Annotated in this window: 244 protein-coding genes, 10 tRNA genes, 1 pseudogene and 1 CRISPR repeat array (2 of these 256 running past the window's edge); of the genes and pseudogenes, 142 read left to right on the top strand and 113 right to left on the bottom strand. The window is 39.3% G+C overall.

Annotation, left to right across the window (positions count from 1 at the left end):
• Window positions 1-362, top strand: partial view of a metal-dependent transcriptional regulator gene (locus tag QFX38_02905; GenBank protein MDI9623819.1) — the 3' end only. The gene continues 382 nt to the left of window position 1, outside the view; only the last 362 of its 744 coding nucleotides appear in the window; its start codon lies off the left edge, out of view; the stop codon is at window positions 360-362.
• On the opposite strand, the gene QFX38_02900 is transcribed toward QFX38_02905, so the two are convergent.
• The 5 genes from QFX38_02900 to QFX38_02880 all read right to left on the bottom strand — a co-directional run bounded on the left by QFX38_02900 (window position 352) and on the right by QFX38_02880 (window position 4686).
• On the bottom strand, window positions 352-1101 hold the full coding sequence (locus QFX38_02900) for a hypothetical protein (protein ID MDI9623818.1): 750 nt from the start codon (window positions 1099-1101) through the stop codon (window positions 352-354). The genes QFX38_02905 and QFX38_02900 overlap by 11 nt on opposite strands.
• Window positions 1102-1169: 68 nt before the next feature.
• Complete coding sequence (locus tag QFX38_02895; protein ID MDI9623817.1) at window positions 1170-2921, bottom strand: ATP-binding protein; 1752 nt, start codon at window positions 2919-2921, stop codon at window positions 1170-1172.
• A 12-nt stretch (window positions 2922-2933) separates the two neighbouring features.
• A complete protein-coding gene (locus QFX38_02890; protein ID MDI9623816.1) occupies window positions 2934-3614 on the bottom strand; it encodes a TIGR02253 family HAD-type hydrolase in 681 nt (226 codons plus the stop codon).
• Window positions 3615-3627: 13 nt separating this feature from the next.
• Window positions 3628-4290: a DNA polymerase domain-containing protein gene (locus QFX38_02885; protein ID MDI9623815.1), complete on the bottom strand. Its 663-nt coding sequence runs from the start codon at window positions 4288-4290 to the stop codon at window positions 3628-3630.
• Between the two features lie 12 nt (window positions 4291-4302).
• The gene (locus tag QFX38_02880; protein MDI9623814.1) at window positions 4303-4686 is read right to left on the bottom strand and encodes a 30S ribosomal protein S8e; all 384 of its coding nucleotides are present in this window, start codon (window positions 4684-4686) and stop codon (window positions 4303-4305) included.
• Window positions 4687-4944: 258 nt separating this feature from the next.
• Between QFX38_02880 and hypE the strand changes: the two genes are divergently transcribed.
• The 3 genes from hypE to QFX38_02865 are packed head-to-tail and all read left to right on the top strand — an operon-like array spanning window position 4945 to window position 6958.
• Complete coding sequence (gene hypE, locus QFX38_02875) at window positions 4945-5955, top strand: hydrogenase expression/formation protein HypE (protein ID MDI9623813.1); 1011 nt, start codon at window positions 4945-4947, stop codon at window positions 5953-5955.
• Window positions 5949-6359 carry an RDD family protein gene (locus tag QFX38_02870; protein ID MDI9623812.1) on the top strand — a complete coding sequence of 137 codons (411 nt, stop codon included), beginning with the start codon at window positions 5949-5951 and terminating at the stop codon, window positions 6357-6359. The genes hypE and QFX38_02870 overlap by 7 nt, the downstream gene beginning before the upstream one ends.
• Window positions 6356-6958 (top strand): 5-formyltetrahydrofolate cyclo-ligase, encoded by a 603-nt coding sequence (locus QFX38_02865; GenBank protein ID MDI9623811.1) that lies wholly within the window; start codon window positions 6356-6358, stop codon window positions 6956-6958. The genes QFX38_02870 and QFX38_02865 overlap by 4 nt, the downstream gene beginning before the upstream one ends.
• Here QFX38_02865 and QFX38_02860 read toward each other — a convergent pair.
• Complete coding sequence (locus tag QFX38_02860) at window positions 6950-7528, bottom strand: hypothetical protein (protein ID MDI9623810.1); 579 nt, start codon at window positions 7526-7528, stop codon at window positions 6950-6952. The genes QFX38_02865 and QFX38_02860 overlap by 9 nt on opposite strands.
• A gap of 652 nt (window positions 7529-8180) precedes the next feature.
• Between QFX38_02860 and QFX38_02855 the strand changes: the two genes are divergently transcribed.
• Window positions 8181-8252, top strand: a tRNA-Val gene (locus QFX38_02855).
• A gap of 3 nt (window positions 8253-8255) precedes the next feature.
• A tRNA-Phe gene (locus tag QFX38_02850) sits at window positions 8256-8328 on the top strand.
• Between the two features lie 9 nt (window positions 8329-8337).
• Here the strand turns inward: QFX38_02850 and QFX38_02845 are convergent.
• Genes QFX38_02845 through QFX38_02820 form a run of 6 tightly spaced genes read right to left on the bottom strand, consistent with a single transcriptional unit; the run spans window position 8338 to window position 13925 of the window.
• A complete protein-coding gene (locus tag QFX38_02845; protein ID MDI9623809.1) occupies window positions 8338-9615 on the bottom strand; it encodes a tRNA (N(6)-L-threonylcarbamoyladenosine(37)-C(2))-methylthiotransferase in 1278 nt (425 codons plus the stop codon).
• A 57-nt stretch (window positions 9616-9672) separates the two neighbouring features.
• Window positions 9673-10317, bottom strand: coding sequence for a protein-L-isoaspartate O-methyltransferase (locus tag QFX38_02840; GenBank protein ID MDI9623808.1), 645 nt, complete (start codon window positions 10315-10317; stop codon window positions 9673-9675).
• Window positions 10317-10937 carry an HVO_0476 family zinc finger protein gene (locus tag QFX38_02835; protein MDI9623807.1) on the bottom strand — a complete coding sequence of 207 codons (621 nt, stop codon included), beginning with the start codon at window positions 10935-10937 and terminating at the stop codon, window positions 10317-10319. The genes QFX38_02840 and QFX38_02835 overlap by 1 nt, the downstream gene beginning before the upstream one ends.
• Before the next feature lie 18 nt (window positions 10938-10955).
• Window positions 10956-11447 carry a homoaconitase small subunit gene (gene hacB / locus QFX38_02830; protein MDI9623806.1) on the bottom strand — a complete coding sequence of 164 codons (492 nt, stop codon included), beginning with the start codon at window positions 11445-11447 and terminating at the stop codon, window positions 10956-10958.
• Complete coding sequence (locus QFX38_02825; GenBank protein ID MDI9623805.1) at window positions 11440-12432, bottom strand: beta-ribofuranosylaminobenzene 5'-phosphate synthase; 993 nt, start codon at window positions 12430-12432, stop codon at window positions 11440-11442. The genes hacB and QFX38_02825 overlap by 8 nt, the downstream gene beginning before the upstream one ends.
• Before the next feature lie 8 nt (window positions 12433-12440).
• On the bottom strand, window positions 12441-13925 hold the full coding sequence (locus tag QFX38_02820; protein MDI9623804.1) for a radical SAM protein: 1485 nt from the start codon (window positions 13923-13925) through the stop codon (window positions 12441-12443).
• 133 nt (window positions 13926-14058) lie between these two features.
• Here QFX38_02820 and QFX38_02815 point away from each other — a divergent pair, with 133 nt between their 5' ends.
• Window positions 14059-14574: a CDP-2,3-bis-(O-geranylgeranyl)-sn-glycerol synthase gene (locus QFX38_02815; GenBank protein MDI9623803.1), complete on the top strand. Its 516-nt coding sequence runs from the start codon at window positions 14059-14061 to the stop codon at window positions 14572-14574.
• Here QFX38_02815 and QFX38_02810 read toward each other — a convergent pair whose 3' ends face one another.
• From QFX38_02810 to truA, 6 genes are all read right to left on the bottom strand, one after another.
• Window positions 14575-15600, bottom strand: a complete 1026-nt coding sequence (locus QFX38_02810) for a hydantoinase/oxoprolinase family protein (GenBank protein ID MDI9623802.1) — start codon at window positions 15598-15600, stop codon at window positions 14575-14577.
• A gap of 5 nt (window positions 15601-15605) precedes the next feature.
• Complete coding sequence (locus tag QFX38_02805) at window positions 15606-16568, bottom strand: ATP-grasp domain-containing protein (GenBank protein ID MDI9623801.1); 963 nt, start codon at window positions 16566-16568, stop codon at window positions 15606-15608.
• Complete coding sequence (locus QFX38_02800) at window positions 16565-17854, bottom strand: nucleotide sugar dehydrogenase (protein ID MDI9623800.1); 1290 nt, start codon at window positions 17852-17854, stop codon at window positions 16565-16567. The genes QFX38_02805 and QFX38_02800 overlap by 4 nt, the downstream gene beginning before the upstream one ends.
• A 9-nt stretch (window positions 17855-17863) precedes the next feature.
• Window positions 17864-19168, bottom strand: a complete 1305-nt coding sequence (gene wecB, locus QFX38_02795; protein MDI9623799.1) for a UDP-N-acetylglucosamine 2-epimerase (non-hydrolyzing) — start codon at window positions 19166-19168, stop codon at window positions 17864-17866.
• Window positions 19169-19182: 14 nt separating this feature from the next.
• Complete coding sequence (locus QFX38_02790) at window positions 19183-20511, bottom strand: DUF460 domain-containing protein (GenBank protein ID MDI9623798.1); 1329 nt, start codon at window positions 20509-20511, stop codon at window positions 19183-19185.
• Window positions 20512-20579: 68 nt separating this feature from the next.
• Window positions 20580-21389, bottom strand: a complete 810-nt coding sequence (gene truA, locus QFX38_02785) for a tRNA pseudouridine(38-40) synthase TruA (protein ID MDI9623797.1) — start codon at window positions 21387-21389, stop codon at window positions 20580-20582.
• 82 nt (window positions 21390-21471) lie between these two features.
• Between truA and QFX38_02780 the strand changes: the two genes are divergently transcribed.
• The 9 genes from QFX38_02780 to pyrI all read left to right on the top strand — a co-directional run bounded on the left by QFX38_02780 (window position 21472) and on the right by pyrI (window position 29298).
• On the top strand, window positions 21472-22377 hold the full coding sequence (locus tag QFX38_02780) for a DMT family transporter (GenBank protein MDI9623796.1): 906 nt from the start codon (window positions 21472-21474) through the stop codon (window positions 22375-22377).
• 318 nt (window positions 22378-22695) lie between these two features.
• Window positions 22696-23994, top strand: a complete 1299-nt coding sequence (locus tag QFX38_02775; protein ID MDI9623795.1) for a PIG-L family deacetylase — start codon at window positions 22696-22698, stop codon at window positions 23992-23994.
• A 41-nt stretch (window positions 23995-24035) separates the two neighbouring features.
• Window positions 24036-24752 carry a 1-(5-phosphoribosyl)-5-[(5-phosphoribosylamino)methylideneamino]imidazole-4-carboxamide isomerase gene (hisA, locus tag QFX38_02770; protein MDI9623794.1) on the top strand — a complete coding sequence of 239 codons (717 nt, stop codon included), beginning with the start codon at window positions 24036-24038 and terminating at the stop codon, window positions 24750-24752.
• Between the two features lie 15 nt (window positions 24753-24767).
• Window positions 24768-25223, top strand: a complete 456-nt coding sequence (locus QFX38_02765) for an adenylyltransferase/cytidyltransferase family protein (GenBank protein ID MDI9623793.1) — start codon at window positions 24768-24770, stop codon at window positions 25221-25223.
• Window positions 25224-25237: 14 nt separating this feature from the next.
• Window positions 25238-26248, top strand: a complete 1011-nt coding sequence (gene argC / locus QFX38_02760; GenBank protein ID MDI9623792.1) for an N-acetyl-gamma-glutamyl-phosphate reductase — start codon at window positions 25238-25240, stop codon at window positions 26246-26248.
• A 24-nt stretch (window positions 26249-26272) separates the two neighbouring features.
• Window positions 26273-26773 (top strand): flavodoxin domain-containing protein, encoded by a 501-nt coding sequence (locus QFX38_02755; protein ID MDI9623791.1) that lies wholly within the window; start codon window positions 26273-26275, stop codon window positions 26771-26773.
• Between the two features lie 8 nt (window positions 26774-26781).
• Entirely contained in the window at window positions 26782-27624 is an 843-nt protein-coding gene (locus tag QFX38_02750) for a protein translocase subunit SecF (GenBank protein MDI9623790.1), read from the top strand.
• On the top strand, window positions 27621-28823 hold the full coding sequence (locus tag QFX38_02745) for a preprotein translocase subunit SecD (protein ID MDI9623789.1): 1203 nt from the start codon (window positions 27621-27623) through the stop codon (window positions 28821-28823). The genes QFX38_02750 and QFX38_02745 overlap by 4 nt, the downstream gene beginning before the upstream one ends.
• 10 nt (window positions 28824-28833) lie before the next feature.
• Window positions 28834-29298, top strand: coding sequence for an aspartate carbamoyltransferase regulatory subunit (gene pyrI / locus QFX38_02740; protein MDI9623788.1), 465 nt, complete (start codon window positions 28834-28836; stop codon window positions 29296-29298).
• Here the strand turns inward: pyrI and QFX38_02735 are convergent.
• The 4 genes from QFX38_02735 to QFX38_02720 are packed head-to-tail and all read right to left on the bottom strand — an operon-like array spanning window position 29295 to window position 33641.
• Window positions 29295-30500, bottom strand: a complete 1206-nt coding sequence (locus tag QFX38_02735; GenBank protein MDI9623787.1) for a pseudomurein-binding repeat-containing protein — start codon at window positions 30498-30500, stop codon at window positions 29295-29297. The genes pyrI and QFX38_02735 overlap by 4 nt on opposite strands.
• 7 nt (window positions 30501-30507) lie before the next feature.
• Complete coding sequence (locus QFX38_02730; GenBank protein MDI9623786.1) at window positions 30508-31698, bottom strand: GMC family oxidoreductase; 1191 nt, start codon at window positions 31696-31698, stop codon at window positions 30508-30510.
• A gap of 9 nt (window positions 31699-31707) precedes the next feature.
• A complete protein-coding gene (locus tag QFX38_02725; protein MDI9623785.1) occupies window positions 31708-32094 on the bottom strand; it encodes a 4Fe-4S binding protein in 387 nt (128 codons plus the stop codon).
• Entirely contained in the window at window positions 32091-33641 is a 1551-nt protein-coding gene (locus QFX38_02720; GenBank protein MDI9623784.1) for a homocysteine biosynthesis protein, read from the bottom strand. Before QFX38_02720 ends, QFX38_02725 begins: the two co-directional genes overlap by 4 nt.
• A 238-nt stretch (window positions 33642-33879) precedes the next feature.
• On the opposite strand from QFX38_02720, the gene QFX38_02715 reads away from it, so the two are divergent.
• The 4 genes from QFX38_02715 to QFX38_02700 are packed head-to-tail and all read left to right on the top strand — an operon-like array spanning window position 33880 to window position 37285.
• Complete coding sequence (locus QFX38_02715) at window positions 33880-35247, top strand: TldD/PmbA family protein (GenBank protein MDI9623783.1); 1368 nt, start codon at window positions 33880-33882, stop codon at window positions 35245-35247.
• A 19-nt stretch (window positions 35248-35266) separates the two neighbouring features.
• Window positions 35267-35836, top strand: coding sequence for a TIGR00296 family protein (locus tag QFX38_02710; GenBank protein ID MDI9623782.1), 570 nt, complete (start codon window positions 35267-35269; stop codon window positions 35834-35836).
• 8 nt (window positions 35837-35844) lie between these two features.
• Window positions 35845-36876 carry an NOG1 family protein gene (locus QFX38_02705; GenBank protein ID MDI9623781.1) on the top strand — a complete coding sequence of 344 codons (1032 nt, stop codon included), beginning with the start codon at window positions 35845-35847 and terminating at the stop codon, window positions 36874-36876.
• Complete coding sequence (locus QFX38_02700) at window positions 36818-37285, top strand: Hsp20/alpha crystallin family protein (GenBank protein MDI9623780.1); 468 nt, start codon at window positions 36818-36820, stop codon at window positions 37283-37285. Before QFX38_02705 ends, QFX38_02700 begins: the two co-directional genes overlap by 59 nt.
• Window positions 37286-37312: 27 nt before the next feature.
• Here the strand turns inward: QFX38_02700 and QFX38_02695 are convergent, their stop codons facing one another.
• Window positions 37313-38317, bottom strand: coding sequence for an SIS domain-containing protein (locus QFX38_02695; GenBank protein ID MDI9623779.1), 1005 nt, complete (start codon window positions 38315-38317; stop codon window positions 37313-37315).
• Complete coding sequence (locus QFX38_02690) at window positions 38314-38868, bottom strand: thiamine-phosphate synthase family protein (GenBank protein ID MDI9623778.1); 555 nt, start codon at window positions 38866-38868, stop codon at window positions 38314-38316. The genes QFX38_02695 and QFX38_02690 overlap by 4 nt, the downstream gene beginning before the upstream one ends.
• A gap of 57 nt (window positions 38869-38925) precedes the next feature.
• On the opposite strand from QFX38_02690, the gene QFX38_02685 reads away from it, so the two are divergent.
• Together QFX38_02685 and QFX38_02680 are read left to right on the top strand one after the other, a co-directional pair.
• On the top strand, window positions 38926-39399 hold the full coding sequence (locus QFX38_02685) for a DUF2124 domain-containing protein (GenBank protein MDI9623777.1): 474 nt from the start codon (window positions 38926-38928) through the stop codon (window positions 39397-39399).
• Between the two features lie 7 nt (window positions 39400-39406).
• Entirely contained in the window at window positions 39407-40051 is a 645-nt protein-coding gene (locus QFX38_02680) for a DUF447 family protein (protein MDI9623776.1), read from the top strand.
• Here the strand turns inward: QFX38_02680 and ade are convergent.
• The 4 genes from ade to QFX38_02660 form a co-directional block, all read right to left on the bottom strand.
• The gene (gene ade / locus QFX38_02675) at window positions 40032-41651 is read right to left on the bottom strand and encodes an adenine deaminase (GenBank protein MDI9623775.1); all 1620 of its coding nucleotides are present in this window, start codon (window positions 41649-41651) and stop codon (window positions 40032-40034) included. The two genes, QFX38_02680 and ade, sit on opposite strands and share 20 nt — an antisense overlap.
• Before the next feature lie 5 nt (window positions 41652-41656).
• Complete coding sequence (locus QFX38_02670) at window positions 41657-42880, bottom strand: TIGR00300 family protein (GenBank protein MDI9623774.1); 1224 nt, start codon at window positions 42878-42880, stop codon at window positions 41657-41659.
• A gap of 15 nt (window positions 42881-42895) precedes the next feature.
• Window positions 42896-43678, bottom strand: a complete 783-nt coding sequence (gene speB / locus QFX38_02665; GenBank protein ID MDI9623773.1) for an agmatinase — start codon at window positions 43676-43678, stop codon at window positions 42896-42898.
• A gap of 100 nt (window positions 43679-43778) precedes the next feature.
• Window positions 43779-44168 (bottom strand): translation initiation factor IF-5A, encoded by a 390-nt coding sequence (locus QFX38_02660; protein MDI9623772.1) that lies wholly within the window; start codon window positions 44166-44168, stop codon window positions 43779-43781.
• Between the two features lie 120 nt (window positions 44169-44288).
• Between QFX38_02660 and QFX38_02655 the strand changes: the two genes are divergently transcribed.
• From QFX38_02655 to QFX38_02625, 7 genes are read left to right on the top strand one after another with little or no spacing between them, the layout of a single operon-like run.
• On the top strand, window positions 44289-44729 hold the full coding sequence (locus tag QFX38_02655; protein ID MDI9623771.1) for an arginine decarboxylase, pyruvoyl-dependent: 441 nt from the start codon (window positions 44289-44291) through the stop codon (window positions 44727-44729).
• Between the two features lie 27 nt (window positions 44730-44756).
• A complete protein-coding gene (locus tag QFX38_02650; GenBank protein ID MDI9623770.1) occupies window positions 44757-45602 on the top strand; it encodes a bifunctional fructose-bisphosphatase/inositol-phosphate phosphatase in 846 nt (281 codons plus the stop codon).
• Window positions 45602-46450, top strand: coding sequence for an NAD(+) kinase (locus QFX38_02645; protein MDI9623769.1), 849 nt, complete (start codon window positions 45602-45604; stop codon window positions 46448-46450). Before QFX38_02650 ends, QFX38_02645 begins: the two co-directional genes overlap by 1 nt.
• Before the next feature lie 12 nt (window positions 46451-46462).
• A complete protein-coding gene (cfbE, locus tag QFX38_02640; protein ID MDI9623768.1) occupies window positions 46463-47776 on the top strand; it encodes a coenzyme F430 synthase in 1314 nt (437 codons plus the stop codon).
• Window positions 47777-47802: 26 nt separating this feature from the next.
• Entirely contained in the window at window positions 47803-48672 is an 870-nt protein-coding gene (hemC, locus tag QFX38_02635; GenBank protein ID MDI9623767.1) for a hydroxymethylbilane synthase, read from the top strand.
• Entirely contained in the window at window positions 48669-49625 is a 957-nt protein-coding gene (locus tag QFX38_02630) for a Gfo/Idh/MocA family oxidoreductase (GenBank protein MDI9623766.1), read from the top strand. The genes hemC and QFX38_02630 overlap by 4 nt, the downstream gene beginning before the upstream one ends.
• An 11-nt stretch (window positions 49626-49636) precedes the next feature.
• Entirely contained in the window at window positions 49637-50242 is a 606-nt protein-coding gene (locus QFX38_02625) for an orotate phosphoribosyltransferase-like protein (GenBank protein MDI9623765.1), read from the top strand.
• A 124-nt stretch (window positions 50243-50366) separates the two neighbouring features.
• Here QFX38_02625 and prf1 read toward each other — a convergent pair whose 3' ends face one another.
• Window positions 50367-51587, bottom strand: coding sequence for a peptide chain release factor aRF-1 (gene prf1 / locus QFX38_02620; GenBank protein ID MDI9623764.1), 1221 nt, complete (start codon window positions 51585-51587; stop codon window positions 50367-50369).
• Window positions 51588-51695: 108 nt separating this feature from the next.
• Between prf1 and pyrH the strand changes: the two genes are divergently transcribed.
• Both pyrH and QFX38_02610 read left to right on the top strand, forming a co-directional pair.
• Window positions 51696-52370: a UMP kinase gene (gene pyrH / locus QFX38_02615; protein ID MDI9623763.1), complete on the top strand. Its 675-nt coding sequence runs from the start codon at window positions 51696-51698 to the stop codon at window positions 52368-52370.
• A gap of 22 nt (window positions 52371-52392) precedes the next feature.
• Complete coding sequence (locus tag QFX38_02610; protein MDI9623762.1) at window positions 52393-52581, top strand: DUF2116 family Zn-ribbon domain-containing protein; 189 nt, start codon at window positions 52393-52395, stop codon at window positions 52579-52581.
• Here QFX38_02610 and QFX38_02605 read toward each other — a convergent pair.
• Window positions 52570-53049 carry a DUF308 domain-containing protein gene (locus QFX38_02605; GenBank protein MDI9623761.1) on the bottom strand — a complete coding sequence of 160 codons (480 nt, stop codon included), beginning with the start codon at window positions 53047-53049 and terminating at the stop codon, window positions 52570-52572. The two genes, QFX38_02610 and QFX38_02605, sit on opposite strands and share 12 nt — an antisense overlap.
• Before the next feature lie 117 nt (window positions 53050-53166).
• Here QFX38_02605 and QFX38_02600 point away from each other — a divergent pair, with 117 nt between their 5' ends.
• Together QFX38_02600 and QFX38_02595 are read left to right on the top strand one after the other, a co-directional pair.
• The gene (locus QFX38_02600) at window positions 53167-54123 is read left to right on the top strand and encodes a hypothetical protein (GenBank protein MDI9623760.1); all 957 of its coding nucleotides are present in this window, start codon (window positions 53167-53169) and stop codon (window positions 54121-54123) included.
• Between the two features lie 5 nt (window positions 54124-54128).
• Window positions 54129-55883: a glycosyltransferase family protein gene (locus QFX38_02595; GenBank protein ID MDI9623759.1), complete on the top strand. Its 1755-nt coding sequence runs from the start codon at window positions 54129-54131 to the stop codon at window positions 55881-55883.
• Between the two features lie 6 nt (window positions 55884-55889).
• Here QFX38_02595 and QFX38_02590 read toward each other — a convergent pair whose 3' ends face one another.
• From QFX38_02590 to QFX38_02570, 5 genes are all read right to left on the bottom strand, one after another.
• Window positions 55890-56822, bottom strand: a complete 933-nt coding sequence (locus QFX38_02590) for a transcription initiation factor IIB (GenBank protein ID MDI9623758.1) — start codon at window positions 56820-56822, stop codon at window positions 55890-55892.
• 2 nt (window positions 56823-56824) lie between these two features.
• Window positions 56825-57094, bottom strand: coding sequence for a Gar1/Naf1 family protein (locus tag QFX38_02585; GenBank protein ID MDI9623757.1), 270 nt, complete (start codon window positions 57092-57094; stop codon window positions 56825-56827).
• Window positions 57095-57174: 80 nt separating this feature from the next.
• Window positions 57175-58263 (bottom strand): UPF0104 family protein, encoded by a 1089-nt coding sequence (locus tag QFX38_02580; protein ID MDI9623756.1) that lies wholly within the window; start codon window positions 58261-58263, stop codon window positions 57175-57177.
• 21 nt (window positions 58264-58284) lie between these two features.
• Window positions 58285-58938 carry an RraA family protein gene (locus tag QFX38_02575; protein MDI9623755.1) on the bottom strand — a complete coding sequence of 218 codons (654 nt, stop codon included), beginning with the start codon at window positions 58936-58938 and terminating at the stop codon, window positions 58285-58287.
• Between the two features lie 4 nt (window positions 58939-58942).
• Complete coding sequence (locus tag QFX38_02570; protein ID MDI9623754.1) at window positions 58943-59233, bottom strand: DUF211 domain-containing protein; 291 nt, start codon at window positions 59231-59233, stop codon at window positions 58943-58945.
• Between the two features lie 146 nt (window positions 59234-59379).
• On the opposite strand from QFX38_02570, the gene QFX38_02565 reads away from it, so the two are divergent.
• The 28 genes from QFX38_02565 (at window position 59380) to QFX38_02430 (ending at window position 82640) form a co-directional block, all read left to right on the top strand.
• Complete coding sequence (locus tag QFX38_02565; protein ID MDI9623753.1) at window positions 59380-59826, top strand: hypothetical protein; 447 nt, start codon at window positions 59380-59382, stop codon at window positions 59824-59826.
• A gap of 28 nt (window positions 59827-59854) precedes the next feature.
• Window positions 59855-60997 (top strand): DNA primase DnaG, encoded by a 1143-nt coding sequence (dnaG, locus tag QFX38_02560; GenBank protein ID MDI9623752.1) that lies wholly within the window; start codon window positions 59855-59857, stop codon window positions 60995-60997.
• Between the two features lie 22 nt (window positions 60998-61019).
• Window positions 61020-62513, top strand: a complete 1494-nt coding sequence (locus tag QFX38_02555; GenBank protein ID MDI9623751.1) for an ATP-binding protein — start codon at window positions 61020-61022, stop codon at window positions 62511-62513.
• A 45-nt stretch (window positions 62514-62558) separates the two neighbouring features.
• Entirely contained in the window at window positions 62559-63449 is an 891-nt protein-coding gene (locus QFX38_02550) for a tyrosine-type recombinase/integrase (GenBank protein ID MDI9623750.1), read from the top strand.
• 112 nt (window positions 63450-63561) lie between these two features.
• A complete protein-coding gene (locus QFX38_02545; GenBank protein ID MDI9623749.1) occupies window positions 63562-64536 on the top strand; it encodes a permease in 975 nt (324 codons plus the stop codon).
• A 12-nt stretch (window positions 64537-64548) separates the two neighbouring features.
• A complete protein-coding gene (locus tag QFX38_02540) occupies window positions 64549-64779 on the top strand; it encodes an MTH895/ArsE family thioredoxin-like protein (protein MDI9623748.1) in 231 nt (76 codons plus the stop codon).
• Window positions 64780-64793: 14 nt separating this feature from the next.
• Window positions 64794-64994, top strand: coding sequence for a hypothetical protein (locus QFX38_02535; protein MDI9623747.1), 201 nt, complete (start codon window positions 64794-64796; stop codon window positions 64992-64994).
• A gap of 134 nt (window positions 64995-65128) precedes the next feature.
• Window positions 65129-65569: a universal stress protein gene (locus QFX38_02530; GenBank protein MDI9623746.1), complete on the top strand. Its 441-nt coding sequence runs from the start codon at window positions 65129-65131 to the stop codon at window positions 65567-65569.
• A gap of 9 nt (window positions 65570-65578) precedes the next feature.
• Complete coding sequence (locus QFX38_02525; protein ID MDI9623745.1) at window positions 65579-65920, top strand: metalloregulator ArsR/SmtB family transcription factor; 342 nt, start codon at window positions 65579-65581, stop codon at window positions 65918-65920.
• 132 nt (window positions 65921-66052) lie between these two features.
• Window positions 66053-66685: a biotin transporter BioY gene (locus tag QFX38_02520; GenBank protein MDI9623744.1), complete on the top strand. Its 633-nt coding sequence runs from the start codon at window positions 66053-66055 to the stop codon at window positions 66683-66685.
• A complete protein-coding gene (locus QFX38_02515) occupies window positions 66672-67682 on the top strand; it encodes a DUF1284 domain-containing protein (protein MDI9623743.1) in 1011 nt (336 codons plus the stop codon). Before QFX38_02520 ends, QFX38_02515 begins: the two co-directional genes overlap by 14 nt.
• A 369-nt stretch (window positions 67683-68051) precedes the next feature.
• Window positions 68052-68438, top strand: a complete 387-nt coding sequence (locus QFX38_02510) for a potassium channel family protein (GenBank protein ID MDI9623742.1) — start codon at window positions 68052-68054, stop codon at window positions 68436-68438.
• Window positions 68439-68583: 145 nt separating this feature from the next.
• Window positions 68584-68877 (top strand): TIGR04076 family protein, encoded by a 294-nt coding sequence (locus QFX38_02505; protein MDI9623741.1) that lies wholly within the window; start codon window positions 68584-68586, stop codon window positions 68875-68877.
• 5 nt (window positions 68878-68882) lie between these two features.
• A complete protein-coding gene (locus tag QFX38_02500) occupies window positions 68883-69227 on the top strand; it encodes an MTH938/NDUFAF3 family protein (GenBank protein MDI9623740.1) in 345 nt (114 codons plus the stop codon).
• 293 nt (window positions 69228-69520) lie between these two features.
• Window positions 69521-70846, top strand: coding sequence for an MmgE/PrpD family protein (locus tag QFX38_02495; GenBank protein MDI9623739.1), 1326 nt, complete (start codon window positions 69521-69523; stop codon window positions 70844-70846).
• The gene (locus QFX38_02490; GenBank protein MDI9623738.1) at window positions 70843-71748 is read left to right on the top strand and encodes a peptidase; all 906 of its coding nucleotides are present in this window, start codon (window positions 70843-70845) and stop codon (window positions 71746-71748) included. Before QFX38_02495 ends, QFX38_02490 begins: the two co-directional genes overlap by 4 nt.
• Window positions 71745-72587 carry a fumarate hydratase gene (locus tag QFX38_02485; GenBank protein ID MDI9623737.1) on the top strand — a complete coding sequence of 281 codons (843 nt, stop codon included), beginning with the start codon at window positions 71745-71747 and terminating at the stop codon, window positions 72585-72587. Before QFX38_02490 ends, QFX38_02485 begins: the two co-directional genes overlap by 4 nt.
• Before the next feature lie 10 nt (window positions 72588-72597).
• Window positions 72598-73407: a citryl-CoA lyase gene (locus tag QFX38_02480; protein ID MDI9623736.1), complete on the top strand. Its 810-nt coding sequence runs from the start codon at window positions 72598-72600 to the stop codon at window positions 73405-73407.
• A 115-nt stretch (window positions 73408-73522) separates the two neighbouring features.
• Complete coding sequence (ahaH, locus tag QFX38_02475; GenBank protein MDI9623735.1) at window positions 73523-73837, top strand: ATP synthase archaeal subunit H; 315 nt, start codon at window positions 73523-73525, stop codon at window positions 73835-73837.
• Between the two features lie 11 nt (window positions 73838-73848).
• Window positions 73849-75840: a V-type ATP synthase subunit I gene (locus QFX38_02470; GenBank protein ID MDI9623734.1), complete on the top strand. Its 1992-nt coding sequence runs from the start codon at window positions 73849-73851 to the stop codon at window positions 75838-75840.
• A 5-nt stretch (window positions 75841-75845) separates the two neighbouring features.
• Complete coding sequence (locus tag QFX38_02465; GenBank protein ID MDI9623733.1) at window positions 75846-76334, top strand: V-type ATP synthase subunit K; 489 nt, start codon at window positions 75846-75848, stop codon at window positions 76332-76334.
• A gap of 4 nt (window positions 76335-76338) precedes the next feature.
• Window positions 76339-76959, top strand: a complete 621-nt coding sequence (locus tag QFX38_02460; protein ID MDI9623732.1) for a V-type proton ATPase subunit E — start codon at window positions 76339-76341, stop codon at window positions 76957-76959.
• An 18-nt stretch (window positions 76960-76977) separates the two neighbouring features.
• Window positions 76978-78105, top strand: coding sequence for an ATP synthase A1 subunit C (gene ahaC / locus QFX38_02455; protein MDI9623731.1), 1128 nt, complete (start codon window positions 76978-76980; stop codon window positions 78103-78105).
• Window positions 78102-78422, top strand: a complete 321-nt coding sequence (locus tag QFX38_02450; GenBank protein ID MDI9623730.1) for a V-type ATP synthase subunit F — start codon at window positions 78102-78104, stop codon at window positions 78420-78422. The genes ahaC and QFX38_02450 overlap by 4 nt, the downstream gene beginning before the upstream one ends.
• Window positions 78419-80179: an ATP synthase subunit A gene (locus QFX38_02445; GenBank protein MDI9623729.1), complete on the top strand. Its 1761-nt coding sequence runs from the start codon at window positions 78419-78421 to the stop codon at window positions 80177-80179. The genes QFX38_02450 and QFX38_02445 overlap by 4 nt, the downstream gene beginning before the upstream one ends.
• Window positions 80176-81567 carry an ATP synthase subunit B gene (locus QFX38_02440; protein ID MDI9623728.1) on the top strand — a complete coding sequence of 464 codons (1392 nt, stop codon included), beginning with the start codon at window positions 80176-80178 and terminating at the stop codon, window positions 81565-81567. Before QFX38_02445 ends, QFX38_02440 begins: the two co-directional genes overlap by 4 nt.
• A 42-nt stretch (window positions 81568-81609) precedes the next feature.
• The gene (locus tag QFX38_02435) at window positions 81610-82251 is read left to right on the top strand and encodes a V-type ATP synthase subunit D (protein MDI9623727.1); all 642 of its coding nucleotides are present in this window, start codon (window positions 81610-81612) and stop codon (window positions 82249-82251) included.
• Window positions 82251-82640 (top strand): DUF22 domain-containing protein, encoded by a 390-nt coding sequence (locus tag QFX38_02430; GenBank protein MDI9623726.1) that lies wholly within the window; start codon window positions 82251-82253, stop codon window positions 82638-82640. The genes QFX38_02435 and QFX38_02430 overlap by 1 nt, the downstream gene beginning before the upstream one ends.
• Before the next feature lie 32 nt (window positions 82641-82672).
• Here QFX38_02430 and QFX38_02425 read toward each other — a convergent pair whose 3' ends face one another.
• Both QFX38_02425 and QFX38_02420 read right to left on the bottom strand, forming a co-directional pair.
• Window positions 82673-83116 carry a hypothetical protein gene (locus QFX38_02425; protein MDI9623725.1) on the bottom strand — a complete coding sequence of 148 codons (444 nt, stop codon included), beginning with the start codon at window positions 83114-83116 and terminating at the stop codon, window positions 82673-82675.
• Window positions 83117-83127: 11 nt separating this feature from the next.
• Window positions 83128-83460: a hypothetical protein gene (locus tag QFX38_02420; protein ID MDI9623724.1), complete on the bottom strand. Its 333-nt coding sequence runs from the start codon at window positions 83458-83460 to the stop codon at window positions 83128-83130.
• Between the two features lie 54 nt (window positions 83461-83514).
• Between QFX38_02420 and QFX38_02415 the strand changes: the two genes are divergently transcribed.
• A complete protein-coding gene (locus tag QFX38_02415; GenBank protein MDI9623723.1) occupies window positions 83515-83952 on the top strand; it encodes a DUF61 family protein in 438 nt (145 codons plus the stop codon).
• Window positions 83949-84110, top strand: a complete 162-nt coding sequence (locus QFX38_02410; GenBank protein ID MDI9623722.1) for a hypothetical protein — start codon at window positions 83949-83951, stop codon at window positions 84108-84110. Before QFX38_02415 ends, QFX38_02410 begins: the two co-directional genes overlap by 4 nt.
• Here QFX38_02410 and QFX38_02405 read toward each other — a convergent pair.
• The 5 genes from QFX38_02405 to QFX38_02385 all read right to left on the bottom strand — a co-directional run bounded on the left by QFX38_02405 (window position 84107) and on the right by QFX38_02385 (window position 88649).
• Entirely contained in the window at window positions 84107-85225 is a 1119-nt protein-coding gene (locus QFX38_02405) for an ATP-grasp domain-containing protein (protein ID MDI9623721.1), read from the bottom strand. The two genes, QFX38_02410 and QFX38_02405, sit on opposite strands and share 4 nt — an antisense overlap.
• A 34-nt stretch (window positions 85226-85259) precedes the next feature.
• Window positions 85260-85331 (bottom strand) — tRNA-Gln (locus QFX38_02400).
• 30 nt (window positions 85332-85361) lie between these two features.
• Window positions 85362-85433: transfer RNA gene (locus QFX38_02395), tRNA-Gln, on the bottom strand.
• 391 nt (window positions 85434-85824) lie between these two features.
• The gene (gene ppcA, locus QFX38_02390; protein ID MDI9623720.1) at window positions 85825-87273 is read right to left on the bottom strand and encodes a phosphoenolpyruvate carboxylase; all 1449 of its coding nucleotides are present in this window, start codon (window positions 87271-87273) and stop codon (window positions 85825-85827) included.
• Window positions 87274-87389: 116 nt separating this feature from the next.
• Window positions 87390-88649, bottom strand: a complete 1260-nt coding sequence (locus tag QFX38_02385) for a tRNA(Ile)(2)-agmatinylcytidine synthase (GenBank protein MDI9623719.1) — start codon at window positions 88647-88649, stop codon at window positions 87390-87392.
• A 34-nt stretch (window positions 88650-88683) separates the two neighbouring features.
• On the opposite strand from QFX38_02385, the gene QFX38_02380 reads away from it, so the two are divergent.
• Window positions 88684-89625 (top strand): transcriptional regulator, encoded by a 942-nt coding sequence (locus QFX38_02380; GenBank protein ID MDI9623718.1) that lies wholly within the window; start codon window positions 88684-88686, stop codon window positions 89623-89625.
• Here QFX38_02380 and QFX38_02375 read toward each other — a convergent pair.
• Window positions 89622-90371, bottom strand: a complete 750-nt coding sequence (locus tag QFX38_02375; protein ID MDI9623717.1) for a hypothetical protein — start codon at window positions 90369-90371, stop codon at window positions 89622-89624. The genes QFX38_02380 and QFX38_02375 overlap by 4 nt on opposite strands.
• A gap of 113 nt (window positions 90372-90484) precedes the next feature.
• Between QFX38_02375 and serA the strand changes: the two genes are divergently transcribed.
• Window positions 90485-92062 carry a phosphoglycerate dehydrogenase gene (gene serA, locus QFX38_02370; GenBank protein MDI9623716.1) on the top strand — a complete coding sequence of 526 codons (1578 nt, stop codon included), beginning with the start codon at window positions 90485-90487 and terminating at the stop codon, window positions 92060-92062.
• Here the strand turns inward: serA and QFX38_02365 are convergent.
• The 5 genes from QFX38_02365 to phrB all read right to left on the bottom strand — a co-directional run bounded on the left by QFX38_02365 (window position 92051) and on the right by phrB (window position 95972).
• Window positions 92051-92482 carry a Mov34/MPN/PAD-1 family protein gene (locus QFX38_02365; GenBank protein ID MDI9623715.1) on the bottom strand — a complete coding sequence of 144 codons (432 nt, stop codon included), beginning with the start codon at window positions 92480-92482 and terminating at the stop codon, window positions 92051-92053. The two genes, serA and QFX38_02365, sit on opposite strands and share 12 nt — an antisense overlap.
• Window positions 92482-93219 carry a tRNA(His) guanylyltransferase Thg1 family protein gene (locus QFX38_02360; protein ID MDI9623714.1) on the bottom strand — a complete coding sequence of 246 codons (738 nt, stop codon included), beginning with the start codon at window positions 93217-93219 and terminating at the stop codon, window positions 92482-92484. The genes QFX38_02365 and QFX38_02360 overlap by 1 nt, the downstream gene beginning before the upstream one ends.
• Window positions 93216-93980 (bottom strand): aspartate dehydrogenase, encoded by a 765-nt coding sequence (locus tag QFX38_02355; GenBank protein MDI9623713.1) that lies wholly within the window; start codon window positions 93978-93980, stop codon window positions 93216-93218. The genes QFX38_02360 and QFX38_02355 overlap by 4 nt, the downstream gene beginning before the upstream one ends.
• A gap of 10 nt (window positions 93981-93990) precedes the next feature.
• Complete coding sequence (locus QFX38_02350; protein ID MDI9623712.1) at window positions 93991-94329, bottom strand: PRC-barrel domain-containing protein; 339 nt, start codon at window positions 94327-94329, stop codon at window positions 93991-93993.
• A gap of 284 nt (window positions 94330-94613) precedes the next feature.
• Complete coding sequence (gene phrB, locus QFX38_02345) at window positions 94614-95972, bottom strand: deoxyribodipyrimidine photo-lyase (protein MDI9623711.1); 1359 nt, start codon at window positions 95970-95972, stop codon at window positions 94614-94616.
• Window positions 95973-96520: 548 nt separating this feature from the next.
• On the opposite strand from phrB, the gene QFX38_02340 reads away from it, so the two are divergent.
• Window positions 96521-97240, top strand: coding sequence for a tRNA-binding protein (locus tag QFX38_02340; protein ID MDI9623710.1), 720 nt, complete (start codon window positions 96521-96523; stop codon window positions 97238-97240).
• 42 nt (window positions 97241-97282) lie between these two features.
• Here QFX38_02340 and QFX38_02335 read toward each other — a convergent pair whose 3' ends face one another.
• Genes QFX38_02335 through QFX38_02315 form a run of 5 tightly spaced genes read right to left on the bottom strand, consistent with a single transcriptional unit; the run spans window position 97283 to window position 101831 of the window.
• Window positions 97283-98218 carry a radical SAM protein gene (locus QFX38_02335; protein ID MDI9623709.1) on the bottom strand — a complete coding sequence of 312 codons (936 nt, stop codon included), beginning with the start codon at window positions 98216-98218 and terminating at the stop codon, window positions 97283-97285.
• A 10-nt stretch (window positions 98219-98228) separates the two neighbouring features.
• Complete coding sequence (locus tag QFX38_02330; GenBank protein MDI9623708.1) at window positions 98229-99638, bottom strand: lactaldehyde dehydrogenase; 1410 nt, start codon at window positions 99636-99638, stop codon at window positions 98229-98231.
• A gap of 11 nt (window positions 99639-99649) precedes the next feature.
• On the bottom strand, window positions 99650-99856 hold the full coding sequence (locus tag QFX38_02325; GenBank protein ID MDI9623707.1) for a class III signal peptide-containing protein: 207 nt from the start codon (window positions 99854-99856) through the stop codon (window positions 99650-99652).
• A 6-nt stretch (window positions 99857-99862) separates the two neighbouring features.
• A complete protein-coding gene (locus tag QFX38_02320; GenBank protein ID MDI9623706.1) occupies window positions 99863-100804 on the bottom strand; it encodes a type II secretion system F family protein in 942 nt (313 codons plus the stop codon).
• 25 nt (window positions 100805-100829) lie between these two features.
• Window positions 100830-101831 carry an aminopeptidase P family protein gene (locus tag QFX38_02315; protein MDI9623705.1) on the bottom strand — a complete coding sequence of 334 codons (1002 nt, stop codon included), beginning with the start codon at window positions 101829-101831 and terminating at the stop codon, window positions 100830-100832.
• A 171-nt stretch (window positions 101832-102002) separates the two neighbouring features.
• Between QFX38_02315 and QFX38_02310 the strand changes: the two genes are divergently transcribed.
• Genes QFX38_02310 through larE form a run of 6 tightly spaced genes read left to right on the top strand, consistent with a single transcriptional unit; the run spans window position 102003 to window position 107672 of the window.
• The gene (locus QFX38_02310) at window positions 102003-103157 is read left to right on the top strand and encodes an iron-containing alcohol dehydrogenase (protein MDI9623704.1); all 1155 of its coding nucleotides are present in this window, start codon (window positions 102003-102005) and stop codon (window positions 103155-103157) included.
• Window positions 103141-104196 (top strand): histidine kinase dimerization/phosphoacceptor domain -containing protein, encoded by a 1056-nt coding sequence (locus tag QFX38_02305; protein MDI9623703.1) that lies wholly within the window; start codon window positions 103141-103143, stop codon window positions 104194-104196. The genes QFX38_02310 and QFX38_02305 overlap by 17 nt, the downstream gene beginning before the upstream one ends.
• Window positions 104197-104233: 37 nt before the next feature.
• Window positions 104234-104815 carry a site-2 protease family protein gene (locus QFX38_02300; protein MDI9623702.1) on the top strand — a complete coding sequence of 194 codons (582 nt, stop codon included), beginning with the start codon at window positions 104234-104236 and terminating at the stop codon, window positions 104813-104815.
• An 8-nt stretch (window positions 104816-104823) separates the two neighbouring features.
• Window positions 104824-106050 carry a YcaO-related McrA-glycine thioamidation protein gene (locus QFX38_02295; protein MDI9623701.1) on the top strand — a complete coding sequence of 409 codons (1227 nt, stop codon included), beginning with the start codon at window positions 104824-104826 and terminating at the stop codon, window positions 106048-106050.
• Window positions 106007-106678 carry a TfuA-related McrA-glycine thioamidation protein gene (locus QFX38_02290; GenBank protein MDI9623700.1) on the top strand — a complete coding sequence of 224 codons (672 nt, stop codon included), beginning with the start codon at window positions 106007-106009 and terminating at the stop codon, window positions 106676-106678. Before QFX38_02295 ends, QFX38_02290 begins: the two co-directional genes overlap by 44 nt.
• Window positions 106656-107672, top strand: coding sequence for an ATP-dependent sacrificial sulfur transferase LarE (larE, locus tag QFX38_02285; GenBank protein MDI9623699.1), 1017 nt, complete (start codon window positions 106656-106658; stop codon window positions 107670-107672). The genes QFX38_02290 and larE overlap by 23 nt, the downstream gene beginning before the upstream one ends.
• On the opposite strand, the gene QFX38_02280 is transcribed toward larE, so the two are convergent.
• The 7 genes from QFX38_02280 to rimI form a co-directional block, all read right to left on the bottom strand.
• Window positions 107669-108088: a hypothetical protein gene (locus QFX38_02280; protein ID MDI9623698.1), complete on the bottom strand. Its 420-nt coding sequence runs from the start codon at window positions 108086-108088 to the stop codon at window positions 107669-107671. The two genes, larE and QFX38_02280, sit on opposite strands and share 4 nt — an antisense overlap.
• Window positions 108081-108926, bottom strand: a complete 846-nt coding sequence (locus QFX38_02275; GenBank protein MDI9623697.1) for a CBS domain-containing protein — start codon at window positions 108924-108926, stop codon at window positions 108081-108083. Before QFX38_02275 ends, QFX38_02280 begins: the two co-directional genes overlap by 8 nt.
• A 40-nt stretch (window positions 108927-108966) precedes the next feature.
• Window positions 108967-109398 carry a universal stress protein gene (locus QFX38_02270; GenBank protein ID MDI9623696.1) on the bottom strand — a complete coding sequence of 144 codons (432 nt, stop codon included), beginning with the start codon at window positions 109396-109398 and terminating at the stop codon, window positions 108967-108969.
• Window positions 109399-109402: 4 nt separating this feature from the next.
• The gene (locus tag QFX38_02265) at window positions 109403-110557 is read right to left on the bottom strand and encodes an amidohydrolase family protein (protein ID MDI9623695.1); all 1155 of its coding nucleotides are present in this window, start codon (window positions 110555-110557) and stop codon (window positions 109403-109405) included.
• Between the two features lie 96 nt (window positions 110558-110653).
• Window positions 110654-113830: a carbamoyl-phosphate synthase large subunit gene (gene carB, locus QFX38_02260; protein MDI9623694.1), complete on the bottom strand. Its 3177-nt coding sequence runs from the start codon at window positions 113828-113830 to the stop codon at window positions 110654-110656.
• A gap of 13 nt (window positions 113831-113843) precedes the next feature.
• The gene (carA, locus tag QFX38_02255; protein ID MDI9623693.1) at window positions 113844-114926 is read right to left on the bottom strand and encodes a glutamine-hydrolyzing carbamoyl-phosphate synthase small subunit; all 1083 of its coding nucleotides are present in this window, start codon (window positions 114924-114926) and stop codon (window positions 113844-113846) included.
• Window positions 114927-114938: 12 nt separating this feature from the next.
• Window positions 114939-115370, bottom strand: a complete 432-nt coding sequence (rimI, locus tag QFX38_02250) for a ribosomal protein S18-alanine N-acetyltransferase (GenBank protein ID MDI9623692.1) — start codon at window positions 115368-115370, stop codon at window positions 114939-114941.
• Between the two features lie 22 nt (window positions 115371-115392).
• On the opposite strand from rimI, the gene QFX38_02245 reads away from it, so the two are divergent.
• Genes QFX38_02245 through cobK form a run of 3 tightly spaced genes read left to right on the top strand, consistent with a single transcriptional unit; the run spans window position 115393 to window position 119074 of the window.
• Window positions 115393-115797, top strand: coding sequence for a UPF0146 family protein (locus QFX38_02245; protein ID MDI9623691.1), 405 nt, complete (start codon window positions 115393-115395; stop codon window positions 115795-115797).
• An 11-nt stretch (window positions 115798-115808) separates the two neighbouring features.
• Window positions 115809-118298, top strand: a complete 2490-nt coding sequence (locus QFX38_02240; GenBank protein ID MDI9623690.1) for a calcium-transporting P-type ATPase, PMR1-type — start codon at window positions 115809-115811, stop codon at window positions 118296-118298.
• A complete protein-coding gene (gene cobK, locus QFX38_02235; protein ID MDI9623689.1) occupies window positions 118295-119074 on the top strand; it encodes a precorrin-6A reductase in 780 nt (259 codons plus the stop codon). Before QFX38_02240 ends, cobK begins: the two co-directional genes overlap by 4 nt.
• On the opposite strand, the gene QFX38_02230 is transcribed toward cobK, so the two are convergent.
• Entirely contained in the window at window positions 119048-120283 is a 1236-nt protein-coding gene (locus QFX38_02230; GenBank protein MDI9623688.1) for a molybdopterin-binding protein, read from the bottom strand. The genes cobK and QFX38_02230 overlap by 27 nt on opposite strands.
• Window positions 120284-120446: 163 nt before the next feature.
• Here QFX38_02230 and eif1A point away from each other — a divergent pair, with 163 nt between their 5' ends.
• From eif1A to QFX38_02190, 8 genes are all read left to right on the top strand, one after another.
• The gene (gene eif1A / locus QFX38_02225) at window positions 120447-120743 is read left to right on the top strand and encodes a translation initiation factor eIF-1A (protein MDI9623687.1); all 297 of its coding nucleotides are present in this window, start codon (window positions 120447-120449) and stop codon (window positions 120741-120743) included.
• A 5-nt stretch (window positions 120744-120748) separates the two neighbouring features.
• Window positions 120749-121540, top strand: a complete 792-nt coding sequence (locus QFX38_02220) for a serine protein kinase RIO (protein MDI9623686.1) — start codon at window positions 120749-120751, stop codon at window positions 121538-121540.
• A gap of 25 nt (window positions 121541-121565) precedes the next feature.
• The gene (locus QFX38_02215; protein ID MDI9623685.1) at window positions 121566-122132 is read left to right on the top strand and encodes a KH domain-containing protein; all 567 of its coding nucleotides are present in this window, start codon (window positions 121566-121568) and stop codon (window positions 122130-122132) included.
• A gap of 155 nt (window positions 122133-122287) precedes the next feature.
• Window positions 122288-123859 (top strand): DNA topoisomerase VI subunit B, encoded by a 1572-nt coding sequence (top6B, locus tag QFX38_02210; protein MDI9623684.1) that lies wholly within the window; start codon window positions 122288-122290, stop codon window positions 123857-123859.
• The gene (locus QFX38_02205) at window positions 123852-124910 is read left to right on the top strand and encodes a DNA topoisomerase IV subunit A (protein ID MDI9623683.1); all 1059 of its coding nucleotides are present in this window, start codon (window positions 123852-123854) and stop codon (window positions 124908-124910) included. The genes top6B and QFX38_02205 overlap by 8 nt, the downstream gene beginning before the upstream one ends.
• A gap of 105 nt (window positions 124911-125015) precedes the next feature.
• A complete protein-coding gene (locus QFX38_02200) occupies window positions 125016-126029 on the top strand; it encodes a phosphorylating glyceraldehyde-3-phosphate dehydrogenase (GenBank protein MDI9623682.1) in 1014 nt (337 codons plus the stop codon).
• Between the two features lie 10 nt (window positions 126030-126039).
• A complete protein-coding gene (locus tag QFX38_02195; GenBank protein MDI9623681.1) occupies window positions 126040-126885 on the top strand; it encodes a TIM barrel protein in 846 nt (281 codons plus the stop codon).
• A gap of 56 nt (window positions 126886-126941) precedes the next feature.
• A complete protein-coding gene (locus QFX38_02190; protein MDI9623680.1) occupies window positions 126942-128063 on the top strand; it encodes an AAA family ATPase in 1122 nt (373 codons plus the stop codon).
• 81 nt (window positions 128064-128144) lie between these two features.
• Here the strand turns inward: QFX38_02190 and hemA are convergent, their stop codons facing one another.
• From hemA to QFX38_02120, 14 genes are all read right to left on the bottom strand, one after another.
• Window positions 128145-129323 (bottom strand): glutamyl-tRNA reductase, encoded by a 1179-nt coding sequence (gene hemA / locus QFX38_02185; protein ID MDI9623679.1) that lies wholly within the window; start codon window positions 129321-129323, stop codon window positions 128145-128147.
• Window positions 129320-129952 carry a bifunctional precorrin-2 dehydrogenase/sirohydrochlorin ferrochelatase gene (locus tag QFX38_02180; GenBank protein ID MDI9623678.1) on the bottom strand — a complete coding sequence of 211 codons (633 nt, stop codon included), beginning with the start codon at window positions 129950-129952 and terminating at the stop codon, window positions 129320-129322. The genes hemA and QFX38_02180 overlap by 4 nt, the downstream gene beginning before the upstream one ends.
• Before the next feature lie 5 nt (window positions 129953-129957).
• A complete protein-coding gene (locus QFX38_02175) occupies window positions 129958-130437 on the bottom strand; it encodes a methanogenesis marker 9 domain-containing protein (protein ID MDI9623677.1) in 480 nt (159 codons plus the stop codon).
• Between the two features lie 37 nt (window positions 130438-130474).
• Complete coding sequence (gene atwA, locus QFX38_02170) at window positions 130475-132070, bottom strand: methyl coenzyme M reductase system, component A2 (GenBank protein MDI9623676.1); 1596 nt, start codon at window positions 132068-132070, stop codon at window positions 130475-130477.
• Window positions 132071-132171: 101 nt separating this feature from the next.
• Entirely contained in the window at window positions 132172-132885 is a 714-nt protein-coding gene (locus QFX38_02165; protein MDI9623675.1) for a tRNA-dihydrouridine synthase, read from the bottom strand.
• A 27-nt stretch (window positions 132886-132912) separates the two neighbouring features.
• Window positions 132913-133665, bottom strand: coding sequence for a GTP cyclohydrolase IIa (locus tag QFX38_02160; protein MDI9623674.1), 753 nt, complete (start codon window positions 133663-133665; stop codon window positions 132913-132915).
• Window positions 133662-134567, bottom strand: coding sequence for a 2-phospho-L-lactate transferase (gene cofD, locus QFX38_02155; protein ID MDI9623673.1), 906 nt, complete (start codon window positions 134565-134567; stop codon window positions 133662-133664). The genes QFX38_02160 and cofD overlap by 4 nt, the downstream gene beginning before the upstream one ends.
• Window positions 134568-134586: 19 nt before the next feature.
• On the bottom strand, window positions 134587-135342 hold the full coding sequence (locus QFX38_02150) for a coenzyme F420-0:L-glutamate ligase (GenBank protein ID MDI9623672.1): 756 nt from the start codon (window positions 135340-135342) through the stop codon (window positions 134587-134589).
• A gap of 29 nt (window positions 135343-135371) precedes the next feature.
• The gene (locus tag QFX38_02145) at window positions 135372-135977 is read right to left on the bottom strand and encodes an IMP cyclohydrolase (protein MDI9623671.1); all 606 of its coding nucleotides are present in this window, start codon (window positions 135975-135977) and stop codon (window positions 135372-135374) included.
• A gap of 14 nt (window positions 135978-135991) precedes the next feature.
• Entirely contained in the window at window positions 135992-136387 is a 396-nt protein-coding gene (locus QFX38_02140) for a biopolymer transporter ExbD (GenBank protein MDI9623670.1), read from the bottom strand.
• A gap of 13 nt (window positions 136388-136400) precedes the next feature.
• On the bottom strand, window positions 136401-137240 hold the full coding sequence (locus QFX38_02135; protein MDI9623669.1) for a MotA/TolQ/ExbB proton channel family protein: 840 nt from the start codon (window positions 137238-137240) through the stop codon (window positions 136401-136403).
• Between the two features lie 11 nt (window positions 137241-137251).
• Window positions 137252-137872, bottom strand: coding sequence for a ribonuclease HII (gene rnhB / locus QFX38_02130; protein ID MDI9623668.1), 621 nt, complete (start codon window positions 137870-137872; stop codon window positions 137252-137254).
• Between the two features lie 11 nt (window positions 137873-137883).
• The gene (locus tag QFX38_02125; protein MDI9623667.1) at window positions 137884-138954 is read right to left on the bottom strand and encodes a rod shape-determining protein; all 1071 of its coding nucleotides are present in this window, start codon (window positions 138952-138954) and stop codon (window positions 137884-137886) included.
• Between the two features lies 1 nt (window position 138955).
• Window positions 138956-139588 carry a hypothetical protein gene (locus tag QFX38_02120; GenBank protein MDI9623666.1) on the bottom strand — a complete coding sequence of 211 codons (633 nt, stop codon included), beginning with the start codon at window positions 139586-139588 and terminating at the stop codon, window positions 138956-138958.
• 129 nt (window positions 139589-139717) lie between these two features.
• Here QFX38_02120 and QFX38_02115 point away from each other — a divergent pair, with 129 nt between their 5' ends.
• The 11 genes from QFX38_02115 to sucC all read left to right on the top strand — a co-directional run bounded on the left by QFX38_02115 (window position 139718) and on the right by sucC (window position 148507).
• Entirely contained in the window at window positions 139718-140392 is a 675-nt protein-coding gene (locus tag QFX38_02115) for an archaetidylserine decarboxylase (protein ID MDI9623665.1), read from the top strand.
• 3 nt (window positions 140393-140395) lie between these two features.
• A complete protein-coding gene (locus QFX38_02110; GenBank protein MDI9623664.1) occupies window positions 140396-141079 on the top strand; it encodes an archaetidylserine synthase in 684 nt (227 codons plus the stop codon).
• The gene (locus QFX38_02105) at window positions 141076-142374 is read left to right on the top strand and encodes a DUF515 domain-containing protein (GenBank protein ID MDI9623663.1); all 1299 of its coding nucleotides are present in this window, start codon (window positions 141076-141078) and stop codon (window positions 142372-142374) included. The genes QFX38_02110 and QFX38_02105 overlap by 4 nt, the downstream gene beginning before the upstream one ends.
• A gap of 169 nt (window positions 142375-142543) precedes the next feature.
• Window positions 142544-143353, top strand: a complete 810-nt coding sequence (locus tag QFX38_02100; GenBank protein ID MDI9623662.1) for a hypothetical protein — start codon at window positions 142544-142546, stop codon at window positions 143351-143353.
• A gap of 42 nt (window positions 143354-143395) precedes the next feature.
• A complete protein-coding gene (locus QFX38_02095) occupies window positions 143396-144133 on the top strand; it encodes a sortase (protein MDI9623661.1) in 738 nt (245 codons plus the stop codon).
• Complete coding sequence (locus QFX38_02090; GenBank protein MDI9623660.1) at window positions 144130-144495, top strand: dihydroneopterin aldolase family protein; 366 nt, start codon at window positions 144130-144132, stop codon at window positions 144493-144495. The genes QFX38_02095 and QFX38_02090 overlap by 4 nt, the downstream gene beginning before the upstream one ends.
• A 151-nt stretch (window positions 144496-144646) precedes the next feature.
• A complete protein-coding gene (locus tag QFX38_02085) occupies window positions 144647-144850 on the top strand; it encodes a ferredoxin family protein (protein MDI9623659.1) in 204 nt (67 codons plus the stop codon).
• The gene (locus tag QFX38_02080) at window positions 144843-145970 is read left to right on the top strand and encodes a 2-oxoacid:acceptor oxidoreductase subunit alpha (GenBank protein MDI9623658.1); all 1128 of its coding nucleotides are present in this window, start codon (window positions 144843-144845) and stop codon (window positions 145968-145970) included. Before QFX38_02085 ends, QFX38_02080 begins: the two co-directional genes overlap by 8 nt.
• A 13-nt stretch (window positions 145971-145983) precedes the next feature.
• Window positions 145984-146838 (top strand): 2-oxoglutarate synthase subunit KorB, encoded by an 855-nt coding sequence (gene korB, locus QFX38_02075; GenBank protein ID MDI9623657.1) that lies wholly within the window; start codon window positions 145984-145986, stop codon window positions 146836-146838.
• Between the two features lie 5 nt (window positions 146839-146843).
• Entirely contained in the window at window positions 146844-147407 is a 564-nt protein-coding gene (locus QFX38_02070) for a 2-oxoacid:ferredoxin oxidoreductase subunit gamma (protein ID MDI9623656.1), read from the top strand.
• On the top strand, window positions 147404-148507 hold the full coding sequence (sucC, locus tag QFX38_02065) for an ADP-forming succinate--CoA ligase subunit beta (protein MDI9623655.1): 1104 nt from the start codon (window positions 147404-147406) through the stop codon (window positions 148505-148507). Before QFX38_02070 ends, sucC begins: the two co-directional genes overlap by 4 nt.
• 2 nt (window positions 148508-148509) lie before the next feature.
• Here sucC and QFX38_02060 read toward each other — a convergent pair whose 3' ends face one another.
• From QFX38_02060 to twy1, 3 genes are read right to left on the bottom strand one after another with little or no spacing between them, the layout of a single operon-like run.
• A complete protein-coding gene (locus QFX38_02060; GenBank protein MDI9623654.1) occupies window positions 148510-149595 on the bottom strand; it encodes a hypothetical protein in 1086 nt (361 codons plus the stop codon).
• Window positions 149596-149609: 14 nt separating this feature from the next.
• The gene (locus tag QFX38_02055; protein ID MDI9623653.1) at window positions 149610-150443 is read right to left on the bottom strand and encodes a DUF1002 domain-containing protein; all 834 of its coding nucleotides are present in this window, start codon (window positions 150441-150443) and stop codon (window positions 149610-149612) included.
• 14 nt (window positions 150444-150457) lie between these two features.
• The gene (twy1, locus tag QFX38_02050) at window positions 150458-151375 is read right to left on the bottom strand and encodes a 4-demethylwyosine synthase TYW1 (protein ID MDI9623652.1); all 918 of its coding nucleotides are present in this window, start codon (window positions 151373-151375) and stop codon (window positions 150458-150460) included.
• Window positions 151376-151595: 220 nt separating this feature from the next.
• On the opposite strand from twy1, the gene tpiA reads away from it, so the two are divergent.
• From tpiA to QFX38_01945, 21 genes are all read left to right on the top strand, one after another.
• Entirely contained in the window at window positions 151596-152297 is a 702-nt protein-coding gene (tpiA, locus tag QFX38_02045; protein MDI9623651.1) for a triose-phosphate isomerase, read from the top strand.
• A gap of 24 nt (window positions 152298-152321) precedes the next feature.
• The gene (locus QFX38_02040) at window positions 152322-153542 is read left to right on the top strand and encodes a phosphoglycerate kinase (protein ID MDI9623650.1); all 1221 of its coding nucleotides are present in this window, start codon (window positions 152322-152324) and stop codon (window positions 153540-153542) included.
• A gap of 74 nt (window positions 153543-153616) precedes the next feature.
• Window positions 153617-153690, top strand: a tRNA-Thr gene (locus QFX38_02035).
• Window positions 153691-153704: 14 nt separating this feature from the next.
• Window positions 153705-153779: transfer RNA gene (locus QFX38_02030), tRNA-Pro, on the top strand.
• A 15-nt stretch (window positions 153780-153794) separates the two neighbouring features.
• Window positions 153795-153868 (top strand) — tRNA-Tyr (locus QFX38_02025).
• A gap of 248 nt (window positions 153869-154116) precedes the next feature.
• Window positions 154117-154188: transfer RNA gene (locus tag QFX38_02020), tRNA-Asp, on the top strand.
• An 8-nt stretch (window positions 154189-154196) separates the two neighbouring features.
• Window positions 154197-154270, top strand: a tRNA-Lys gene (locus QFX38_02015).
• A gap of 45 nt (window positions 154271-154315) precedes the next feature.
• Window positions 154316-154549: a DNA-directed RNA polymerase subunit H gene (locus tag QFX38_02010; protein ID MDI9623649.1), complete on the top strand. Its 234-nt coding sequence runs from the start codon at window positions 154316-154318 to the stop codon at window positions 154547-154549.
• A gap of 28 nt (window positions 154550-154577) precedes the next feature.
• Complete coding sequence (locus QFX38_02005; GenBank protein ID MDI9623648.1) at window positions 154578-156122, top strand: DNA-directed RNA polymerase subunit B''; 1545 nt, start codon at window positions 154578-154580, stop codon at window positions 156120-156122.
• A gap of 18 nt (window positions 156123-156140) precedes the next feature.
• A complete protein-coding gene (gene rpoB, locus QFX38_02000; GenBank protein MDI9623647.1) occupies window positions 156141-157946 on the top strand; it encodes a DNA-directed RNA polymerase subunit B in 1806 nt (601 codons plus the stop codon).
• A 22-nt stretch (window positions 157947-157968) separates the two neighbouring features.
• Window positions 157969-161115: a DNA-directed RNA polymerase subunit A' gene (locus QFX38_01995; GenBank protein ID MDI9623646.1), complete on the top strand. Its 3147-nt coding sequence runs from the start codon at window positions 157969-157971 to the stop codon at window positions 161113-161115.
• A 20-nt stretch (window positions 161116-161135) separates the two neighbouring features.
• Window positions 161136-162296: a DNA-directed RNA polymerase subunit A'' gene (rpoA2, locus tag QFX38_01990; protein ID MDI9623645.1), complete on the top strand. Its 1161-nt coding sequence runs from the start codon at window positions 161136-161138 to the stop codon at window positions 162294-162296.
• Window positions 162297-162593 carry a 50S ribosomal protein L30e gene (locus QFX38_01985; GenBank protein ID MDI9623644.1) on the top strand — a complete coding sequence of 99 codons (297 nt, stop codon included), beginning with the start codon at window positions 162297-162299 and terminating at the stop codon, window positions 162591-162593.
• Between the two features lie 5 nt (window positions 162594-162598).
• Window positions 162599-163030, top strand: coding sequence for a NusA-like transcription termination signal-binding factor (locus QFX38_01980; protein MDI9623643.1), 432 nt, complete (start codon window positions 162599-162601; stop codon window positions 163028-163030).
• 17 nt (window positions 163031-163047) lie between these two features.
• A complete protein-coding gene (locus QFX38_01975) occupies window positions 163048-163473 on the top strand; it encodes a 30S ribosomal protein S12 (GenBank protein MDI9623642.1) in 426 nt (141 codons plus the stop codon).
• A 5-nt stretch (window positions 163474-163478) separates the two neighbouring features.
• Window positions 163479-164039: a 30S ribosomal protein S7 gene (gene rpsG, locus QFX38_01970; protein ID MDI9623641.1), complete on the top strand. Its 561-nt coding sequence runs from the start codon at window positions 163479-163481 to the stop codon at window positions 164037-164039.
• A gap of 10 nt (window positions 164040-164049) precedes the next feature.
• On the top strand, window positions 164050-166242 hold the full coding sequence (locus QFX38_01965) for an elongation factor EF-2 (protein MDI9623640.1): 2193 nt from the start codon (window positions 164050-164052) through the stop codon (window positions 166240-166242).
• A gap of 104 nt (window positions 166243-166346) precedes the next feature.
• The gene (tuf, locus tag QFX38_01960; protein ID MDI9623639.1) at window positions 166347-167588 is read left to right on the top strand and encodes a translation elongation factor EF-1 subunit alpha; all 1242 of its coding nucleotides are present in this window, start codon (window positions 166347-166349) and stop codon (window positions 167586-167588) included.
• Between the two features lie 35 nt (window positions 167589-167623).
• The gene (gene rpsJ, locus QFX38_01955; GenBank protein MDI9623638.1) at window positions 167624-167932 is read left to right on the top strand and encodes a 30S ribosomal protein S10; all 309 of its coding nucleotides are present in this window, start codon (window positions 167624-167626) and stop codon (window positions 167930-167932) included.
• 48 nt (window positions 167933-167980) lie between these two features.
• Window positions 167981-168065, top strand: a tRNA-Ser gene (locus QFX38_01950).
• 38 nt (window positions 168066-168103) lie between these two features.
• Window positions 168104-168511 (top strand): GyrI-like domain-containing protein, encoded by a 408-nt coding sequence (locus QFX38_01945; GenBank protein ID MDI9623637.1) that lies wholly within the window; start codon window positions 168104-168106, stop codon window positions 168509-168511.
• Here the strand turns inward: QFX38_01945 and pscS are convergent.
• From pscS to QFX38_01895, 10 genes are all read right to left on the bottom strand, one after another.
• The gene (gene pscS / locus QFX38_01940; protein ID MDI9623636.1) at window positions 168508-169647 is read right to left on the bottom strand and encodes an O-phospho-L-seryl-tRNA:Cys-tRNA synthase; all 1140 of its coding nucleotides are present in this window, start codon (window positions 169645-169647) and stop codon (window positions 168508-168510) included. The genes QFX38_01945 and pscS overlap by 4 nt on opposite strands.
• Window positions 169647-170159: an NTPase gene (locus tag QFX38_01935; protein MDI9623635.1), complete on the bottom strand. Its 513-nt coding sequence runs from the start codon at window positions 170157-170159 to the stop codon at window positions 169647-169649. The genes pscS and QFX38_01935 overlap by 1 nt, the downstream gene beginning before the upstream one ends.
• 21 nt (window positions 170160-170180) lie before the next feature.
• Window positions 170181-171170 (bottom strand): radical SAM protein, encoded by a 990-nt coding sequence (locus QFX38_01930; protein MDI9623634.1) that lies wholly within the window; start codon window positions 171168-171170, stop codon window positions 170181-170183.
• Between the two features lie 35 nt (window positions 171171-171205).
• Window positions 171206-172510, bottom strand: coding sequence for a TldD/PmbA family protein (locus QFX38_01925; protein MDI9623633.1), 1305 nt, complete (start codon window positions 172508-172510; stop codon window positions 171206-171208).
• A 14-nt stretch (window positions 172511-172524) separates the two neighbouring features.
• Window positions 172525-173187, bottom strand: a complete 663-nt coding sequence (locus QFX38_01920; protein MDI9623632.1) for a phosphoglycolate phosphatase — start codon at window positions 173185-173187, stop codon at window positions 172525-172527.
• A 9-nt stretch (window positions 173188-173196) separates the two neighbouring features.
• A complete protein-coding gene (gene hypD, locus QFX38_01915) occupies window positions 173197-174243 on the bottom strand; it encodes a hydrogenase formation protein HypD (GenBank protein ID MDI9623631.1) in 1047 nt (348 codons plus the stop codon).
• Window positions 174244-174378: 135 nt separating this feature from the next.
• Window positions 174379-177306, bottom strand: a complete 2928-nt coding sequence (locus QFX38_01910) for a DUF11 domain-containing protein (protein ID MDI9623630.1) — start codon at window positions 177304-177306, stop codon at window positions 174379-174381.
• Between the two features lie 20 nt (window positions 177307-177326).
• Window positions 177327-178106 (bottom strand): hypothetical protein, encoded by a 780-nt coding sequence (locus tag QFX38_01905; GenBank protein ID MDI9623629.1) that lies wholly within the window; start codon window positions 178104-178106, stop codon window positions 177327-177329.
• A gap of 391 nt (window positions 178107-178497) precedes the next feature.
• Entirely contained in the window at window positions 178498-179022 is a 525-nt protein-coding gene (locus QFX38_01900) for a hypothetical protein (protein ID MDI9623628.1), read from the bottom strand.
• A 173-nt stretch (window positions 179023-179195) separates the two neighbouring features.
• Entirely contained in the window at window positions 179196-183395 is a 4200-nt protein-coding gene (locus tag QFX38_01895; GenBank protein MDI9623627.1) for a cobaltochelatase subunit CobN, read from the bottom strand.
• Between the two features lie 372 nt (window positions 183396-183767).
• Between QFX38_01895 and QFX38_01890 the strand changes: the two genes are divergently transcribed.
• From QFX38_01890 to QFX38_01875, 4 genes are all read left to right on the top strand, one after another.
• On the top strand, window positions 183768-183977 hold the full coding sequence (locus QFX38_01890; protein ID MDI9623626.1) for a hypothetical protein: 210 nt from the start codon (window positions 183768-183770) through the stop codon (window positions 183975-183977).
• A 365-nt stretch (window positions 183978-184342) separates the two neighbouring features.
• Window positions 184343-185890: a pseudomurein-binding repeat-containing protein gene (locus QFX38_01885; protein MDI9623625.1), complete on the top strand. Its 1548-nt coding sequence runs from the start codon at window positions 184343-184345 to the stop codon at window positions 185888-185890.
• 112 nt (window positions 185891-186002) lie between these two features.
• Window positions 186003-186554, top strand: coding sequence for a LemA family protein (locus QFX38_01880; protein ID MDI9623624.1), 552 nt, complete (start codon window positions 186003-186005; stop codon window positions 186552-186554).
• 11 nt (window positions 186555-186565) lie between these two features.
• Window positions 186566-188341: a DUF2207 domain-containing protein gene (locus QFX38_01875; GenBank protein MDI9623623.1), complete on the top strand. Its 1776-nt coding sequence runs from the start codon at window positions 186566-186568 to the stop codon at window positions 188339-188341.
• A gap of 1 nt (window position 188342) precedes the next feature.
• Here QFX38_01875 and trmY read toward each other — a convergent pair whose 3' ends face one another.
• Window positions 188343-188936 (bottom strand): tRNA (pseudouridine(54)-N(1))-methyltransferase TrmY, encoded by a 594-nt coding sequence (gene trmY / locus QFX38_01870; protein ID MDI9623622.1) that lies wholly within the window; start codon window positions 188934-188936, stop codon window positions 188343-188345.
• A 73-nt stretch (window positions 188937-189009) separates the two neighbouring features.
• On the opposite strand from trmY, the gene QFX38_01865 reads away from it, so the two are divergent.
• From QFX38_01865 to QFX38_01855, 3 genes are all read left to right on the top strand, one after another.
• Window positions 189010-190425: a radical SAM protein gene (locus tag QFX38_01865; protein ID MDI9623621.1), complete on the top strand. Its 1416-nt coding sequence runs from the start codon at window positions 189010-189012 to the stop codon at window positions 190423-190425.
• Window positions 190426-190583: 158 nt separating this feature from the next.
• On the top strand, window positions 190584-191126 hold the full coding sequence (locus QFX38_01860; GenBank protein ID MDI9623620.1) for a hypothetical protein: 543 nt from the start codon (window positions 190584-190586) through the stop codon (window positions 191124-191126).
• Window positions 191101-191418 carry a zinc-ribbon domain-containing protein gene (locus QFX38_01855; GenBank protein MDI9623619.1) on the top strand — a complete coding sequence of 106 codons (318 nt, stop codon included), beginning with the start codon at window positions 191101-191103 and terminating at the stop codon, window positions 191416-191418. The genes QFX38_01860 and QFX38_01855 overlap by 26 nt, the downstream gene beginning before the upstream one ends.
• A gap of 119 nt (window positions 191419-191537) precedes the next feature.
• On the opposite strand, the gene QFX38_01850 is transcribed toward QFX38_01855, so the two are convergent.
• Complete coding sequence (locus QFX38_01850) at window positions 191538-191834, bottom strand: hypothetical protein (protein ID MDI9623618.1); 297 nt, start codon at window positions 191832-191834, stop codon at window positions 191538-191540.
• Window positions 191835-191942: 108 nt separating this feature from the next.
• On the opposite strand from QFX38_01850, the gene QFX38_01845 reads away from it, so the two are divergent.
• The gene (locus tag QFX38_01845; GenBank protein MDI9623617.1) at window positions 191943-192218 is read left to right on the top strand and encodes an acylphosphatase; all 276 of its coding nucleotides are present in this window, start codon (window positions 191943-191945) and stop codon (window positions 192216-192218) included.
• A 29-nt stretch (window positions 192219-192247) separates the two neighbouring features.
• On the opposite strand, the gene QFX38_01840 is transcribed toward QFX38_01845, so the two are convergent.
• The 4 genes from QFX38_01840 to QFX38_01825 form a co-directional block, all read right to left on the bottom strand.
• Window positions 192248-193867 carry a pseudomurein-binding repeat-containing protein gene (locus tag QFX38_01840; GenBank protein ID MDI9623616.1) on the bottom strand — a complete coding sequence of 540 codons (1620 nt, stop codon included), beginning with the start codon at window positions 193865-193867 and terminating at the stop codon, window positions 192248-192250.
• Window positions 193868-194399: 532 nt separating this feature from the next.
• The gene (locus QFX38_01835; protein MDI9623615.1) at window positions 194400-194843 is read right to left on the bottom strand and encodes a hypothetical protein; all 444 of its coding nucleotides are present in this window, start codon (window positions 194841-194843) and stop codon (window positions 194400-194402) included.
• On the bottom strand, window positions 194821-195378 hold the full coding sequence (locus QFX38_01830) for a hypothetical protein (GenBank protein ID MDI9623614.1): 558 nt from the start codon (window positions 195376-195378) through the stop codon (window positions 194821-194823). Before QFX38_01830 ends, QFX38_01835 begins: the two co-directional genes overlap by 23 nt.
• Window positions 195379-195536: 158 nt before the next feature.
• Entirely contained in the window at window positions 195537-196109 is a 573-nt protein-coding gene (locus QFX38_01825; protein MDI9623613.1) for a haloacid dehalogenase, read from the bottom strand.
• Window positions 196110-196699: 590 nt separating this feature from the next.
• Between QFX38_01825 and QFX38_01820 the strand changes: the two genes are divergently transcribed.
• Entirely contained in the window at window positions 196700-197560 is an 861-nt protein-coding gene (locus tag QFX38_01820; protein MDI9623612.1) for a radical SAM protein, read from the top strand.
• An 89-nt stretch (window positions 197561-197649) separates the two neighbouring features.
• A CRISPR array of direct repeats spans window positions 197650-199093; the repeat unit is 30 nt; unit sequence ATTTCAATCCCATTTTGGTCTGATTTTAAT.
• 353 nt (window positions 199094-199446) lie between these two features.
• On the opposite strand, the gene cas2 is transcribed toward QFX38_01820, so the two are convergent.
• The 11 genes from cas2 to QFX38_01765 all read right to left on the bottom strand — a co-directional run bounded on the left by cas2 (window position 199447) and on the right by QFX38_01765 (window position 210857).
• Window positions 199447-199710: a CRISPR-associated endonuclease Cas2 gene (gene cas2 / locus QFX38_01815; protein ID MDI9623611.1), complete on the bottom strand. Its 264-nt coding sequence runs from the start codon at window positions 199708-199710 to the stop codon at window positions 199447-199449.
• Between the two features lie 100 nt (window positions 199711-199810).
• Complete coding sequence (gene cas1b, locus QFX38_01810; protein MDI9623610.1) at window positions 199811-200779, bottom strand: type I-B CRISPR-associated endonuclease Cas1b; 969 nt, start codon at window positions 200777-200779, stop codon at window positions 199811-199813.
• An 11-nt stretch (window positions 200780-200790) separates the two neighbouring features.
• A complete protein-coding gene (gene cas4 / locus QFX38_01805; GenBank protein MDI9623609.1) occupies window positions 200791-201312 on the bottom strand; it encodes a CRISPR-associated protein Cas4 in 522 nt (173 codons plus the stop codon).
• A 19-nt stretch (window positions 201313-201331) separates the two neighbouring features.
• Window positions 201332-203869, bottom strand: coding sequence for a CRISPR-associated helicase Cas3' (gene cas3 / locus QFX38_01800; GenBank protein MDI9623608.1), 2538 nt, complete (start codon window positions 203867-203869; stop codon window positions 201332-201334).
• Window positions 203869-204681, bottom strand: a complete 813-nt coding sequence (cas5, locus tag QFX38_01795) for a CRISPR-associated protein Cas5 (protein MDI9623607.1) — start codon at window positions 204679-204681, stop codon at window positions 203869-203871. Before cas5 ends, cas3 begins: the two co-directional genes overlap by 1 nt.
• Before the next feature lie 21 nt (window positions 204682-204702).
• On the bottom strand, window positions 204703-205872 hold the full coding sequence (gene cas7i, locus QFX38_01790; GenBank protein MDI9623606.1) for a type I-B CRISPR-associated protein Cas7/Cst2/DevR: 1170 nt from the start codon (window positions 205870-205872) through the stop codon (window positions 204703-204705).
• A 1-nt stretch (window position 205873) separates the two neighbouring features.
• Entirely contained in the window at window positions 205874-206188 is a 315-nt protein-coding gene (locus tag QFX38_01785) for a hypothetical protein (protein MDI9623605.1), read from the bottom strand.
• A 3-nt stretch (window positions 206189-206191) separates the two neighbouring features.
• A complete protein-coding gene (locus QFX38_01780; protein ID MDI9623604.1) occupies window positions 206192-208033 on the bottom strand; it encodes a hypothetical protein in 1842 nt (613 codons plus the stop codon).
• The gene (cas6, locus tag QFX38_01775) at window positions 208030-208683 is read right to left on the bottom strand and encodes a CRISPR-associated endoribonuclease Cas6 (GenBank protein MDI9623603.1); all 654 of its coding nucleotides are present in this window, start codon (window positions 208681-208683) and stop codon (window positions 208030-208032) included. Before cas6 ends, QFX38_01780 begins: the two co-directional genes overlap by 4 nt.
• A 430-nt stretch (window positions 208684-209113) precedes the next feature.
• Window positions 209114-209878, bottom strand: a complete 765-nt coding sequence (locus QFX38_01770; GenBank protein ID MDI9623602.1) for an ABC transporter permease — start codon at window positions 209876-209878, stop codon at window positions 209114-209116.
• A gap of 40 nt (window positions 209879-209918) precedes the next feature.
• Window positions 209919-210857 carry an ATP-binding cassette domain-containing protein gene (locus QFX38_01765; GenBank protein MDI9623601.1) on the bottom strand — a complete coding sequence of 313 codons (939 nt, stop codon included), beginning with the start codon at window positions 210855-210857 and terminating at the stop codon, window positions 209919-209921.
• Window positions 210858-211043: 186 nt separating this feature from the next.
• Here QFX38_01765 and kaiC point away from each other — a divergent pair, with 186 nt between their 5' ends.
• The 7 genes from kaiC to QFX38_01730 are packed head-to-tail and all read left to right on the top strand — an operon-like array spanning window position 211044 to window position 216568.
• Window positions 211044-212450, top strand: coding sequence for a circadian clock protein KaiC (gene kaiC / locus QFX38_01760; GenBank protein MDI9623600.1), 1407 nt, complete (start codon window positions 211044-211046; stop codon window positions 212448-212450).
• Window positions 212447-212713, top strand: a complete 267-nt coding sequence (locus QFX38_01755) for a circadian clock KaiB family protein (GenBank protein ID MDI9623599.1) — start codon at window positions 212447-212449, stop codon at window positions 212711-212713. Before kaiC ends, QFX38_01755 begins: the two co-directional genes overlap by 4 nt.
• The gene (locus QFX38_01750) at window positions 212706-212858 is read left to right on the top strand and encodes a hypothetical protein (protein MDI9623598.1); all 153 of its coding nucleotides are present in this window, start codon (window positions 212706-212708) and stop codon (window positions 212856-212858) included. Before QFX38_01755 ends, QFX38_01750 begins: the two co-directional genes overlap by 8 nt.
• Window positions 212828-214702, top strand: a complete 1875-nt coding sequence (locus tag QFX38_01745; GenBank protein MDI9623597.1) for an MEDS domain-containing protein — start codon at window positions 212828-212830, stop codon at window positions 214700-214702. Before QFX38_01750 ends, QFX38_01745 begins: the two co-directional genes overlap by 31 nt.
• A 27-nt stretch (window positions 214703-214729) precedes the next feature.
• Window positions 214730-215248, top strand: coding sequence for an MBL fold metallo-hydrolase (locus QFX38_01740; protein ID MDI9623596.1), 519 nt, complete (start codon window positions 214730-214732; stop codon window positions 215246-215248).
• A complete protein-coding gene (locus QFX38_01735) occupies window positions 215230-216075 on the top strand; it encodes a rhodanese-like domain-containing protein (GenBank protein ID MDI9623595.1) in 846 nt (281 codons plus the stop codon). Before QFX38_01740 ends, QFX38_01735 begins: the two co-directional genes overlap by 19 nt.
• Before the next feature lie 16 nt (window positions 216076-216091).
• The gene (locus tag QFX38_01730) at window positions 216092-216568 is read left to right on the top strand and encodes a pyridoxamine 5'-phosphate oxidase family protein (protein MDI9623594.1); all 477 of its coding nucleotides are present in this window, start codon (window positions 216092-216094) and stop codon (window positions 216566-216568) included.
• A 255-nt stretch (window positions 216569-216823) separates the two neighbouring features.
• Here QFX38_01730 and QFX38_01725 read toward each other — a convergent pair whose 3' ends face one another.
• Window positions 216824-217669, bottom strand: a complete 846-nt coding sequence (locus tag QFX38_01725; GenBank protein MDI9623593.1) for a UbiA family prenyltransferase — start codon at window positions 217667-217669, stop codon at window positions 216824-216826.
• Between the two features lie 54 nt (window positions 217670-217723).
• Between QFX38_01725 and QFX38_01720 the strand changes: the two genes are divergently transcribed.
• From QFX38_01720 to QFX38_01695, 6 genes and pseudogenes are all read left to right on the top strand, one after another.
• A complete protein-coding gene (locus QFX38_01720) occupies window positions 217724-218362 on the top strand; it encodes an SEC59/DGK1/VTE5 family protein (protein MDI9623592.1) in 639 nt (212 codons plus the stop codon).
• A gap of 10 nt (window positions 218363-218372) precedes the next feature.
• A pseudogene (locus tag QFX38_01715) lies at window positions 218373-218961 on the top strand (thymidylate kinase).
• Complete coding sequence (locus tag QFX38_01710; GenBank protein MDI9623591.1) at window positions 218958-219737, top strand: MBL fold metallo-hydrolase; 780 nt, start codon at window positions 218958-218960, stop codon at window positions 219735-219737. The pseudogene QFX38_01715 and the gene QFX38_01710 overlap by 4 nt, the downstream one beginning before the upstream one ends.
• A gap of 36 nt (window positions 219738-219773) precedes the next feature.
• Window positions 219774-220625 carry a hypothetical protein gene (locus QFX38_01705; GenBank protein MDI9623590.1) on the top strand — a complete coding sequence of 284 codons (852 nt, stop codon included), beginning with the start codon at window positions 219774-219776 and terminating at the stop codon, window positions 220623-220625.
• 14 nt (window positions 220626-220639) lie between these two features.
• Complete coding sequence (locus QFX38_01700) at window positions 220640-220924, top strand: DUF2769 domain-containing protein (GenBank protein MDI9623589.1); 285 nt, start codon at window positions 220640-220642, stop codon at window positions 220922-220924.
• Between the two features lie 103 nt (window positions 220925-221027).
• Window positions 221028-222125 (top strand): inositol-3-phosphate synthase, encoded by a 1098-nt coding sequence (locus QFX38_01695; GenBank protein ID MDI9623588.1) that lies wholly within the window; start codon window positions 221028-221030, stop codon window positions 222123-222125.
• 3 nt (window positions 222126-222128) lie between these two features.
• Here the strand turns inward: QFX38_01695 and QFX38_01690 are convergent, their stop codons facing one another.
• Both QFX38_01690 and QFX38_01685 read right to left on the bottom strand, forming a co-directional pair.
• Window positions 222129-222542, bottom strand: a complete 414-nt coding sequence (locus QFX38_01690; GenBank protein ID MDI9623587.1) for a hypothetical protein — start codon at window positions 222540-222542, stop codon at window positions 222129-222131.
• A gap of 86 nt (window positions 222543-222628) precedes the next feature.
• Window positions 222629-222814 (bottom strand): 4Fe-4S binding protein, encoded by a 186-nt coding sequence (locus tag QFX38_01685; GenBank protein MDI9623586.1) that lies wholly within the window; start codon window positions 222812-222814, stop codon window positions 222629-222631.
• Window positions 222815-223049: 235 nt separating this feature from the next.
• On the opposite strand from QFX38_01685, the gene oadA reads away from it, so the two are divergent.
• Complete coding sequence (oadA, locus tag QFX38_01680) at window positions 223050-224762, top strand: sodium-extruding oxaloacetate decarboxylase subunit alpha (GenBank protein ID MDI9623585.1); 1713 nt, start codon at window positions 223050-223052, stop codon at window positions 224760-224762.
• Here the strand turns inward: oadA and queC are convergent, their stop codons facing one another.
• The 3 genes from queC to QFX38_01665 are packed head-to-tail and all read right to left on the bottom strand — an operon-like array spanning window position 224763 to window position 226977.
• Window positions 224763-225434 carry a 7-cyano-7-deazaguanine synthase QueC gene (gene queC, locus QFX38_01675; GenBank protein MDI9623584.1) on the bottom strand — a complete coding sequence of 224 codons (672 nt, stop codon included), beginning with the start codon at window positions 225432-225434 and terminating at the stop codon, window positions 224763-224765.
• A 6-nt stretch (window positions 225435-225440) separates the two neighbouring features.
• The gene (gene larC, locus QFX38_01670) at window positions 225441-226637 is read right to left on the bottom strand and encodes a nickel pincer cofactor biosynthesis protein LarC (GenBank protein MDI9623583.1); all 1197 of its coding nucleotides are present in this window, start codon (window positions 226635-226637) and stop codon (window positions 225441-225443) included.
• Window positions 226638-226647: 10 nt separating this feature from the next.
• Window positions 226648-226977 carry an MJ1244 family protein gene (locus QFX38_01665; protein ID MDI9623582.1) on the bottom strand — a complete coding sequence of 110 codons (330 nt, stop codon included), beginning with the start codon at window positions 226975-226977 and terminating at the stop codon, window positions 226648-226650.
• A 58-nt stretch (window positions 226978-227035) separates the two neighbouring features.
• On the opposite strand from QFX38_01665, the gene QFX38_01660 reads away from it, so the two are divergent.
• Genes QFX38_01660 through upp form a run of 4 tightly spaced genes read left to right on the top strand, consistent with a single transcriptional unit; the run spans window position 227036 to window position 229824 of the window.
• Complete coding sequence (locus tag QFX38_01660; GenBank protein ID MDI9623581.1) at window positions 227036-227923, top strand: phosphatidylglycerophosphatase A; 888 nt, start codon at window positions 227036-227038, stop codon at window positions 227921-227923.
• Window positions 227924-227927: 4 nt separating this feature from the next.
• Entirely contained in the window at window positions 227928-228662 is a 735-nt protein-coding gene (gene cobS / locus QFX38_01655) for an adenosylcobinamide-GDP ribazoletransferase (protein MDI9623580.1), read from the top strand.
• A 7-nt stretch (window positions 228663-228669) separates the two neighbouring features.
• Window positions 228670-229185, top strand: coding sequence for a tRNA (cytidine(56)-2'-O)-methyltransferase (locus tag QFX38_01650; GenBank protein ID MDI9623579.1), 516 nt, complete (start codon window positions 228670-228672; stop codon window positions 229183-229185).
• Between the two features lie 3 nt (window positions 229186-229188).
• Window positions 229189-229824, top strand: coding sequence for a uracil phosphoribosyltransferase (gene upp, locus QFX38_01645; GenBank protein MDI9623578.1), 636 nt, complete (start codon window positions 229189-229191; stop codon window positions 229822-229824).
• Here the strand turns inward: upp and QFX38_01640 are convergent.
• Window positions 229817-230311 carry a fumarate hydratase C-terminal domain-containing protein gene (locus tag QFX38_01640; GenBank protein ID MDI9623577.1) on the bottom strand — a complete coding sequence of 165 codons (495 nt, stop codon included), beginning with the start codon at window positions 230309-230311 and terminating at the stop codon, window positions 229817-229819. The two genes, upp and QFX38_01640, sit on opposite strands and share 8 nt — an antisense overlap.
• Window positions 230308-230686, bottom strand: partial view of a tyrosine decarboxylase MfnA gene (gene mfnA / locus QFX38_01635; GenBank protein ID MDI9623576.1) — the final stretch only. Its footprint extends 764 nt past the window's final position; the window shows 379 of its 1143 coding nt (coding positions 765-1143); the start codon falls outside the window, past its right edge; the stop codon is at window positions 230308-230310. Before mfnA ends, QFX38_01640 begins: the two co-directional genes overlap by 4 nt.

Genomic DNA, 230686 nt, shown 5'->3' with positions numbered 1-230686 from the left:
ACTGTCCTGATAAAAACCCTATACCTCCATGCGACTTCAAATTCAAAACATGTAGCGAATGCGTGAAAAGAAAAGATGAAGACCTTAAAGAAATAGGTTCAAGGGACGAAAACCTGCTCTCACTACCCCAACTAGAAGAAATGGAAGAAGGAAAAGTATCCTTCATAAGAGGTGACTCCAAGTTCATGGAAAAAATCATGAACATGGGGATAACAATTGGAAGTTTTATAAAAGTCCTGAAAAAAAGTCATCCAATAGAATCCATCGAAATAGAAGTGAAGGGATCAAAGATCGTGCTCAGAAAAAACATTGCAGATAACATTTTCATAATAACCGAGAAAAAATCCCAGTTTAAGATCTAGCTAACCAATTTTCGACCCTTTCTATGATATTATCGAGGAAATCTAATGACTTTTCGTGTGAACTAAGAGATATTGCCAATTCCATCATGGCCTTTTTATCCCCTACAATTGCCATATAAAGTAGGAGATTATCATACAATTTACTAATTTGATATCTCTGAGGCGCTTCTAATCCCCATAAGTGTATAAGAGCCCATTCTTTCGATGAATTCTTAATCTTCGAAAGTTGGAATTCCTTATTAGAGAAGACCCTCTCCTTGATATATTTTAACAAGTTCCTATTCTTCAAGGCCCAGAAAGTGAAATCATCATATTTATCCCTTAACTTGCTGATCTGATCCTTTTTCTCGTTTCGTATCTTTATAAATTCCTCCTCATACTTACTGAGCTGGAATTTTGACTTATCCGCCTCCACAAGCCTTAATAGGTTACCATACCTCTTTTTCAGTTCTTTACCAGCTTCTATGTGGAGTATTTCATCGTCTGTAAGTTTTCTCTTTTCTAAAAGTTCCTTTTGGGATTCAACTTCTCTCGCCCACTCCTCACACTTCTTTGATTCAAGCTCTTTTAACTTTTCATGGAATCTTCCTTTTAAAAGTTCCATGGCAAAAAACTTCTGCCAACCATCATCCTTCAAATGTGACAGGATAGTTGCTATCTCAAATGGATCCTCTGGTCCCCTCTTAAAATATGATAGTATCCTGGCCATCTCCCTTGGAAACAAGCTTGGAACTATCATTACTAAAAACCAGAAAATAATTGACACAGAAAGGGAAACCAAAATTGGCAGAATTATCCCTTGGATATTCATGAAGATGCCCCTTTACTGAGGATAATTTTCCGAAATTCCCTTTTAGTTTCTGTTATAATCTTAATATCCCTGACATTTATGTTATTTACATTAAAATATTCAAGTAATTGTGTAGGGGTAACTGTCTCTTCAAAGTCTACAAGTATTGAACCGCTTTCAATGCTTAATTCAACTAATTCGCACTCTGATAATAACATTTTGGCTTCTTCAATTTGTGAAGTTTGCAATCTAATTTTGTTCTTTGCTATAATCTCAACATTCTTGAGATCTATGTTGTTTTCATTAAGGTATTCAAGTAATACTGTGGGGTTTATTGTCTTTTTAAGTTCTAAAAGTATTGAAACGTCTTCAATACCTATCTCAATTGCCCCATACTCCAATAATAACCCTCTAGCTTCTTCAAGTTGTGAAGTTTCCACCCTGAATGTGCGTAGGCGTTGCTGCGCCTCTGCAATATCAATATCCATCCTTTGGAGGTCTATGAGGACATGCCTTTTTAGGGCTTCTTCTAGTATGTCAACATCTATCTTTTCCATTTCACGATTTATTCTCACCGCTTGGGCTATTTGGGCAAGATCCCTAGCATGGGCAAAAGTTGGGGTTAATCCTTCACCACCATCCTCTTTGGGCGTGTAGACTAATCTGAGTCTTTCGAAAATATCTTCATCATATTCTTCTCCTAGTAAATCTAGATTTCTCTTGAATACTTCAATTATCTCATCTACTGGGGGTTCTTGTAAGAATATATGTAAGGGTGCCCTTCTAAGATGGGCCTCATCCATTATACTTATATCAAGGTTTGTGGAGAATACAGGGATAAAATGTGCATGCACACTGACTGGAACCCCCTTAATATACACTATTTCCTTCCTATTTTCGAGGGGTATTATTAAACGGTTAAGTATCATGTTATGGTCTTCTTTTTGTCTTCCAAGATCATCAAGGAGTAGAACGCCACCATTTGCTTTTATGATAGGAGAGGTCTCATATACTCCCTTATTTTGGTTGAAATTTGTTTCCATTCTTTCAATTGTAAGTTCAGATCCTGTGAAGACGAATGGTGCATATATTTTAACCCATCTTGGGTCCTCTGGTTGTTCATCACAAAGCTTGTGAAAATCTGGATCGTATAATTGGATTACCTGTTCATTAAACTCGATATAACGTGGGATCAAAATTGGGGGAAGCAGATCCGACATTTTACTTGTGATGAAGGTTTTACCCGTCCCAGGAGGACCATATATAAAAAAACCTTTTCCAACTGTAGCAGCCTCAATCATGGTCTTTTTAGCCTCTTCGCTACCAACAATATCCTTAAATGCTTCTTCAATGATCTCATCGGGTATTTTGATGGGGAATCTTCCCTCAAGTTGTTTTTCCATTATCTTATAATAAAGTTCATATGTTACTGGGGCCATGCCAATGTATGGGTTTTCTTTAAGGAGTTTTTCTGCGAGGTTTTTCCCCTCCCTTTTTATAGTATATGTCACCGTGGGGAATAGGAAACCCCCACCAATGGAAGCGCATAATTCATCATTTTCCATCTCTCTCATACATTCTTCGAGGATGTTCACGTGTAATCCTGTAATTTCATGGATCCTTTCAACTTTTATTGTCCCATAGGTGGCTATGATTTTGAGAATAAGGTTTTTTATGAATTCACTTGATAAATCTATTTCATCAAGACTCTTTGGCTGTTTTAAAGCCTCAAAAAGTATTTGCATTTTTTCATCATGATAATAATCCACTCTGGACACCACCTATAGGATATCTCTAAGCTCCCCTATATTGGATATTATCTCAATATCAAGTTTCTCCCTTTTTATATAATCCTTCTCATCATCTTTTAACTTGGAGTTGACAAGTATTGCCGACATACCAGCATTAAGTGCACCGAGTATATCCTCCTTAAACTTATCCCCCACCATGACAGAATCTTCAGGCTTACAACCCATCCTATTGAGAGCTTCCTTAAATATTCCTTGATCTGGTTTTTCGACTCCTACCTCCTCTGAAGTGACAACATCATCAAAGAAGTGGTGTATTCCAAGTCTTATCAGCTTCTCCCATTGTTTTATGGTGAGACCATTAGATATCACCCCAAGATGATAACCTTTACCTTTAAGATATATCAAAGTTGGTATTGTTTGTGGAAATGGCCTCAAAAGGGCGAATTTAACATTGTGGTATGTTATCACGCCCAAGGCTATCAGTAGGGGGTTTTCTTCGCCGAAAACCCTCTTCGTAAGCACGTTAAAATGTTTACCATAATTTGATCCCTTTTCATCTATGATCTCCCTAAGGAGAGGATAAGCCTCCTCTTGTGTGAGGGGCAATCCAGCCTCGATCATGACACTTAAAGCAGCTTTTCTGGCTAACATCGCAAAACTTGACGTGTCATATAGCGTATCATCAATATCGAAGTACACGGCTTTTAACATGAAATCCACCCCCCTAAAGGAATGCGTCTAGGCTACTCTGTCTTTCACCCTTCGCCAACATGAGAAGATCATCCGTTGAGTATCCAAGTGAAGTTATTATACGGGATACAGCAGCTAGAACCTGATTCTCTATATAATAATCAGGGTCATACTCCCCCTTGAAATCTTCAGCCGGAACCGCCCTTTGACTAATTGGTTCTTTCCCTTTCACTATAATGTAGCGGATTATGGATCCTCTTTCAATCCGCCTACCCTTTTTAAGTGATCTTCTAGCTGCCACTATATGGGGGCCTACTTGCTTATATTCGTCAAGGTTCTTGGTAATCTGTGTATGTATGATAAGGTCCTCGACTCGCACGTTACCCTCTTTAATATCCCTTATAACCCTCCTTATAATATCTTTAGCCTTTCTGGGTGATCCTTCCTCTAGTATTGCCCGGAGAACCATCTGCTGTGTCTTCTTGGCTATTGGCGCCCAGTCCCTCCTTACTAGTTCAAGGCCCTTGACTATGATAGTATTATCCTCGATTAGAGCATATCTCTTCTTGGTTACGAAGAAACCCCTCCGGTAGAATCCCTCATATTCGAGTTCCATCCCCTCTGGGAGCTTATTATTGATGTAATCTAAGAATTTCTCAACTTGGGAAATTATCTCCTTTTTCAGGTTATCAACCAAATTTATACACCATCATTTTTTGATTAATATGCCATTGAGTATGCCATGTTGGCCAGGTCTTGAAGTTACCCTAGCAAGGCCTTTGCTCGTCTCTACGATTGCACCCTTTGTTATGATATTCCTCCTTACGAAGTGAGGGTTGGCCTTATTCTCTACCACATTCAGTATTTCTGCAACTTCCACCTTATTGGTGTCAGGGTCAACCACATTTATATGGGTGTCTGTTACAAGCCTAAACTTCCTGTTACCCCCCATTGTCCTTATTATCCTCATCTTCCTTTCACCGATTCTTGTCTCCGCGGCTTCCCTTCCAAGTTCATATTTCCTTTTGCCTCTACTCTTTTTCAACCTTCCACCTGTTGGTTTTCTCTTGGACCTACCTTGCCATATCGCCATTTAACATCACCTCAAAATATATTATATTTAGAATTAGATGATATAATTTAAGTCAGATGATACTATCAATCACCCCTCTGGAGGGTTCTCCAGAGAAAAAGTTATATCATCTACTAATTAACGCCTAATTATATAAATTTTTCGGATCCACAAAGATCCTAGGTGATGAACTCCAAATTTGAGAAATGTTCCCTGGGGGGAAACAATTTTTATACTCTCCTATAATACTATAATGATAAGGTAATAAAAGGTGAAGTTATGAAGATCAGCATGTCACATGGTGCAGGCGGAGAAATGATGCAAAATCTCATATCAGAGATAATCCTCTCCAACATCCAGAAAAAGAGTGTTAATGGTGGTGTTGGATTAGATGACTTGGATGATGCTGCCAGCATACCATTAGATGGCTATGAAATAGTTATAAGTACTGATGGTCACACTATCGATCCACTGTTCTTCCCAGGAGGAGATATCGGAAAACTTGCAATTTCAGGTACAATAAATGACATATCAGTAATGGGTGCCAAGCCCCTTGCCATTGCAAATGCCATGATAATAAGTGAAGGCTTCAATTCAGAGGAATTAGAGCGAATCATAAAATCCATGGACCAAATATCCCAGGAAACCGGAACTTCAATAATAACAGGTGACACCAAGGTGATGGAACAAGGAAAACTTGACAAGATGGTAATAACAACAACAGGCATAGGAATAGCAGAAAAGGGCAAAATAATAAGGGATAACGGGCTCGAGGTCGGGGACAAGATCATCCTAACAGGAAGCATAGGAGACCATGGGATAGCATTAATGGCCTACCGGGAAGGATTCGGCTTCGAAACAAGCCTTAAATCTGATGTAGCCCCACTCTGGGAGATCGTGGAGGCCGCATTGGAGATAGGGGGTGTGAAGGCCATGAAGGATCCCACCCGTGGAGGTCTTGCAAATGCCCTTAATGAGTTAGCAGAAAAATCTGGTGTTGGCATGCTAATAGAAGAAGATAAAATACCCATCAAAGAGGAAGTGAGGGCCGTTTCTGAGATGCTTGGCATAGACCCATATGAGGTCGCGAATGAGGGTAAAATCGTTATGGGCGTTGAAGCAGAACTTGCAGACAAAATACTCAAGGCAATCCGGAAGACGAGATATGGTACTGAAGCACAGATAATAGGTGAGGTGACAGAGGACAAACATGTAATACTCGAAACCTCACTTGGGGGTAGGCGGATAATCGAGGCGCCTATAGCAGATCCGGTGCCAAGAGTATGTTAAGGTTGGTTAAAATGGAAGAAATCATAAAAAGAAGACTTTTCGCTTTTATCATAGATTTTCTAGTGGTCAATTTGATGATATGGGCATTAACCTTATTATTTTATCCTTTTATTGTCTTCACGGACTCATTTTTCCTTTATAATTATTGGCCAATTCTTTTAGTTATCTTGACGATCTCATATTTTAGTTACTTTGAATATCATGGTGGAACTATTGGTAAATTAAACCAGAGGCTAAAAGTGGTCTCCAAAGAAGGGGAATTAAAATACAAACAGGTTATAATAAGGAATCTCCCCAAAATTTGCTGGTTCCCATTAATATTAGACGTTATCCTAGGATACAACAAAGAACTAAGATTATTTGATAAAATAGCCGGTACAAAGGTTATAACGGGAAATCAATGAAAAAAGGAGAAATCAGAAAAATAGTATGGGATCGCCTACATAAACTTGGCATTTCCCGAAGACCCAAAGGAGACTATGGTAAAATACCAGACTTCAAGGGTTCAATTGCCGCTGCACTACGCCTTTCAAAGACAATAGAATGGAAAAATTCCAAGAGGATATTTTCGAGTCCAGATTCCGCACAGCGGCCAGTAAGAGAACTAGCCTTATACCATGGTAAAGACCTTATAATGCCCACACCACGACTCAAAAAAGGATACCTTTATATTAGAGCAAATGATGCAAGAGGATGTGAAAGATTCGCTTCCACTATAAGAGGAGCTTACAGGTTAGGATCACCCATAAAAGTTTTCCCCAAAATCGATCTTGTAGTTGAAGGGTCTGTAGCCGTTGACATGAATGGTAACAGACTGGGTAAAGGTGGAGGTTATGGGGATCGCGAAATAAAAGAGCTCAAATACCAGGGTGCCATAACAGAGCAAACACCCATTGTAACAACAGTGGATGAAACCCAGATCATCAAAAAAGTACCTGTGGAACCGCATGATGAAAAAATAAACATGATAGTAACACCGAAACGTGTTATAAGACTAAAATGAGAATATCGACTTGAAAGGTTTCCGGTAAATGTGTATATGTAAAATTGTCGCAACTACCATGAGGATTGACATTTCAGCATGCCAATATGTTAAAGGTTGATTCAAAGCTGTTCTGATACCTAATTTTATGAAGAAAACCAACAAGAAACCTGTAAATCCAGTCCCAATATAACCAAATGTTAAAAGCAAGTTCCATAATCTTCTATACTTTGACCGTTTAATGTACCCTTTTTTAAAAAGATGAAAAGTGAGAAGATATAACCCTATAATAATCATTGTAAGAGGTATAATATGATAATTCACCCCATCAACATTTATATCTTCCATATTATGAGTTGTGGCATTCTCTTGATGAATCTCATCGGCCCCAGTATTTGTTGCTATGGAAGCTGATGTTTGTGAAAAGTCACAGAACCCATCACCATTCAAATCAGTATAACGTGGGCACTGACCAGGATAAGGATCATTTACAAGCCCATATGGACAAGAAGCAGCGCAGGATCCGTCAACTGATAATAAACTTCCGATAGCTGGGAGCAATAATATTAATTTTTTGATGATTTTTTCCATTAAACCCAACTCAACGCACCCCAAATATCCTATAAAAACTACCTTTGTAATAATGGAAATGGAATATGGTTATGATCACAAGGCCTACGCCCGCCTCAACATGCCAATAAAGCAATTGATGATTAAAAGGGGCTTTCAAACCATACTCTAGCATGAATAAAAGGATGAAACCCCCAATACCAGAAATTATAAATACCATAAATATTATAAGATTCCAAAAATTTACATGCCACTTTCTATTAACTAAGCCCATCTTATAAAGACCATAAGTGATTATATACAATACTATAACCAACACTGAGGGGACTATAATCTCATATCCCATTATAAACAACCACCAAAAAAAAGTTGAACTCAAGTGTTTACCCAGTATAAAAATACTATTTAATAAACTTTACTAGAATCACACTTATTAGATGATTAATATTAAAACTTCCCACTTCCTTAGACCCTCCAAATTAAAAGGAAGAGGAGATAGTGGGAAAAATTTAAATATTCCAAAGGGGTATATGTGATAAATACAAGGGATCCGGGCTCAGGTTATGGTATAAAAATTCGAATAATCCCTAGGAGTGTAACCTTTCAGTGGCATGAGCACTCTCTAATGAGAATTATAAGAAAATTTGGGCTGGGAAGCCCAATCTTGGATTGGGGGCCGGTGGTCTAGGGGTAGGATACCTCCCTGACACGGAGGTGGTCGCGAGTTCGAATCTCGTCCGGCCCATATGCCGTGGTAGTTCAGTTGGGAGAACGCCAGACTGAAGATCTGGATGTCGCCGGTTCAAGTCCGGCCCACGGCATCAGAAAGATTATTCTATTGGGGTTGCTGTAAGATAAGTGTTTGTCGCTCCATTAATCTTAACTTCTATGAAAGATCCTGGTTCGGCTTTTTCTGTTATAACAGGTATATAAGAATTGGTTCTCCCTATGAAACCTCCTTTCCGGCCTTTCTCGACTATTAGTATTTTCTGGGATGTTCCAACTAATTTCATATTATCTTCTATTGTTATCTCTGATTTTATCTTTTCTATTATTCTTGAGCGCCTTTTAACAACTTCAAAGTCTAGTTCTTTGAGTGAAGATGATAGTGCTCTCGGTCTATGCTTATACTTTGATAGGTGAATGAAGTTTGGTTTTATCTCTTTTAAAAGTTTGCAAGTGTCTTGGAATGCTTTTTCATCTTCTGTTGGATATCCTACTATTATATCGGTTGCAATGGACATTTCGGGTATTTCTTCTCTGAAACTTTCCACTATATACTTGAAATCTTCTACTGTGTATCCTCTCCCCATATCCTCCAATACCCTATTGTTTCCGCTTTGAACTGGTAAATGTAAGAACTTGTAGACTTTATCCGATTTGAATGCATCTATGAGATCCTCTAATATGTCAAGCACGTTTAAAGGGTGCATCATACCTACTCTTATCCTGAAATCATCCTCTATGGAACTTATCTCATTGAGGAGTTCTGGTAAACTTTCACCAATATCCCTACCATAGGCAGCCGTATCCTGGGCTGTTAATTGCAGTTCCCTACAACCCTCTATTATCGCCCTTTCTGCCTCCCTTTTAACGGCCTCCATAGGGTAACTTTGGAGTCTACCCCTGGCGAAACGGGTGCAACAATAACTACATTCTCCAAGACATCCTTCACATAACTGTATTATGTGTATGTGGGGGTTGAATCTTATCCGGGGCATCTCAACTTTCCTTATAGGATATGATCCCGTCTCTTTTATTCTTTCACCTCTTATCGCCCCTTTGACCACTTTATATATTCTATGGATTTTATGTGGTCCTATCCAACTGGCCCTTGGTGCTATCTTCTCGAGTTTTTCAGGGTCTATCTCCACCATGCACCCGGCTACTATTAATGGTTTGGAAGGATAAAGTTCTCGGACTTTTTTTATCCGGTTTATGACCTTATGTTCAGTTGGATGTTTAACATAGCATGTATTTATTATGATGAGATCAGCATCTTTGATAGTGTTCACTAACCTTATGCCTTTTTTTGAGAGTATTCCTGCCATTATTTCTGAGTCGCCTTTGTTAAAAGTGCATCCGAATGTTTCAATGTATGCTCTCATAATTGATCTCCAAAAAAATAGTTATTATCTTATATCTTTTTCTTTATAAAAAAATTTTTAAAATCGCCATCCATATTTACCTATTAAAGGTACGAATGCTACTCCACCAAGGTTTTTGGTCTTGAAATTGTCTTCTGATAATTTTTCCACTAGTAGAAGATCCTGGTAAAATCTGTCACGTCCAACCGGTACTAAGAGTTTCCCTCCAACCTTTAATTGCCTTTTGAGGGGCTCTGGCACATCTGGGGCTGCTGCGGTTACATAGATCCTATCATATGGTGCTGCCTCCTCCCAGCCTTCCGTGCCATCAGCATGGATAACTTTAACTTGCCTATAATCTTTCAATTTCTCTTTAGCCCGTTTATATAATGATTCTATACGTTCTATGGTGTAGAGTTTTCCCTCTTCCCCGATTATCTCCGCGACGACCGCTGCATGATACCCGCATCCTGTACCTACCTCCAACACCTTCATCCCCCTTTCAAGGTCTAGGACTTCACACATCATTGCAACCATGTGGGGGGCTGATATTGTCTGTCCCTCCCCTATTGGTAGTGGCTGGTCAAGGTAAGCACTCATCCTATGCTCTGGGGGTACGAACTTTTCCCTTGGAACCTTCTCCATGGCCTTTTTCACTTTCTCGGTTTTTATATAATTTCTGGCCACGAGGTCTTCAACCATTCTTTTGCGTTCTTCTAACATTAAGATCCCGATATGATATTTTCAGAAAGGTCGAACTTGTATTTTCCCCTGGTGGGTGACCCGTAGACTCTCTTGATCTTATGGGCTGGCGCAGCACCCCTTTTGATGAGTCTGTCAGTTGTTTTTATAGATTTCACTTGAAAGATATGATTTTCGAGTTTGAATATGTCACCAACCCTAAATGTGAAATTCCTGTCTAGTTCGAGTTTCCTTGAAAATACCTTTCCATGTAAGTCTATAGAAACTCCTACTCTTGCTGGAGCATCCAATGGTATGGCCCATATTGTGGCCAAGTCTAATGCCTTGCACTTGTCAACTCTTTTACCATTTTTCAGTTCCAAAGATGTTATCTCTACGAGCCTTCCACTTATGCTTAGAGTGTCTCCTACCGCGATTTCTTCATCAGAGTATAATTTGACCTTGTCCTTCCATGATTTTTCATATTGGCTTATGATCACTGGGTACTCGAGTGGCTTGGAAATAACTAGATTTTCTTTGAATATTGTCCCACAATCTTCACATTCTAGAATTAGTCTCTTAATCTTCTTATATTTCGAATCGGATTCAGTTTTACTTTTCAATACTTTGAGGGATTCCGAGCCACATATGGGACATCTCATCTCAGATTACCTCATTGATTAATGGCCTACCTTTTTTAGGTAGTGTTCCACGAGCCCGCCATCTTCTAGTATTTCCAGGATAAAATCATTGAACGGTTTTATCTTGAATGTTTCCATAGTAGTCTTATTTTCTATAATACCCCTCTCTAGGTCTATTTTGAGGATGTCACCTTCATCGGCTTTTATATCAGCTACTATAACTGGCAGTCCTATATTAATAGAGTTTCGGTAGAATATCCTTGCGAATGATTTTGCTATTATCGCTGATATGCCTGCATGTTTAAGGGCGCGTGGGGCCTGTTCTCTTGATGAACCGCATCCAAAATTTTTACCTGCCAAAATTATGTCCCCTTTTTTTACTTTACTTGGGAAATCCGGTCTTATACCCTCCATGATGTGGCTTGCAAGTTCATTTAAATTGAATGTTCTAAGGTATCTTCCAGGGATTATAACATCAGTGTCTATATTATCTGGGAACTTCCAAACTCTTCCTTGTATTATCTTATTCATATTTAGCCCCACTATTTCTAGCATTTGTTATAAGGGCTAAGCCCCCCATCTCACCCATGGCTTCCTCAGCCGCTCTTAGAACATCTTTTGGATTTGTGTCAGTGATTCCATAGACTGCTGGTCCGAATGAGCTCATACCCGCCCCTACAGCGCCAGTTGATAACATGCTATCTATTACCTTGTCTATGATTGGATGTTGAAGTTTTCTTTCAACTTTCTTAAATCCTATCCTCTGGATTTCGTTTATTGCTTCTCCGAATGATTCAATGTCCTCTTCTAGGACTGATGGCATCATCTTCATCAGGATTATATGGGATAATCTTTCAACCTCTTCTAGGGGTATGGGACAATATTCCTGGAATATGTTAACTTCCTTCCTTCCAGATACTTGTCTGTCAATCCTTGGAATGGCCACTATAATATTCCAATCCTCTGGGAAATCGTATCTGGCTATTACAGGTGGCGGTGATGCCTTGGATGCCGATGATGGTAAAAAGTCAGTCTTTTCTTTTTTACTATGTCCTCCGTCAACTATGAAACCACCATATTCAAATGAGGCCACGCCTATCCCAGACGTCCCACCCCTGCCAACTATCCTCGCAAGCTCCCACGAGTCCATTTCAGTCCCATGAAAACCTGTTATAAGCTTTGCGGTGGCGAGGGAAACCTGAGTCCCGGATCCAAGGCCTGAATGGACTGGGAAAGTCTTTTCTATGATGAAATCGAATCCTTCACCGCTTTTAAGGTAACTTAGTGTCCTTTTAGCTGCTTCCTCTATCTTTGCTGAATATTCTCTTATGAGATTCCCTTCAAGGTTCTTCTCTTCAAATTCTATTTTAAGTTCTCCATTGGGCTTGACTTTTATAATAAGGTTGGGATCTTTGAGTGTGATACCAACCCCGCCATCAAGGCGACCTCTTTCACCGTTGAGATCTATTAAGGTTAAGTGCAACCGCGAGGATGTTATAATCCTACCATTCATCATATCTCACTTTAAGCAGATTTTTCCTTAAATGGCCTGGCAAATTTTCTTTCAACAGCTTCCCTGTAAATGGAATTCATGGTACAGAATGGTATTATACGCCCATCAGGTATTGCATAATGGATTACGCACCTTCTAACCCTGTCGATATCAAAATTCCATGGGTCCATGAAATGCATACAAGATATTAGTAATGTCCTTTTATGGAATTCTCCAAGAGCCCTATAGGATCTCTCTTTAAATATTGAAATTAATATATTTTTTATATCCACAGACTTAGGGGCCTTTGAAGAATCAAGGAGCTTGGGAAGCTCTATTGCAGATCTTGCAATTGCCTTTGCCTTCCCGGTTATACCACCCTCTTCAATGTCCTGGACGTCCTTCTCAAGTATATTGAAGAATCTGTCCACGTCAATGAAACGTGTTATAGGTATTACGTGAGTGTTCTCTACAAAAACATATGTCGCGGTCCCACAATGTGGATGGCAAGTGAATGTGACCTGTGGTTCGCCTTCTAATGCAGCTACGAAATCTGATATGGGACAGACAGAAGATGCTGGATAGAAATCTTCTATTCTTATCTGGCCATTTGTCTGTTCTTCAACTAGCCTCTGGAAATCTGGTATTGTTATCCTCTGTTCTTCAACTTTATCTGCTGGTGTTCTGCCAGTGAATGATACTGGTTGGAAATTGACACCCCTTATTATGTCAATGTTTTTTACCGCGAATTTTATGATATCTCCTACCTGATGATCATTTATGCCCTTTACGAGTGTCGGTACAAGTACTATGCCCAGACCAACCTTCCTACAATTCTCTATAGCCTTTAATTTAAGGGGTAAAAGGTTTCTACCCCTGGACTTGAAGTATGGCTCCTCCGTAACGCCATCAAATTGTAAGTAGACTGTGTTTAACCCAGCTTCTCTCAGTTCCCTTGCAAGTTCAGGTTTCGTGGCTAATTTAACACCATTTGTAGCTATTTGAACGTGGGTGAAGCCTTCGTCCTTGGCGAGCTTGACAAGATCCACTATATCCTTCCTAACTGTGGGTTCGCCCCCAGCATATTGGATTGCAGGGGTTGGAACTGGCCTATTATCTCTAAGATTGCGCAACATTTGCCTTATTTCCTCATAGGATGGTTCATAGAGATATTTTGAAACAGCAGCATTTGCAAAACAGATGGGACAATTTAAATTGCAACGATTGGTAACATCAATAAGACCAAGGATTGTGTGACTCTCGTGCTGTGGACAAATCCCACAATCAAAGGGGCATCCTTTATCCGTTTCTGTGTGAGGATTTAAGATACCTTCACCCTTGTAATCGTAACTAGAGAATCTCTCATATGCTTTTTTATCACTCCAGTAAACATTTTCGAAAATACCATGATCTGGGCATTCTTTTTTTATTATAACCTTTTCACTTCCTTCTAGCACCTCTGCCTTGATCTTCTTAAGACATACTGGACAGAGGCTGTTGGTTTTTTTGATAACCACACTCCCACCTAAACATGATTTTTTCATGAAACTATTTTATTCCAGTAAAATTTTAATAAGGGCATTAAAGTTTATATACATCAATCCCCTTGATTTATGAAATCCACTTCTAATAGGGATGTTGGTGACTACAATGGAAATTGATGCTATCAATATCTTAGGTATTGTCTATGTAATATACTTTATGCTGCCAGCTTATATAGCAAATGTAAGTGCCCTTATTTTTGGAGGGGGCCCGCCCCTTGATCTTGGATATCAGTTCATTGATAAAAGGCGGTTGATAGGTGATGGGGTTACATGGCGGGGGAGTATAATAGGAACGCTACTAGGAACACTAACTGGGATGATACAGGGCACCCTAGTGGATAACGTACCCTATGGTGTCCTATTAGGTTTTCTCTTGGCGCTCGGAGCGGTTGTTGGTGATGCGTGTGGGAGTTTCGTGAAGAGGCGCTTTAATATAGAAAGGGGACGGCCTGCCCCGATCCTGGATCAATTAGATTTTGCTGTGGGCGCCATGCTCTTTGCATCCATTATTGTCAATTTTAGTTGGGAAATGATATTCATGATACTAATAATAACTGTAATATTACACCTTTCAGCTAATATTATAGCCTATCTGATTGGTGTGAAAGATGTATGGTACTAATCATTGTTTTTTTGTGAGGTGATCTCCCATCATAATGGCCGATCCTATTGCAGGTGCAACTATACAAGCTCGAGGATGTAAAAATTCATCCATACTCCTACATTCCATTTCTAGAATTTCTGCCGCTTTTCTTCCGAGGATGTTCATGCCAAGTCCTGTTGTAACTATCCTATCTAATTTTTCCCTATCTGAAACTTCTCTGATGGCCTCGGCTATCTTCAATATTTGTTGATGGTAGATGTATGCCGCTATCTCCCTTATGTCCTGCTGGTTTAGAAGTTTAAGGTCGGCACAGAGTAACCTTGCTATCCGTCTCATGGAATCTCTTATTGTCTTAGCGGCTCCATCTGGCGTGTCACAAGTATAATCTTTGTAGTCTATGTTGCCAAGTACTAGATGGATGTCAGCGGTTATGGCAAATAACTCGGATGAAACCCTATACCATCTGCCATGTAATGGGACCTTATCTACGATGGTTGCGAGGTTATTCCTTAGCACTCCAGTGTATACGAGTTCTCCTGTTGATAGCCTTTCTAGATCGGATCTTCCTTTTGCGCATTCCCTACCATCTTTTATTGGGATTATATCCGTGGTTGTGCTTCCGACATCTACCATTATACAATTTTCGCTTATGGCGGCGGCTAACTGGGATGTTGCAATCCAATTAGCAGCCGCCACTTCCAATGGGTTTTTTAGGGCGGTATCTGCATCTAGCATCCCTGATAAACTAACATATGCCACCGGGACGTTGAAAACTTCTTCAACCCTCCCTATTATATCCTTCACGCCTTCTTCTTTATCCTTGTACACGTCTGCAAGTTCTGCTGTCATTGTAACCCCAACACCATCTATTCCCTCCATTTCCCTACCTAAGAGTCCTCTTAGCGTTTCCTGGAGTTCGTTTTTCTTAAGCCACATGGGGAGGTATCTGGAATTTACTTTTATGTCCTTTAGCTCACCACTTTCTACTTCTATTATTGCTATGTCTGTGTTCGCGCCACCTATATCAATGCCCACAACTTTCATACAAATCAACCTATGATATCTATTATCATAGAATCTTTACCCTTTTTAAATTCAGCAACCCCATTTATACTCCATTTCTTGGGTATTTTACCATTAACCGCCGCTATAATAGCCTTTCCAAGGTTTATATTAATGAGTTTTCGGAGGGCGATGTATGGTGTAGTTATTCTAGAATTTAATTCAACTACATAAATCTTATCTGATAGTATTAAGTCAACACCAACATATCCTCTGAGCCCATCTATAGATTCAACAGCCCTTTTAGCTACTAATAATGCATCAGCAGCCATTTCATGCTCAAATGGTGTGACACCCCCCCTATATTCCAATATACCATCATTATATTCTATATTTTGTCTATTCAATGATAATGGGAGTGCCGTTTCCCCATTGGATAATATGCTGACACTTACAGGTTCACCCTCTACAAATTTTTGTATTATCATCCTAGAATCTGTTGATTTTATTACCTCTTCAAGCTCTTCACTTGATTCTATAATTTTTATACCTTGACATGCAACTCCATCGATAGGTTTAACCACTATTTTCCCCGTAAAATTGACATTATCATATGTTTCTATGAGAGGTACTTTACCTTTAAGTGCATTATAGGTTTCACGCTTATCAGAACATATAAGAACGGCTTCAGAGGCCGAGCCCATAATCTGGACGCCCTCTGATTCCAATAAACGAGTTAACTTATATAATTCCATGTTTTCTTCAGGTGCTATGAAAAGAGCCGCATCAAATTCACTTGCATTTTCCTTAATCCATGAATAAAGATCTTCTCGTAATATGATAGGATTGGGATAATCAACCAAACCAGTAAAATTTTCAGATATGAGATAAGATGGTTTAAACTCCCATAAATCTTGGAGTAAAGCTTCGAGCATGGATCTGCCCTCTATTAGGATACTAGGATCCTGGATACCCGTGGCAGTCGCATATTCAAATATTAGTAGGTTCAAGGACGACCCACTCCCTTGAATATTATACCTTTCTCCTTGAATTTTTCAGGTTGTAATATGGGCCTTGCGCAGATGAAAACCCTCCCCCGGACCATGTTAGGTTCTATCCTACGATATTCATCATGGTCTGTCATTAAAACTGTACAGTCACACTTTAGAGCCTCTTCTAATGTAACAGGTTCCGCTCCCATGGCTTTTATAACTTCCTTTTTCACATAGGGGTCATGTACTACCACGTGGGCTCCTTCTTGTATTAGCGCGTCTATTAGCGGTTTTGAGGGTGTTTCTCTAGTATCAGCCACATTACCTTTATAGGCTACCCCTAGAATTCCTATATTAGAATTTCGGATACTTACCCCTGTATCATTTAGGGCGTCTTTTATGAGTTGGAGTACATGGTAGGGCATTTCCTCGTTTATTTGGCGTGCTGTTCTAATCAGCCTTGCAGGAACCCCTCTGGCTTCTGCCATTTCAACTATAAAGTAAGGGTCTATAGAAAGACAGTGCCCTCCAACTCCTGGGCCTGGTATGTGTAGATTTACCCTTGGGTGGTAATTCGCAGCTTCTATAGCATCTATGGCATCTATGCCGAGTGATTCGCATATGATAGCCAATTCATTCGCTAATGCGATATTGGTATCGCGGTAGGTGTTCTCCATCAATTTAACCATCTCTGCAGTTACTATATCCTTAACTTTCACTATTTCGCCTTTTGTTATCTTATTATAGAGTTTGACAGCTCTTTCCGTGCTCTTCTCGTCAATGCCGCCTATAACCCTGGCATTGTGTGTCATCTCATATAATGTATTATTTGGCAAGGCCCTTTCAGGTGTGTATACAAGTCCAAAATCCTCTGAAACCTTTAAGCCACTCTGCTCGAGTATTGGTAAAATGATTCTTTCGCATGCGGTGGGTGGAACAGTACTTTCAACTATTACAAGATCGCCCTTTTTAAGACCTTTTGATATCGTCTTTGATGCTGATATGACTGCTGAAAGGTCTGATGACTTATCAGCACCCAATGGTGTTGGGACCACCATTATCATTATGTTGGCTCTTTTGGCAGCATATTCACCATTGTCTGTTGCCTTTAGTTTTCCTTTTTTAACAACTTCAAGGAGAAGTTCATCTAATCCAGGTTCTATTATGGGTGAAATGCCTCGGTTGATTGAATTAACAATATCAGGGTTTATATCAACACCAATAACTTCAAAACCTGCCTTGGCGAAAAGTGCGGCGGTTGGAAGTCCTATATGGCCCAGTCCAAAAACAGCTATTAAATCCATGTTATCTCCTCACAAAATTTTATATATGTCACATATTACCTGTTTTCCTTTAAGGTTCATTGTCTGATGTGGAAATCTTGGTTTAACCCCATCATAGACTATTCTAACCTTGCAATTGTCTCTTTTTTCCAAAGATTCTACAGTTATATCCTCTTCTATGAAATGCAATTCTCTTTGGATACTTGAAAGTATGTTCTCGGGTGGTCTTATGGTTAATCTGCCTTTATTATAAAAATTGAGTGTTGCGTTGATTATTCTCTTGGAGGCTTTACCATCACCATAGGGGTTGGGGGCATTTATCATTTTCATCCTAAAATTGGGATCATCTTGGATTAATCTGAGAGTGTTAATTATCCTTTTTCTGTCTGCGCCTACAAGTATGTTCCCACCAACTTCAACCGTCTCTGGACGTTCTGTATTGTATCTTAGAGTTAGACATGGTATGTTAAGTGTTATGGCTTCTTCCTGTAAACCTCCGGAATCTGTGAGGACAGCATATGACTTTGATAATAGTAGGAGGAAATCAAGGTAGCCTAAAGGCTTTACTAATTTTATATGTTCAGCTTTGGCTAGAATTTTGTAGAGGTGAAATTTTTCGAGATTTTTACGTGTACGTGGATGTACTGGGAATATTATCGTGAAATCATCTAATTCTAATAATGCTTTGGTTATGGATTTGAGTCTGGCCTTGTTATCGACATTTTCGGCTCTGTGCATTGTGAGAGTGATAATTTTATCAAATGGAAACCTTATAGTGGATTTTCGTTTGGCGATTTCAAGGTTTCTAAGACAAGCATCAACTATAGTGTTTCCTGTTATGATAATATTTTCCGGATCCGCGCCTTCAAACAATAAGTTCAAAGCTGCTTTTTCCGTTGGAGTGTAATAAAGGTGTGTGCAAGTGTCTGCAACTATCCTGTTTATTTCTTCTGGCATTGTCTTGTCAAATGATCTTAGACCCGCTTCTACATGGCCTACTGGTATGTGCATTTTCGACGCTACTAGGGCGCCTGCTAGTACAGCATTTGTGTCCCCCTGTACCATGACGATGTCTGGTTTTTCTTCTTTTAGGATGTCTTCAAGCCCTTCCATTACAGTTGCTGTCATTTTAGCGTGGCTTTTAGAACCCACTCCTATGTTATGATCTGGTTTGGGAAGTTCAAGGTCTTGGAAGAATTGATTTGACATTTCATGGTCATAGTGTTGGCCCGTGTGTATTAAGGAAAACTCTATGTTCCTTTTTTTGATTTCATCGACTACTGGTGCCATTTTGATTATTTCTGGGCGGGTGCCGATGACTATAGCGATCTTCATACAATCCACTCTCTTTAATGTTTTCTCCGCCTTTTAGCCCTGTATTCATCTATTATCTTCCAAAGTTTTTGTTTTTCTTTTTTTCTTCTTTTTTCCATTATTTTTTTCTTCCATTTTTCTATTTCCTTTTCAAGATCTTTGGCCTTGACTAGGGCGAAATTCTCACGGATTTCAAGTGATAGGTTTTCCTCTGAGATTACTGGGATTTCTTTATCCTCGAATATTCCGAGGGCTTGGTGCGACATGTTTTCCCTTGTTATTATTGCCCTTGGGGCTAATTTGGTGAGTATTTTCGCAGTTTGGGAGCCTCCACCCTTGGCATTGTATAGGAGGATCAAATCATCCTTTTTTATTTTCCATTGTTGACAAGCTTCTTTTATACCTTCTTTGGTGAATGATTTCACAATTTTTACAGGGAGCTTTTCACCTTTATCTTCGAACTCCTTCATTTCTAATAGTGAATTTATGTTCCTCTCTAGGTTTTCCCTTAGATTTTTTTCTTTGTTATATTTTTCCTGTAATTTTTTTATCAGCTTTATCTTTGATGATAATTCTTTATTTAGAAGGATGTCCTTTGAGTATTCATAATGTAATCTTTCAATTTTCTTTTTTAAGTTGAGATTTTCTCTTTTTTGTCTTCGCAACTTATTCCTTAATATCCTATTTTGTCGTTTAATCTTGTTTATTAAAAGCTTCTGGTGTTCAATTTTCCTTTCCTGTAATTTAATTCGCTTTTTTAATTCTGACAATTCATCTAAATCCTCTTTTGGTCTTTTTCTGATATCAGGTTTTTCTGTTATTTTCTCGACACCTTTTGGTCTTCTGATTTTCTTTATGGCGTTAGTTATTGGGGTACCTTTGATCACTAGTCCCTTTATTTCATCAAGTTCCCTCTCGTTAATATCTAAACGTGTAAGACGAGATTCCACTTGTCTTAGCTTGTTTTCATAGTGTCTATATGTTTTGATCGCAGCTGCGAGGGCATCCCTTTCATGTGCATCTAATGAAATATCCAACTTTTTCTCCATTAAGAATGTGTTAACAAGTTCATTCTTCGAAGCCACAGAAAATATCCTCTCTGGAGTATACAATCTAGAATTCAATGTTGTTGCAATCTTTTTAACCATCTTGGGTGGTGGATGGACATCAGAACCGACTACAATAGCCTTACCCTTATCCATAATTTCCATGATAACCTCTGCATGTGAGGCCTCTTTTATACTATTAATGTGTACAAGATCTCCTCTAAGGTTTAAAATGGCAATGCCCACGGTTAAACCAGGGTCTAAGCCTACTATAATGGGAGATTTAACACCATTAGTTTTTAATTTATCATCCTCCAATTACTCTTTTAAATTGGCCGACAAGTACCAACATAAGGTTGTTCACATTATTGTTTTTGTTTATAATATTATTTGAAGGTTATAAGGGTATCCCTCATCACTTTTCTAACAATAGATGCCCTCTTATATTCTAAGAATTCTTCTTCCAACATTGATCTGAATGAGGATATTGCATACTCATCTTCTTTGAATCTGATTTTAACCCCATATTCGAGTCCCATTAAAATAAGGTTTTCTGGTGGCATTGGTTCTATATAGATTCTTTCTTTTGGGTTGAGTAATTCATCAACCTTTTCTGCTTCGATTTCCCCTTTTCCAACATCAGCGATGACCTTCACCATTTTCCTAACCATCTGCCATAAGAAACTTTCACCAACCACGTCGATAAGATAATAATCATCATCTTCTTGGATTTTAACAGACTCTATCCTCCTTATAGGGTTTCTTTCAATCCTCTTGGAGAAATTCGTGAAATCATGTGTTCCTTCAAATTTGGAAGCCGCTAAACGCATAAGTTCTAAGTCAAGATCATCATCAAATAATATATAACGATAATATCTTCTAATGGGGTATCTTACCTTGAATCCATAGTATACAGAGGCACTTGCCAATACTTTAATGTCACGTGGCAGAATATCATTAATTTGATTCACATGGACATCATATGGTGTGAAAAATGTCACAACATTACCAAGTGAATGCACACCCTTATCTGTTCTGCCAGCAGCTTGGAATCTAGCATCCTTCGGATCCTCAATGAGACCAGCCTCTTTTAATGCGCTTATAAGCTCTCCTTCAACCGTGGGTAGGTCCGGCTGCCTTTGGAATCCATAAAAGCGCGTGCCTATGTATGCTATTTTCAATGCTATTTTCTTCATATTTGTATCAACCCCCACCCTAAAATTTTATAAACTTTATACACATTATGATGTTAATGTTCAAAGTTTTGGAGGCTAATTAATGAAACGTTTCTGGGGTTATGTGAGCGTAATCTTCGCCACCATCTTCTTCGGCTTATCAGCACCCCTTAATAAGATTATGGTCAGTGAAATGAACCCCATTTTAATCGGGGCTTTAACTTATCTTATAGCAGGGATCTTCCTATTTTTGATAAGACAATCACCCTTAAAGAATCTTATATTGAATATGCTCAATCGTGAAAAGGATGGTGAAGTGTTCATAAAACCCTCCGATTATCTCATCTTAGTTGTGACAGCCGTTTCAAGTTCTGCCATAGCCCCATTACTCTTTCTTAAAGGTCTTAGCGAAACCAGCGCCGTGAATTCGGCGCTCCTTTTAAATATTGAAGTTTTCTTCATAATATTGATGAGTTTAATTATATTCAAAGAATCTTTAAAATTGAAGGATCTTTTAGGCATTCTCCTATTAATCCTAGGTGCATTGTCAATAACAACTAATGGGAAATTCCATCATATAATTTTAACCCAGAATATTAAAGGTAATCTCCTCGTTATCGGAGCGGCATTTTTTTGGAGTCTCGACACTGTATTAAGTAAATTCCTCAGCAAAAAGAGAGATCTCATATGGATATCAGCTATAAAAAGTTTCATTGGTGGTCTAATATTAACATCTGTTTTATTATCCCTTAACATGAGCCTGAGATTCCCACTTAAAATGTTACCATTCCTATTTTCTGTTTCAATATTTAGTATAGGATTTGCCTTCATATTAATTTATTTCGCCCTCAGACAGATAGGATCAACAAGAGTGGGCTCATTATTCCCACTATCTTCATTATTTGGAGCGTTATTCGCATTTTTAATCCTCAAAGAGCCGTTCGGGGTTTTTCAACTTGCTTCTGGTTTTATCATGATCTTTGGAATTTTCATACTATACTACGATTAAAACAATTTTCACCATCTCTCATGGAAATAACCCTCCAAAGGCATGTCACCACTCTAATAAACTTCAACATTCGAAAGAAGAAATTTAAGCCATTTAACGATGAAACAATTCCCCCTTAAAAATCTAAAAAGCTAATCCTTTACATAGAATGCGGATAAACTCGCTCTCATTACAAGATATGATTCATAGAAATTGACTGTTCTGTGCTTATCTTCACTGATGATTCGTATGGCCACCACCCACCCCGCAATTCCTGATTTCCTACAGAAAAGCTTATTAATTGATTAATTGAGTTAATAGTCTAGGTGAAAAAAAATTATGAAGCTTAAAATAATAATATTATTGAGTGGAACTCTATTATTAATATTAGTGACCTCAGATTTTGTGTACATTTTTGCTATTCAAAACGGTAACATAGGTTATCCTCCACTTTACATTAAAGAATCTGACAGGGTGATGATAATAGCGCCACACCCAGATGATGAAGCCATTTCATCCGCTGGGATTATAAGATATTGCACCAGTCACAATATACCAGTTAAAGTGGTTATTATAACCAATGGAGGTTTTAATCTAGCATGGCAAAGGCACTCTGAAAGTCTAAAGGCAATGAAACAATTAGGATTAGTTTATAATATTACATTCCTTGACTATCCACAGGGACTTATTCATCTCCTAACCCAAAATTGGGATAAACCATATGTGGATTCTAATGGCATCTCCCATTCCATAAATAAATTTTCACATAATCTGAATGCCCCATACACTGGTGAAAGTTTAGCCAAACAACTAGAAGATGTCATATACGATTTCAAACCTACAATAATAATTTATCCAGATTCAAATGACATACACGAGGATCATTGGGTAACAAGTGGATTTGTAGAATATGCCATGACAAAACTCAATTACAACTGCACAACCTTAGGTTACATTGTCCATACACCATCAAACACATGGCCAACACCACATTTTTATTTTCCGGATTCCTATTTAACCCCACCATCTTATCTTTCAAAATCAGAAAATTGGGTTGAATTTCGATTAACGGGAAAAAGTGAAGAGCTTAAAGCCTCAGCGATAAAATCTTATAAGTCCCAATTAAAAAGGGGTTCATACTATCTTTTATCATTCGTAAAGAAAAACGAACTATTCTCAGTCCAGCGCCCCATAAATGTAACCAGAAATTCAAACATCATATTCACAGATCCTGAAAATGACGTGAAAAAATTTGACAATTCCATAGAAACTGAAATGGAACTGTCTAATAATTCTATAGATCTTACAAGTATAAGTTTTGAAGCCGGTGAGAATGGTACTTGCCTTTCTTTACAAACAAAAGGCAAAATATCAACCACTGACATCTATGAGTTCCATCTTCTAATAATATTTAGAGATAACACCACAAATGATATTGACATAGAAGTTAAAAATGGAAAATATCATATCAACCATGGGAAATTATCAAATCTTACCATTTTCAACACACAGAATGGTATAATAATAGAAACCCCCATAATATTTAAAAGGGGCGATAAGGTTATCTTAAGCGCAGATGCAATAAAGCCCAAAAAAGGCATAGACACAACTCCCTGGCAAATAATAGAAATTGCATAACCAAACATAAAGCCGTGATAAAGTTGTTCCCTTTTAACAAGATGTTGATAATACCTGCAGTTGATATAAAAGATGGTAAATGCGTTCAGTTAGTACAGGGCGTGCCAGGTACAGAACAAGTTATCATAGACGATCCTGTAGCCATGGCCATAGAATGGGAAGAAATGGGTGCAAGCCTCCTCCATTTGATCGATCTCGACGGCGCCCTTGGAACAGGGACGAACCTTAAGATTATAAAAAAGATCGTTAAATCATTATCTATCCCAGTACAAGTAGGTGGCGGTATAAGGAGTTTAAAATACGCTCAGAAGCTGCTTGACTTCGACGTTGAAAGGGTGATCCTAGGCACACTAGCCATTAAAAAACCTGAAATCGTGGAAAAACTAGCGAAACAATATGGATCAAAGCATATAATGGTATCCCTTGATACCAAAGATTCAAAAGTGGTTATAAAAGGTTGGACAGAAAAAACATCCAAAGAAGCCCCAGAATTGGCCAAGTTATTTGAAAATAAAGGTGCGGGTAGCATACTCTTCACCAATGTAAACGTCGAAGGATTATTAAAAGGAGTGGACATTAAACCTTTAAGAGAACTCGTAAAAGCAGTTAATATACCCATCATATATTCTGGTGGTGTGACATCTATCAAAGACATTGAACTCTTAAAAAAGATTGGTGTAAGGGGTGTTGTAATCGGATCAGCCTTATACAAGGGTAAAATAGACTTCAAAGAAGCCCTAGAATATGAGGACCCATAGTAGGTGAAAAATATTATGAAAACTGTGATGGCCACTGGAACCTTCGACATAATACACCCAGGACATATTTTCTTCCTAGAAGAGGCTAAAAAACTCGGTGGAAAAAATGCAAAGTTAATTGTAGTCCTTGCAAGAGACTCCACTGTAAGGGCAAAAAAAAGAATCCCCATTGTAAGCGAAAAACAGAGATTAGAAGTTGTTAAAATGTTAAAACCGGTTGATGAGGCCTATCTTGGGAGTGAAACAGACATGTTTGAGATAGTCCATAAAATAGACCCTGATATTATAGCCATAGGCCCAGACCAAGACTTTAATATTAAAGAACTTGAAAATGAACTTAGAAAAAGGGGTCTCAAATGTGAAGTTAAAAAAGTGAAAAAATATAAAAAAGCCCCACTCGACAGCACTTGCAAGATAATCAAAAAAATAAAAAGCATGAAATTCGATGATAAAACATTCAAAAACTGTTAAATTTTGGTGGTTTAATGATCGATGTAGGTATTATAGGAGCTAGTGGGTATACTGGTGGCGAACTTTTAAGATTTCTAAGCAAACACCCCAATGTGGAAATCGTGGCCGCAACATCTAGAAAATATGCTGGCAAACCCATAAATAGGGTGCACCCACACCTCCAAGACCTTGAACTTGAATTTTCAGATGTTGACATTGATAATATTGATGCAGATCTTATATTTACAGCGACGCCACATGGAGCTTCCATGAAGATCGTTCCAAGGATCCTAGAACAAGATATAAAAGTCGTCGACCTGAGCGGTGATTACAGATTCGACAATATAAAAACATATGAAAAATGGTATGGTATAAAACATGAAAGCCCCTTGGATGCCGTCTACGGACTCCCAGAAATTTATAGGGACAAGATAAAGGATGCCAAACTCGTAGCGAACCCAGGATGCTTCCCAACAGGGGCAATACTAGCCTGCATGCCACTAGTATATGAAAAATTAGCCGAAACTTTTATAATAGATTCCAAGACTGGTGTAAGTGGCGCTGGGATAAAACCCACCAGCGTGACCCATTATCCAAATTGTAGCGATAACGTCATACCATATAACGTGACAGATCACAGGCATACACCAGAGATACGTCAAGAATTATCACGAGAACACCCAGTAAATGTAAGCTTCACACCACACCTTGTACCAGTCATCCGAGGAATCCTAACAACAGTACACACATTTCTAAAAGAAGATCTCACCCCCAAAGAACTTGAAAGCATATACTCCGGATTCTATGAAGGCGAACCATTCATAAAAATAATAGAAGAAGGTGAAATGCCACGTTTAAGCGCTGTCAGAGGCTCTAACGAGTGCCATATAGGCTGCTTTGAAATCGATGACAACAAAAGAGCTGTTATAATATCAGCAATAGACAACCTAGTAAAAGGGGCCTCTGGCCAGGCGATCCAGAACATGAATATCATGTTCGGGTTTGATGAAAAAACATCCTTGGACCTTCCAGCAGTACACCCCTAAAATATAATATGGTGGTGTCAAATTATGAAAAAGGCACTGATCATCTATTATTCAAAAACAAAAAAAACAGAAACTGTAGCTAAAACTATCGCCGATGAACTATCAGCCGAAACCATAGAAATAAAAGATCTGAAGGATCGATACGGCCTCCTAAGTAATATAGGATCAATCATAGATGCTATAAGAGAAAAAAAGACTAGAATAGAACCTGAAACTATTGATTTAACCGGATATGACCTCCTATATATAGGATCCCCAACATGGGCTGGTAAACCAGCACCCGCCATAATAACACTAATAGACAATCTAAAATTAAAAGGTAAAGATGTCATACTATTTGCCACAATGAGCCGCCAAGGCGGAAACAATGTAATAGATAGGATGGCTGAAAAGATAAAAGCGAGAGGAGGCCGCATAATAAACTCCTTCACGATAAAAACGGGTGGAAAACAATTTCACGAGATCAAAGAGGACACATTAAAGGTCATGGCTGAAAAAGACCTTAAAATATACTCCATAGGATAAAAAGGTGAATAATATTGAAAAGAAAACTTCTAGAATCCTACAAACTACTTATAATCATACCATTGATCATAACACTATCATCCCTTGGCATACTACTAACACATGGACTAGAAGAAAGCGTAGACCTAAAAGGAGGGTCCATCGCCGAATTAACACTAGAAAAAAAGATGGATCAAACAGAACTCAAAGCCTTCATCCAAGAAAAACTAAAAATCAAAGACGTTAATGTCATTTCAATTAAAGGATATGATGCAACAGTACAAATGGGCAGCGACATTCAAGTTGATGAATTTGCAAGAGCCTTAAAAGGGACGGCGAAGATCAAAAGTTACAGGTCAGTGGGTCCAATACTGGGCAAGGAAGCTATGAACCAAATTTATTGGGCTGTAGGGTTCGCTTTCCTTTTCATGTCCATAACAGTACTTATAGTTTTCAGAAACTTGGTACCATCCCTTGCAGTTATAATGGCAGCAGCCTGCGATATAATAATCGCATTAGGTGGCATGTCACTCTTTAAAGTTCCATTGTCACTCGCATCCATCGGTGCGATCCTCATGCTAATAGGCTACAGCGTAGACACCGACATACTACTCACAACAAGAGTCCTTAAACAAAGAAAAGGTAAAATAACCGAGAGGGCGATAGGAGCCATTAAGACTGGGTTAACAATGTCAGCAGCAGCAATAGCATCCATGAGCGCGCTCTACATAGTAACAGTATTCTTAATACCAGAAGCCGAAGTTTTAAGTAATATAGCTGCAGTTCTTATCATCGGATTATCAGCTGACATTTTAACAACATGGTTCATGAATCTTGGTATACTAAGATGGTACTTGGAGGCAAGATCATGAGAAAAGGAATTTCACGATTCATAAGAGAACCAAGGACAATCATCCTCATCATATTAGTACTGATAAGTTTAGCAGCTATCGCAACCCTTGGAATCCCACAAGGCCTCGACCTAAAAGGGGGATCGATCATACAAATACAATTAGAAAAACCTGTGGACTCCGCTACTATGAACACCATAACCAGTGTACTTGATAAAAGGCTTAACATTTTCGGCGTAAAAGATGTGAAGGTAAGGGCCAGCGGAAGCCAAAACGTTATTATTGAAATTGCCGGGGTAAAACCCGAAGAAGTGGCTAAGATAGTTGGTTCACCAGGTAAATTTGAAGCAAAAATCGACAATAAGACCGTGCTCACAGGAGCCGATATCGTAAGCGTACAATCCCCCATAATAAAGGGGAACCAATGGGAGGTTCCATTCCGCATATCAACTGATGGTGCAAAACGTTTTGCAAAAGCTGCAGAGGGAAAAGCCGGAGCACCGGTTGACATGTACTTGGATGATCGCCTCATAACCTCCCCTGAAATATCACCTGATGTAGCAGCTGGTAAACCCGTGACCGACGTTGCAATAACAGGCGCTGAAAGTACAAGAGAATCCGCAGAATTAAAGGCGAAAGAAGTTGAAACTCTCCTAAAGTCCGGTTCACTACCCGTAAAGGTTAAAATTATTGGTGTGAGCAACGTATCCGCCGAACTCGGAGGAGAATTCACAAAAGGAGCCCTAATAGCTGGTCTACTTGCTATCATCGCCATTATCATAATCCTAGTCGCACGTTATAGGACGCCCATCCTAGTACTCCCAATATTCTTCACAACCTTGGCAGAACTCATACTCATACTAGGTGTTGCTGCCATCATACGATGGAACATAGATTTGGCCGCCATAGCAGGTATCTTAGCGGCCATAGGGACTGGAGTAGATGACCAAATAATCATGACAGATGAAGTACTCGGCGGGGAAAGAGTAAAAAGGCGCAGGAGAAGGTTCAGGATCCGAGAAGCTTTTTTCATAATATTCGCTTCTGCAGGTACCTTAATCGCTGCTATGCTACCATTAGCCTATGTAGGTTTCGCGAGGGGCGCTACAGGTATAGGAATGTTAGCCGGTTTCGCATTTACAACAGTACTAGGCGTTCTCATAGGCGTTTTCATAACACGTCCAGTATATGCTAAATTCATGGAATATATAATAAAGTAGGGGGTTCGGATTGAGAAAACCCAAGGAACTTAAAGTTAAACCGATAAAAAATGGAACCGTCATAGATCATATCACCTCAAATAAGGCCTTGCACGTCTTGAAGATACTAGGTCTTCCAGATGGTAAAAGTAGGGTTACAGTAGCTATTAACATGGAATCTTCACGTTATGGTTCGAAGGATATTGTTAAAGTGGAAAATAGGGAATTAGAATCAAGTGAAGTGGATCAAATAGCTCTCATAGCACCCAAGGCAACCATAAACATAATCCGAGATTATGAGATAGTGGAAAAGTGGAAAGTACACCTACTCGATGAAGTGCATGGTATATTAAAATGTCCTAATCCAAATTGCATAACTAATAGGAGAGAACCTGTTAAAACACGATTCTATGTTATCAACAGAGAACCCGTGATTTTAAGGTGTCATTTCTGTGAAAGGCTCATGAGCGAAGATGAAATTGAATCCCAATTCTAGAGCTTCACGTAAGTTGGGAGCCTACCATTGACACTATAAAAGCCTAGAATCTTACTGTACATATAGACAAGCTTCTGGAATGGTATTTTACCACGGCTTGTAAAAGCATAATTAGGCGCACGATTATAAACTTTAATAAAGCCTATGATATTCGCTGCAACCTTTAAATATTCCGATTTATAAATCCTCCCCCTACTATAGTTTCCAGATGATAACATGGCATTCTCAACATTACCCACAGTTATCATGGATGTGCTGCCACTATTTATATTTAATGTAGCTTTACAGAACAAATACAATACCTGGCCCATATTATAGTTATTGTTGATGGTGACATTGTTAGGTAATTTCTTATAGGATTCATAGTAACCTTTTAGTGTATTCGCGCTTGTAGCCAACTGCGAAATTGATAAAACCGCATCTTGTATAACATTATTATATTTTAGTAATAGGATCATTTGCATAAATGATCTGTCAACACTACCCAAAGCCACAGTTCCATGTGAGGAGAGAACCTCACATGTAACACTAGGTATGCCTCCAAGGTTGCAAACGTCCTCTAGGGCTCCTTGATATTCTAAACCAGCATTCTCATATACTATCAGTTTAGAGAGGCTGTTCTTACTTATATAATATGCTATCTTGTAACTTTCATAGGTTGGTTTTCTTGAACAGAATACAGCATCCTTTCCTGGAGTTCCGCCGGGTTTTGTTGAATGGAAATCCCCCAAGGCTTGGACTAAACGTTCCTTGGCAATTTGCACTATCCTATTGGTTGGCGTCCCCTTGTAATTAGCTATACTATTAGGATTCTGACCATTCCAATAACGTGAGGACGTTACTGTTGATGATGGGATGAGGAATGGCACTATATAAACTGTACCATTAATCTTCTTGTCTGCAAGATAATCTATGAGTTTAAGAGCTGCTAATTGCGGAGGTAATTCATTACCATGAACACCCGCAACAATCATAACATTCTTGCCAGAACCATTACCGAATACTACCATTGGAGTGCCGTTTTTAGCTGCTGTGATGACCTCTCGGGTTATAGGATGGTGGGGTGTGTATTGTCTAATATAATAATTCCCTGTGACATTTCCCCCAGTCCCATTATATATGATTTCTATATTGGCTGCTGAAACCTGAACCATGGAAAAAAGTCCAAAAAACAATACCAGTATTAAGAATTTTTTAAACATGCAAAATTCATCCTTTTAGTATGTGTTTAGCGAGCCTAAGTGCAAGGGCCATGATGGTGAGGATAGGTGGGGCGCCCGGGGCCCTCGGGAGCACACTTGCATCTGCAATATAAAGTCCTTTTATACTTGTTTCAAGGTTTTCATCTACTACTTTACCTATGGGAGCAGTTCCCCCTGGATGCGCGCCTCTCGGATGCGTTGAAACTATAGTGGATGTTTCCACACCAATATTTGAAAGTATGGAACCTGCAATGGCCGATCCCCTTGTAAGCAACTTTATATCATTTAGGGTGTTTTCTTTTGTGATCTCATCCAATTTAACTTTCCCATTATTCTCATCGGCGATTTTAACCATTAATCCTATGATATCCTTTTCCTTGTATCCTTCTCTTTTGAGTTCTTTTGCGATGAGGCTGGCAAAATGTGGTGCTAATATGAAATTTTCCATTTCAATTATGGCATTCATCTGAACTTCCTCATTGAATCGTATATCCTCTAATATGCCCCCTACTGTTATGAAAGTGTCCATGAAGAATGTTTCTCCTGCGTTTATACCCGATCTTAGGAGCAGTCTTGGTGTTCCAACCGCCCCCGCGGATAGTATCACAATTTCATCATACAATGGTCCGTCCGAGGTTTTAACACCCCTTATCCTATTATTTTCTATGATAAGGTTCTTAACTTCAGTTTCTTGGATGAGTTCAGCACCCCACTTTGTGGCGTCCTCTATGAATTCCTTCGCGGACCATTTAGCATCCCTTGGACACCCGAAGGCGCATTTTCCACAAGGTTTACACTTTTTAGGGTTTATGAATTTTGGCATCCTCCTTATGGGCAGGCCAAGTGAATGTGCACTTTCCATTATAAGCTTTGTACCATCACCTATATGTGTCGTTGGGAGTGGTTTTACCTTAAGTTCTTTTTCTATCTCGTCAAGTTCTTTTGTAATATTTATACCGTAATCCTTTAGATCATCCTCAAGGACTCTAATGGCGTTTCCAGCCGCTACAAGGGTGGAACCGCCTACGCATGAAGTTTTAAGAAGGTCCACGCCTTGGGGTGGTGGATCATAACATTTGAATGCATGCTTTGATGGTACGAGGGGGCCTTTCTCTATGATAGTCACTTCAGTGTTATTTTTTGCAAGTTCCCTTGCGATAGTGGCGCCACCAGCCCCTGAACCTATGACTATAACCATAAAACCACTTTATTCAAACAAGATTATTGATTTTGTAGGACAAGATTTAGCGCAAAAACCACAACCTATACAAATCTGGTCATCTATTTCCACTGTCCAATCTTCTTCCATGTTAATGGCTTTAACTGGGCAAAGTGATATGCACGCTCCACAATCTATGCATTTATCCTTATCCTTTTTAACAACTTTTATTATAGGGTTTACTTCTATACCTTGCTCCTCTATAAACTTTATACTCTCCTTTTCTTCGGGGCCGCTTATTTCAACTAGCATTTTGCCCCCACGGGGTGTTATATGCGCTCTTAGTATGTTGAATTCGATATCATATTTCTTTATTGTCTCTGATATTATGGCCTTGCCTATGATGCTTGGAAGGAATCTTAGCCATGCTTTCATATGGATTCTCCCCCTCTATCCATCTTCTTCCCCACGAGCCTTGATATGTCCTCCGCTGTTATAATACCTTTGACCTTGTTATCTGAATCAACTATTGGCAACCCAGAAATATCATATTTATCTATTCTACGTGCAACCACTTCTACGGGTTCGTCTTCCCTGGCGATTATAACCTTCTTCGTCATAACATCTTGGAGGCTGGTTTTACCCTTTGCAACTGCATCAGCTATATCCCATGATGTCACGATCCCTTGGAGTATCCCTTCTTCGTCAACGACAGGAATGTGGTTAATATTGTTTTCAACAAGTTTTCTTGCAACTTCCTTGATATTCTCATCCGGGTGTGTGACTATCACCGGTTTACTTTCTAATTCCCGCACTAGTATCGATGGTTTTCTGATTTCAAGGGGCCTTAGAGTATAACCTCTTGATGGTAGCCTATAAATTGGGGATGTAAGTAGGAATTCGCTTTTTTCTATTAACTTTTTAAGTTCTTCTGCTATTATCCTGGCCTTTTTCAATGATGATAATGGAGAAGTCGGAACTTCCATGCCATTTATCTCGATTTTACCACTCTTAAGCTCTTTATAATTAGTTTCCTTAACTACTGGCCTTTCTCTGCGTGGCACACCATAATCAACAACCTTACATGTGATATCCTCGTCACTGATACCTGTAGATGCTGCTATATCCTCGTTAAGTACGGGTATGGGTATGCCAACTCCAACATAGAGGGTTGGCCCATATTTTGGCATTGTAGCCGCCCTTAAAAATTCCGGGTTCATCTTTTTCATGTCACCCTTTAACATTAATGTACCTGCAGAGGTTGTGGGTACACCATGCCTTCTTTCGACATCAGTTGAATGTTGTGTGCCTTCACCGACAATATAACCTTCTGCTCCGCATAAGAAAACCTTTGTACCGAAGCCGATGGTCTGGAAGTAAGGGTCGTTTATAAGTGGGCTGAGTTCCCCTGCACTTGAATAGGTTACATTACCATAATTGGGTAAAAGTGTGCCCATATAAGTATATAGTGTCTCATCAGTGGAATTAACTGCAACAGCATAATTCTGATAACAATTACGCGGATTAACCATTATAGCCTGGTTGAGTTTATCCAAGGTTATCAAGGTTTCAACATGCTTTAGTGGGTAACAGTCTGTTCCATATGCTTCAGCGACCAACTCTATTTCTTCACCTTTTATAAGATCTTCTATGACATGCGCCCCACCATAATCCAATCCAAGTTCTGGGTCCTTGTTAGGCTGTGCCGCGCCTATATATGCGTCCACCGCCGCAAGACCGGAGTAAAGTTCAACACCATTAAGATAGGTTCTAGCCATTTTAATAGGGGGATCAGAATGTCCAAAATTTAAAAAAGCCCCCGATGAACACATAGCACCGAATGTACCGGTTGTTACAACATCTACTTCACGGGCAGCCTCCTTAGGCCCGTTTTCAGCCACTATCTCTGTCATTTCAGATGCTGTGACCACAACAGCATCCCCATCCTTGATCTTCTGATTTATCTCATTGATGGTCTTCAAAATATCACATCCCCCAAAAAGATAGGGTTTATGTCTGTGTAATTATATAATTAGTCCTATAAAAATTATCCACCCATCCCACTCTAATAAGCAACTAGGAGGCCCCTAATACAAAATAACAAAACTTTCAAGAATTTTTTAAATGTCTTGTTTCAGGATTAGAGAATTTAAAAGCTCCCAAAATTGTCTCACTGTCCCAAAATCTTCCTGGGAGAGTAAAAGAACATCTAAGAGGTTGATAAAATTGGACACTAATGTCTTTGAGAAGACAATTCATTGGCTTGTAGAGAAAGCCGATTATGCCGATATAAGAATGGGAGAATCATTTAGCAATTCCCTTCTCATGAAGGATGGTAAAATACAGGAGATTAAAACAGGCCATGACACGGGTATACGTGTCAGGGTTCTTAATAAAGGCTCATGGGGCTTGGCTTATACTTCTAATCCGTCAAAGATTGATGAAATAGCTGAAAAAGCCCTCAAATTATCCGAGAGGGTGGGTGGGGATGCTGAAATGGCATCATATCCACCGATAGTTGACAGAATAGGCTCTAAAGCTAAAATACCACCCTCTACTGTGTCAATCGAGGATAAAAAAAGAACACTTCTAGAATTACATGGCGCAGCCTCCATAGACAAGATTATAAGTACCACTATAAATTACGTGGATAGTGAAACAAAAACTATTTTCTTCAATTCTGAGGGATCATCTATAGAATCAGAGGAAGTGAGGGTAGCCCTGTTCTTAAATACAGTAGCTTCTGATGGCTTGCAAATTCAAATGGGACATGATAATATTGGAGGTTGCCATGGTTTCGAGATACTTGAAGAAGAAGATCTTGAAAGGCTAGGTAGAGAAACCAGCGAAAAAGCTGTTAGATTATTATCAGCCCACAGTCCACCTTCAGGTAAATTCACTATCTTAACAGACCCTAAACTTACAGGAGTCCTTATACATGAAGCATTGGGGCATGCAACAGAGGCGGACCTCGTGCTCCAAGATGATTCAATACTCAAAGATCGTATCGGTGAAAGAATAGGATCAAAGAATGTTACAATAGTAGATGATCCCACAATAGACGCCTTTGGACACTACCATTATGATGCAGAAGGCGTGAAAGCATCACCCACAATACTCGTGGAGAAAGGTATCCTAAAATCATATTTAACATCAAGGGAGACAGCCCAGAAACTAGGCCTTGAACCGACAGGTAATGCACGTTCAATTATAAGCGAAAACCCTATTGTAAGAATGAGCAACACCTACATAGAACCTGGTGACTGGAATTTCGAGGAGATGATTGAAGACATTGAATATGGGATATACCTTAAAGGTTCTCGGGGAGGACAAGTGGACACAGGCAAGGGAATATTTCAGTTCAATGCAGCTGAATCCTTCCTAATAAAAGATGGTGAGATAAAGGAACCCCTTAGAGATGTTTCATTATCAGGGGATATCACAGAAACCCTTAAAAAGGTCGATGCCATAGGGTCAGATTTCAAAATGAATATTGGATTTTGTGGGAAAGCAGGACAAACAGTACCTGTAGGTGATGGTGGACCTCACCTACGACTTAGAGAAGTGATGGTGGGTGGGAGCGGATAAAAATTTAAGGTGATAATAGATGCTTTCAAAAGAAGATGGCAGACTGCTCATAAAAATTGCTAGAAAAGCCATAAAAACATACCTAAAAAAGGGTAAGATAATAGACCCCCCAAGGGTTCCGTCCCATTTAAAAGAGAAGATGGGAGTGTTCGTAACATTAAATAAAAATGGAGATCTTAGAGGATGTATAGGGTTCCCAGAGCCGATAAAACCTTTAATAAAGGGTGTTATAGAAGCTGCTGTGGCATCAGCAACATCAGACCCGAGGTTTCCCCCAGTAACAGTGGAAGAACTCGAAGAAATTCAAATAGAAGTGAGTGTACTCACAAAACCAGAACCCATAAAAGTAGAGGATCCAAGAGAATACCCCAAGAGGATAAAAGTGGGAGTGGATGGACTCATCATCGAAAAAGGACCCTATAAAGGCCTATTATTACCCCAAGTCGCCGTCGAGTGGAATTTTGACGAAGAAGAATTCCTCTGCAATACATGCCTAAAGGCGGGCCTACCCCCAGACTGTTGGTATGACCAGGACACAAAAGTCTACAAATTCCAGGCCCAGATATTCCAAGAAAAAGGATCAAAGTGAAAAAGGCCATGAGACTACCACCAATCCCAACGAGTGAAGAACTCTTAAACAAAGCATTTAGTAGGGCTAGGAAAGCCGCATCAGCCGCTCGCACCTCAAGAATACCAAGTCAAAAAAAGGCTAAGACGATAGAGATTATAAGGATCCAAACAGCTTGTAACATCATCAAAGACAAATTAAAATTAATAATAGAACGCACACCAGATATTGAAAGCTTGCCAGAATTCTACCAAGATTACATTGACGTAACAGTAGGGATAGATCCATTGAAAAAATCATTAGGGGCTATTAACTGGGCCGCTAGCATAATCAGCCAACTTGAAAGGGAATACAGGAAGCGTATAAGGAAATCAAGGCCCTCTTTAGCATCATCTATCAGGAGAGAGGCATATGGTAGAATATCATCTGTTATAAAAAAAATTGGGGACGACTTAGATTTCTTGGATTTTACGAGGAACAAGTTAAAAAACATGCCCACAGTAGATTTTAATGCCTTCACTGTTGTTATCGCTGGATTCCCAAATGTTGGGAAATCAACAATATTGCGAAGATTAACCGGTGCCAAGCCAAAAGTTGCAGAGTATCCCTTCACCACAAAAGGGCTCCAAATAGGCTACCTTGAGATGAAATGGAACAAAATCCAAATCATAGATACTCCAGGACTTTTAGATCGTCCAATCGATGAAATGAACAACATAGAATTAAAGGCTATGGTCGCCTTGGAAAATTTGGCTGACATCATATTATTCATTTTTGACGCCTCTGAAACTTGCGGTTATCCTATGGAGAGTCAATATAATCTTTTCAAGGACTTAAAAAAGATATTCAGGATACCATTTATCTGTGTGTTTAACAAGATGGACCTCATAGAAAATATTAAGTATATCAAAAAATATACTATAAAGGTTGAGGATCCTATACTAATCTCTGCATTAGAAGATGAGGGGGTCTCTAGCTTAATAAAAAGATTGGAGGGTTTGCATGAGAAAAAAACTAGAAAAGCCTTTCAGCATGTTGGAAAAAAGAAGATTAATGGCTGAAAAGATGATAGAAGATATGATAAAGAATATGAGAGAAATGCAAAAAGAATTTGAAAAGAAAATATCAGAGTATACAGAAGCTCTACCAGAGAAACCAACCCTTGACCTTATAGAAACCGATGATAAACTTATTATAAAAACAGATCTTCCAGGGGTTAAAAAGGAGGACATAAATATAGAATTAACGGAGGACAGTATTACCATAACAGCAGATTTCAAGGAAGAAATAGAAGTGGAGGAAGCCAATTACGTGAAAAAAGAGCGCCGATATGGTGAAGCAAGGAGAGAACTGAAATTACCAACTAAGATAAAAGTGGATGAGGCTAAAGCAACATTCAAAGATGGTGTTCTAACAGTAGAACTTCCAAAGGTGGAAGTTAAAAAGAAACACACCCTCAAAGTAGAATAAAACCCATTTTTCCTATTTCATATCCTCTTAGTATCTCACTTTCCCAATATGTCTTGTGCTCCCAGGATCCTTGTTGTTATAAGATGCTAGATAATAGATGAACCATTCAAGTGGTATGACCAATATAAAGGGTGATAATAGACTGTTAAGGTTACTGTAATCCTTCATTGAAAAGATTATATTCTTTGCATTGATTTTCTCGCAGAATTCAATAGATTTCCTCGTTAGAACATCACCCGGAAGGTCGGCCTCTAGGAATACTATTGGGACACCATCTTCAACTTTTTCAATCAATCCATGTCTAAATTCTCCTGAATAAAGCGGACAGGCATGTTTAAGCGCTCCTTCCATGAACATGGTCATTGCAAGTTTATAGGCGAGACCATAATTTGGACCGCTCCCCATACAATAAAACATATCATCATCCTTGAATTCAAATGCAAGAAGCTTGTTCTCCTCTTCTGTTTCCTTTATAAGCCTATTAATGGCGCTTGGTAACTTCTCAAGGTCCTTGAGTATATTCTTTGAAAATTCATCATCATAGACTCCAAATAGGATATAATATAGGCAGAGTAACTGGTTTATGTATGTTTTTGTCGCTACTATGGCATTCTCCCGCTGACAATGTGTCAATATTACATCATCTGATTCCCTTGCCATAGTACTGGTAGGCTCATTGGTTATTGTTATGGTTTTCAAGTTATATTTCTTTGCTTTTCGCAATGCTGCAAGAGTATCCGCTGTTTCACCAGACTGTGAAGTTAATATGATGATAGAATCTTTATCTTGGATTTTTTTATGGTAAAGAAATTCATAACCTGTGAATATACTTATATCCATATCATAACAGATGTTAATAGCATCACGCACAGAATAGCATGTTGAGAGGGAACTTCCACATCCTATAAGGTATATTTTATCATATTCCCTTAATTCATCTGAAATTTCATCCATATGAGATTTTTCTCTTTTCAATGTTTTCGTCATTGATCGTGGTTGTTGAAGTATTTCATGATACATATCATACTTCATATTCTAACTTCCTCCCCTATCTTTATAGCCATTCTAGCAGCTTCAATAGCATCAGATGCCAATAATACTATCATGGGCTCTTTTCCCCAATCCCCCTTATGGTATATTACATCAGGTACCATACCTATCCTCTTAATGGCTACTTTAACACCCCATGGTATGGTTGCGCCTTCTTTTCCTTTGATCTCCATTGGCTCTTTTCTTCTATCATAATATGAAACTTTAAGGCCCATCCTCTCACAAAATTCTATGATGGCCTTATCATATTTTATATTAATTCCACTCCTTCGAGTGGGATCATATTTTCTTATCTCTAATATGAGACGTGCTAAATGTGAAGAAGCCCCATATTCCGGTTCTCTGCATGCAAAGACTTCTCTTTTGTGGACCGTGATCCTCCCCGGGATCCCGGCCACGTCATTAATTGTCCTAGCATTTTCCTTCGCCATCACTATATTCGTTCTCACCTCTGGGATGAGCCTATAAAATCCTCTTGAAGAAGTGATCATCTCAAGAGCTTTTTTTAAATTTTCAATTTCTAATCCAATCAATCTACCCCCAAAGCGTTATCCCTATATATCTTATATATTATAACAATATAAATTGCGATGGAGTTGGTTATAATGGAGAAGGTTAAAGAGTTTAAAGGTATAAAAGGCAATTTAACGGCTTTCAGGGAAGAAGTTGCGGATGTTGAGACAATTGGATATGCTGGCGTCCCTGGAGTGTGCACACCCTTCGCAGAACTTTTTGCATACGCTGCAAGGGACAAAAAGAGCATCTTCATTCCAAACACAGACTTTAAGAAGGCTAGAGAACTCATATTAACTGATTATGGTGTTGAACTAGGAGACGTAAACCCATATAAGGTGGATGCCCTAATACTCCTAGGAGGCCTTTCAATGCCAAAGATAGGCGCCAAGATCGAAGATGTTAAAAAATTGATAGACGAGGCCCTAAAAGAAGGTGGAAAGGTTATCGGCGTCTGCTTCATGGACATGTTCAGAAAAGCAGGTTGGTACGAGAAAATAGACTTTGATTGTGTTATAAATGCTGACATCGAAGGATTCGTGTTAAAATAACAGGTGGGTGAAAAATATAGAAAATTACAAAGAAGTGGAAAGCCTCAAATCACTCAAAATGGAAAAGGGCCTATTATATGAGACTATAGTAACAACCCTAAATCCTGAAGGTGAAGGTAACGCAGCACCCATTGGTGTAATATGTAAAAGTCCCAAGGAGATCGTATTATACCTCTATGAGGGGAGCCACACTCTCTCCAATATACTAGCTACTGGTAATTTCACAGTTAATATCACAGATGATCCTCTTTTGTTTACAGAGGCCACCCTAGGGGATCTTGGAGATGACTATTTCATACCATATTCTGGTTATTTGATTTTGAAGGGTGCTTCATCATTTTTCACAGCAACTACAAAAAAAGTGAAGAACATTAAAAAGAAGGACCAGTATGGGGAATCCAAATTATTCATTATAACAGCGGAGGTTAAAAGAATATACAAAGGTAAAAATTTCAAAGAACCATTAAACAGGAGCATATACGCAATTATAGAATCCCTGATAAATTATACTCGTATAAATCGTGCAGAAAATAAGGAAGATATCATAGATCGTATATTAGAAATGAAAAGGGTTGTTGATAAGGTAGGAGGGCCCCGAGAAAAAATGGCCATGAAAAGGATAGTAGATTCCATTAAGATAAAACTGGATTAACAAAGCGACGCTCTTCAACATTGAATAATCCCCTATCACTTAAGCGCAACTGTGGGATTACAAGGAGCGACAAAAAGGACATTGTCATGAAAGGATTGGATAAGCTTGATCCCATATCCGCTACAAAATCATTAAGTTGTCTAGCTTTACATGCGAGAATGTTCACCCTCTCATGTGACATGAGACCCGCAACTGGCAATCTAAGATGCATAGATTCATCAAGGGCCACCGCGACAAGTCCACCACCACTCCTTCTAAGAATCTCAACCGCCCTCATCATATAATCAGTGGAAGTGCCCACAACTATCAGATTATGTGAATCATGGGCTACCGTAGATGCAAGAGCACCCTCTTGTATGCCAAAACCTTCAACGAAACCATTACCTATGTTCCCATGGCCATATCTGTCTATGACCGATACTTTCAATATGTCATCCTCTGGTAGTGGTTGTACTATCCCATCCCTGATTGGAAGTTCATGTATAGATTCTGAAGTTATAATCTGCCCCTCAAACACTTTGATAACCCTTACTCGTGCCCTGTTACCAGAAGCTCGGATACCTAACCTAGATGATTCAAGGCCTTTTATCCTAATTTTCCCCTGAGGTGGCGTTCTCTCCTTTCCTTTGACTTTGAATAGTTTTTCACCATCCTTTGCAACAAGTTCACCGTTAATAAATACTTTTTTGACTGTGAAATTTTTCAAGTTATCAACTAATACTATATCGGCAGATTTCCCAGGGGCTATTGCACCAAAATCTAGTGAGTAGTGATCTGCAGGGTTTATCGTGACCATTCGAACAGCTTCTACTTCATCAATACCATATTCCACGGCTTTCCTGAGGATCGCGTCCATATGGCCTTCGATAAGATCCCCTGGTTCCATGTCATCAGATACTAAAAAGTCTCCGCCGACTTTTGCAAGCTCTTGGAGGTTCTTCGCGGATGAACCCTCCCTTACCATGATCTTCATCCCTAGTTCTATTTTTTCCCGGGCTTCTTCCGCGTATACGGACTCGTGATCGGTTGATATCCCTTTCTCCACATACCTGCAAAGATCATCCCCTGATAAGAGCGGTGCATGTCCATCTATAGGCTTGCGCGCCCTTTTCGCGGCTTTTATCTTCTCGATGACTTGGGGGTCCTCTGATATGACACTTGGAAAATCCATCATCTCTCCTAAGGCTACTATTTCATCCCTTTCAAGAAGGGCTTCTATTTCATTGATTCCTATCCTCGCACCTGCTGTCTCGAATTCTGTTGAAGGTACACATGATGGTGCTGTGAAAAAGAATTTCAAGGGGACCCTTTTTGAATCCTCTATCATGAAATCGATTCCCTCAAGACCCATTACATTAGCTATCTCATGGGGGTCGCTTATCACTGCTGTAGTCCCATGAGGTATGGTGGCCTCTGCAAAAGATGATGGTGTCATCAGTGAGCTTTCGATGTGTGTATGTGCGTCTATGAAACCTGGAAGTAGGATTCCATCAAAATCTCCTTTTATTTTTCTCACAATTTTTATCATACCATTTTCTATGATTATTTCAGCGGGGTATATGTCACCTGTGAAAACATTTAATATGTTCCCCTTTAGCAATATTATCACTTTTTCCTTTTGAGTTCATCCCAGAGGATGGGTAAAAACGCCCCCACGTCTGTTACAACACCCACAACTTGGGAGCTGCCACGATCAGCAAGTTTGGTAACTGTTGCAGGGTTTATATCAACGCATATGCTTTTAACATGGGATGGTAAAAGGTTTCCAACAGCTATTGAATGGAGCATGGTAGCTATCATCAATACCATGTCAACTTCCCTAATATAGCGTCGCATTTCATTCTGAGCTTCCACAACATCCGTTATAACATCAGGAAGCGGTCCATCATCCCTTATGGAACCTGCAAGTACAAATGGGACGTTATTCTTTACGCATTCATACATTATACCCTTTTTTAATATGCCCTTTTCGACCGCTGCTTTTATGGAACCAGCCTTGTTAATCTCATTTATAGCATAAATATGATGATGGTGGCCTTTACTTACCGATTCACCGGTTTTGACGCAAATACCTAAAGATGTGCCATAAAGGGCGTTTTCGATATCATGGGTTGCAAGGGCATTGCCCGCGAATAATACGTCGATGAAACCTTCACGTATCATCTCAGCAACTATAGGAGCCGATCCTGTGTGCACAACAGCTGGCCCTGCTACGAGGGCAATTTTACCACCATTATTCTTCACTGCCATGATCTCGGATGCTATCCTCTTGATGGTGGTGATGAGAGGTTTCTCAGATGATACGGCGCTCCCCATGAATTCGAAGATTCCCTTTTTTCCACGCGGCCTCTCTGGTGGGGATACTCTTATACCTTCTCTTCCAACAACTACTAAGTCCCCTTTTTTTATTTCCCCTATGGGTTTACATTTCGCGGTCTTTGTTTTGGGGTCTACCACTATCATACAGTCCATTTCAATATTCTGGACTTGTCTCCATTCTCCTTCATAAAAAATGAAAGTTGGATGGTTTGTTGTGGAATAAAAACCATCAGGTAAAACTTTATCTTTTTCAGCTGCTCGGAGCTCCACTTCTTTTATCTCTGCTATTGATGCGCCTATCTCGCTTAATTCATCGAGTATTTCATTTAAATGGGATGGTGTATCAGCTGATACAAGTATTCTAGCATAACTTGGATCTGTCTTCCTTTTACCGATTTCAAATTTGAGTATCTTGAAATCTCCCCCCATATCCATTATAACATCCAAGACCTTTGGGAGGATTAAACTATCAATTATATGACCTGAAAGTTCGACTTCTCTAGTGTTCATATTTAAGTGCACCTCTCATGATTTTAAGGATAGTAGATCATGTAGAATCTTAGCAGCGTTGAGACTGGTCTGATCACCCTTCACCGGCGATGTAACCTCCACTATATCAAAGCCCATTATATCTTTTCTGCTTATAATTTCGATGAATTTTTCCATGTGGAATGGTGTAAGTCCGCAAGGGGTTGGGTTACCTACCATAGGGGCATAGGATGGGTCTAGAACATCAATGTCAACCGTTACATATACTGGACCTTTAATGCTTTCTATTTTACACTTCACTTCTTCCATATTCTCTTGGATCATCTGTGAAGTGTAATATTCAATTTCATGTTCTTGGACAAATTCTATTTCTTCTTTGGATGCGGATCTGACACCTATCATGATTATACTCGGAGGTTCGAGTTCATATATTCTCCTCATTACTGTTGCATGTGAAAATTTTCCATTATAATGATCCCTCATGTCCATGTGCGCATCAAAATGGACAATAATAGGATTTTGCTTTGATTGTAGGACTTTTACAATGGGGTAAGTTATTGTATGCTCCCCTCCAAGGATTAAGGGTTTAAGATCATAGGATAATAATCTAGTTAGCGTGTCTATTATCCTCCTTGATGTTTCCTTGAAGTTCCCTGCGGAAACTCTAAGATCACCCAAATCAAAAATGGGCGCCCTAAGCTCTTTATTAAAGGTTAGATTATACTTCTCAAAATTATAAGATGCTTCTCTAATGGCTGATGGGCCGAATCTAGCCCCCGGCATATAAGTTGCTGTGGAATCGAAGGGGATGCCCAGCATACCAAAGGCATCCCCATTTCTGGGTGATGATAAAAATTCTTTAAAAGATTCTCTCCTTGAAAAAGCAAATTTGGAAGAATCCTCCAAGTATAGAAACATGTCATTTAACTCTCATAAGTTTATTTTTACCCATGGTAGTAATGTACTCTACCTCACTCCCCTCAGCAATTCTATCTTTTAAATCTTCAGGGATGGGTGTCTCAAACGTCTCATAGGTTTCAAGGTCCATTAATTGGACATCATCACCCATAATAGCCAATACTTGAGCTGTTCTTTTATCTATTATTGGTATTTCTATCTTAGCATCAACAGGTTTTACTATGCTCCTCTTTTGATTGTCAAATATGCCTATCGCTTCGATACGGGCCTTCGCAGAACCATGTTTTCCTGGTGATGACGTTGATATGTTCACAATCTTTGATGGTTCATCATCAATGATCACATATTTTCCAACCTTCAAATTTTTGACTTCAACTACCTTCTTTGACATTCATTATACCTCCCAATAGGATAATAATGAAAAAAACTGATAAAGGATTTTATATTATTAGTGTTACCAATCCTCTATATAAAACCTACCGTTACCCTACATTTCAGGTTAGTGATGGATATGAAGGTTTCAATTACATCAGGAAAGAGTGAAGGGCCAACCAAATTGAATGCATTTGATAATGCTCTTTTAGATGCTGGGATAGGTGATGTGAACCTTATAAAAGTTTCAAGTATAATCCCTGCTGATGCGCAGGTAGTTAGATTACCAACCCTTAAGAAAGGTTCGACAGTTAATTGCGTACTCTCCCATAGCATTTCCAATAATAGAGGGGATCTTATATCAGCAGCTATAGCAGTCGCATTATCTGATAATATAGGTTGCGTGGCTGAAAATAGTGGGATAAACAAGGATCCCAAGATTATAAGGGAGGATGCCATTTTTATGGTTGAATATATGATGAAAAGGAGGGGTGAAAAAATAAAAAACTTAATAGTGGAAGAAATAAACCATAAAGTCAAAGAATGTGGCGCTGTAGTAGCAGCGCTAGTATACCTATAATGAGGGAGCCTTTTAGGTGTTGTGGGAATGAAAAAATCCGAAATTTACTATTGGAGAAGTATAGCAATTAAAATGGCCGAACAAGTGCAGAAGGCCATAGCACCCCTCGTGGGTAAAAAGGAAGCTGGTGAAATAATAAAAATAGGCGCTGACGGGACGCCAACAAAATTAATAGACCTTGTAGCCGAAGATGAAACCATAAATGTCTTGGAAAATACTGAGAGACCCGTTACATTAATCAGCGAAGAGATAGGATACCTTAAAATAGGCGAAAAGGAAGATTCAGAGCCCCAGATAATATTCGTTGTAGACCCTCTTGACGGAACCACAAACGCCATCAAAAACATACCATTCTATGGCATATCCATTGCAATTGCAGAATACCATCCCAGTGATCTTTTACCATCATTAAATGATGTGAAAATGGGTTTTGTTAAAAATTTCGCCACTGACGACATTTACGAGGCCCTAAGAGGACGCGGAGCATACTTAAATGATGAAAGGATAAAACCATCCAAACAAGAATTGCTTGAAGAATCTTCGATGGGCGCCTTCATATACGGCACCAAATTCCCCAAAATCGATAATATATGTCGTATTATCCGTAGGATGAGAATACTAGGCTCAGTAGCATTAGAACTTTCATATGTTGCCAGCGGAGCATATGACGCTTTCATGGACTTGCGAGGAAATCTAAGAGTAGTCGACATCGCCGCTTCAAGGTTAATAGTCGAAGAAGCCGGGGGCATAGTCACCACCGAAAAAGGAGAACCCATAAACGGCCTTTTAAATGTTAAAGAGCGCACTTCGCTCATAGCAGCTGGGAACAAGCAATTACACCAGAAAATAATGAAAGCATTGGAGGTTATCTAATGCGTATAGGTGTGGTGGCGCGCCTAGACATCCCCAAGGCCATTACATTAGCAAAAAAAATTATTGAATTCCTCATAGAAAATGGCGTTAAAGTTTCCATTGACACCTCACTAGCGGAAAAAATCCCAGAATTCAAAAAATTAGCAAAGGAACTAAAAGAAATGGATGTTGACATCATCCTAACCGTTGGAGGTGACGGGACAATACTACGCACCCAAAGTTTCATAGAGGGGAAGAAAATACCATTAATTGGAGTGAATATGGGTACAGTAGGATTTTTAACAGAAATCGACCCCAAAAATGTATTCCAAGAACTCAAGGAAGTCCTCAAAGGACATTATATAATAGAGGAGCGAACACAACTAGACGTCTACCATCATGGCAAATTACCATCAGCTCTCAACGAAGTTGTTATGATGACAAGAGAACCAGCAAAAATGTTACACATCCAAATATTAGTTGATGATGAAGTTGTTGAAGAACTAAGGGCCGACGGGATAATAGTAGCAACTCCAAGCGGTTCCACAGCATACTCCATGTCAGCTGGGGGCCCCATCGTCGACCCGAGAGTAGAAGCATTTATAATAGTCCCAATATGCCCCTTCAAATTAAGCGCAAGACCTCTAGTAGTATCGGATGAAAGCAAAATCAGGATAAAATTGTTAAAAAAAGGTAAAAAGGCCATAGCAGTAGTTGATGGACAATTCAAAGAGGAAGTAAATTATATGGAAGAATTAATCTTTCAAAAATCTAAAAACAAAGCCTACTTCGTAAGGTTAAGCAAAAACTTCTACAAGAAGGTTAGAGAAAAACTAATCGAAGGGGGTATAACACCCAGCAAAGAATAGGGTCGTATAATAATGGAAGCACTCGTAGTAGATCTCACCCACGGCGGCATGACAATAGCACTCGCACTCAAAAAACACTTTAAAAAAGTATTCGCATGGGACATCTACAATACCCTAAACCCAAAAAATAAAAAAATCCTCACAAAAAATGGAATAAAACTCGTCAACAAAATCCCAAAATCAAATAATCTGAAAATAATAGCACCCATACACTGCCCACTCAACCTAAAAGTCGATTACACACACCATGAAATAGTGAAATTCCTCCTATCAAAAAATGAAAAACTCACCAAAACCCCAATAATAGAAGTCACAGGTGTCAAAGGCAAAACAAGCGTCGTATGGATGCTCAAAGAAATCCTAAAAGAAAAAACCCCCCTCATACTCAGCAGCATAGGAGCCTTCTTATCCGAAAAAAAACTCAAAGAGGATATCAGCATAACACCAGCAAGCATCATAGAAACAGTAGAACTCGCCAAAGGCCTAAATTACCAAGCATGCATATTCGAATCATCCCTCGGAGGAACAGGCCTCGCAGATGTGGGAATACTAACCAACATAGTAGAAGACTACCCCATCCAAGGAGGAAAAGAAAAAGCGAGCAAAGCCAAAGCCCAAATATTCAAAAGCAAAATAACATGCTGCGAACACACAGCCTACAAAAAATACTATAATCAATTTAAAAACGTGAACACATTCTCCATAACAGAAAAAGATGCCAACATCCACCCTACAAATATAAATTACGGCCTTGAAAAAACTCGACTAAAAATACATGTAAAAGGCCTTAAGACAATAACAGGCAAAAAATATAATATCAGATTCCCAATTGAAAGTTTCGCTCCAGGCCCACATTACCTCCTCAACCTATTGGCAGCAGTATCAGGTGCATTAACCCTCGATATCAGTATAAAGCAGATACAAGAAGGTCTCAGAGAATTTAAAGGTATTAAGGGTCGAAGTTCCAGACGCCGGTTTGGTGAAAAAATAATAATAGAGGAGATAAACCCTGGTATCAATTCAGAAGCCATAAAATACACCCTGAAGATGGCTCAAAATCTCGAAGCCCCCATTACAATATTAGGCGGAGATTACGGGATTACTTGTGAAGAAATAGATGAGGATAAAACCGCCAATATAATTGAAGATTTCACAGAAAAGATTATACTAACAGGAGCATTAGGCAAAAACATCCAAAAAAAACTTCATAGGAAGATTCCCTATATGGAAAAGAGGGAAGATGCGCTGAAATATGCACTTTCAACCGCTAACAAACATATAATATTAATCTATCGTTCAGAATATTCTAAACCCCAAGAAAGATAATCCCCCTAATGGGAGGGATCATCACATTGAAAGTAGGGACAAGAGGAAGTCGCCTCGCACTCAAACAAACAGAGGATATAATAGCCAAACTTTCAAAAATAATCCCAACTAAGATAGAGAAGGTCATAGTGAAGACAAGCGGTGACAAGATAAAGGATTCACAATTATATAAAATCGACAGAAAAGGCATATTCACAAGAGAATTGGACAATGCAGTGTTAGAAGAGAGAGTGGATTTCGCAGTCCACAGCCTAAAGGATGTCCCAACAGAAATAGACGAAGACCTGACGATAGCAGCAGTACCAGAAAGAGGACCACCCCACGAAGTACTAGTATCAAAGTTAGACTGGGACGAACTACCAGCCAATTCAAGAATAGGTACCAGCAGCCTTCGAAGAGAAGCTTTCTGCAAACATTACAAAAAAGAATTCAAACTAGAACCTCTACGTGGAAACATAGACACAAGGATAAGAAAAGTCATGGAAGGAGAAATAGACGCGACAATAATGGCAGAAGCCGGGCTAAAACGCCTAGGATTAGAAAAGAATATCAAGAGGAGATTCCCACTTAAATACATAACCCCACCCGCTGGACAAGGAGCCCTAGCAGTTATAACAAGAAAAGACCACCCAAAACTCCACCTAATAAGAAAATTAAACCATTATAGGTCACTACAAGAAGTTAAAGCAGAAAAAAGCGTCTTAAAGAAATTAGGAGTCGGTTGTCAATGGCCTCTTGGCGTGATAGCCAAAGCACGAAATAAAAAACTATGTTTATATGCTATCCTTTTATCAAAGGAAGGTGATATATTATCCCAGGTAACATTAGAAGGCCCTATCAACAAAGCCCAAGAGTTGGGTGAAAGAGTTGCAAATGAAATGGGGGATTATCTTTGAGAAAAGTAAATGTAGGAGTAATCGGTGTAGGGGCAATGGGTTACAACCATGCAAGAGTTTACCACCGCCTCGAGATAGCTAATCTCATAGCAGTAGCGGATATAATGGAAGAGACATTGCAAAAAGCTTCAAAAAAGTATGATGCCCGTGGTTACCTAGATTATGAGAACCTCCTCAAAATACCTGAGATAGAAGCTGTGAGTATCTGCGTGCCAACAACCCACCACTACCAAGTAACCATGGACGCAATAGAATATGGAAAACACGTACTTGTCGAAAAACCCATCGCATTCACTTTAAAAGAAGCTAAGGACATGGTTAAAAGCGCGCGGAAAAAGGGGGTGAAACTCGCCACCGGCCATGTTGAAAGGTTCAACCCAGCTGTGAAAAAAGCAAAAGAACTCATAGAAAATGATGTTATCGGTGACGTGGTATCAGCATCAGCAAAGAGGGTTGGACCATTTCCGCCAAGGATAAAAGATGTTGGTGTAACAATAGATCTCGCAATCCATGATCTAGATGTGATGCACTACCTCTTCAGCGAACCAGTAACTGAAATATATGCAACAATGGGGAGCATACTCGAAAAATGCAAATTTGAAGACCATGCAGAGATAATGGCAAAATTCGAAAGTGGGATAACGGGCATGCTAGAAGTTAACTGGTTAACCCCATACAAGAGAAGGAAACTAGCCATCACGGGCACTGATGGGATAATAAACATAGATTACATAGATCAAAGTATAGACGTTTATGGTAAATTCGCCCAGGATGTTCAAATAGAACACGAAGAACCATTAAAAAATGAGATCAAATCATTCCTCATGTCAATAATAAATGACGAAGAACCTGAAATAACAGGAGAAGATGGAATATACGCTCTTAGAACAGCCCTTGCAGCTATAAAGTCCGCAAGGGAACATCGACCTATAACATTAAACGGGGACCTATAAAGGTGTGTGAAATGACAGAAAAACTCATAAAAAAAGCCCAAGAACTCCGAAAAAGGGGCTTCACCACTGGGGAAATTGCAGATGAATTAAATGTTTCAAAAGACACTGCAAGATGGTTAACACTCCAAACAAGCGTGAAATCTATAAAAAAGGCTCCATTAGATTTCGCTGTAAACTGGGAGAGCCTTGGTGGAAGCTCCACCCGCATGAGACACGTTTCAGCTGCCATGGCAGACATGGCCCTAGAATATGGGGAAATAGATGTGGTGGTTGGAATAGCGATCAGCGGCATCCCCTTCGCCACTCTCATGGCTGATGAAATGGTCTCAAAGTTGAAAAAGGACATATCACTGGCGGTTTTCCATCCGATAAAACATAGAAAAGGTAAAGATGCTGAAGGGGCTATAAGCAGCAATTTCGCGAAGGTTAAAAATAAGAAAGTGCTAATAGTAGATGACGTAATAACAAGTGGCAAGACCATAAAAGAAGCTGTAAAAGTATTAAAAAGTCAAAAGGCAACCCCAGTTATAGTAACAGTACTTATAGACAAAAAAGGCATTTCAAGGGTCGATGGAGTCCCTGTCACATCACTTATAAAAGTTAAAAGACTTGGATAAAAGAAGATAACTTCACACAAAGTTTCTGGGTATTCCACTGCAAGAAATCCCTACAAAAAAACTATCAGCAAAAAAAATTAACCTTTATATCCTATGGATAGAGGTGGAGATGGCTTCCATCAAATTAGGGTCTGTACCTTAAAATCGCCCCCATACCACCAAAGGCTTTTAAAAGTTGGATTCCCTCCTCCGTTTCAGTTGATATTATCTCTACTTCAGAGCCTACTGTCTCGGCAATTTCCACAAGATCATCAATAAGATCCTTGGAATCAACTATTTTCATTTGATCATTACAATTGGGACACTCCCTACTTTCTTCCTTTTTTATTGTTAAGTCCATTTTATAATTGCAGGATGGGCACTGATAAGTGGCTCTTTTCGCTCTGAGATCTTCTGATAATAAAAGCACTTCCACAGCTCCCATTTGGAGATAATTCCTCACTTCATCTTCACCATAAGCTGCCAGTCCATCCTCACTTATGAGTTCACTGAGAAACCTCTGGACTAATTTTTTCTCCCTCATCACATCAATCTCTGTTAAAACATCCATTGATTTGTCTATAACCTCCCTTATACCAAATTCACCAGTATAGGATGTGTCAACTGTTGTTATGATCTTCTTCTTAATCTCATGGTGTAAATAATCTCCTTTTACAAAATCCTCCTTAGTATGACCTGGACCCCCTATAATAATCCCTTTAAGGTCGGGGATTGATAAAAAAGCCTCGTTCATATGATCTCCTATCCTTTTTAGGAATTCGTGTGCTGCTAATTCTATCAGACGGTCGAACCTCCGCTGTGACTGGCCCCCAGCCTTGTGCTTTCCTGGAACGCCACTTGTAAGGGTTTTCAAAATTTCAATCCGCTTACCCTTTAAAAGTGCTATCGTAGCCTCTTTGCGGTCGAGAACAGCTAAACCATAAACTTCCTTCTCTTCTAACATCTCCTTCAAGGGTTCGAGGTAAAATTCGGAATTACAATGATATATATAAGTTTTTATAGGTTCTGGTGGCTCGAAAACATATGTTTCCATCTTTTCAGAGCCTGGCCCTCCACGGGGTATCATACCAACGAACATTACAAGACCATTCTTTGGCGGGCGTGGGAACAACTTCAAACGTTGCATTATAACCTCTATGGCTGATTGAACATTCTTTCTCGTCTGTTTGCTCTTAATATTAGCACTTTGACTTAATTCTTCTCTCATATGCTTAGCCACGTCACTTATCTGCCTATCAGGGGGTATATATACCGATACAAGTTCAGTACCCCTACCCTTCTTTTTCGCGAGCTCCTCCAAAGTTCTTCGAAATTCATAAAGTTCCTTTGATGATACCTTACCCAAACAAATCACTCCTTTCTAAAAAAATTTTAATCCCTATAATTTAGATTATCCACAACAAATAATATAATCTAGTAGAAAATTTTTGTATAAAAATTTACGGTGGAGACCATGAAGATAGTGATTACAATAGGCGGATCTATTATAATGGAAAATTTTAATTCAAAAATATTCAAGGAATATGCTAGGATCTTAACATCACTACAAGATGATAACAAAATATTCATAGTTATAGGTGGGGGCCAACCTGCAAGAGATTATATAAGATTAGCAAGGGAACTTGGCGCCAACGAAGCCCAATGCGACAATATTGGGATAGAGGTCACACGACTCAATGCAAAAATGCTTATAATGGCCCTTGGCGAGAAAGCCTATCCTATGGTACCTCACAATTTTAATGAGGCGCTTGAATATTCCGCGACAGGTAAAATTCTCGTTATGGGTGGTACAGAACCTGCCCATAGTACAGATGCAGTTGGTGCCATACTTGCTGAACTCGTGGATGCTGACATACTCATCAACTTAACCTCAGTAGATGGATTCTATGATAAAGATCCTCAGAAGTATCCTGATGCCCGCCTTTATAAAGAGATAACAGCAACTGAAATGCTTAATCTTTTAAAGGATAAAGATTGGAAAGCAGGAACTTATGAGTTCCTTGACTTAACAGCAATCCATATTATAAGAAGATCAAATATCAAAAGTATAATAACAAATGGAAAGGATCCTATGAACCTCATAAGAGCATTAAAGGGTGAGGTCGGCACGAGGATAATCCCAAGATAGGAGAAACCGGGAGGATTAAATAATGGTAGAACCGCATAAACATTGTCCAATTTGTGGGAACCCCATACCATTAGATGAAAGAACATGTTCAAAAAAATGTGCAGAGGTTCTTTTAAAAAACCAGCAAAGGATCATGAGGACAAGACTCATATTCTATATTGTACTAGTAATATTCATCGTAGTCTGGCTGTTCGTAGTATTAAGAAAATAGGATGATAAAACCATAAATAATCAAGATTATACCTACGATCACCCCTAGGAATACTGGGTCGAGGGCTAGGATGCCCACAACAAAATATATCAATCCGACAAGTATACCCATAAACCCAAGAGCCCTTGTAACATGCGCATCCCATGCAGATAAAACAACTATAAAACCGGCTATGATGAAAAGCAAACCTGTAACATATAACCAGAAACCTGCAAAGGCACTTATTAGGATTATTTGGAACGCTAACAAGACTCCCACAAAGATTAACAAGACCGCGAAGATGAGCCATAAAAGAGAAAGTCTCCTATAATATCTTTCCTTTAACGCGTTTAAAATCATCCAAACCCCAATCAAAGCCAAAATTATACCTGAAAACATGCTAATAGCATTCACACCCCCCACTGGGGATATTACAAAAATAATACCTAAGATAATGGATATTAAACCTGCCCATTTCTTGGATACCATCTAATCCACCAACTTACCATTATATATCCCCAATGATTCATATAATTTTATCCCCCCACCACGTAGATTCTATGAAAGGCAGTATTGTCCTTCATAACGTTATATGAGCGTGTTAAGATGAACCGTTTGAGAATCACAGGCATAATATTCATGATAATAGGGATAATATTGCTTATAAGTGACATCTTAGATCCCATCATAACCCCTTTTACCCACATATTCCTCATGGGGTCCTCAGAGGGAAAAGACATCATATTATTCCTCCTAATGGGGAGCATGTTAATTTTAAGCCCTTATATTAACCATGGAAAAAATAAAAATTTTTATCTGCTCATAACAATAATATTAACCACTTTAACTTACCTCATAATAATTATAACAGAATTCCTAATTAGAATTAAAATAGGCATAAACCCGTACACAACATTCGTAGCCTTTAACCCCGCAGCTACAACGAGTATAACACACAGTCACCTCCCCAAGGCATCCCTAAGCCCCCTCACAAAACTAATAGCCCCCACCCACATACACACTGCATCATCCCTCGCAAAATATACCCCACCATTTCTACTCCCCTGGCTGCTTATAAATCTGCCTCTCATTTATATTTTCGGCCTTCTTTCATTGGGAGACCGCCGAGACTTCCATAGGATAATACTGATATTCGCGATAACCACAACTATAATAGGTATAATAGATGGTGGTCTTTTCTCCACACCAGCAATGGTAGGCCTTTCAGGGATGCTAGGTATGAGGGCCTTGAAAGTCCCATTTTCCCCAAGAAACCTTATAAACCCCTCTATAATCATAGCATCACTTATAATCCTAAGGATAATAATAGGTTTAATGTTATCAACACCAGAATACTATGAAGTAACTATACTCCAACCAAGGGAAAATATAAACTTGGAAGGCTTTAAAGTACTTTCAAGTGAAAAAGTGGATAATAAGATGATAATAAAATTATCATCAGACTACAATGAAATTAACCTAATAAACAGGCTTATAACCGCCATTGATGGTGAGTGTCAAGGTTTCTTCATCACATGGAACTTCTACTCATTTTTCAGGTGATGTGGATGAAACTCACTATAATCATACCCACATATAACGAAGAAGAATACCTTCCAAGACTTCTTGAAAGCATAAAAAATCAAGACTTCAAGGATTATGAAATCATAGTCGCCGATGCCAATTCAACAGACAAAACCAGGGAAATAGCTGAAATGTACGGGTGTAAAATCGTTGAAGGAGGTTTACCCGCGGAAGGTAGGAACAATGGTGCTAAAATAGCCCAAGGGGAGCTCCTATTATTCCTCGATGCCGATGTTGTTCTAACTGAAGGCTATCTTAAAGACGCAATCAAAGAATTCGAAAGCGAAAACCTTGGCATAGCCATAACCCAAATGATACCACTATCAACCAGAAAAAGGGACAAAATACTCCACGAGTTCGCGAATAGATTCATGATACTCACAGAATCTATAAAACCCCATGGAGCCGGCTGCTGTGGCATATTAACACGTAAAAAACTTCACGATAAAGTTGGAGGTTTCGATGAATCACTAGACTTCGGTGAGGACACAGATTACATAGAAAGAATAGGAAGAATAAGCAAATTCAAAGTCTTGAGAAAACCCCGCCTACTAGTATCCATAAGAAGACTTGAAAAAGAAGGATTAAAAAACCTAGCATTCAAATACACCAAAAGCACGATCTGCGATTTTTTAGGTAAAAAGTTAAGCGCTTCGGAATTAAATTACACCTTCGGACATTCCACAAAAAAACGAAAAAGGATCCTATACTCAGTATGTGGAGAGGGTATGGGCCATGCCATCAGAAGTGGCGTAATACTAGAAGAACTTGTCAAAGACTATGACGTTTTAATATTCGCAAGTGACCGAGCATACAAATACCTCAAAGAAAGATTCGAAAATGTCCATGAAATATACGGTTTCAACACAGTATATGAAAATAATGAAGTCAAAGACCTTAAAACTTTTCTAAAAGCCATGAAAACATTCCCCAGGGACCTTAAAGAAAACCTAAGATTATTATACAGAATGGCCCGGGATTTCAAACCAGATGTTGTAGTATCTGATTTTGAATTCTATGCAAGTCTCATAAGCAACATATTAAGGATACCCCTCATAAGCGTGGACAACATGCATGTAATAACCCAATGTAACATAGAATACCCAAAAAAATACAGAAAAGATAAGCTGAAAGCCGAAGCCGTTATAAGATCATTTATAATAAGACCAAAACGTTATATTATAACGAGCTATTTCTTCCCCAAGATCAAAGACCCTGAAAAAGTCGTTATGTTCCCACCAATCCTAAGAAAAAAGATAATGAATCTAAAACCGTACTATGGAGACCATATATTCGTCTATCAGACAAGCAAAACCAATATCAGATTACTAAAAACTCTTAAAAAAATCAATAGGAAATTTATCATATATGGTTTCGACAAGGATAAAATCGATGATAATTTATATTTCAGAAAATTTAATGAGGATGAATTCTTCAAAGACCTCGAATCAGCCGCTGCGGTGATCACCAATGGAGGATTCACACTTATAAGCGAAGCCCTCTACCTTAAAAAACCAGTCTATAGCGTCCCTGTCAAAGGACAATTTGAACAAATTCTTAACGCATTCTATCTTGAAAAACTAGGCTATGGCGAATTCCACGAGGAAGCAGATAAAAAATCAATTGAAACATTCCTAAAAAAACTACCAATATATAGAAAAAATTTAGAAAAATATGAAGGCGGAGATAACATGGCCCTCATAGAAGAACTTAAAAGGACTATTGAAAAACTCTCATAAGATTTTTTACAATGTTACACCCATATCTAACTGTTCTGTCAATTCTTTATACCTGTTTCTTATTGTTACCTCTGTTACACCTGCAACTTCTGCAACATCCCTCTGGGTTTTCCTTTCACCAAGGAGTACTGATGCTATGTAAAGTGCCGCTGCAGCAACCCCAGTTGGGCCTCTACCAGATGTCAGACCCTTTTCCATGGCCTTTTCGATTATTTCGATGGCCTTTGATTGGACTTCCCCTGATAATCCTAATTCTGTTGCGAATCTTGGCACATAATCTACAGGTGATGTTGGAGGCAATTTAATGTTTAATTCACGTGTTAGGAACCTGTAAGTGCGGCCGACTTCTTTTTTACTTACCCTTGAGATCTCCGCGATCTCGTCGAGTGTCCTTGGAACGTTGCATCTTCTACATGCGGCATAAAGTGATGCTGCAACAACTCCTTCGATACTTCTGCCCCTTATAAGTTTGTTTTCAACCGCCTTCCTATATATCATTGATGCAGCTTCCCTCACGCTCCTTGGGAGTCCAAGATTTGAGGAATCACGATCTAATTCGCTCAGAGCATATGCTAAGTTTCTCTCTGTAGCGCCAGAAATCCTGATTTTTCTCTGCCATTTTCTTAACCTGTACCATTGAGCCCTGTTCCTTGCTGGTATGTCTCTACCATAAATGTCCTTGTTTCTCCAATCTATCATTGTTGATAGGCCCTTATCGTGTATTGTATAGGTTAGAGGTGCTCCTACCCTTGTGCGTTTGTCGCGTTGTTCATGGTCGAATGCTCTCCATTCTGGGCCCATATCTAGGAGGTTATCATCTATGACAAGTCCACATTTTCCGCATACTATCTCGGCTCTTTCATAGTCTCCTCTAAGGTCCTCGGATCCGCATTCTGGGCATCTTGTTTCCTTTTCAATCTCTGAAATCTCCCTTTTCATTTTCATTTTTTCCTTTTTCGTTTTTTTCGCCCCCATTCTCTCTCTATAAATAAGGTTTCTCCAACTCGTTTCTCAAATTTTTTCGAATTTATTGCACGAATTGGTTTTATTAAAATATATGGCATTTTTGTCGGGCCGAAGATATCCTGGACTTTACCAATTAATTGTCCCTCTGATGTGAAGACCTTGGCTCTAAAGGGTGGTGTGCTCTTCGAACGTGCTATGATATTACCTCGGTTAGAAATGTGTGAAATCTTCCCAAGCACTCTCATAATATAACCGAAAATTTTATATATTATATCTTCAAGGTGGTTATATATAAACTTTTCGGTAACTTTTTAAAGGGAGCCCCTCAAAGTTTGTATATCTTCTCTTTCAGATTCTTTTGATGATTTCTTATGATAATTCTCCCATAATATATCGCGGCGAGAAAACCGAAGAAAGTTGGGGTTATGTAACTGGCCAACCTATCAATAACACTTGCTGCCATCACATGATCCGCTGATATCCCAGTAACTGTAAAAAGGGCGACGATTATACCCTCTCTCAACCCAAGGGAACCTGGAAGTAATGGTAAAAGCGATATTAGAATCCCCACAGTGTAAATTATAATCAATGGAGCTATTGGAGGCTCCACACCAATAGTCCGAAAACAGATATAAATACGGGTTAAATCGAAAAACCACATAATCAAGGAAATTAAAAAACCTATTACTAACACCTTCCTGTCAGTTAACGCCATTGAAAATCCACTACTAAACCTGTTAACGTAAAAAATTATCCTATCCCTCAAATTTCCAAATTCAAACCTTCTATGAGTTATATTCCTAATGAAGGGTAAAACAGACTTCATTATACCCAAAACTATCCTCTGGGCTACATCCCGCCTAGCTCCAGCATAAATCGCCACTGAAAAAACTACTATGGTAAATATTATAAGGAAACTCACTATGAAACGAGTCCAAATAGAAACTTCCCATGTCATGATAAGAATAGCTGAAAGTAAAGATATTATAGCAAATGGCATGAATTCAAACACTCTATCCGCAGTTGAGGACGCGAAACCTACCTCAAAAGGCGTTCCTCTAAGTTCAAAGAGAAGATAAGCCCTCAAAGGTTCACCCCCAGCAGCCCCTGGTGTTATATTATTTCCAAAAATGCTTGCAAGTAACATGAGAAATAAAGAAGAAAATTTAGGAGACTCATCCACAAGGTTAAGTATCAACCGCCAACGAAAAGTCCACAAAACAAGTATCATGCCCTCAAACACAAAATTCAAAACCAAAAAATACGGATCAGTCCCCTCCAAGGCAAAAAGTATCCCCTCAAAACCGGCAAATAAACCTAGAATGAATATTAAAATCGCAACAACCAAAAATGATAATATAATCGTCTTTTTATGCTCTCTTATGTAATCAAAAATGCTTTGACCCTCTTCCATCCTCTAAACTTCCCATGAGGGCTATTTCAAACCAAGGATCTTTGAAAGTGGAACTCCATCCTCTATTCGCCTTCTTATATCAGATTCCTTATCCTTTATCCTTAAAGCCCTTTCCATCACAATATCTAGGAGTTCTTGGGGGACTATCACTATACCAGAATCATCACCAAAAACATAATCACCAGGCCTGACCTTCACACCTTCACATTCCAATTCAATATTCACCTCACCCAAGGCTAGAGGTTTCCCAGCATTTGGGACAACCTTCTTTGAAAAAACAGGAAAATCCAATTTACTGATAGCATCAAGATCCCTACAAGCCCCATATATGATCGTACCAGCAATCTTCTTTTTCTCAGCAGTTTTAGATGTTAATTCACCCCACACTGCATTATCATCTCCCTCAGCCATTATAAATATAACCTCTGATTTACTTGCATGGTCAATGGCCTTAACTGACGTCCCCCAATCATAATCTTTTGTCTTCGCCGTTACTATAGGTCCAAAGATTTTCCTATTATTCAATGGCCTCAAGGAATGTATAGCACCATTATAACCAGAGATCTCATGAAGAGCATCAGAAATTTGAGGTGTTGAAAATCTAAAAAGGGGAGCCTTTTCACCAGTAAAATTTTCAAGAAGTTTCTTAGGTGATATCTTACCCTCTATCTTCATAGGATCAATCCTGTGGTGTTGTAACCTCTTCCACCATGATTTTACCGGCCACTACCTCATCTACACTGTGTATTGATCCACCATACTTTTCAATGGCCTCTGTTATCTCCTCAAAATCTAAGTCGTTCCCTTGTATAGTTACTTTAATGTTCTCTGTCTCCTTGTCAATTTCCATGAGGGTTATGTTAACACCCTCAACACCTTTAAGCTCGCTTAAGTATATCGCGTAATATGGGATTATAGGATCATGGGGTTTTAGTATGTCCAAAACGATCCTAATAAGCCCCTTCGCCACCTTATTTTCCTCCAAAAATTTATTATCTTTTCCCTAATTTTCTCTATTAACTGAAGGGATATTTAAAGTTTATAGTCCAACTATGGGATTGGCGCTGGCCTATTCTTTAGATTTATATATTAGTATGTTATATAATATAGATACTAATGGTTATTAAAGGTTTTAACATGACACTGGGAAGATTACAGCGCTTGAACGAAGAACTAGAGGAACTTCGATATTGCAGTGAACAAGGGATACCAATTCTGATAGAAGGGAAAAGAGATGAAGAAGCTCTTCAAGAACTTGGAATCCATGGAAAATTCGTAAAAGTTTCAGGGTCATCATCAAATTTATCCGAAATTGCTGATTCAGTTGCCAGATCATCATCAATGGTGATAATTCTCACGGATTTTGATAGGAAGGGTAACCAACTGGCGAAGAGACTCCGGAGAGAATTAGAGAGCCTAGGCTGTTACCCGAATTTACAGATTCGCAAAAGGATAATGGGGATGACAAGAAAATACATAAAAGACATACAAAGTCTTCCCAAATACATACAAAGACTAGAGATGGAGATCTCCCCATACCCTTTCCAAACCTCCATCTTCTAACCACTAATAAACTCATAGGGGGATTATTATGGGAAAAGAGGAAATAAGCACAACTAAATATCTTATTCACGCTCAAATTAACGCTAACGGGATTGTTGAAAAACCAGATGTAGTAGGTGCGATATTCGGACAAACAGAAGGATTACTAAGCAACGACCTAGACCTTAGAGAACTGCAAAAAACAGGAAGAATAGGAAGAATTAAAGTCAACATAACATCAAGAGGCGGTAAATCAAAAGGAGAAATAGTAATACCATCAAGCCTAGACAGAGTCGAAACAGCCATACTAGCAGCATCACTAGAAACAATAAACAGAGTAGGACCATGCGAAGCCTACATACAAGTTACAAAGGTCGAAGACGTCAGAGCAGTGAAAAGAAAAAAAGTAGTTGAACGTGCAAAGGAAATATATGCCAGCATGATGGAAGAAGTGGCACCAGAAAGTATCAAGATGATAGAAGAAGTGAAAGAGGCCATGAGAGTCCATGAAATAACAGAATACGGTGAGGAAAAACTGCCAGCAGGCCCCAACGTAGCCACATCAGACGCAATCCTAGTCGTGGAAGGAAGATCAGACGTCCTAAACCTCCTAAAACATGGCATAAAAAATGCAATCGCAGTCGAAGGCGTGAACATACCCAAAACCGTCGCAGAACTCACCCGCAAAAAAACAGCAACAGCCTTCGTAGATGGTGACAGGGGCGGAGAACTCATCCTAAAAGAACTCCTACAAGTAGCAGACATCGACTATGTTACAAGAGCCCCCAAGGGAAAAGAAGTAGAAGAACTTGGAAAAGACGAGATAATGGTCGCCCTCAGAAACAAAGTCCCAGTAGAACAAATCTACCACGAACTAGGCATGCCAGCGAAAAGCAAAAAAACAGAAGACAAAATGGTACTATTAAAAAATATACTCAACGAACTAGAAGGCTCAGGCAACGCGGAAATCCTAGATGATGCCCTCAACATCCTAAAAGAAGTTAGAGTCGAAAACCTTTATGACGAATTAAAAAATGTCAACAACCACCCATATGCAATAGTATTCGATGGCGTGGTAACGCAACGTCTAGTTGACATATCATACGAAAAGGGAATAAAATATCTAGTAGCAATAAGAAGTGGCGAAGTCGTGAAAAAACCCCAAAACATCAAAATAATAACAAATAATTGAAGGATTTAAAATGTATGTTGACATGCGAAAGGAAACCCTAGATGATATTGAAAGTACAGATGATATAAAAATACCAGAAGATCCTCTAGAAAGAGTCATAGGCCACGACAATATAATGCCAATGATTAAAATTGCCGCGAAACAGAAAAGAAACCTATTACTCGTCGGCCCCCCGGGCATAGGTAAATCACTCCTTGCACAAGCAATCTCTTGTCATCTCCCCAAACCATCTGAAGAGATAATAGTCGTACACAACCCAGAACAACCCGAAAGACCATTCGTAGAAGTCAGAACCCGAAAAGAGATAGAAAAAGAACTTTTAGAAATGGAAATGGCCGAGGGGGAGTTAATAGACCCTCAAAGCGCTCCAGATGCCGTGGCTGAGAGGCTAGGATTCAAGTGCATCCACTGTGGAGAATACAGCAGCGCATATACTAGCATATGCCCTAAATGTGGAGGGGAAAAATTCGCCCACATCAACGCCAGACGAAAACACCTTGGGGATCTACTGGGAATGTTCGAGATGAATTCAAACAATCTCAAAGTCCCCCAAAAGAGAGTTACAACAACAAGGATAATAAATGGCGTAGAGGAAGTAGTCATCTACGAAAGAGTAGGCGGAGATGAAATAAAAGTACTCGACCAAAGAGCATTAGAAAAGAGAAGGCAAATGGTAGAAGAAAAGCCAAGAAATGTAATAGTCCCATTAGAGCGGAAAACGTTCATCCAAGCAACAGGAGCCAGCGAAACAGAACTCCTAGGGGATGTTAGACACGACCCTTATGGGGGGCACCCAGACCTTGGATCACAACCCTATGAGAGAGTGGTGCCAGGCGCCATCCACGAAGCACACGAAGGAGTCCTATTCATAGATGAAATAGTCCACATCGCAAGCCTACAAAGATACATACTAACTGCAATGCAAGACAAAACATTCCCAATCATCGGAAGAAACCCCCAAAGTGCCGGGAGCTCCGTTAGAGTTGAAAATGTCCCATGCGATTTCATATTTATAGGAGCATGCAACATCACAGACCTACAATATATATTACCACCCCTCAGATCAAGGATACAAGGTGAGGGCTATGAGATACTCATGAACACGACAATGCCAGATACTCCAGAAAACAGGGCGAAACTAGCACAATTCGTAGCACAAGAAATAGAAATAGATGGTAAAATCCCTCCAGCAAAAGTAGACGCGATCGAACTCATAATAGAAGAGGCGAGGAAACGTGCAAGGGTTATTGACGACATGGAAGATTCATTAACACTCAGACTCAGAGACCTTGGTGGGGTGGTGAGAATGGCAGGCGACCTTGCAGTAATGGAAGGAAGCGAATACATAACAAGCAAACATGTAGAAGCCGCCATAAAAAAGGCCATCCCAGTAGAAGAACAAATAATAAGAAAATACAAAAGCTATGAAAACGCGCTCCAAAAGGATCTCACAAGTTCCCAACACATACACAAATTCCAAGGACACCATGAAAACATAGACCGAAGCTACATGTAATTTTCCAAACCGGATCCGCACAGACGATCAAAGGGGAACTTGAATATGAAAACTACAAGTGGCCCACAAAATATCCTCAAAGACTTCCCTGAAATGATAGAAGATTATCTAATCGACCTAGAAATTAGAAATTATTCCCCAAACACCATAAAAACTTATAAATCCATTTTAGACAATTTCCACAGGTTCTTAATTGAAGAAGATTCAGATAAAAACATTCTAAGATCATTTAAGAAATATATAAGATACTTGAAAAGGGAGAAAAATGTATCTCAAAATTACATATACCTTGTAACTATCGTTGTTAAAAAATTCTTCGAATTCCACAAAATGGACCACCTAAAGGATGTTAAAACCCCAAAAAGGGCGAAATCACTCCCCAAATCATTAAATGAAGATGAAGTGAAAAGATTAATAGAAGCAGTAGATGTTGATAACAAACAGCGAAAATTCACGAGAACAAGAGACAAAGTTATATTATCCCTGCTTTATTCTTCAGGATTAAGAGTTTCAGAACTCGTATCCCTGAAAGTAAATGATATCGACCTAAAAGATAGGACCATACGCATAAAGGGTAAAGGCAACAAAGACCGCATAGTGCTATTCGACCAAAAAACAAAAAAACTAATCGAAGAGTACCTCAGCGAAAGAACCCAAAAAAGCGAATACTTATTCCTAAATCGATTCGGAAAACCGCTAACAGCACGCTATATCCAGATAACAATAAAAAATTATGCAAAAAAAGCAGGGATAAAGAAAAAGGTGACACCACACATCCTAAGACATTCATTCGCAACACATCTACTAAAAAACGGGGTTGACATAAGAGCCATACAACAACTCCTCGGACACGCAAACCTTTCAACAACACAAATATATACGAGTGTAGATATGGGAACACTCAAAAACCTTTATGACAAGGCCAAACTATTATAAAAAAACTATACACTTTGTTATTCCTTTTATTAATCCATGGGTTTTTTTAGAAGAGCAAAGTTTATATATGACAATATATTAATAAATTTAAATATATTAGTGGAGGTGCTTTATGGTATTACAAGAACTCGCTGATTACATAACCTATAAGCTCCTGGGACTTACACCAACATCACACCTTGGCAGTGCAGTAAACTTCTTCATATACGACACCATAAAAATATGCATACTCCTCACAATTTTAATATTCACCATATCATTTATCAGAACTTATATACCCCCACATAAAGTTAGGAAAACCTTGGAAAAAAGACATGAATACACTGGGAATATAACAGCGGCCCTTGTAGGTATAATCACACCATTCTGTTCATGTTCAGCGGTACCATTATTCATAGGATTCGTCGAAGCAGGAGTACCCCTTGGTGCAACATTTTCGTTCCTCATATCCTCACCCATGATAAACGAAGTGGCGGTAATACTCCTACTAGGTTTAGTTGGATGGGAAATAACAACAATATACATAATATCTGGTCTCATCATAGCCATAATAAGTGGAATAATCATAGGAAAATTAAAACTAGAAACTCAACTCGAAGATTACGTTTACGAGACACTTGAGAAGATGAAGAAACTTGGAAATCCAGGAGTTGAAACACCAAATCCTAAATTAAAAGAGAGATACATAATAGCAAAAAATGAAACAAAAGACATTCTAAAAAGAGTAATACCTTATATTATCATAGCTATCGCCATAGGCGGATGGATCCATGGATACGTGCCACAAGACTTCCTAATACAATATGCCGGCCAAAAAAGCATCTTAGCAGTCCCAATAGCTGTCTTGATAGGAGTACCATTATATTCAAATGCCGCAGGCACCATACCTTTAATATCAGCCTTAATAGAGAAAGGTATGGCCACAGGAACAGCACTAGCACTTATGATGTCAATAACAGCACTCTCCCTTCCGGAGATGATAATACTAAGGAAGGTTATGAAACCAAAACTCCTCGGCCTATTTATAGGCATACTCGCAATTTCCATAATAATAACAGGTTATGTATTCAATTTCATCATAGGATGAGGTGAAAATTGTATGAAACTAAGAATATATGGTGTAGGATGCGCAAATTGTGAAATGCTCGAGAAAAATGTTAAAGAGGCCATAAATGATCTTGGAATAGATGCAAAAATCGAAAAAATAGAGGATATGGATGCAATATTAGAATCTGGTATAACAGCCCTGCCTGCACTTGCAATAGATGGTAAAATAAAGATTATGGGCAGAGTAGCGTCCAAAGAGGAGATAAAGAACCTATTATCATAGGTGGTGAGGCCCCAATGGCAAAAGAAGAAAAAGGTTTCGAAGCCAAAATCAAAGCCATGACAACTGGTGGATGCGCATGCATGACAGGAATACTCGAAAAGAAAGCCTCAACCCTAAAAAAAGTAATATGTAAAGGGTGCGGGAAAGTTTTCAGGACTAACAGGGACACAGAATACTGCTACGATTGTCAAAAGAAATTAAAAGGCAGAATATGAAAATGCTTTCAATTGAATAATGCTATTAAGCTCCGATGAGAACTAGAAAGGCTTATAATATTCCAAGTTTTGACCCCTAAATAATATGAGTATAACTAACCCCCTCAAAAAAATTATATAAGGAGATATAAAATTTGTACAAGAAAATATTATTGGCCACAGATGGATCCAAATGTTCCAAGATCGCGGCAGAGCATGCCATTAAAATTGCCGAACAGAATAATGCTGATCTAATTGTCCTAGCAGTAACTGAAACATATTCCCTCGAAAAGCTTCCAGTTGAAGACTTAACACGTAAAGTGATCCAACTTTTCAAGGAAGAATCGGAAAAAGCCCTACAAGACGTCAACGACATGATAGAAGAAAAAGGGTCCCCTATAAAGTTCACTTTGAAGAATGTTGAAGGAAAGGCTGCGGATGCAATCCTTCAAGTAGCCGAAGACGAGGACGTTGACCTTATCGTTGTCGGATTTTCAGGTAAACACGCTCTAGAAAGAATCGTATTGGGGAGCGTGTCAGAAAAGATTGTGAGAAATGCTCGAGTCCCAGTACTTGTTGTCCGATCAAAAAAATAAAGAAATCCCATGAAACATAAAAGACCAACAGATGAACAAGTTAAGGAACTTAAAAAGGTTCTGTCAAAAATTCCAGATGATGAAAAACTCGAAAAAGAAGCTTCCATTATAAAAGCTCTAGCTGATCCCACAAGACTTAAAATATTATATCTCCTCCAATATGGAGAACGTTGTGTATGTGAAATAATAGAAGCCTTTGAAAGGCCGCAACCAACAATATCTCATCATCTGAACATACTTAAGAATGCTGGGATCCTTAAATGGAGAAAAGAGGGCGTATGGATACATTATAGATTAGCAGATGAGAAAATACTAAACCTCATAAAAAAATTACTAACCTACTTAAAATAGCCCCCCAAAATATTCATAAGAATTTTTTCATATTCTATAATACCAAAATTATTGAAGCCTATGGTAAAATTTTTATAAAAAGCTGATCATAAAACAGATAGTTGATCAACCAGCCCCAATGGAGGATTTAATGTGAACCTGGAAAGCTATTACAAGAAACGTTACATGTTATTCAAATGGAGAAGCAACCAATCTTTCGTTAACAAATCTATTATGGCATTCTTCATGGCTTGTTTAACTGGCTTAATGGCCCAGATCGTAATCCCACTACCATGGACACCAGTACCTGTAACTGCCCAAACATTCGCAGTTTTAATTTCAGGGATACTCCTAGGGAGATATTGGGGTGGGTTCAGTCAACTAATCTATGTAATACTTGGCGTGGCTGGGATACCATGGTTCGCTGGCATGAAAGGTGGTTATACTATCATCCTAGGAGCCACTGGAGGATACTTAATAGGCTTCATAATAGCAGCACTCTTCCTGGGCCACTTCGTCGATAAATATGTAAGTTCGAGGAATTTCATGCCCATGTTTGGTCTGATGCTTTTTGCAAACTTCGTACTCATTTATGTGCCTGGACTCCTTGTCTTGGGTTTCTGGGTTTACACAACAAAGGGGTACATCCCATCCCTATGGGATCTCCTCGTTATGGGCCTTTTACCATTCATCATAGGAGACTTTATCAAGATAACAGGTGCATCCGCACTTACAAAGGCCATAACCCCCAAGGAAGCCTATGGTGAAGAGGTTGACGTCAAATAGTTGCCCTGGATTTCAGATCAGGGCACACCACCTTCTATGTATAGAGGGCTTCCAAGGGTATGGATACAATAGAATATTCACAGAAAACCTTAGGGGTATCATAAAAATCCTAAAAGAAGATCCCAGCATCCAAGTTACAGTAGTAAATGAGGTTGATGAAATCTGTAGGATGTGCCCAAATAAAGATAAATGTGAAGGGGATGAGAACCTAAAAGCCAAAGATGAGAGACTACTCAAACACTTAAACCTTGATGTTAACGAAACCAGAGACTACCATGAACTGCGTTCGCTAATCAAAAAGATAGACTTCAAAACCTTAGAAGAAATTTGTGCTAATTGCCAATGGGTTAACAAATGCAAATTTTACACCCGAAAAAAAGGATTATACCTAGTATGCACCAATAATTTTTGTGAAAAAGATAAAAGGGTGAATTTCATCCTTTTACTTGTAGGGGGTGAAGTAATGAAAATTCCAGAATATTTTAACCTTCTTGTAACTGTATGTGGCCAGAAAGGCGGAATTGGGGGTGAGGAGCTTATAGGGATGGAAGAGCTCGAACTTGCACTTCAAGATTATGAATCTCCACTTAACATTAAAGATTGTGAGTTTCCTAATGTAATTTTAATCGATCTTGCAATGGATCCAAAAGAGGCTGTGAAGATTCTTGAAAATTCGCCTACGACAGTAATATCAAAGGTAGTGCCCATTGAACTCGTGGTCAGAACAAGAAAAGATAGCATCCTAGAGAAGGCACTTGCACTTGCAAAGGAAAAAACCAAACCTGGAGATTCATTCAAAGTCATATGCGACCTCAGGGGCAGAAGGTACATAAAAACCCCGCAAGAGATAATCGAGGATCTTTCAGAGCTTTTAATTGATAGACTAACCCTTAAAAGGGATGAGAACAATCCAGAGTGGATAGTGCAAATAGAGGTAGTTGGGGAAAACACTGGCATTAGCATTTTAAAACCTGATGAAGTTCTCAAAAAAGCATAGATGTTTCATATGGGGGGAATAAGACATACATTAATTCTGTATTACCCCCCATATTGGGATTTTTCTTCTTGGGAGTTGTATGTGATGGATAAAATCCAAGAAAAGCTTAGCTTGCTCCCACAGTAATAATACTCGTCCTAATAATCCTTGATGGATTCCTCATCCTAATAAGCATATTCTTGCCATTGAAACATGTGACATTCTCTAATATAATCATATTTGACCTTGTGACAAGCATAGTATTAGCAATCGATTACCTGTCCCGTTTGAAACATAAAATCATCAATTGGAACGCCTTCATTGTCCCCATACCATTTTATTGGCGTATATATTCTAGGCTTTGAACCCACTTCTTTTATCCTAAAGTTATTGAATCTATTAAAGGTTTTCGGATTATTTTTCGCCGTAAAAGAGCTCGCCGCTTCTGTTAATGAATTTGTTAAAAAGAGCCGATTAGCTTATGGTCTGAGGCTGTTCATATTAGTATTCACAATCCTATTTTTTATAGAAGAATTTCCTATTAACCCAGGTGTTAATACATATGAAGATTCCCTATGGTATGTACTCCAAACCCTTACAACAGTTGGATACGGTGACATCATACCAGTAACTGTTCTCGACCGCCTTATAGGTGCCATGATAATGTTAAGTGCAATTGTAGCTACAAGTCTTATAACAGTATCAGCAACCTCCACACTCATCGAAAAATTTAGAGAAGAGCAAGATAAGATCATAGAAGAGAGAAGATACAGTTAAAGAAGTTTGAGGAAAAGATCGGAGAATTTCAAAAAAAGACTTGAAAGGATTGAAGAATATAACAGTGAAATTATAAAAATGCTAAAAAAGAAATAAATTTTAGTCTGTGAATATACTAGGATTCCATGGAGACCGGGGGGGTTAGGTGTTAGAGATAATAGTTCATAAAATAAAAGGGGAATGTCCAGTTTATAAAGAAGGTGATAAGATTGTTGTAGATGATCCCCAAATACTCCTAGATGAGACAGATGCACTTTGCACCCATGCACTATCCACCATACTACATTATACCACTATACTTGAAAGGGATTGGTGCCCAGTTGAACTTGGACTTACCAGAGAAGATGACCCTGAAAATGCATATATGCAATGTGTAGACCCTGGAAAGCCCTATACAAACGGTGGCACCGTAATATTCAAATGTAGAAGGAAAAAGTGATTAAAATGTTCCAGGATTGTAAATTTGGCATGGTAAATTATGATGAAAAAGAATACAATCATGACATCATAGTGCATGTAGATGGGAGTGTAACACCAAGAAAAAAGGAAATTTCAAGGAAAAAATATGGCACTTCACATATCCTAGCCCAAGAAGAAATTGAACCTTTACTCGATGAAAAACCAGAGGTTATAATTGTCGGGTCAGGAGTCCATGGTGCCCTAGAATTGGGTGAAATTAGCATAGAAATTGATGTCAGAGTATTGCCAACATGTAAAGCTGTAGAAAAATATAACCAGTTAAGAGAAGAAGGAAAAAAAGTAGCTGCCATAGTACATGTGACATGTTAACCACTCGACTCAAATGACAGCAAAAGACTTCCAAGGTTCACTTCACTTTCTCAACCTCATCCACTGCCTAGCAACTCCCATCTCCTTACAGTTCATAAATTGCCAGATATTATTCAGATCATAATCTGCCCCCCATGGGATCCCCTCACAAAAGGATAATTAGAGGACTGTAAATAAGTTTTTCCCTACCCTTCAAAAAAATGTCTCCTCCTGGAAAAAGAATAAATCAGAAAAGCCCGTCTTTGGATATTATATAATATTTATATGGGTCTGGTTGGAATATCATCCTTTTAATGATAACAAGGGAAATCGCTGATTTTATAGTATCGATAGAATATGATGACATACCCCTAGAAGTTATAGAAAAGGCCAGATTATGTTTTCTAGACTTTCTCGGAGTTTCATTAAGAGGATCAAAAGAAAAAAGCGGACTTTTAGCATTGAAAGCCCTAGAACCCTTTATATCCCATGGTAAAGCGACTATTATAGGTCATGGTTGTGGGGACCCATTAAACGCTAGCCTAATTAATGGCATATTTGCTCATAGCCTCGACTTGGACGATGGCCACAGGGCAGCCCATCTACACCCCGGAGCATCTGTTATACCAGCAGCACTCGCATTAGCAGAAGAAAAAAACGCCACAGGGGACAAATTTCTCACAGCTATTATAATCGGCTATGAGATATGTATAGCTCTAGGGGTCATGATAAACCCATATCATCGTAACAGAGGATTCCATTCCACAGGTACATGTGGAACAATCGGAGCAGCCGCAGCTAGTGCAAAGATCCTCAATTTAGATAAAAAGCAAACATTGAATTGTATAGGATTGGCAGGTACTCAAGCTGCAGGGCTTCTTGAATCTGATCATAAAGGTAGCATGGGAAAACATTTACATGCAGGTAGAGCGGCCCAATCTGGCATAATTTCCGCCCTGCTCGCATGCGAAGGATTCACTGGAGCAGATACCATAATAGAAGGTGATGAGGGCCTCCTGAACGCCATGAGCCCAAAACATGATACTAAATTGGAACTGGGCAAGTTCCATATCCAACAAGTTTATATGAAGAAATATCCTATTTGCAGGCATCTCCATTCCACCATAGATTCAGCTGCAAAGATACTCCATTCTCTAAAAATAAAATCCCTCGATGAAGATATTGTGGATGAAATAATCGTCAAAACATATAAGATAGCAGCAGAACATGACAATTACAAACCAGAGAACATAGAATCTATAAGACAGAGTTTACCATTCTCACTTGCACTATTCCTATTAAACGGGGATCTGCGATTAGAGAACATGAAAAGATCCAAAAACGCCCGAAAACTCGCCCAGAAAATCAAAATAGAAACGGACAGGAAAATGGACTCTCTTTATCCGGAAAAAAGACCCTCAAAGGTCATTTTAAAATTGAAAAATAAGAATTTAGAATCTTCAAGTATATTAGCCCAAGGAGAGCCAGAACACCCTTTTACAAGAGAAGATATCCTGAAAAAGTTTAAAATCCTTAACAGTAGATACGAAACCAAAAAATTAAAGATCATAGATGAAATGGAATCAACCACCATAAACGACTTAATGAACAACTTAGGCCTAAGGAGGAAACCGTCATGAATAATAGAAAATTCCTAGAAAATCTCGGCATAAAGAGCGGTTACCCCCTCAAGGAATCAGAAAAAACATTTAACGACGGTTCACAATACCGCTTCGAAGTCCCAGGAATACAAAATCCTTCAGCCCTCAGAGCCCTCATAAACGCCCTTGAAGAATATGACATAACAATCCACAGAGTAACCCAAACAAAGGGTATAATGTTACTCACAGACCAAGAAATCCAAGAAATGGTCGAAATCGCAGCAGATGCCAAACTAGAACTATTCTTAAGCGTAGGACCCAGGGCAACCTATGATACAAGTGCAACCGCGAAAACAAAGGAAGGTTCGAGGATAGGATATCGTCTTCGGGGCTACGAAAACCTATTATACGCCCTAGAAGATGTTAAGAGAGCCACCAGCCTAGGAGTAAAAGGCATAGTAGTATATGACGAAGGGATGCTATGGGTGCTCAACAAAATGAGAAAATCAGGCCACCTCCCCACGGATCTTCACTTTAAAGTTTCGGCACATTGCGGACATGGCAACCCAGCATCCGCCCTACTATTAGAAAAGATTGGAGCAGACTCATTCAACCCCGTGAGAGACCTCCAAATACCCATGCTAGCTTCCATCAGAAACACCATAAAAATACCGATAGATTTACATACAGAGAATCCAGAATCCTCCGGTGGTTTTATAAGACACTATGAAGTGCCAGATATGATACGTTATGCCGCCCCAGTCTACCTCAAAACAGGAGGCTCAATCGCGAAAAAACATGGGTGGGACACCACAAAAACAGAAGCAAAAGAAAGAATAAGACAAGTAAAACTCGTACAATCAATGATAGAAAAATATTACCCAGAGGCACAAGCCTCCCCAAAGGGCAGTGCAGACCTCGCAATACCGGTGATTAAATGAACCTTGTCACAAGAGTGAAGAAAGCCCTCATAAAAGCCAGTACAAGTTATACAAGTGACATCAGAAGAGCATACAAAAGAGCCCTTAGAATAGAAGAAGATGAAAATGCAGCTTGGGTGCTCAAACTAATCCTAGAAAATGAAAAAATAGCAAGAAAAGAAAAAAGACCACTCTGTGACGACACCGGAATCCCACATGTTATCCTCGAAATAGGAGAAAAAATCACACCACCCAATGAACTCTTAGTCCAAATCAAAAAAGGGATAAAAGAAGGATTAAAAGAATTGCCCGGAAGGCCCATGGCAGCGAAAGGAGATGAAATTCAACGTATAGAGCAGAGCAAAGGCCTATATGAAGATCCTTCAATGGTAATACCTCCATCTTTTATAATAGACACAATAAACGAGGACACCATAAAAATCCATATTCTAATGTTAGGTGGAGGGCCTGAAATACGCGCCCGTACATATAGAGTTTTCCATCGTCATGATAACAGAAAACTATTTGAAGAAGTTCTAACATGGATGAAAACAGAGACTCCAATGTTAGGATGCACCCCTTGCATCCCAACTATTGGCATTGGAAGAACTCATTTTGAGGCCACTTCTCTCATGCTTAAGGCTATGGCCAATGGGAACCTTGACAAACAATCAAAAATCGAAGAATATTTAACAGAAGCTCTTAATAGAACTGGTGTGGGTAGTCTAGGACTCGGAGGATCCGTAACAGCCTTGGGATCTTTTGTTAAAATCGGACCCCAAAGAGCCAGTGGAGTTAGGATAGTTTCTATGAGGCTCTCTTGCTGTGCAGAGCCAAGAAGGGCGACCATAACATTATGAGGTGTTACCAATGGCAATAGAGAAAAAATCGCTTGAAAAAATATTTGATATTAATGTCTCTCGCTGGAAGACCAGTATTAGTTGGATTGAAGAGAATTTCATAGTTACGCGCGGATATTTCCAGGAAGATTTGATTGGTAATGTTTCATTTGCTGATATTGTCTTCTTATTATTGAGGGGTAATTTACCTTCCAAGGATGAATCCAAGATGCTTGACGCCATACTCGTATCTTTCTGTGATCATGGTGTTACCCCCCCTAGCACGCAGATTGCTCGTCTAGCAGCATCCACAGGTTCTCCTTTACATGCATCTGCAGCAGCTGGACTTTTAGCCTTTGGGAAGGAACATGCCGGGGCTATCCAAGAATGTATGAAACTCCTCCAAGAAACTATAAAAGATGATGGTGAAGTTTCTCAACTTGCAAGGGAAATCGTCTATGATTATTTAGAAAAGGATGAGAAGATACCTGGTTTTGGCCATAGGTACCATAGCAGAGATCCCAGGGCTGCTAGGATATTGGAGTTAGCGAAAGAATATAAATGCATAGGGAAACATGTACAGTTAGCATTGGAAATAGAAAAGCTTTTAAATCGGTTGAAGAATATTAATATGAATATTGATGGTGCTAACGCGGCAATATTGTCAGATTTGGGATTCCATTGGGAAATTGGGACAGGCATATTCATGATAGGGAGATTACCAGGGTTAATAGCCCATATAGATGAGGAAAGGGCGGAAGAGAAACCTTTCAGAAAAACCTTGAACCTTGGGGACATAGAATATCATGGAAGAAAACCAGATAGGATAATGAAAGGATGAAATTCCTTTAGTGATTACTCATAAAATTTATGAAATTGTTATTGAAGAGGAAGGAAATAGTAAAAGATAAATATACTCATAAAATAGACCTTTCACTATACAAAGGGTGGTTTAAATGGCAACAATCGCAGAAGCTATCATGGTGATAAAAAAGGCTGAAAATGATGCTAACAGGCTAATACAAGAGTCAAAGGATAAATCATCCCAGATGATTGAAGACGCTAGGGTTAAAGCTCTGGAGATCATAGAAAATGCCAAAAGAGAGGCTGAAGACGAAGCAGAGGCCATGATATATGAATCAAGGGCAAGAGCTAGAGAAGAAGCGACAGAAATTTCAAGTGAAGCTAAAAGAAAAACAGAGATCTTAAAATCCAAGGCCATGGATAAAATTGATGAAGCAGCAGAACTTATTTTAAAAACAATAATTTAGAGTTGAGTAAAATGTTTCTACCAGCAAGGATGCGCAAACTTAAAATTATAACCTTCGAAAAATATACCGACCCTGTGATCCGATCCTTGCACGAAGAAGGAATAACACAAATAGACAACATATCAGAGCGTATACAAGAAGACCCACAATGGGCCCAACTATTAAAACCTTCAAAACCCACACCTCAAACTACTAGGATAGCATCTCTCCTAATGAGAACAACTGGCATAATAGATTTCATGAACACATTAATAACCAAGAAAAAGAAGATGAAAGAGGTTATAAAAGAATTTCTTAATCCACCAATCCCAAAAAAGAAGAAAGTAGAAGAATTAGATTCAGAAACATTAATAAAGAAAGCAGAAGAGGAATTATCAAAGGTCGAAACGAGGATAAAATCCTTAGAAAGTAAGTTAAACCAATTAGACGCGGAAAAAGGAGATTTAGAATCTACTATTAGTCTCTGGGAGAAACTAATCGACTTTGATATTGATTTTACCGATATAGAAGAATCTAAGTACATAACAGCCCTAGTAGGGAAAATGCCTATCGAAAAGTTCAAAAGGGCGCCTGAGAAGATAAAAGAGATAACAGACGAATTTGCGATCTTTGACGTGGAAACAGAACCCCCAACCGAAAGAAAAATATTCCTAATAACTTTAAAAGAACATGAAGACGTTATAGCAGCCCTACTAAGGCGAATGGATTTCGAAAGATTTGAAATAGCAGGTCTCAAAGGCAAACCCTCAGAAGTGATCCAAAAATCCAGAGAAAGACTCAAAGAAATCCAAGAAGAAAGAAAAACCACAATTGAAGAAGTGGAAAAAATAAAAAATGAATGGGAAGAAGAACTCCTCATACTCAAAGAACAACTTACAATCGAAAAAGAAAGAAACGAAATATACGCAGCCTTCGGCGAAACAGAAAACACCGTAATGCTAGAAGCATGGGTTCCCCTCAAAGATTGTGAGAAAGCCGAAAAGATAATTAAAGAGTCCAGTGAAGACCACTGCGTTATTGAACGTGAAAAACCAAACCCTGACGATGAAGTGCCAATACTTCTTGAAAACCCAAGATTCGCAAAACCCTTCGAAACATTCATAAAAATGTACTCACCCCCAAAATATAACGAATATGACCCCACAATATTCATGGCAATAGTACTCCCATTCTTCTTTGGTTTCTGTCTTACAGACGCATTTTATGGGATAATAGATGCCCTAGTCGGATTCATATTATACCGTGGCCCTGGCAAAGTTAACAAGTTTATGAGAAGCTTTGGCATAATATTCATGGCATGCGGCCTATGGGCATTCATCCTAGGAATGGTTACAAACGGATTCCTAGGCGACTTCTTCCCACGATTCTTCCACATAAACCTCCCAACAGTAATACCATTAATAGACGCGTTTAAAGAACCGCAAAACGTCCTCTTAATGGCTCTAGTTACGGGCGTGCTACATATAAACTTCGGACTTATAGTTGGTGCAAGAAACAATATAAAAATGGGTAACATGCGCGAGGCCATGGGATCACAGATAGTATGGCTCATACTCGAAGCAGGCATACTCCTACTTGCCCTAGGCTGGCTATTCAACATATTCCCATTACTAATAGTTGGGGGTAGCACAGCCATACTAGGAATCATACTATTGGTCTATTACAATGGACTCTTCGGACTCATCGACGCTTCAGGATTCCTAGGAACCATACTATCATATTCAAGACTTTTAGCCCTCTGTTTATCCACAGGGGGCATGGCTATGACAGTTAACATTGTCACAGAAATATGTGCTAACCTCATACCAGTAATTGGAGTGGCCATAGCGCCCATAATATTCGTATTTGGCCATATTGCCAATGACACATTCCAGAGTCTAGGAGCGTTCATCCACTCACTCCGTCTACATTATGTGGAGTTCTTCTCCCAATTCTTCATGGGAGGAAAAAGAAAATTCACACCATTTAGTGCTGAAAGAAAACTTACCAAAATAGAGAGGTGAAAAGAATGGTTGAAATTACATTAGGAACAGCCTTGGCAGCTGTAGGAGCTGGAATAGCTATAGCATTCGCAGGTTTCGGATCAGCTATAGCCCAGGGAAACGTAGCAGCTGCAAGTGTAGGTGCAGTTGCAGAAAAACCTGAAATGTTCGCGAGGGGCATTATATTCACAGCCCTGCCAGAAACACAGGCTATCTACGGATTCCTCATAGGAATATTAGTTATAGTATTCTCAGGAATCCTAGGCGGCGGTAAAGCACTTGGTACAACAGGAGGTATCATAGCCCTAAGCGCAGGTTTAGCCATAGGAGTTGCAGGTTTCGGATCAGCTATAGCCCAGGGAAACGTAGCAGCAGGCAGCGTAGGTGCAGTCACAGAAAACCCCGAGATGTTCGCGAGGGGCATTATATTCACAGCCCTGCCAGAAACACAGGCTATCTACGGATTCCTCATAGCAATACTCTTGCTCGTTGGTGGCGTTATGGGAGGAGGCTAAATAGATGGACCCTGGAGTGGACAAAATTGTCTCCAGCATAATCTCCGAGGCCCAAGAAAATGCTAACAAAATAATCAGTGAAGCCGAAAAGAAAGCAGAATCTATAATAGAAGATGGTGAAAAAAGAGCAGCCATCGAAAAGGAAAAGATACTAGAAAATGCTAGGAAACAAGCCCGGATGCAATACCACCAGCTAATATCAGAGGCTAAAATGAAGGCCCGAAGGGCAGAATTAGAGGCGAGGGAAGAAGTAATTACAGAAGCATTCAAGAGGGCTGAAGAAGAATTACAAAAAATCACATCTAGTAAAGATGAAAGATACATCCAATCATTAAAGAATATTATAAAAGAAGCCGCCACCGAAATTGGGGGAGGAGAACTGATAGTCCACGTCAAGGAGGATGATAAAGAAAAGATAAGGGACTTGGATTCCATTGCAGAGGATGTTAAATCAGCCACTGGCAAAGATACTAGCCTTGAACTTGGCGAAGCCATACAGACCATTGGAGGAGCCATAGTAAAGACCAAAGATGGGAGAATAGAGGTCAATAATACAATTGAAGCGAGACTTTCAAGGTTCGAAAAGTTTCTGCGTTCAGAGGTGGCAAAAATCCTCTTTGATTAAAAAAGGGAGAGATCATACATGATTGACAGCCCCACCATGTTAAAGGCGCTGATAAGTATAGTGGCAGCTGCAGGAGCCATCATCATAATAGTACCTACAATAAGGTTTCTCAGAGACGTTGTACCATTCGCATATCCCACAGCAAGAGTGAGAGCAAGAATGGGGCGTCTATTCACAGACAGACAATTCACAGAAATCATAGAGACTGAAAACCTTAAAGAGTTCAAAAATTACTTGAGGGGCTTCCCAGATTACGCAAAATACATAGATGAGTACCCTATCGAAAAAGCCCTTGAAAGCCAACTCGCAGAAATCTACCAACTAATCACAGAAATAGCACCAAAAAGACTGAAGAGAGTATTCGAGATACAATCTAAAAAATGGGATATCAAAAACATAAAAAGTCTCCTAACAGCCAAAGATACTGGTCTAAGTCCAGAAGAGACAATGGACCTCCTAATACCTTTCGGCGAATTAAAAGACAAGCTAAAAAAGTTAACAGACCTCAAAACGGTCGAGGATATAATAGCAGCCCTTGAAGACACAGAATATGGTCCAATATTAGAATCAGCCTTCCCAGATTATGAAAAAACAGGGATGCTCTTACCCTTTGAAGCCGCCCTCGATAAGTACTACATGGAAAGCCTCCTAGAAGTCCTAGAGGAAATATCAATCCCAAAAGAAGACATCGAGATACTGCGCACATACTTTGGCGCGCAAATAGACGCTACAAACCTCAAAATAATACTCCGTGCAAAGGCCGACAACCTCAAATACGAGGACATAAGCCCCTATATAATACCAGAAAGTTATCAATTACCCGAATGGAAACTAGAATACCTCATGGAAGCAGAAAACATAAAAGGCATGATAAGCGAATTAGAAGGCACAGATTATGGCCCAGTACTCGCAGAAGCGTTCCCAAAATATGAAGAAACAGGATCACTAGCCACATTCGAGAGAGCATTGGAAAAATACATCAATGAAACCGCAAGAACCTTCGCATTAAAAAGACCCCTCGGTGTAGGTCCAATAATAACATTCCTCAGTCGAAAAGAGGCCGAAATCAAAAACCTCAAAGTAATCGCGCGCAGTAAAAGAGAAGTAGCCTTCCCAGAACCCATACTTAAGGAGATGTTAATATGAGCACTCAAATAGCAGTAGTCGCAGATGCAGACACCGTAACAGGTTTCAGGTTAGCAGGTATAAAAGAAGGACATGCTGTTGAAACCCCAGAAGAAGCTGAAAAGATCATCAGAGACCTTATAAAAAAGGAGGTTTCTATTATAATAATCACAGAAAAAATTGGTGACGAATTAAGAGAATTTATTGATGAAACCAGCGGATCACGCGCACTACCCATCATAATAGAAATACCCGATAAATACGGTCCCTCTGAAGAAAGAGTAGAACCCCTAAGAGAGCTTATCAAAAGAGTAATTGGAATAGAGTTGGTAAAATGATAAAGAAAGGAAAAATTATTAAAGTCGCAGGTCCCGTTATCATCGCGGAAGGAATGAGAGGAACCCAAATGTATGAAATGGTAAAAGTAGGTGAAGAAAAACTAATAGGAGAAATCATCGAACTTGAAGGTGACACAGCCACCGTTCAAGTTTACGAAGAAACAACCGGGATCAAACCAGGAGAAACAGTGGAAAGCACAGGAGGCCCCCTCTCAGTAGAACTAGGCCCAGGGATCATCGGTTCCATCTTTGATGGTATACAAAGACCACTAGAAAACATCAAAATACTCACAGGAGACTACATACAAAGAGGCGTTGACGTACCCCCACTCCCAAAGGACAAAAAATGGGAATTCAAACCACTAGCAGAACCTGGACAAAAAATACAGGGCGGAGACATTATCGGAGAAGTCCAAGAAACCTCAGCAGTCACACACAAAATAATGATACCACCGAACATTTCAGGGACGTTGAAAAGCATAGAACCACAAGGAGAATACACAGTACTAGACACCATAGCAGAAGTAGAAACAGAAACCGGCACCGAAGAAATCCAGATGATGCAAAAATGGCCAGTCAGAAGACCAAGACCATACAAGAAAAAACTAGACCCTGACGTACCACTCATAACCGGTCAAAGAGCACAGGATACCTTCTTCCCAGTGGCAAAAGGTGGAACAGCAACAATACCAGGACCATTCGGATCCGGGAAAACCGTAACCCAACAACAGTTAGCCAAATGGGCAGACGCCGACATCATAGTTTATGTTGGATGTGGAGAAAGAGGTAACGAAATGACAGAAGTACTAAAGGACTTCCCAGAACTCGAAGACCCAAAAACAGGAAAACCCCTCATGGACAGGACAGTGCTCATCGCAAACACCTCAAACATGCCAGTAGCCGCAAGGGAAGCCTGCGTATACACCGGTATAACCATCGCCGAATACTTCAGGGACATGGGATATGATGTAGCCCTCATGGCAGACTCAACGTCAAGATGGGCAGAGGCAATGAGAGAAATCTCAGGCCGACTCGAAGAAATGCCAGGGGAAGAAGGATACCCAGCATACCTCGCATCAAGACTCGCCCAATTCTATGAAAGAGCCGGCAGAGTCATAACAGCCGGAACAGAAGACAAAATAGCATCAGTATCAATAGTAGGCGCAGTATCCCCACCAGGAGGAGACTTCTCAGAACCCGTCACACAGAACACCCTAAGAATATGTAAAGTTTTCTGGGCACTTGACGCTTCACTTGCAGACAAAAGACACTTCCCAGCCATAGACTGGCTCCAAAGCTATTCACTATACATCGACAGCATAGAAAAATGGTGGGCTAAAAACGTCGACCCAGAATGGAGAACCACAAGAGACAACGCAATGGCACTACTCCAAAAAGAAGCCGAACTCCAAGAAGTAGTACAACTCGTAGGACCCGACGCACTACCAGATAGAGAAAGAATAACCCTAGAAACCACGAGAATGATACGTGAAGACTTCCTCCAACAAAACGCCTACCACGAAGTCGATACCTACTGCTCACCAAAAAAACAATTAAAAATGCTCAAAACTATAATGAAATTCCACGAACATGCCACAGAAGCACTAGAAAGAGGAGCACCCGCAGCAGAACTAGTAAACTTACCAGTAAAAGAAGAAATCGGACGTATGAAATACATACCCGAAGACGAATTCGATGAAAGAATCAAAGAAATCGAAGAAAAAATAGTCCAACAATGTAATGAGGTGTTAAAATGAAAGTAGATATTAAAACCCGAGAATACACCACAGTAAGTGAAGTGTCAGGGCCCCTAATGATAGTGGAAGGAGTCGAAGGAGCAGCATATGGTGAAATCGTCGAAATCGAAACACCCACTGGTGAGAAAAGAAGAGGCCAAGTACTTGAAGTGCGAGAAGACATCGCCGTCGTACAAGTATTTGAAGGTACAAGCGACCTTAACACCGAAACAACCAAAATACGCTTCACAGGAGAAACAGCAAAAATAGGCGTTTCAATGGACATGCTAGGCCGCATATTCGACGGTACGGGAAAACCCATAGACGGCGGCCCAGAGATCATCCCAGAAAAAGAACTTGACATTAACGGTTACCCAATAAACCCATCAGCAAGAGCATTCCCCGCAGAGTTCATCCAAACAGGTATATCAACAATCGATGGAATGAACACACTAGTCAGAGGACAGAAACTACCCATCTTTTCAGGCTCAGGATTGCCACACAATGAACTGGCAGCACAAATCGCAAGACAAGCAAAAGTTCTCACAGAAGAGAGTGAATTCGCAGTCATATTCACAGCCATGGGCATAACACACGAAGAGGCCAATTACTTCATGAGAGATTTTGAACAAACCGGCGCCCTCGAACGCGTAACAGTATTCATGAACCTTGCAGACGACCCAGCCATCGAACGTATAATCACACCAAGAATGGCCCTCACAACAGCCGAATACTTTGCATTTGAACATGATATGCACGTACTAGTCATACTAACAGACATGACAAACTACTGTGAAGCTTTAAGGGAGATATCAGCCGCAAGGGAAGAAGTCCCTGGTAGGAGAGGATACCCAGGATACATGTATACCGACCTCGCAAGCATCTATGAAAGAGCAGGGCGTATAATCGGCAAGAAAGGATCAATAACCCAGATGCCAATTCTAGTCATGCCACAAGACGATATCACACATCCAATACCAGACCTCACAGGTTACATTACAGAGGGCCAAGTAGTGCTCAGCCGCGAACTACACCGTAAAGGTATATACCCCCCAGTAGATGTTCTACCATCATTATCAAGACTCATGAGCGGCGGCATAGGAGAGGGAAGAACCAGAGAGGACCATAGTGGAGTATCAGACCAACTATATTCTGCATATGCAGAAGGCCGAGACCTCCGCGACCTAGTCGCCGTGGTGGGTGAAGAAGCATTAACTGACAGAGACCGTAAATACTTACAATTTGCTGATGAATTCGAAAAAAGGTTTATAAACCAAGGACGTGACGAAGACAGGTCAATAGAGGAGACTCTCAACCTTGGCTGGGAGCTTCTAAGCATATTACCACGTGCAGAGCTCAAGAGAGTTGCCGAAGAACACATCGACAAATACTTACCAAAAGGGGAATAACCCCAAAAAAACATTTTTACCCTTTTATTGGGGGGATGAATTTTGGCGCAAGAGATAATTGAAGGGATCAACCCTACTAGGATGGAACTTCTGAAACTTAAACAGAGAGAAAAGCTCGCTATCAAAGGATATGACTTATTAAAGGAAAAGAGGAACGCCCTTATCATGGAATTCTTCAACATACTAGAGAGGGTTAGAGGAGCTCGTGAAAGAGTTGAAGAGAAATTGAAGGAGGCATTTGAGGATTTAACGGAAGCACAGATAATGATGGGTGACATGGCCGTTAACAAGGCCGCTATGGCGGTTAAAGAGTTTATCAAGGTTGAAATAGATTCCAGGAATATAATGGGTGTTGTTGTCCCAGTAGTGGAGATAGAATCAACTGAGAGATCCATGGTTGAGCGAGGATATGGTCTAGCAGACACTTCAGTTAAACTTGACGAGGCTGCTAAGAAATTTGAGGAATCAGTAGCCCTCATAGTAGAATTGGGGGAGATAGAGAAAAGTGTAAGGTTACTCGCGGGGGAGATAGAATCCACAAAAAGGAGGGTTAACGCCCTTGAAAACATAATTATACCAAGATTGCAGAATACAGTCAGCTACATTGAAATGCGATTAGAGGAGATGGAAAGAGAGAACTTTGTAAGATTGAAGATGATTAAAGAATCCATGGAGATGGAGTAATGGTCAGGATATTAACAAGACTAGGCGAAGTTAGAAGGGCAACTGAAAAATACGCGAAAGAACTAGTTGATTTCAGATTAATAGATGCTGAAATTTATGGTCACCTTAGGGCTATACTTGCAGCTGAAGATGTGAAGGTAAAAGCAGGGGAAATAAAACCAATCAAGATAAAGAGGATCAAGATACCCAGCAATCATATAGTCTATCTGTGTGCTTATGCAACCCATGGATTAGGCCATGTAATTGCAACTGGGGAAGAGGTGCCTCTACCTATTAGCATGGAGAGAAGCGCAGACCATGCAACTTTTGTAGCGGCTTTAAGTGGGGAGATAAAAAAGAATGACCTTCTAGGTGTCCTCATACTTTTACCCGTAGAGTTAACCCACTAAATATCCAATTTGATGGGGGTTGATCTCCCCCACTATCTAAATTCTGGTGGATTGAATTCTTTTTTTATTCTGCTATCTGGGCTGGCATGTTCCATTATGATCTCATCAATATCATCAAGTAGCTTATTTATTTGTTCTCTAATTTCATTGTAAGGTTTTATCTTGACTTCTCGATCCTTTTCAATCCTCTTCAATGCCTTTAGTCTTAAAGTGCTGGAGTCTTTTCCCAATAATCTTTTGAATATTGATGGATTCGCTTCATAATCTTCTATTTCCCGGCGGATGGCCATTCTCTTTATAAGATAATCCACTTCAATATCCCTTATATCGTCCATCAACTTCTTTTTTAACCTTCTAAGGATCCTCTTTTTCCTTTTCAACTTCATTAATGTTTTTCTGAACTTTGAAGGCGTGGAAGTGTCAATTTCCAAGTCTTCAACCTCTTTTATTACCTGGTGATAATAATCTAACCTCATTTTTATCTAGCCTATGCAAATTTAAATTGGATTTCCAGGATGTCATCATGTATTATACATTTTGTGTTTATGTCTTCGTGTTCCTTCTCCAATTCTCGGATACGGTAGAATACATTTGTAAGTGCACTTGTAGTGAATTTTCCAAAATTATTCTCACCTTTGGATGAAACAAGGATGATTGAAACCCCCCCATCCTCTATTTTGACATTGTAGTTTATCGCATTAAGGTATATAGCATCTGCCAAGCGCAAGAGGATCTTGATATACTTTATCGGGAGTCCGCTTGTACTTATAAGTTCTTTTATTTTATCATTTTCTCTACATTGTTCAATGTCAACATCCACTTTAACACCCCCCATACATATTTTGATATTTTATAAAATATTAATATATTTGTGATGAAAGATGAGATGGATAGAACTGAAAGGATTATAAAGAAACAAATTATCATCCTTAATAGGCACGTGCCAAGGAAGAGGAAAACCCTCAAGGAACTTTTAGGAGAAGAAAAACCCCATGTTATTGGGGCGGATGGGAGCAGACACAGGTTCAAAGCAGACGAACTCGAATTTATAGCCTCGTTACTTCCCGAAGATGAACAAAAACGTCTCAGGCTACCTATATACATAGAAATAGATGCAACGATCTCCGGTGCAAGGATAAAGGGTAAACTAGAAGTTAAAATAGTCTCAAAGATTATAGGAAGGGAAGTAGACGAATATAACATACCAGAGGAAATACACATTTATAATCCCGAAATTAAGATTCTAAGAAGAGAACTTCCAACCACAACCCAATATATTTTCCTCGTAAACAACCTGGGGGACATCCAATGAGCAAGGACCCCATTGAAGAGTACCTCAAAGACCCTGATAGGAGAGCTAAAATATTCCTCATAATAACATGGGGTATGATACTCACAAGGATACTAATAGCAATAGGACTCATCATATTCATATTAATACTCCTAGGTATAATAAAGGTGCCTGTCTAGTCTACAACGTTTAATCTCCCCATGACTTGTTCAAAACTCACTTTAATATTCCTCAAGACAGTATTGAGATTTTCATGAGAATTGAGCAAAGTCACCAGAGGTTCACCTGCTTCTATTATAGAACCACTACAAGGTATATCATAAACCCCTGGAAGGTTAAGATCGCCAACTTGACATCTGAAAGGGGCATAGACTATCCTCTTTACAGTATACCTTTTACTCGAAGGTCTGTTTACAAGTTCTCCTTCACAAGCCCGGATATGGGCAAATAACATGTTAATTCCAAGGGAAAGCTGGGCACATTCAAAAGTGCCTTGTATGCGAGGATTAACTTCAATCACATATAAACCATTAGGGGATAAAACCATGTCAACACCATTTGATCCTAGAAGAGACAAGCCCTTAATCACATCCTCCCCTATCTTTTTAATCTCAGGGTAAGGTGCGGGCACTATATTCCCCGAATATATGAGATTATCCTCCCATCCTCTAATATTTGTGTCTATCAACTGCCTGCTTGTTAATATTGTCATAACATCCTTGCCAGTGGAGAGTACAGAAGCACTTAAATGCAACCCTTCAATAAATTCTTGTAAGATAAAAGGACCCTCAAACTTTCTCTTGTAACCTGATATGGGGGAAACTCCAAAACCCCCAGACCCCATTAAAGGTTTTATTAGGAATCTTTTTCCTGGTTCCTGTTCTTGTATCTCCCATGCTTCTTTTATATCGTCCAACTTGTAAGTTTCTGGGACTTTGAATTTCCCACGCAACTTCTTATATAAACTGTATTTGTCTTCTATTTTCCGCGTCTTCTTGTTACCAAGGATTTTCCGGGAAGGGAAATCCTCGGGGAAACCTCCACTTAAAACTATAATCTTGTCAACCTCATCCAGAAAATCTTCAGCTAAAATTTTAAGATGTGATGGTTTGAATTTCTCATGGAACCTCCCCGAAGATTTTAAGGGCTCCTGTTCTAGTATGCACCTTCTTTCATGATAAGAATAAAAATCTCTTGGACAGTAATAGCTTACAGAATAAACCTCGAATCCAAGATCATATGCTGCCTCTGCAACAGGCCTTGTATTCACACCTACTATAAGGAGTCTCTCCATTTTAAAACCTTCAAAAAAGTAATATTGGGGATGATAGTCCCGAGCGGAGTCGAACCGCTGTCACCGGGTCCAAAGCCCGGTAGGATTACCACTACCCCACGGGACTATAAGCACTTGTCTAAAATGAATAATAGGATAGTCCCGAGCGGAGTCGAACCGCTGTCGATGGGTCCAGAGCCCATCAGGATTGCCACTACCCCACGGGACTATAAAAGATTAAAGCCACTTCCAACTGCCAATTACCCCCATGATAGGGGCTTCCAAGGTTTAGCTGGTGCTCCAAGCTCCACTTTCATGTGCTGGTTTGCGGGATCCGCGGCTCCGCCATCCCCCGCCATTATATAATGCATGGTTTTATATCCAAATTCGAGTTTCGAACACACTATATGGGACCATCCTAACAAAATATTTAAAAATTGGAGATATTTAAATTTTTCGACATTTACCTTTTCTATCCCCTCAAAAGGGAGTTACCCCCAAAAAAAGATAAAAGCTTTCTTGGTTGTACTTCTTTCGTCCTTGCAAAAGGAATTTAAAAATAAAGAGTCATTAAAAAGATTAGCCACTGTAAGCCGCTATACAAGCCACTGACATTTTCTTTATCCAAGAAATTTTCTTAGACTTGCCGCTTCGAGAATCCTTGTTTGGATCACCCTTATCTGACCGAGTGATAGGCTCTTGTTTATATCATCAACTAGTTTTTTGTGTTTTCTGTCATATTCTATATCAGGGAAATGTTCTTTGATCTTCCAATGAAGTTCATCTTCCAAATATGGTGAATGAGGGTTCATGTATCTGAGAGCATCGAGCATGTCTTTTTCAAAGTTTATGTAAATTTCATGGAGGTTTTCAATGTCTTTATCAGAGAGTGCGTTAAAGCCTAGGATTTCAGGTGGCACTCCAATAGAATAGAGGGCCGCCGTGAAAGTTATGGCTCTTGGTAGGGAAACTTTTCCAATGCTTCTTGAATAGCCGAAAAGTCCTATGTGGAGTTTCCTTTTCCTCCTCTTGGGAACATATTTAGCTATCCGGTTTATAATATCTGCGAGTTTCAATACTTGGCGACGATATTCCCTACAATATTTTTCCATGATTTCAAGCGCGATTTCGACGTCTATCTCCTGTGCTTTGCTTGGTTTCTTCGATTTTAGTCTGTCAACGGCCTTGATAACTTCTCGTGGAGGGTGGTCATATTTGAAGGATGATTGTAATGTGAATGTGTAAGTGCTTGGGTATTCTTTCATAACATTATCCACATTGGATGGTTCTAGGTTTCCCCGGAAGGGTGCCGAGCCCATCCCTATTATAGGATACATTCTTATACCTGTTTCTTTTTCTATTTCTTCAAAATCTTGAAGGGCTATCTTATTGAGTATTACAGCGGATATCATCCCATAGTTCATAGCCGGGTCTGAACGTGCTAAGAAAACCCTTTGATGGTGGATGTCCTTCCCATCTAAATATTCTTTGGTTATAGTAGATGCTGAGAGCATCCCGTTATAATCTTCAAAAAGGGGTATTACATTTATGCTTTGGGGTTTGAATTCTCCTATCCATTCTTTTATGGTCACGTCCCCAAGTGAGAAATTCTGTTTTTCGACGACAAACTTTTTATAGTAATTGTAGATGCGATTAAGCGAGGCGCTGGATGAAGTCATGGGTAATATAACCTCAAAGACTGGGGCTACTTCCATGCCATAAAATAATGTAGCTGTATCATATGAACGGGGTATGCTCTCAAGTGTTTCGAGGAGTATCTTCGCCTCTTCACGTTCTACTGTAGGATTAGGAACCCTCAAGGTTAATCTATAATCTTTTCCTAGTATATTTTCTTGGAAGAATGATTTATAATTCGCAAGGAGTTTTTTCACAACGTAGTTATCAACTTCTTTACCTTCACAATCCCACATTTGCTCATCACATCCAAGATGAGAAAACACATAATATGCTTCTTTTATCTCATCTTCTCCGCTAAGAAGCGGACTTGACGCGAAGAATGGTGGATTTACATTATCAGGATGCTGCGTACTCATACACCTCGGAATCATAATTACACACCCATATTATGTTGATAGAAAATTATGATATAAGTATTGCCTTGATAAGGGGCTATTTTCGTGGTGGGATTGATAATCAATCTAAGTGGATTTTCCAATTATGGGGATTATAAGCATCCTTTTATTCCCATCCTTATGAGTTGTTTTGAAAGGTGGCGTCTTGCACAAGTTGGAACTTCATAATATCCTTCTTTTAATGATCTTGGGATTCTCTTCGGGATTTTCTGACCATTTAATTTTCTGCCACAATTTGGACATTTAAATCCTTTATTTTTTCCTGCTGATTTCATCCTTTTACCACAAGAACAGATAGGGTTCTCATATTCTATCTGGGGTTTTACATGTTCTATTTTAATTTTTTCGATATTTAGGGTTCCATGGACTCCTATACCCCCAAATACTTTCACTTTATCTCCTGGTCTTAATTTCATTATTATTTTTCGGAAATCTTTGGTAGGTTCATAAGCTGCACATTCTATCTCACCGGTATTATCCTTTAATGTGAAGAATACATGTCCTCCTTCAATTACCCTGGGCATATCTTTAACTTCGCCTGAAACAAGATAACAGCTGAATTGTTTCATCTGGGATATGCTGTCAACTTTTTGGATGTGCTGATCAGTATGTTGGTTGGTTTCAAAGATACAATATCTTTCGATTTTTTCTCCAACTTTTATCATCCGATTAGCTCTTATAAGAACTTCAGGGGATTCGCCCCTTATACCATAGAGGATTGGGCAAGGAGTGTGAGGTTCTATAGCTATATAATCATCGTCAATATTGTCAAATGTTTCGGGATAAGTCTCCTCATCCATCCTCTTAACAGATTCCTTGTCGATTTTTCTCTTTTTACCATAATTTTCAGGTGAACGATAAGCTATGAGCTCATAGGTCTTATCTGGTAAAGGACATCCTATAGCCGCTAATGCGCCTATAATACCTCTGCCTTTTTTGTATTCATAAACTTCAGCTCCAATTTTATCGGCTAGTCTCTTAGCATCTTCTATTGTTAATATTCGCCTTATAGCATCGAGTGCGAATTTTTTCAAACTATCATGAATTTCACCTTTATAAAATACCACCCCAGGGTTTGTATCATCATTTTCAAGCTCCGAAAACTTCGATACAAAAGATAACACCAAATCCTTCACTTTTTCAATTTCATCCTCCCCTTGGACCTCCAATTTAAATGAAACCGCTCCATTACCCCTCGTCTTATGCGGGGCGAAGGGGTTGAGTCTTATCAATCTAGGATAACCCTTTATAGCATAACCGCAAACCTTAAGTTTCTCGATTATTAAACATGAAATATAAGTAGTGCACATTCCACTAGGAGAATCTGTATCATCGATACCTACGTGTAACATGCTTTTCACGCTCCCTCTGGTGGTTTAATTGAACATCATGAAAAGGGAAGAAATACTCCAGGAACTATACAATATACTTGCAACACACGGGTTTAAAGTGTCCCATATCTATGAGAGAAGTTGCTTTGACCTCCTAGCAAGGAAGAAACTCTTACTTCTCCTACTAAAAGTACTCGTTAATATAGATTCTATTAATAGTTTACAAGCTCATGAAATAAAAAAGGTTGCCTACACCTTCTTAGCAGCACCTCTCATCATAGGCCTAAGATCCAAGACAGATTACCTTGAAGAAGATGTAGTATACGAAAGACATGGCATACCAGTCATAGCCCTCAAAACATTGAAGAACATGATCATAGAAGGCCATCGCCCAGAAGTTTTCGCTGACAGAGGTGGATATTATGTGCAGATAGACGGTGACACCTTAAGGGAGGTCAGAGAAGAATATAATATGTCACTCAAGGATCTCGCAGATTTAGCCCACGTATCAAGGGAGACCATTTACAAGTATGAGAACGGCCTTGTAAGAGCCTCCCCCGAGACTGCAATGATACTTGAAGAGATACTAAACATAAAGATAATACTCTCAATTGACCTTTTCAAAGCACCCGAGCCTGAGAGGGACATCATAGAGAATAGACCTGATAAACGGGCTGAAAAACTTGTTGAATTAGGCTTTGGCGTGGTCCAAACACAGAAAGCGCCATTTGACGCGCTTGCCAAGGATATGAAATTCGAGGATACAGTCATCACAGATCTTGAAAAGAATAGAGATACCCGAACCCTTAAGAGGATGGCCGTACCATTAAAGGACATATCATTGATCACGGGATCCGATGCTGTTTTCATATTGAAAAATCCTAAAATTAAAGAATCCCTTGAGGGCATACCAGTAATCAAAGATTGGGAGATAGATGAAATAGAAAGCTCAAAGGAATTCTTGAAGATAATAGCCGAGAGAAAACAATACAATTAATACTCAAATAGCAAAGTGAACGTCTCTTCAGCTTCTTCAATGGATGCAACACCTATACTAACCATATCAATATAATCCACGCTCTCCAAGAATTTAAAAGCCTCATCAGGTTTTAATATCCCCGCAGCTAATACTTTATGTGCCATGATAAACTTACCAGTGTCCAATATCATCTCTTTCAGTTCTCTCCTCTCATCTTCTAAAAAACTGGGAAAATCCATCATATATCCAAGCTTATTTAACGGTATCATGTAAATGTCAAAAAGATCTAATATATCAGAATCGAGAAGTTTCATTGTAGTATTCCGTGGAAAAGCAGTTATAAGGCCGCATATTACATCTAACTCATTTATAGAATCTAAAAGATCCGCCAATTCCCATGTATCTAATTTATCAGTGTATTCTTCATCTAATAAAATGGCATCAGCGCCTAAATCTAAAAGGAGCTTAAGATCCTCTTGGAATCTTCCAGCCCTTATAGTGCCGATGATAGTGAAATCTAAACCCGATTCAACAGCCCCAGTTAATGCCTTGATAACTGGAGGTTCGGGTATGAGTTGTATTGCCCTAACCCCCAAATTATAGGATCTCCTAATGATCCTCTCTATGTTATCCGGGTTATTATAAAGGTCTATCTGGTATAGGCGGGATCTATGACCAAAATACGTTAAACCTGCAAATGGTGCTGTCCCCAGTGAAGTACATGGTATACTTTTATCCTCGATTTTAATGGATCCCTCAAACATATTCCTAACCCACTCACTATATATATAGTGTAAAATATATTAGGTTTCCGAGAATAAAATTATATTTTACTTTCTAATCTTTACAATCATCAGAGTTTTAGCAGGTGGAAAATATGAGAGTACTTGTTGCAGATTCAATCAATGAAAAGGGGATAGCTGAACTTGAAAAGGTGGCCGAGGTTGTAGTTGACACCGATATAACACCTGAAGAACTCCTAGAGACTATAAAAGATTTTGATGCTATTATTGTAAGAAGTAGGACGAAAGTCACAAGGGAAGTTATAGAGGCTGCTCCAAGATTGAAGATCATCGCAAGAGCGGGTGTGGGCGTGGATAATATCGATGTTAAAGCCGCCACTGAAAAGGGTATCATGGTTATAAATGCCCCTGAATCCACTTCTATCACAGTCGCAGAACATACCATGGGTTTAATTTTAGCACTTGCAAGGAAAATACACTTAGCTGATAAGTCCGTGAAGGAAGGTAGATGGGATAAGAGCAAATTCATGGGTATAGAACTCAACAACAAAACCCTTGGTGTTATAGGGATGGGTAGGATTGGGTCACAGGTGGTTAAACGTGCAAAATCCTTTGGGATGAATGTGCTTGTCCATGATCCATATATTAGTAGAGAAACGGCTGATGAAATGGGCGTGGAAATAGTTGACCTTGAAACACTACTCAAAAAATCTGATATTATAACTATACATGTCCCATTAACCCCAGAGACACGATATCTTATATCAGATCGTGAATTGGATATGATGAAGGATACAGCTTTCATAATAAATTGTGCCCGTGGAGGTATAGTGGACGAGAAAGCATTGTACAATGCATTAAATGAAGGTAGGATAGGAGGAGCTGCCCTTGATGTATTCGAGGAAGAACCCCCAAAAGACAGTCCACTCTTAGAATTGGATAATGTGGTTTTAACTCCACACATAGGAGCCTCAACAGTTGAGGCTCAGCGAGACGCGGCTATAATCGTTGCAAATGAAATCAAGAAAGTTTTTGAAGGTGGAACCCCCCAGAATGTGCTTAACATGCCAGTGCTAGACCCTGAAACTTTCAAGTTCCTGAAACCATATATTGTATTAGCCGAGAAACTAGGCAGTCTCGTTGTGCAAGCAACACCTGGAAAAATAGAAAACTTGGAAGTTACATACTGTGGTGAACTAGCTGAAATACCACAGCAGGACATCCTCACAAGAACCATACTACAAAGCATATTAAATCCAATACTCACAGAGCCTGTAAACCTAGTTAATGCGCCTATGATCGCGGAGAAAAGGGGTATGATAGTTACAGAGGGTAAAAGGTCAGAATCTGGGGATTATAAGTCACTTATAGTGTTAAATGTTAAATCTGATAAGGGAGAGTTTAGTGTTGAGGGAACCTATATCAGGGAGCCTAAGATAGTGAAAATAAATGACTATAAGGTGGATATAAAACCTGAGGGTATAATGTTAATAGCGAAGTATAAGGATCTTCCAGGGACCATCGGTGCCATAGGGACAAAACTTGGAGAGCATAACATTAACATAGCTATCATGCAAGTTGGTAGGAAAGAAATCGGAGGCGAAGCTGTAATGGTCCTTAAAGTAGACCAAGAAGTGCCTCCCACAGTCCTAGATGAGATAAAAGAACTAGAGAATGTATATGATATTGTCGCAATTGAATTATCTCATTAAAATTTCGAATTCTATCCTATTACCAAACCTGTCATAGGATGCTATGCTTTCCTCTTGATAGGGATATGCTATTATAATATGGAAGAAACCATTCTTTGCGAAAAAGTAAAGATCTTCCTTTGAAGGGTTATTGTTGGGTGTTGGATGAGAATGAACTGATCCAATGGGGGAAGTGAATGGTGGTAACATGAAAGTCCGCATTACAGCACCTTCATTTGAAAATTCCCCTGGTAGAAAAATTAATCCAGTGACATGGAGGCTCTCATTCTCTATTTTACCCTCAAGAAAGGCTGCGAATTCCCTGGGATGAACATTCCGCGCAGTTTCTATTATATTATCTATAACCTTCAGATCAACTTGCACCCTTTTGATTTTCTTAATCCCAAATACTTTTTCCAGAAGATAACTTATAATCCCCATTATTTTATCCCTTCTATTGTCTTGAAAAATTCTTCATCAAAAATTGGGAGTTTCTTGTCGACTATGATCCTTTTTCTCTTTGATTTCACCTCTTTTTTGTATCTGGGATCATAGCCCCTTATAGTAACAATTCTCTTGTATATTCCAATACCTCTCCTATGCCAAGTGGGTACCTTCGCAAGGTTCACACCCCTCTCAAAGAGGAGTTCGTGGATGTCACCTGCTTTTAAACCTTTAAGTTTTTCTGTGACGGTTTTCCTATCCATGGTTTCTCTCAAGGTCCAATAAGCATAACTGTTAAGACAGTTTCGCCATGCCTCATCCTGCCTTGCCTTGAAATATTCTACTAGTAGATGGTCACCTAAGGGGATGATGCGACTATCAAATGATACGGGCTTTTTAATATTATCCTTTTTGAATTTTTTGAGGAGGCATAGGATGAATGATGTTCCTGTGAAACTTGCGAGTACAGAATCGAGTTTTTCGATGCGACCGTTGAATGGTAACTCTCCAAATAGTATGTTGATCTCATCAGAGAATGTGTAAATGAAAATCGGACTAAACTCCTTCATGAGGTTAATTGAAGTTTCAACCATGCAATCTGCAAAAAAGGGATCATATGGTCTTTTGAAGTCCAATTCTCTGGTTAGTCTATGGAACCCTCTGCCATCGAGCCTTGCAACTACTTTGCAGCCACATGGTGGTCTAATGTTAGAGTAGATTTCGCATTCTTTCATGTGCCGACCTTGAAGTTCTCACTTAAACTTTTAAGGAGTTTGATAGCGGAATAAGCTGCTAATACACTCGTTTTGGGGTTGAGTGCGCATCTAATATTCTTTGCGATTGTTTTTAATTCTCCAAAGTCTCCTTTAACGGTGATTTCATGCACATTCCTATCTACTTGAGGATCCACTATAATCTCGACTTCAACATCCATGTCACATACTATGCTGAGTGTGGCTGCTACATTTATGTTAAGGGGGAATTTTTTAACAGCTTCTGAAGCATTACCCTTATATAGTACTTTTTTTTCATCGGTGGTTATGCCTAGTGAACGTGGGGGCTTCCTCGTGGTTAATTTAACAGAGGTGATCTCACCTATAGAGGCTGCTTTTATACCATCTAAGCCTACTATAGCACCTGAAGGGATGTAAACATTCGCATTATTCTTCGAGGCTAAAGCTTCGATTTTTGAACGAAGCCCTTTGTCCATTAAAGCCCCTACACTCATTATAAGAACGTCTTTTCCTGCTTTGAGGATATCGGGGACGATTTCGGCCACGGCCTCGGGGGATGCGGCTTCTATTATGAGATCGACTTTGTCTAACATGTCCTCTACTTTTAAAACTGCTATCCCATCTACCATAGATGATAGGTTCTCAGCCTTTTCAAGATCCCTATCATAGAAGAATCTAAGTTTGATGTTAGAATCTTCTTCCAAAATGTAGCTTGTGATTATGTTAGCTATGGCTCCGCAACCCACTATCCCTACTATCATGATCTTACCCTTATCTTATTGGGCTTTCATAGGATTTTTTGACTTCGTGTGTTTTAACCTCTGGGGATATTATAAGTATGTCACCCACGGCTTTAACTCTTTCATATGGGATGTCTATCATACCTTCTTCTTTTAGTGGTCTAATTTCATCGGATTCTGGGACTATACGTATGCTGGTCTTCAAGACATCTTTTAGCCCTAAATCTCTTTTCTCAGGGCTCATTGCCTTTGCTTTAAGTTTTGACACTCGGCCTTTCTTTATGTTAAGGACAACATCCTGAACCCTGCCAACATATTTACCAGTGGAAGTGTATATGTCAAGGCCATAAAGGTTGGATAATTCCACCATAATTTCTACACTCCTACCCTCTTTTTGGGTATATTTTTTTATATGAAAGTCTATTTCATTTTATAATTTAAATAGTTTATAAGAATGATGAATTTTCTGGAGTGGATCCAATTTGGGATAAAAGCAGAGATCATCAATAAACTTGGCTGTTGGTCCATTATTTTCCATGAAAACTTTAAATTGGCGATTCATGTACAATATAACAGATTTTTCTAATAACTAGATGGTAGACTGTTCGGTTGACTAAATAGGCTAGATTTTGTAAAGAATGTAGAAAAGTTTTTTCAAGGGTGCTGTTCTTCGATTGCTTCGATCCTATTCACATATTCTTGGATTTTGAACTTTCTTTTAAGTCCACGGTCGTTCATGTACCTGACCTTCCCAAATATCTTTCTTTCGCCCCAAGCACGATCGTGTTTCCCAAAACACCAAGCAACTCCTGCAAACCCGTTAGGATCACGACCATCTATTTCATATTTATTATTGAGATGAAGTGCGATCTTATATGCTTTTTCAGGGTGTTCAGTCCATTCTAGGATCTTTTTACCCCAGTACATTCTCATGTAGCCGTGCATTTTCCCAGTGATTACCATCTCTTTCTGGGCTGCGTTCCAATATTTGTCATGGGTTTCGGCGTTTTCAAATTCTTTTAACTCGTATTCGTATTCTCTTGGGTCGGATGCGTGTTCCATTAATGTATTGTAGGCCCATCCTGGTAAAGACTTAATTGTGTAATAGTTATCATTGTAATGGACAAAGTTTATGCTAAGTTCTCTTCTTACAATGAGCTCTTCCAGAAAATTTGGACATTTCCCCGCTTTCGAGGCCTTGTATGCTAAGTATAAAGGTGATATATGCCCAAAATGCAAGTATGGACTCATATTTGATAAACAGTTTCTTACGGGGTCATTTCTGAACTTTTCGAAGCATTCAAGTTTTTCCGATAAGAATTTTTCAAAGATTTTAATTGCTTCTTTTGTGCCGCCTTGGAATATTGATGGTGTCATTTCATCCTTCAAGCCCAATTTTTTCAGGAGTTTGTCAAGATCAGGATCCACTGATTCAATGTCAATGTCAAGTGAATTCACTTTAAGAGTCTTTGGATGCACCGGCTTCATAAAATATTTTAATTTACGGGTTATTTTAGGCCTGAATGTCCCAGCGGAATATTCTTCCTTATTAGAGGCTGTTTCAACGGGTACAATAACATTGTTCTCTACTTGGATTAGTGGGCAGTCAATAGATGCTTTGAGTTCATCATACCACTTTTTCTGGATTTCAAGGTAACCTCTATCTGTTATAACAAGTGAAGCATCATCTGAGTATTTTAAAACCGCAGAAGGGGGATCATTAAGTTGTATTGAAAATATCACCCCCATATCTTCTAGTTCATTCTTAACATGACGGAGTCCTTCAATTAAAAACCTGTAATGGCGTGAATTGGCTTCTGGGAAATCTGAAGTGAGTCCAAAGACTGTTAAGAGGGGCTTTTGCATTTTGTTAGCGGTTTCTATAGCGTATTCAAGGGCATGATTCCAGTGAGTTCTTACAGATGCTTGCATCCAATATAGAATATAATCTCCACGGTGGGCATCCATGGATCTAAATTCGTTCAAGTTTTTAATTCTTTCTTTATGTATCATAGGTAATCCACCTTAATTTGTTATTTAATGTACACATGTACAATCTTTGATTTAAGGTTCGGAAAAATTTCTGCCTTGAAGTGATCTTATAACGTATTGGCCATGATATAAAGGAATTGTATTAGAAAGACTATATACCTTCTGTAATGGCATCAAGGAAGAATTCACCCCCCATCTTGCAAATTTTTGCTGAAAATATGGATATCTTTTATGTGATATTGGTTTCTCTATCATCATATAATTTGCAAAATACCTCCAAAATCTAGCTCACTTGGTCAGTTATGTGCCCCTCCATATCCTGAGTGATAAAGTAGCATATGAGATTAAAATTAACCCTATATTAGGAGAGTGGAACCCACCCAATCAATAAGTCCAAGTGGCTCTAATGAAATCAGCATTCCCAAATTTAAGGGAATTTGAAAATTATTGAACCTTCGTATCTGCAATTTTCTTGTTCAATGGACAAACCCAAAACAGCAGTTTTAAATAATTTTTTATTGTAAAATCAGTGTTACAAGAAATCCAAGAATAATAGGAGTGTGGATTCAGTGTGGGATACAAGCCAAGATTATAGATTTAAAGTTGCTGATAAATCTATAAGCCTATTCATGAAAGCCGTTGAATCAGGTAGCCTCCACGGGCAATGGAATAAAAAATTAGCCGTTCAAATGGCCGATGAAATTAAAAAGATCCTCCAAAGCCTTATTTATTCCTATCTTGAACCAAAAGAACTTACATATTCACCAGAAATGCAGTTGATTAAAGAAAAGGGAGAAAATATAATAGAAGCTCTCGGAGGTGAAAAATGGGCTGAATTGTTCCTTAAAGAGGCAAAAGATAAAGAGAAAACAGAAGAAAATATTGCTAGGATAAAATTTTTCCTTAATACAATACTCAAACTTAAAGAGCGTATAATGTTGGGTAAAATCCTCGACCCAATTATAGGCGTCGACATAATAGTAGGGGAAGTTATGAGTTCCACTAAGCACCCACGAGCCACTAGGCTCCAAATATGCAATGTCAACATTGGTGATAGATCCATTAAGGTTGTGACAAATGATCTGAAGGTTAAAATGGGAGATCATGTTGCAGTCGCATTATTACCACCACAAAATTTCATGGGAATAACAAGTGAAGGAATGTTCCTGGGCACAGAGGGCGTCCTAAGGAATGTTGAAGGCGAAATAGGTTGTCTTCCAAAAAAAATACCCCTAGAATCTCTTAATGAGGCGAGGAAAATAGTAGAAAAGTTCATAGAAGGAAAATAATATTAGAATTCTCTCCATGGGGTGCCCAAATAAAATTTTAAATCATTTAAAAAGCCATGGTTCCATTAATATACTCTTACATTCATCTTTAAATCTGCATTCTCCACAATTTCGTGGTAATGGACATCCAAGTTTTTTAAGATAATAATCTGGATCTTTCGCCTTTAATGGATAATATCCAGAATAATCAACATTCTTTAAACCCTTCTTTTCACACTCTTTTACAAGATCTTCCATCAAACCCTTGGATGGCCCACTATGATAATATAATACGAAGTTGGGCCTGAATCCGACAAGTCTATAAGGGATTTCTTCGTTTATTTCTGCTAGAAACTCCGCTATCCTAGGAACTTCTTTATCGGTTATCCTTGGTATCACAACTGTCCTGAAAGTTCTAACCTTTTCAGGGGCTTTTTCCGCAAGATAGGCAGCATTCCTTAATACCGGCTCTGATGGCGCCCCTGTAAGGTTTCTGTGGACCTCATCATTAAATGCTTTGATTTCAAAATTTATGAAATCCGCAATCCTCAAAATCCTCTTAAAGGTTTTCATTGTTGGGAAACCATTCGTGGCGATGCCCACTTCAATTGAAGGGCTAAATCTTCTTATTTTCCCTACAAGCTCTTCAAGATATGGTGTGTGTATTGTGGGTTCCCCTCCAGTGAAACTAAGCCTATATGCTCCTATATTCCTCGCGAGTGGACTTTCAAGATGTTCTAAGGTCTCCCTGGCCATCTTCTCAGGTTCAATATAGCCTCTATAAATCCATCCTGTATCCGGATATTGTGAAATCCGATAGGCGTTACAATATAAGCATTTGAATGAGCAGCCAAGGAAAGTTATGGAATAACTTTTCAGAATATAAGCTAAACTTGTATATGCTACCTCTGGTAATCCTACATTGCAAATGCCAGTTTCTCCTTCAAGACGGTTTACACCGCATCGCCACTCACAAAGTTTACAATTTTTAAAATCCATCATATAATAGTCATTTTTTGTTGAATATAATAAGTTTAGTTCTTGTCATGTCCTCTATAGCATATTTAACGCCCTCTTTACCCATTCCACTGCAGTCAAAGCCTCCGAATGGCATGTGATCGACCCTGTAAGTCGATTGTTTATTTATAAGTACTGCTCCCGCCTCTAATTCCGAAGCGAATCTTAAAGCCTCATGTATGTTCTCTGTGAAAACCCCTGCCTGGAGAGCATAACAAGTGCTATTAGCGACCTTCAAGGCTTCATCAGCATCTTTAACTCTTATTATAGGTGATACTGGGCCAAATGTTTCCTCCCTAACAAGTCTCATTGAAGGTCTAACATTATCTAATACAGTAGGTTCGAAGAGGTTTCCATCCCTCCCCCCACCATATAAAAGCTCCGCGCCTTCATCTATCGCCTCCGAAACCAACTTTTCAATGTTTATGGCGGCCTTTTCATTTATAAGGGGGCCTATATCAGTTTTTGGGTCGAGTGGATCGCCTATTCTCAACTTTGAAGTTTCTTTGACCAATTTTTGCGCAAATTCATCTGCTATTTTCTCATCGACAATTATCCTCTTTACTGCTATACATATCTGGCCTGAGTAGAGGTATGAGCCCCTTATAGTACCTTTAACAGCTTTTTCTATGTTAGCGTCTTTGAGTACTATGAGTGGGTCGTTACCCCCTAATTCTAGGGTGATTTTTTTCATCCCACTCTTTTCCGCTATCATTTTACCTGTTTTAAAGCCTCCTGTGAATGATATTTTGTCAATATCCTCGCTTTTTAAAAGTTCGTCCCCTATAATGGAAGCTCTACCTGTCAGAACATTTATTGCACCTGGCGGGAAGTATTCATCTAATATTTCGCCTATTTTTAGTGCTGATAATGGTGCTTTAAGTGATGGTTTTAATATTACACTATTTTTTGATGCAAGTGCCGGGCCAACTTTGTGGATGGCTAGGTTAAGTGGATAGTTGAATGGTGTTATGGCTGCTATAACTCCTAGTGGTAGTTTTATGGTGAAGCCTATGAAGTTCTTACCTCCTATACCAGCGTCCATTGGGATTGTCTCTCCATATATTCTCTTGGATTCTTCAGCGGATAATTTCAGTGTTTCGATGGATCTTTTGACCTCGTCTTGGGCTGCTTTTATAGGCTTCCCAGAATCGAGGGCTAGTAAATGTGAAAATTCTTTAGATCTTTTTTTGAGTTCCTGACTTGTATCATAAAGTGCCTCTGAAATTCTGTGCGCTGTTAATGAAATCATCTTATCTTTGGCTTTTTTAGCCGCTGAAATAGCTTCTCTTGTATCTTCCTTTGAAGCTGCGGGTACTTTGTCTATGATCTCATTGGTATAGGGATTGCGTATTTCGATCTTCTCCTCGCCCTTGAGTCTTCCATTGATTAACATTTTCATTAGAAGACCCCTCAGAATTTACTTTTAAGGCTTTGGATTGAATTTGTAACACTTTGCACATCAGTCTGGTTTATCTCTTTACCTGCGGATATTAGATAGTTTTTATACCATAGTGCTGCGAAAATCACTATGACGATAACCCCACCAAATAATAGTATCATTTCAGCAGAGCCTTGTGCTGTTTCATCATCTCTTATATCCATTGATTTTGCCTCCATAATTTATTATGGTGCCATGGAGCCCACGATTACAAAGCCAAACTTGTCAATAACATAGAATATGCCAAATGCTAAAACAGCCAATGGAATGGCATATTTGATACCCTTTCTAGCACTTCCAAACATGATTATGCCTATAAGTAACCCTGCTATTATAGAATGGATTACTATATAACCTCCAGCAGCGATCTTTGCAGTTCCGAGGATTGGATTGGTTTTTCCGAGGGATTCTATGAATGCTGAGTATACCATGATCATTCCAAGTGCGAATGGCGCTGCGATTATAGCGGCCACCACAAGGAACATGACAGACATCATCACATTAGCCTTCCGCTCCCTTTTAAGGGCTAAAACTGCACGCGTATCCTCTGCAACAGCTTCTATGACATCCGCAAGGCTTCCACCAGCCCTTTTACCCTCTATTATCATCCTGAAGGTCCTGTCAAGAGTGTCAGATTTCAGTCTATTACCCATTGACAATAGAGCATCATCAAATGTTCTCCCTATCTTTATCTCGATAACCGCCCTCCTCAATTCATCATATAATGGGCCCTTTCCCTGTTTTGATATGTCTTCAAGGGCTGTTTCAAGACCGACTCCTGCACGTAAAAGTGATGCTATCTGCCTTAGAAAATCTGGAGTTCCCTGTTCTATTGTATCGATTCTCCGCTCCATCATTATAAAAATATAAGCGGCAAATATTATAGGGGGAAGAGAAAAACCTGCGATAAATGGGATTAAAAGGCCCATGCCCAAGATCATGGCTATTATAATCCCAATTAATCCGAAGAATATGCTTGTAAATAGGATTAATGTTACAATTTCAGCGGCTTTTACATAAATCCCTGTTCTAACAAGGTTCTCCTGTATTCTTATAAGGAAGTTTCTAGGGATCGCTTTTTCAACTACATGGACAATAGGGGATAAAAATTCTGGGAGAAGCACCATACTAAATCACTTCCAAACTGTTAAATTATATTTTAGATGGGAGTGTATTTAATATTTTAGGATTTTTTTTGATGAGAATCATGTCCTCAGTTCTCATGCCAAATTTTCCCCTAATGTAAATTCCAGGCTCTATTGTTACTATCATGTTCTTTTCGAGTTTAATATCCTCATTAGCCGATAAAGATGGCGGTTCATGGACTTCCAATCCTATACCATGGCCAGTGGAATGTATGAAGTTGTCTTCATACCCATATTCAGATATAACACCCCTCACAACCTTGTCTATATATGAAGCTTTCACTCCAGGTTTGGCTGTTTTCACTCCTTCCCTTTGGGCATCCAACAAAATGTCAAGTATCTCCTCCTCTTCTTCCCTCCTAGCAATGGTTCTTGTGGTGTCGGAATAATAATATTTCCAAGTAGCACCCCAATCAATGACCACAGGGGTCTGTATTTTACTGAATGAAACTTCAGCGTGCGGATTACTCGACCTTACACCAGATGCTACAATAGTATCAAATGCAGGCTTCATAGACCCCCTAATTTTCATATGATATTCAAGATCGGCTGCTATCATAGCTTCAACACCCTGAACTTCTATTTCCGTGAAAGATTCCTCCGCTATCCTTAAAGCCTTTCTGATATATTCTATTTCAACTTTCTCTTTTATCATCCTGAGATCGCCTATAATGTCCTCAATGATACATTTAAAAGAATCTCTTAACTTACTGAATGTACTAATTGGAAGTGAAGGTTCAAAGATAACAGTCATGGGGGATAAACTTCCAATTTTTTCTTTCACATCCTCTGATTTCTTAAATTCAAAAACATCAATTGTTGATGAATTTTCGGCTTCCTCAATATCCATACTAGTAACCATCAAAAATGGTTCATCAGTCAAGATCAAAAATGCACGAGTAGACGGTCTAAAACCAGTCAAATAGAAGATATTTTCACTTTTGGATATCACAGCCATGTCACAGCTTTTTTCCATCACTTTTTCAAGCGCGGCCTTCAGTCTATCCATTAAAATCACCTATAATGTAAATTTTTGCTGTCATGATATTTTTTCACATAATAACATTATAATTTACTTCCGCGCAACCCTCCTGGAAAAATTTGGAGAAAATTTTCACATGAAAAAATATCAATTAGTGAAAAGTTTATTAAATATTGTATCCCACCTTCTGGTGATGTTATGGACGAATTTAATCTTAGAAAATTTGTTACAGGTGAACTAGTATTCGGAGAAGGTGCAAGATTACTAACCCCACAATATGCGATAAACCTTGGAGCAGAGAAAATACTCCTTGTAACTGATCATGGTATAGAAAAGGCCGGCCATGTAGATGAGATAGAATCCCTACTAACTGAGAATGGACTAGAATATGTAATCTACAATGATGTTACGCCAAATCCACGCGATTATGAGGTTATGGAAGGTGCCAGGGTTTTTGAGGCCGAAGAGTGCAATTTTATAATAGCCCTTGGGGGTGGAAGTCCAATAGACTGTGCAAAGGGCATAGGTATAGTAACCTCCAACAAAGATAATATCCTCAAATTTGAAGGCGTTGACCAAATAACAGTACCTGGCCCCCCAATTATTTGCATACCAACCACAGCCGGAACATCAGCAGACATTTCACAATTTGCAATAATAAAAGACACCAAGAGAAAAACCAAAATTGCCATAATAAGCAGAACCCTCATCCCAGATGTTTCACTCATAGACCCATATACAACCCTAACCATGGACAAACTACTCACAGCATCCACTGGTATGGACGCCCTCGCACATGCAATAGAAGCCTATGTATCCACCGCAAGCTCACATTTAACAGATATAAATGCACTTGACGCTATAAAACTAATAAGTGAAAATTTGCACAAAACCATCAAAGACCCCAAAAATCTTGACCTACGTACCAATATGATGCTCGCAAGCCTGGAAGCAGGATTGGCCTTCTCCAATGCAAGTCTAGGTCTTCTACATGCAATGGCACACAGCTTAGGCGGTAGATTGGACATTCCCCATGGAGTGGCTAACGCCATACTAATAGAAGATGTTATAGAATTCAATTTCCCTGCAAACCCGCAAAAGTACAAGAGAATAGCAGAAGCCCTAGGCTTAAAGTCAGAGACAAAAGGGGTGAAAGATGCTCTTATATCCAAGTTAAAAGATTTTAAGAAGGAACTTGGAATTGACATGAGCCTGGAAGATTATGGTATCCTAGAAGATAAGATAGATGAACTCGCAGAATTAGCATTTAATGACCCTTGTATTGTTACAAATCCGCGCAAGCCAAGAATAGACGATATAAAGGGGATATTTGAGAATGCCATCAACAAATAAGGATTGGCAAAATCTTAGAAAAGCTATTATGGGCTTCAGCGGAAAATCTGTGAGAAAGAGTTATTATCCCCAATTAAAGGATACACTCCACAAACTTCAAAGATTTAAAACTTTACTTGACCATACAAGAGACTTCATATTCCTAATTGATACCGATGGAAAAATAATAGATATTAATAAATCAAGCCTTATCAATCTAGAATATTCAAAGGATGAGATAAACTCCATTTTCAATATAATCCCCAAAGGATACCATGAAAAGTTCAAGAAAATCCTTTCAAGGAAAGAGAAAATGTCCATAGAAGCACCCCTCATCAAAAAGGATGGAAATCTCATCCTAACTGAAATGAACTTAGATACTGTTAAGTTTAATGAAAATGATTATGCTGTTATCGTAGCCAGGGATATAAGAAAACGTAAAGAATTGGAGGACAAGCTTAAAAGATCCCTCGAAGAGAAAAAACTCCTATTAAAGGAAATCCATCACCGAGTGAAAAATAATCTGCAAATAATCTCAAGCTTACTCAGCCTACAATCAATAAACCAATGCAAGAATGGTACATTCAAAGAAACACAAGATAGGATAAGGTCCATGGCGCTTATACATGAACAATTATACCAATCTGAGGATCTTTCAAGGATAAACTTCAGAAAGTATGTGGAAAAGCTTACAAGGAATCTTGTCTATTCATATTCTACGGGAAAATCCATAAATATAAAATTGGATGTTGAAGATTTACACCTTAACATCGACACTATAATACCCCTTGGCTTGATCATCAACGAACTTGTAACAAACGCCCTGAAGTATGCATTCAATGGCAGGACACAAGGGACAATATACATTAGTTTTAAGAGAGTGGAGGACAACCTTGAATTGAAAGTGAAAGATGATGGTATAGGATTTCCAGTAGGTAAACTTCAAGAAAACAAGTCATTAGGCTTGAAACTTGTTAATATCCTTGTAGGACAATTAAAGGGTAAAATGTCCGTTGAAAGTCATGATGGTAGTTGCTTTAAAATAATATTCAAAGGATAGAAACTATTATATGAACATAGAGAAATTATAAATTAATATGGTGAACTTCACGACTAGGGAAATAAGAGATATCATAATATCAATGTTCGTAATAGCGGCTGTTTTCTCATATGTTTTTTCGAATAAGCAACTTAACATAGCAGTTTCACTCTTACCAGCGAGTATCATAGGCGTGGGCGTGGGTTTCGTATTCCATGAAATAGCCCACAAATTCATGGCAATAAGATACGGTTTCTGGGCTGAATACAGACTATGGGTAGGTGGCATACTACTTGCCATTATAACAGCATATTTTGGTTTTGTATTCGCAGCACCGGGAGCAGTATACATACATGGAGCATACATTAGCAGAGAAGAAAATGGTAAAATAGCACTAGCAGGACCTGCCACAAACATACTACTAGCATTATCTTTTATGTTCATAGCATCATTTTCAACAGGCATACTAGCCAGTATAGCAACATTAGGATATGCCGTTAATAGTTTCATAGCATTCTTTAACCTCCTACCCTTCAGCGTATTGGACGGGGCTAAGATTATACGCTGGAATCCGATAACATGGCTCCTCGCCATTTTAATAGCCCTTGCAATCACATTTAAAAGCATATTCACCCTATAGTGATAATTATGTTCTCCAATGTACCCGTGAAATATATTGGTTGCACGCACAGAGCCAGAAAACCTTCAGAGACTATAAAATGGATTAAAAAGAAACTGCAAAATATAGGTGTCACAAGGATAACAGAAATAACACACCTCGACAGGATAGGTATACCAGTATATTCTGCCATAAGACCAACTGCAGAAGAGGGTGCTGTGAGCATATACGCTGGTAAAGGGGCTACACGGTCGCAGGCTAAAGCATCAGCCATGATGGAAGCATTCGAGAGATACTCAGCAGAGAAAAAAAATGAAGATGCCGAAAAGTCCATTAAAGCACCATTAGATAATATAATAGAATATGTAGACCCTAAAAGTCTCATACTCCCCCATGATAGTAAAGTGGATGGGAAAATTGAATGGGTGAAAGCCACAAACTTAAAAAATGAAAAAGAGGTTTACATACCCGCAAATGCAGTTTACCATCCTTATAATCCACCTGAGGATTGTGTAAGTCTTTTCAGGTCAAATACTAATGGACTCGCCTCAGGGAATGCTATCGAGGAAGCAGTATTCCACGGACTCATGGAACTAATAGAAAGGGACGCTTGGAGCATCTTCGAGGCGAAAAGAGGTCCAAAAAGGGAGATAGATTGTCAGGACGCCGAGAATAAGATCATAGAGGATCTACTCCACAAATTCGAGGATGCGAAGATCGACATAACCCTCATAGACCTTACAAACGATATCAGAATACCAACAATCGCCGCAGTAGCAGATGACATCCTCCTAAAAGACCCTGCACTACTAAGCATAGGTGTGGGAACACACCTAGACCCTGAAGTAGCAGTTATAAGGGCTCTCACAGAAGTGGCCCAGAGTAGAGCCACACAAATACACGGAACCAGGGAAGATACTGTTAGGGCAATTTTCATGAGGAAAGCAGGGTATGAGCGGATGAAAAGAATCAATAAGCATTGGTTCGGAGAACCTGAAACTGTAATAGGATTGGATAAATTGAAAAATAGGTCAAAAAGAACCTTCCGAGAGGATATTAAAGTCACTCTTAGAGAGTTGAAAAGGTGCGGGTTTTCTGATGTGTTTTTTGTGGATCTTACACGTGAAGTTAAGGTGCCAGTGGTGAGGGTTATAGTGCCTGGATTGGAGGTATTTGCTGTTGACAACACCCGTATAGGGGATAGGATCAAGTATGAAGCGGATAGTCGTATTCACAGGTCCATCCCTACATCCTAGAGAAGCTAGGAAGGTATTAGATGCCGAATATCATCCCCCAGTAAGGAGAGGTGATATCCTAAAAGCTATTAAAGGGCCTGTTGATATTATCGTGATCATAGATGGGGTATTCCATCATGAACCTGCAGTCGCCCACAAGGAGATAATAGAAGCGCTTAAAATGGGTGTGAAAGTGGTTGGAGGGGCTAGTATGGGGGCTCTCCGAGCATCAGAACTTGACGGTCTTGGGATGATAGGTATAGGTTATGTATATCATAAATACAAGGATGGAAGCATAGAATCTGATGATGATGTTGCAGTTGCTTTTGACCCCAAGACCCTACAACCATTATCAGATTCCCTTGTAAGTATTGAATACAACTTTAAAAAAGCATATATGCATGGTATAATATCAAGGGATGAACTAGAATACCTTATCAGGATTGCCAAGTCAATATTTTATCCCAAAAGGACTTATGATAGGATCTATAAAGAGTGTAATATAAACCCGGCGATTCTTCGAAGATTAAAGGAATTTATAAAAGAAGAGGGTGTTGACATAAAAAGGGAGGATGCAATCAAAGTCCTAGAATATGTAAGGGACAAAATATTGAGGCGGCACTCCAATGGAACTCCAGGCAAAGATTAAACAAGTTGAAAACATCCTAAAGGATAAAAAGGTTATAATAGCATTCTCGGGCGGATCAGACAGTACACTAATCGCCAAAATAGCATCAAAGATTTCAAGGGAAGCTATTGCAATAACTATAGATAATGGGGTACTACCAGTGGAGACCGTGCGAAATGCGAAATATACAGCTTCAAAACTGGGAATCTCACATAAGATCATAAAAGAAAATTTCCTCGAACATGAAAATTTCAAGAAAAACACCACTCAAAGATGTTTCTATTGCAAGGATCGTATGTATGCCATTCTAGAATCTATAGCAGAAAAAAAAGGATTTGATATCATAGTAGATGGGACTAACATAACAGACATGCTCGAAGATCGACCAGGAATCATAGCAAATTACAAAAGAAAAATAAGAAGTCCACTATTAGAAGCGAAAATAACAGAAGAAGATGTTATAGAATACCTAAAAAAAGAAAACATAAACTATACACCGAATACTACCTGTCTAGCGACTAGAATAAAAGGGCCGATAACCACCAAGAAACTCAATATGATATCATATGCTGAGAACCTCATAAAGGATCTTACAGGCCTCGAATTAGTCAGAGTCAGGGACTTCGATGGGATCGCGGTAATCCAGGTAGATGATACAAGTAAAATACTGAACATGCAACTTCTGGGATATATCGTGGAAAAATTTAAATCAGCAGGTTTCAAAGGCGTCCATGTGGATATAGAAGGCTACCGCAAAAATAGGGGGGAGCTCATAGGCTCCCAAGAAGATGATAAGATAATATTTGAATTAAAACTCCCTTATCCCATTGATTTGGAAAAAACGCGCTTAAGGTTCAAGGATCGCCGAGAAGATATTCTAAGGTTGGAAATAGAGGATAGTATAGTTAAGATCTCAGAGGATGGTAAGATAATCATTGAGGAGGTTGAGGATAGAAAAAAAGCCGAAAGGATACTATCAGAGGTACTATCCTCTATAAAGCGACGGGAGAACTAGAGTACAGTTTGTATATCCTCATCTATACTCCTTCTAAAACTGGTTATTTTACGGATGAAGCCTCTATTGTCCTCCCCGTGGAATATGATGTCCCCCAAAACGTGGAACTCAACATCGTCTGCTCTTATATTATTGAATATTATTTGTATTTGATTCGCTTCATCTAGCGTATCATTGGCTATAATGCGATACTCTATGTTAAGATCTTCATGTTCTATAACATCACTTACTATTCTCTTGAGTAACGATTCCATCACCGCAAGGAATGTTTCAATATATGGTAGTCCATGCCACCAGCAATATCCCCATAAAACCTTTAACTGAAGGTCACTGATAGATACTTTTCCCCCATTTTTCGCGGCGAAGGTTAAAACACCCTTTGAGGCTTTTATACGTAGAGTGGATTCGCTACTCATCTGAATCAACTAGGGCCTTTATAAGGTCCTGGGCTCTTAACAGTCCTACAAGTTCGCCTTCAAAGTCTATTACAGGGATTTGTTCGATCTTGGATTTTCTCATCTTCTTTGCGCAGTCACTGACACTTGTCGTTTTTGTCACTGTAACTAGTTCTGTTGTGGCAACATCTCTCACTTCCTTATCTGAAAATTTGAGTTGGTTTTTTATAACATAGAGAACATTTCTACTATCCCATGTCCATCTGTCCCCTTCAGTACCTACTGAAGTATTATGGACTGTTCTCTCAGAAACTACCTCGCTTTCGTTTAGAAAATCTGTCTCAGTGAGTATCCCTGATAGTCTAGCTTCATTGTTAATTGTTAGCAGAACCTTCAATTTGAAGTATCTCATGATCTCAAATGCTATGTTAAGAGGTGTTCTGTCCCATGTTGTGGGTATGTTTAGAATCATGTAATCTTCCACTGGGGAGTCTATGTCCATTTCTGCGAGTGCACGGGATACAATGTCATAGGCTGTGATTATACCTACCAATTTATCGTTTTTGACTATGGGAATCCTCCTTATATTATTTTTCACCATCTTAGAAGCCACTAAACTTACAGGATCCTCTGGGGAAGCTACAATAGGATCCCTTGTCATTATAAGGGCTATCTGTTCCTCGTCCGGATTTTCTATGATATCTGAACGTGTTATGATACCAACGAGCTTATCGGAGCCCTCTTTAACAACTGGTAACCCTGAAACATTCTTTTTCCTCATTATATCCAATGCTTGGGCGCGGTTTCCTGGAACTTTCACATAGTATATTTCTTTTGACATTATATCCTTTGCTAACATTATTAACACCTTATCTAAAAAAAGGTCTTTTTGAAAGGGGTCAATGAACTACTAATACTGGGCACTTTGCAGATCTTACAACCTTTTCTGTCACACTCCCAAGAAGGAACCTATCAAGGCCATGTTTACCTGACGTCCCCATTACCACGAGATCTATGCCCTCCTTTTCTATCGTATTTAGGATGGAATCCGCAGGGGAACCCTCATCTGTCTTTAATGTGAGTTTGATATCATGACCTGATTCTTCGACGAGCTTTTTTATCTTATCTAAGGAATTTGAAGCTTCTTCTTCAAGGATTTCCTTGATGCGTATTATGAGGTCGTCGGCTGGCAATCCTATGAAAGTGGATGTTTCCATGACTGTTAATGCCACTATCTCCGCACCACTCTCCTTCGCTATCCATATGGCATGTTCGGCTGCCCTGTTAGCATATTCAGAGCCGTCAGTGGGTAGGAGAATTTTTTTGTACATAAATTCACCTCTTAACTATTCTACCTTTTATTATAACATATCTTATATTTTTCGATTGGCTTCTATTAATAAGTGAAAGATAAGGATTCTCAGATAAGGATTCAACTATTATAAGATCTGCTCGAAAACCTTCAGCTATGCATCCTATTTTTTCGCCAAGAAATTTATGAATGTTTGTTGTCACCATCTTCAAAACATCCCTTGGGTTGAAATAGCCTCTTTTAAAAGCTCTTGTAACCTTCAAGGTGTATTCCATTTCTCTGAACATGTCTGGGGCGTTAAACATTATGTTGTCAGTTCCCAGGAGCAAATTAATATTCTTGTCATGTATTTTTGCTATTGGTGGTATTCCTGTTGAGAGCATGCCATTTGATCTTGGACATGCAACAATTGTAGCTTTATTTTCTGAAACTAGCCTGAAGTCTTTTGGGAATGGATTAGTAAAATGTACGAGTAAATGGAAGCCCGCATCTATGGCCCTTTCCACTTCACTTTTACCTGTCTTCTCTATTGAAAGTTTTTGAGCTTCAATGCTTTCGGCTACATGGATCGAGGCTATTTTATCCCATTTTTCACATTCTTCCACGATTTTGTGGGCTGTTTCATCGGTTATTTCACCGAATCCACTAGGTCCTATCCCATCAGCGAATTTTAGGAGTTTTTTTATCCTATTTTTCAATTTTGTGGTGTTCGGGTCTTCTTCTAGGAAGATCGGATCCCTTCCTAGTATGATGGAATTTATAGGCAAGTCTTTTAGCGCCTTTTTAAGCAATTTTATGCCTTTTATTCCACCTTCTCTATAATCTATGAAGGTTGTAGTGCCAGCTGATATCATTTCCATGATGGAAGCCCTACTAGCCTCTATGATATCCTTGTCTTTTGTATTCTCTAAAATCCTATGTTTCAATCCCATTGGGGGTTTCACTATCTCATCTAGGCTTTTACCATCACCTAAATCCTTTAGGATGCTGTCAGCAGTGTGTACATGCGCATTTATAAATCCTGGGGCTACGATACAACCTTTAGCGTCTATTCTATGATCAGAGGGGATTTTTTCCTTGGTTATCTCTGCTATCCTGCCATCTTCTATTGCAATATTCACCCTCATAGGGTTTAAATTCATGCCCCCTAATACAATACCGTTTTCAATAACAAGCATTTCAAATCCCTAAGAGATCCTATAAGACCCTTATAAGCTTCTAAAATACCTTCCACCGAAGGATTTCCCAACTTCTATTAATATAAAATTTTCCAACTATGATTCGTGGTATTCATTGAGGGATTTAACCGTTATTTTACCCATTTTAACAGCTTCTATAGCATTTAAAGCCGCTCTTGCACCCGCGAGTGTTGTGACGTATGGTATACCTAATTCTATGGCCATCCTCCTTATAATGTATCCGTCATCGGCTGATTGTTTACCAGAGGGCGTGTTTATTATAAGTCCCACTTCACCAGCTAGTATGGCGTCTTTTATGTTAGGAGAAGCTTGACTCACCTTATTTATAACCTCTACGTTTGAAATGTCCTTCACAGCCTCTGCGGTGCCACGTGTCGCTATAACCTGGAATCCTAACTCCTCTGCTTTTTGCACTATGTCTGCTATCCTTGGCTTGTCAGAATCTTTAACACTTATGAAGATTTTACCTTCTACCGGTAGTTCCATGTTGGCTGAAAGTTGTGACTTGTAATAGGCTAGGCCGAAGTTTTCGTCGATACCCATGCTTTCACCGGTGGATTTCATCTCTGGTCCGAGAACTGCATCGGCTCCTGGAAGTTTTATAAATGGGAATACAGATTCTTTAACCGCCACGTGGTCTATTTCTTTTTCTGAAGTCAAGCCCAATGATGATAGTTTTTCACCTAACATCAATTTCGCAGCGACCTTTGCCAAGGGCACTCCTGTTGCCTTGCTCACAAAAGGTACCGTCCTACTTGCCCTAGGGTTGGCTTCGAGTATGTAAACCGGGGGGTCCTCATCTACTTTAACAGCATATTGTATGTTTATTAACCCTACAACTTCTAATTCTAGTGCGAGTTTCCTTGTGTAATCCTTTATGATCTCTATTATATCTTCTGGGATGGTCTGAGGTGGTATGACACATGCTGAGTCCCCTGAATGGACACCGGCTTCTTCGATATGTTCCATGATACCCCCTATATAGACCTCCTCACCATCACATAACGCGTCGACATCAACTTCTATAGCATCCTCTAGGAATTTGTCCACAAGGATTGGATGTTTTGGTGAAACTCTGACGGCCTCTTCCATGTACTCCTCAAGTTCTTTTTCGTCATAGACTATTTCCATTGCTCTTCCACCAAGAACATAGGATGGTCTTACAAGTACAGGGTATCCTATTTTTTCCGCGACACGTCTAGCGTCCTCGAATGATTTTGCTATACCATATGGGGCTTGGGGTATATTCAATTTTTCCAAGACTCTTGTGAATCTTTCACGGTCTTCGACTTTATCAATGCTCTCATATGGCGTTCCAAGTATTCTCACTCCTTCCTTTGCGAGTGGAACTGCTAGATTAATCGATGTTTGACCCCCAAATTGGACAACGACACCATCTGGTTTTTCTTTGTCAATTATGGCTAATACGTCCTCTAGGGTTAAGGGTTCGAAATATAGCTTATCTGATATGTCATAGTCTGTACTTACTGTTTCTGGGTTGTTGTTTACCATTATTGTCTCGAATCCTTCCTCTCTAAATGCCATGGTCGCATGCACACAACAATAGTCAAATTCTATACCTTGACCTATCCTTATAGGCCCCGATCCTATTATCAAAACCTTAGGCTTCCTTGAAACTTCCACTTCATCTTCCATGTCATAAGATCCATAATAGTATGGGGTTTTAGCTTCGAATTCGGCAGCGCAAGTGTCAACCATCTTATATACTGGTTTTATATTATGCTTCCTGCGCAAGTCACGTATCTCCTTTTCCTTTAAACCTGTAAGTTGGGCTATTTTTTTGTCTGAAAAACCCAATCTTTTAGCTTTCTTCAATGTTTCAGGGCTTATTTCATCCCCTTTGAGGGATTCTTCAAATTTTATTATTTCAAGTATCTTGTATAAGAAAAATTTATCGATCTTCGTAAGCTCATAGACCTCATTTATACTCATCCCATTTTTTAATGCCGTGTATACTTGGAATAATCTCTCATCTGTGGGATTGGCAAGATCCTCTGGTGTGAAGTGAACTTCTTCGAAACCATATCTTCCAATGTCCAGTGACCTTATAGCCTTATGCAAGGATTCCTCCAAGGTCCTGCCAATGGCCATAACTTCCCCGGTGGACTTCATCTGGACTCCGATTCTCCTGTCTATGTCCCTGAACTTATCGAACGGCCAGCGGGGTATTTTGGTCACGACATAGTCTATGCTTGGTTCGAATGATGCTGGCGTTTCCTTTGTGATATCATTTTGTATCTCGTCGAGGGTGAGGCCTATGGCTATCTTCGCAGCTATCTTGGCTATGGGATACCCTGTTGCCTTAGATGCTAGGGCACTGCTCCTGCTCACTCTCGGGTTCACTTCGATGACTTTATATTCTCCTGTTTCAGGATGCACTGCAAATTGTATGTTACAGCCTCCTTCGATTTTAAGAGCTCTTATTATTTTGAGGGATACGTCCCTGAGTTTCTGGTTTTCTTCATCACTTAATGTCTGGGCGGGTGCAACTACTATACTCTCACCTGTGTGTATACCCATAGGGTCTATGTTTTCCATGTTACAGACTATGATACATGTGTCATTTTTGTCTCGCATAACCTCATATTCAAATTCCTTCCAGCCTAGGACTGATTGGTCTATGAGCACTTGGTTTATGAAACTCATTTCAAGGCCTCTTGTGACCACTTCTTTGAGTTCTTCTGGATTGTGGGCCACGCCCCCACCGGTACCTCCTAGTGTGAAGGCTGGTCTCACGATAACAGGGTATCCTATCTCTTTAACAGCTTCTAGAGCTTCCTCAACGGATTCAACGGCCTTTGCTTTGGGTACTGGTTCGTTAAGCTTTTTCATGAAACTGTCGAAAAGGTCTCTGTCTTCGACGTTCCTTATTGTTTCAATGGATGAGCCTATAACTTTAACATCTCCTAGTGCCCCCATTTGTGCTAGTCCTGTTGCAACATTTAGGCCTGTTTGACCGCCCATGGTTGGGAGTAAGGCGTCTGGTTTTTCTTTTTCTATGATTTTTGCCACTATTTCTGGCGTTAATGGTTCAATGTAGACTTTGTCGGCCATTTCCTTGTCTGTTTGGATTGTTGCAGGGTTTGAATTGACTAGTATGGTTTTAACACCTTCCTCTCTCAAGGCTTTACATGCTTGGGAGCCTGAGTAGTCGAATTCGGCTGCTTGTCCTATCTGGATCGGTCCCGAGCCTATTATAAGTACCTTATTTATGCTTTTATCCCGCGGCATCTTGTGATCCCCTTTAATATTCCCTCATTATCTTCACGAATTTGTCGAAGATGTTGTATGTATCGTGTGGTCCTGGTCCTGCTTCTGGATGGTATTGTACGCTCATGATAGGCAATTCTCTATGTTGTATTCCTTCAACTGTCCCATCATTAAGGTTTATGTGGGTTATTTTGATCTCTTTTTCGTTTATTGACATTGGGTCTACTGCGAATCCGTGATTTTGTGATGTTATAGCGACTTCTCCTGTTTCTAGGTTTTTGACTGGTTGATTGGCTCCTCTGTGTCCAAATTTCATCTTGTATATTTTCGCATCGAATGCTAGTGCTATTATCTGTTGACCAAGACAGATCCCAAATATTGGAAGCTTCTCTGATAATTTTTTAACTGTTTCTATAGCTTCTTTAACCCTTGTTGGATCTCCAGGACCGTTTGATAGTAGTATGGCATCAGGTTCATATTCTAGTATCACATCAGGGCTTGTATTATATGGTAAAAGGGCCACGCTAACCTCCCTTTCCAGAAAAGCTTTTATGATATTGTTTTTTATTCCGCAATCTATTATAGCGATCCTGTCATTGTATTCTTCATGCAAAATCTTAGGTTCTTTCACAGAAACTTTATCCACAAGGTCTAATTCGCGTATGTCCGGTTGTTCAACGGCCAATTTTATAAGTTCATCATCATCAATCTCCTCGGTCGCTAGAGCACCCTTCATAGTCCCTTTCTTTCTTATTTTTATTGTCAAGGCCCTTGTATCAACACCACTTATACCTGGAATCTCATATTCTTCTAGGAAATCTGAGAGTGTCTTTTCTGCTAAGTGATGTGATGGTCTTTTACATTGTTCCCTTACAATAAGTCCTTCTGCTTTTATACCGTCTGATTGATACCATTTACTGGATATACCATAATTTCCTTGGAGTGGATACGTTAACATTAAAATTTGGCCTTTATATGATGGGTCGGTGAGTGCTTCAACGTAACCTGTCATACCAGTTGCAAATACGACTTCTCCACTCTTAACTGTTTCAAAACCGAAACCTTCACCCTTGAGTAAAGTTCCATCTTCTAGGGCAAGTTTAGCTTCCCTAACCATTAAATCACCAATTCATATTTCTTTTTTCATCACCACGGCGTCGTCACCGTTCTCATAATATTGTGGTATCCTATTTTCTTCTTTAAATCCTAAGCTCTTATAAAATTTTATAGCCCCTTTATTTTTCGCCCTAACTTCCAATTTAACAATATTAACTCCAAATTTTTCAAAAATCTTTATAGCTGCTTTTACAAGTCTTGTTCCGAATTTCCTGCGACGATATTTTCTATCAACCGCTAGTGATATTATATGTCCTTCATTTTCAAATCTTATCCAAAATATAATATACCCTACAACCATATTATCTTCTTGGGCAACGAGAAAACCAGCCCCTATATCATAAAGGTAACGTATAAGCTGTGGAGGATAAGGCTCATCAAAGGACATGTTCTCGATTTCAATAACCCTCTTAAGATCTTGTGGCTTAAATTCCCTCACTATCATCATCCTTGTCTCCGTGATATGTATGTGGGAAGATATTGCATCCTATATAATACAAGAATGCAACCCAAATGATAAAGTTGTGGAAGTAGGCGTCGGAAGATTTTTCAAAGTTGCAGAGTACCTCCAAGAACATTCAATGATTGATCTGATCTTAACAGATATTAAACCTTCCCACCCCCATGTAATAGAGGATGATATCACAAATCCAAGATTAGAAATATATAAAGGGGCGCGGTTAATATACTCGATAAGACCCCCACTAGAATTACACAAACACCTTATAAAAGTAGCAGAAAATGTAAAAGCCAAACTTTTAATAAGACCACTATCCACAGAACATCCTACAATAGAGAACATGAAACTCATAAACTATAAAAGAAGTTTCTTTTATGAATATCAACCCAACCAAAGGAGATATCTAGAGTGAAATGGGAGCAAATGGAAATCGAAGAAGTCCTGAAGGAATTATCCACATCCAAGGATGGTCTAAGTTCAGAAGAGGCCAAGAAACGCCTCTTGAAGTATGGTGAAAATGAATTAGTCGAAGAAAAAAAGGAAGGACCACTCAGATTATTCTTAAACCAGTTCATGGATGTTCTAATAATACTATTAATTGTAGCTGCTTTAGTCTCCTATTTTATAGGTGATTTACTAGACTCTACAGTAATATTATTTGTTGTTGTCGTAAATGCCATCATAGGCTTTATGCAAGAATATCGCGCCGAGAAGGCCATGGAAAAACTTAAAAGTCTCATCGCCACCGAAGCTATTGTAATACGGGATGGAGAAACGAAAAAAATACCCGCGCGTGAATTAACCATAGGCGACCTGGTAGTGATAGAGGAAGGCGACAATGTACCAGCAGATCTTAGACTTATAGAAACCTCCGAACTTAGGATAGATGAGTCGATAATCACTGGCGAATCAATACCAGTCCATAAAACCCATGAGTTGAGCGAAAAAGGGGATAATATCGCCTACATGGACTCAAATGTGGTCTCGGGCCGGGGTAAAGGTTTTGTAATAGCCGTTGGGATGGAAACAGCCATAGGTAAAATCGCGGGCATGATACAAGAAGAAGAGGGTAAAACGCCACTCCAGGAAAAAATATCACGTCTGGGGAAGAGCCTAGGGATCATAGCAGTTATTGTATGTTTCATAGTTTTCATCCTTCAGTTCTTAAAGGGTATCAACATTGTTGAAACATTCATGACCGCTGTCTCCCTTGCAGTGGCCTCTGTACCAGAAGGTCTACCCGCAATTTTAACATTGACCCTTGCACTTGGTATGCAAAAAATGGCAAGAAACAATGCCATTATAAGGAAACTCCTTGCAGTAGAAACCCTAGGATCCTGCACCTTCATTTGCACCGACAAGACAGGCACCCTAACCCTTAACAAAATGAGAGTGAGAAAACCATTATTAACTTCAAAGGACAGAGCCTTGGAGGTTTGTGCGCTCTGTAATAATGCAAGTTTTTCCAATGACAAAGTTATAGGGGATCCTACAGATGCTGCATTACTTCTCTTTGCAAAGGATAACGGTTACATAAGAGATGAACTTGAAGAAGAATATCCCCGGATAAAGGAAATACCACTTGACAGCGAACGTAAAAGAATGAGCACTATACATTCTTCCACTTCAGGATATTACTTGTTTATTAAAGGAGCGCCGGAGATAATTTTGGAGAGAACAAGTTATATAGAGGAAGAAGGGAAGATAAGAAAATTCAAGGATGCTGATTTAGAATATTGGAAGAAGAAATTGGATGAGATGACATCTCAGGCTCTTAGAGTGCTCGGACTAGCATATAAGCCACTTGCTGATTTAGATAATGGGGAGGACCTTGAAAAGGATCTTATTTTTGTCGGTCTTGTTGGTATGATGGATCCCCCTAGGAAAGAGGCTGCGGAGGCCATAGAAACTTGTAAAAAAGCGGGTATAAAAGTTGTGATGATAACCGGGGATCATAAGGATACTGCAGTTGCAATTGCCAAAGAATTGAATTTAATGGAAGAGGGTGAAGCCATTACCGGTGAAGAATTGGACAAGCTTAGTGATGAAGAATTCGAGTCCATGGTAGAAAATATAAAGGTCTATGCACGGGTCTTCCCACAACAGAAGGTTCGAATTGTCGAAACGCTCCAACGTCGCGGTCATGTAGTTGCAATGACAGGAGATGGTGTTAATGACGCCCCGGCGCTTAAAAGAGCTGCTATTGGCGTTGCAATGGGCAGTGGTACAGATGTTGCTAAAGAAGCTTCTGACATGGTGCTCCAGGATGACAATTTCGCCACCATAGTAAAAGCAGTGAAAGAGGGGCGTACAATATTTGATAATATAAGACGTTTTGTTAAATTCCAGCTTTCAACGAACGTCGGAGCCATCCTCACCATAGTATCATCCTCTGTGATGAATATGCCACTCCCATTCAATCCCATTCAAATCCTCTGGATAAACATTATCATGGACGGACCCCCAGCACAATCACTAGGAGTTGAACCCCCAGAAAAAGATATAATGTTAAGAAAACCGGAAAAAGAGGAGATACTACCCCAAAGGAACTTACTACGTATAGTATTAGCAGGTATTATAATGGCAATAGGCACACTAGCCATCTACACATACAAGTTATATTCCGGGGATGACAAAGCAACTACAATAGCATTCACAACATTTGTAATGTTCCAGATCCTCAACGTGTTTAATTGCAAATCACAGAGCGGATTTTCAAATAAACTACTCTTTTTTGCCATAGCAACTTCATTCATACTACAATTATTTGTCATTTACCTACCACCATTACAAGGTATATTCAGGACTAAACCACTTTCACTCATGGATTGGATACTCATATTATTGGTAGCTTCACTAATACTAATACATGAAGCGATAATTAGGCAGATCGATAAAAGGAGAAAATTATGAACATTCTCGTAATGGCAGGAACACACGATGCAGTAGAAATAATAAAAAAACTTAAAAAGTCCACAAATCATAGGATAATAGCCACCACCACAACAGACTATGGTGGTAAACTAGCCAAGGCTGCAGGGGCAGATAAGATAATCACAAAGGCCCTTAATAAGGCGAGTTTAGCCCAAGTTCTCGAGATTGAAAATGTCGATATTATAATAGATGCAACCCACCCATTCGCCGTGAAAGCCACAGAAAACGCGATCAAAGCTTCTGAGGAGAACTTAACATATTATATCCGATTCGAAAGACCAACCCCAAAATTAAATGGGCATATATTGAAGGTTGATTCCTTTAAGAAGGCTGGACGGGCAGCGGCCAAGATCTTGGAAGAAAGAGAGGGTAATATCCTCCATTTAGCTGGTGTTTCAACACTTAAGGATGTGATTGATCAGATTGGGACTGAGAAGATAGTGGTCCGAGTTTTACCCCATCCACGTTCTATAGAAGCATGTTATAGGATGGGCATACCAGGGGAGCGAATAATAGCAATGCAAGGAACATTCTCAAGGGCCCTTAACAGGGAAATTATGAAGGAATATAATGCAATTGCCGTGATCACAAAGGAAAGTGGAGAAACTGGAGGGTTAATAGAGAAGGTGAAGGCCGCTGAGGATCTTAAAATCCCTGTTATACTCGTGAACAGGCCATTCATTGAAAAATTAGAGGGTAAACTTGTATTTGATGATATTGATGAACTTCTAGCATTCATAGTGGGAAAGTGGTGAAACTTTAACATTAGAGCCTTCTTCGAGTATTTCCACGTTTTTAGGGATCTTAATGTAACCATCTGCATCTGCAAGTGAGGTTATGGCACCTGAATCTTTCAATATAGGGTATACTTTATTATTTTCGATTTTTACGAGGGCATACTGTATTCTACCCTTTGAGGAATGTAATCTGCGTGCGAGTGGTAGTTCTATTCTGCGATATTCCCTTTGTGTTTTGCCTGAAAGTTCCATTAGGTAAGGGCGTAGAAAAACATCGAAGATTATCAGAGCAGAAACAGGGAAGCCAGGGAGGCCAAATACAAGTTTATCATCTACCTTACCTATGATGGTAGGTTTCCCTGGCTTTATGGAAATTCCATGGATTATCACCTCACCAATGTCTTCAATCACTTCTCTGAGCATGTCACCGGCGCCGGCTGAAGTTCCACCAGAGGTTATGAGGATGTCACATTCTTGGATGTTTTCTTGGATGGCTTTATAAAGTTCTGTGTAATCGTCTTTCACAATACCTAAGATTCTTGGTTCGCATCCGCAATTTTTAACTGCAGCTGCGATACTATGAGAGTTTGAATCGAAGATTTTGCCAGGAATCCAATGATTTAAAGGTTCTATTAATTCGTTCCCGGTTGAGAGTATACCTATCTTTGGTTTGGCTATAACAGGCACCTTAGAAATGCCAGCTGCGCTTATCGCCCCGATCTTTTCTGGTGATAATATCGAATTTTTCTTGACTATGATTTCATTTTTTGATATGTCTGACGCCCTTGAAGCGATATGTTGACCAGGATATGCACTTTTATAAATTAGGATATTATCATCCTCTTCTTCTGTATATTCAACCATGACTATGGCATCAGCACCCTTGGGTATTGGGGCTCCTGTGCTTATACGTGAACAATACCCTCTCCTGACTTTTTTTTGTGGGATCGCACCGGCTTCTATCACTTCAATACACTTTAAAGTGCTTGGATTATCCTCAGAAGCGTGAAATGTGTCCTCCGCTCTCAAAGCGTATCCGTCCCTTGAAGCACGATCAAACGGTGGCAAGTCAATTGGACTTTTCACATCACGGGCTAGGACTCTACCATATGCATATTTTAGGTTTACTTTTTCCACCTTTGGTGGATGATAAATTTCCTTGAAAAGGCTGCGGATTATACTATGAGCCTCTGATATATCTACGAGGTCTAAGAATTCACGGCCCATTTCATAGATCCCTCCAAGATCTCTATAGATTTTTATTATCTCCTGGGTGTTTGCTTTCTTCTATAATTTAGTAACAATAATTATTTTATAGTATGTTATAGAGATATTATATTGTCTTTTTCTAGATTAGATTATAATTAAAATTGTAGAGGGAGGAGATTATTTGGGTAAAGGTAATACCGAGGAGATTAGAAGAGTTAGGATACCTAAAAAGGGTGAAATACCTGGGATTGTTGAGCAGATACTAGGCCATGGAAAGTTGAAGGTTATATGTAGTGATGGTAAAACCCGCCTTGGGCGCATACCTGGTAAGATGAAAAAGAGGATATGGATCAGGGAAGGTGATGTTGTACTTGTGAAGCCATGGGAGTTTCAAAGTGATGAAAGGGCTGATATAGTATGGAGGTATACGCGTACCGAGGCTAATTGGCTTGAGAGAAGAGGTTATTTGAATTTATAGAGTAGATGATTGAATTGTCCGCTGATAAGAAGGATAAAACTTTCCAAGAAGTCGATTCTGCACTGGAAAGGTTGAAATCCAAGAAGCGCCTTAAAGGCGTGGAGGATAGGCGTGTTGCAAGTGAAGTTTTCGATAAAAGAACCTTAGAGGTTCTCTATAAGCTGTCAAATACTGGTTATCTCGCCATTCTTGATGGTGTTATAAGCACCGGTAAAGAGGCTAACGTTTTTAAAGGCCTAGATGATAATGATAACTTCGTAGCTGTTAAAATTTATCGTATTGCAACTTCTGATTTTAAGAAAATGCAATATTATATTCAAGGCGATCCACGTTTCAAGGTTAAAATGAGCAACAAGAGGCAGATAGTCCACACTTGGGTGAGCAAGGAATTCAGGAACCTTAAGAGGGCATATGAGAGTGGTGTTAGGGTTCCAAGGCCATTTGTTTCAAGGGAGAATGTCCTAATAATGGAGTTTATAGGTGACATGGAAGGTAACCCTGCACCAACATTAAGGGAGGCCCCGCCCCTAGATCCTCAAGAAATGTTCGAGAAGATAATATATTATATGAGGTTATTATATAGGGAGGCTAGGCTAGTTCATGGGGATCTTTCAGCGTTTAATATTCTCAATTTTGATGAGGAGCCTGTTATCATTGATATTTCACAGGCTGTTGTGGTTGATCATCCAATTGCAGGAGAATTACTTGAAAGGGATATTAGGAATATCAGTAGGGATTTTAAACGTTTTGGTGTTTCATCAACTCCCCAAGAGATCAGGGAGAAAATAATAGGTTAATACTACACCTGTGAGGTGTGTTCAAGTGGCGGTAGAAGAATACTTGAAAATCCCAAAAGAGAGGATAGGGGTTCTCATCGGGAAAAAGGGGGAAGTTAAAGAGCGTATAGAGAAGTTAACACAGACTAGGCTTAATATTGATAGTGAAACGGGTGCTGTGACTATAATACCTGATGAAAAGCTTGATGATCCCCTTTCCCCTTGGAAAGCGCGGAATATTGTCAAGGCTATAGGTAGAGGTTTCAATCCAGAGATTGCAATGCGTCTTATACATGACAATATAACCCTCGATATTATAAACATACCAGATTATGTGGGCAAATCCAAGAAGGCCATAGCAAGACAAAAAGGCAGGATAATAGGACGTGGTGGTATAACACGTCAAATAATCCATGAAATGACAGGTGTTGACATTTCAGTTTATGGTAAGACTGTTGCACTAATAGGTGAGTTCGAAAATCTTATGGTTGCAAGAGAAGCCATTGAAATGCTTCTTAGGGGGGCCAGACACAAGTCTGTATACTCCTTCCTCGAAAAAAAGAAACAAGAACTAGAAATGAAAGAGTTCGAAGAGCGGGTTAATATAAGATAAAACCAACAAGAAATCTACCCTTTTAATAAAAGGTTTCTTTAAAATATTCAAAAAATATTAATGAAAATCCTATTTTATAATCGCTCGATATATATGGGACAAACTATAATATAATATAAGGGAATAATTCTAAAAAGTTGAAGGGAGGCTACTTTTTGGAAAGACAAGCAGGAGAACTATTCGAAGAATTCCAAGAACTTACTGCATCAGAATTCTTCCGCAAAAACAGGCAAATGTTAGGTTTCTCAGGTAAAATAAGATCCCTTACCATGGTATTCCACGAACTAATAACAAATAGCCTTGACGCCGCCGAAGAGGCGGGCATACTCCCCAACATAAAAATAAACTTGAAAAGAATCGGCAAAGACCATTACATCCTAGAACATGAGGACAATGGTCCCGGTATACCAGAAGACTACATCCCCAAAGTTTTCTGCACAATGTTCGCAGGTTCAAAATTCAGAAACATCCAATCAAGAGGACAACAAGGCCTCGGATGCAGCGGCTGCGTACTACTTTCCCAGATGACCACCGGAAAACCAGCCACTATCACTTCAGCATACAAAGAAGACGGCGAACTCAAAGGAGTTAAAATGTCCCTAAAAATGGATGTGAAAAAGAACAAAGGATTAATTCTCGAAAAAGAAGAGTTCAACCCCAATGGGACGGGAGTATGCGTAAAACTCCATTTCAAAGAAGTTTCATATTCACTTTCAGAACAAGGAGCCTACGAATATATCAGAAGGACCATGATAGGAAACCCACACGCCCAGATCACATTCACAGACCCCACAGGAAAAAAATACATATTTAAAAGAGCCTCAAATGTCATACCCCCACTACCAAAAGAAATATTACCCCACCCAAAAGGTGTCACAGCAGACGACCTAATATTCATGGCAAAACACACAGATAAAAGACGCTTCAGAAGCCTACTCACAAGCTCACTTTCTAGAATGTCCACAAAAAAAGTCAAAGAACTTGAAAAACTAACAAACATAGACTTCAACAAAAGACCCAAAGACATGACATGGGAAGAAGCCGAAGAAATAGTAGAAGCCTTCAAAAAAATGGACTTCATGGCCCCACCAACCAAAGGACTCATACCAATAGGGAAAGACCAGATAGAAAAAGGCATGGCAGAAATACTAAACCCAGAATTCGTAGCAGCCACCACAAGAAGACCCCAAACTTACAGGGGTGGTGTGCCATTCATAATAGAAGCAGCTGTAGCATATGGTGGTAAAGCAGGCAGACTCGTCGGTGAACAACGAAAAACCGAAATAATGAGGTTCGCGAACCGCGTACCACTCACATTCGACCAAGGAAGCTGCGCACTAACCGAGGGAGTTAGAAGTCTTGACTGGAAGAGATACGGTATAAGAGACTTCGAAAATGCACCCCTCACAATCTTCATAAACATAGTATCAACCAATGTACCATACCTTTCAACAGGAAAACAAAGCATAGCCCCAGAACCCGAAATATTACAAGAAGTTAGACAGGCCACAATGCAAGTAGCCCGAAAACTCCAAAAACATATAAGGGCTAAAAAAGCGGCTAAAGAAGAAGCCAAACGGGCCAAAGTCTTCGAAACATACATCCCCATTATAATGAGGGAAGCAGCACTCCTAGCAGAAAAAAAAGAACCTGATTATAAACCTCTACTTAAAAAAGTGACAAGAAGAGCGAGGACAGAATTCTCAGGTGAATCAGATGATGAATAGAAGAGAAATAGCATTAAAAAAGCTCAAAGGCTTAGGTGAAATGATAATAGAAGATGTCACCCAGGACAGAGTGCCAAGAATAAAAGTACCATCAAGGAGCACATCCAATATCATATATGATGATAAAAAGCGCCACTACATCCTCGGCGAAAAATATGGTATCAGATCCATGGGAAACGTTAAACAGATAAAAAAGATAGCCCAAATGCTATACATAGCCAACTTCTGCAAAGATCTTGTCAAAAGAAACAAAACAGCAACCCTAAGGGAACTATATTATGTCTCAGAAGGTTGGGATGTTGACTTCGCAGACCAACAAGAATCTAACATCATAGGCGAAGACCTTGAAGTCACCCTAGGAATGACCCGAGAAGACCTCGGATTATTACCAGAAGAAGACGGCGCAGCAGTATACGGAGAATTAACAGTAAGAGAAGGCGACATTGAAATAAACGCTTTGAAGGCTGGTAAATCAGGTTATACTATACCACCCACCATTGACGAAGTAGAATTCGTCGACCACGATGTTGAAAGGGTTATAGCAGTCGAAACCATGGGTATGTACCATCGTCTAGTCCAAGAAAAGGCCTATAAAAAATTCGATTCACTCATTGTAGGATTAAAAGGCCAGGCTGCAAGGGCAACAAGAAGATTCCTCAAAAGAGTTAACGAAGAATTAAACCTCCCAATATATATTTGCAATGACGGAGACCCATGGGGATTCCACATAGCCATGGTCATAATATCAGGAAGCGCTAAACTAGCCCATGTAAACCATGAATTAGCCACACCAGACGCAAAGTTCCTTGGAGTGACAGCAACCGATATAATAAATTATGACCTGCCAACAGACCCCCTAAAGGATATTGACATTCTAAGACTCAAAGAACTCTTACGCGATCCACGTTACAAGGACGATTTCTGGAAAAGAGAAATCAAGAAAATGTTAAAGATAGGTAAAAAGGCCGAACAACAATCATTCTCCAAATATGGCCTTGAGTATGTTGTTGACACATACCTCCCAGAAAAATTGGATGAAATAGAAACCTAAATAATTTACTCTTGGAATCCAGAAGAAAAGATTATATCTAAATCAAAAAAATAGAAACTTCACAATGTCATCCCTAACTCAACAAAGATGGGGGAGGTTATAAAGATGGTATCTGTAGCTATAAACGGATATGGGACCATAGGTAAAAGGGTGGCTGACGCTGTAGCCGCCCAAAAGGACATGAAGATAGTAGGTGTGAGCAAGACGAAGCCTGACTTCGAGGCTAGAATAGCCTTAAAGAAAGGATATGACCTCTATATAAGCATACCTGAAAGAGAAAAACTCTTTCGGGAAGCTGGGATCGAAATCAGCGGGACAGTTGAAGACATGATAGAGGAAGCAGATATAATTGTGGACGCGACACCAGAGGGCATAGGTGCTAAAAACCTTAAAATGTACAAGGAAAAGGGTATAAAAGCAATATTTCAGGGGGGAGAAAAACACGAGGACATAGGATTGTCCTTCAACTCTTTCACAAACTATGATGACTCCCTTGGAGCAGACTATACAAGGGTAGTATCATGTAACACCACAGGCCTTTGCCGCACTCTAAAACCCATAGATGACCTCTGTGGTATAAAAAAGGTTAGAGCCGTTATGGTGAGAAGAGCAGCAGACCCAGCCCAGGTTAAAAAGGGTCCGGTTAACGCTATCGTGCCCAACCCTCCAACAGTACCATCACACCACGGCCCAGACCTTAAAACAGTCATGTACGGTATTAACATCAATACAGTAGCTTTGCTAGTCCCCACAACCCTAATGCACCAACACAATATTATGGTGGAACTTGAAAACCCAGTTGATATAGAAGAAATAAAAGAAGAACTTGACAAAACATCTAGGGTTATGCTCGTAAAAGCAAGTGAAGGTCTTGCATCCACAGCAGAGATAATGGAATATGCAAGGGAGTTAGGCCGTCCACGCAACGACCTCTATGAAATTCCTGTATGGGAAGAATCCCTTAATATAGTGGATGGCGAATTATATTATATGCAGGCCGTGCATCAGGAAGCTGATGCAGTACCAGAGAGTGTAGATGCGATAAGGGCCCTATTAGAACTTGAAGAAGATAATAAAAAGTCTATAGAGAAGACGAATAAGGCTATGGGGATCCTCTAAAGAACCCCCGATGATTAACATGATAAGGCTAGGCCCAGCAGGTAACCCAGTTAATTATAAAGGAGAATCCAGTAAAGTCTGCAGTTATATACGAGCTATGAACCTTGACGCTTATGAGTACCAAGCCACCTATGGTGTCCGGGTAAGTGAAAGGATCGCCAGGGGGATCAAGGAAGATTCCAGCAACAATGACATTATGGTGTCAATCCATGCACCCTATTATATTAATCTTTCCTCTCCCAAAGATGACGTGCGTGAAAGATCCATTGAACGACTAATCCAAGCTGCAAGAGCCGGAGAATGGATGGGAGCTTACAGGATAGTATTTCACCCTGGCTTTTATTCTGGTCAAAATAAAGAGAAGGCCCTTAAAGTTTGTGAAGAATCTGTAGGTCTGCTTCTAGAAGAAATCGAGGCATCTGAGATCCAAGATTTCTGTTTCGCCCCGGAGACTACTGGTAGAAGATCCCAGCTTGGAAGTTTGTCCGAGATCATCGAAATTTGCCAATCATTTGATAATTTCGAACCAACCATCGACTTCGCCCACATATATGCCAGAAGGAGGGGAGCACCCAAGGAAATTGAAGATTATATGGAAATACTCGACCTATTAGAGGATAATCTAGATATCAAGCATTTACATTGTCATTACACTAGAATAGAATATACAGATAAGGGAGAGAAGAAACATCACAGCCTAGATGAGAAAGACTATGGACCTCCATTAAAACCCATACTTTATGCTCTCATCGAAAAAGGTTGGGATTATACGATAATTTGTGAGACGCCTTATAGAGATCTTGACGCCCTCAAAATTAAGGAAATCTTAATGGATATATCAGATGGGAAAATATAATATACTAGTAGTTTTCTTACCATAGTATAGGGAAAAAGTTCATTCTCGGTGATGAGGTGAAATTTAGTAATATTGTCCATGACTCACAGGCTAAAGATAAAAAAACCCCCACAAGAATAGTGAAACCAGAGAAAAAAGCGAAACTAGTAGTATTGAAACCAGTGGGGTATCCTTTCGTTTGTAATCTTATTGAAACGCCTAAAATAGAAGTTATCAATAATGAACTTTTTGAATTATACGCGAGAGAACAATGGGAAGGGTTTCTGGTAACCGAGGGCTCATACTTATTTGACCAGAGGCTATTACCAGATTATGCATTCAAGATTATAAGAGCCTACCCAGATAATTCAAAGATTAACAAAAACACATCTATTGTACTAATAGAAACAAAGAACATCGAGGATTTCCACGAAGTCCGCAGCAACATTAGAATGGATGATGTTATAGGACAAGAGCAAGCAAAGATGAAGTGTAAGATTATAATGAAGTATCTTGAAGATCCGGAAAACTTCAAGGAATGGGCTCCGAGGAATGTGTTATTTTATGGCACCCCTGGGACTGGTAAAACAATGCTGGCAAAATCCCTAGCTAATGAATTAGACGTCCCATTATACCTTATAAAGGCAACAAGTCTCATAGGAGACCATGTAGGGGATGGTGCCCGTCAAATCCATGAATTATATGAGCTCGCTTCAAAGACAGCCCCATCAGTCATTTTCATAGATGAAATAGACGCTATAGGATTAGATAGAAAATACCAATCTATAAGGGGTGACGTATCAGAGATAGTGAACGCCCTCCTCACAGAAATGGATGGTATAAACGAAAATTATGGAGTAGTCACAATAGGAGCCACCAATAACCCATCTCTACTCGATAAAGCTCTTAGAAGCCGTTTTGAGGATGAAATAGAGTTCACACTCCCAACAGAGGATGAAAGAAGGGAAATGATAAAAAGATACATGGAGACCATGCCACTCAAGATAGAATACCCCATCGAGAAATTAGTGAAATTAACAAAGGGCATGTCAGGGAGAGACATAAAAGAGAAGATATTAAAGAATGCTCTTCACCAGGCCATAGCCGAAGACTCAGATACCATAACAGAGAAACATATAGAAAATGTATTCAAAGATAACAATAAAAACATCAAAGAACCAAAGCACATGTTCGCATAATCCCTTCTACTATTTTTTATGTTAGGTTTCTTTTTTTAGGAAGGGTGCAGTACTCACTATTAACAAATTGGGACAAGTATATCACTTAAATAATTTTTCACAAGCTTTTATAAGTTTCTCGTCATCTTTTTCGGCGGCTTCACGTAACCTCGATACTATGTCATGGAATATCTTATTTACTATGGATCTTGTAAGATCCTCTATTATCTTTTCTTCACCTTCTATTTTGTCTAGTTTTTTTATTGCCTTTTTTGTTTCCCTTACCCTGATTTCTTCCATTTTTTTACGTATTTTTGAAATGAGCGGTTCTATTTTCTTATACTTAAGTGAATTGACTAATAATTCTAGCTCTTTTTCTATGATCTGCTCTGCTTTTTGCGCTTCTTTTTCACGCTTTCTGCGATTTTTTTCCGCTATACCTCTCAAATCGTCTATATTGAATAATTTTATCCCCAATTCTTTGACCTTTTCTTCTATGTCCCTTGGGTTCGCTATGTCTATCATCGTAACATTATCACGTCGTTCTACTGGTATGGCCTTTTTCACTCTTTCACGGGTTAATATGTAATGGGGGGCTGCTGTTGCACTTATAACTACATCAGTATCTGATAGTGCTTCGTCTAATTTGTCGAATTGGATTGCATACCCTCCAAGTTCTTCTGCGAGTTTAACTGCTCTATCATACGTTCTGTTAGCGACTACTATAGCCTTCAATTGTTTTTCTGCCAAGGCCTTGGCAACTAGTGCGCCCATTTCCCCTGCTCCGATTACGAGGACTTTTTTACATCTTAAGTCTCCTTGGACTGATTCTGCAAGTTCTACCGCGGCGGAGCCTATAGAAATCGATCCTTTGTTTATTTTAGTTCTGTTACGGATTATTTGACCCACGTGCACGGCCTTGTTGAAGATCATGTCAAGGATGGGGCCGCAGGATCCGCTTTTTAATGCGGATATCCGTGCTTCTTTTATCTGGCCCAATATTTGATCTTCACCTATTATCATGGATTCTAGTCCTGCTGCTAGTCTTAGGAGGTGTTTAAGTGCATTTTGGCCTTCTTCTATGATGATGTTAGGGTGATTTATATCCAAGGTGGTTTTCCTGACTATTAGGTAGTGTTCTATCCTGTTACATGTTTTGATGGGGATATGTTCTTTTATATCCTCTTTTAGTTCATCTAATATTTCATTGAGTATTTTGTCTGCCTTTTCTATCCCTTCAATGTCTGCTATTTTGTGATCTACTCTAATATTCAGTATCAGCTAAGATACCCCCTAACATGTTCTAGGAGGGAGTCTACATATTTTTTGGCCCCTTCTAGGTCCTTATCCTTTAAGTGGGCTTGGATTTTATCGTCTTTGAACAAACTATAGAGTATTCTACGCCTTTTCTTTTGATCTGGGATGATCTTTTTAAGTTTGCGACGTGCATAATCTTGTAATTTTATCTGGAAGATGTCATCTCCTGTTATCACGTTTTTTATCTTGTCTCGTATGACTCGGGCCATTATTGGACTTTTACCATGAGTTGATATTGCTATCTCCACGTCATCAGTTGAGAATGTGATTGGAACGATCAAATTCCCATCTTGGGGTTTGTCGGCTCTGTTTAAGAGTTTCCCTGATGCAAGGGATGCTACTTTTTCGTTTAGTGTGGGGTCTCCACTTGCGGTTACGACGATGTCAGCCCATTTGATCAGTTCTTCCATTTCTTCCAATGGCTTGTATGTGATACCCATATCCTCAAGATGGGGTTGTATGTTATCCCCACAGATTGCTACAATGGCTCCAGCTTTTCGGAATCTTATAGCTCTTCTAGTAGCTACCTCCCCCGAACCTAGTATGAAAACTTTTTTGCCATCCAATTTAAAAAACAAGGGAGTCCATGGCATTTTTTTCATCCCTGTTCGAGGGTTTTCATCCTAAGTATTTTCATGGCTGTTCTAAGGTCATTTTTGGCTTGTATTAGGGCCTCCCTCGCATCTTCCATGGTGACGTTGAAGGCTTCTGCTAGGGCTTTTATGTCCCTTTTATCGATTATCTCCGCTCTTCCGACTAATTTTTTGGCTAATTCTTTCTTGAGTTCCATGTATTCGTCGACTGTCATGTTGATTCTTTTCATGACTAAGTCTCTGAATGGGCAAGGTTTGGAGGGTTTACAGCACCAGACCAAGGATCCAAAACAAGTGCCTTCACCTTCACCTAATCTTGTTTTCTTGGCGAAGTCTTCTTTTATTGCTATGTATTCTTCGGGTGTTAGGCCTGCATCTTCTAGGGCGTATAGTATGGGGCAAGGTTTGATTGGAGGACAGCAGAATGCTAGCGCTCTTTTGTCTCCGCCTCTACAAACGTGTGAAGGTGCATCGTCCCATCCCAAGGGTAATCCTCCTGATAGAATAAAGGGGAAGAATATATTATTCTTCTGTTAACATTTTCTCTTTTTCGGGTGGTGTGAGTTCTGTGACTATCTCTTTTGGGTCTCCTGTCTTGATTATTTTACCAGCTCTCATTAAGGATGCTCTATCACATACATCTAGTACGAAATCCATGTCGTGTGATATTACTAGGAATGTCTGGTTTAATTCCTCTCTTGCCCTTATTATAGAATCTGCGACATTTACCCTCGTTATGGGATCCATAGTACCTGTGGGTTCATCTAAGATGACTATCTTGGGTTCTCTAATCAGGACTTGGGCTAGCGCGACCCTGTGGCGTTCACCACCACTTAATTCATCTGGGAATTTTTCTAATAAGTTTTCAGCATAGGATTCGTCGAATCCCACAGCCTTTAAGACATAAATTGCCTTCATTTTAGCGAATTCTGCGGGTAATTCCAAGCTTATAGCCTCTGTGAGGTTGCCTAAAACTGTCCTGTGGGGGTATAGGCTGTATTCTTGGTGTAATATGCCAAGGTAGGGTGTTACTCTTCCACGTCCGAGAGGTCCTTTTTCTGTCATGTCAATCCAATCGTCTCCGAGTCTGACGCATACTTCTCCACCACTGGGTTCTGTTAATCCGAAAAGTATTCTCGATAGTGTTGTTTTACCTGCGCCACTTAAGCCTACTATCCCAAATATTTCACCCTCATAAACTGTTAAGTCCACGCCGTCGACTGCTTTAACAACTCCACGTTCAATGGAATAATAATGTTTTTTAACATTTCGCATGATTATTAGCGGTTCTGCAACCTCATATTCTTTTACCCTTTCAGGGGCGGGTACTTGTTCCATGAATTTGGCCACTATATCCTCAGGGTTTCCTTCTTCGACTATTTCTCCCTTGTCGATCCATATTAGGTGATCTGAAAGGTCTTTTATGACTTCTGGCCAATGGGATGTTATGACCATTGTTATGCCTTTTTCCTTCACGCCTTTTATAAGGGCGTCGTGTACGAGTTCTGCTGTTTTAGGGTCGAGTGTTCCTGTAGGTTCGTCGGCCAAGAAGACCATAGGGTCCTTTGCAAGTTGTCTTGCAAGGACAACTCTTTGTTTTTCACCCCCACTTAGGTCTCTGGCAACGTGTGTTACCCTGTGGGTCATCTGGGTCATCTCTAATAGTTCAAGGGCTTTGTAGATTTTTTCTTCGTAGTCGCCTTCTGTTATTGCTCTTGTTATGTTGTCGATTACTGTGTCGTCTTCGTATAATGCGAAGGTTCTTTGGAGCATTATTGCGCTTCGTCTTCTGATTGCATTGAATGTTTTCTTATCGGTGTTCCAAAAATCAACATCTTTTAATTCTAGTGTGGCGCCGCATTTGCATTTTTTACCTTCATATGATGGGGGTTCAATGTGTAAACATTCTGGACAGATTGCAACGGTGTATATGACCTTTCCTTTGTCTGGTTTATATTCTTTCATTCCACGTAACATGTTAATGAGCACTGATTTCCCAGCACCACTTCTACCTAAAATACCGAGGACTGTGCCCTCCTCTATCTTTATACTGAGATCTTTAATGGCATCTATTCCCTTAAAGGTTTTTGTAACATTTTCTAGTGTTATAAAAGCCATGAAATCACCCTTTTAACTGTGGATCATAGGTAAATATAATAACCTAATTATACTAGATATTAAACTTTATATTAAAAGTTTCTAGGATCCAATTTTTCTGGTCATAATAATGATAGGTTAAATGATAATTTTCCATTTATAGCAGCCCTCGCAATGGATATACCATCCGCACCCGCCTTTAACATCCTCCTAGCAGACTCTAAGTCCCTTATAGAATTATTACCTATCAAAGTAGCATTTTCTATCACCTTACTCACTCCATTTACTAGTTTAAAATCTGCACAATCAAAACCGGGTTTCATAGCATCTAAATGGATATAATCCACCCCGCTGTCATCCAAAACTTTGGCAACCTCCACTTCATCAACTCCTGGTATGTTACCTCTTATCTTAACTGAAACCTTTGAATCCGATCTTCTTACAACCTCCCTTGTGAAATCTTCCAATCTTTCAAGATCCATTAAAAGGGCTTGGCCGCAGCCAATGCTTGTAAGCTCTCCTTGACGGCAATGTGCATTTATCTCCACAACGTCGACTTCATTTATCCTTGAAATTTCTATAATAGGATCTGGTGTGACCGCCCTCAAATTAACAGATACCATAACATCTGTTCTGTCTTTTATCAGAGAAACTTCCTTTTGGATTATAATTGGTAATTCATCAGCACTAAAATCGAACTCTAATCTTCCCCTTTCCATTATTTTCTTGGCGGCTTTTACTGTTGGTTTATCAGCGTTGTAGCCCCCTAAAGTGACCATGTTAAAACCATAGGGGATGAGTTTGAGACAAAATCTTGCATTAGAAATGCCGGCCATGGGAGCTAATACTTTAAGGACCATTTCTCATTCCTTCATGAGATGTACTAAATCGTAGGTGAAACCGCCTCTTATCTCTTCAAGTGCAAGATCTGCCAGGTTAGCTGCCTTCTCAGCTGTTGGAGCTTTACCTATACCTGCTTTTAATGCTATGTTTATCTCATTTTTTATCTCATTTATGATCTTGAGCAATCCTTCTGGTGCCAGACCATTACAAGGGGACATGAAATTGTCTCCGCCTATGAAAAATAGTAGCGAACCTTTTTTGATCAGTTTTTTCATTAAAAAATGTTGGACTCGGTTAACCACAAAGGATGTGTCATAGGCTGGCATAGTATCAGTGAGTGTTTCTGTTATCCCGTTAATGTCAATGTGGGCTATTTGCACAAAACCGTTTTCATCAGCTAAACCGTCAATTGCAAGCACTTCCTTCCTGTCCTCGGACTGTGCGCCACCATGACTCTGAAGGGCCCTTGTAGCTTTTCTCTGCGCATCATAGGGTGTCTGTGCTGTTCCAACCCCCATGCTCACAGTTATCGGGTACCTGTTACCTATGGACTCTTGTATTCTCAGATGGTCTTCCATGTCCATGCCATTACTTATGGCGAGCATATTATCAAATCTCATGAAAAAAACTAGTCCCTGTTTTGCGGCGAATTGTCTTTGAAGGTCAGCGTAAAGTTCGGCTTGTAATATTTGAAGATCTGACTCCCGCCGGGGGGTGGGGGTTACAGTCCATGGTCCATAATTATCTATTTGGATTAGGGTCATTTGGATCATACTATTTCACCTAAAATTATTCTAGCCAACCGTATTTTGTCTTCAAGATTTTCCATCTTGGTCTTTGTTATCGTAACCTCTTTTATTAGTTTTTCTATTTTTTCTTTTAAATGGGAATCCTTTTCATCAATGACAAATTTGTCCAGAAAATCTGCATAAATTTGGCAAACCCCCATAGAGGACACCTCATAACCTAAAGCCTTCATGAACTTCGCTGCAGGGCCGCTGAAGGGTGCTCCACCAGCAATAGGAGATACTGCGGTCACGAAAACCTGCTCTAGTGCCCTTTTAACCCCCTTTGTTGAGATTATCGGGCCAATGGAAGTCACCGGATTGGATGGTCCTATGATAACCATCTCTGAATCCTTTATAGCCTTTATAACGCCGGGCGCCGGTTTCACGATATTATATTGTATGTCTATAACTTCAGGTTCGGAATTTTCTTTTATGAGGAATTGGTGGAAGCTCATCAGCCCCTTTTCTGTTAGTATTTTTATCTCTGAGGGCTCGTCGCTCATTGGTATTACTTGCGATTTTATACCAAGGGCCTTCCTTTGGATATCTACAGCTTCTGAAAGACTATGATTTTCTAATAGTAGTGTTTTTTGGATCTTGAATGCACGGTCCTTGTCGCCTATCCTTAAAAGTTCGGGGCATCCCAGCCTTTTTAACATTTCATGTGTGATGAATGTATCATCTCTTATACCATACCATGTGTCCTCGTTTATAATATCTGCCAAGGTATAAAGGACTGTGTCAATGTCAGGTGCAACATATAAGCCCGAGAAATAGTCATTCTCCACTGTGTTAACTATCACAGTGATCTGGGATGGGTTGATAATCTTCTTCATCCCTTGGAGGAGTTTAGGAGTTCCTGTACCCCCAGATAATACGGTTATCATTTTAAATTCTCCACTTTTGTCAACGGAAAACATCCAATTCTTTTGGCCTTAAAAGGTCTTTGGATGTGCCTTTGCCTTTAAGATGGTTGTGATGGTAGCCTTTTATTATGACAATGGGTATTCCTTCGTTTGCTTGTCCCATTAACATGGAAGCTGCTGATGCTATCTCATCTGCAACCGCAATCTTTGTTGTTTTCAGACTCTTACCATAAAGGTCTGTTTCTCCCCTCCTATCCCAAATCGGGTTCATGCCTGAAACTCCCACGGCAACCCCAATAGCACCTTCCCTGAAAGGACGTCCTTGTGTATCAGCTATTATAACGCTGATATCCTTCCCTAATTTGTTTATTAAAGATAATCTTATGTTTTCTGCTGTATTATCCGGATCCTCTGGTAGGGGTGTTGCCATCCCCTCTTCAACATTTGATTCATCTATACCAGCATTTGCGCATATAAACCCATGCTTTGTTTCAGAAATTATAAAATCGTGCCCAACTTTTATTATATCCTTTGATTCTCTCAATATTGCTTCAACTAAACTAGGGTCTTTACCGGTCTGCTCGGCTAATCTTTTAGCCAGTGATCCAGGTTTTATTTCTTTAAGGTTTATTATGTTTCCCTCAGCCTTGGATACTACGGTCTCTGCGATAACAATAATATCCCCATCTTCGATCTTTATACCTTCCCTCTCAGAAGCTTCGATGATAAGAGTCGCCAAATCGTCGCCCTTTTTTATAAGGGGGATTGTGGAAAGTCCTATAATTTTTATCTCCAATTAGAGCACCCTACAATTGTAAGATTCGGTTAAATGGTGCTAAGTTCCCATTTCAGGTCCCCTTTAAAAGCTGCTGCCGCTGTTACTGGATTTGTGAACTTCGAGAATTCTCCCCCATCCATTATATAAGCGGCTGCTTCATCCGCGTTCTCAGCCTCGAATTTAACTCTTCTAGGTGTTGTATGTTCATATGTGGATATGTAATATGAGCTCCCACTTGGCACCCTCTCTACTTGTATATTATGGGAGGTTACTATCCCTATATGGCCTTCACCATCATCTTTTATGGCTGCTGCTATCCTTGGAGTGTTTAGTTCATCCTTTTCATAGTCCATTGTAAGTAGGGATAATGCTATAGCATCCCTTATGTTCATGCCCAAACTTATCTTATCGGCTATCACATCTGTGTGTGAACCATTGGATACTATTGCTGTATCCTCTACTATCCTTATACAATTGTATGCGATATAAGGGTTCTTGAAGACATCGGTTTCGTGGCCCTCCTTAGGGATGATGGCGATTCTGTCCTCGAATTTCTTAGCGATCCTATTGGGGAATGATCTGCTCGACACCCTATAAGCGGCGAATACGCCATCTTCGTTGCTTCCAACAGCTAATATTCTACCAAGATACATTCTTTATCACCTTACTATGCTGGACTCTTAACTGCTTTATCTACAGGGAAACCTGGTGGTGTTTGTATGATTATAAGACCCTCCCTTGGTCTTATTGTTATTTCGCCTTCATCTAATACGCGTGTATGGACTGCAATCGCACTATTTCTTATATATTCTGATTTATCAACACCATTGACCATAACCTTTGTCAAGCCGGCCACGGGGATCAGATAATATTCAGAGGGGCCTAAACTTTCTCCTGGTTCTGGTTTGCCTGAGGAGGATGCTCCCTCATTTATTCCTTGAAAACTGCTCGTTACAACAAGGAAAATGAGTAAGGTAAATAGTATGTCTATAAATGGGACGAGGTTGAAGCGTGGGTTGGCCCTTCTAATCTTCCTTTTATATCTTTCAACGTCAATGGGCAATATTATTCCACCATTATTGTTTTAGTCTGCTTTCTATTATATCTGCGCTTTTGTTACATTTTTCGAGTATTATGTTGTTTATACTCTTTTCTAGCATGCTAGGTTTGAATGCTACTTGTAGGTTTGCTTCGGGTTCGTTGATGGGTTTCACGTTAACTATACCCTCTGATTCTCTTAGGGCTTCCATCACAGCTTCAAGGTTTCCTTCCACTTTAATTTTCATAATCGCATAATTCCAGTTTGTCATCTTTTTTATAAGTTCTATTTTATCTATTTCAGCTTCTATTCTGCTTGTTATGTATGAGTAGAATGGTAGTAGTAGGATTGCGACTGTGAGCCCTGCTATGGTTGTTATAAGGGCTATGTAGATTCCTTGCGCCATTGAAGTGGGGTCTGCGTTAACTCCAAGGACTTTGAATGTGTGCCATATTCCTATGACTGTGCCTATAAGACCTAGTAGTGGTGCGATTTCGATTATTGTCTTGAGGGTGCCGAGGCCACGGGTCATATTGCTCATTTCGACGATGAAAACTCTTTCCATGGCATCTTCGACTTCTGCCTTGTTCCTGTAGCCTATTTTGAGAGCTTCTGAGATTATTTTCGAGATTGGGTTTTGGTACTGTCCTATGGCTCTGAGGGCTTCTAGGGCGCCTCCTTTTTCCATGGAATCGTTGACTATCCCTATGATTTCTGGTGTGCTGATACGTGATATTTTGCGTAGATAATATATTTTTTCTATGGAGAGTGATAAGCCGTATATTCCTATGATTGCGATGGCGTAGGTGATTATGCCCCCGCTTCTGAACATTTCTAGTATTGTTGTGATGGAATTTATTATTGGGTCTGTGATCATCCTGAGCCCCCCTAGTTTTTTTGCATGTTTTTTATTGTGGCCCATGATTTTCTTATGAAATCTGGTAGTTTATCATGTTCTAGGCTGGATAGGAATTTTTTTGTAAGGGGGTCGTTAGGGTACCCCGAACCGAACTCTACTTTGTATTTTCTTTTTATTTTTTCTATTTCTTGTTCTCTTTGATTTTTGGCTATTATGGATGCGGCTGATACTATTGGATATTTTTTGTCGGCACCGTGTTCTGCTTTGATGTTTATTTTATATTTTATTAATTTTTTTATTTCTTTTTCGAATCTTTGGGGTTTTATGTCAATCGAGTCTATTATTGCATGGTCTGGCCGGGCTTTGCTGATGATATCTACGATGGCCATTTTTTCTATTTCGTTGAGGTTAACACCCTCTTTGCGTAATTTGTCTATGGTTGGGGCGTCTATTTTTGTTATATAATATTTGCTGATTTTTTTTATCTTTTTAGCGAGGTATGTGCGTTTTCTTGGTGTGAGTTTTTTGGAGTCTTTAACTTGGAGTTTTTCGAGGATTTTTATTTTTTCTTTTGGTAGCATGACCCCTGCTATTATGAGGGGTCCTATAACGGGTCCTCTACCTGCTTCGTCGATTCCGAGTATTTTCATTGGATCAGCTGTTATTTCATGGCTTTTAGTCTTACTTCCGGTTCTAGTGCTCTTGGTTCGGCTGCGACGATGGCTGTTCCTTTCGCCACTACGGTCATGGGGTCTTCTGATACCTCGGCTGGGATGCCTACCTCCTCGTAGATTCTTTCTTTAAGCCCTCTTAGGAGGGATGTGCCCCCAACCAATATTGTCCTTTTGTATACTCCTGATATGAGTTCTGGTGATAATCTTTCAAGAACCTTTGAAATTGCATCTATAACTTTTGTGATAACGGGTTCTGCTGCATCAGCAACCAATTTTGAATCTATTTCAACCTCTTTTGGTTTGTTCGTCTCCATACATTTTCCTATTACCGTGGTTTTTTCGTTCTCAAATTCTGTTTTTGAATGGACCATGCCAACTTCGATTTTGGCCCTTTCGGCCTCGTGTAATCCTATCTCTACATTATGTTTTTCTTTAACTAGTTCTACTATGTTTTCGTCTATGTCATCGCCGCCGACTCGTACTGTTTCAATGTCTGTTATCCCCCCGAGTGATATGACGACGATGTCGCTTGATCCTGCGCCGATGTCGATAACCATAGTACCTGAGGCTTCAGCTATTGGCAATCCTGCGCCTATTGCCGCTGCAAGACCCTCACTTATAACTAGAATGTATTTTACGCCAGCTCTCTTGCCAATTTCTTCAACTGCATTCCTTTCAACTTCTGATGCGTTACCTGGAATGCCTATGACTATCCTTTCGATCTCTGATATGTCACCTGCACCCATTTCTATTGCATGGATTATAAGCGCCTCTGCTTGTGCCACGCTCTCCACAACACCCTTCCTAAGTGGTCTGACAGCCACTATATCCTCAGGTGTCCTGCCAAGCATCTTTTTCGCTTCTTCACCCACCGCAAGGACATAAGATGGGTCATCCTTTTTCACGGCGACTACTGAAGGTATTTTATAAATATCAAATTTATCCCCTGATGGCTTAGCTATCACAGTATTTAGCGTCCCTAAATCTATACCAAGGGTTCCTGTGACTGTCTTACTTTCCTCTTTTTTTCCTTTTTCCTTTTTTCTAAATGAAAACATTTCAATCCTCCTCTAAAATGTCTTTGAAATCTACAATAAATATATTATTGTGGGCTGAAATTTCCTTTATCTTTTCAACATCTTCTCCTTCTTTGGATACTGATATCAATAATGTTGTTAAGACAATATCTGTAACTTTAAATAATGGGTCAATGATCTCCCTTATAAACTTTGGCAATTTTGCAGTTAAATAAACATCTGCTTCTATAAAACCTGTTGTCTTATCCTGGAGGATCAACTTGAAATTGGCTTTCTTCTTTTCTGCTTCTCCAACAAATTTTTTGATCAAATTCTCCGGTGCTACGAGAAGTAGGAGATGAGGCTCATTTTTAACATAATGGGGTGCTATTTTTAAAAAAGCCCCTCCGTTTTCTTTACATATGATTGATAGATCCCGTATCTTGGACTCGTCACCATAAAGCATCATCAAATCAAATTTTTTCCTGACAAAAGCTTCTTTAACCGATACATGTTCCCTGAAGAGTATTTTAACTTTATCCCTAGATGCTATAGCCTCATAGGCTACACTGTTAATAGTATCCTCGTTACCAACGGCAACACACCATATCCTACCTGAACTGGTGCTTGATACTTGCGCTGCTTGTCGAAGAACCCTAATCTTGCTTTCTATCATCATCATCACATCACAGGTTATAAGATAAGCTTTAAATTTTATCCGGGGGATGTAGAGATTAATATCTAAAAAACTTTATATATATTTTATCAGTTTTTGGAAAAAAGAATATATTCCACTGGTGATCCCATGCTTGTGAAAGGATCCTCCAAAAAATTTGGGATACTCTTAACATGCTCCATCCTCCTCTTTCTCCTAGGATATTATATCATAACGTTCTTCATCCTATCATTTTTAGCCTTTTTAATACAATTCTTCAGGGACCCACAGCGGAAAACACCAAACTCACAAGGTATAATAGTGGCAGCTGCTGATGGGAGGATACTATCAGGGAAAATAGACAGAATAGAAGTGATAGACTCCTCCTATCCATTATTAGATAAAATAACAGATGATGATGAGGCCATCCTTGTAAGCACATTCATGTCCCCCTTTGATGTGCATGTTAACAGGGCCCCCATCAGCGGGAAGGTCATCCATACTAGTTATTATCCTGGAAAATTCAAAATAGCGAAGGGTAAAATTTTAACAGAAAATGAGAAAAATTTAATGGTCATCGAAGGTAAATATGGTAGAGTGGGAATCATCCAGATAGCAGGTTTCATAGCTAGGAGGATAATACAATATGTAAATGTGGGTGAAAAAGTGAAAATTGGAACCAGGATAGGCATGATCCGTTTCGGGTCCCGGGTGGATCTTATAATACCCAAGGATTGCGAAATTTTAGTTGATATCGGATCAAAGCCCAAGGCAGGGGAGACAATAATAGCACGATTCCCACATAGTAAAAAGAGAGGTTTATAGCGGATGATAGAGAGAAAATATAAGATACAATATTATATTGCGGTTCCTGACCTATTTTCGATTATAAACGCTTCTCTTGGATTCCTATCAATAATAATGATATCAGAGGGGAGCATGGGCCTCGCTTGTCAGTTAATGTTACTTGCGGTTATTTTTGATTCCATTGACGGATGGGTTGCTCGCAGAATAAAAAGAGAAGATGATGAAGGTTTTGGGAGGAATGTTGACTCCCTTTCAGATATTATCTCATTTGGTCTGGCCCCAGCACTTTTCATATATTCCACAACAAGTTTTCGATACATTAATATATTAGTTAGTCTCCTAATAATGACATGTGGGATATTAAGGCTTTCAAGATTCAATATAATTGCAAATGTCAAAAAGGATGCCTTCATCGGCTTACCAATACCAGTAATGGCTGTCATTGTTTCCTCCCTCTACCTTAGCGGTCTTTTCAATGAATATCTCATATTCATCATAGCAACTCTGATATCACTCATAATGATAAGTTCCATAGAATATCCAAAAATCACCGCGAAAAACGGGACAATAATAATTATACTACTGATACTCACCATACTCACAGGGGCAAAACTCAAAATAGTCGCCATAGCACTCCTCGCATTGGTAATAGCATACATATTAATCCCATTCGTCCGAAAAAGCTTAAAAAGGGGTACAAGATGATAGATAAAATAAAAGGCGATAATAATAGGCCTCCAGATCTTCGAAAAAAAGGTGATGACGATGATATCAAGAAAAAAGTGAAAGGTCTAGTGGACAAGCTTAGAGGCACCAAGAAGGAACCATCAAAAAAACCAGAGAAAAGACCCATGCCCAGACCCCGCCTAAGAGTAGGTAAAAAAGAAGAAAAACCTAGATTAAAAATTCCCAGTAGGCCCTCTGAGAAAAAACCTGGTTTAACACCACCCGGGAAGCCTCCTAGTAGGGGTATACGTCCAAAGATCCCGGAAGAAGATCAACGCACCCTCGTAGGAGCCATAGTTTTTGGTATAATAATAATAATTATCGTGGCGAGCGGATACTATTTTCTCGTATATCAACCATACCAGCAGACGCTCCAAGCTGCTAAAGATCAGAAACTAGCTGAAGTAGACGCATACTTTAAGGGGCCGCTCGCAACAGACCCGCAGAAACAGGCAATACTTGCCGAGATAGACAGTGGACAGACACCAGAGGAAGTACTAGCAGTTGATGTGCTCGGACCCGCAACCAAATCTTGGCGCAGATACCAGACCCAAGAAATCAGCACCAAAAAGGACAGATTCAATAGAGTCATGGTAGTGTATAATGTCACAGAGATGGGGAGCCAGTTAGAGTCGAAGAGGATTATAATGAAAGCCTCTGATGCGCAGAAAATAGTGAACGAAGCAGATGCAACAGTACTCGCTAATATGGTGATCCAAACCCCCGATACTGTTGCAGTTCCCATTATGATATCAAGATTACAAGCCGCCGGCGGACTTATAGGTGTCGGTAGCATGGTGGACGTATACCTCAACGTGAACCAGACTGGTAACAACACCACCGTAACTCCCCAAGAGACCACACCGAGGATAAGCGGGGCCACGGTACTCGCAATTCTTAGGGCGAAGGATAGTGGTTCTGTGGATGCTAGTATTTTAAGGTCACAGAATATTTCCGTGAACACAATGACCTCCGGGATGGCAATGGAGAAAAAAACAGCTACTGATGTTGAACAGCTCCTCAGGGCAGCTGCAGCAGGTGGTTTGAGTGAAGAGGATATCAGGGCCATCCTACAGAATTATGGTATAAGATTGTCCGATTATGAAAGAGCCGCGAACCTCGGAGAACTTGACGCCACCTACCTTGTAATATTAGAGGTGCCAAGGGACGATGTACCATTCTTGATACAGAACATGAACAATATAATATTGACTGTCCCGACACAGAACGCGCCGGAATGGATGATCCGTGAATTACATAAAATTTATGGATAAAAAAATAATGGTTTGGGGGTTAATTTGGATGAATAGACTACGATACATATTATTAGTTGGATTAATTACAATTTTTTTATTTTCGATCTTTGCCACATCCGAAACAGATTTTGCACAAAATAAAACTGGCGGAGAAACCTGGGTTAACCATACCAAAGCCAGCTTACAAATGGATAGTCTCTGGGTGATCATAAAAGTAACAGTCAAAAACAAAGCCAACAGGCCCTACTATTTCAAGATAGGCCAAGCATACCAAGATCATCTTGCAATAAATGATACAATAAAGTGGACGATTGAATGGACCGATCCACCAGCTGTCAAAATGGCCAAATCACGATTTCCAGAACTTGGCGGGGACTATGGCTGGGAAATAGACCCTGGACAAACAAGGACAGTATCATTCGAATTAAAGGCAACAGGTCCATTCGGCGACAAACTTAGTTATCTTTATCCCGCAGGTGAGGATCCGACATATTATTGGCCTCTTGTGAGCGAACCAGGACTTTACACTTCATGGTTTATGCCTAATGAGCTTGAAACATTAAATCCTGATCTTAAGATCGTGAAATGGACTGGAACATTTGGTTTCAGCCTCAAAAACATTGATAATGATTGGGTTTATGGTATAGTTAGGGCGCCTATCGTACCATCAAATTCAAAACTTACATACAGTTATCCAAAGGTTGACTTCATTGATTATGAATCGGTTCCAGGGGCTTATGTTGCTGCATGGGATGTTGCATTACCAGGTCGAAGTTATTCGAATTTTGAATACACTTATGAGTGGCCTGCAGGAGCCGGTGAGGGTTACAGTTATTATGGCACGCCTCTTAAGTCCAATTTGAGAGCTGCTGCCGGAGAGTATCCTAGTAACAAGACCACTACAGTTCCTGGTGGAGAGACTGGGGCTCCATGGGGGCCGTTGTTGATAGGTGTTCTTGTTACGGTGGCTGCCATAGCATATACAAGGTTAAGTTAAAATCCCCTCCTTTTTATTTTCAATTTTTTTTGGTGGGAGACAATGAGAGTATCAACGGTTTTGGTAATAGTTGGCATGTTCATACTATCCCTTTATGCCCTTATAGAGGTGAGTTTTTATGCTTCTGAGATCAACATAAAACAAAAAGAGCCTAATGTCCCTATTTTGGAGATTCCCTCTATTAACCTCACAAAGGAGGTTAATAATAAATCGGTTTTTTATGGTGTTTATCATGAGCCCAGATCATTTAAGCCTGGGAATGGTACTGTCATCCTTTTTGGTCATAGGACAATGTATGGATCCCCATTCTTTAAATTGGATAAACTGAAGAAAGGTGATAAAGTTTATCTTAATTGGCCGGGTATTGGGATGGCAGAGTATACTGTGAACAAGTCCTTCACCGTTCCTGCTTCGTATTTAATATCAATCTATCAAGGGGATAAATTATTCCTTATAACTTGTCATCCTATTGGTTCTATGAGTGAAAGATTGATAGTGGAATGTGATCTTGTCAAGATTTCACCGTTCCAAAAAAATTTGAAGGTTGAGAATCCTAAGAACTATTATGCGCTTCTTATCATAGGCGCCTTCTTTGGTGGGGGGCTCATAGTTACTAGAATTTATCCCGTGAAAGAAGATAGAAAATTTATATTCATGGCCACAGCAGCTTTAACCCTTTTTCTCTTTTTTGGTTATCTTTTCCCAACACCCCCAGAGTTTATAGCTGAGAAACTCGGGGAATTAAATAATATAATGGGATTCTGGGTGGGATATCTATGAGTAGTATAGATGAATATTTTAAGTGCCTTTCTAATAGGGAGAGGGCTATATTTGAGGGTGCTATAAGTATGGGTGCCCTTTTCCATCAATTCATCGGCACCCCAGTAAATCAGGATACCCTAGAATCGCTTAAAACAGCTATCGAGGATTCCATAAAACTTCAACCAAATATAGAGGATGTTAAAGTTGAAATAAATTTAGATGATGCTGAAAATGAGTTTGGATATGTTTCACTAGAAGGGAGAATGTTAGACGTTAAGATAACCTCAAAGTTCAAGAATGTGAAGGCCATTATACGGATGAAATACATTGATAGACTCAAATATCCACTCATCTATGTGGAAAATGTAAAAGAAGAATGAACAAGGAAAGAATCATACCACTCTTTTATTCGCCCTCTTATTGAGAATGTTATATTGGCCACACCATTACTTAGAAGGTTATCGCCGAATAAGTTAAATGTCAAGTAATATTATAAGGGTATAGAAAAAAGGGATTTTGGGAAGATGTCCTATGATACGTATAAATCCTGAACTCTGCAAGGGATGTAACATATGCATAGAATTCTGCCCCGAAAAAGTCTATGAAGAATCCGATACATTAAATAAAAGGGGAGTCTACGTCCCAGTACCTAAAAATGAGGATAAATGTAAGAAATGCAAGATATGTATTTTATTCTGCCCAGATCAAGCCATAGCGGTGGATGAAAATGGTTGAAGAATACTTCATACAGGGAAACCAGGCATGTGCAAGAGGGGCTATAAAAGCAGGGTGCAGATTCTTCGCAGGTTACCCAATAACCCCATCAACCGAGATAGCCGAGGAAATGGCCTTACTCTTGCCAAGGGAGGGTGGCATTTTCATACAAATGGAGGATGAGATAGGAGCGCTAGGAGCTGTGATAGGAGCTGCCTGGAGCGGTCTAAAGGGGATGACAGCCACTTCAGGCCCGGGATTTTCACTCATGCAAGAACATATAGGCTATGCCGCCATGACAGAAACACCCCTAGTAGTTATAGATGTCCAGAGGGGTTCGCCTTCAACAGGCCAACCTACAATGGCTTCCCAGAGTGACATGATGCAAGCCCGCTGGGGATCCCACGGAGATTATGAAATCATAGCCTTAGCACCCTCATCAGTCCAAGAATGCTTCGATTTCACCATAGAAGCGTTTAATTTTTCAGAAAAGTACAGAATACCGGTAATGGTGATGGCCGATGAAATAGTGGGCCACATGCGAGAAAAGATAACAATCCCAGACAAAGTGAAAATTATAAAAAGAAAAAGACCCCAAGAAGACCCCAAAGAGTTCGTACCATTCAAAGCAAGGGCTGATGGGACGACACCAATGCCCCCATTCGGTGAAGGTTACAACATCCCTGTCACTGGACTCACACACGACGAAAAAGGATACCCTGACGCTTCAAACCCTGAAGGCCATGAAAGGCTCGTGAAAAGATTATGTGACAAGATACTCAACCACCAAAAAGATATAATTAGGGTTAAAAACTCCCATACAGAAGATGCAGATCTTATAACCATATCATATGGAGCCCCTAGCCGCTCTGTTGCAACAGCCATAAAAGATTTGAGAAAAGAAGGCTACAAGGTAGGTTATATGAAAATAGACACACCATGGCCCTTCCCAGAAGACGAAGTGAGAAAGGTCGCCGAAACAGCTGATAAATTACTTGTCGTGGAAATGAACCTTGGACAGATCTTCTATGAAGTTCAAAGAGCGGCTAATGGCATGGCGGAAGTCGAACTCCTTCCAAAATTGGGTGGGGAAATACATAACCCAGATGAAATAAAGGCCAAAATAAAATCCATGATCTAGGAGGATCCCCCTAATGACCATTAAAAATCCATACTTAAAATACCTGAGAAAAGATAGGCTCCCACACATTTTCTGCGCAGGATGTGGAAATGGCATAGTAATGAACACATTCTTCAAAGGCATGGAACTTGCAAAGATTGACTTCAAAAATATAGTCCTAGTATCTGGTATCGGCTGCTCATCAAGGATCCCAGGTTATGTGAAATGCGACTCCCTCCATACAACACATGGAAGGCCAATAGCATTCGCCACTGGACTCAAATTAGGAAACCCCACCCTTGACGTTGTAGTCTTCACAGGTGACGGGGATGCCGCTGCAATAGGGGGTAATCATCTCATCCATGGCGCCAGGAGAAACATCGACCTCACAGTAATCTGTATAAACAATAACATTTATGGCATGACCGGTGGCCAGATAAGCCCAACCTCCCCCCGTGGAAGTTATGGTACCACAGCACCCTACGGTGCCATTGAAGCACCCTTTGATTTGGCCGAGCTTGTGAAAGCCGCGGGAGCCAGTTATGTCGCCAGGTGGACAACAGCCCATCCATTACAACTTGCAAATTCCATTAGAAGAGGCTTTGAAAATAAAGGATTCTCCTTTATAGAAGTGTTATCACAATGTCCAACATATTTCGGCCGTAAAAATCGTATGAGATCCCCTGTTGAGATGCTACACTGGATGAAAGACAATAGCATAAATAGGAGAAAAGCCTTGAAGATGGACCCAGAGGAACTGGAGGGTAAAATAATCGTGGGAGACTTTGTAAAAGAAGAAAAGGAAGAGCTGACCACTGTAATCTATGACCTCATAGAGGAAAAGTGTGGTGAAAGATTCAAATCGATAAAATCAGCTTATAGGGGATGATCGAAGTGAGAAAGGAGATTAGAATCGCAGGTTTCGGGGGTCAAGGTGTTGTCTTGGCGGGGATAGTGATAGGAAAAGCCGCAAGTTTATATGATGAACTCCATGCTGTGCAAACACAATCATATGGCCCAGAAGCAAGAGGTGGTGCATCCAGATCTGAAGTAGTTATAAGTGATAGGGAAATAGACTATCCAAAGGTCCGCGAACCTGACATATTCGTGGCAATGTCACACGAAGCCCTTATAACCTATTTAGATGATCTGAAAACTGGAGCCACACTAATAGCCGACCCTGACATGATCAAAGAAGAAGAGATAAAAGATTTCATCAAGAAAAAAAAGATAAAATATTATAGGGCCCCGGCTACTAGAACCGCAAAAGAGAAGATAGGCATCCCAATAGTTGCTAATATGGTGATGATAGGAGCCCTCACAAAGGCTACTAAGGTAATCAGTGACCAGGCGGCTAAAAAGGCCATAGATGATAGTGTGCCACCAGGAACTGAGAAGAAGAACCTTGAAGCATTCGAAGCCGGGAAAAGAATACTAGAAGTGGGGGATCCCAGATGAAATTATATGAATATAATGCCAAGGAACTCTTTAGAAAAGAGGGCATACCCACACCAGATGGGGGTGTGGCCAACACGCCAGAAGATGTTGAGAAAATAGCTAAAAGATTAGGGAAGCCAGTTGCTATAAAATCACAAATCCTCACAGGGGGCAGGGGCAAGGCCGGCGGTATAAGATTTGCTGAAAACCCAGAAAGCGCCTACAAAGTCAGTGAAGAACTTTTATCCTCTTCGATTAAAGGCGAGAAGATAGAGAAGGTCCTTGTAGAAGAGAAGATCCCCATTGAACAAGAATTTTATGTTAGCATTATAGTTGACAGGACAATGAAAAAACCCCTTATAATGGCAAGTAGCGAAGGTGGTGTTGAAATAGAAGAACTTGCCCGCGAACACCCAGAAAAGATAATTAAGTATTATGTCGATCCTCTTGGGGAATTCTTACCCTATGAGGCTAGGGAAATTGCCCGGAAAATGGGCATGGAAGGTAAACTCATAGGCCAAGTGGGTGGCATAATCTGGAGACTCTATAATCTTTTCAGAAAATATGATGCGCTTCTCGCTGAGATAAACCCACTTGTCCTTTCTGAAGGTAATCTGATCGCAGTTGATGCCAAACTCGAAATTGATGATGATTCTATATTCAGACATCCGGAATTCAGAGAACAGGAGGAGTATAAGACTAGCGAATTCGCTTTTGTTAAATTGGACGGTAACATAGCAGTTATAGGGAATGGTGCAGGGCTCACATTAACAGCAATGGATCTTATAAAATTGCAAGGTGGGGAACCCGCAACATTCCTCGATATAGGGGGTGGTGCTTCTCCAGAAATTATAAGAAAGGCGATCAACCATGTAATATCATATCCTAAGGTTGATGTTGTCTTCTTAAACGTGCTCGGGGGTATAACAAGAGCAGATGACGTGGCAAAGGGTGTTGTTGAAGCTCTAAAGGATGCTGAAAGGGATATACCTCTTGTAATAAGGCTTACGGGTACGAACGAAGAAGAAGGGCAGAGAATCCTCAAAGAAGCTGGGATACCATTCGAAACATCACTTGAAAAGGCCGCTGCAAAGGCTGTTGAAATCGCGAGGAAACTATAAGTCTATGATATCCTCCTCTTAACATTTATGGAATGCGCCATTACAAGAGCAGATAATATAATATAAGTGAGAAGTGCTGACGAATTGAATGAACGATTAAACAAGAAAAGTCCGATGATGCTCTGCGTCAGAAAAGCCGAAAGAGAACCTATAAGGAGGGCTTCTCTTCCAAGATATCTTCTACTACCATTAAATCTCTTCTCTCTGTATATTCTGAGGACTTGAAGTCCTGTGATAGTCACTATAAGCACCCATGATAAAAGGAACAAAAGACCGAAATATCCAGCGTCAAAGGATACTGCAAATATACCTGGTAGCATATAATCTATATAATCCTTCTTATAGATAAGCACACCATAAAAGATATGGTAAGGTAATCCTAACTCGTGGATTAGGGTCACTGGGAGTGTTATATAACCATCAGCCCCGCCTAGACACTCTGACTTCCAATAGCAGGATCCCACTACATGGCCCCAAAATGTTGTCTTTGTAAGGACTAACTTTAAACTGGGGAGAGTATAATTTTCCAGCCTTGTAATTCTAAGAAGTGGGCTTAAAACTGGCATGTCAAGTATCTTTGCTAAGAATTCCATGAGCGCGAATCCGCCTATAAGGGCTGATATGAACCCTATGATCGATTTTCTTGTTATCCTCGCACTCCTTCTGAAACTTTTAGACATTATATAATATCCTATGGCCCCTCCAAGGAACCATAAAAGAAGGAATGAACGGTGCATTAAACCCCCTGCAATTGCTATGACGAAAAATAGGATGTAATTTAGTGTTTTGATAGAAGTTGAACGTATACCAGCCTCTGATAAGAGATTTGACGCTGCAAGTACACTAACCCATGATAGGACTGCGAATGGGCCGAACGGGTGTGTAAATTCTTGATGTGTGAATAACGGTAAAATTAATAGGATGGTGTCAGCAGAGAATAAGAAGGCGAATAACATTGTGAGAAGAGTGCCTAGAAAGAGGACTAAGCTCAGGGAAACTCCCACTAGATTGAATAATATTATTAAACCGGCATGGATTATTATGGCAACTTCTATGATGAACTGAAGGTTGTTCTTTGCTATTAACATGTTAATCTCCTAGTTCATGTTGATAGTAGATCTATTAGATAATCATAGCGACTTTGCAACCATGAATATAATTGATCTTCTAATCCAGCGCTACGAGTTTTATATTTCTTTTTGAAGTTGGTGGCTAATCCATGTACTTTCTGTGAGTTTGCGATTACTTGTGATATTTCCTCTATCTGGGTATTCGTTAGATCAATATCTAGTTTATCTGCGGTTTGGGTGACTTTCTCTTTTATCTTCTGGGTATCATCTATATCTTCAGATTCTGTACTATTTTTAACTTCACTAATTAACTGGGCGATAGTATCACCGTCTTCACCAGTTTCATTAACTAGTTTGGTTTGAAGGTACATTTCCTTAAGGGATGCTTTTTTAACATCATCTGGTATCTTAGCCCCTATTAGGATCTCATAGGATCTGAATATGCTCATGAGAGCTGTTTCTCCAGATACTGATAATGGGGATGAAACCACGACATAACCCTTTTCTATACCAGCGGATTTTAAACTGTTCGCATACATTTGAGGTGTTACATTCTTTATTTTACTCTCATCAACGACTATTGTAAGATTATCATTGTCCAGATCAACCATAGCACATGAAAATATCTGATCTGGATTATATACTTTGCCTGTAACATCCTCGGATATCCTATTAACATCTTGGGCTGTGATAATCTCTATATTAACATCTTTTATATTTTTATCTGTTTTTGATTGGAAATAATCCATCACGGCCTTTTTATACTCTGGATTGTTGTAGGTAGTCTCTCCTATTGTAATCGAAAGTCCTGAAGTCCCATAAACAGAGAATATCAAGAGTATTAGAGCCAATATGATGTATTTCATTAAAATCCTCCAATTTAGCTTAAGAGTACTACTCTGCTTTCTTTTGATTTATCGATTATGTCCATGTTGGTTAGTTTAGCTATTTTATCTGCGAATTCATAAACTTCAAAGAATAATGGCATGTTTTCCATTTCTAATCTTTGACGTGAATATCCAAGATACATGTAAGCTTTTACTTCCACGAAGTCTGGCTGGGCCTTTTTGATAAGTGATGCGTAGCCACCTGGTTTTGTCATGTTCTTTCCGTTAACTGCTGTTATCCTCAGAACTTTTCGACAGTTGAAACTTGGGAGTAATTCTAATGATCTGTTCAGATGCTCCCATGCATTTTCTGTTTGCGGTCGGCAAAGTTTCTTGTGAATTTTCTTGGAGGGTGCGTCTAGTGAAATGTAGAGTTGGGTGGGTTCTTCTGAAAGATTTTCAAGTGCCTTGTAATTGATACCATTGGTAACTAAGAATGTCGTGAATTTCCTTTTATGGAATTCTGCGATCAGTTCGTTTATCATTGGATATAATAGCGGTTCCCCAGCTAGTGATATAGCTGCATTATTGGGTTCTTGTGCTTCAAGGAGTTTTTCCTTGTTGGCTTTTTCGTTCCCGAAGAATCCGCAAAGCAAGCTTCTTTGAGCGTTTATACAAGCATCTATTATATCCGCTGGTTCATCATAGTCCCCATCCCATTCCGTTTTCGTGTATCTAAGGTCTCTCCAACAAAAAAGACACTTTTGTTGACAGAAGAATACGCTTGGGGACATTTGCAGGCATCTGTGGCTTTTGATACCATAAAATTTCTGTTTGTAACATGTTCCCTCATCTAATATGCTCTTTTTTGTCCACAGACAAGTCTTCACTGCTGCATGCGCATTTTCGCCAACGAATCTGTACCCCATCTTCTCCAATCTTTTGAGTTTCTCGAATTTTGAAATGAACACATCTATCCACCTAATACTTCCAATACTCACACATCAATACAAAGGAATACACATCCCCTTTTATTCAAGTTGGAGTTAATCTAACATATGTGAATGTTTCAAGGTAATGATATTAAGAATTTCTTAAACAATATAATATCTGTTTAGTGTCATAAAAAAATAATAATAGGAGAGCTTATTTAATAGTTTTTATAAAAAATGATTATACCCCTATTTGGGGTTGGAACAAGAATTTGGAGGCTCATCATTGAAATATGATACTCCCATTGTAATATTAAATTTTAAAACTTATATTGAAGCTACTGGTGAGAATGCTGTGAATTTAGCCCGTGCATGTGAACAAGTAGCCGATGAAACCGGTGTTAATATTGTGGTCGCGCCACAACATATGGATCTTTTTAGGGTGGCTCAAAATGTTAAAATACCAGTGATTGCTCAACATATAGACCCCATAGATGCTGGTGGTCACACTGGTAGCATTCTCCTAGAATGCGCAGAGGAAGCTGGAGCTACAGGAACCCTTATAAATCATTCAGAGAAAAGGATGAAACTTGCAGATGCCCAAAGAGTTATTGAAAGAGTTAAAGAAGCAGGTCTCATTAGTATATTCTGTACAAATAATGTGGACACAAGCGCTGCTGCAGCTGCAATGGGCCCTGATTTTGTGGCAGTGGAACCCCCAGAACTTATAGGATCTGGCATCCCAGTATCCAAGGCAGAACCTGAAGTGGTTACTGGGACCGTAGATGCTGTTAAAAACATAAACCCTAATGTTAAAGTGCTCTGTGGAGCTGGGATATCTACAGGTGAAGATTTTAAAGCGGCCCTAGATCTTGGATCAGAAGGCGTGCTTTTAGCCTCCGGTGTCATATTAGCAGATAACCCCCGTGAAGCTCTCTTGGACTTGGTGAGTAAAATATAGATTAACTTTGGGGGTGAACATTGAATGTCATTAAATTTCAAGACCATAGACGACCTTGAATTAAATGGTAAAACCGTACTTCTAAGGATTGACATAAACTCTCCTGTAGATCCACATACAGGGATGATACTCGATGATACGCGCCTCAGACTCCACTCAGAGACCATAGATGAGCTTGCAAGTATGGATGCGAAAGTTGTTATATTAGCCCACCAAAGCAGACCAGGTAAAAAGGATTTCACAACACTAGAAAAACATGCTGAGATTCTATCAAATATTGTAGGACGTCCTGTAAAATATGTCGAGGATATCTTTGGATGCGCTGCCAGAGAGGAAATCTCCAAGATGAAAAAAGGCGACATAATACTCCTAGAGAATGTTCGTTTTTACTCAGAGGAAATCCTAAAACGGGAGCCTAGAATCCAAGCAAAAACCCACCTTGTAAGGAAACTATCCCCACTTATCGATTATTATATTAATGATGCATTCGCAGCAGCCCACAGATCCCAACCCTCACTTGTAGGTTTCCCAGTGAAACTACCCTCCGCAGCTGGAAGGGTCATGGAAAGAGAATTAAAAATCCTATATAGTGCCCTTGAAAATGTTAAAAGGCCTTGCATTTATGTTCTTGGGGGCGTTAAAGTCGATGACTCCATAAAAGTCATGGAAAACGTCCTAGGAAAGGGCAGTGCCGATTATATATTGACTACGGGTCTTGTGGCTAACGTGTTTTTGAAAGCAGCTAAAATAGATATAGGTAAATGTAACGAAAAACTAATAAAAAAAAGAGGCTACAAAAATCTTATAAAGGTAGCCAGGAAGCTCATGAAAAAATTCAAGGACAAAATACTTATACCAGTTGATGTGGCAGTATGCAAAGACGATAAAAGATTAGATGTCCCCATAAAAGATATCCCTGATCTTCCCATTTATGATATTGGCCTAGAAACCATAAAAGTTTATGCAGAGAAAATAAGGAACGCTAAAATGATAGTTGCAAATGGTCCTGCAGGAGTCTTCGAAAACCCAGAGTTCAGTATAGGCACTGAAGACCTGCTTAACGCCATTTCGTCATCCTCTGGGTTTTCCATAATCGGAGGCGGCCACTTAGCCGCTGCAGCGGTTCAAATGGGCTTTCAAGATGGTATAAACCATATAAGTAGTGGTGGTGGTGCTGCTATAAGTTTATTGGCTGGTGAAGAATTACCAGCCGTCAAAGTACTCTGCAATCCCATGAATATTTAAAACTATATCATGCTTCAAAAACATATTATATTCCACCGTAAAATATTTAAATATTAATGACTAATATGATGAATGCCTCGGTAGCTCAGTCTGGTGGAGCGCGAGACTTGTAATCTCGTGGTCGCGGGTTCAATTCCCGTCCGGGGCTTCACATAATCCTATGGGACCATAGGGTAGCCTGGTCGATCCTTTGGGCTTTGGGAGCCTGAGACCCCGGTTCAAATCCGGGTGGTCCCATACCTTCATCATAGGCCCGCCTTAGCTCAATTTGGCAGAGCATCGGACTGTAGATCCGAGGGTTGCCGGTTCAAGTCCGGCAGGCGGGACTTTCCCACCTCCCCTACCAATTTTATAAGTCTTCACTACGATACTATAAAAAGGGGGAAAAATATTTATAAAATGTTACAAAAAATATATAACATTCAACGTTTCTAGAGAGTAGATATATATCATGCTCCACCTTTAGTGTGTGTAGACTCTCATCAAAAAAAAGTCTGATCCGGATAATAGATGGAGGGTAAAATATTTAAAGGAGTGAGATGGATAAATTGGGATGATCTCATTTTAGAGGATTGCCCTGGTGGTGTAGGGGCTATCATGCGGGCCTGTCGAGCCCGCGACTCGGGTTCAATTCCCGGCCAGGGCGTCCCCATAGGGCCCGTAGCTCAGTCTGGAAGAGCGCTTGGCTTTTAACCAAGTGGTCGCGGGTTCAATTCCCGTCGGGCCCGTTCCCCCCTGATTCTAGGTCATATTTTTCACGTGGAGGATAAATTGTGAAGAAGGATATATTAAAACATCAACTGGTACCGGAACATGTTATTTTATCTGAAGAGGAGGCTGAGAAAGTCCTCAAGGAAATGAAAATCCACGCCGAACAACTACCCAAAATAAGGACTGACGACCCCGTAGTGAAAGCTATAGGGGCGAAAGAGGGGGATATACTGAAGATAATAAGGGAAAGTCCAACCGCAGGTAAATTTGTAACATATAGGATAGTTCAAGATTGATCATATTATTATTTTTTGGAGGAAGTCCATGAGAAAAAGTGCATGGGAATTGGTAGATGCGTTTTTTGACAAATACAATCTAGTAGACCACCACTTGGAATCCTACAACGATTTCGTAAACAATAGAATACAGGAGATAATAGATACCAGCGAACCCATAGAATTCGAAGAAGGAAAATATAGGGTGGAGACAGGAAAACTCGAGATAGTGAAACCTTTCATCAAGGAAGCTGACGGATCCACCACCAAAATATTCCCAATGGAAGCCAGACTTAGAAACTTAACCTACTCCGCGCATATGAGCCTCGAAATGCGACTTTTAAAAGAAGGGGCTCCAGAGCCAGATTTCGAAAAAGTCTACATTGGAGAATTACCAGTAATGTTAAAATCAGAAATATGCCATCTCCACGGGCTCAAAGAAAAGGAACTTATAGAAAAAGGAGAGGATCCACGTGACCCTGGAGGATACTTCATAGTCAACGGATCAGAGAGATCACTCGTAACTACAGAAGAGATAGCCCCAAACAAGATCATCCTAGAAAGATTGGGTGAAATCGAAGAGAACAGAGCCAGGGCCATTGTAACATCGATAAAAAGCGGGTTCAGGGCCCGGATATCAGTCGAATATAAAAAACCCAGGAGAAAGGGAGTATACCTCCGCATATCATTCCCCTACGTCCCAGGAGAAATACCACTCGTAATATTACTAAGGGCCCTAGGATTAGCCACAGATGAGGAAATCATAACCAGTATCTCTGACGACTTGAATTACCAGATGGTGGTCACTGATGATATAGAAGTCTCCTCTGAAAAACTCAAAATAGACTATGAGAAATTAGAGGGATTGGACAAAGAAGAACGTAGAGAATACCTGATATTAAGCGCCATCAAATATATTGGTAACAGAGTAGCCAAGGGGATGACAGAAGATTACAGGATAAGAAGGGCGGAAGACGTGATAGACCGCTATCTTTTACCCCATATCGGCACCGAACCCGAAAAGAGGATCGATAAAGCAATTTACCTTGCTGAGATGACTGAAATGCTATTACAGGTCATATATGGTGAAAGAGAACCCCACGACAAAGATCACTATACAAACAAAAGATTAAGAGTTTCAGGGGATCTCATGGAAGACCTTTTCAGGGTAGCATTCACAAGTTTAACAAGGGACATGACCTACCAGTTAGAAAGGAGCCTTGCAAGGGGTAAAGAACCTTCAGTGAAACAAGCAGTCCGATCAGACGTCCTCACAGAAAACATAAAACATGCAATCGCCACAGGAAATTGGGTAGGTGGCAGAGCAGGTATAAGCCAGTTACTCGACCGTACAAGTTACATGGGCACATTATCACACCTCAGAAGGGTAGTGTCCCCACTAAGCCGGAGCCAGCCACACTTCGAGGCCAGAGACCTTCATCCAACACAATTCGGGAAAATATGCCCAAATGAAACCCCAGAAGGTCCCAACTGTGGTTTGGTCAAAAACCTTGCATTAATGGTTAAAATCTCAGAGGGCGCGGACCCGCACGAGATAAAAGATGTGATAAAAAAAATGGGGATCCTAAACTAAAATGGGGGGTTCAGTAAAATGACCAAAATTTATATTAACGGAGAACTCATAGGCACCTGTGACGAACCTGAAGAATTCGTTGAAGAGATGAGAGAAAAAAGGAGGCGAGGAGAAGTCTCCCATGAAATGAACATCACATATTATCCTGAGAATAATGAAATTTACATTTTCACAGACCCTGGAAGAGCTAGAAGACCCCTCATAATAGTAAAAGATGGTAAACCACTCCTCACAGAAAAACACCTAGAACTTCTGAGAGAAGGTGAAATTGGATGGGATGATCTGATAAAAGAGGGTGTGATAGAATACCTAGATGCCGAAGAAGAAGAAAACGCTTATATCGCAATGTCAGAAGATGAACTGACAGAAGAACATACACACCTTGAAATCGACCCTTCAACAATGCTCGGGATATGCGCTGGTATCATACCCTTCGCAAATCATAATTCATCACCAAGAAATACCATGGAAGCGGGCATGACCAAACAAGCCCTAGGCTTCTACGCATCAAATTATAAGCTTAGAACAGATACAAGGGCCCACCTCCTCCATTACCCCCAAGAACCCATTGTGAAGACAAGGATAATAGATGTTATAGGATACGATAATAGACCTTCAGGGCAAAATTTTGTAGTTGCAGTGATGTCCTATGAAGGCTACAATATGGAGGATGCCCTCATCCTAAATAGAGCCTCCCTTGAAAGAGGACTTGCAAGATCAACATTCTTCAGATCCTATGAAGCTTCTGAGAGAAGATACCCTGGGGGCCAAGAAGATCGTTTCGAAATACCTGAAAAGGGTGTGAGAGGTTATCGTTCAGAAAGAGCTTATAGGCATCTTGATGAAGACGGAATAGTAAACCCTGAATCAAAGGTTTTCTCTGGTGATGTCTTAATCGGTAAAACATCCCCTCCACGTTTCCTCGAAGAGATAGACGAGTTCGGCACTGTTGCCGAAAGAAGGAGGGAAACTTCAGTCACAGTGAGACATGGTGAAAAGGGTGTTGTTGATGCCGTTCTACTCACAGAAACTGTTGAAGGCAATAGACTGGTTAAAATACGCCTAAGAGATCAGCGCCAACCCGAGTTAGGTGATAAGTTCGCTTCAAGACATGGACAGAAGGGTGTTGTAGGACTTATAGTGCCAGAAGAGGACATGCCATTCACAGAGGATGGAATAATACCAGATCTCATAATAAATCCCCATGCAATACCCTCAAGGATGTCCGTTGGACAAGTACTAGAGATGATGGCTGGTAAAGCCGCTTGTATGGATGCTGAGAGAGTTGATGGAACACCATTCACTGGTGAAAAAGAAGAGGATATAAAGGAGGCTCTCCGAGCAAATGGCTTCGAAACCGCTGGGGTTGAAACATTATATGATGGTGTTACAGGTGAAAAACTCCAAGCAGAAATATTCATAGGAGTAGCATATTATCAGAAACTCCATCACATGACAACAGATAAGGTCTATGCACGATCAAGAGGTCCTGTACAAGTACTTACAAGACAACCCACAGAAGGTCGGGCTAGAGAAGGTGGTCTAAGATTTGGTGAAATGGAAAGAGACTGTCTAATAGCCCATGGGGCGGCGTTAACACTCAAAGAGAGGCTCCTAGATGAATCAGACAAGTATGAGGCCCTTGTTTGCTCCGAGTGTGGTATGTTAGCCATATACGATCGTATAAGGGGTAAAACATATTGTCCAATTTGTGAAGATTCAGAATCATTCCCAGTTGAAATATCCTATGCATTCAAACTATTATTAGATGAGCTTAAAAGCCTCTGCATATTCCCAAAACTCATCTTAGAGGATAAAGCATAGAAGAAAGGGGGAGAGACCAACCTTGAAAGGCATTCTTAAAAAAATTTCCAAGATTGAATTTGGGCTGCTTTCACCAGATGAGATAAGGAAAATGTCAGTAGCCCAGATCATAACACCCGACACATATGATGAAGACGGATATCCCATCGAAAACGGGCTGATGGACCGACGCCTCGGTGTTATAGACCCTGGCTTGAGATGTAAAACATGCGGGGCCAAGGGAGGTGATTGCCCAGGCCACTTCGGCCACATAAACTTCGCAAGGCCTGTGATACATGTTGGATTCGCCGACACCATACATAAGATTCTCAGGTCAACATGTAGAAAATGTGGAAGGATCCTCCTCGATGATAAAGAGATAGAAGAGTATAGGTTATTGTTTCAGGAGGCTATGGAGAGGGAGGAGAACCTTACAGATATCATAAAAGAAGTTTATGATGTTGCAAGACGTGAAAGATGCCCACACTGTGACGAAGACCAAGGAGACATCAAAATAGACAAACCAGTATCCATCGTAGAAGAAGACTACAAATTAACAACCGATGAAATCATAGAATTACTAGAAGATATAATCGAAATGCTAGAAGAAGGCCACACACTAACATCACCCGAACTAACAGAACTACTAGAAAGAAAATACAGACTAACAACAACCGAAATCAAAAGACTAACAACAGAACTCAACGAAAGCCTAGAAGAAATCATAGAATACATAGAAGAAGTTAAAAATCTCAGAAGCGTTTTTGAAAAAACCGGTGAAAAATCAACATTCAAAGAGATCATAGAATTCCTAGAAAATGAAAAGTCAGAGGAAGCATCAAATAACCAGGCAACCGAATGGATAAACCTCAAAGAAAAAACAAAAACATTAGAAGAACTCGACAAAACTTTAAAAGACGAACCAGAACTTTTGGAAAAGATCAATAAACTTCTCAAAATAACCAAAGAAATTCAAGAGAATCCTGAGAAAATCTCGAACATTAAAGGAGAGCTAAAAGAGATCATAAGGCCAATGGAAGTCCTAGAGAAGATCAGAAACCTCAGAAAACTCCTTGACATAATCGATTACAAGCTAACTCCAAGTGAAGTCAGAGAAAGACTCGAAAAAGTAACTGACGAAGACTCACTCCTCCTCGGAGTCAACCCAGAAGTTGCAAGACCAGAATGGATGGTCCTCACAGTACTACCAGTACCACCAGTAACCGTAAGACCCTCAATCACACTAGAAACAGGGGAACGTTCAGAAGACGACCTCACACACAAACTCGTTGACATACTAAGAATCAACCAACGCCTCAAAGAAAACATGGAAGCAGGAGCACCCCAACTCATCGTAGAAGACCTATGGGAACTCCTACAATACCACGTAACAACATACTTTGACAACGAAGCATCAGGCGTGCCACCAGCAAGACACAGATCAGGAAGACCCCTAAAAACATTAGCCCAACGACTAAAAGGTAAAGAAGGAAGATTCAGAGGAAACCTCTCAGGTAAAAGGGTTAACTTCTCCGCACGTACAGTAATATCCCCAGACCCAAATATTAGCATAAACGAAGTAGGCGTCCCAGAAATAATAGCCAAAGAAGTTACAGTACCTGTTTACGTAACCGAATGGAACATAGACGAAGTCAAAAAATACATCAAAAACGGCCCAGACAAACACCCAGGCGCAAATTACGTTATAAGACCAGACAACCGCAAAATAAGAATCTATGAGGAGACAAAAGAAGCCATACTTGAAAAAATAGAACCGGGATACATCGTCGAAAGACACCTAAAAGATGGTGACATCGTATTATTTAATAGACAACCATCATTGCACAGAATGTCAATGATGGCCCACGAAGTCCGGGTATTACCATACAAAACGTTCCGCTTAAACCTATGTGTTTGTCCACCATATAATGCCGATTTTGACGGGGACGAGATGAACCTACACGTTCTACAGACAGAGGAAGCCCGCGCAGAAGCAAAAACTCTAATGAGGGTACAGGAACATATACTTTCACCAAGGTTTGGCGGGCCTATAATCGGGGGCATACATGACCATATTTCAGGAGCATACCTCCTAACAAAAAGAGGCACAGAATTTGATGAAGGAGACGCATTCCAACTCTTGAAAAGGGCGGGCATCCCACTACCAGACAAAAAAGGTAGAAAATGGACCGGCAAAGAAATATTCAGCATGGTACTGCCCGATGACCTTAACATGACATACAAGGCAGAAATATGCAGAAAATGTGACGAATGCCTAAAAGAGGAATGCAAATACGACGCTTATGTCATCATAGAAAACGGACAACTAAAATCCGGCGTAATAGACGAAAAAGCCTACGGAGCATTTTCAGGAAAAATACTAGACCACATCGTGAAAGAATACGGCACAGACAAAGCCCGAGAATTCCTGGATACAGCCACAAAATTGGCCATAGCCGCAATAATGAAAGTAGGATTCACAACAAGCATCAGAGACCAGGAAATACCCCAAGAAGCGAAAGAAAGAATAGAAGCCCACCTAAAAAATGCCGAAAAAAGAGTTGACAGACTAATCGAAGCCTACGAAAACGGCGAACTAGAACCACTCCCTGGAAGAACACTCGAAGAAACACTCGAAATGAAAATAATGCAAGTACTAGGGGAAGCTAGAGACAAATCAGGGGAAATAGCAGAAGAATATTTCGACATGGAAGAAAACCATTCAGTAATAATGGCCCTCACCGGCGCAAGAGGATCCATGCTCAACCTCACACAAATAACAGCATGCGTCGGCCAACAATCAGTAAGAGGAAGCAGAATCACAAGAGGATACACCAAAAGAACACTACCACACTTCAAAAAAGGCGAACTAGGCGCCAAAGCAAGAGGCTTCGTACACTCCAGCTACAAAGAAGGCCTAGATCCGCTAGAATTTTTCTTCCATGCGATGGGAGGAAGAGAAGGCCTTGTTGACACCGCTATCAGAACGGCTCAAAGTGGTTACATGCAGAGAAGACTTGTAAACGCTCTCCAAGACTTAACAGTCACAGATGATGGTATGGTAATCGACAATAGAGGAATTGTAATCCAAAGACTCTACGGAGAAGATGGAGTCGACCCGGCAAAAAGCGATTATGGTGAGATAGTAGACCTTGAAAAACTAGTAGATGAAATTAGGGCAGGTAAATAAATCCCATTGTGGGTGATTTCGTGGAAACATTAAAAAAAGTTAAAAAATTTGTGGAAAAAAAGGATCTTGAATTCCCAGAAAAACTCATATTAGAAATGGCTAGGGTAGTGGAAGAGAAACAGTTAGATGATGATGAACTCAACGAATTGATAGATAAGGCTCATCGTGCATATGAAAGGGCTAAGGTAGAGGAGGGAGAGGCTGTAGGTACCGTTGCAGCGCAGTCTGTGGGGGAGCCAGGTACTCAGATGACAATGCGTACTTTCCACTATGCTGGTGTGGCTGAACTTAATGTTACACTTGGTCTTCCCAGGCTTATAGAGATTGTCGATGCTCGTAAAAAGATTTCAACACCTACAATGGACATATATTTTGAAGAAGATAAAAGGGATGACGAAGAATTTGTGAGAAAAATTGCCAACAAGATTGGTAAAAGCACCCTAAATGATGTCTTGAAGAATTTTAATATTAATTATGCTGAAATGAACATCGTTGTTGAATTAGACAAGGAAAAGATCAAGGAAAAGCGACTTAATTATGATGATATAATCCAACGTGTAAAAAAAGCTTTTAAGGAAGTAGAAATAAATAATAATATGTTAATATTTGAACTTGAACCTTCAAAACGTACCATAAGGGATCTTAGACTTTTAGCTGATAAAGTACGCAACTACCAAATAAGTGGAGTTAAAAATATAGGTAAAGTAGTTGTCAGAAAAGAGGAAGACGAATGGGTAATACATACTGAAGGTTCAAACCTCGGAGCTGTTCTCAAAATAGATGGTGTTGACAAAGTCAGAACAATGACAAATGACATACATGAAATAGAGAAGGTTCTAGGGATAGAAGCGGCAAGGAACGCAATAATACACGAGGCAAAGAAGACAATGGAAGAACAGGGACTGACAGTAGACATAAGACACATCATGCTAGTAGCCGATATGATGACAGCAGACGGTACAGTGAAATCCATTGGAAGACATGGTGTCAGCGGCGAGAAAGCAAGCGTCCTTGCAAGAGCATCATTCGAAGAAACAGGAAAACACCTCCTAAGAGCTAGTATAAGGGGAGAAGTAGATAATCTCAACGGTATCATAGAAAATATCATAATAGGACAACCCATACCATTAGGCACGGGATCCGTGAGCATTATAATGAAACAAGAGGATAGGAGGAAGTAAATGGACATAGATAGAGGAATAAGAGTAGCCGTAGACACTGGTAATGTCATATTAGGCTCGAAAAAGTCCATCCAAAACTTGAAACTAGGTAAAGGCAAATTGGTAATAATAGCCGAAAACGCCCCAGAAGATATAAAAGAAGACGTAGAATATTATGCCAAACTTTCCAATATTCCCATCTATGTTTATAATGGGAGTAGCGTCGAATTAGGCTCAGTATGTGGTAAACCATTCACCGTCACTACTCTCCTCATACAAGATCCTGGTGACTCAACAATACTAGAAATAGTGGGGTAGATTCCGTGAATATAAAATTCACCACAAACGAAATAAGATATATTGCACTGTTTGAAAGCATGACCGGTGCAATGGTAAAAGATTGTATAGTGGATGATAAAAATGGGAAAATAACATTCCTTGTTAAAAAGGGAGATATGGGCCTCGCCATCGGGAGAAGAGGTAGCAACGTTGCCAAAGTCCAGAAGGCCGTTGACAAGGGCGTTGAAGTGATCGAACATTCAGACGATCCAGTTGAATTCATAGCCAACCTCTTCGCCCCCATCAAACTAAGGAGTATAAGAATACTCCAAAGAGACAACGGGGAGAAAATAGCCACTATAGAAGTAAACCCAAAAGATAGAAGAGCAGTGATAGGCAGAGGGGGCCAGAATATTGAAAGAGCCAGGATATTAGCAAGGAGACAGCACAACATAAGTAACATCATAATTAAATAATTGGGAGGGAATCACACTTGCCAGGACTTTTCGCAGCAAAAAAACTCAAAAAAGACAGACAAAAGTTTAGATGGAAAGACCCACAATATAAAAGAAGAGCATTACGCTTAGATGTTAAAGCAGACCCTCTAGAAGGAGCACCACAGGCAAGAGGGATAGTAATAGAGAAAGTAGGTATAGAGGCAAAACAGCCAAACTCAGCCATAAGAAAATGTGTAAGAGTCCAACTTATCAAAAACGGTAAACAGATAACCGCATTCGCCCCTGGAGACGGTGCAATCGGTTTCATCGACGAACACGACGAAGTAATCGTGGAAGGTATAGGAGGCCCTGCTGGAAGAGCAATGGGTGACATTCCAGGCGTCCGCTGGAAGGTCACCAAAGTCAATAATGTATCACTCCAAGAAATGGTTAAGGGCAAAATAGAGAAACCAGTGAGGTAATACTTATGAGTTTAGTCTTTGATAAATGGGAGACAAAAGAGGTGAAAGTCGAAGACAAGGGACTGGCCAAATACATTTCCTTAGCAGAGGTACTAGTCCCACATACAATGGGAAGACACGTGAAAAGACAATTCGCAAAATCAAAGGTTTCAATAATTGAAAGACTAATAAACAAGGTCATGAGAACAGAAAAAAACACTGGAAAAAAGAATAAAGCATACAAGATCGTTAAAAAGGCATTCGAGATAATAAACCAGCGGACAAAGAAGAACCCGATAGAAGTCCTAGTTAAGGCCATAGAGAACACATCCCCAAGAGAGGAAACAACAAGGATAAAATATGGGGGTATAGCCTACCAAGTCGCTGTTGACGTATCCCCACAACGCAGACTCGACTTATCTTTGAATTTCCTCACGAAGGGTGCCATGCAAGCAGCTTTCAAAACCAAGAAATCAATAGAAGAATGCCTGGCCCAGGAGATCATATTAGCTTCAGAATATGATACAAGAAGCTTCGCAATACAAAAGAAGGAAGAAAAAGAGAGAATAGCCAGATCAGCGCATTAAGGTGATTTTAGTGAGTAGACGTGCTAAAATGATTAGCAAGATCAAAGAATTAATGTACAAACCAGATTACATCCGCAACATAGGCATAGTCGCCCACATAGACCATGGAAAAACAACACTATCAGACAACTTACTAGCCGGAGCCGGGATGATATCAGCAGAACTAGCAGGCGACCAACTATTCCTAGATTTTGACGAACAAGAACAAGCAAGGGGTATAACCATCGACGCAGCTAACGTATCCATGGTCCACCCATACAATGGCAAAGAATACCTCATAAACCTTATAGACACCCCAGGACACGTAGACTTCGGGGGAGATGTTACACGTGCAATGAGAGCCGTTGACGGAGCCGTAGTAGTGGTCTGCGCAGTAGAAGGTGTGATGCCCCAGACAGAAACAGTACTAAGACAAGCCCTCAAAGAACACGTGAAACCAGTACTATTCATAAATAAAGTGGATCGCCTAATAAACGAACTCAAACTCAAACCAGAAGAACTCCAAGAAAGGTTCATAAAGATAATAAGCCAAGTAAACAAGCTAATCAAAAGCATGGCACCCAAAGAATTCAAACAAAAATGGCAAGTAAAGGTAGAAAATGGTAGCGTAGCCTTCGGATCAGCTTATTACAACTGGGCCATAAACGTCCCCATAATGCAAGAAACCGGCATAACATTCAAAGACATATACCAATACTGTAAAGAAGACAGACAAAAAGAACTAGCCCAGAAAGTCCCCCTACATAAAGTACTCCTAGGAATGGTTGTGGAACACTTGCCAAGTCCATCAGAATCCCAAACTTACAGAGTACCCATAATATGGCAAGGAGACCTAGAAAGTGAAGAAGGCCAAAGCATGCTCAAAACAAACCCTAAAGGTCCCCTAGCAGTCATGATAACAGATGTAAGGATAGATAAACATGCTGGTGAAGTGGCGACTGGTCGTATATTCGGCGGGACCATCAAAAAGGGTGATGAAATATTCCTTGTAGGATCCCATACAACTTCCAGGGTTCAACAGGTCGGAGTTTACATGGGCCCAGAGAGGATAAACACTGATGTGGTCCCAGCTGGTAACATTGTCGCGATAACCGGTGCCAAGAATGTGGTTGCAGGTGAAACAGTATGCGATACCGAGAGGAAAATAGAAGCATTTGAGAGCCTAGAACACATTTCAGAGCCTGTTGTCACGGTAGCAGTTGAAGCAAAGAACACAAAGGATCTTCCAAAACTTATAGAGGTTTTGAGGCAGATAGCTAAAGAAGATCCGACAGTAAAGGTTGAGATAAACGAAGAAACGGGTGAACACCTCGTCTCTGGTATGGGTGAATTACACCTTGAAATAATAGCCTACAGGATAAACGAAAAAGGTGTTGAAATAGAAACCTCGGAGCCTATCGTAGTCTACAGGGAGACTGTCATGGACACCGCAGGGCCAGTTGAGGGTAAATCGCCCAACAAACATAACAGATTCTATATAACCATAGAACCATTGGAAGAGTCAGTATTCAAAGCCATACAGGATGGTCAGATCAAAGAGGGCAGAATAAAAGGAAAAGAAATGGCGAATAAATTCATAAAAGCAGGACTAGACAAGGAAGAGGCTAGGAGAGTATGGGACGTATATGAAAAAAACCTTTTCATAAACATGACAAGGGGTATACAATACCTTGATGAGATAAAAGAGCTCATATTAGACGGTTTTGAAAGTGCGATAGATGATGGTCCATTAGCAAAGGAAAAAGTGATGGGTGTTAAAGTGAAACTCGTGGATGCTAAAATCCACGAGGATGCCGTGCACAGAGGACCCGCGCAGGTGCTCCCTGCTGTTAGAAGGGCCATGTATGCTGCTATGATGATGGCCGAACCTAAGATCCTCGAACCAATACAGAAGGTTTTCATAAACGTTCCACAAGAATACATGGGTAATGCCACAAGGGAGATACAGAATAGACGCGGTCAAATCCTAGATATGAGTCAAGAGGGTGACATGGTAACAGTGGAAGCTAAGGTTCCAGTTGCTGAAATGTTCGGCTTCGCAGGGGACATTAGATCAGCTACAGAGGGAAGATGCCTCTGGTCCACTGAAAATGCAGGATTTGAAAAATTACCAGATGAACTTCAAAAAACCATCATAAGGGAGATAAGAACTAGGAAAGGATTATCACCTGAACCATATGGTGCTGACCATTACCTCAGTTAAAAGTACATAAATTTATATAATAAGATAATAAATATAGGAGATTTAACCCATCATGGGATATAAGGTCAAACTTCAAATCATCACAGAATATCGGAGGTAATATTATGGCTAAAGAAAAGGAACACATAAACTTGGCATTTATTGGACACGTAGACCATGGGAAATCCACACTTGTAGGTCACCTTCTCCTACAAGCAGGAGTCATCACAGAACAGCAATTAGCTGAAGGAGAAGACAAATTCAGGTATGTTATGGACAGATTAGCAGAGGAAAGGGAGAGAGGACTGACAATAGACCTTGCACATACAAAATTCGAAACAAAAAAATATGAATTCACAATTGTGGATTGTCCAGGACACCGCGACTTCGTTAAGAACATGATCACAGGAGCTTCACAAGCAGACGCCGCAGTCCTAGTCGTGGCAGCAGACGATGGTGTGATGCCACAGACAAAAGAACACGTATTTCTTGCAAGGACACTAGGTATAGACCAACTAGTCGTCGCAATAAATAAGATGGACCTAGTAGATTACAGCGAAGACAGATACAATGAAGTTAAAGATGAAGTGAGCGAACTCATCAAAACAGTAGGTTACAAGCCCAAGGAAGTCCCATTCGTAGCAGTTTCAGCATTTGTAGGTGACAACATAACCCAAAAGAGTGATAAAACACCATGGTACAAGGGTCCCACAATAGTTGAAGCATTAGATCAGCTAAAACCCCCAGAAAAACCAGTGGACTTGCCCTTAAGGATACCAATCCAGGATGTATATTCCATCACAGGAGTGGGCACAGTACCAGTTGGTAGGGTTGAAACCGGAATCCTAAAGACTGGTGACAATGTCATATTCGAACCACCAGGCGTTGGAGGAGAAGTCAAATCCATAGAAATGCACCATGAACGTATAGAACAAGCAGAACCCGGTGACAACATAGGATTCAATGTGAGAGGTGTTGGAAAGAATGATATAAGAAGGGGTGACGTAGCAGGACACCCTGACACTCCACCAACAGTCGCAAAACAATTCACAGCCCAAGTAGTCGTACTACAACACCCAGGAGTCATAACAGTAGGATACACACCAGTATTCCACTGCCACACAGCACAGGTTGCATGCACCTTCACAGAACTCGTCCAGAAGATAAACCCTGCAACTGGTGAAGTGCAAGAAGAAAACCCAGACTACCTCAAAACTGGAGATGCCGCCGTGGTCAAAATACAACCAACCAAACCACTCGTAATAGAAAAAATCAAAGACATACCCCACATGGGAAGATTCGCCATAAGGGACATGGGACAGACAGTCGCAGCTGGAATGTGCATAGACCTAGTACCAGCAAAATAAACCCCCCCAATATTATATTTTTTTGGAGGATGTAAATGCAGAAGGCACGGATCAAACTCACAGGAACCGACCCGAAAAAATTAGAATACGTCTGTGAACAGATAAAGAAGATAGCAGAGAGAACCGGAGTTGACATATCAGGTCCCATACCCCTCCCCACTAAAAGGCTTATAGTACCAACTCGCAAATCTCCAGACGGTGAAGGAACCGCTACCTGGGAAAAATGGGAAATGAGAATCCACAAGAGACTCGTAGGGATAGAAGCCGATGAAAGGGCCATGCGCCAGGTCATGAAAGTTAACGTACCAGATAACGTTAGTATAGAAATAGAACTCAAGGGCTAGAAGACAAGCCCCCCCACAAATTAATAATTTGTGATCCTTTTTTTATGTGCCGGGATAGCCTAGCCAGGTAAGGCGCGGGACTTGAGATCCCGTGGAGCTTTGCTCCTCCTGGGTTCAAATCCCAGTCCCGGCGTCTAAAAAACCATTTTATTCTCTTTTGGGTGTGCTGTCATGATAAAGACTAAAATGGTCCCTGAGGAGCGTATAGCTGTTATAAGTTACAGTGGCTGTTTTAAGAAGACTAAAAAGTTACTTCAGGAGCTTGAGGAATGGCTTAAGGAGCATGAGGTCAAGATTGGGGGTTCTGGTTTTGTGATATTCTATACTAGCCCCCTCAAGGACGAGGGAAAGTATGATGTGGGGTTTCCTATAGAGGATGAGATCGAGGGTACTGATCGTGTGAATATTGTGACGATCCCAGGGCATAAGGTTTTATACACTCTCTATGAAGGTTCTGGTAGGGGAGCTGCCTATAAGTCTCTCATAGATTTTGTTGAAGAAAATAATATAGATGTTATAGGTTCACCCAGGGAAATCTACTATGGGAGTAAAGTGGAGATACAGTTCCCCATAATCTAGGATTTTTGATATTTTTCTATGATATCCTTGAAGGCGTTGATTATGTATTCTACTTGTTCCATGGTCATAGCATATATGCTACATTTAAACCATCGTGTCTGACCCCTCTTTATACCAACTATCTTCCTCTTTTTAAGCTCTTCATATAAGAAAAAGCCCCTTCTTGGATGTGAACGTGCTATACTCTCGAATATTGGTGTTTCAAATCTTACCAGGTCGTGTTCTTTTGGCTTAACCCCCAATTGTACTATTTCACCTAATTTTTCCATCTCTTTTATAAAGTATCTTGTTTTTTTAACTTCTTCATCCCATCTTTGTACTCTTTCTTTCACATGTGGGAATGATGCCATTAGCGTCGCTATTGGAGCACCCCTGCTTGTACATCCTAGCATTTCGATTTCCTTTTTTTCATGACGCTCAGATCTTTTAAGTATGATGTCCTCCCATTCACTGGTCATGCCAAGCACTCCTATCGGCCCAGAGGCTGCCATGCTCTTATGCCCACTACCAACAATGAAATCAGCCCCTATCTCCTTGGCGTCTATTGGCATCCGCCCCATAGAGTATGCGCAATTTAATAATAGTGGGACACCTAATCTCCTGCAAGCAGATGCTATGGCCTTTGCATTTGTAAGGTTTCCATAATCCCCGTCAACATGTGTTAGAACTGCTAATTTGACCTCTGTTTTGTCAATGGCATCCTCTAGTACTTGCTTGTAAGTTTCTGGTTTTATTTCGAATGTTGGATATCCATTGTTGGGTGCTTCGATGATTCTAAGGTGGTTTCTTTCGGCTGCCAAATGTGTAGTATAGTGTGCGTTCCCATCTGTCACTATCGTATCTCCCTTGTCGCAGATGGCGTGCATCACTGCAAATTTTCCCTCTCTTGCACCATGGACTGTTCTTACAACGTCAACATTTATGAAGTCTGCAAGATCATCAAGGAATCTTGTAATGTCTGGTTTTTTTATCTGATCTAGTCTCCCTTCACAATAATCACATATACTATAACCATCTGAGAACTCGTAAAGTGCTTCACGGGCATCTGCTGGGAGGACACCACCCCTCTGAAGGGGGTTTAAGTTTAGATTTTCCCTCTCAATGGCCCTTGCAAGTCCATATTCATCGCATTCCATTATTTTCCCTCTATTACCCTTTTTATCTTTTCGTATACTATTTCACGATTTTCGGGGTTGATCCTGAATATTTGCACGTCTTCTCTATCCTTTATGTTCTGGATTAGCTTCCTGTGGAAGGCTGCTATCACTGTTTTGCCGCTTGAAAGCGCTTCTTCCACCTTAAATAAGAATTTGGGGTCTTTAAGCTCCATTGGCGCGACTTCATCTATTATGATATAATCCGCGGATTCGATGGCCTTTTCTATCCCGGGTATGCCCACTTTTTTGATCGTTTCAAGGTTAACACCATAGGATCCTACTTTTGGCCCTGGAGCTCCCTTTTCTGCTAGTATACCTCTTTCACCGGTCATTATATCTACTATTTCGAAGCCTATCCTCTTTTTGCCTTCTCTTATTTCTGGCGTGAATATCCCGCCTATACTAGCCCCTTCTTTTTCTAGGTGGGTTTTTATTTTTTTGATTAGTGTTGTTTTCCCAGTTCCCGGTTTTCCCGTTATTATAATATTCAACTTTCTTTATCCTCCCCATTCCTATAGTAGGTTGGTGAGACCTAGTTCCCTTGCATATTCCCTTGCTGTGTAAATTTCTTCTCTCGTAGGGTATCTGTCTATCTTAGGGTATTCCATGGCATGGTATACTGGCCGGTATTGCCCCATTATATTGACTGGGGTGTTTTTACCTAATTTGTCAGCTATCCATGAGAGTATGGGTATTGTGCAACATTCAACGTGTCCCGGAAGTACCAGATGTCTTATTATCATATCAGCCGATTCTTTAGCTAGTAAGTGGTTCCTTGTGACTATTTTCCAGTAGTTGTCTACGTCTGCTAATGTCTTGGCGCATTTATCGTTTCCAAATTTGAAATCTGTTAAATATAAGTCTATTATACCATCTAATAGGTTCATGGCCTCTTTTGACATGTAGAAGTTGCTGTTCCATATTACGGGGATGTTTTCTTTGCATTTTGAGATAACTTTTAAGATATAGTTGAGGTTGGGTGTGGGGTCGCCCCCGACAAAATTTACATTGAATGATCCTCTTCGCCTCTTTTTATCTATTATATCTGCAAGTTTTTCTGGTTTTATGTGGACGCCCCCTTGGGGGTTTTGGGATATGTCCCAGTTTTGGCAGAATACGCAGTGGAATGTGCAACCTGAAAAGAATATTGTATGACTGGGGACAAGTGGTGCTTCTTCCCCGAAATGTAAAAATTCCGATGCTATCCTAGCTTCTAATACGCCACAGTATCCTGGTTCTTTTCTGCGGTTAACATGGCAGCGTCTTTCACAAAAATGACATGATTTGAATATGTTGTCGGCTATTTTTATCTTCAAATCTAGGAATGATGATTCACAAGATCTTATAGCCTGTTTTTCATAATATTCTTTGAACTTTTTCTGAATTCTTTTGTGTTCGTCCCATAGTTTGTCTTTTGGCACGTCCTTGGCTTTTATGGATGCTGCTATTTTGAATCGTGCAAGTTTTTTATCTTCTCTTATAAGATGGTAATCTTCTAGCATCATATATTATATGGGGGTTCTCTGCCTTTTGTATGTTATCCTCCAATAACCCTTAGAGTTTCTATGAATATTCTTGGTGTTATGAAAGTTCCTATTTGCCTTATCTTGGAATCTATCATTTTTACCTGTTTTAGGATGTTGAATATGTTACCTGAGATCATGGCTTTTTTTATTGGATATTTTATCTCCCCATTTTCTATGTAGAATGGATTGTTAGCTTCCAATGAGAAGTCTCCGGAAATTGGGTTGGCGGTGTGGGCGCCGAGAACATCAGTTACAAGCATGCCCCTTTTAATATCCTCAACTGTTATTTTATCTTGGAAATCTAGGATGATGTTAGTGGTTGAAACTGTTGGTATGCTTGAGAATGATGCTCTTATACCATTACCAGTACTTTTAACATTTCCCTTAGAGGCTGTGTAGAGATCATATATGAAATTTTTTAGTATTCCTTTTTCTATTATGGGTGTGCGTTGTGATGGTGTGCCTTCATCATCTATGGGGGCTGAGTAGAGGCCTCCTGTTATTTTTCCATCATCATATATGTTCATGGCTGGGTTTGCTATTTCTTCTCCTATTTTGTCCTTAAGGTACGATCTTCCCCTTTGGACGTTATCGGCGTTTATTGCTGATGTAAATGTTCCAAGAATCCCACTTATAGCGTGATAATCTAATAATATGCCCAAATCACCCGTCCCAATCTTTTCGCCTCCGATAGAGTTCTTAGCTATCTTGCAAGCGGTCTGGGATATCCTTTCCGGTTCTAGGCTCATTAGACATGACGCATCAGATTCATAAGCCGTGGATTTAAGGTTGCCCTCCTTTGCGTTAACTGATATATGAGCAGAAAATCCTGTGCTCTTGTACTCGGCCTCAACCCCATTAGAATTTAATAAGAGAGTTTTTAGGCAGCTTGCAGTGAAGCCTCCGTTGGTAGGCTCACAACCTTCATCAAAAACCTTATCTATCATTCTCTCAGCGAATTCATGAGCATCTGAAACTTCAAAATCGTGGAATCTCTTATCATAAATTTTTTTCACTCGTGGATAATGTGATGGTTTGGAAAATTTAAAATTCTCATCTGCTTCATTCGCTCCCAGATTAGAAACTGCCATTTTTATTGTTTCTTTTATTCGGCGCATGTCTGTGGTGTAAGCGAAACCCATCCTTTTATCCTGTATGACCCTTAAACCAAGGCCTATTAACTGTTGTTCCTTTGCAAGGTCTATTTTATCCCTTTGAATGTCAACCTCTAATGTTTTCTCCTTTTGAATGTATACCTCCACATTGTGGACATGTTTAAGTGCTTCCTTGAATGTTTTTTCTGCTATATCATACAATCTATTCCCCCCCGTTAGAATATGAATTTTTCAAGTGCTTCTGCTACTCCCTCACCATACTCCTTGGTTGTCACATAATCTGCCATCTTTTTGAGTTGGGGGTCTGCATTTGCAACTGCGACCTTTAACCCGGCCACCTTTAGGAAGTCGATGTCGTTTTCACTATCTCCTATTGCCATTATATCATCCGTTTTGATTCCCATGTCTTCTGCGACTATTTTAAGTGATGAGCCTTTATTGACTTGCGGATCTGTAAGGTGAATTGCAAATTTTGTATCATAAACTTCAACATCAAAATCCTTTAAAGTTTCTTTTATGACATCTTCAGGTATTGTGCGCCATATAGCTACCTCAGAGACCCTGAACTCCGAAAATTGAACCTTTTCTACAGGATATAAACTTTTAAGGTGCTTGTATGCTCTTTCAGCCTTTTTAATATCACCCAGTACTTTAACCTTCTCTTTAGAGTATATTACACCACCATTTTCCGCTACAAGACCCCCAGAAGTTCCTATAAGTACAGAAGCCGCCCTAGTGAAACATAAAATGTTACCAGTAACAAGTATAACGGGCACTCCAAGGGATTCGGCCTTCCTCAGCGCTTTAAGGGCGGGTATGCTCAACTTCCTTGTTGGGTCAGTTATGGTACCATCAATGTCCACAGCGATTGCCCTCATAATCCATCCCTAAAATGAACTATAACGATATGCAATATTACATGTCCCCTCCCTTGAAACCATACATGCACCCACGGGATTAGTTGGCGTGCACTCAGTCCTAAAAAGCGAACAATCCTCAGGCCTTGCAACACCTCTTAATACAGCACCACAAATACAACCTGTGGGACATTCAATCACATCTCCCAATTCTATATCAAACTTTTCCCTAGCATTAAAATCCGAAAATTCATCTTTTATCTCATATACAGAATCTGGGATCTCAGGGAATCCCCTCCACTCCTTACTCGTAACATAGAAAACCTCTTTCATAATCTCCTGAGCTTTAACATTGCCTTCTTCCTTGACGACTCTCCTATACTCATTTTCAACCTTGGCTTCTCCATTTTTAATTTGGCGAAGTATCATATAGACTCCCAAGAGAACATCGATAGGGTTGAAACCCGCTATAACCTGGGGTATCCCATAATCCCTTGAAAATGGGATATAAGGCCTCGTACCTATTATAGTGGAAACATGCCCAGGTTCTATAAGACCATCCAAATTCACTTCCCCAGATTCTATGAGAAACTTTAAAGCAGGAGGAATTAAACGATGACATGAAAGAACTGAAAAGTTTTCTGGCGGATCTCCCAAAATCGCAGAGGCTGTTGTGGGTGCTGTAGTCTCAAAACCTGCCGCCATGAAAACAACCTCACGGTCAAGGTTCTTCGCGATTTCAACAGCATTATTCACACCATAGACTATTCTAACATCAGCCCCCTCAGCCTTTGCATCAGCAAGAGAACCATAAGATCCCGGGACGCGGAGCATATCTCCAAATGTTGTGATGGTAACACCTTGCCTTGCAAGTTCCACACACTCATCAATTTCCCTAGCAGGAACACAACATACTGGGCATCCAGGCCCTGCAACAACTTCAACCTCTTCTGGCAAAAGAGATCTTATACCATGTTGCATTATAGTATGTTCATGAGATCCACAGACATGCATTATCTTAACTGGCCGTGAAATTTTATTTATCCTTGATACTATTTCTCTTGAAAGATCCTTCATAACATCACCGGGATAATCCAGTTAAAATCATTATTTCACATAAAAAGCATATATATTTGATGGATAAATGTGCAATAGCAAACTCTAATAAAATTTACCACGGCATCCACAAAAAAAGAAAAAGGGGAAGTTATATTATACTTTTCTTGAAACCGCGAATCCAGCGATAATTGAAAGTACTGCGAATACCATTAATAGTAATGAGGCTCCTGTTGGCTGCATTGGGATTTCCCACGGTTTTGACGGTTTTATCAATCTTTTAGCCGCTTCTATGGTTACAAAGGCTTTGTTATTGTCTGGATTGGGATCATATGTGTCACTTGTTACTATGGCCATGTTTGTGATGTTTCTGTTGGATGTCACGACTCTCGCCACGATATTAAGTGTTGCAATCGCACCTCTTGCTAAGTTTCCAATAGTCCAAACCCCAGACCTTGGATCGTAATCTGGACTGCTTGCACTCACAAATTGTAAGCCTGCTGGCAGCCGATCCATGACCCTAACATTTACTGCAGTATCCGGTCCAAGGTTTATGACAGTTAAAATGAACCTAACAATGTCCCCATATCTCACTTTTATTACATCTGCAACTTTGCTAATCGCAAGGTCTGCTGCAGTTGGCACGGAAATGGTGACATTTGCCCTGTTATTGGCCATGTTTGGATCGTATATGTTGCTTGAAACATTGGCAACATTATCAATGTTTATGTTGGATGCTACAGCCCTTGCTATGATCTCAAGGGTTGCGGTGGCACCATTTGCAAGATCTCCGATGGTCCAGACACCACTCGTGTATGTTCCTTGTGAAAGTGTTGCACTCACAAGCTCCAGACTAGCTGGGAGAATATCAGTTACCCTTGCATTTTCTGCTGTGTCAGGTCCAAGGTTCTGAACCGTTATAGTGAATTTAACAGCTTCAAGGTAATTTACGCTTGTTTGGTTGGCAGACTTACTTATCGCAAGGTCTGCTGCAGGTGACACCTCTATAGTTACATTGGCGTAATTGTTTTCTGTGTCATTATCAAATTCGTTGGTTTTTGTTACACTGGCTAGGTTGGTTATCGTTGTGTTAGATATTGTGACTCTTGCTATGATCTCTAGGGTTGCACTTTCATCCTTGGGTAAGCTTTCGATTATCCATTCAGCACCGTTTATTGGTGTGTAGATTCCAAGAGATGTTGTTGCTGATATTAATTCAAGGCCTGCTGGTAATAGGTCAACAAGTGTGACTCCAGTGGAATTGTCTGGTCCTAGGTTTGTGACTGTTACTGTGAATTTGACTGTATCATTGTAGTTTACTTTTGTTGCGTTGGCTGTTTTTTCAATTTTTATGTCTGTTACTGGTAATGTCATTAGTGTGAAGGTTGCGTTATTGTCTCCTATAAATGGATCATGTGCATCTCCCGTAACAAAGGCTCTGTTGAAGAACGTGCCCGAAGTGGTTGCTCTTACAAGGATATCTAATGTTGCTGTTTCGAATTTTTGTAGGTCACCTATGTTCCATGTATTAGTGTTGTTATCATAGGTTCCATGAGATGCTGTGTAGCTTAAAAATTGGAGGCCAGTTGGCATTAAGTCTGTGACCACAACTCCTGTGTTATCATCTGGGCCTGCATTGTAGACTGTTATTTTGTATGTGGATGTTAAACCATTGTAGATTATTGCGGGAATTGCTGTTTTAGTGATTCTGAGATCTGATGCCTTTGGAGCGTTTAATCCTGCTAATGCACGATTGTTCGTCATGTCCGGGTCGAATTCATTCCCTTGGACGAATACTGTGTTATTTGAGGCTCCTACTTTGTCAACCAATACTGTGATATTTAGGTAGGCTGTCTCGGGGTAGTTGAGGGTTCCTATAGTCCAAATGCCGGTTGAATTATCATAGGTGCCTTGTGAGGCAAGGTGACTTTGATATATGAGGCCTTCTGAGAGGATGTCAGTGACTGTGACTCCTGTTGCATTGCTCGGGCCGAGATTTGTGACTGCAATTATGAATGTTACGGTATCTCCAAGGTTTGGAGTGGAGTTGGTAACTGTTTTGACTATTCGGAGGTCTGCTACGGGTTTTGCATTAATTTCTATTGTTGCATTATTGTTTTCTGGGCTTGGATCATAATTGGTTGATGTTATATTTGCCTTGTTGGTTATGAGGCCTGTTGTATTTACCTTTGCTAATATGGTCATTGTTGCTGTTTCAAGGTAGTTGAGTGTGCCTACATTCCAAATACCGCTGTTTGGATTGTAGACTCCCTTGGATGGTGTTGCCAATTGGAGTATCAGGCCAGGTGGTAATAGGTCTTCAACTACTACGGTGGGTGCGTTTTCTGGGCCTGCATTGTAGACTGTTATTGTGTAGAGTATGTTTTCTCCAATGTATGGTTCTTCTTTGTCCACTGTTTTTGCGATGCTCAAATCTGATGCTGGTGGGGAATTTAGGGGTGCTGTTGCGTTGTTATTTAAGAGGTTGGGGTCTGTGATGTCGCTTGTAATATTTGCTCTGTTAATTATAATCCCTGCTTGGGTGATGCGTGCTATGATGTTTAGTGTTGCTGTTTCAAGGTAGTTGAGTGTGCCTACATTCCAAATACCGCTGGTTGGATTGTAGACTCCCTTGGATGTTGTTGCGCTCTGGAAAAGTAATCCATTTGGTAGTAGATCTTCTACGATGACTCCTGTTGCATTGTCTGGTCCGTAGTTAATTATTGTTATGGTGAAGTTTACTAGCTCGTTGAGGTTAGGTGTTGTATTGTTTACAACTTTTATTATGTCGAGGTCTGCAAGTTTTTGTGCTGTTATTGTTATGTTTTTACCGTAATCGTCGTTGTAATGGAAGCTTGAACCACTTTGGTCTGTTATAGTACCATATACGTGTGTTGTTCCTGTTCCTATAACTTTGAAGTACCATACTGAGACGAAGTTTGTTGTCCCTGGATTGTCCAAGCGTATGTTGTTGTTTGTGTTTGTCCCATAGGTTGTTGTAACATTTAAGGGTTGGAGTATTGTTGGATTATAGGCGAGTGGTAGGTTGACAATGTCGTAGGTTGATGCTGTAGTTGATACCATTGTTACGGCTATTATGTCTCCTAGTGTGGGGTGTTATTGCTGGCTGTTATGCTGATTATATTATTACGCCTTTGTGATACGAATTTTTCCACATATAATGTGCCTGTTATCGTGTCTGGAGTTCCTGTATTTGTACCTGCGACTGTTACGGTGTAATTCTTCGAAGTTAGGTATGCGGCGCTTGTTCTTTTTATTTCTATTAGGTAGAATGCGTCTACAGTTGCGCCTGGTGGTATGTTTCCAAGATATTTTGTTGTGGTTTCGCCTGGTGCAAGGTTTATGTAGTGGTTGTCTGTTGTCCATGTGAAATTGGCTGTTACATTAGTTGCTGTTGTGAGCGCATTATTGGTAACGCGTACTTGTACAAGGTACTGGTTTGGGCCTGCGTTTACATTATTGTGATCGAGGCCTATCGTGTCCCAGGACCCTTTTTTTAGTGTGAGTGTTCCGAGCTGGAAGTTTACTTGTGCAGATCGGGTTTCATTTAAGTTTATGGTTTGTGTTGGTATTATATGCCCTGGTGCTATTGCAGAAATTATTAGGGTATTCTCTTCTGAATAAAATGAAATGTTATATTCACCATTTTTGCCTGTTATGTTTGATGCTATACTCGATCCTGTGGGAGATTTCACGTCTATTATAGCTCCCTGGAAAGGTTCTGTACTGTTACAGTAAGTTACTGTCCCCTTGATGAAAGTATTAGGTGTTTCATCTGCCGCGGCAGCTGTTGCAATAACTGAAAAAAACAGTAATACCGAGGTTGTGAGGGCTAGTTTTCTAGTTATTTTTTCACCCCCCATTTTTTACAGTGATTAGGTATTATAGTATTTAATATTTAAGTTTTCGTAAAAGTTTAAGATATTGGAGTGCAATAATCCAATTAGGGGACTACAATATATTAGCAGGATATTAGGTTAAGATTATATCCTTTTAAAAATTGTTTATGTGTTGTAAGGGATCCTAAAGAAAGATGTTTAAAGGTTTATATTGGTATAAGTTTAGTTCACGATATGGACTGGAAAGTTCAATTGTTAAAGGTTGTTTTGGGGGGATTTTGAAAGGAGAAATGGGTTTAAAGGTAATCATTGATTAATCGTTAACATGTGGGGATAATCCCATTCTTAGTCTTCTCTTATGGGCGTGAATATGCCCAACCCAAAAAATTGGTTTATTTGGGTGAAAATCAGCTTATTATTGTGATTTTACTGCTATATGATATATTTTGACTGAGTAGATGCCAGGTGGGGTGCCTGGTGGTATGTTGAGGTAAAGGTCTACTGGTATGATGGCTTCCTCTAGATTTTCAACTTTCCAGTGCTCTTTCACGAGAACATAATCTTTTTTGAAGGATGTTTTTGGCACGCATGCCCCGTAGTCGGCGTATTTAAGGTTTTCTATTGGTATGATCCCTATTGGGCCTTGTAAATCCCCTTCAGCCTTTACATATAAATCTATGGGGATATTTGATAAGCTTTTAATTTGGAGTCCGCCTTGTTCTCCTGGCCAGTAATATTCACCCCATGATCCTATGTAGACATTAAATGTGAAGGGGTTAGTTGTTTCTTTCCCGTTCCATATTGTTTTTATTTGGATGGTTTCTGTTACAGTGACTGTAACATCCTGAGTAGCTGATGATGCGGGATAAACAGGATTTAATAGTAACAATATTAAGAGTGGTGTTATAATTTTTGGTGTGAGGGTGTGGAGAGTTCGCATTTAATGACCCTCCTATTATCTTTTTCTACTTGGTACTTTGAATGCACAAATGTATACAATCTTTTGTGACTATGATCACAATAAAATATTATAAAATCAAAAATTAGTAATACAAAAGTTGATACAACAAGATACCAAGCTAATAAGCACGCAAAAAAATAAAAAAAGAAATGTTAAATTTTCCCACGACTAGCCAAGAAGTATCCAGCGCCAACAAGCACAACAAGGACAATAATACCAGCCATAGCATACACTGGTAATCCCCTGTTTACACTAGCTCCACTAACTTTACTCACCTCATAGGACTTGGCCCCAGAGGCACCAGGACCTTGTGAAGCCGATCCTGTAACCATCCCTACACCCATTGAACCTGAAGATCCTATATTTTGTGCAACACCCCTAAAACCAGGAGATACCCCCGGTTGATTGCCAGAATCTCCTGGACTTGTTGTTGGAACTCCTGGAATTGAAGGCGTAGGAGCGCCGATTATACCAAGGACATTTTCCAAAGTTTTGAGTTCACCAGCACTAAACTGTACCATACCACGATTATGCGCTTGATAAAATAGGCCAGCGATTATCTGTTGCTGTTCTCTGCCAAATTGGCCGAAAACTTGCGGATCAAGGTACACATTCGCAATTTGACGCCAAACCACCGGGCTTGTGACCTTTGCAAATACATTGTTCACAAACAAACTCCTTATCTGAAGTGCAATAGTCGCCTGACCTGAATACCCTTCTCCTAGCATTCTTTGTATCCATTCTCTGTTGAGTAATGTGGAACTTATTTCATCATAGATGTTTTCTTGTAAAGTTAGTATCCTAGGTTCCTTGTAATTGGTCTTAACCACGTAACCTGTTATATCCTTGCCTGTAACTTGTTTTGTCGCGAATATTATATTTGACATTATGTTATATAGGCATGCGCCCGTTTCTGTAGTCCTGTAAGGTGTTGAAATGATCATGCTAGTGTCAACCGTCCCCAGCACCTTCTCAAGTAACTTTCGCGCTGAAATTCCTGAAATGTCATTAGTGTATACATATGAATAGTAATTCAAGTATGTTTCACTGAGTTCTTTTTCTGTCCAATCTGTTCTTATCCATAACATACGATCTACGCTCACACCATGAGGATCGGAACCTGGTGCAAGGCCAAATATCCTTGCCCTGGCAAGTTTCTCGGCCCTTTCATAAGCTTCTTTTTGGTTTAATCCTTGTGCCACTAATTCTCTTGTAATCTCTGGGAGCATAGCAAGGTAGTGCTTTCTTACATAATTCATATTTGTGGATTCGTTGAGCAATGCTACTTGTCTTATGGCATTGTCAAGGATCTTGAAAGTATTTGGACAAATGCTTCGAATGTTATGAGGATCGACTATCATCACATCAATCCTGGGCCTTCCAAGTTCCTCCAATGGTATTATCTCTGTGCCAATCAATGTCCCGCTCTCGTAAACTGGCCTGACACCGATTAAATTGAAAATCGCGGCTATACTCTGGCCACCTGTTAAAATTACGTCAATTCCACAGCCTATGGCAATGGTCTCTGGATATTTTCCATTTGATTCCTTGTACATTTCCAGTATTTTATCCACGACCTTTTTGCCCATTTGCATCGCAGCAATATCTGGTATTCCTGAAGGATTAAGGGAATACATGTTTCTTCCTGTTGGGAGAACATCCAGTGAACATACAGGATCGCTAACACCTACAGGTTCTATATATTCTCCCCTGAGGGCTCTTAACAAGTTTGTGATCTCATTTTCCACGCTTTGGATTAACAGGTCCTTTACTTGTTCTCTTGTCCTGTTTGATGGATTGAATGATACTATAGTGTCTATGAATTTTTCCAGGGTTTCATTATCTGGTAAGGCCCCGAATGTGTGGAGTCCACTGGTAGTGTAGGTTTCGGCAATATATTCAATGTAATCTGAGAGTCGGGCGATTACCGTGTCAAAGTCTGTTTCGTCAGTTATTTTTAGTCTTGAAGCTAATCCTGTTTCATTTTTAATCGCTGCCAGGGTCTGGGATTTCAACAGTTCCATCCTTTCATTGTCACCGGCTAATTTAGCGTCATTGTAACGTTTTATTAGGTTGTCTAATTCGCGGTATTTAGTATATCCTATAGCTTCTACGAGTGGGGGTGTTAAATGGGATATAACAACCCCGTATGCTCTTCTTTTCACTGGATTTATGATCCCATGTCCTGGATCATCCATTCTTACAAGTTGTATATTTGGGATGTTACCGATTAGCGTGTTAGGCCAATCATCCGCTGTCATTGCATTTAAGTGTCCGGGTAATAGTTCTAATGTTCCGTGTTGTCCTCCGACATGAACTATTGCGTTTGCTTGGAATTTGTTTTGAAGCCAGAGATAAAATGCTATGTATTGATGTGTAGGCGGTAACGTGTTATTATAGAGGTTTTCTAGTGTTCCATTCCATACCCATCTTGGTTGCACTCCAAGGAATATGTTACCAAGCATTAGGCCTGGGAGGACTATTTTATCCTTGTAGACCATGATGTTTCCTGGTGGGGGGCCCCATGTGGCTTCTACTTGTTTGCGTAATGATTCTGGGAGCTTGTAATACCATTGGAGGTATTCTTCTTTTGTTACTGTTGGCACGCCTTTTTGGATCAGGTTTAGAAGGTCGGCTTGTGTATAATTGATAAGGTTTCTTCCTTGTGCATTGATCAATCTAAGAATGTTTTCAGTTGTGATATCAGCTTTTGTTAGATTACCTAGATTGTATCCATCTTTTAGTAGTGCTTGGAGTACGTTGGCGATACTTGCCGGTACGTTCAGACCGTAGCCTGTGAGCATTTTCTCGTCGTGTGTGCTGTCATAATATATTAATGCGACCCTTTTTTCGTTGTTGGGTTTGTATTTCAATTCTATCCACTTGCATACCCTGTCGATTAGTTGATTTAATCCTGGCTCGTATGGGGAGTACTCTTTTAATGATAGGCTTGTGTCTGGGTCTTTTCCTAAAATTTGGGTTCCACCTATAAGTATTGGTTCTATTCTACCCCCGGCTTCGTATATGGCTAGGAATGCTATTTCAAGGCCGCTTAAACCCCTGATTGTTTTATCTTGCAAGTACTTGTCCAGTGTTGCGATTAAGAACACATATGTTGGGCTGAGTACAGGTGCGTTCAATTCTTTGAAAAAGGAGACTGTATAATTGTCTGCACCATATCCGAATTGTATGGATGTTATCAGTAGGTCTATGCGCGGCTCTGAGAGGAAATATTTTCTAGAAGCTTGTGTGGTATCACCAGTGACAGGAGGATCCATGACATATGGTATAACATTGAAACCTTTTGATTCTAGCTTTTTGATTATTTCATTCCACATTTTCAAGTTACCAGACATGTAATGACGATTGAATATTGTAATTCCGATCCAGGGCGCGCCTTCTTTGAAGTGGCCGCTTTCATTATACCATCTTATGTAATCATTTTTTTCTTGGAATATTCCTTGGTAGTCCGGATGGTATAGGAAATCTCCTGGTGGTGGTAGTAGTTTGGTTTCATTTTGGCTGATAGATATGGCGTTAGCTTCCCTTAATATTTCAAGTAGGGTTCTTTTGATGTTTTCTTTACTTAGAAGGAAACTGAGTAATTGTCCATATTGTAACGGAAGGTTCACTATTTCAACACCTGTAACATTGCATGATGGTTTTACAGCCCCTAATAGGAATATTTTGCTTCCTTGTTTCATCTGTTTGGCCATTGTCTCAAAGTCTGAAGCGACATCGTAACTGGGCCCGTAGGTGATACCTGTTAGTGGATAATTGGGTCTTGTGAGGTAGAAGAATATGTCTGTGGTTTTTAGTTTTTCTAGGAGTGTTTGCCATTCTGTTGAGTTTATGTTGATGGTTTCCATGCTGGATATTTCAAGGTCGAAGTCGTAGCCTTCGGGTAATAGTTGTTTTTTGTACACATCATTTATCATTAGGTCTACGGTTCCTGTGGGGCATCCGCTGACGAATACTAGCATTTTAATTGGTTTAAGCATTTTTGATGGTACGAAAGTGTGGTTTAATTCTGCTGTGGGTGGTGTTCCACTGCATTCCACTATGGTGGTGTATGGTTTGTAATTTTTGTAAGTAATTTCTAGCTTGAAGGTGTTCTGGTTAGATATGAAATTTATTTTGTATTCTCCTGTGGAATTGGTGGTTCCTGTGATTATTGTCATGTTTGTAGTGGGATCTTTTACTGTTATTGTAGCGCCTTCGGCTGGGGTGTTATTTTCCATGACTGTCCCCTTGATAATAGGATCAATTCCATTAGTTGTTTGGTTTTCAGGTTCTATTTGTAGGTCATTCGCTGACACTGTACTAGATAAACTCAATGCAAAAATGATCATAACTGACAATAAAATCAATTGTTTTCTGATCTTGTTCACCTCCCTTTAATTTTTTCATTTAAAGTAAAATGATAATTAATATAAAAAATTATTTATTACAAGATTTTCAAAAAACTGGTATATTGTAATAATAAAGTTTGTATTTAGTCTACTCATCAGATAAGATAGTCTTATAAATGGGAATTTATTGTAGATGGAGTACCATCTTCGTTATACGATAGTATAACGAAATCATATTTAACTCCACACCACCCTTTTCTAATTTCTATCAAAAAAACACCCCCCTATAAGCCCCTTCTTCCCCATTTCACGATCTATTCCAAACCCCAAATTCCAAAAAAACCCATCATAACAATTAATAACAATGCCCCATTGGTTATTGGCTGTGACGACCGCCATGGGAAGGCCACAGCAGAAACATACTTGGCAGGACATGGTATAAATTGTTACGCGCCATTTGACAAATTCACGACCGATATAATGCCCCACAAGGGCCTCCACCACTATCCCGGACAATACGCCCACGATAAGATCCTCCCCCTAAAGAATGAAACGATAATGGGCCCAACCAGTAAATTTTAACATAAATGAGAAAAACAATGGTTCAAACAACCATTAAAACTTGCCCTAATCAGTAGTGTGACACTCCATGCAAATATTTCACGACCTAAAGCGTAAATATGGGATTAAACAGAAATAAAGCAGGAAGCAAGTACCCTTTTAATAAACCCTCCTCATATGATAAACAACTTTCCAAATCATCCATCATCACCCCATACTTTGCGCGATGGAACTAAATAAGAAAAAAATCATTAAAATTTGGAATATTTTAAAAGTATTACTTTTTCTAGACTTTCTAAAAATTGAAATAATGTCATATAAGCCGCGAAAAAATGATAAGGTTTATATAAAAGTTTTTTGTTAATAAGTGGCTAGTGGTGTTTATCATGAAAAAATTACTAGGGATAATAACCCTACTAATATTACCCTTATTTATAAATAATGCCTCGGCGGGCCAATTAACATACAATGAAGTTTCAAATGCTTCCAAGGTAATAGCTGACCAAGCATCAAAAACAGGCAAAATACCATCCCAGATCACAGTAAACAATAAAAATATCACACTAGACAACTACCTCTATGCAGCAGCCACCACAACAATAAACCTAAACACCAACCAGAAAAAAACAATAACAACCAACAACTACCAACCACCAACAAACCCACCCACCTACAGCGCAACAGGAACACTCACAAAAACAGCATACCTACAAACAGCCCAAAACATCAAAAAATACATGGAAACCAACAAAAGATCACCTGATTACATGACAACGACAATTGGTAAAGTGAATTACCAAAGCCTAATCTACGCCTACAGCAGGATAATAAACTTCTACAATACCAATGGAAGACTGCCAAGTTCTGTGACAATAAAAAGCGTGAAGGTTGCATCAGCAACTACTGGAAGGAATACTTCAACAGTTAAAACGCCAGATGATGTGAAAAAACTAATACTCAACGATAATTCTATAGCAGGGAATGTTTTAAAGAGTACTGGTAGTATCATCACTTTTATAGATGATAAAAGTGAGGTCCCAGGAGCTGTGAAACTTTCCGATACTCTCACAGTTTCCAAGGCCCAATTTTTGCACCTTACAAGTCATATGATATCTTACTTGAATGATCTTACAAGTTCTAATACGAGTAAAGCAACGCAGGCAGCGGCGAATTATAACAAGTTCTTGGAGGAGCTTAAGACCATAACCCAAAGGGTGGTGAACCCGGCGCCAAACCCTTTAAATGGTGTTGCTGCGGGTGAATTAACAAAGAATGATTATGTTGATTTGGCGAAAAGGGTGGAAAGTTTCATCAAAACTTATGGTCGTCTGCCAAATTCACTTAATAGTCCAATAGGGAGATTAGGATGCGATTTCCTTATCCTAGAATTTTCAAAGATTCTAAATTCGTATAAAGTGAATGGGAAATTACCAGCCAGTGTTGAAACCTATTCTGACATTTTCAAGTTTAAAACGCCGGTTATAGCAGGTTATCTTGGCGCATATAATATCCAGGTAACTAAAGATTATGTGAAGGCTACTGGAAGGTGCACTTGCGGGTCAAAGGATTATTCCAATTATTATACAAGTGCATTTGTTAATTATTGCCCATGTTGTGGCCGGTATGGGACATTAGCCTTCGAACAAGGAGGAACAACAGATGGTAATTACGAGGGTATGTGGTATTGTACCCATTGCGACGCTGATTATTGCCTAGTATGTGGAAAATTACATGTCAGTGGAAGCAAAGTATATCTAAAACCATCTATCCAAGGCAAAACAAACAGTAGCTTAAATATAATTACACTAAGGTTTAATTATAGGATTTTAAGGATTTTCCAGGATTCCTATGCCTACAAGGACATATATGCGAAGGTGGATGACTCGTATATAATGGTCAAATATGCTAAGGGGAGCATATTCAGGTTCTACTAAAAAAATGGTACTCATTTTCTTTTTTTTTATGATATACTCTAAGGTTTATATATGCTAATGTTCTAATGTGATACTATGTTTTGTGGGGGTGAAATTTAGGGAGGTTTAGGAAGTGTTACTATGGATAATAGTCGTCTGTATAATATTTTTGTTCATATTGTACCTTGGATATCTTTATAATAGTCTTGTGCAGCTTAGAAATAGGGTTGAAAATGCTTGGTCGCAGATAGATGTTCAGCTTAAAAGAAGAGCAGACCTAGTACCTAATCTAGTGGAGACCGTTAAAGGCTATGCAAAGCATGAGAAAACCGTCCTAGAAAATGTCACAAAAGCTAGAAGCGCGCTTCTAGATGCGAATAATGTCAAAGAAATTGGCGAAGCCGATAACATGTTAACAGGCGCCCTGAAGAGCTTATTCGCTGTCGCTGAGAACTATCCCAACCTTAAAGCCAATGAAAACTTTCTAAGATTACAAGGCCAACTAGAAGAAATTGAAGATAAAATAGCTTATTCACGCCAATTTTACAACGACACTGTACTAATGTACAATAATAAATGTCAGATGATCCCAAGCAATATAATAGCCTCCCTTTTCAATTTCAAGGAAGCAGAATTCTTCCAAGTAGAAGAAAGCGCAAGAGAACTGCCAAAAGTCAAATTTTAGACCAGTAGGGGATGAAATTGCAAATAAACAAAAGAAATCTTATAATAATAGTAGGTGTCCTATCTTTCTTGATAATCATAGGTTTCATGGCCACACAGGGTCGTAGTTATTCAATAACAGCAATAGACACTGACCTTTTCCTAAAAGAGGATGGGACAATACACGTTAAAGAAAAAATACATTACTCATTTAAAGGGACTTGGAATGGGATAACCCGTGTAATACCTTTAGATGCCGGTCAAAGCATCCAAAACTTGAATGTGTCGGCTGAAGGTGCATATATAGGATATCCTGAAATAGAAACAGAAAATAACATCCAAAGGATTAGGGTTTATTTATATTCTGATCCAATGTTAACAACTCCAATCACTGACCAAAAAGTGAACCTTACCTTTGAATATGATGCAATCAATGTACTAACATTCTATAATGACATAACAGAATTACATTACAAGATAATCGGTGAAGGATGGAAGGTCCCCATAGAACAGTCAAATACCAGAATACACCTCCCCGGAAAAGAAGGCACCAAATACTGGTTAAACCCACCATATTATCTAGAAGGGGCTAAATGGCAAAAAAACACATTAGAAGTCACATCCAAGACCATACCCGCTGGCCAATTCTTTGAAGTGGAAATGACCATACCAAAAGAATATTTCTCGGCCAATCCAAACAATGGTAGAATCATAGAACAGGAAGCATTACCCATAATAGAACGCAAACAAAGGGAATACCAGGAAGAACTAGCATTCAAAAACATGATATACTCTCTCACTGGGATCATGTTAATCATAGCCAACTTCACACCCCTATTGATATACCTAAAATATGGAAGGGAACCTGAGATAGACTATAAAGCAGAATATGAGCGTGAAATCCCATACAATGACCCTCCGGCACTCGTAAACGCCATATACCCTTCTAAGATCTTCAAAGGCGTGGGCGAACCAGACATGGACGGATTCAAAGCCACAATAATGGACTTAATAGACAGAAATTATCTCAAAGTAGAAACAAAAGAAAAAAAGGTATTCCTAAAAATTAACAAGGACTTAAAAGGCCTGGAAGACTTTGAAATGGATGTGATAAGATTCCTGCGAAGATTCAGGAAAAACAACTTAATACCATTAGATGAAATCCCGAAAAAATTATCAGAAAAAAATACCGCCATATACTTCCAGGGTCTCTATGAAAATTGGAAAAATCACTTGAAAAAGAAATTCATAACAGACAAAATAGAAGAGATATTCATAAACAAAGGCGCCAAATACATGAAAATTTATGGTATCATAGGGATAATATTAGCTATTATAGTAGCCTATTTCACAATGGGAGATCCGCTTGGAAAATTACCATTCTCTACAGCAGTATTGTTGGCAACAACTTCAATAATAGCAATATTACTACCCGAGGATATACCAGGACACTGGACACCCCAAGGCAGAGAATACATTGAAAAATGGAACAATTTCAAAAAATACCTCAAAGATTTCAGCCAAATAAAAGAATATCCACCAGAGTCCGTTAAAATATGGAACAAGTACTTGGTCTATGCAACAGCCCTGGGAATAGCAGAAAATGTTATAAAAGCCATGAAATTACAATTACCAGAACAAGAACTAGAAGAAAACGACGTTTACATATTCCACTACTATGGGGGGTATGGACTTTTAAGCACTGCACTAGCCACTGGTATGAGCACATCAACAGAAACAGAACATGATAATATTAGTATAGGGGACATTGGAGGAGGAGACATGGGAGGAGGTGGCGACGCCTTCTAACTTACCCCTTAGTTGATGCCCTGTCAAGCTCATAATTTGCAATTGTTATACATTGTTCCGCCATTAAAGAAAGCTTGGAGACGCTAACAATATCCTCTGCAAATCCTAGTATCACCTTTTCATCTTCTTTTTTAACCCCAAGATGATCACCCAATACAAAGAGCGGATCCTCCATTTTATCTGCCAATTTCCTCAGATCTTTTCCATCTTCCCTCATGTAATATACTCTATAATGGTTAGAAAGTTCTTCCAATAATCTTCTAAGATCTTTTTTTGAAATGAATACTCCAGAGTTTGTCTCAGTCCATTCTTCTCCCGCTTTAAACTTTAAGGCTTTCCTTATAAGTCCAGCTATGCTTCTCTCATCAGGTGACATTCTCCTAACCTCATCACTTCTAAACTTCACGACTACTGGTGGATTAGGGTCGCCGAGTAGGAGAAGATAAACTTCCAAAGATTTTCTCAGGGAATGGGACAAAAACATGGCCTGGGAGATGCAACGACACAGTATATCCATCCGCCCAGCACCTGGAATATTCTTCAAACTAAAAGGACCAGTACTGGCCCTATTTCCTATAACAAGAAAACCCCTCATAGAACCTATATCTATAAATTATTTCATGTAAAACTATTTCCAACCTTTGAAACATATAGGAATATAGATTTTTATGAAAGTTCTCTTCATAGAACCTCCAAAAGATCCATGGTTCCTAATGGGCGAATACCGGCCCCCACCATTAGGCATATTAGGATTAGCAGCCTACATTGAGGCTAAAAATGAAAATATACACATAGAAGTCTTGGATTGTCAGGCTGAGAGGGTTGACTGGAAGAAAATGGAAAAACGTATAGACTCCCTCCAACCAGATATGGTTGTTCCAAGCGCTCTGGCAACCTGTAACACCTATCTAGTTCTTAGAACTGTTGAAACAGCAAAAAAAGTCAACCCAGATATAATAACCGTTGTCGGCGGCCAACATTTCACAGCAACAGCCCAAGAAACCCTCAAATCATATCCAGAGATTGACTTTATTATACGTGGCGAAGGTGAAGAAACACTTAATGAACTCATCCAAAACATAGAGAAGAACATGCCCATTTCAAAGGTTAGAGGATTATCCTTCAAATACAATGATAAAATAATACACAATCCTCCCAGACCACTTATCCAAAACCTAGATGAATTACCATTCCCAGGTTATCATTTTGTCGCAGATCATATGAAAAAGTATCATTTTAAAATGATGGCAGGAAACGCAAGATATGCTCTCATAGAAGCTTCACGCGGATGTGACCATCAATGCACCTTTTGTTCACAATGGAAACACTGGCAAAGATGGAGGGCCAAATCACCCCAGCGTATAGCTGATGAAATAGAACACCTATACAATGAATATGGGATCACCTTCCTATGGTTCACCGATGATAACCTAGGTTCAGGTGCCAGGATCGAAAGATTATGTGACGAACTCATAAAAAGGGGCCTAGATGATCTGATGTGGTTCGTCCAGGCCAGAAGTGATGATATTATCAAAAATAAGCGTATACTGCCTAAAATGAGGAAAGCTGGCAATTATTGGATTATGGCCGGGTTAGAAAGGCATGACAACCCAACCCTCAAAGGTTTCAATAAGAATATTAGAACTTCCGATGCCAAGGTTTCTATGGACCTCCTAAAGGAGAATGATATATTTGCACAGGCAACTTTCATCATAGGAGAAAGAAGAGATTCCCACAAATCCATAGAGAAATTGCGAGAATTCGCCAACATGGTAGACCCTGACCTTGCAATTTTCATGATTTTAACACCATTCCCAGGAACGAAGCTCTATGATATTGCCAAAGCCAATAAATGGATAGAGGACAAAAATTGGGCCAATTATGATATGATACATGCAGTCATGCCCACAGAAAACCTTTCAAGGGAAGAAGTACAAGAAGAATTATACGAATGTTACAGGAGCTTCTATGGGAACATAAAAAGGCGCCTAAAAGGACTATTCTCATTAAACATTTTAAAGGGGAAAGTCTACAGGTACATGGCAGGTAGGGGCGTTCTTCAGGCTTTGGGGGACTTGTTTTGAAAATATCAGAAAATCTTACCTTCATATACTTTATAAGTGTTTCATTGATAGGCTTGTTCTTCTTACCTATAATGGTATTCAAGATCCCGGATAATTCAACTTCCCATTGGCCTCACTATTTAATTTTCTCATTTTTTGGTCTAATTTGCTTTTTGGGTATGTTGGTTGGGATTTTCCCATCAAAATTCCAAAAAAAGGATTCTAGTATCATGGAATTTAAGGGACATCATCCCGATTGTGGGAACTTTTCTGGACATGTCATCCAATTAGTGGGCAAAACTTATTGTGCAGGCTGCACCGGGCTAATTATAGGGGCTATAATCTCCCTCCTCGGAATATTGTCATATCTACTCGGCAGACTACCATGTGAAAACAAGATCATAATTTTTTGGTTGGGTTTTACAGGAACTTTAACCAGCCTATTATACAACAGTTTATCTAAATGGCGCACAAATTTCTTAAATTTGTTTCTAAATGCCTTTTTTGTCCTGGGAGCGTTCATGCTACTCCTAGGCGTAGAGGAAATAAATAATAGCCTACTCACCGAACTTTACCTTTTGATACTAATCCCCATCTGGATCATAACCAGGATACTATCATCCCAAAGAACACATAATAGGATATGTCAAAATTGCGATCTAAAAAAATGCCAAAAAAATAAAAGAGTGATGAAAGATGGTATATTGTCCAAAATGTGGTAAAAAAAATGAAGAAGATGCAGAATTTTGCTCAGGCTGCGGAGCACCCCTCCAAATGCAAAAACCAAAAGGAGACACATGCTTCGGCCAACCAGAAGAACGCTATAAAGAAGAATGCTTCGGCCTACCCCATGGTGGGTTAATAATAGGCGTTATCTTCGGAACACTCCTAATCATCATAGGAATCTCAGCCATACTAAAAATAGACATAGGATACATCATAGGCCCCTCTATAATGATAATCATAGGAATACTTATCATAGCAGGTGCCATATACAAAACCCAAAAAAGCTAAAAAAGCCTACATTTAAAGGATTATTTAACCCCAAAATTTAAAATTAAGAATATCCACAAATTGGGGGATCCACACCTTACTTTTAGGGTATTCCATGATATTTTTTTGGGGGGATCTTTTCATCCTTCTCTTGTAGACTCTTGTAAGTAAATGCTTACGAAATCCCCTTCCCTGATGTCATAGAGTTCAAGTTGATCCTCCGGGATCTTAAGAGCCCCATCAGGTGTGAGACGCTCCCATATCGTCCTAGAGATGCTCCTAGTTTTCACACCACCCTTTCTGATCTTAGCGTGCCTGACAAGCTTATAATTCACATACTTGCCCTCTTGCATTTTAAAAGTTTCCCTGATATTCTGTGGGATTTCAACTGTTCCATCGCTCCTAACCTTACCGGTCACATACAATCCAATCTCCAAAATAGACACCCCCACACAACAGCGAAAAAATTATTCAACCTCTAGGTAAATATTATCGTTTATGGTATAATTATGTTTCCAATAAAATGATAGGATGTGGGTGAGGATATGAAAGTTAGAGCCCACATATTTATCGATGGTAGAGTTCAAGGCGTATTTTTCAGGTATAGAACCCAGGATGTTGCAATGGCACATAATGTAAAAGGTTGGGTGCGTAACCTGCCAGATGGCAGAGTTGAAGCCGTCCTTGAAGGCGAAAAAGATAACGTGGAAAAAGTAATAAAATTCTGCGAAGTAGGCCCACCCGGGGCAAAGGTCACCGACCTCGAAATAAACTGGGAAGAATACAAGGGAGAATTCAAAAACTTCCAAATACGCTACTAACCCCACAAAAAAAGAATAAAATGTGGGTATTAGAAGGGTAGGCTGGCGTACACCCCTCTAATAATAGCTGTGTTCCAACTTTTTATCACACCGAGGCTGTTCTTGCTACTTGTCGCATCCGCGTTATACCATGCACCATTGATGTAGATTTGCGCCCAGACATGTCCATAAGTTCCAGTGGAAAAAGTGCAGATCCCATGAACGTAACGCGCAGGTAACCCTGCTGCCCTGGCAAGCGCCACCACAAGATGTGCCTGGTCACAACAGTTACCAGTCCTGTATTTAAGGGTTCCAACAGCACCATACCTTGTATTATAATAGAAACTGTAGCTTATATTGTCACGGACCCAGTTGAAGATTGCTCTTGCCTTATCCCATGCACTAGTAAGGCCGGCTGTCAGTTGGGTTGCAAGCGACTTTATACTAGGATCGTTCACTTGACAGTTTGCAGTGGCCACAAGATACTGGCTAAGTTCATTATTTTGACTGGAAAAATCTGTTATAGTGACATAGTTGGGTAACCTCTTATTGTCCTTGTAGAAGCTGAGTATTCTGCTCATGGCATAGACAAGTTTGGGATATGATACGCTGCCAATACTCGCTGTGGCATAATTCGGAGCTCTACCGTAGGTTCCGATGAAACTTAAAAGCTTATTTGCCAATTTTATGTACTCTGATTTTGTGATTTGGCCAGTAGCGGAACCTGAGGGATTTGGGGCTTCTGTGACAATTCTTGGGGTTAATGGGCTTGTCTGACCAGAATTTACCTGGACTATCACCCTCGACATTAACTCAAGGAATTGGGCAACAGTTAAATTTTGATCAGAGACTGTAACATGAACTGGTAATCTTTTATTGTTTTCAATGAAACTTTTTAGGTTTTTGGCCGCTGAAATAATGTCAGAAATGCTTATACTTGAATTGCCAACAGTTCTGCTAGAATTGTTACTGCCTTCCCCTATTTGGTCTGTAGCTGAATTGCTACTAGAATTGGTGGAATTGTTATTGAAGGGTAAGTTTTTGATACTGTTGAGGTTTTCCAGGTTCACATAGTTGGGTAGTCTCTGGTTAGTTGCTTTGAAGCTTATGATCCTTGCAAATAGCCATACTAGAGCTTCGAATTTTATCTGCTGATTATTAAAGGTCGCGTAGTTCGGAGCTCTTGAATTCGATTTAATGAAATTATATACTTTCTCTGCTAATTTAATGTAATCTTTTTGGGTTATTGACCCTTTGAGGCTTGTTCCTGTTGTTTTATTTGGCAATTCCGCACTGTTAGGCTGGAGAGTTTTGCCAGTAAGATATGCTGTTGAAAGTTGGAGGAACTCCGCAGGGTTTAATTGTTTTCCGCCAACTGTAACATAGGCTGGTAGTCTTTTATTGTTTTTGATGAAATTGTCTAGTCGAACTGCCGCATTTTCAATATCTGAACTGTCCAGGGCAGATCCAGCCGCCGCCTCCAGCCCATTTGATCCCTCAAAGGTAACATTATTTCCAGTGTTCGTTATTGGTGGGCTATCCATTTGGTTATGGGGCGAATTCACATTGGTTGCTTGATCCAAGTTTTGGTGGTCGTCCATGTTTTGTGTGACATTTTCTTCTGCATAACTGAACCCAACATTCAGTAGGAGCATGCAGGCAAAGAACATGCACACAATTTTTATCGAAATTTTACCGCCTCCATGTCACATTAGATTCTTGTGACAACCAAAACTAGACTAAAGCCTAGTATATAAATATTACGGTTTAAACTCCGATAAAAAACTCTATAAGACCTTTTTAAATAAAAATAAGCCACCGGAAAACCTTTCATTCCACCAGCCAAAAGAACTCTAAACATCACACTTTTATATAAGAAGATACGCACCATCCCATAACCCATCCATTAAAAGAAACATACTAATTCCCTTCAAAACAAAACAAAAAAAAGTATAAAAGTTTTATAACCACTAAAAATCACCTATTAAAAATTTTCCGAACAAAAAAAAGCTGAGAATATCAAACAAGAAAATCAAAACACAAAAATAACAAAAAAAACGCTACTATATTAAAAATGTAAAATACCCAAAAAAACCTACGAGCACCCCCCCAAAAAAAGAGGGAGCACCAAGCCCAAAACACCCATCCCCCCCATATAAAATAGGAAAAAATCCCCACTACTAAAATAAAATTCTTAGTGATCTACAATTCTGATTCCAATCTGTAAATCATCCTATCTTTCCATGAGGGCATCATCTCCCTTTTCTCTAATTTGAAGAATAACCCATGTATAACCTCTCCGTTGTATACAAGGGCCGAGCCAATACAATTCTTTGATCTGTATCTATAATCAAACCCATAACCTGGAGATTTTCTCCTGATCTCATCTGCGCCTATGATCTCATCCATAAACGCTTTTATAGTACTATCGGCCAATTTATTTGACCCTTCTTCAAATAATGCTTCAAGCGCATAACTCCTAATTATTTTATCGTGAAGCACCTTATAACTCGAATGTCTTGAAACAAATTCAAGACCGACAATTTCCCCATTTATAGCTACCAAAACACCATTCTGACCCTCCAAAACCTTAAATGGTTTTATAAAACCTTCAAGTTTATCTTCATGTTTTTTTAAACGCCTCACCCATCGCACCCGTATCTGGACGAGACCCCGCAATTGAATGCAAGCTATCAACAGAATCCCAGACAACTCTCTGATCAGATAAATACTCCGAACTACTTTCAAGAGATCCCGTTACAGTCACAACCTTCTTAAACCTCACACTCTTAGCAGCAACCCTACCAGAATCCTCGAAAAATTCAGAAGTACGGTACCAACGTCCAGCCTCCACACAACTCACAGGAATAACAGTTTCATTCTTCTCACGAAGAAGAATAGTCGCATTAACTATCCTATCCTGCTTCGCACCTTCCAGTTCCTCACCATCTATAACCAACACAGGCAAAGAAGCCCTATTAATCACAAGAACCTCAGGCACCGAACCAGATTCACCAACCTCCCTAACCTCTAAAAGACCAGACCCCATAGCCTCACCTAATGTGAGATATTCAACAGTCCCATCAAAAGGAGCCCTTAAAGGAACAACCTCCATAGACCCTGAAACCTGACCATCCAAAAACTCAAAACCTCTAACATATTCCAAAACAACATCAACCAATAAAACCACCACCAAAAAAATATATTACACCATATATTATGTTTACAATATAATATAAACATGACTATTTCAACCATTATAATAAAAAAGTCAAAAAAATAATCTTTATGAAGACTGAATTGCAAAAAAATATGAGAACTATATTAGCACCCTTTGTTTCATGAACTCTTAGCCCTTATAAGATCCTCAAGAGTCCTCTCCAATATATACCGGGCGTTATCCTGCTTATGCCTTATATTCACAAGACTCCTAGGATACTCTAATATCGACAACTCATCATACAATTTTTTAATAGACCTACAAAGCTTTTCAGCACCCTCTAAATCACCCCTAACCAGTAACTCCAAAAAGTATCTTCTAAGCTCCCCCACCAAATCACCAAGACCAAGCAAATAATGAGACTCAGGCACTCCAACATCCGCTGGTAAAGGAAACTCCCTACCCTCCACATAACTATAAAATAATAAGGCCTCAACATACTCCTGATGAGCATCCCTAACATAACCACTATAATACAAATCAGGATGCCCCTCAAGCATACCCCCCAACCTCCCAACTAGCTTCTCAGCTTCACTAAGCCTCTCATCAGCCAAACCAAAATCTCCCCGGTGAATAGCCCTTATACACTCACCAGACAACCTTATTATCTCCCGGGTCATTTTAAGAGCCTTTTCCCTCAAATCATCCTTCTCATCAAGCACCCTCTTTATCTCCCGTATTATAGCTTCCATGACCACACCCCCATACCTATTTAATTTTTAACTTTATTATTAACCTAGATAAAAACATTTCAAATTGTCAAAGATGTACCCCCCACAAAAAAAATATTTCTTGTTAATATCCTGGTTCAAATAAAGCAACCGCGCAGCCGAAGGGGCATGAACATATCAAAATTTTAATGGACAATCCCGTGGTGTATAAGCTTAAAAAAGACATTAAAGACAAATTTTACCCAATTGGATTGGACTATTAGGAAAAAATTTTGTGATAAAATTTTCAATATTTATTTATTGAATAAAAAAACCCTAACAGAAAAGTTTCCCGATGATTATGCTAAAACTTTAACGATATGGAGGTGGACTGAATCCACTGCAAAATTTGCGGCAGAACCGCCACTAATATACTAGACAACATTTGTGGAAATTGCCTGAAAAAGGCGCCTGAAAAGATCGTTAAAAACCTGATAAAAACTGCACACCAAAAAAGCCGCATCAACCCACCATTTCTCCCCCCAAGGGATCCAGGAGGCATCACCTGTAAAGATTGCGGGAACCTTTGCAAGATAAAAGAAGGAGAATATGGTTTCTGCCGCTTGCGCCAAGTGAAAAACGGTAAAATATATTCCAAAATAAATACAAGCCAAGAAGCTGTCGGTATTTTTTATTTCGATCCCTTACCCACCAACTGCGTGGCAGATTGGGTCTGCCCCGCCTCCACAGGAGCTGGCTACCCAAAATATGCCTATTCACCAAAAACAGAACATGGATACAGAAACCTCGCCGTATTTTTCGGAACCTGTTCATTTGATTGCCTATACTGTCAAAACAGCTCCTACAAAGAAATGGCCTTCACAGGGAAACCTCTATTTAATATCAATGACATAATCCAGATATTGGATGATAAAAGTGCCTGTATTTGCTTCTTTGGTGGTGACCCATCGCCACAGATGCAATTTGCCCTATCAGCCGCGCAAAGTGCAATCAAAGAAAAAAAGAATAAGATCCTGAGAATATGTTGGGAGACCAACGGCAATATCCACCCCAAATACATAAATGAAATGGCAAAGATAAGCTTATCCTCAGGGGGTATAATAAAATTCGACCTTAAAGCATGGGACGAAAAACTCCACAAGATACTCACAGGTGCAAGTAACCGGCAAACCCTTAAAAATTTCAAATACATTTATAAAAACTATTTTGATAAGAGGAGTGAACCACCCCTACTTGTTGCAAGCACACTCATGGTACCAGGGTATGTGGAAAAAGACGAAGTAGAAAAGATAGCCAACTTCCTAGCAAAACTTAACCCTAACATACCCTATGTCTTACTCGCCTTTTCACCACAACACATGATGACAGATCTCCCATTATTAACATGGGAAGAAGCAGGAAAATGCTTAAAAGCAGCCAAAGAAACGGGATTAAAAAGAGTGTATTTAGGAAATCCCCACCTATTAAGATAATAAACACCACAATTTATTATCTTTCGCGCGCGTCTGGAAAGTGCAACTTGCAACAATTTAGCCTAAAATGATTCGTTTAATGGATCTTCCTCAAAATCCCATTTTGGTCTAATTTTAACTTTGCGTTCTAGTTTCTTCTGTGCCCATTTGTACTAATTTCAATCCCATTTTGGTCTGATTTTAATTCAGATCAGCGTTTGCACTAGCTGGGAGTGCTGGGAATTTCAATCCCATTTTGGTCTGATTTTAATGGTGATTCGCTATCGTATAATAGTCTCCCCATCCTATGATTTCAATCCCATTTTGGTCTGATTTTAATACAAAGTCGAGGAGGGCTGCTTCGCGCGCATGCTAAACCTTATTTCAATCCCATTTTGGTCTGATTTTAATTCTGGGGCTACAAGCGCATTCTCAGCCATAAGCAGATTTCAATCCCATTTTGGTCTGATTTTAATCAGCATGTGGAGCGCCAGCCAATTTCGCCTATAATAGAATTTCAATCCCATTTTGGTCTGATTTTAATAAGGAGCAGCACAGGGAGCATGGAATGCCATAACAGGATTTCAATCCCATTTTGGTCTGATTTTAATCTCCTTTATGAGAATACTGGTTCCTCGTCGATAATCTGATTTCAATCCCATTTTGGTCTGATTTTAATACGTTGTTAACTGGCTAAAAGGGGCTTGGGAGAAAGTAAAATTTCAATCCCATTTTGGTCTGATTTTAATCATAGTGTGATGAATTTACCTTTTTCAGAGTTCCATATTTCAATCCCATTTTGGTCTGATTTTAATTTATATTTCCCGTGCATTTTACTGTTGGGGTTTGTCCTTATTTCAATCCCATTTTGGTCTGATTTTAATGAGAAGAGGACACTATACAAGTATCTTGAGTTTATCATTTCAATCCCATTTTGGTCTGATTTTAATAACAGACACCTAACACCCCAAACCACAAGGAGATTAAATTTCAATCCCATTTTGGTCTGATTTTAATAAAAACTCTTATGATAGTTATATTATGTTGCGTGTATTTCAATCCCATTTTGGTCTGATTTTAATGGGTACACGCTTCCATGTTCTCCCTTGTCAATGATATTTCAATCCCATTTTGGTCTGATTTTAATATAATATTAGTTCAATACCCTTGTCGATCAAGTTTAGAATTTCAATCCCATTTTGGTCTGATTTTAATTAATCTTCACGAGAACTTCTTTGGCAAGGTCTACAAGATTTCAATCCCATTTTGGTCTGATTTTAATCGTTAATGGACGATGAAGCAGCTATCATGGTCTCCAATTTCAATCCCATTTTGGTCTGATTTTAATTTGGCAGCATACCTGACGACAAAATAAGCTACACACCATTTCAATCCCATTTTGGTCTGATTTTAATCCATTCTATCATATCAGCCTTCTCTCCATACTTTCTATTGTTGATTTCAATCCCATTTTGGTCTGATTTTAATGGGACTGGAACGCTCAAACTCATATACTCAAAAGAGATTTCAATCCCATTTTGGTCTGATTTTAATAGGGCGGTTTTTTTCTTGTTTTTGTTTTATTCTTTTTCTTGTTGCTTCTATTTAATGGTTTGTGTCGGCGATCCTTAATAATGCAACCCATTTATAAAGATAGACGACTTTGTCAAAAAAGTCAAAAAATGAAATTCAAATAGTAGAACGAATTTAATTACATGAAAGCCAACTAAAATTGGATAAATATATAAAAAAGTTGCTATATCTTTGTAAAGGTTAAAAGGGGAATAAAATAACAAAATGTTACAAAAATTAAATGAAAAAAGAGGGTGATAAACGACAAAGCAACATTTAGTTAAAGGCAAATTAGAAAACTAAAAATTTTTTAAAATAAAAAATAAAGGATTCTATTATATTATTTCAGATATTGATGATTTTTCGATGCCTAAAACTTCTTTTTTCATGGCTTTTTTGGTTCTGAATGAATAGATTATCACGGAATCCTCTGATTCGTTACAGATGGTACTAAGATCTTTTTTTATTCTTTCTAGTTGACTTTTTGTAATTTCACCTTCAAAAACTGAATTTTGAACCCATAAAAGATGTTTTCTCAAATATGCTTTAACCTTGTTAACACGTTTTACATTTACGTCATAAACTATTATAACATACATTTCATTTTAGATTTTCATAATTCAGATAAAATGTCTTTTCATTTTAATTCATGGAATACAAAAAGTAAAATGAGGACATGAATTATATAGTTTTTTTTGATTACCACCAGCTTATGAATGGTTTATACTTTTCTTTCCCTAGCAAATGTTTTATCAATTTGTAGCATTCTAATCGTATTAAACGTTTATATGAGACTTTTCTCCCGATTTTCCTGTGTTTAATCGTTTTTTTAAGCCTTTTATCATACTCTGTTACAAATTTTCTTTTTCCATTTTCGTTGAGTAAAGAATAATTTAAATCCTTTTCAAAGTCTGTTTCATCTATCATATTCTTCTTAATTAAATACAAAATTAAGCGATCAACAATTATAGGCTTGAATAATTCACTAATATCAAGTGCAAGTGAATATCTCCTTTCGAATGGTTCATGCAAATATGATATGGTAGGATTTAACTGTGTATTATAGATTTCACTTATGATAGTTGAATATAATAGAGAGTTGCCAAAACTAAGTAGTGCATTTGCCATATTCTCGGGTGGTCTACGAGTCCTTTCACCTATCCTAAAACCTTCAGGGAGTATTTCATCCAATAATTTATAATAGTCTGCTCTAGCTCTTCCTTCAACGTTCATTATCTCAGTTATCTTCTTACATGATTTAAGGTCTTCCAAGAGAGTATCCATGTTATTATCCAAACCATAATAGGATAAGACTCGTTTCATGTTAAATATGGCGCCTTTAACAAAATCAGAGGCAAGTTTTAACCTTTTCTCATTATCTATAAAATGTTTTGCTTGTTTTATCACAAGATCTCCAGATAATAGTGTCTCTCTTGGATAAAAACTTCCAGAATAAAATCCGTACCTGTTAAAAAAGTGTATCGGTATGCCTTCTTTTGACAACAAATTTACAACCTGGGAAGAAATGCTAAGCGAGCTATATGCGTATATTGAATATATAGAATGTATTGGGAGTGGGCGTTTCCCATCCTTGTTTATGAAATATAATGTGTTTTCTTTCCTTTTCAAGATACCATCTGTAAGTATATAATAATTCTTCCTAGTCATCGTAAAAATTTTTATGCCCAACAAAATTCAAGATAGGCACAACTTCTACATATCCTACTCTTCTTTTGAGGTCGTGGAAAATCGCCCCTGACTACCGTATCTATATCTTCAAGGACTTTCTTCAATCTTTTTTCATTATCAGGGGTTAATCTTATCTCTTTCTTTTTCCGGAGTTTCGGATAATCTATAAAACCTCTAATTTCCTCTATTCCTTTTTCCTTTTTTAAATAATAGAGATAATAGAGTAATTGGAAAAAGTGAGCTTCCTCAATTTTATCGCTTTTTTTAACTTCATGCACTTCAAGAAGTTTTCCTTTTCTCACAAAGTCTGCGCTTATAAGATCATCAAGTATTAAACTCTTTTCCTCCCGTTTATAGGTTTCATCATGTAATAATTTACCCAATTCAACAATGTCGGATTCATGCTCCATTTGTATATGGTGAGAGAAAAGCCAAAGTTTAGTCCTGCATACGAAATAGTAATTGACTTGCGTTCCACGTATTAAAAGCTTTTTTTCTGCATCTGAAATCATCTCAGACCACATAAAATCTTTATAATATATTTGTGGAGTTTGTGTCTTTAAATATGCTATCTAAGCCAAGCTCTTTTATCTGATCAAGTTCATTTTTGTTTATATTGCCCCATATGTAAAATCCTTTAAATTCTCCAGTCGTTTTACTCCAAAAGTCGCTTTTTTCTTCGTAATAGACCGGCATATTTATCGAATATTCGTATAGTAATTTTTTAAGTGACCATATGTCAACTTTTTTGCCTGTCTTTTCTTCTATTTTTTCTATGATTTTTTTCCAAGTTTTAACACCTTCTTTTATACATTCTCCAAAAATTTCTTGAATTTTATTATTAGAATCTTGAATTACGATATCAGGTATTATTATTTTTATTCCTGCAATTTTTCTAAATAATAATTGGGCTTGACTCTTTTTTTCTACCGTGAAATATTCAAGATCTCTGAGTATGTTCTCTATTTTGTTTTCATAATGCTTTTTTAATGTTAAGCCTTCAATTTTCCTTTTAAATACTTCTGATATGAGATTTCTCTCAAAAGTATAATCAAATGTTTCACCTTCATGTTCTTTGAGTACTTCTCTTGTTTTTTCAACTACTTTCTTGTCATATATGCGCATAGTTCCATTGTCGATTTTTAAATCGCCATTTTCTACTTTTCCTGTGAATATTACTATGTTAGGTTCATCTTCTTGATAATCTGTGTTTCTATTTCTGTGGATTCTTCCCCAACGCTGGATTTGACTGTCAATTGTGGATATCTCTGTAATCATCATGTCAAAATCAAGGTCAACAGAAGCTTCTATTATCTGTGTTGATACAACTATTACCTTTTCTTCACTTTCCACTTTCCTTTTTATCTCCTTTAATCTTCTATCCTTTTCAACTTCGAGAATCCGCGAATGAAGAAGATATACATTAGGATAATCTTCATTTAATATCTCATATAAACGGATGGCCTTTCCAACATTATTAACTACTATAAAAAAGTTTTTATCGTTAGCTTTTAAAATTTTCTTTATTTCATCTTCACTTTCTTCGTAAATTTCTAAACCATTGTCCCCTTCGACAAAAAGGGGTTTATCTATGACCCTTATTTTGTGCCTCTTTAAATCTAGATTCTTTACGTGGAGTCCATGATCTTTAACATCTACAAAGTTAAAATCTTTAAAGAATTTTTCAAAATAAGGAGGAAAAGTTGCAGTCATTATCATAACTTTACCACCCAACTCCCTGATAATATTAACTGTTTTAATGATGATAGCGGCCATTTCTTCATTATATGTTTGCACTTCATCGATAATGAACGAAGAAAAGGGGTAAATGGATATTATCTTATCAGACCCATAATAATTAAGTGAAGTTAAAAAGACTTGATCTGGTGTCGTTAATAATACGGGTGATGCGAGTAGCCTTGCGGAAGTCAACATTTTATCAAGATCTATACTCTTTCCCCTTTTTTCCTCATCCATGTATTCTATAAAAGCAGTTGAATGGAGAATATCAACATTAGAAGCGTTGAAATAACCATTTTCTCTGTTTCTGAATCTTATGAAGAGATCGTTTAACGCAACCCGCAATGGTAAAGTATATATTAATTTTCTGTTGTTTTTTGCAGCCCAAAGTATGGCAAATTCAGTCTTACCAGAACCTGTTGGAGCCACAAGAACCAAAGAATCTCCTGGATCTATTTTATCTAGGAGTACCTCTTGCCATAATTTTTCTCTTGGAATCCTTTTTTCAAGGTTATCTTCAATATCGAGAAATATTCTTGGAGTATATGATTCTATAGGTACATTAGCACTTGCTGAATAATCTGATCTTCTTAGAAGTCCCAATAAAACTAAAAAGTCATGATCTTCCAACCTAGGGTTGTAAAATCTTGCAAAATCGGAAATATCATCATCATGGCCTTTAATTTTCGCTAATAATACCTTGGCTTTCTTGAAGTCTGCCTGTTCCTTCAAATAATCAATTGCAGATGAAACTATGCTATCTTCTAGGCTTCCCTTTATATATCCTAGTAATTCGGCTAAAAAATCCTCTAGTAATTCGCGTCTTTCCATTATAAATTCAAGGTATGATTTTATTTGGTCTTCATAAGTGTATATGATCTCCATCAAGTCTCGTTCCGTTGCAAAATATTCATTATAATGATGTAAAAGGATTGCAGTCCTAATTTTTTTGTCTAATTTATCATTACCTATAAGGAAAGTACTCCATATACTTGAAAGTATCTCATGACGTAGAGATAGAGGACTCTGAAGATCCATTAACGGTTTGAAAAATTCCTTTAATTCAATCCAATTTTTTTCTTTTATTTCTTCTGACTTTAAAACTTTTCTCTGGAAATTATAGTCGATCTTTCCAAGATCATGGATTATCGCGGCGACTACAAGCTTTTCAAATAAAACCCTGTCTAAATCATATGTAAAATTCCCCCTATTTTCTTCGAAAAAGTTATATATTGCAACGATCCTATTTACAGTTTCTTTCAAATGATCCTTTAAAAGATAATTTTCCTGGTCGCTGGATTTAGCCCTTAAAGTCTCGATTAATTCCATTACAACCACCCAAACTCCTTAGGTATCTTAAAAACTAGATCATCAGTGATATGATAATTTTCAATGATTAATTCCTCCTTTAAATATATTACTTGGTCTGTGCCAGTATAAATTACAGTTTCGAAAGTTGGCACTCTCTGTGTAGAATCTGATAATTCAGCCTTGTTTGAAATAATCTGACCATCATTTTTGAATAAAACTTTTACAGGAATCGAATAGACAGGGAACTTCATATTTTTCAATGGAAAATTTCTACCATCATATCTTAACCTGATATATGTAGGTTGTGTGAACCATATGTTCCTTTTGACCTTTTTTTCCTCGAAATCAAAGTCCTTGTGTATTTTCCTTATGAAAATGAGGTCTTCACTTCTCCCAAGATAAAGGAGCTTAGAAGGCTTCGAAAGTGACTCCTCTATTTCTAAAAGCATATCCTTTTCGCCTTTGATGAAAATGTAATAATGTCCATTGAAAAGCTCCTCTTGAAATCTTGGCCTCCTCTGTGATTTTTTATTTTCACTGTAAAGTGGATATCCTTCGTTCCATAATTTTAAACGCCCATTATACCTTTTTAGAGAAACTTCCCCCATTATTAAATTTTGATAATTCCAGAATTTAGTTTCAAATAAACCATGGATGCTTACTTTCAAATTGTATAATTTTTTATCATAGTATCTTCCAAGGGCGTTCTGCAGCATTCCAATGATCGTTGACTTGGGTGGTAATGGATAACTTTGGGCATGATCAAATGTAAAAGGGTTTCTGTATTGTGCAAATGGTTGGAATATCTCTAAGATTATTATGTCATCCATTAGAAGCGCCTCGACTAAAATTTAAATCTTCACTTCTATACTTTCATCTTTGAAAACTTTCACGTCCTTGTATTCATCTTCTTTATGGAATATCCGCTCTACAAATGATAACACTTTATCTTCATCTAATGAAGTTATTTCAGCTTTAATTCCTTTGATTTTGAATAGAGGCTTTCTTGTTTTGCTACTTTTATGTTTTACTTTTAATATGCGTCCATTTTCTGTCTTTGTCTCTTCTATTTCATCATATTCTTCTTCTACATATTCATCGACCAAGACTATCTTATCCCTGTACGTTTTGTATGGACCATCATTATATACGCCAGCAATGAGGAGTTTAGGTGATAAATCTTCCTCTCTCCCTTTTATACTACGTTTTAAATTCATTAAAGCTTTTATGAGGCTCAATATTCTTTCTTTGATCATTTTATTGTCTTTTAGTTTATATTTGACCAAGTAAACGTCGTTGAATTCTGTGAACTCGGATAATTCCACGATATCTGATTGCATAAGGTCTTTTTCATTTCTTCCTTTCTTTAATTTTATTGATAATTTTTCTTCGTCGTTTAAGGCGTTTATTTTCTCTATGTTTTTCACTTTGAATTTTTCATTTTGAATAGTAACATCTGTATTCGGTTTTATGTAAACTTCCATTTCTCCAATATTTCCAATGTCTACCACTACTGTATACTGGTAGTATGTTTCGTGTTCTTCCATTGTGAATGGATTGGGCTTCATTTCACCGTGCATTTTCCGCATTCTATTGGCAAGGCCGATATTGGCATTGAAATGTGCATCATACATAAAAGGTGTCATAGAGACGGCATGAGAAATTTTAACAGGGGCGACTCTGAAATTTTGGGGAGAAGTGTCCGTTATCAAATACCCAAAAAGGTCAAATTCGGGATAATTTAATATGTCTCCAGTTAATAGAAATTCTGTTGCAGGTTGTATAACTTTATTTTCACCTTTACCGGCCTCTATGAGATTTTCTGCTTCAGTTAACTTGAATAGATTTGCTTTTTGCGCTGTTTCAAGTAAACTGTACCTTAAAGCATACCTACTCACTAGTGTGTACTGTCTACCATCCCATTTTGTTATCTTTTTTAATTCTTGATAATTTCCACTCCCTTGATCATAATTCAAAGAATTCCCGTGGAATACTATATCTAAAACTATATATTTTCCCATTTTATTCACCTCGTACGGCCATTATACCCATTATAATTGAATATGCGACTTTCTCGAAATTAGCAGGTGAAAGAGGGAACAACCATTCAAGTTTTCTGGAAAGTCTTTTAACGTTCTCATCATCTTTACGGGAATTCAGAGCTCTCAACAATGATGAAAAGAAATCTTTTTGATTGTTCACTGTAGCTGTGTTAAGTAACCTATAAACTAATCTTTGCCTATAACTTTCAGAGCCAATATTCTCAAAAGCTTTTTTTGTATATATTTTTATTTCATCATAATCCTTCATTAAGATAGGTTTTTTAACATATTCCATTTTTCAACCTCCTATAAATCCTGTGAAAAGCCCGAGAGCGTAATGAATCCATGCCTTATCATTTTGAACTATCTGATGGAAAATATAATCATTTAAATGCTTGATTAGCTTTTTATCTTTTTCTGGATTTGCAATTATAAGCTTTAGAATGGAGTTTACAAATGAATATTTATTTTGTCGTCTTATAATGGAAAATAAGTGTGGTACTTTATTTTCTCTTATATCCTCAGATAATAATCTTCGTATATTTTTTCTAGCCATATCCATTCTTTCACGGCTCTTTTTTATCCTTGGAACTAAATCATCTAATTTAAGTTTCAATGACATCGGATCTTCAAAGAGATGAATAAAATCATGTTCTGACGATAATTCCGCCTCTAATGCAAGAGCATAAAGTAAAGGTTGGACTTTTCGTTGTTTCGTTCTCTGGTTCAATCTCAAAATCAAGTGATCCAGTATGATAGATGTTAAAGGCCTATTTTTGATGAATTCCTCAAAGAGCCATCTGTATTCATTTTTATCTACTTGGACTCTTTGATTCAAGTTTCTCCTGATATCATCATCTAATAATATAGTAGCTTGTAATCTGGAGATACCCATATATTCAACATTAATGAAGCGTTGAGCGTCGCTTTTCAAATCAGTATACTTTATGAGGTAAAGGTTTTCAAGAACCCACCATGACTCCATTTCTATTATAGTATCAATAACCGTTTGCCATGTGTCCCTAAAAATGCTATTTAGATCCTCTTCACTTTTTGACTTTCTGAGCTTTAAGCGCTTATTAATTTCATATGTAATGAAAACGTCATTGGAATAAAATACAATATGGCCAATATTTTTATAATCTTCAAATGCACGATCAAAACACAATAAATATACAAATAAATAAGGCACAATATCTATAAGGTATTCAGTTTTTAAAGGTGTATAATAAATGTTAGATGCTTTGTCATAGGATTCTAAAAACTTGTTTATGGTTTTGTCCAAATTAATGAGAATTTCTTCTCGGTTTATTTCTGAAGCTATTGTGTAATAGAATTTTTCTTTTTGCCCTTTATGATTTACTGAATAATTAAAAAACAAAAAATTTTTATAATATTTATTATCAATGGGTATCCTATAAAATTTGAGACGCTCTTCCAGAATATTATTATTACCCACGACTTCTCTAGCCCACAAATTGCTCAAATATTCATCAACGTCATCCATTATCTCTTTAAGCTTTACAGCATTTTCTAGGAACCTTTCTCCATATTTCTTAAATTCTTTCTTGGAGTGGCTCTGAATACTTTTAATGTCTTCATATTCTAATTTCTGAAATCTTCCCGATTTTTCAAGGAGTTTTTTTATTTCCTCTTTATTTTCTTTAATAATTTTTTTTCCAAGAATTTCCACTTTTTCAATTTTCTTTTTTAAAATCTTTGGAGTGCCTTTTACAAACTTTTCATTTTTTCTTTTATTTATTGCTCTTTCTATTATCTTTTTTTTCCATAATTCTGTAGCCGCTTTAGTTATATAATTTTCCCATGTAAAGTCGAATATTTCCTTTTCTGATTTAAATTCTTTCTTGTAAATTTCATTCGCAAAATCATCGATAAGTCCCTTGGGAATTTTTGAATTTTTCCTTTTTATTTCGGAGCAAATATATGCAAATGGGAAGAGCCCATAATATACGACTTTTTCATTTTCTTTTATCCTTTTTTGTGTTTCTTGGAGATTCCAGTTGTAGATTTCCTCTAAAAGGTTGACAAATCCTAAAATTCCTAAATCTATAAGCCAATTGCCAGTAAATTGTAAAACAGGCTCATTTGCTGATTTTAATTTGTCAGAAGCTTTTATCATACCTTCGCCACCATCCCAAATCCCATACTGTTTTTTTCACCTAATCCACAATCATATGCAAACTCAAGAAGCCTAGGATCGGCTTCTATTTCGAATCTCATATGATATGCTCTATGATATGTTTCAGCCCCCTCCTTAGGTACTTTGATCCTCTTCCGCTTTATCGACCGAGTTTCTGGAAATATTTTCATGTATTCGTCTCCTTTATATTCTCCATGAAATGCTGTATACTTATTGATGAGATTCTTTTGCAAATTCTCATAGAATTTCAAATCTGCTGGGTTAAGATCCCACTGCTTCAATTTCCCGTTTTTTTCTTTGAGTGTCCGTACAATGATTGGGGAAAGTGTCCTGAACTTCATTCTCTTCTTTATTTTAGGTTTTCTTAAAAGTGCGACTTTTTCTACCCACATTTTCTTATTTAAAAAAGTTACATGGGGATTGGTTAAGAATCCTTCTACAAGGTTTTTTATGAATTCCTCATTTGGTGATGATATGTAAAGTCCTATCTCCCCATTTTCTGCTAATAAATAATCTTTAAGGGCCCTTCTTTTCATGACATAGAATTCAGAAAATGTGAAAAATTTATAATCATCTGACTTGTGCAATTCCATTGCGAGGTCTTTATCGGCTATTTTATAATATATCATGGAATTTATAGCGTAATTGTAATTATAGGGTATTTTAAGTGGCTTTTCCTCACTTTTAAGTAGAATATGTAATCTAATATCTCAAGCCTCCACATTAGTTTAGTTATAAATTTCATATTATGATTCATAGAATTCTTGTATATAAGTTTTATGTTTAAGGTTCACTTCATAAATTATTTATATGATAATACTAATTTCCATCTACAAGTAATAAAAAAATTTCACTTATAAAAACAATATAGACAATTATCTACAATATATATCAAATGTCCAATTATTGTTTCTAAAAATTAATCCCGTTCAAATTTTCCACTTTATTTTACAAATACAGTATTCAAATCCGATAAAATCTTTATAGTATGGAAAAACAATTTATATCACACCCTATTCTGAACAAAAACCATAATAAGAAAGCAGATGAATATATTTTCTACATTAAACTCTGTTCTTTCACGTTAAACATGAAAGCAGCTAATAAAACCATTATAACCGCAAATATACTGATAACTACAAAATTAATCTCAAGAGGGAGCACAGACCTTCTAAGTATAGTATAGCGTAGTGCGTCCACACCATAAGTTAAAGGGTTTATATAAACAGCATTTTTTAACCATGTTGGCAGGCCAGTGATGGGGAATAGGGCTCCGCTTAGTAGGAATATTGGTAATACTATGAAGCTCATTATGAGGTTGAATCCTTCCATGCTGTCTGTGAAGGCTGCTATCATGAGTCCCAGCCCTCCAAAACCCATTGAGATTATGAGTGAGAGTATCATGGTTACGATGAAACAAGCTGGTGTCATTGTAATCCCTACAAGGAACGATAATAATAGTAGGATGGCTGTTTGTATCATTGAGGCCGTGCTTATACCTAGGGCTTTTCCAAGGACTATTGATGGTCTTGAGATAGGTGCCACTAGAATCTCTTTGAGGAAGCCGTATTGTCTGTCTATTATTACTGAAACACCAGAAAATATGCTTGTGAATAGTATGGTTTGGCCTATTATGCCTGGGTAGATGAATGCTCTGTAGCCTCCTGGGACCGCTGCGAATCTTATTGATGCTCCGAGTCCTGTTCCGAATATTACAAGCCATAGTAGTGGTGTTACGATTGAGGTGACTATTCTTGATCTGTAGCGTAGGAATCTTTTCATTTCTCTTAACCATATGGTGTATATTCCTTCTATTTCTCCCATCTTTTCCCCTCTAATAATTTACAGAATATTTTTCAGGGTTTTATGTTTCTGTTATTTTGTTTCCTGTGTATTTTATGAATACATCTTCTAGTGTTGGATGTTCTAGTTCTACTGATCTTATTTTGAAGTTTTCTTGTGTTGCGAAGTTCACTATTTCTGGTATGAGGTTTTCACCTCTCTCTACTAACAATTTTACTGTCTCTTGGGTTTTATAGGCTTCTTTCACCCTGGGTAATCCTTGGATTTTCTCTGCAAATTCCTTGGGTCTTTCTACTTTTACTTTTATTGTGTCTGCTTTTAGTTCTCTTTTGAGTTTTGTTGGTGTGTCTGCTTTTATGATTTTTCCGCGGTTCATTATTGCTACTTGGTCGCAGAGTTTGTCTGCTTCTTCCATGTAATGTGTTGTGAGCAGTACTGTTACTTTTTCTTCTTTGTTGAGTTGTTTTATGTATTTCCAGATGCTTTCGCGTGTCTGGGGGTCTAGGCCTAATGTTGGCTCATCCAGGAATAAAACCTTGGGGTGGTGTATGAGTCCTCTTCCTATTTCTAGTCGGCGTTTCATGCCACCTGAATATGTTTTGACATATTCGTCGGCTTTTTCACCGAGGGCTATGAGTTCTAGCACTTCCTGTATCCTTTCCTCTCTTATCTCCTTGGGGACTCCGTATAGTGCTGCGTGCATTTCTAGGTGTTCTCTTCCTGTTAGCATGTCATCAAGCGCCCTGGATTGGAATACTATGCCAATGGATGCTCTTACCTTTTCAGGTTCTCTGATGATATCGTATCCGTTCACTTTGGCTGTGCCACTTGTTGGCCTGAGTATCGTGCATAACATTGATATTAATGTTGTTTTACCAGCCCCGTTAGGTCCTAGTATCGCGTAGATGTCCTCCTCTGGCACTTTCAAATCTACCTTGTCTACTGCTGTGAAATCATCATACTTTTTGGTTATTTTTTCTGTTTCGATGATGTAATCCATGTCCTTTTCCACCCAATTTTTTTTGGAGCTTTTTTCTTGTCAAAATCTCTCTTTTTTTGTCGAATCCTTTGCCTTTTTTTGACTATTTGATGTGATCCTGGTCAAGGTTTTATTGTTTATAGAAAATTTATTATAATCTAATAGTAATAATAATATTGGATTCTCACCATGGTGGGGGGTGAGTTTATGAGGGGATCTTTTAGGCCAGTTGAGAAGGCCCCGACTGGTATCTGGGGTGTTGATAGTATAACAAGGGGTGGCCTGCCCCGGGGTCGTAATACTCTAGTTTATGGTGGTCCTGGGACTGGTAAAACTTTCTTTGCCATGCAATTCTTGATTAACGGTGCCAGTCTTTATGATGAGCCTGGTGTCATGGTAACCTTTGAAGAGAGCAAGGACAATCTCATAGAAAATTTCAGATTAGAGGATAACCTTCTTGAGGATCTTATCCAGGAAGATAAGATGTTTATAGAGGATTTATCTTCCATTTTTGGGGTTGAAAGTGGTGATTATAGTTTGGATGCTCTTCTAGTCCGTCTAGAGGATGCTATAAAACGTGTAAATGCTAAGAGGATAGTGATCGACAAGGTTGACACTTTACTATCCCACTTTAAAAAAGATATGAGAGAGGAGCTCATCAGGCTCATAAACTGGTTAAATAGCAAGGGTCTTACAAGCATATTCACTAGTGGAGAAAACCCCTATGGTGGGGCGACCCATGGACTTGAAGATTACATATCAGATTGCGTCATCCATCTTAAATACCAGTACAAGGATTATATAGGTACAAGGTATATGACTATACGAAAATATAGGGGTTCAGAACATGGTCTGAATGAGTATCCAATGCTTATAAATTCTAAGGGTTTATCATTGTTCCCTATAACCTCTCTCAAACTTGATTATAGCGTAAGTCGCAAAATCGTATCTAGTGGCATCCCAGAACTTGACAACATACTTGGAGGAGGATTTTACCAAGGGTCGTCTGTATTAATCTCAGGGACCACCGGTACTGGTAAGACTAGTTTCGTATCCACATTCGCCCAGGAAGCCTGCAATAGGGGTGAAAGATGCCTTTTCTTCGCAAATGAGGAGCCCACAGACCAGATAATCCGTAACATGAAATCTGTTGGGATAAACCTCAAAAAATTCATTGAAGAAGGAAAACTCCTTATACACGCCGAAAGACCCACCACACTATGCTTGGAAGCCCACCTGACAAGCATGCAAGATATTGTACGCGATTTCAGACCAGACCATGTTATAATAGATCCCATATCAGCGCTCACAGAGGCCGGTTTCGCCGTGAAAGACCTTTTCATAAGATTCACAGACTTTCTGAAGAATAAGAAGATAACTTCCATCCTAACATACCTTACAATGGGTGGCAGGCCATTAACAACCACAGAGATGCGCCTATCATCCCTCATAGACACCTGGATCATACTAGACCAGACAGAACGGGGTGGAGAATATCTCAAAATCCTAAGAGTACTTAAAAGTCGTGGCATGGAACACTCCACACGACCTCACGAAATCCAACTAACCAAAAAGGGCATAAAAATAAAAAAATGGGGGGTGAAAACTATTTGAACGAAATAATCCTCAGATTATATATAACCCCCAAAAACCCCCACGCAGAAGCAGCCATCAAAAAATTGCAAAAGATCAAAAAAAGAATAAACATCAACACTGAAATCATCGACATCACCAAAAACCCGGAATTGGCCCGGAAAAATCATATTATCGCAATACCAACCCTTGACAGGATAAAACCCAAACCCAAGAGGAGAATCATAGGAGACCTATCCGATGAAAAAGCCCTACTAAAATTCCTAGGTGTCCCCCTTGAATGAAACAATAAAAACTCACAACCCTAAAAGACAAACCCAGATTATTAGAAACAAAAACTTGGATGAAACAATAAAAATTCATGACCACATTTGCCTAATCTACGAAAAAGAAGAAGAATGGGAACAGATCATCATACATTCATCATAGACGGGCTCAAAAACAATGAAAAATGCATTTACATAACAGACCAACACAAACCCAACACAATAAAAAAACACCTCAAAGAACAAGGAATCAACCCAAACAACCTAAAACAATTCCAAATACTATACGCAGATGAAACATACACCAAAGAAGGCTACTTCAACCCTGATAAAATGATAAAAATCCTAAAAAGGGAAACAGAAAAGGCCATAAAAGAAGGATACACCGGCTTACGCGTCACAGGAGAGATGACCTGGGCTCTGAAAAGAGTGCCTGGGAGTGAAAGGCTGATAGAATATGAAGCGAAACTTAACAAATTCTTTCCAAAGTTCAAGTGCGTGGCAATATGCCAATACAAAAAATCTGCCTTTGAACCAGAAACCCTCAAAAGCATCATCCTAACCCATCCTATCATAATATGGGGTGGCAAGGTTTATAGAAACTTTTATTACATACCACCCAAAACTCTCCTTGAGAAGGATCCGGCTCAAGTAGAAGTTGAAAATTGGCTCAAGAACCTGAAACGTGAAAAAGATTTCCTAGAGTTCATCACTAGGTTTACAAGAACTTATAAGAGTTTCATTGAACATTCTCCTTTTATTATCGTGGTTAAGGATTCTAGTTCAAGGTATGTTCTCGTGAATAATAGCTTTTGCAAATTCGCAGGTAAAAGAAGATCAGAGATATTGGGAAAAACAGCCTATGAGATATTCGATGAAGAAACCGCCACAATCCTAGAATACTCAGATGAAGTACCATTAAAAGGCGATGACATTAGCTTTGAGAGGGAAATCAACGGCCGACATTATTACATACAAAAATTTCCAATTGAAATCCCCACCACCACTGAAAAGGGTATAGGCGTCATCATGTCAGATATTACTGAGAAGAAAAAATTCGAAGAAAAATTAGAGAAGTCGATGAAAAACTTCCTTAACATAGTTGAAAACAGTCCAGAGAGTATATTCATCATTAACAAGGAGGGTAGGGTATACTATGCCAACCAACAAGCTATAGAATATTTTGGCTTGGAAACAGAGGGTATATCGGGGAAGATTATAGGAAAACCATTGAAACCCAGCATGGTCCAGGAAATCGAAATTTTGGCAGCTGATGGGAGTATAAGGTATGCTGAATTAAGAACAGCCAAAACATACTGGGAAGGGGAGGAATGTATCCTCATATCATTACGTGACATAACCAATATCAAGGAATATGAAAAATCCCTCGAAAAAAGTCTCAAAGAAAAAAATGCAATGCTTGCAGAGTTACATCACCGGGTTAAAAACAACCTCCAGGTTATAATAAGTCTCATAAACCTCCAGAAAAAACACATGACAAAGGATAAAGGGCAAATACAGGAAATAATCAATAGGATAAAGGCAATAGCACGAGCCCATGAAAAACTATACCATTCAGAGGATCTATCATTCATAGACTTCAAAGATTACCTAAAGGATATGATATTAGAGTTGAAAGCAACATATCCAACCCAGAAAGTTGAGTTTAAATGTCAAATCCAGGATATAAAACTCGACATAAACCAGGCCATCCCCACTGGACTCATAATAAACGAGGCTTTGACAAATGCCTTGAAACATGCATTCCCAGAAGGTGAAGGGAGTGTAACCATAAAAGCATGCAAAAAAGACGGTCACATCAATATTATCATCAAAGACGATGGGGTTGGATTCCCAGAAAATTTCAGACCAGAAGAATGTGAAACATTAGGCATTAAACTGATGTATGCCCTCACCAAACAACTCAATGGCGAAATAAAAATAAAAGGAGGAAAAGGAGTTAAAATCTGGTTAAAATTTCCACAAAACACCCTCAAGACAAGATAGAATCTATTATAAATAAGGTGATGAAAATTGTTACTTGAGATAGTAAAGTCGGAAGGAATATCCCATAATTCCTATTTTATAGGGTCGGATGGGGAAGCTGCGGTCATAGACCCTCGTAGAGATGTTGAAATCTACCTTGACCTTGCAAGAGAAAATGATATGAGCATACGCTACATCTTCGAAACACATAGGAACGAAGATTACACCATAGGATCATTGGAACTTACAAAATATGTTGATGCCGAAATACTCCATGGAGACAAACTAGACTTCAAATATGGGACCGGTGTAATTGAAGGTGACGTTTTCAAACTAGGACTTCTTGAGCTTGAGATCCTTGAAACACCAGGCCACACCTATGAGAGCATATCCATAGTCGTAGAAGATGATGGAAAAACCCCATTGATGGTATTTGTTGGTGATGTGCTATTCCCGGGAGAAGTTGGCCGGGTCGACTTTTTTGGGGAAGAAAAAATACCAGAAACTGCAAGCTTGCTCTACGAAAGCCTGCATAAAAAATATTACCATTGGGTGATCATGTTATAGTATGTCCTGCGCACACCGCTGGTTCGGTCTGCGGCGCCCAGATAAGAGACCAAGACCTTACAACCATAGGATATGAAAAGTTAACAAATCCCATGCTAAAATTGGACAAGGAAACCTTCATAGAACATAAAAGGAATGAAAAAGTTTACATGCCACCCTACTTTAAAAGGATGGAAAAAAACAACCTAGAAGGAGCGCCATTAGAAAACCCCTACCTAGAACCATTAAATGTCCAAGAATTCAATGACATGATCAAAGAAGGGGCCCAATTGGTCGATGTTAGGAATCCCACAAGCTTCTCTGGAGGTCATATACCAGGAAGTTTGAACATTTGGAGCGATGGTTTCCCAGCATTCGCAGGATACTTCCTAGATTATGAGGATCCGATAATCATAGTAGATGAAAACGGATCCAACGAGCTTGTGAGAAGATCCCTTATAAGACTAGGATATGACAACAAGTATGGTTACCTCCAGGGTGGCTTCCCCAATTGGTACATTAATGGGATGAAATGTGACAAACTGGAAGCATGGACTGTAGATCAGCTTAAATCCCAGATTGACAAAGGTGCGGACTTCTTCATCCTAGATGTTAGGAAACATGCAGATCGTGAAAAATATCATATAGAAGGTTCCGAGCATTGCTGGGTCGGTGAAATCCCAGAAAACCTGGACAACATACCTGACAATTTGGTTGTTTACTGTGATTCAGGTTATAAGTCGACCATGGCAGCGAGTCTGCTCAAAATAAACGGTTACAAGAATGTTAGAACTCTCCTTGGGGGGATAACTTCTTGGATAAAAAGAGGTTATCCCATCAAAAAATAGTATGGAGGTTATAATAATGGGGATTGTTAAAATACCCTTAATGTCAAAGGAAGAATACGACGAGTTTATAAGCGAGAATTTTATAAGTAGAATAGCCTTCAGTGGAGAATACCCCTATATAGCACCATTCCTTTATGTGTTTGATGGGGAACACTTGTACTTCCTTTCAACTAAATATGGACGGAAAATCGAACTCTTAAAGAAAAACCCCTATGTTGCAGTGGAGATAGAAGAATTCGAACCAGACCTTTCAAGTTACAAATTCGTGACACTACAAGGGCAAATAGTCGAAGTAACAGACCAGGATGAGAAGAATAGGGTTAGAAGAATGTTCACAGACCTGATCAAGGAAAAAGGCCTTTCTAGGAAGGTGCTTAAAGCCTTGGGCCATTCCCCTGAAGATCCACTGGCATGTCTTGTTAAAATGGAAAGATCCTATGTTTGGAAACTCGTAGATGTAGTTGATATAACTGGTATAAAAAGTGGAGAGTAAAACACCACATGTTAAGCTTTCTAACTGTTTATCCTAGTTTGGCTTTTGTAATGGGGGAGGTCGCCTAAAAATGGAAACCCCCCCTATAGGTGCTATAATGTAGGAGCATCTATGGATAAGTTAATATTTTTAAAGGGGGGGTGTTAGATGGTTAACGGGTTGAAGGAGGATGAATGGGGGGTGTGAAAAAATACTACCTCCTTAAACCCTCATTCTCAATGTCCTATTTTCACATATATTAATTTTTTCCAGTGACTATAATCCCAATATTATTTTTGTTAATGTTTCGCTCCCTAGTGCGAAGGCTATGAAAGTTATGCCCATCCCTATTTTTATCTGCTTGGAAACCCTACTGGCAGTTTCCTTCCTAGGATCCGATAAAATCTTGAACGCAGCCCCTAAGAATACTATTATCGCCATTGATAAAATTGGAATATAGAGGATGCTGAATATTTTTATTATGTAGAGTATGGGGCTTGTTAGACTGGCTATGAAGATGAAAATAGCGGCTATTATACTTGAAATTTTGTGACCATACTTTATTGGTAACGTCTTAGCTCCTTCCATTCTATCCCCTTCTATATCTTCCATGTCCTTGATTATTTCCCTTGCCATACTCATGAGGAAAGCATAAAATCCTATATAAGCCGCCTTGACTGTTTCACCGACTATTATACCCCCAAATACAAAACTTAATCCTGTCAGGAATGATACTACAAAGTTGCCTATGAAACATTCTCTTTTAAGTGTATGAGCATAGTATATCATAAGCAGCGAACTTCCAACCACTATAAAACCTGGGAACAAACCCAGATAAAAACCGAATATAGAAGCTAAAATGAAAAGTATTATCGCATAAACACCCGCAACCCCCCTTCTAATACGACCAGACGGTATAGGCCTCCCAGGCCTATTTATTGCATCGATTTCATAATCAAAATAATCATTAATAATATTACCAGCCCCTGTGGCCATGAAAACAACAACAGCCGCTATCAGAACCCTTAAATTGAATTCCCAGCCTATAAGGGCCATTAAAAGGATTGAAACCACAGCCATCAAGGCATTAACTGGCCTTAATATTTCTATATAAGCTTTCATCATCAACACCTCAACCAAAAGTCAAATATACCCAATATGATCTCTAATGATAATATGACAATCAATGATATACTCGGCCTGGCACTAGTATATGGTTATGTTGCAATCTTACTCCTTATAGCAGATAAGTTCCAAAACTTGAATATTAGTCGCAAATTTGTACATATAATGGTTGGTAATATCATCTTTATATTACCAGTCTTTAAAAGTTGGTGGGTTATGACATTCCTTGCAGCAGCACCTTTTATTCTATTAACTTTCCTTATAAGTCCCTATTCACCCTTTAAAATGGAACATAAAGTATCATCCTATGGTCATGGCCTTGGACTCGTATACTATTCCATTTCCTGGACTCTCCTCGCCCTACTATTCTTCGATCATCCATGGATTATTGGAATCGGAATCGCGGCAATGTCATATGGTGACGGCCTAGCATCACTCATCGGCGAAAAATATGGCAGAAGAAAATACAACATCCTAGGAGATGTTAAAAGTATCGAAGGATCCCTTGCAATGTTCATCACACTCCTAATAACACTACCACTAATCTTACTTTACTATCTACAGCCCATAAAATGGCTTATAATATTTGTTATAGCAGCCGTGGCCACGATAATAGAAGGCATCACACCAAGGGGACTTGACAACATAACAGCGTGCATGGGGGCAGTGGCAGTTTACCTCCTAATCTAGGGTGTGCCCTATGAGATTCATAGTTATTGACGGATTAGACGGAGCCGGCAAAGACACACACGGAAAACTCATAAAAAAAAAGATACGAGAACATGGGAGAAAAGGTTATATTCAGGTCGCATCCAGAAGATGACAATCCATATGGTCGAAAAGCAAAAAAAGCCCTGCTTGAAGGTGGGAAAATAAACCACTTAAAAGCGAGCATATATTACGCATTGGATGTTATAAGATCCCTCAGATTATACTATTGGTCAAATCCAGGGGCTGACACCATAATATTTGTAAGATACCTTATGGGGGTGGCATACTTACCATCAACACTAGCAAGGATATTATATCATATCTTTTCATTTATCTTTCCCACCACAGAATACATGTTTTTCCTTGATGTTTCCCCCCAAGAAGCGTTAAAACGTCTTCAGGAAAGGAATGAACATGAAATGTTTGAAAACTTTGAAGATCTTGAGCGAGTCCGCGAGAAAGCCCTCAAATTAGCCAAAGACTGGCATATTATAAACACTGAAAAGCCCATAAAACAAGTTCAAAAGAAAATTAACAAAATCCTAGATAAACTTGACCAAAAAAAGGGGATAGCATGAAGATAACATGTCTCATAGAAGATAACGGTCCCAGCCAATTCAAAATTGAACATGGACTATCATTACACATAGACCAACTAGATCTATTATTCGACATGGGACAATCCCACTACTTCATTGAAAATGCCCAAAAACTTGGCATAAACATATCCACAGTAGAATATGCTATAATCTCCCACGGACACTATGACCATGGAGGAGGATTACCACACTTCCTCAAAGAAAATAACACTGCGAACATTTATATTGGCAATAGCGCATTTTCCAAACGATACGCCGATAATGGATCCTGGCGTTATGTTGGCCTGGACAGTAGCCTAGCGGATAATCATCGAATAAAACACTTGAAAGATGACACTAGATTGTCCATCGGCTGCGATATAATAGTTAATATCTGGGATTTTTTCCCAAAACCAATGGGCAACCATAAACTTTATAAAATATCAGAGGATGGGATTGTAAAAGATGATTTCAAAGATGAAATAGTCCTAATCGTAGAATCAGAGGACAGTCTAATAGTTCTAACCGGATGCTCCCACCGCGGCATACTCAACATACTAGAGACAATAAAAAGAAAATATGACAAACCTATAAAAACCCTCATAGGGGGCTTCCATATAAAGGCCAAAGAAGCCCCAAACCTACTAGAACCATTCCAAAACATAAAAGAAATCTACACTGGCCATTGCACATCAAAGGAAGCATACAATATACTCAATGAAAACCTAGACAATATAAAACCACTCCATACAGGAACCCAAATAAAAATCAGATAAAATTTAATAATTAATAAAAATAAAAAAGTTATCATTATGAAAACCAAAATCTTATTCCTCATATTAGCTGTTATCTGTCTCGTAAGTGTTGTGGTTGCCCATCAACCACGCTTCGCACCATCAAAAGCTCCAATAGACAATCCCATAATCATAGAAAAACCAGAAATCTCACAAGCATTTTATGGCCAATTACAAGGCGAACCAGTCTACTACATGATACAATCCCCCAAAAAGTTCAGATTATACGTCACCATCCTAGTACCAGATAACCCAGGAGCCGATCAACTCGTATATGCCCGGATAACAGATGATAAAGGCAAAACCATGAAAGAACTGGGCCCAGGGGACTGGAAACCTTACTTCGAAGAATTTGGAGGCGATTATTACCTTAAGGGGCCCGAATTCAATGAAACCCTCCCAGCTGGAAAATATTATATAATGGTATTCAACGAACAAAATAAAGGCAAATATTCTCTCGCAGTCGGTGATATAGAAGCATTCCCAGTTGACGAAGCCCTCAAAGCAATCATACTTCTACCAATATTAAAAGCGAGCATCTTCAACATACCAATACTTGAATCGTTCTTACAATTCCTAGGAATCATACTAGCAATGGGCACATTCATATCCCTAAACTTCACAGAGAACAAAAATCTTATAAAAATCAACTGGGCGGGTATCATACTAACAGCAATAATGTGGGGGATCCACTACATACAAAACCCAGTTAATATACTTGCTAACATCCAAAACATTATATTACTTGTAACGATAATCCTAACCTGGAAATTCAACAAGCAGATAATCCAAGGTAAAATGCCAACCTGGACCAGCAGAACCCTAATGATATTCTGGTTAATCTTCCTATTCCTCAGAGTAACAATATAATGTGGGGGTTTATCATGGATCGCTTCCAAGAAGAATATACAAGGATAATGGCAATGGACAAAATAGAAATGCAAGAAGAAGTTAAAAAGTTGTCAGAAGATTGCGCATGCCCATCATGTCCATCCTATAAAGAATGCGGTGAAAAACTATTCTGCATCCTAGGAGAATCAAAATGTATAAAAGATGAAAGGGGATGCCTATGCCCCACATGCCTAGTAGCATCCACACTAGGCATTGGGATTTCAAGAAACTTCTACTGTACTAGAGGCTCTGAAATGGATCAGAGAACCAAACCATAATCCCTTTGAAAAGCGAAAGATTTAATAATCTGGATAGGTATGATTATAGTAGTTGATCATTCTACTCCATTACAATACTGGGAATACTGGAAGGGTGTTCTAATTGGGTAAGATAAAAATCGCTATCACAGGCGTGGGGAACTGCGCAAGTTCCTTAATCCAGGGAATATACTATTACACAGGAAAAAACGAAGAGGATGCCATAGGATTAATGCACTGGGATATAGGCGGTTACAAGCCAGAGGATATAGAAGTAGTCGCAGCATTTGATGTTGACAAAAGAAAAGTGGGGAAAGACTTGAGCGAGGCAATATTCGCCCCCCCAAATTGCACGAAAATATTCTGTGAAGACATACCATGGATGGATGTCGAAGTCTCTATGGGTCCGGTTCTTGATGGTGTAGCATCCCATATGAAAGAATATGATGAAAAATACACATTCTCAGTTGCAGACAAGGAACCAGCAGATGTTGTGGAAGTCCTAGAAGACAGCGGCGCCGAAATACTCCTAAATTACTTGCCAGTTGGCTCAGAAAAGGCCACACGCTACTATGCTGAATGCGCATTGGAAGCTGGCACAGCCTTCATAAATAACATCCCAGTATTTATAGCAAGCAACCCAAAATGGGCATCCCGTTTCGAAAAGGCAGGCTTACCCCTAATCGGAGATGATATAAAAGCCCAGATAGGGGCCACCATAACACATAGAACGCTAACACAATTATTCAAAAACAGGGGTGTTAGATTAGATAGAACATATCAGTTAAACACTGGTGGAAACACTGATTTCTTAAACATGCTAAACCGGGACCGACTACATTCAAAGAAAAAATCAAAGACAGAGGCCGTACAATCCATCCTAGGCGATGAAAGACTAGACCCAGAGAACATACATATAGGCCCAAGCGATTATGTACCATGGCAGAAAGACAACAAAATCTGTTACCTTAGAATGGAAGGAAGAATTTTCGGCGACATCCCTATGAATCTTGAACTCCGCCTCAGTGTCGAAGATTCACCCAACTCTGCAGGTTGCGTCATAGACGCTATAAGATGTTGTAAATTAGCACTCAAAAGGGGAATTGCAGGTCCCTTAACATCTATATCAGCTTATACAATGAAACATCCGCCAATACAATATCCTGACGAGAAAGCAGCCAAGTTAGTTGATAAATTCATCACTGGGGAAATTGAAAGATGAATCTCATATCTCTTCAAAGAGACAGGTTTTGTCTCCAAGACCCCAACACTTCACTTCCTTAAGATCTATATCATCTCCCAGAGCTGATCCGAACAAACCCGCTAATAGGCCGCCTTCAAAATGGCACAATGGCCTTCCAACACTTGGGAGCCCTGAACAAGTGACACATTCGTCTACTTTAACCCTCACAGGATCCGTGTTTAAGATCGTTACTCTGCCTATCTTTTTTTCTTTGAAAAAAGCGACTATTCTATCTAAATTTATTTTCATGTCGGTAGTTGCAGCCTTCGCACCATTGTATATTAAACCATCCACTCGTTCACCTAACATTTCCACTGGTAGGAAGCGTATCATACGGAAGAATTCAACATCAACGAACCTTCCAATGGTGGGTCTTTCAATCTTTCCAAATTCCATAAAATAACCCCCCAAATAAAGGTGATCTTCAAAAAGGAATGTTAAAATTTTTAACCCCCCAGAATATTCTTATGTATTGGGGGGGTTTATTCCGGTTCTACTTTTATGGCTTCATTTGGGCATACGTCCATGCACACCTCACATTCGTTGCAGTCTTCAGGATTTTGAACCTCTAATTTGTCATCGACTATTATGAGTATCTCCATTGGGCATAAATCGGCACATTCTCCACATGCATCACATTTATCATAATCTATAATTATCTTTGCCATCTTTGATTCTCCTCTGTTCTTTGAATTATAATCCCTTAAGATTTTACTATAATATAACCATAACTACCCAAACTTTTATAGCCTATGACTGGAGTGTACCATCATGCCAAGAAAACGCACATAGTAATAATATGGTCTTGTTATATTATGAGCAAGTTTCTCTTTCTTTTGTTGAAGTATTTAAATTAGTTTTTACTATTGTATATAGAGATGATCAATCGCCGTGAGGGTCAGCATGAAAAGGATAAAAATTGTTGAAACAGCATTCAGAGATGCGCATCAATCACTCCTTGCAACCCGTATGCGGACACGAGATATGTTACCCATAGCCGAGGATATGGACAAAGTGGGCTTTTTTTCATTAGAGGCATGGGGTGGTGCAACATTCGATACTTGTATAAGATACCTTAACGAAGACCCATGGGAACGCCTAAGAAAGTTAGATGAAAAGATCAAGAAAACCCCTATACAGATGCTTTTAAGGGGACAGAACCTTGTAGGATATAAGCATTACCCTGACGACATAGTTAAAAAGTTTGTTGAAAAGGCTTATGAGAATGGTGTTGACATCTTCAGGATATTTGACGCCCTAAACGATATAAGAAATATGAAATATGCTATTAAAGTAGCTAAGGACCAGGGAGCCCACGTCCAGGGCACCATCTGCTATACAATAAGCCCATACCATACCCTCGACAAATATGTAGAATTCGCCAAGGAACTGGAAGCTCTGGAATGCGATTCAGTCGCTATAAAGGACATGGCTGGCCTGATATCACCACATGATGCCTATGAGCTTGTCAAAGCACTTAAGGAGGAGACAGACCTTTTAGTGAATCTTCACTGTCATTGTACGAGTGGGATGACCCCTATGAGCTATTATGCCGCGTGCCAAGCCGGTGTTGACATATTAGACACTGCAATATCACCCTTATCATGGGGTGCTTCACAACCTCCAACTGAGAGCGTGGTAGCCGCCCTTAAGGACACACCATATGATACTGGTCTTAACCTCAAAAAATTAACCCAGATAAAAAAATATTTCGAGGAAATCCGGGAAAAGTACAAGTCAATCCTAGACCCAATAGCAGAACGTATAGATACAGATGTCCTCATCTATCAGATACCTGGGGGAATGTTATCGAATTTAGTAGCCCAACTCAAAGAACAGGATGCCCTCGACCGTTATGATGACGTCTTGAAAGAAATGCCAAAAGTGAGAAAAGACATGGGATACCCGCCCCTGGTAACGCCCACAAGTCAAATTGTCGGAATACAAGCTGTTATGAACGTGCTCTCAGGTGAAAGATACAAGATGGTGTCAAACGAAGTCAAAGACTACTTCAGAGGCCTCTATGGGAGGCCGCCAGCACCTTTAAACCCAGAAGTAGCCGCCAAAGTAATAGGAGACCAGAAACCTATAGACTGCAGACCAGCCGACATACTAGAACCCCAATTCGAAAAATATAAGAGAGAAGGAGAGAAACTTGGGATAATCCGAAAAGAGGAAGACATCCTAACATTTGCACTTTATCCAACTATAGCACCAAAATTCCTCAGAGGAGAAATCGAAGAAGAGCCGCTAGAACCGCCAAAAGAGGCGGTACCAGGACATGCGGAGGCTGTTCCAGCCCAGTACATTGTAGAAGTAGACGGGGACGAATTCGAAGTTAAAGTGATACCTACAGGTTATTTAACTGTTGAAGAAAAACCAAAAAGGCCAGAAGAACCCGTGGAAGGTGCTGTGGAGTCCACAATGCAGGGGATGATAGTGAAATTAAAGGTTAAAGAGGGTGACATAGTAGAAGAAGGAGACGTTGTAGCTGTAATAGAAGCTATGAAAATGGAAAACGACATACAAGCACCACATTCTGGGGTTGTGGAGAAAATATACACCCAAGAGGGAGAAAAAGTGGAAGCAGGGGACATACTCATGGTGATAAAATAATCAAACCTTATAAACTGTAGGATCCTCTATCCCAGCCAATTTAAAAGCCCTTTTTCTCCTCATACAAGATTCACAAAGGCCACAATGTAACTTCCCACCCTCATAACAAGAATATGTGACCTCTAGGGGCACTTTAAGCCTATAACCCTCCTCCACTATCTCCTTTTTAGTATAATCTATCAAGGGCGCCTCTACCTTAACATCTGCAAGAACACCTACTTCAAGGACGCTATTGAATGCCTTGAGGAATCTCTGAGAATTATCAGGGAACGTTCTTGCTTCCTCTTTGTCCCAACCGACTATTATGGCTCTTGCATCTATCGCGTCTGCATATGCCGCTCCAATGGAAGCGAACACAAGATTGCGACCTGGAACCCAAACCATCCTAGCGGTTTCCTTGGCAACATCAGATTCCAACTCATCTATAGTAGGTTTTGGTATTTTATTTTTTGTTGTGAGGGCTGAACCTCCAAGTTCTCCAAGCCAAGGAAGCCTAATAACATGATGTTTAAAACCATAGGATTCGCTTATAATCTTGGAGGCTTCTATTTCCATCATAGCACTCCTCTGGCCATAATCAAAGGTTATTGCATGTATTTCATACTTTTCAGCTAATTTTACTGTGGCTACGGTCGAATCAAGGCCTCCTGAAAGTATGCTAATAGCCTTCAATTTGGTTCACCATCTCTTATTTTTGAATTGTTCTTCTGCCATTTCCATGACTTCACGCAAGGGTAGTCCTGTCTTTGATGATATTTTTTTCGCATCTTCGTATTCTATACGTGCGCTTATTATCTCAGAATCTAGGAAGGCTACTTTGAAGTTTGCTGTCCATTCACCTTTTATATTAACTTTAAATGGTACTTTATCCCTTTTTAGTATTGTTCTGTGTACTTGTGGGAATATTCGGATGCCAAGGGTTCCTGTCTCCTTGAATATCCTCCTTAGGATATTTTCTTGGTCTTCTGGTTTGGATATGACCCTCAAGAGGTGGCCTGGTCTGTTCTTTTTCATTAGTATGGGTGTGATTGTCACATCAAGGGCTCCTTCTTCTATTAGATTATCGAAAAGGTTTCCTATTATTTCACCACTTAAATGGTCTAGGTTTGTCTCTAATAATACTATTTTATCTTCTTCTAGGCTCTTTGTGCCCTTTATTATCCTGAGTATATTGGGAAAGTTTGGATCCATTTTACCCGCGCCATATCCGATCTCCACTACCCTGATAGGTGGGAGGAAGCTTTTAAATTCATCTACTATGTTAACGAGTAATGCGGCCCCTGTGGGTGTTGCAAGTTCCATTCCGACAGGTCCTCCGTGGATTGGTGCTCCTCTAAGGATCTCAAGGGTTGCTGGTGCCGGTATTGGGATCCTTCCATGGGCTGATGTGGTTGAACCTCCCCCTAATGCCACTGGGAGCGAATAAACTTTTTCTTTGTCAAGTCCTAAGCTGAAATATGCGAACGCCGCTCCAAAAACGTCTGCAACAGCATCTGACGCCCCAACTTCATGAAAATGTATATCATCTAGGGATTCCCCATGGATTTTCGCCTCGGCTTGTGCTATAGTGTGGAATACTGCCTTGGAAAAAGCTATTACCTTATCATCTATGAGTGGATGGTCAATACTTTCAATTCTTTCCAAGAACTCAGGATACTTAAAATTTGGCATGGAAGCTTTTTTCACTTCAACATAGGTGGCTTTTATACCCGCCCTTTTAACATCAGAAACTTTAACATCAACACCGCCAAAATAGGATGCCGCGGACTCCATAACCTCTATGACCTTGTCTGGGTGGGCTCCCAAGCCTATGAGAGCCCCTATGATCATGTTACCAGCCACCCCAGCTAATTGGGGGTCTACAACCACTACCATGGGGGATCAGCTATGGTGGTGAATTCACGATTATGCGCTTTACAGGAACTTCTAAAAGGGTGTAACGTTTATCAGAAAGTTCGTCCTTGAATCTTTCTATTATGTTCTCTACTTGTTCCTCATCGACAACAGAACAGATAAGTATAGCATCCCTTGCATGATTTCTTATAAGTGATATGGCAGATTCTGGATCTTCCCTGACAATGAAACCACTCCACTCACTAGGGGAAATACCTTTATATTCCACTATATAAAATCCTGTGACACCTTCCTCCGCAAGTATATTTATAACCTTGCCAAGGTTTTCAACTTCAATAAACACCCTAAGATGCACCTTCATAATATCACCAAAGTTTAGATATGTGAAGATGATTAAATAAAACATTTGGTGATCCTTGATGCAAATCATAAAAGGCGAAACCAGCATCCAATACAACAAGAACAATCTAACCATAAAAAATAGCCAAGGACTGAAGACACTAGGAGTATGTGAGACAAAAAGTGGCTTCCATGAAACAAAAAAGGTAACATACCCAATCAAGGATAAAATAGGAATATCCACAGATAATTTTGAACTCCTCCTAAGAGACTTTGAAGACATGACTTGCAGTATAGGAATTGGAAATTCACTACTAGACCTTATAATATTCATAGACGATAACAAAAGCCTAGAAGAACTCTTATCATATCTTAAAATAGTAATAGAAACCAAGGACAAGATACTAGGACCTTTAACCAGATTCTACAAATCCAAGACAATCCTCATAATAAGTAGAGAAGGTCCACCAAGAAACTGCAACACCAAAAAATTAAAAAATTGCATAAAAACAAGCCTCCTCGAGACGCTAAAAAACAATAATATAAGTATATTCGATCAACTAAAAGAAAAGGGGATAAATTTGGACGATCTCGCAGAAGCCGGTCTCAAACTTTGCGTAGGAGTTGAAATAGACGACAAACTAAAAGAAAAACTCAAAAGGCGATTGATCAAATCATTATCTGACATTAACGTTATAAGCCTAATATTAGCCGCTATAAGGGCCGAAGAAGACTTCCAACATCATAGAATAAAAGACGTGAACATAGATGATGATCCAGCCCACCTATACGCTGATGAAGTTCTGGGGATGGCAGTCGCCAACCAAATCGCCGGTACAAAAGCAATATTCAACTTTAAGCGTTACGATGAAGAAAAACCAGGTATAATAGGTAGATTAGGTCCAATGACAGATGATGTTATCGCAGGTCTCATTGCAGGATCCATGTCAAAAATCTTCGAAGAATGATAACATGCTACGTGAAATAATAGGCCTTCTATCATTCCTAACAATACTACCACTAAAAACACACATTAGCATACCACAGATCGCAAAATACACATGGCTATTCCCAATCATGGGAGCCATCATAGGCCTCACAGGGGGAATTTTCGCAACCTTCTTACAAGTACTTGGAATACCATCCATCATAATAGCCAGCTTAACATACGGATTTTTAATCTGGTTCACCGGCTTCCACCATCTAGATGGACTCATAGACATGGGCGACGCCCTAATGGCCCATGGAAGCCCAGAAGATAAACTCAGGATAATGAAGGACGAACGCATAGGAACTGGAGGGCTAGGTCTATTCTTTATAGTCGCCATCACAACATTCACATGTCTTTATTCAATACCCTCATACCAATTACTCCCGATGATAATAATCGGGGAAGTAGGCGCCAAGATGGGCCTTGTAAGTTCATGCATCATATCAAGGCCATTCAATGAGGGGATAGGATGCCACTTCATAATAGAAATGGACAAAAAAAGGTTCCTCCTATCATCCATTTTATCATTTATCATTGGATTTTCACTACTCAAATACCAAGGCATGATAGGAATAATTGCAAGTATAACTGGAGGCCTATTCATCGGAATAATTGCAAGAAAAAACTTCAAATATACAACAGGAGACGTTCTCGGAGCATCCAATGAATTCAACAGGATGCTAACACTAATCATATTAGTAATTGGCAGTAGGTGATAATAGGATGATAAAAGTTTTAAGGTTAGGTCACAGGAAAGCCAGGGATGCCAGGATCACAACCCATGTATGCTTAGCTGCCAGGGCATTCGGCGCCTCAGAGGTTATCATCAGCGGGGAACAAGACAATAAACTCATAGAGAATGTTAATGACGTCACCGAAAGATGGGGAGGTCCATTCAAAGTATCCTATCAAAAAGATTGGAAGAAGATCCTAAAAGAATGGAAGGGTGAAATAATACACCTTACGATGTATGGTATACCCATACAGGACATTATAAAAAAGATCAAAAAAAGCAACAAGGAAAAATTAATAGTCGTCGGGGGGCCAAGGGTGCCAAGGGAGATTTTTAAGATAGCTGATTTTAATGTGGCAGTCACGAACCAGCCACATTCAGAAGTCTCTGCACTTGCAGTATTCCTCCACATGTTCTTCGAGGGAAAAGAACTAGAAAAAAAATTCGAAAACCCTAAAATAAGGATAATACCCTCAAAGAAAGGTAAAAAAATCATGGGGGGGTGAAAGATGATAAAGCTAATTGATAATCTTATAATCCAAGAAAAACTTGGGAGAATACGCCGCAAAGGAATCAGCCCGGCACATTTCAGGCATGGTTTAACCGAGATTGGACGTTACATGGCATACGAGTTCGCTAACACACTATCCTATAAAAAAACTAAAGTTCAAACCCCATTGGGGGTCGCTAAGGCCCTAAAAATTACAGATGAGATAGCAATCATAAGTGTTTTACGGGCATCATTACCATTCAGTTATGGTATAATGAAAGTGTTCCCAGAAGCCCAACACGGGATAATCGGAGCATGGAGAGAAGACAAAAGCCCATTCAAGGTTCACATTGACTACTTTAAAATACCTGAGGTTCATGAAAAGATAGTGATAATAGCAGATCCGATGTTAGCAACAGGAAACACCATGGAACAAATACTAGAAAGACTAAAATCTTTCCCTATTAAAAGACTTGTAATATTCAACATAATATCAGCAAAAGCAGGACTTGAAAGGATAAAAAGGTTCGATATAGAAGTTTACACTTGTTCCATCGAAGAAGAACTTGACGATTCAGGTTACATTGTGCCGGGTCTTGGCGACGCTGGGGATCTCGCATTCGGGAAACCGTCAAAGACCATAAACCTCAAATGATGGATTTCCCATGGGCAACCGCGACTATACCAGGAAATTTCTCAACTTCTAACTCATAGAGTGCTTCAATACCCTCCTCTTTATATGCGATAAGTTTCTTTGACTTTACTCTGCTTGTAAGTAACGCTGCCACAGGAGGCGTGACCACAAATATCGCGCCAGCTTCATCTAATGATTTTATAGTCTCCTCTTTGAGGGCTCCCTTCCCAATATGTACGAGAACACCCGCAGATGCCAGAAATGGGATGCTTTCCTCGATATCCTTTTTGTTACTGCTTGTTGGGGCGATACCAGCATCACTTACAGCTGTGTGCATTATAGCCGCGCCCTTCAAATCTACTGGTGACCTGCCAGATTTCACAGCATCTACTAGCCTAGGCAAAACAGCATCCCTTCCAGTATAAACCCTACCATTTAATAGGATCTTATCACCAACTTTTAAAGATTTCAAGCTGGTGACTGTGGACGGTACTCTTATCTCTATCATATCCTTGTAAGATCCTCCATAAAAGCTTCTATATGTTCTTTCTTGATATGAGGCATTAAAACTATCCTCACAGCTGGAGGATACGATGAAATGGACACAGACCAACCTTTTAATCCAAGTTTATGTGCAAGAACCTCTGGGGGCATATCAGGCGAATTAAAAGCTACAATATTTAACTGTGGTTCTGTCACAAGCTCGAACCCACACCTTTTAAGTTCACGGGCTAAAAAATGTGTTATCTTCATAGAATCCCTAACAACCCTTATATACCCCTCGCGTCCCATATATTTCATTATAGCCCATGTTGCAGCTGCTGAAGCTCCACTACGAGTCCCGACTATAGTTGATTGTTGCTTCTCTGTAAGATAAGGGGTT

This window comes from Methanothermobacter sp. (assembly GCA_030055615.1).
In the GTDB taxonomy this organism is placed as follows: Archaea; Methanobacteriota; Methanobacteria; order Methanobacteriales; family DSM-23052; genus Methanothermobacter_A.
Note: the sequence above shows the minus strand (reverse complement) of the source record. Positions and strands in the feature narration are given on the sequence as shown.

Coding starts and splice junctions, on each gene's coding strand:
- QFX38_02305 (MDI9623703.1), top strand. CDS start 103,141: ATGCCATCAACAAATAAGGATTGGCAAAATCTTAGAAAAGCTATTATG.
- QFX38_02355 (MDI9623713.1), bottom strand. CDS start 93,980: ATGATAGTAGGGATAGTGGGTTGCGGAGCCATAGCTAACATAATCACA.
- QFX38_02055 (MDI9623653.1), bottom strand. CDS start 150,443: ATGAAATACATCATATTGGCTCTAATACTCTTGATATTCTCTGTTTAT.
- QFX38_02780 (MDI9623796.1), top strand. CDS start 21,472: ATGAAACGTTTCTGGGGTTATGTGAGCGTAATCTTCGCCACCATCTTC.
- QFX38_01875 (MDI9623623.1), top strand. CDS start 186,566: ATGAAATTGCAAATAAACAAAAGAAATCTTATAATAATAGTAGGTGTC.
- QFX38_01840 (MDI9623616.1), bottom strand. CDS start 193,867: ATGTTCTTTGCCTGCATGCTCCTACTGAATGTTGGGTTCAGTTATGCA.
- QFX38_01865 (MDI9623621.1), top strand. CDS start 189,010: ATGAAAGTTCTCTTCATAGAACCTCCAAAAGATCCATGGTTCCTAATG.
- atwA (MDI9623676.1), bottom strand. CDS start 132,070: ATGGCTTTTATAACACTAGAAAATGTTACAAAAACCTTTAAGGGAATA.
- QFX38_01945 (MDI9623637.1), top strand. CDS start 168,104: ATGATAAAGACTAAAATGGTCCCTGAGGAGCGTATAGCTGTTATAAGT.
- QFX38_01785 (MDI9623605.1), bottom strand. CDS start 206,188: ATGGAATATGTTAAAAAACCTATCTTAATGAAGGATTATGATGAAATA.
- cfbE (MDI9623768.1), top strand. CDS start 46,463: ATGGAAGCACTCGTAGTAGATCTCACCCACGGCGGCATGACAATAGCA.
- QFX38_02385 (MDI9623719.1), bottom strand. CDS start 88,649: ATGTTACACGTAGGTATCGATGATACAGATTCTCCTAGTGGAATGTGC.
- QFX38_02240 (MDI9623690.1), top strand. CDS start 115,809: ATGGAAATCGAAGAAGTCCTGAAGGAATTATCCACATCCAAGGATGGT.
- QFX38_02265 (MDI9623695.1), bottom strand. CDS start 110,557: ATGCTTGTTATTGAAAACGGTATTGTATTAGGGGGCATGAATTTAAAC.
- pscS (MDI9623636.1), bottom strand. CDS start 169,647: ATGGAATGCGATGAATATGGACTTGCAAGGGCCATTGAGAGGGAAAAT.
- QFX38_01900 (MDI9623628.1), bottom strand. CDS start 179,022: ATGCGAACTCTCCACACCCTCACACCAAAAATTATAACACCACTCTTA.
- tuf (MDI9623639.1), top strand. CDS start 166,347: ATGGCTAAAGAAAAGGAACACATAAACTTGGCATTTATTGGACACGTA.
- QFX38_02595 (MDI9623759.1), top strand. CDS start 54,129: ATGAAACTCACTATAATCATACCCACATATAACGAAGAAGAATACCTT.
- carA (MDI9623693.1), bottom strand. CDS start 114,926: ATGGTTAGGGAAGCTAAACTTGCCCTAGAAGATGGAACTTTACTCAAG.
- QFX38_02090 (MDI9623660.1), top strand. CDS start 144,130: ATGAGTAGTATAGATGAATATTTTAAGTGCCTTTCTAATAGGGAGAGG.
- speB (MDI9623773.1), bottom strand. CDS start 43,678: ATGCTGGGCATCCCCTTCGATTCCACAGCAACTTATATGCCGGGGGCT.
- wecB (MDI9623799.1), bottom strand. CDS start 19,168: ATGAAGATCGCTATAGTCATCGGCACCCGCCCAGAAATAATCAAAATG.
- rpsG (MDI9623641.1), top strand. CDS start 163,479: ATGAGTTTAGTCTTTGATAAATGGGAGACAAAAGAGGTGAAAGTCGAA.
- cas2 (MDI9623611.1), bottom strand. CDS start 199,710: ATGTATGTTATAATAGTTTATGACGTAAATGTAAAACGTGTTAACAAG.
- ahaH (MDI9623735.1), top strand. CDS start 73,523: ATGGCAACAATCGCAGAAGCTATCATGGTGATAAAAAAGGCTGAAAAT.
- QFX38_02165 (MDI9623675.1), bottom strand. CDS start 132,885: ATGGCCGGCATTTCTAATGCAAGATTTTGTCTCAAACTCATCCCCTAT.
- QFX38_02290 (MDI9623700.1), top strand. CDS start 106,007: ATGAAGCGGATAGTCGTATTCACAGGTCCATCCCTACATCCTAGAGAA.
- sucC (MDI9623655.1), top strand. CDS start 147,404: ATGAAATTATATGAATATAATGCCAAGGAACTCTTTAGAAAAGAGGGC.
- cobS (MDI9623580.1), top strand. CDS start 227,928: ATGCTACGTGAAATAATAGGCCTTCTATCATTCCTAACAATACTACCA.
- hacB (MDI9623806.1), bottom strand. CDS start 11,447: ATGAATAAGATAATACAAGGAAGAGTTTGGAAGTTCCCAGATAATATA.
- QFX38_02145 (MDI9623671.1), bottom strand. CDS start 135,977: ATGTATCTTGGTAGAATATTAGCTGTTGGAAGCAACGAAGATGGCGTA.
- cofD (MDI9623673.1), bottom strand. CDS start 134,567: ATGATAACCGTATTATCTGGGGGTACAGGAACTCCTAAACTCCTCCAA.
- QFX38_02100 (MDI9623662.1), top strand. CDS start 142,544: ATGGATAGTCTCTGGGTGATCATAAAAGTAACAGTCAAAAACAAAGCC.
- oadA (MDI9623585.1), top strand. CDS start 223,050: ATGAAAAGGATAAAAATTGTTGAAACAGCATTCAGAGATGCGCATCAA.
- QFX38_01690 (MDI9623587.1), bottom strand. CDS start 222,542: ATGGAATTTGGAAAGATTGAAAGACCCACCATTGGAAGGTTCGTTGAT.
- pyrH (MDI9623763.1), top strand. CDS start 51,696: ATGAAGATAGTGATTACAATAGGCGGATCTATTATAATGGAAAATTTT.
- QFX38_02575 (MDI9623755.1), bottom strand. CDS start 58,938: ATGAAGATAGAGGGTAAGATATCACCTAAGAAACTTCTTGAAAATTTT.
- QFX38_02775 (MDI9623795.1), top strand. CDS start 22,696: ATGAAGCTTAAAATAATAATATTATTGAGTGGAACTCTATTATTAATA.
- cas1b (MDI9623610.1), bottom strand. CDS start 200,779: ATGACTAGGAAGAATTATTATATACTTACAGATGGTATCTTGAAAAGG.
- QFX38_02160 (MDI9623674.1), bottom strand. CDS start 133,665: ATGATCCAAATGACCCTAATCCAAATAGATAATTATGGACCATGGACT.
- QFX38_01985 (MDI9623644.1), top strand. CDS start 162,297: ATGGACATAGATAGAGGAATAAGAGTAGCCGTAGACACTGGTAATGTC.
- QFX38_01910 (MDI9623630.1), bottom strand. CDS start 177,306: ATGGTATCAACTACAGCATCAACCTACGACATTGTCAACCTACCACTC.
- QFX38_02080 (MDI9623658.1), top strand. CDS start 144,843: ATGGTTGAAGAATACTTCATACAGGGAAACCAGGCATGTGCAAGAGGG.
- QFX38_02405 (MDI9623721.1), bottom strand. CDS start 85,225: ATGGAGAGACTCCTTATAGTAGGTGTGAATACAAGGCCTGTTGCAGAG.
- QFX38_02495 (MDI9623739.1), top strand. CDS start 69,521: ATGATAACAAGGGAAATCGCTGATTTTATAGTATCGATAGAATATGAT.
- cas4 (MDI9623609.1), bottom strand. CDS start 201,312: ATGATTTCAGATGCAGAAAAAAAGCTTTTAATACGTGGAACGCAAGTC.
- QFX38_02600 (MDI9623760.1), top strand. CDS start 53,167: ATGAACCGTTTGAGAATCACAGGCATAATATTCATGATAATAGGGATA.
- QFX38_02415 (MDI9623723.1), top strand. CDS start 83,515: ATGAAAGATGAGATGGATAGAACTGAAAGGATTATAAAGAAACAAATT.
- QFX38_02060 (MDI9623654.1), bottom strand. CDS start 149,595: ATGTTAATAGCAAAGAACAACCTTCAGTTCATCATAGAAGTTGCCATA.
- QFX38_02710 (MDI9623782.1), top strand. CDS start 35,267: ATGCTTTCAAAAGAAGATGGCAGACTGCTCATAAAAATTGCTAGAAAA.
- QFX38_02365 (MDI9623715.1), bottom strand. CDS start 92,482: ATGGGGATTATAAGTTATCTTCTGGAAAAAGTATTTGGGATTAAGAAA.
- QFX38_01770 (MDI9623602.1), bottom strand. CDS start 209,878: ATGGGAGAAATAGAAGGAATATACACCATATGGTTAAGAGAAATGAAA.
- QFX38_02705 (MDI9623781.1), top strand. CDS start 35,845: ATGAGACTACCACCAATCCCAACGAGTGAAGAACTCTTAAACAAAGCA.
- QFX38_02525 (MDI9623745.1), top strand. CDS start 65,579: ATGAAACATAAAAGACCAACAGATGAACAAGTTAAGGAACTTAAAAAG.
- rpoB (MDI9623647.1), top strand. CDS start 156,141: ATGACCAAAATTTATATTAACGGAGAACTCATAGGCACCTGTGACGAA.
- QFX38_01745 (MDI9623597.1), top strand. CDS start 212,828: ATGGGAACAGATCATCATACATTCATCATAGACGGGCTCAAAAACAAT.
- QFX38_02480 (MDI9623736.1), top strand. CDS start 72,598: ATGGCAATAGAGAAAAAATCGCTTGAAAAAATATTTGATATTAATGTC.
- carB (MDI9623694.1), bottom strand. CDS start 113,830: ATGCCGCGGGATAAAAGCATAAATAAGGTACTTATAATAGGCTCGGGA.
- QFX38_02450 (MDI9623730.1), top strand. CDS start 78,102: ATGAGCACTCAAATAGCAGTAGTCGCAGATGCAGACACCGTAACAGGT.
- rimI (MDI9623692.1), bottom strand. CDS start 115,370: ATGATAGTGAGGGAATTTAAGCCACAAGATCTTAAGAGGGTTATTGAA.
- QFX38_02555 (MDI9623751.1), top strand. CDS start 61,020: ATGCGAAAGGAAACCCTAGATGATATTGAAAGTACAGATGATATAAAA.
- QFX38_02565 (MDI9623753.1), top strand. CDS start 59,380: ATGGTTATTAAAGGTTTTAACATGACACTGGGAAGATTACAGCGCTTG.
- QFX38_02550 (MDI9623750.1), top strand. CDS start 62,559: ATGAAAACTACAAGTGGCCCACAAAATATCCTCAAAGACTTCCCTGAA.
- QFX38_02800 (MDI9623800.1), bottom strand. CDS start 17,854: ATGGATTTAATAGCTGTTTTTGGACTGGGCCATATAGGACTTCCAACC.
- QFX38_02110 (MDI9623664.1), top strand. CDS start 140,396: ATGATAGAGAGAAAATATAAGATACAATATTATATTGCGGTTCCTGAC.
- cas6 (MDI9623603.1), bottom strand. CDS start 208,683: ATGATATATTATAAAATAGCCGATAAAGACCTCGCAATGGAATTGCAC.
- QFX38_02465 (MDI9623733.1), top strand. CDS start 75,846: ATGGTTGAAATTACATTAGGAACAGCCTTGGCAGCTGTAGGAGCTGGA.
- QFX38_02245 (MDI9623691.1), top strand. CDS start 115,393: ATGTGGGAAGATATTGCATCCTATATAATACAAGAATGCAACCCAAAT.
- QFX38_02730 (MDI9623786.1), bottom strand. CDS start 31,698: ATGGTTATAGTCATAGGTTCAGGGGCTGGTGGCGCCACTATCGCAAGG.
- ppcA (MDI9623720.1), bottom strand. CDS start 87,273: ATGATTCCGAGGTGTATGAGTACGCAGCATCCTGATAATGTAAATCCA.
- QFX38_02425 (MDI9623725.1), bottom strand. CDS start 83,116: ATGAGGTTAGATTATTATCACCAGGTAATAAAAGAGGTTGAAGACTTG.
- QFX38_02460 (MDI9623732.1), top strand. CDS start 76,339: ATGGACCCTGGAGTGGACAAAATTGTCTCCAGCATAATCTCCGAGGCC.
- QFX38_01660 (MDI9623581.1), top strand. CDS start 227,036: ATGCAAATCATAAAAGGCGAAACCAGCATCCAATACAACAAGAACAAT.
- upp (MDI9623578.1), top strand. CDS start 229,189: ATGATAAAGCTAATTGATAATCTTATAATCCAAGAAAAACTTGGGAGA.
- QFX38_02220 (MDI9623686.1), top strand. CDS start 120,749: ATGATTGAATTGTCCGCTGATAAGAAGGATAAAACTTTCCAAGAAGTC.
- QFX38_02095 (MDI9623661.1), top strand. CDS start 143,396: ATGAGAGTATCAACGGTTTTGGTAATAGTTGGCATGTTCATACTATCC.
- larC (MDI9623583.1), bottom strand. CDS start 226,637: ATGGTAGTGGTTGTAGACCCCCAATTAGCTGGGGTGGCTGGTAACATG.
- QFX38_02810 (MDI9623802.1), bottom strand. CDS start 15,600: ATGAAAGTTGTGGGCATTGATATAGGTGGCGCGAACACAGACATAGCA.
- QFX38_02865 (MDI9623811.1), top strand. CDS start 6,356: ATGAAAAAAGGAGAAATCAGAAAAATAGTATGGGATCGCCTACATAAA.
- QFX38_02105 (MDI9623663.1), top strand. CDS start 141,076: ATGATAGATAAAATAAAAGGCGATAATAATAGGCCTCCAGATCTTCGA.
- QFX38_01855 (MDI9623619.1), top strand. CDS start 191,101: ATGGTATATTGTCCAAAATGTGGTAAAAAAAATGAAGAAGATGCAGAA.
- QFX38_02410 (MDI9623722.1), top strand. CDS start 83,949: ATGAGCAAGGACCCCATTGAAGAGTACCTCAAAGACCCTGATAGGAGA.
- QFX38_02655 (MDI9623771.1), top strand. CDS start 44,289: ATGAAGGTTTCAATTACATCAGGAAAGAGTGAAGGGCCAACCAAATTG.
- QFX38_02440 (MDI9623728.1), top strand. CDS start 80,176: ATGAAAGTAGATATTAAAACCCGAGAATACACCACAGTAAGTGAAGTG.
- QFX38_02445 (MDI9623729.1), top strand. CDS start 78,419: ATGATAAAGAAAGGAAAAATTATTAAAGTCGCAGGTCCCGTTATCATC.
- QFX38_01710 (MDI9623591.1), top strand. CDS start 218,958: ATGAAGATAACATGTCTCATAGAAGATAACGGTCCCAGCCAATTCAAA.
- QFX38_02360 (MDI9623714.1), bottom strand. CDS start 93,219: ATGAAAGAATGCGAAATCTACTCTAACATTAGACCACCATGTGGCTGC.
- QFX38_02650 (MDI9623770.1), top strand. CDS start 44,757: ATGAAAAAATCCGAAATTTACTATTGGAGAAGTATAGCAATTAAAATG.
- cas3 (MDI9623608.1), bottom strand. CDS start 203,869: ATGGAATTAATCGAGACTTTAAGGGCTAAATCCAGCGACCAGGAAAAT.
- QFX38_01780 (MDI9623604.1), bottom strand. CDS start 208,033: ATGATAAAAGCTTCTGACAAATTAAAATCAGCAAATGAGCCTGTTTTA.
- QFX38_02310 (MDI9623704.1), top strand. CDS start 102,003: ATGGACGAATTTAATCTTAGAAAATTTGTTACAGGTGAACTAGTATTC.
- QFX38_02900 (MDI9623818.1), bottom strand. CDS start 1,101: ATGATAGTTCCAAGCTTGTTTCCAAGGGAGATGGCCAGGATACTATCA.
- QFX38_02590 (MDI9623758.1), bottom strand. CDS start 56,822: ATGAAAAGGGAGATTTCAGAGATTGAAAAGGAAACAAGATGCCCAGAA.
- QFX38_02125 (MDI9623667.1), bottom strand. CDS start 138,954: ATGTTTTCATTTAGAAAAAAGGAAAAAGGAAAAAAAGAGGAAAGTAAG.
- QFX38_02180 (MDI9623678.1), bottom strand. CDS start 129,952: ATGCCATGGACTCCCTTGTTTTTTAAATTGGATGGCAAAAAAGTTTTC.
- QFX38_02890 (MDI9623816.1), bottom strand. CDS start 3,614: ATGTTAAAAGCCGTGTACTTCGATATTGATGATACGCTATATGACACG.
- truA (MDI9623797.1), bottom strand. CDS start 21,389: ATGAAGAAAATAGCATTGAAAATAGCATACATAGGCACGCGCTTTTAT.
- cas7i (MDI9623606.1), bottom strand. CDS start 205,872: ATGGGAAAATATATAGTTTTAGATATAGTATTCCACGGGAATTCTTTG.
- QFX38_01895 (MDI9623627.1), bottom strand. CDS start 183,395: ATGATCATTTTTGCATTGAGTTTATCTAGTACAGTGTCAGCGAATGAC.
- rnhB (MDI9623668.1), bottom strand. CDS start 137,872: ATGAAAATACTCGGAATCGACGAAGCAGGTAGAGGACCCGTTATAGGA.
- QFX38_01650 (MDI9623579.1), top strand. CDS start 228,670: ATGATAAAAGTTTTAAGGTTAGGTCACAGGAAAGCCAGGGATGCCAGG.
- ahaC (MDI9623731.1), top strand. CDS start 76,978: ATGATTGACAGCCCCACCATGTTAAAGGCGCTGATAAGTATAGTGGCA.
- QFX38_02860 (MDI9623810.1), bottom strand. CDS start 7,528: ATGGAAAAAATCATCAAAAAATTAATATTATTGCTCCCAGCTATCGGA.
- QFX38_01920 (MDI9623632.1), bottom strand. CDS start 173,187: ATGAGGGCAATCGCTGTGGACATTGATGGTACCATAACTGACCCAACA.
- QFX38_01885 (MDI9623625.1), top strand. CDS start 184,343: ATGAAAAAATTACTAGGGATAATAACCCTACTAATATTACCCTTATTT.
- QFX38_01730 (MDI9623594.1), top strand. CDS start 216,092: ATGGGGATTGTTAAAATACCCTTAATGTCAAAGGAAGAATACGACGAG.
- QFX38_01930 (MDI9623634.1), bottom strand. CDS start 171,170: ATGCTAGAAGATTACCATCTTATAAGAGAAGATAAAAAACTTGCACGA.
- QFX38_02195 (MDI9623681.1), top strand. CDS start 126,040: ATGATTAACATGATAAGGCTAGGCCCAGCAGGTAACCCAGTTAATTAT.
- QFX38_02610 (MDI9623762.1), top strand. CDS start 52,393: ATGGTAGAACCGCATAAACATTGTCCAATTTGTGGGAACCCCATACCA.
- QFX38_01725 (MDI9623593.1), bottom strand. CDS start 217,669: ATGAAAGCTTATATAGAAATATTAAGGCCAGTTAATGCCTTGATGGCT.
- QFX38_02295 (MDI9623701.1), top strand. CDS start 104,824: ATGTTCTCCAATGTACCCGTGAAATATATTGGTTGCACGCACAGAGCC.
- QFX38_01640 (MDI9623577.1), bottom strand. CDS start 230,311: ATGATAGAGATAAGAGTACCGTCCACAGTCACCAGCTTGAAATCTTTA.
- rpsJ (MDI9623638.1), top strand. CDS start 167,624: ATGCAGAAGGCACGGATCAAACTCACAGGAACCGACCCGAAAAAATTA.
- hisA (MDI9623794.1), top strand. CDS start 24,036: ATGTTGATAATACCTGCAGTTGATATAAAAGATGGTAAATGCGTTCAG.
- QFX38_01665 (MDI9623582.1), bottom strand. CDS start 226,977: ATGAAGGTGCATCTTAGGGTGTTTATTGAAGTTGAAAACCTTGGCAAG.
- QFX38_02270 (MDI9623696.1), bottom strand. CDS start 109,398: ATGTACAAAAAAATTCTCCTACCCACTGACGGCTCTGAATATGCTAAC.
- QFX38_02350 (MDI9623712.1), bottom strand. CDS start 94,329: ATGGTGGAATTATCCAACCTTTATGGCCTTGACATATACACTTCCACT.
- QFX38_02120 (MDI9623666.1), bottom strand. CDS start 139,588: ATGATAGAAAGCAAGATTAGGGTTCTTCGACAAGCAGCGCAAGTATCA.
- QFX38_02335 (MDI9623709.1), bottom strand. CDS start 98,218: ATGGATTTTAAAAATTGTAAACTTTGTGAGTGGCGATGCGGTGTAAAC.
- QFX38_02765 (MDI9623793.1), top strand. CDS start 24,768: ATGAAAACTGTGATGGCCACTGGAACCTTCGACATAATACACCCAGGA.
- QFX38_02545 (MDI9623749.1), top strand. CDS start 63,562: ATGGTATTACAAGAACTCGCTGATTACATAACCTATAAGCTCCTGGGA.
- QFX38_02870 (MDI9623812.1), top strand. CDS start 5,949: ATGTTAAGGTTGGTTAAAATGGAAGAAATCATAAAAAGAAGACTTTTC.
- QFX38_02315 (MDI9623705.1), bottom strand. CDS start 101,831: ATGGATAGACTGAAGGCCGCGCTTGAAAAAGTGATGGAAAAAAGCTGT.
- QFX38_02470 (MDI9623734.1), top strand. CDS start 73,849: ATGTTTCTACCAGCAAGGATGCGCAAACTTAAAATTATAACCTTCGAA.
- QFX38_02085 (MDI9623659.1), top strand. CDS start 144,647: ATGATACGTATAAATCCTGAACTCTGCAAGGGATGTAACATATGCATA.
- QFX38_01685 (MDI9623586.1), bottom strand. CDS start 222,814: ATGGCAAAGATAATTATAGATTATGATAAATGTGATGCATGTGGAGAA.
- kaiC (MDI9623600.1), top strand. CDS start 211,044: ATGAGGGGATCTTTTAGGCCAGTTGAGAAGGCCCCGACTGGTATCTGG.
- hypD (MDI9623631.1), bottom strand. CDS start 174,243: ATGAAGGATCTTTCAAGAGAAATAGTATCAAGGATAAATAAAATTTCA.
- QFX38_02275 (MDI9623697.1), bottom strand. CDS start 108,926: ATGTTAGCAAAGGATATAATGTCAAAAGAAATATACTATGTGAAAGTT.
- QFX38_02280 (MDI9623698.1), bottom strand. CDS start 108,088: ATGAGTAGCGAATCCACTCTACGTATAAAAGCCTCAAAGGGTGTTTTA.
- QFX38_02755 (MDI9623791.1), top strand. CDS start 26,273: ATGAAAAAGGCACTGATCATCTATTATTCAAAAACAAAAAAAACAGAA.
- QFX38_01905 (MDI9623629.1), bottom strand. CDS start 178,106: ATGGGGGGTGAAAAAATAACTAGAAAACTAGCCCTCACAACCTCGGTA.
- QFX38_02585 (MDI9623757.1), bottom strand. CDS start 57,094: ATGAGAGTGCTTGGGAAGATTTCACACATTTCTAACCGAGGTAATATC.
- QFX38_02500 (MDI9623740.1), top strand. CDS start 68,883: ATGTTCCAGGATTGTAAATTTGGCATGGTAAATTATGATGAAAAAGAA.
- QFX38_02320 (MDI9623706.1), bottom strand. CDS start 100,804: ATGGTGCTTCTCCCAGAATTTTTATCCCCTATTGTCCATGTAGTTGAA.
- QFX38_02725 (MDI9623785.1), bottom strand. CDS start 32,094: ATGAAAGCATGGCTAAGATTCCTTCCAAGCATCATAGGCAAGGCCATA.
- cobK (MDI9623689.1), top strand. CDS start 118,295: ATGAACATTCTCGTAATGGCAGGAACACACGATGCAGTAGAAATAATA.
- QFX38_02300 (MDI9623702.1), top strand. CDS start 104,234: ATGGTGAACTTCACGACTAGGGAAATAAGAGATATCATAATATCAATG.
- QFX38_01705 (MDI9623590.1), top strand. CDS start 219,774: ATGAAAACCAAAATCTTATTCCTCATATTAGCTGTTATCTGTCTCGTA.
- QFX38_01825 (MDI9623613.1), bottom strand. CDS start 196,109: ATGGAAGCTATAATACGGGAGATAAAGAGGGTGCTTGATGAGAAGGAT.
- QFX38_01860 (MDI9623620.1), top strand. CDS start 190,584: ATGTTGGTTGGGATTTTCCCATCAAAATTCCAAAAAAAGGATTCTAGT.
- QFX38_02670 (MDI9623774.1), bottom strand. CDS start 42,880: ATGAACACTAGAGAAGTCGAACTTTCAGGTCATATAATTGATAGTTTA.
- QFX38_02645 (MDI9623769.1), top strand. CDS start 45,602: ATGCGTATAGGTGTGGTGGCGCGCCTAGACATCCCCAAGGCCATTACA.
- QFX38_02695 (MDI9623779.1), bottom strand. CDS start 38,317: ATGAAGTATGATATGTATCATGAAATACTTCAACAACCACGATCAATG.
- QFX38_02115 (MDI9623665.1), top strand. CDS start 139,718: ATGCTTGTGAAAGGATCCTCCAAAAAATTTGGGATACTCTTAACATGC.
- QFX38_02845 (MDI9623809.1), bottom strand. CDS start 9,615: ATGAGAGCATACATTGAAACATTCGGATGCACTTTTAACAAAGGCGAC.
- QFX38_02700 (MDI9623780.1), top strand. CDS start 36,818: ATGAGAAAAAAACTAGAAAAGCCTTTCAGCATGTTGGAAAAAAGAAGA.
- QFX38_02430 (MDI9623726.1), top strand. CDS start 82,251: ATGGTCAGGATATTAACAAGACTAGGCGAAGTTAGAAGGGCAACTGAA.
- QFX38_02230 (MDI9623688.1), bottom strand. CDS start 120,283: ATGGGCCGTGAATTCTTAGACCTCGTAGATATATCAGAGGCTCATAGT.
- QFX38_02540 (MDI9623748.1), top strand. CDS start 64,549: ATGAAACTAAGAATATATGGTGTAGGATGCGCAAATTGTGAAATGCTC.
- QFX38_02325 (MDI9623707.1), bottom strand. CDS start 99,856: ATGGAGGCAAAATCAATGGATATAAGAGATGATGAAACAGCACAAGGC.
- QFX38_02485 (MDI9623737.1), top strand. CDS start 71,745: ATGAACCTTGTCACAAGAGTGAAGAAAGCCCTCATAAAAGCCAGTACA.
- QFX38_02660 (MDI9623772.1), bottom strand. CDS start 44,168: ATGTCAAAGAAGGTAGTTGAAGTCAAAAATTTGAAGGTTGGAAAATAT.
- QFX38_02205 (MDI9623683.1), top strand. CDS start 123,852: ATGAATAGAAGAGAAATAGCATTAAAAAAGCTCAAAGGCTTAGGTGAA.
- QFX38_02135 (MDI9623669.1), bottom strand. CDS start 137,240: ATGATCACAGACCCAATAATAAATTCCATCACAACAATACTAGAAATG.
- QFX38_02200 (MDI9623682.1), top strand. CDS start 125,016: ATGGTATCTGTAGCTATAAACGGATATGGGACCATAGGTAAAAGGGTG.
- QFX38_02625 (MDI9623765.1), top strand. CDS start 49,637: ATGACAGAAAAACTCATAAAAAAAGCCCAAGAACTCCGAAAAAGGGGC.
- QFX38_02605 (MDI9623761.1), bottom strand. CDS start 53,049: ATGGTATCCAAGAAATGGGCAGGTTTAATATCCATTATCTTAGGTATT.
- trmY (MDI9623622.1), bottom strand. CDS start 188,936: ATGAGGGGTTTTCTTGTTATAGGAAATAGGGCCAGTACTGGTCCTTTT.
- QFX38_02375 (MDI9623717.1), bottom strand. CDS start 90,371: ATGTTTGAGGGATCCATTAAAATCGAGGATAAAAGTATACCATGTACT.
- QFX38_02040 (MDI9623650.1), top strand. CDS start 152,322: ATGTCATTAAATTTCAAGACCATAGACGACCTTGAATTAAATGGTAAA.
- QFX38_02840 (MDI9623808.1), bottom strand. CDS start 10,317: ATGTTAGAAGAACGCAAAAGAATGGTTGAAGACCTCGTGGCCAGAAAT.
- QFX38_02815 (MDI9623803.1), top strand. CDS start 14,059: ATGGAAATTGATGCTATCAATATCTTAGGTATTGTCTATGTAATATAC.
- QFX38_02330 (MDI9623708.1), bottom strand. CDS start 99,638: ATGAAAATGTTAATCAATGGAAGACTCAAGGGCGAGGAGAAGATCGAA.
- phrB (MDI9623711.1), bottom strand. CDS start 95,972: ATGATACATAAAGAAAGAATTAAAAACTTGAACGAATTTAGATCCATG.
- korB (MDI9623657.1), top strand. CDS start 145,984: ATGACCATTAAAAATCCATACTTAAAATACCTGAGAAAAGATAGGCTC.
- QFX38_02005 (MDI9623648.1), top strand. CDS start 154,578: ATGAGAAAAAGTGCATGGGAATTGGTAGATGCGTTTTTTGACAAATAC.
- QFX38_02735 (MDI9623787.1), bottom strand. CDS start 30,500: ATGTTTAAAAAATTCTTAATACTGGTATTGTTTTTTGGACTTTTTTCC.
- QFX38_02685 (MDI9623777.1), top strand. CDS start 38,926: ATGGAGTTGGTTATAATGGAGAAGGTTAAAGAGTTTAAAGGTATAAAA.
- QFX38_01845 (MDI9623617.1), top strand. CDS start 191,943: ATGAAAGTTAGAGCCCACATATTTATCGATGGTAGAGTTCAAGGCGTA.
- QFX38_01720 (MDI9623592.1), top strand. CDS start 217,724: ATGACAATCAATGATATACTCGGCCTGGCACTAGTATATGGTTATGTT.
- larE (MDI9623699.1), top strand. CDS start 106,656: ATGGAACTCCAGGCAAAGATTAAACAAGTTGAAAACATCCTAAAGGAT.
- QFX38_02535 (MDI9623747.1), top strand. CDS start 64,794: ATGGCAAAAGAAGAAAAAGGTTTCGAAGCCAAAATCAAAGCCATGACA.
- QFX38_02825 (MDI9623805.1), bottom strand. CDS start 12,432: ATGATGAATGGTAGGATTATAACATCCTCGCGGTTGCACTTAACCTTA.
- cas5 (MDI9623607.1), bottom strand. CDS start 204,681: ATGGATGACATAATAATCTTAGAGATATTCCAACCATTTGCACAATAC.
- QFX38_02490 (MDI9623738.1), top strand. CDS start 70,843: ATGAATAATAGAAAATTCCTAGAAAATCTCGGCATAAAGAGCGGTTAC.
- QFX38_01700 (MDI9623589.1), top strand. CDS start 220,640: ATGGATCGCTTCCAAGAAGAATATACAAGGATAATGGCAATGGACAAA.
- dnaG (MDI9623752.1), top strand. CDS start 59,855: ATGGGAAAAGAGGAAATAAGCACAACTAAATATCTTATTCACGCTCAA.
- QFX38_02835 (MDI9623807.1), bottom strand. CDS start 10,937: ATGAGATGTCCCATATGTGGCTCGGAATCCCTCAAAGTATTGAAAAGT.
- QFX38_02580 (MDI9623756.1), bottom strand. CDS start 58,263: ATGGAAGAGGGTCAAAGCATTTTTGATTACATAAGAGAGCATAAAAAG.
- argC (MDI9623792.1), top strand. CDS start 25,238: ATGATCGATGTAGGTATTATAGGAGCTAGTGGGTATACTGGTGGCGAA.
- QFX38_01765 (MDI9623601.1), bottom strand. CDS start 210,857: ATGGATTACATCATCGAAACAGAAAAAATAACCAAAAAGTATGATGAT.
- QFX38_02880 (MDI9623814.1), bottom strand. CDS start 4,686: ATGGCGATATGGCAAGGTAGGTCCAAGAGAAAACCAACAGGTGGAAGG.
- QFX38_02745 (MDI9623789.1), top strand. CDS start 27,621: ATGAGAAAAGGAATTTCACGATTCATAAGAGAACCAAGGACAATCATC.
- hypE (MDI9623813.1), top strand. CDS start 4,945: ATGAAGATCAGCATGTCACATGGTGCAGGCGGAGAAATGATGCAAAAT.
- serA (MDI9623716.1), top strand. CDS start 90,485: ATGAGAGTACTTGTTGCAGATTCAATCAATGAAAAGGGGATAGCTGAA.